At 73.1% G+C, this 173753-nt stretch carries 140 protein-coding genes, 1 tRNA gene, 2 pseudogenes and 1 riboswitch (1 of these 144 running past the window's edge); of the genes and pseudogenes, 41 read left to right on the top strand and 102 right to left on the bottom strand.

Annotated elements, in window-relative coordinates; genetic code table 11:
* Window positions 1-99: pseudogene (locus ACF1AK_RS22535) on the top strand (ATP-binding protein); the annotation flags it as partial.
* Window positions 100-208: 109 nt separating this feature from the next.
* Here ACF1AK_RS22535 and cimA read toward each other — a convergent pair.
* From cimA to ACF1AK_RS22410, 25 genes and pseudogenes are all read right to left on the bottom strand, one after another.
* Window positions 209-1834 carry a citramalate synthase gene (cimA, locus tag ACF1AK_RS22530; RefSeq protein ID WP_391500587.1) on the bottom strand — a complete coding sequence of 542 codons (1626 nt, stop codon included), beginning with the start codon at window positions 1832-1834 and terminating at the stop codon, window positions 209-211.
* Window positions 1835-2192: 358 nt separating this feature from the next.
* Window positions 2193-3305, bottom strand: coding sequence for a branched-chain amino acid aminotransferase (locus ACF1AK_RS22525; protein ID WP_391500586.1), 1113 nt, complete (start codon window positions 3303-3305; stop codon window positions 2193-2195).
* A gap of 219 nt (window positions 3306-3524) precedes the next feature.
* Entirely contained in the window at window positions 3525-4562 is a 1038-nt protein-coding gene (locus ACF1AK_RS22520) for a 3-isopropylmalate dehydrogenase (RefSeq protein ID WP_391500585.1), read from the bottom strand.
* Window positions 4563-4636: 74 nt separating this feature from the next.
* Window positions 4637-5200: a Uma2 family endonuclease gene (locus ACF1AK_RS22515; RefSeq protein ID WP_391500584.1), complete on the bottom strand. Its 564-nt coding sequence runs from the start codon at window positions 5198-5200 to the stop codon at window positions 4637-4639.
* A gap of 114 nt (window positions 5201-5314) precedes the next feature.
* Window positions 5315-8689, bottom strand: coding sequence for a S8 family serine peptidase (locus ACF1AK_RS22510; protein WP_391500583.1), 3375 nt, complete (start codon window positions 8687-8689; stop codon window positions 5315-5317).
* Window positions 8690-8931: 242 nt separating this feature from the next.
* The gene (locus tag ACF1AK_RS22505; RefSeq protein ID WP_391500582.1) at window positions 8932-9093 is read right to left on the bottom strand and encodes a hypothetical protein; all 162 of its coding nucleotides are present in this window, start codon (window positions 9091-9093) and stop codon (window positions 8932-8934) included.
* A 308-nt stretch (window positions 9094-9401) separates the two neighbouring features.
* Window positions 9402-10985: a phosphoglycerate dehydrogenase gene (gene serA / locus ACF1AK_RS22500; protein WP_391500581.1), complete on the bottom strand. Its 1584-nt coding sequence runs from the start codon at window positions 10983-10985 to the stop codon at window positions 9402-9404.
* A gap of 241 nt (window positions 10986-11226) precedes the next feature.
* A complete protein-coding gene (gene ilvC, locus ACF1AK_RS22495) occupies window positions 11227-12225 on the bottom strand; it encodes a ketol-acid reductoisomerase (protein WP_350550163.1) in 999 nt (332 codons plus the stop codon).
* Between the two features lie 109 nt (window positions 12226-12334).
* Window positions 12335-12859, bottom strand: a complete 525-nt coding sequence (ilvN, locus tag ACF1AK_RS22490; protein ID WP_030302941.1) for an acetolactate synthase small subunit — start codon at window positions 12857-12859, stop codon at window positions 12335-12337.
* A gap of 35 nt (window positions 12860-12894) precedes the next feature.
* Window positions 12895-14748: an acetolactate synthase large subunit gene (locus ACF1AK_RS22485; RefSeq protein ID WP_391500580.1), complete on the bottom strand. Its 1854-nt coding sequence runs from the start codon at window positions 14746-14748 to the stop codon at window positions 12895-12897.
* Window positions 14749-15057: 309 nt separating this feature from the next.
* A complete protein-coding gene (locus tag ACF1AK_RS22480; protein WP_391500602.1) occupies window positions 15058-17982 on the bottom strand; it encodes a putative bifunctional diguanylate cyclase/phosphodiesterase in 2925 nt (974 codons plus the stop codon).
* Between the two features lie 617 nt (window positions 17983-18599).
* The gene (locus ACF1AK_RS22475; protein WP_391500579.1) at window positions 18600-21635 is read right to left on the bottom strand and encodes an AAA family ATPase; all 3036 of its coding nucleotides are present in this window, start codon (window positions 21633-21635) and stop codon (window positions 18600-18602) included.
* A 131-nt stretch (window positions 21636-21766) separates the two neighbouring features.
* Window positions 21767-21928 (bottom strand): hypothetical protein, encoded by a 162-nt coding sequence (locus tag ACF1AK_RS22470; protein WP_391500578.1) that lies wholly within the window; start codon window positions 21926-21928, stop codon window positions 21767-21769.
* 223 nt (window positions 21929-22151) lie between these two features.
* Window positions 22152-23660, bottom strand: a complete 1509-nt coding sequence (gene gatB / locus ACF1AK_RS22465) for an Asp-tRNA(Asn)/Glu-tRNA(Gln) amidotransferase subunit GatB (RefSeq protein WP_391500577.1) — start codon at window positions 23658-23660, stop codon at window positions 22152-22154.
* Window positions 23661-23734: 74 nt separating this feature from the next.
* On the bottom strand, window positions 23735-23995 hold the full coding sequence (locus ACF1AK_RS22460; protein WP_391500576.1) for a hypothetical protein: 261 nt from the start codon (window positions 23993-23995) through the stop codon (window positions 23735-23737).
* Window positions 23992-25485 carry an Asp-tRNA(Asn)/Glu-tRNA(Gln) amidotransferase subunit GatA gene (gatA, locus tag ACF1AK_RS22455; RefSeq protein ID WP_391500575.1) on the bottom strand — a complete coding sequence of 498 codons (1494 nt, stop codon included), beginning with the start codon at window positions 25483-25485 and terminating at the stop codon, window positions 23992-23994. Before gatA ends, ACF1AK_RS22460 begins: the two co-directional genes overlap by 4 nt.
* 5 nt (window positions 25486-25490) lie before the next feature.
* Window positions 25491-25787, bottom strand: a complete 297-nt coding sequence (gene gatC / locus ACF1AK_RS22450; RefSeq protein WP_035845952.1) for an Asp-tRNA(Asn)/Glu-tRNA(Gln) amidotransferase subunit GatC — start codon at window positions 25785-25787, stop codon at window positions 25491-25493.
* A 165-nt stretch (window positions 25788-25952) separates the two neighbouring features.
* Window positions 25953-27660, bottom strand: a pseudogene (locus tag ACF1AK_RS22445) (putative bifunctional diguanylate cyclase/phosphodiesterase); the annotation flags it as partial.
* A gap of 377 nt (window positions 27661-28037) precedes the next feature.
* Window positions 28038-30437, bottom strand: coding sequence for an NAD-dependent DNA ligase LigA (ligA, locus tag ACF1AK_RS22440; RefSeq protein WP_391500601.1), 2400 nt, complete (start codon window positions 30435-30437; stop codon window positions 28038-28040).
* Between the two features lie 24 nt (window positions 30438-30461).
* Window positions 30462-31472: a methionine synthase gene (locus ACF1AK_RS22435; RefSeq protein WP_391500574.1), complete on the bottom strand. Its 1011-nt coding sequence runs from the start codon at window positions 31470-31472 to the stop codon at window positions 30462-30464.
* Between the two features lie 36 nt (window positions 31473-31508).
* On the bottom strand, window positions 31509-32198 hold the full coding sequence (locus tag ACF1AK_RS22430; RefSeq protein ID WP_391500573.1) for an SDR family oxidoreductase: 690 nt from the start codon (window positions 32196-32198) through the stop codon (window positions 31509-31511).
* 13 nt (window positions 32199-32211) lie between these two features.
* Window positions 32212-32736, bottom strand: a complete 525-nt coding sequence (locus ACF1AK_RS22425; RefSeq protein WP_391500600.1) for a TIGR00730 family Rossman fold protein — start codon at window positions 32734-32736, stop codon at window positions 32212-32214.
* Window positions 32737-32772: 36 nt separating this feature from the next.
* Window positions 32773-32961, bottom strand: a complete 189-nt coding sequence (locus ACF1AK_RS22420) for a hypothetical protein (protein ID WP_391500572.1) — start codon at window positions 32959-32961, stop codon at window positions 32773-32775.
* A gap of 164 nt (window positions 32962-33125) precedes the next feature.
* The gene (mnmA, locus tag ACF1AK_RS22415) at window positions 33126-34265 is read right to left on the bottom strand and encodes a tRNA 2-thiouridine(34) synthase MnmA (RefSeq protein WP_391500571.1); all 1140 of its coding nucleotides are present in this window, start codon (window positions 34263-34265) and stop codon (window positions 33126-33128) included.
* Between the two features lie 17 nt (window positions 34266-34282).
* Window positions 34283-35464, bottom strand: a complete 1182-nt coding sequence (locus tag ACF1AK_RS22410) for a cysteine desulfurase family protein (RefSeq protein ID WP_391500570.1) — start codon at window positions 35462-35464, stop codon at window positions 34283-34285.
* 216 nt (window positions 35465-35680) lie between these two features.
* Between ACF1AK_RS22410 and ACF1AK_RS22405 the strand changes: the two genes are divergently transcribed.
* Entirely contained in the window at window positions 35681-36436 is a 756-nt protein-coding gene (locus ACF1AK_RS22405) for an IclR family transcriptional regulator (protein WP_391500569.1), read from the top strand.
* Here the strand turns inward: ACF1AK_RS22405 and ACF1AK_RS22400 are convergent.
* The 8 genes from ACF1AK_RS22400 to ACF1AK_RS22365 all read right to left on the bottom strand — a co-directional run bounded on the left by ACF1AK_RS22400 (window position 36372) and on the right by ACF1AK_RS22365 (window position 45594).
* Window positions 36372-37031, bottom strand: coding sequence for a trimeric intracellular cation channel family protein (locus ACF1AK_RS22400; RefSeq protein ID WP_391500568.1), 660 nt, complete (start codon window positions 37029-37031; stop codon window positions 36372-36374). The genes ACF1AK_RS22405 and ACF1AK_RS22400 overlap by 65 nt on opposite strands.
* Window positions 37032-37074: 43 nt before the next feature.
* Window positions 37075-38157, bottom strand: a complete 1083-nt coding sequence (locus ACF1AK_RS22395) for an ABC transporter ATP-binding protein (protein WP_391500567.1) — start codon at window positions 38155-38157, stop codon at window positions 37075-37077.
* A 34-nt stretch (window positions 38158-38191) separates the two neighbouring features.
* Window positions 38192-39262 (bottom strand): ABC transporter ATP-binding protein, encoded by a 1071-nt coding sequence (locus ACF1AK_RS22390; protein WP_391500566.1) that lies wholly within the window; start codon window positions 39260-39262, stop codon window positions 38192-38194.
* Window positions 39259-40269 carry an ABC transporter permease gene (locus tag ACF1AK_RS22385; protein ID WP_391500565.1) on the bottom strand — a complete coding sequence of 337 codons (1011 nt, stop codon included), beginning with the start codon at window positions 40267-40269 and terminating at the stop codon, window positions 39259-39261. The genes ACF1AK_RS22390 and ACF1AK_RS22385 overlap by 4 nt, the downstream gene beginning before the upstream one ends.
* A 98-nt stretch (window positions 40270-40367) precedes the next feature.
* The gene (locus tag ACF1AK_RS22380; protein WP_391500564.1) at window positions 40368-42146 is read right to left on the bottom strand and encodes an ABC transporter substrate-binding protein; all 1779 of its coding nucleotides are present in this window, start codon (window positions 42144-42146) and stop codon (window positions 40368-40370) included.
* A 56-nt stretch (window positions 42147-42202) separates the two neighbouring features.
* Window positions 42203-43192: an ABC transporter permease gene (locus tag ACF1AK_RS22375; RefSeq protein ID WP_391500563.1), complete on the bottom strand. Its 990-nt coding sequence runs from the start codon at window positions 43190-43192 to the stop codon at window positions 42203-42205.
* Between the two features lie 475 nt (window positions 43193-43667).
* Window positions 43668-44615 carry an enhanced serine sensitivity protein SseB C-terminal domain-containing protein gene (locus ACF1AK_RS22370; protein WP_391500562.1) on the bottom strand — a complete coding sequence of 316 codons (948 nt, stop codon included), beginning with the start codon at window positions 44613-44615 and terminating at the stop codon, window positions 43668-43670.
* A 175-nt stretch (window positions 44616-44790) separates the two neighbouring features.
* Window positions 44791-45594 carry an enhanced serine sensitivity protein SseB gene (locus ACF1AK_RS22365; RefSeq protein ID WP_391500561.1) on the bottom strand — a complete coding sequence of 268 codons (804 nt, stop codon included), beginning with the start codon at window positions 45592-45594 and terminating at the stop codon, window positions 44791-44793.
* Window positions 45595-45772: 178 nt separating this feature from the next.
* Window positions 45773-45879, top strand: a riboswitch (glycine riboswitch).
* Window positions 45880-46099: 220 nt separating this feature from the next.
* On the opposite strand from ACF1AK_RS22365, the gene gcvT reads away from it, so the two are divergent.
* The 5 genes from gcvT (at window position 46100) to ACF1AK_RS22340 (ending at window position 51399) form a co-directional block, all read left to right on the top strand.
* Complete coding sequence (gene gcvT / locus ACF1AK_RS22360; protein ID WP_391500560.1) at window positions 46100-47221, top strand: glycine cleavage system aminomethyltransferase GcvT; 1122 nt, start codon at window positions 46100-46102, stop codon at window positions 47219-47221.
* An 87-nt stretch (window positions 47222-47308) separates the two neighbouring features.
* On the top strand, window positions 47309-47695 hold the full coding sequence (gene gcvH / locus ACF1AK_RS22355; protein WP_391500559.1) for a glycine cleavage system protein GcvH: 387 nt from the start codon (window positions 47309-47311) through the stop codon (window positions 47693-47695).
* A gap of 73 nt (window positions 47696-47768) precedes the next feature.
* On the top strand, window positions 47769-49037 hold the full coding sequence (glyA, locus tag ACF1AK_RS22350) for a serine hydroxymethyltransferase (RefSeq protein WP_391500558.1): 1269 nt from the start codon (window positions 47769-47771) through the stop codon (window positions 49035-49037).
* A 198-nt stretch (window positions 49038-49235) separates the two neighbouring features.
* The gene (locus ACF1AK_RS22345) at window positions 49236-50603 is read left to right on the top strand and encodes an L-serine ammonia-lyase (RefSeq protein ID WP_391500557.1); all 1368 of its coding nucleotides are present in this window, start codon (window positions 49236-49238) and stop codon (window positions 50601-50603) included.
* A gap of 217 nt (window positions 50604-50820) precedes the next feature.
* Complete coding sequence (locus ACF1AK_RS22340; RefSeq protein ID WP_391500556.1) at window positions 50821-51399, top strand: CAP family protein; 579 nt, start codon at window positions 50821-50823, stop codon at window positions 51397-51399.
* Window positions 51400-51817: 418 nt separating this feature from the next.
* On the opposite strand, the gene ACF1AK_RS22335 is transcribed toward ACF1AK_RS22340, so the two are convergent.
* The 4 genes from ACF1AK_RS22335 to ACF1AK_RS22320 all read right to left on the bottom strand — a co-directional run bounded on the left by ACF1AK_RS22335 (window position 51818) and on the right by ACF1AK_RS22320 (window position 56749).
* Window positions 51818-52315, bottom strand: a complete 498-nt coding sequence (locus ACF1AK_RS22335) for an ATP-binding protein (protein WP_391500555.1) — start codon at window positions 52313-52315, stop codon at window positions 51818-51820.
* A gap of 181 nt (window positions 52316-52496) precedes the next feature.
* The gene (locus ACF1AK_RS22330; RefSeq protein WP_391500554.1) at window positions 52497-53777 is read right to left on the bottom strand and encodes an Ig-like domain-containing protein; all 1281 of its coding nucleotides are present in this window, start codon (window positions 53775-53777) and stop codon (window positions 52497-52499) included.
* Between the two features lie 158 nt (window positions 53778-53935).
* Window positions 53936-55135, bottom strand: a complete 1200-nt coding sequence (locus ACF1AK_RS22325) for an Ig-like domain-containing protein (RefSeq protein WP_391500599.1) — start codon at window positions 55133-55135, stop codon at window positions 53936-53938.
* 276 nt (window positions 55136-55411) lie between these two features.
* Window positions 55412-56749 carry an Ig-like domain-containing protein gene (locus ACF1AK_RS22320; RefSeq protein WP_391500553.1) on the bottom strand — a complete coding sequence of 446 codons (1338 nt, stop codon included), beginning with the start codon at window positions 56747-56749 and terminating at the stop codon, window positions 55412-55414.
* A gap of 222 nt (window positions 56750-56971) precedes the next feature.
* On the opposite strand from ACF1AK_RS22320, the gene glgX reads away from it, so the two are divergent.
* The 4 genes from glgX to ACF1AK_RS22300 all read left to right on the top strand — a co-directional run bounded on the left by glgX (window position 56972) and on the right by ACF1AK_RS22300 (window position 63863).
* Window positions 56972-59179 carry a glycogen debranching protein GlgX gene (gene glgX / locus ACF1AK_RS22315; protein WP_391500552.1) on the top strand — a complete coding sequence of 736 codons (2208 nt, stop codon included), beginning with the start codon at window positions 56972-56974 and terminating at the stop codon, window positions 59177-59179.
* Window positions 59180-59263: 84 nt separating this feature from the next.
* Window positions 59264-61138, top strand: a complete 1875-nt coding sequence (locus ACF1AK_RS22310; RefSeq protein ID WP_391500551.1) for an ABC transporter ATP-binding protein — start codon at window positions 59264-59266, stop codon at window positions 61136-61138.
* Window positions 61135-63003 (top strand): ABC transporter ATP-binding protein, encoded by a 1869-nt coding sequence (locus ACF1AK_RS22305; RefSeq protein WP_391500550.1) that lies wholly within the window; start codon window positions 61135-61137, stop codon window positions 63001-63003. Before ACF1AK_RS22310 ends, ACF1AK_RS22305 begins: the two co-directional genes overlap by 4 nt.
* Window positions 63004-63110: 107 nt before the next feature.
* On the top strand, window positions 63111-63863 hold the full coding sequence (locus ACF1AK_RS22300) for a class I SAM-dependent methyltransferase (protein ID WP_391500549.1): 753 nt from the start codon (window positions 63111-63113) through the stop codon (window positions 63861-63863).
* Window positions 63864-63915: 52 nt separating this feature from the next.
* Here ACF1AK_RS22300 and glgP read toward each other — a convergent pair whose 3' ends face one another.
* Window positions 63916-66579: an alpha-glucan family phosphorylase gene (glgP, locus tag ACF1AK_RS22295; protein ID WP_391500548.1), complete on the bottom strand. Its 2664-nt coding sequence runs from the start codon at window positions 66577-66579 to the stop codon at window positions 63916-63918.
* A 1002-nt stretch (window positions 66580-67581) separates the two neighbouring features.
* Between glgP and ACF1AK_RS22290 the strand changes: the two genes are divergently transcribed.
* The 8 genes from ACF1AK_RS22290 to pyk all read left to right on the top strand — a co-directional run bounded on the left by ACF1AK_RS22290 (window position 67582) and on the right by pyk (window position 81168).
* Complete coding sequence (locus ACF1AK_RS22290) at window positions 67582-69537, top strand: alpha-1,4-glucan--maltose-1-phosphate maltosyltransferase (RefSeq protein ID WP_391500598.1); 1956 nt, start codon at window positions 67582-67584, stop codon at window positions 69535-69537.
* Window positions 69534-71258 carry a maltose alpha-D-glucosyltransferase gene (gene treS, locus ACF1AK_RS22285; protein WP_391500547.1) on the top strand — a complete coding sequence of 575 codons (1725 nt, stop codon included), beginning with the start codon at window positions 69534-69536 and terminating at the stop codon, window positions 71256-71258. Before ACF1AK_RS22290 ends, treS begins: the two co-directional genes overlap by 4 nt.
* Before the next feature lie 242 nt (window positions 71259-71500).
* Entirely contained in the window at window positions 71501-72991 is a 1491-nt protein-coding gene (locus tag ACF1AK_RS22280; RefSeq protein ID WP_391500546.1) for a phosphotransferase, read from the top strand.
* Window positions 72992-73032: 41 nt separating this feature from the next.
* A complete protein-coding gene (gene glgB / locus ACF1AK_RS22275) occupies window positions 73033-75420 on the top strand; it encodes a 1,4-alpha-glucan branching protein GlgB (protein ID WP_391500545.1) in 2388 nt (795 codons plus the stop codon).
* A gap of 49 nt (window positions 75421-75469) precedes the next feature.
* The gene (locus ACF1AK_RS22270; protein WP_391500544.1) at window positions 75470-76144 is read left to right on the top strand and encodes a hypothetical protein; all 675 of its coding nucleotides are present in this window, start codon (window positions 75470-75472) and stop codon (window positions 76142-76144) included.
* 126 nt (window positions 76145-76270) lie between these two features.
* A complete protein-coding gene (gene pta / locus ACF1AK_RS22265) occupies window positions 76271-78418 on the top strand; it encodes a phosphate acetyltransferase (protein WP_391500543.1) in 2148 nt (715 codons plus the stop codon).
* On the top strand, window positions 78415-79647 hold the full coding sequence (locus tag ACF1AK_RS22260) for an acetate kinase (RefSeq protein WP_391500542.1): 1233 nt from the start codon (window positions 78415-78417) through the stop codon (window positions 79645-79647). Before pta ends, ACF1AK_RS22260 begins: the two co-directional genes overlap by 4 nt.
* A 93-nt stretch (window positions 79648-79740) precedes the next feature.
* Window positions 79741-81168 carry a pyruvate kinase gene (gene pyk / locus ACF1AK_RS22255; protein WP_391500541.1) on the top strand — a complete coding sequence of 476 codons (1428 nt, stop codon included), beginning with the start codon at window positions 79741-79743 and terminating at the stop codon, window positions 81166-81168.
* A gap of 74 nt (window positions 81169-81242) precedes the next feature.
* Here the strand turns inward: pyk and ACF1AK_RS22250 are convergent, their stop codons facing one another.
* The 4 genes from ACF1AK_RS22250 to ACF1AK_RS22235 all read right to left on the bottom strand — a co-directional run bounded on the left by ACF1AK_RS22250 (window position 81243) and on the right by ACF1AK_RS22235 (window position 85556).
* A complete protein-coding gene (locus ACF1AK_RS22250; protein ID WP_391500540.1) occupies window positions 81243-82577 on the bottom strand; it encodes a hypothetical protein in 1335 nt (444 codons plus the stop codon).
* A complete protein-coding gene (locus ACF1AK_RS22245) occupies window positions 82574-83176 on the bottom strand; it encodes a DUF6114 domain-containing protein (RefSeq protein ID WP_391500539.1) in 603 nt (200 codons plus the stop codon). The genes ACF1AK_RS22250 and ACF1AK_RS22245 overlap by 4 nt, the downstream gene beginning before the upstream one ends.
* A 127-nt stretch (window positions 83177-83303) precedes the next feature.
* Window positions 83304-83966, bottom strand: coding sequence for a DUF6230 family protein (locus tag ACF1AK_RS22240; RefSeq protein ID WP_391500538.1), 663 nt, complete (start codon window positions 83964-83966; stop codon window positions 83304-83306).
* A gap of 600 nt (window positions 83967-84566) precedes the next feature.
* Window positions 84567-85556, bottom strand: a complete 990-nt coding sequence (locus ACF1AK_RS22235) for a tetratricopeptide repeat protein (RefSeq protein WP_391500537.1) — start codon at window positions 85554-85556, stop codon at window positions 84567-84569.
* 364 nt (window positions 85557-85920) lie between these two features.
* Between ACF1AK_RS22235 and ACF1AK_RS22230 the strand changes: the two genes are divergently transcribed.
* The gene (locus tag ACF1AK_RS22230; RefSeq protein ID WP_391500536.1) at window positions 85921-86571 is read left to right on the top strand and encodes a TetR/AcrR family transcriptional regulator; all 651 of its coding nucleotides are present in this window, start codon (window positions 85921-85923) and stop codon (window positions 86569-86571) included.
* A gap of 102 nt (window positions 86572-86673) precedes the next feature.
* Here the strand turns inward: ACF1AK_RS22230 and ACF1AK_RS22225 are convergent, their stop codons facing one another.
* The 3 genes from ACF1AK_RS22225 to ACF1AK_RS22215 all read right to left on the bottom strand — a co-directional run bounded on the left by ACF1AK_RS22225 (window position 86674) and on the right by ACF1AK_RS22215 (window position 89497).
* Complete coding sequence (locus ACF1AK_RS22225) at window positions 86674-88359, bottom strand: methylmalonyl-CoA mutase (protein WP_391500535.1); 1686 nt, start codon at window positions 88357-88359, stop codon at window positions 86674-86676.
* A gap of 179 nt (window positions 88360-88538) precedes the next feature.
* Complete coding sequence (locus ACF1AK_RS22220; protein WP_391500534.1) at window positions 88539-88907, bottom strand: DUF3817 domain-containing protein; 369 nt, start codon at window positions 88905-88907, stop codon at window positions 88539-88541.
* A 50-nt stretch (window positions 88908-88957) separates the two neighbouring features.
* On the bottom strand, window positions 88958-89497 hold the full coding sequence (locus tag ACF1AK_RS22215) for a MarR family winged helix-turn-helix transcriptional regulator (RefSeq protein ID WP_391500533.1): 540 nt from the start codon (window positions 89495-89497) through the stop codon (window positions 88958-88960).
* Window positions 89498-89987: 490 nt separating this feature from the next.
* Between ACF1AK_RS22215 and ACF1AK_RS22210 the strand changes: the two genes are divergently transcribed.
* Entirely contained in the window at window positions 89988-91625 is a 1638-nt protein-coding gene (locus tag ACF1AK_RS22210; RefSeq protein ID WP_391500532.1) for a M4 family metallopeptidase, read from the top strand.
* Window positions 91626-92029: 404 nt separating this feature from the next.
* A complete protein-coding gene (locus ACF1AK_RS22205) occupies window positions 92030-93640 on the top strand; it encodes a M4 family metallopeptidase (protein WP_391500531.1) in 1611 nt (536 codons plus the stop codon).
* Window positions 93641-93733: 93 nt separating this feature from the next.
* On the opposite strand, the gene ACF1AK_RS22200 is transcribed toward ACF1AK_RS22205, so the two are convergent.
* Window positions 93734-94051 (bottom strand): DUF3817 domain-containing protein, encoded by a 318-nt coding sequence (locus tag ACF1AK_RS22200; protein WP_391500597.1) that lies wholly within the window; start codon window positions 94049-94051, stop codon window positions 93734-93736.
* 198 nt (window positions 94052-94249) lie between these two features.
* Here ACF1AK_RS22200 and ACF1AK_RS22195 point away from each other — a divergent pair, with 198 nt between their 5' ends.
* The 4 genes from ACF1AK_RS22195 to ACF1AK_RS22180 all read left to right on the top strand — a co-directional run bounded on the left by ACF1AK_RS22195 (window position 94250) and on the right by ACF1AK_RS22180 (window position 97283).
* Window positions 94250-94888, top strand: coding sequence for an AIM24 family protein (locus tag ACF1AK_RS22195; RefSeq protein ID WP_391500530.1), 639 nt, complete (start codon window positions 94250-94252; stop codon window positions 94886-94888).
* The gene (locus tag ACF1AK_RS22190) at window positions 94888-95538 is read left to right on the top strand and encodes an AIM24 family protein (RefSeq protein WP_391500529.1); all 651 of its coding nucleotides are present in this window, start codon (window positions 94888-94890) and stop codon (window positions 95536-95538) included. Before ACF1AK_RS22195 ends, ACF1AK_RS22190 begins: the two co-directional genes overlap by 1 nt.
* Window positions 95539-95831: 293 nt before the next feature.
* Window positions 95832-96641, top strand: a complete 810-nt coding sequence (locus tag ACF1AK_RS22185; RefSeq protein WP_391500596.1) for an AIM24 family protein — start codon at window positions 95832-95834, stop codon at window positions 96639-96641.
* Between the two features lie 117 nt (window positions 96642-96758).
* Window positions 96759-97283 carry a MarR family winged helix-turn-helix transcriptional regulator gene (locus ACF1AK_RS22180; RefSeq protein WP_391500528.1) on the top strand — a complete coding sequence of 175 codons (525 nt, stop codon included), beginning with the start codon at window positions 96759-96761 and terminating at the stop codon, window positions 97281-97283.
* Window positions 97284-97357: 74 nt separating this feature from the next.
* Here ACF1AK_RS22180 and meaB read toward each other — a convergent pair whose 3' ends face one another.
* Both meaB and ACF1AK_RS22170 read right to left on the bottom strand, forming a co-directional pair.
* Window positions 97358-98314, bottom strand: a complete 957-nt coding sequence (meaB, locus tag ACF1AK_RS22175) for a methylmalonyl Co-A mutase-associated GTPase MeaB (protein WP_391500527.1) — start codon at window positions 98312-98314, stop codon at window positions 97358-97360.
* An 82-nt stretch (window positions 98315-98396) separates the two neighbouring features.
* Window positions 98397-99590: an acetyl-CoA C-acetyltransferase gene (locus ACF1AK_RS22170; protein WP_391500526.1), complete on the bottom strand. Its 1194-nt coding sequence runs from the start codon at window positions 99588-99590 to the stop codon at window positions 98397-98399.
* A gap of 257 nt (window positions 99591-99847) precedes the next feature.
* Here ACF1AK_RS22170 and mce point away from each other — a divergent pair, with 257 nt between their 5' ends.
* The 3 genes from mce (at window position 99848) to ACF1AK_RS22155 (ending at window position 106367) form a co-directional block, all read left to right on the top strand.
* Window positions 99848-100282 (top strand): methylmalonyl-CoA epimerase, encoded by a 435-nt coding sequence (gene mce, locus ACF1AK_RS22165; RefSeq protein ID WP_391500525.1) that lies wholly within the window; start codon window positions 99848-99850, stop codon window positions 100280-100282.
* Window positions 100283-100836: 554 nt separating this feature from the next.
* Complete coding sequence (locus ACF1AK_RS22160) at window positions 100837-105330, top strand: hypothetical protein (RefSeq protein ID WP_391500524.1); 4494 nt, start codon at window positions 100837-100839, stop codon at window positions 105328-105330.
* A 107-nt stretch (window positions 105331-105437) separates the two neighbouring features.
* Window positions 105438-106367 (top strand): cellulose-binding protein, encoded by a 930-nt coding sequence (locus ACF1AK_RS22155; RefSeq protein WP_344345574.1) that lies wholly within the window; start codon window positions 105438-105440, stop codon window positions 106365-106367.
* Window positions 106368-106434: 67 nt separating this feature from the next.
* Here ACF1AK_RS22155 and ACF1AK_RS22150 read toward each other — a convergent pair whose 3' ends face one another.
* Both ACF1AK_RS22150 and ACF1AK_RS22145 read right to left on the bottom strand, forming a co-directional pair.
* Window positions 106435-106755, bottom strand: a complete 321-nt coding sequence (locus ACF1AK_RS22150; protein WP_350553087.1) for a hypothetical protein — start codon at window positions 106753-106755, stop codon at window positions 106435-106437.
* Window positions 106752-107549: an alpha/beta fold hydrolase gene (locus ACF1AK_RS22145; RefSeq protein WP_391500523.1), complete on the bottom strand. Its 798-nt coding sequence runs from the start codon at window positions 107547-107549 to the stop codon at window positions 106752-106754. Before ACF1AK_RS22145 ends, ACF1AK_RS22150 begins: the two co-directional genes overlap by 4 nt.
* 92 nt (window positions 107550-107641) lie before the next feature.
* Here ACF1AK_RS22145 and ACF1AK_RS22140 point away from each other — a divergent pair, with 92 nt between their 5' ends.
* Together ACF1AK_RS22140 and ACF1AK_RS22135 are read left to right on the top strand one after the other, a co-directional pair.
* Window positions 107642-108646 carry an ABC transporter ATP-binding protein gene (locus ACF1AK_RS22140; protein WP_391500522.1) on the top strand — a complete coding sequence of 335 codons (1005 nt, stop codon included), beginning with the start codon at window positions 107642-107644 and terminating at the stop codon, window positions 108644-108646.
* Window position 108647: 1 nt separating this feature from the next.
* Window positions 108648-109412 carry an ABC transporter permease subunit gene (locus ACF1AK_RS22135; RefSeq protein WP_391500521.1) on the top strand — a complete coding sequence of 255 codons (765 nt, stop codon included), beginning with the start codon at window positions 108648-108650 and terminating at the stop codon, window positions 109410-109412.
* Window positions 109413-109425: 13 nt separating this feature from the next.
* Here the strand turns inward: ACF1AK_RS22135 and ACF1AK_RS22130 are convergent, their stop codons facing one another.
* Window positions 109426-109749: an ATP/GTP-binding protein gene (locus ACF1AK_RS22130; RefSeq protein ID WP_391500520.1), complete on the bottom strand. Its 324-nt coding sequence runs from the start codon at window positions 109747-109749 to the stop codon at window positions 109426-109428.
* 227 nt (window positions 109750-109976) lie between these two features.
* On the opposite strand from ACF1AK_RS22130, the gene ACF1AK_RS22125 reads away from it, so the two are divergent.
* Complete coding sequence (locus ACF1AK_RS22125; RefSeq protein ID WP_391500519.1) at window positions 109977-111227, top strand: LLM class flavin-dependent oxidoreductase; 1251 nt, start codon at window positions 109977-109979, stop codon at window positions 111225-111227.
* Window positions 111228-111255: 28 nt separating this feature from the next.
* On the opposite strand, the gene ACF1AK_RS22120 is transcribed toward ACF1AK_RS22125, so the two are convergent.
* Entirely contained in the window at window positions 111256-111648 is a 393-nt protein-coding gene (locus ACF1AK_RS22120) for an SCO5389 family protein (RefSeq protein WP_380286711.1), read from the bottom strand.
* 512 nt (window positions 111649-112160) lie between these two features.
* On the opposite strand from ACF1AK_RS22120, the gene nucS reads away from it, so the two are divergent.
* Window positions 112161-112820 carry an endonuclease NucS gene (nucS, locus tag ACF1AK_RS22115; RefSeq protein ID WP_350553073.1) on the top strand — a complete coding sequence of 220 codons (660 nt, stop codon included), beginning with the start codon at window positions 112161-112163 and terminating at the stop codon, window positions 112818-112820.
* 9 nt (window positions 112821-112829) lie between these two features.
* Here the strand turns inward: nucS and ACF1AK_RS22110 are convergent, their stop codons facing one another.
* The 5 genes from ACF1AK_RS22110 to ACF1AK_RS22090 all read right to left on the bottom strand — a co-directional run bounded on the left by ACF1AK_RS22110 (window position 112830) and on the right by ACF1AK_RS22090 (window position 119150).
* Window positions 112830-115280, bottom strand: a complete 2451-nt coding sequence (locus ACF1AK_RS22110) for an ATP-binding protein (protein ID WP_391500518.1) — start codon at window positions 115278-115280, stop codon at window positions 112830-112832.
* 174 nt (window positions 115281-115454) lie between these two features.
* Window positions 115455-115787 (bottom strand): STAS domain-containing protein, encoded by a 333-nt coding sequence (locus tag ACF1AK_RS22105; protein ID WP_344324199.1) that lies wholly within the window; start codon window positions 115785-115787, stop codon window positions 115455-115457.
* Between the two features lie 446 nt (window positions 115788-116233).
* On the bottom strand, window positions 116234-117103 hold the full coding sequence (locus ACF1AK_RS22100) for a 3-hydroxyacyl-CoA dehydrogenase family protein (protein WP_391500517.1): 870 nt from the start codon (window positions 117101-117103) through the stop codon (window positions 116234-116236).
* 179 nt (window positions 117104-117282) lie between these two features.
* Entirely contained in the window at window positions 117283-117933 is a 651-nt protein-coding gene (locus ACF1AK_RS22095) for a response regulator (protein WP_391500516.1), read from the bottom strand.
* Entirely contained in the window at window positions 117930-119150 is a 1221-nt protein-coding gene (locus ACF1AK_RS22090) for a sensor histidine kinase (protein ID WP_391500515.1), read from the bottom strand. Before ACF1AK_RS22090 ends, ACF1AK_RS22095 begins: the two co-directional genes overlap by 4 nt.
* A gap of 148 nt (window positions 119151-119298) precedes the next feature.
* On the opposite strand from ACF1AK_RS22090, the gene ACF1AK_RS22085 reads away from it, so the two are divergent.
* On the top strand, window positions 119299-119892 hold the full coding sequence (locus ACF1AK_RS22085; RefSeq protein WP_391500514.1) for a hypothetical protein: 594 nt from the start codon (window positions 119299-119301) through the stop codon (window positions 119890-119892).
* Between the two features lies 1 nt (window position 119893).
* On the opposite strand, the gene ACF1AK_RS22080 is transcribed toward ACF1AK_RS22085, so the two are convergent.
* The 26 genes from ACF1AK_RS22080 to ACF1AK_RS21955 form a co-directional block, all read right to left on the bottom strand.
* A complete protein-coding gene (locus ACF1AK_RS22080; RefSeq protein WP_391500513.1) occupies window positions 119894-120466 on the bottom strand; it encodes a cob(I)yrinic acid a,c-diamide adenosyltransferase in 573 nt (190 codons plus the stop codon).
* A gap of 52 nt (window positions 120467-120518) precedes the next feature.
* Entirely contained in the window at window positions 120519-121019 is a 501-nt protein-coding gene (locus tag ACF1AK_RS22075; protein ID WP_344324216.1) for a DUF2550 domain-containing protein, read from the bottom strand.
* A gap of 147 nt (window positions 121020-121166) precedes the next feature.
* Window positions 121167-121550: a F0F1 ATP synthase subunit epsilon gene (locus tag ACF1AK_RS22070; protein WP_344324219.1), complete on the bottom strand. Its 384-nt coding sequence runs from the start codon at window positions 121548-121550 to the stop codon at window positions 121167-121169.
* A 185-nt stretch (window positions 121551-121735) separates the two neighbouring features.
* Window positions 121736-123181 (bottom strand): F0F1 ATP synthase subunit beta, encoded by a 1446-nt coding sequence (gene atpD / locus ACF1AK_RS22065; RefSeq protein ID WP_391500512.1) that lies wholly within the window; start codon window positions 123179-123181, stop codon window positions 121736-121738.
* A gap of 2 nt (window positions 123182-123183) precedes the next feature.
* Window positions 123184-124098, bottom strand: coding sequence for a F0F1 ATP synthase subunit gamma (locus tag ACF1AK_RS22060; protein ID WP_391500511.1), 915 nt, complete (start codon window positions 124096-124098; stop codon window positions 123184-123186).
* Between the two features lie 32 nt (window positions 124099-124130).
* The gene (gene atpA / locus ACF1AK_RS22055) at window positions 124131-125705 is read right to left on the bottom strand and encodes a F0F1 ATP synthase subunit alpha (RefSeq protein WP_350553049.1); all 1575 of its coding nucleotides are present in this window, start codon (window positions 125703-125705) and stop codon (window positions 124131-124133) included.
* A gap of 155 nt (window positions 125706-125860) precedes the next feature.
* The gene (locus ACF1AK_RS22050) at window positions 125861-126676 is read right to left on the bottom strand and encodes a F0F1 ATP synthase subunit delta (RefSeq protein ID WP_391500510.1); all 816 of its coding nucleotides are present in this window, start codon (window positions 126674-126676) and stop codon (window positions 125861-125863) included.
* Entirely contained in the window at window positions 126673-127233 is a 561-nt protein-coding gene (locus ACF1AK_RS22045; RefSeq protein WP_376091430.1) for a F0F1 ATP synthase subunit B, read from the bottom strand. Before ACF1AK_RS22045 ends, ACF1AK_RS22050 begins: the two co-directional genes overlap by 4 nt.
* Window positions 127234-127266: 33 nt before the next feature.
* Window positions 127267-127509 (bottom strand): ATP synthase F0 subunit C, encoded by a 243-nt coding sequence (atpE, locus tag ACF1AK_RS22040; RefSeq protein WP_030302757.1) that lies wholly within the window; start codon window positions 127507-127509, stop codon window positions 127267-127269.
* 91 nt (window positions 127510-127600) lie between these two features.
* Window positions 127601-128413 (bottom strand): F0F1 ATP synthase subunit A, encoded by an 813-nt coding sequence (gene atpB / locus ACF1AK_RS22035; RefSeq protein WP_391500509.1) that lies wholly within the window; start codon window positions 128411-128413, stop codon window positions 127601-127603.
* A 285-nt stretch (window positions 128414-128698) separates the two neighbouring features.
* Entirely contained in the window at window positions 128699-129142 is a 444-nt protein-coding gene (locus tag ACF1AK_RS22030) for a hypothetical protein (RefSeq protein WP_380286727.1), read from the bottom strand.
* A 292-nt stretch (window positions 129143-129434) separates the two neighbouring features.
* Window positions 129435-130820: an MraY family glycosyltransferase gene (locus ACF1AK_RS22025; protein WP_391500508.1), complete on the bottom strand. Its 1386-nt coding sequence runs from the start codon at window positions 130818-130820 to the stop codon at window positions 129435-129437.
* A gap of 160 nt (window positions 130821-130980) precedes the next feature.
* Window positions 130981-132255, bottom strand: coding sequence for a serine hydroxymethyltransferase (gene glyA, locus ACF1AK_RS22020; protein ID WP_391500507.1), 1275 nt, complete (start codon window positions 132253-132255; stop codon window positions 130981-130983).
* A gap of 124 nt (window positions 132256-132379) precedes the next feature.
* Complete coding sequence (locus ACF1AK_RS22015) at window positions 132380-133018, bottom strand: protein-tyrosine-phosphatase (RefSeq protein WP_391500595.1); 639 nt, start codon at window positions 133016-133018, stop codon at window positions 132380-132382.
* A 29-nt stretch (window positions 133019-133047) separates the two neighbouring features.
* Entirely contained in the window at window positions 133048-133695 is a 648-nt protein-coding gene (locus tag ACF1AK_RS22010; protein ID WP_380286730.1) for an L-threonylcarbamoyladenylate synthase, read from the bottom strand.
* 37 nt (window positions 133696-133732) lie between these two features.
* On the bottom strand, window positions 133733-134599 hold the full coding sequence (gene prmC, locus ACF1AK_RS22005) for a peptide chain release factor N(5)-glutamine methyltransferase (RefSeq protein ID WP_391500506.1): 867 nt from the start codon (window positions 134597-134599) through the stop codon (window positions 133733-133735).
* 58 nt (window positions 134600-134657) lie between these two features.
* On the bottom strand, window positions 134658-135734 hold the full coding sequence (gene prfA / locus ACF1AK_RS22000) for a peptide chain release factor 1 (RefSeq protein ID WP_391500505.1): 1077 nt from the start codon (window positions 135732-135734) through the stop codon (window positions 134658-134660).
* Between the two features lie 132 nt (window positions 135735-135866).
* Window positions 135867-136088 (bottom strand): 50S ribosomal protein L31, encoded by a 222-nt coding sequence (gene rpmE, locus ACF1AK_RS21995; RefSeq protein ID WP_030057539.1) that lies wholly within the window; start codon window positions 136086-136088, stop codon window positions 135867-135869.
* A gap of 136 nt (window positions 136089-136224) precedes the next feature.
* Window positions 136225-137328 carry an LCP family protein gene (locus ACF1AK_RS21990; RefSeq protein ID WP_391500504.1) on the bottom strand — a complete coding sequence of 368 codons (1104 nt, stop codon included), beginning with the start codon at window positions 137326-137328 and terminating at the stop codon, window positions 136225-136227.
* Window positions 137329-137467: 139 nt separating this feature from the next.
* The gene (rho, locus tag ACF1AK_RS21985) at window positions 137468-139549 is read right to left on the bottom strand and encodes a transcription termination factor Rho (protein ID WP_391500503.1); all 2082 of its coding nucleotides are present in this window, start codon (window positions 139547-139549) and stop codon (window positions 137468-137470) included.
* A gap of 582 nt (window positions 139550-140131) precedes the next feature.
* Entirely contained in the window at window positions 140132-141067 is a 936-nt protein-coding gene (gene thrB, locus ACF1AK_RS21980; protein ID WP_391500502.1) for a homoserine kinase, read from the bottom strand.
* A gap of 358 nt (window positions 141068-141425) precedes the next feature.
* Window positions 141426-142523 (bottom strand): threonine synthase, encoded by a 1098-nt coding sequence (thrC, locus tag ACF1AK_RS21975; RefSeq protein ID WP_391500501.1) that lies wholly within the window; start codon window positions 142521-142523, stop codon window positions 141426-141428.
* Between the two features lie 9 nt (window positions 142524-142532).
* Window positions 142533-143825 carry a homoserine dehydrogenase gene (locus tag ACF1AK_RS21970; protein ID WP_391500500.1) on the bottom strand — a complete coding sequence of 431 codons (1293 nt, stop codon included), beginning with the start codon at window positions 143823-143825 and terminating at the stop codon, window positions 142533-142535.
* 137 nt (window positions 143826-143962) lie between these two features.
* On the bottom strand, window positions 143963-145357 hold the full coding sequence (gene lysA, locus ACF1AK_RS21965; RefSeq protein ID WP_391500499.1) for a diaminopimelate decarboxylase: 1395 nt from the start codon (window positions 145355-145357) through the stop codon (window positions 143963-143965).
* An 87-nt stretch (window positions 145358-145444) separates the two neighbouring features.
* On the bottom strand, window positions 145445-147106 hold the full coding sequence (gene argS, locus ACF1AK_RS21960; protein ID WP_391500498.1) for an arginine--tRNA ligase: 1662 nt from the start codon (window positions 147104-147106) through the stop codon (window positions 145445-145447).
* 73 nt (window positions 147107-147179) lie between these two features.
* Window positions 147180-147617, bottom strand: a complete 438-nt coding sequence (locus ACF1AK_RS21955; protein WP_391500497.1) for a response regulator — start codon at window positions 147615-147617, stop codon at window positions 147180-147182.
* A gap of 157 nt (window positions 147618-147774) precedes the next feature.
* Between ACF1AK_RS21955 and ACF1AK_RS21950 the strand changes: the two genes are divergently transcribed.
* Window positions 147775-147846, top strand: a tRNA-Arg gene (locus ACF1AK_RS21950).
* Window positions 147847-148056: 210 nt separating this feature from the next.
* On the opposite strand, the gene ACF1AK_RS21945 is transcribed toward ACF1AK_RS21950, so the two are convergent.
* The 4 genes from ACF1AK_RS21945 to ACF1AK_RS21930 form a co-directional block, all read right to left on the bottom strand.
* Window positions 148057-148995 carry a trypsin-like serine peptidase gene (locus ACF1AK_RS21945; RefSeq protein WP_391500496.1) on the bottom strand — a complete coding sequence of 313 codons (939 nt, stop codon included), beginning with the start codon at window positions 148993-148995 and terminating at the stop codon, window positions 148057-148059.
* Between the two features lie 184 nt (window positions 148996-149179).
* On the bottom strand, window positions 149180-150763 hold the full coding sequence (locus ACF1AK_RS21940) for an MFS transporter (protein ID WP_391500495.1): 1584 nt from the start codon (window positions 150761-150763) through the stop codon (window positions 149180-149182).
* Between the two features lie 216 nt (window positions 150764-150979).
* Window positions 150980-152704, bottom strand: a complete 1725-nt coding sequence (locus ACF1AK_RS21935) for a DUF885 domain-containing protein (RefSeq protein WP_391500494.1) — start codon at window positions 152702-152704, stop codon at window positions 150980-150982.
* A 63-nt stretch (window positions 152705-152767) separates the two neighbouring features.
* Window positions 152768-153487 carry a rhomboid-like protein gene (locus ACF1AK_RS21930; protein WP_391500493.1) on the bottom strand — a complete coding sequence of 240 codons (720 nt, stop codon included), beginning with the start codon at window positions 153485-153487 and terminating at the stop codon, window positions 152768-152770.
* A gap of 226 nt (window positions 153488-153713) precedes the next feature.
* On the opposite strand from ACF1AK_RS21930, the gene ACF1AK_RS21925 reads away from it, so the two are divergent.
* Both ACF1AK_RS21925 and ACF1AK_RS21920 read left to right on the top strand, forming a co-directional pair.
* Window positions 153714-154469, top strand: a complete 756-nt coding sequence (locus ACF1AK_RS21925; RefSeq protein ID WP_391500492.1) for a TetR/AcrR family transcriptional regulator — start codon at window positions 153714-153716, stop codon at window positions 154467-154469.
* A gap of 55 nt (window positions 154470-154524) precedes the next feature.
* Window positions 154525-155226 (top strand): MBL fold metallo-hydrolase, encoded by a 702-nt coding sequence (locus ACF1AK_RS21920; RefSeq protein WP_391500491.1) that lies wholly within the window; start codon window positions 154525-154527, stop codon window positions 155224-155226.
* Here the strand turns inward: ACF1AK_RS21920 and ACF1AK_RS21915 are convergent.
* The 7 genes from ACF1AK_RS21915 to ACF1AK_RS21885 all read right to left on the bottom strand — a co-directional run bounded on the left by ACF1AK_RS21915 (window position 155182) and on the right by ACF1AK_RS21885 (window position 162045).
* Window positions 155182-156372: a protein kinase gene (locus ACF1AK_RS21915; protein WP_391500490.1), complete on the bottom strand. Its 1191-nt coding sequence runs from the start codon at window positions 156370-156372 to the stop codon at window positions 155182-155184. The two genes, ACF1AK_RS21920 and ACF1AK_RS21915, sit on opposite strands and share 45 nt — an antisense overlap.
* A 108-nt stretch (window positions 156373-156480) precedes the next feature.
* Window positions 156481-157461, bottom strand: a complete 981-nt coding sequence (locus ACF1AK_RS21910) for an ABC transporter substrate-binding protein (RefSeq protein WP_391500489.1) — start codon at window positions 157459-157461, stop codon at window positions 156481-156483.
* A 51-nt stretch (window positions 157462-157512) separates the two neighbouring features.
* On the bottom strand, window positions 157513-158265 hold the full coding sequence (locus ACF1AK_RS21905; protein ID WP_391500594.1) for an amino acid ABC transporter ATP-binding protein: 753 nt from the start codon (window positions 158263-158265) through the stop codon (window positions 157513-157515).
* 56 nt (window positions 158266-158321) lie between these two features.
* Window positions 158322-159353 carry an amino acid ABC transporter permease gene (locus tag ACF1AK_RS21900; protein ID WP_391500488.1) on the bottom strand — a complete coding sequence of 344 codons (1032 nt, stop codon included), beginning with the start codon at window positions 159351-159353 and terminating at the stop codon, window positions 158322-158324.
* A gap of 52 nt (window positions 159354-159405) precedes the next feature.
* Entirely contained in the window at window positions 159406-160356 is a 951-nt protein-coding gene (locus tag ACF1AK_RS21895; RefSeq protein ID WP_391500487.1) for an ABC transporter substrate-binding protein, read from the bottom strand.
* A gap of 25 nt (window positions 160357-160381) precedes the next feature.
* Window positions 160382-160879 carry a GNAT family N-acetyltransferase gene (locus ACF1AK_RS21890; protein WP_391500486.1) on the bottom strand — a complete coding sequence of 166 codons (498 nt, stop codon included), beginning with the start codon at window positions 160877-160879 and terminating at the stop codon, window positions 160382-160384.
* Window positions 160876-162045, bottom strand: a complete 1170-nt coding sequence (locus ACF1AK_RS21885; RefSeq protein ID WP_391500485.1) for an LLM class flavin-dependent oxidoreductase — start codon at window positions 162043-162045, stop codon at window positions 160876-160878. Before ACF1AK_RS21885 ends, ACF1AK_RS21890 begins: the two co-directional genes overlap by 4 nt.
* Window positions 162046-162717: 672 nt before the next feature.
* Here ACF1AK_RS21885 and ACF1AK_RS21880 point away from each other — a divergent pair.
* The 4 genes from ACF1AK_RS21880 (at window position 162718) to ACF1AK_RS21865 (ending at window position 169066) form a co-directional block, all read left to right on the top strand.
* Window positions 162718-163731 carry an amino acid ABC transporter permease gene (locus ACF1AK_RS21880; protein WP_391500484.1) on the top strand — a complete coding sequence of 338 codons (1014 nt, stop codon included), beginning with the start codon at window positions 162718-162720 and terminating at the stop codon, window positions 163729-163731.
* Window positions 163728-165650: an FAD/NAD(P)-binding protein gene (locus ACF1AK_RS21875; protein ID WP_391500483.1), complete on the top strand. Its 1923-nt coding sequence runs from the start codon at window positions 163728-163730 to the stop codon at window positions 165648-165650. Before ACF1AK_RS21880 ends, ACF1AK_RS21875 begins: the two co-directional genes overlap by 4 nt.
* A gap of 490 nt (window positions 165651-166140) precedes the next feature.
* Window positions 166141-168426 carry an FdhF/YdeP family oxidoreductase gene (locus tag ACF1AK_RS21870; RefSeq protein WP_391500482.1) on the top strand — a complete coding sequence of 762 codons (2286 nt, stop codon included), beginning with the start codon at window positions 166141-166143 and terminating at the stop codon, window positions 168424-168426.
* Window positions 168419-169066 (top strand): CatB-related O-acetyltransferase, encoded by a 648-nt coding sequence (locus ACF1AK_RS21865; RefSeq protein WP_391500481.1) that lies wholly within the window; start codon window positions 168419-168421, stop codon window positions 169064-169066. Before ACF1AK_RS21870 ends, ACF1AK_RS21865 begins: the two co-directional genes overlap by 8 nt.
* Window positions 169067-169142: 76 nt before the next feature.
* Here ACF1AK_RS21865 and ACF1AK_RS21860 read toward each other — a convergent pair whose 3' ends face one another.
* The 8 genes from ACF1AK_RS21860 to ACF1AK_RS21825 form a co-directional block, all read right to left on the bottom strand.
* On the bottom strand, window positions 169143-169670 hold the full coding sequence (locus ACF1AK_RS21860; protein WP_391500480.1) for a DUF6879 family protein: 528 nt from the start codon (window positions 169668-169670) through the stop codon (window positions 169143-169145).
* Between the two features lie 167 nt (window positions 169671-169837).
* On the bottom strand, window positions 169838-170278 hold the full coding sequence (locus ACF1AK_RS21855; protein WP_391500479.1) for a hypothetical protein: 441 nt from the start codon (window positions 170276-170278) through the stop codon (window positions 169838-169840).
* 76 nt (window positions 170279-170354) lie between these two features.
* Window positions 170355-170588 (bottom strand): DUF397 domain-containing protein, encoded by a 234-nt coding sequence (locus tag ACF1AK_RS21850; RefSeq protein ID WP_391500478.1) that lies wholly within the window; start codon window positions 170586-170588, stop codon window positions 170355-170357.
* Window positions 170589-170761: 173 nt separating this feature from the next.
* Window positions 170762-171610 (bottom strand): helix-turn-helix domain-containing protein, encoded by an 849-nt coding sequence (locus ACF1AK_RS21845; protein WP_391500477.1) that lies wholly within the window; start codon window positions 171608-171610, stop codon window positions 170762-170764.
* Window positions 171611-171616: 6 nt separating this feature from the next.
* Window positions 171617-172135: a DUF6879 family protein gene (locus tag ACF1AK_RS21840; RefSeq protein ID WP_391500476.1), complete on the bottom strand. Its 519-nt coding sequence runs from the start codon at window positions 172133-172135 to the stop codon at window positions 171617-171619.
* Window positions 172116-172379, bottom strand: a complete 264-nt coding sequence (locus ACF1AK_RS21835; RefSeq protein ID WP_391500475.1) for a hypothetical protein — start codon at window positions 172377-172379, stop codon at window positions 172116-172118. The genes ACF1AK_RS21840 and ACF1AK_RS21835 overlap by 20 nt, the downstream gene beginning before the upstream one ends.
* A gap of 228 nt (window positions 172380-172607) precedes the next feature.
* Complete coding sequence (locus ACF1AK_RS21830; RefSeq protein ID WP_391500593.1) at window positions 172608-172904, bottom strand: DUF397 domain-containing protein; 297 nt, start codon at window positions 172902-172904, stop codon at window positions 172608-172610.
* A gap of 362 nt (window positions 172905-173266) precedes the next feature.
* Window positions 173267-173753, bottom strand: partial view of a hypothetical protein gene (locus ACF1AK_RS21825; protein ID WP_391500474.1) — the 3' portion only. Its footprint extends 89 nt past the window's final position; only the last 487 of its 576 coding nucleotides appear in the window; the start codon falls outside the window, past its right edge; the stop codon is at window positions 173267-173269.

Below are 173753 nucleotides of genomic sequence, written 5' to 3'. Positions count from 1 at the left end.
GACACCCCCGTCATCACCCTGGACGCCCGACGCCGCGACAGCGCCAAGAGCGCCCTCATCACCCTCGTCGAACACGCCCTCCTCGCCCGCCTGCGGTGAACCGGGGGCACTGCCCGACGACGCACCACCCGACGACGCACGGCCGCACGGCGCGGCCCGCGGACCCTCCGGTCCACGGGCCGCGCCGTGCTGTCCCCGCCGTGTGCGGCTACGCCGCGTCCGGCTCCAGGCCGACCCGCAGCAGGCCGTGGGTGTAGGCGTCCTCCAGCGCCAGCCAGGAGGCCGCCACCACGTTGTCGGCCACCCCGACCGTGGACCAGGTGGCGGTGCCGTCGGTGGTGTCGATCAGCACCCGGGTCTTGGAGCCGGTGCCGTGCTGGCCCTCCAGGATGCGGACCTTGTAGTCCACCAGCTCCAGCTTGGCCAGCTGCGGGTAGATCCGCTCCAGCGCGGTCCGCAGCGCCCGGTCCAGGGCGTCGACCGGGCCGTTGCCCTCGCCGGTGGCGATCATCCGCTCGCCCTTGGCCCAGAGCTTGACCGTCGCCTCGTTGCCGGCGTTGCCGCCCGGGCCCTGCTCGCTGATGGTCCGCCACGACTCCAGGGTGAAGAAGCGCTGGCGCCCGCCGCGCACCTCGTCGCGCAGCAGCAGCTCGAAGGAGGCGTCGGCGGACTCGTAGGTGTAGCCGAGGCTCTCCTGCTCCTTGACCTTGGCGACCACCCGGCCGGCGAGGTCGCGGTCGGTGGAAAGGTCGTAGCCGAGCTCCTTGCCCTTGAGCTCGACGGAGGCGCGGCCGGCCATGTCGGAGACCAGCATCCGCATGGTGTTGCCGACCGTCTCCGGGTCGATGTGCTGGTAGAGGTCCGGGTCGACCTTGATCGCCGAGGCGTGCAGGCCCGCCTTGTGGGCGAAGGCGGAGAAGCCGACGTAGGGCTGGTGGGTGGACGGCGTGAGGTTGACCAGCTCGGCGATCGCGTGCGAGATCCGGGTCATCTCGGCCAGGCTGCCGGGCGGCAGCACCCGGCGGTCGTACTTGAGCTCCAGCGCGCCGACCACCGGGAAGAGGTTGGCGTTGCCGACCCGCTCGCCGTAGCCGTTGGCGGTGCACTGGACGTGGGTGGCGCCGGCGTCGACCGCGGCCAGGGTGTTGGCGACGGCGCAGCCGGTGTCGTCCTGGGCGTGGATGCCGAGCCGGGCGCCGGGCTTGTAGGTGTGGCAGTCGGCCAGCACGTCGGCGACGATCTCGCGCACGCCGGAGGGCAGCATCCCGCCGTTGGTGTCGCAGAGCACCACCACGTCGGCACCGGCCTCGTGGGCGGCGCGGACCACCGAGAGCGCGTACGCCCGGTTGGCCCGGTAACCGTCGAAGAAGTGCTCGCAGTCGATGAAGACCCGGCGGCCCTGGGCGCGCAGGTGGGCGACGCTGTCCCGGACCATCTCCAGGTTCTCGTCGAGGGTGGTGCGCAGCGCCAGCTCGACGTGCCGGTCGTGGGACTTGGCGACCAGGGTGATCACGGGCGCTCCGGAGTTCACCAGCGCGGCGAGCTGCGGGTCGTCCGCGGCGCGGCCGCCGGCCCGGCGGGTGGCGCCGAAGGCGACCAGCTGGGCGTGCCTGAGGTCCAGCTCCTCGGCGGCGCGGGCGAAGAACTCGGTGTCCCGGGGGTTGGCCCCGGGCCAGCCGCCCTCGATGAAGCCGACGCCGAACTCGTCCAGGTTCCGGGCGATGGCCAGCTTGTCGGCCACCGTGAGGTTGATGCCCTCGCGCTGGGCGCCGTCGCGCAGGGTGGTGTCGAAGACGTGGAACGCGTCGTCGGGGAGGTTGGTCGCCTGGGTCATGACCCTGGGTTCTCCGTTCCGGGAGGTCGGTTACTGCTCTGCCGGTTCTGAATCCGGCTCCACTGTCCAGCATCCCGCGCGCACCCGGTGTCCCTGGGCCCCTTGTGGGGGCCGCCGGCCGGTCCGGGGAAACAAAAAGACCCCTCGCGGGTGCGAGAGGTCTGCGCGCGGGTCTGGACGCTGGTGGTCGCCCCGCATCGGGTGGTGCGGTGGCGGTCACTGCGGACCGGCGCGCCTGCTGCTAATCATCAGCGACAGCGAGGACACGCCCGCAGTGTAGGCACATCATCCGGATCGCGGCCCGCCCGTCTCGCCATCCGGGACGGGACGGCGGGGCGGACGGGCCGCGGCGGCGGCGTCAGACGATCTTGTGCAGCCAGCCGTGGGTGTCGGGGGCCTGGCCGCCCTGGATGGCGAGCAGCGCACGGCGCAGCTCCATGGTGACCGGGCCGGGCTCGCCGGCGCCGACGGTCCAGTCGCCGCCGTTGGACTTCACCGAGCCGACCGGGGTGATGACCGCGGCGGTGCCGCAGGCGAAGACCTCGGTGAGGGTGCCGTCGGCGTTGCCCTGCTTCCACTCCTCGGTGGAGATCCGGCGCTCCTCGACGGCGAAGCCGAGGTCGGCGGCGAGCTGCAGCAGCGAGTCGCGGGTGATGCCGGGCAGCAGGGCGCCGGACAGCTCGGGGGTGACGATCCGGGCGTCCGCGCCCTCGCCGAAGACGAAGTACAGGTTCATGCCGCCCATCTCCTCGATCCACCGGTGTTCGGCGGCGTCGAGCCAGACGACCTGGTCGCAGCCCTTGGCGGCGGCCTCGGCCTGGGCGACCAGGGAGGCCGCGTAGTTGCCGGCGCACTTGGCGGCGCCGGTGCCGCCGGGCGCGGCGCGGACGTAGTCCTCGGAGAGCCAGACCGAGACCGGCTTGACGCCGCCGGGGAAGTAGGCGCCGGCCGGCGAGGCAATGATCATGAAGAGGTAGGAGTTGGCCGGGCGGACCCCGAGGCCGACCTCGGTGGCGAACATGAACGGGCGCAGGTAGAGGCTCTGCTCCGGCTCGGTCGGGACCCAGGCCTGCTCCTGCTGGACGAGCAGCTCGACCGCCTCGACGAAGGCCTCGACCGGCAGCTCGGGCATGGCCAGGCGGCGGGCGGAGGCCTGGAAGCGGGCCGCGTTGGCCTCCGGGCGGAAGGTCGCGATGGAGCCGTCGGCCTGGCGGTAGGCCTTGAGGCCCTCGAAGATCGCCTGACCGTAGTGGAGGGTCATGTTGGCCGGGTCCATCTCGATCGGCGCGTAGGGCGCCAGCTGGGCGTCGTGCCAGCCCACGCCCTCGGTCCAGCGGATGGTGACCATGTGGTCGGTGAACACGCGTCCGAAGCCCGGGTTGGCCAGCCGGGCCTCGCGCTCCGCCGGGGAGAGCGGGTGGGCGGAGGGCTTGAGGTCGAACGTGATGGGCGCCTGGGTGGGCGTGCTCATGGCTGTGTGTCCTTCACCGTGGGGTTGGTCCGGGCCGCTCCGCCGGATGAACGTTCCGCCTGTTTCGGACGGAACGGACGCACGACGGCACGGCCCACTGTCGATACTCGCATCCAGAGGGCCGTGCCGAACAGCCGCGGACTCCTTGGAGATCCGCAAGCTGCCGTTATGGGGTCCGGCCCGCGGGGGCCGGAACGCCGTTTGTCGGGTTCCGGCCTCCTAGGCGGATACTCGGGCGGCGAGCGCGTCGCCGACCTGGGAGGTGGTGCGGGCCCCGGAGCGCTCGGTGAGGTCCGCGGCGACCGCGTCCTCGATCCGGGCGGCCTCGGCGGGGTACCCGAGGTGGTCGAGCAGCATGGCGACCGACAGCACGGTGGCGGTCGGGTCGGCCTTGCCCTGGCCGGCGATGTCCGGCGCCGAGCCGTGCACGGGCTCGAACATCGACGGGAAGGCGCCGCTCGGGTTGATGTTGCCGCTGGCGGCCAGGCCGATCCCGCCGGTCACGGCGGCGGCCAGGTCGGTCAGGATGTCGCCGAACAGGTTGTCGGTGACGATGACGTCGAACCGCTCGGGCTGGGTGACGAAGAAGATGGTCGCCGCGTCGACGTGCAGGTAGTCGGTGGTGACCTCGGGGAACTCCCGGCCGACCTGCTCGAAGATCCGGGTCCACAGGTGGCCGGCGTGCACCAGCACGTTGTTCTTGTGCACCAGGGTCAGCTTCTTGCGCGGGCGCGCCTGGGCCCGCCGGTAGGCGTCGCGCACCACGCGCTCGATGCCGTACGCGGTGTTGAGGCTGACCTCGGTGGCCACCTCGTGCTCGGTCCCGGTGCGCAGCGAGCCGCCGTTGCCGACGTACGGGCCCTCGGTGCCCTCACGGACGACCACGAAGTCGATCTGCGGGTCACCGGCCAGCGGGGACTTCACCCCGGGGAAGAGCCGCCCCGGACGGAGGTTGATGTGGTGGTCGAAGGCGAACCGCAGCTTGAGCAGCAGCCCGCGCTCCAGCACCCCGGAGGGGACGCTCGGGTCGCCGATGGCGCCGAGCAGGATCGCGTCGTGGGCCTTGAGCTCCGCCAGGACGCTGTCCGGGAGCGTCTCACCGGTGCGGTGGTAGCGCCGGGCCCCGAGGTCGAACTCGGTGGCCTCCAGCTTCACATCGGCGGGAAGCACCGCCCCCAGGACCTTGAGACCCTCGGCCACCACTTCCTGGCCGATTCCGTCACCGGGGACGACTGCGAGACGAATCGTGCGAGACATGCTCGGAGGCTACTCCGGTGTCCCACAGCCTGACATCCGACGTCCACCATACGGACAGCCGGCCGCCCGGGGCCTCAGGTCAGATCGATGTCGACCGGGAAGGGGCGGTCGAGCTTCAGCTGCTTGTGGTGGATGCCGGTCAGCCCGTAGAGCCGGGTCGCCGGGTCCAGCTCGTAGGTGTGAACCACCGGGCGCCCCTCGTCGCACTCCACCCTCCAGAAGTGGGGAATCCCTGCAGTGGCGTACTTGCGAGGCTTCACCTCGCGATCGCGCTCCCGGGACTCCTGTGAGACGACCTCGATCGCCAGCAGCACATGCTCCGCGCCGAAGTTGGTCTGCAGGTACCCCGTGTCCGACGCGGCATCGACGACCAGCAGGTCCGGCTCGGGACGGTTCCGCTGGTCGAGCGTCACCCCCATCTCCGGCCATACCTCCCAGCCGTCGGGAGCGGCCTTTTCCAGGGCGCGCTCCAGCAGGCGCTTGGTCCTCACGTGGAACTTCGTCTGCGGGCTCACGAAGATCAGGCTCCCGTCGAGCAGCTCGGTGTGCGGCGGGAGATCCTGCAGCCGGTCGAGGTCCTCGGCGGTGTAGCCATCGACCGGGGGCCGAAGCCAGTCGGGGTACGGCGCGACGCTCATGGTTCCTCCCATACGGGCATCCTCGTGGCCGTTCTCAGGCTACTCGGACCGATCCCCCCGGGCTTCATCCTTTCGAGGGGCGTGCGCAGATCGGCGCACGCCCCTCGGCAGGCACTACGGCAGGTGCAGCACCTGGCTGCGGCCGGCCTCCGGGTTGAGGTGGTGGAGGAGGAGCAGGCGCGAGCGGTCGCCCGCGGGGTGGCGGATGTCGAGGACGGTCGCGGGGTGGACGGGGGCGGCGATCGCGGCGGGGCCGCCGGGGCCGGTGCGGATGTCGACGGCGGGGTGGAGCACGTCGACGGGGAGGGTGGGCCGGGTGCCCTGCAGGCCGATCGCGGAGAAGGCCTCGGCCGGGTCGGGCGTCCCGGAGCCGGTGAGGCCGGTCCACACGGCGTAGTGGACGGTGCCGCGGCCGGGGCCGATGCCCGGCAGGACGGCCAGGCGGACCGGCAGCACCACCGCGTCGGAGTCCAGCAGCGCGGTGTCGGTGTCGCCCCAGCGGGCGTTCAGCGGCTGGACGTCCAGCTCGGTGCCGGTGCGGGCGTCCAGGGCGCGGGCCACCAGGACGTCGCTGCCGCGCAGCCGGTCGGCCTTGACGATCACGTCGGTGACGCCGTCCCCGTCGGTGTCCAGCGAGGCCCGGACGGCGAACAGCCCGACCGGGGTGGCGGCCGGCGCCCAGACCCGGGCACCGAGGTAGAGCCGCCCCTCGGCGAGCGGGTCGCCGGGGACGGCGGGCGCGTCGCTGGCGGCGCCGACCTCGCGCAGGCCGGCGGCCCGGTCGCCGGCGTGCTCGACGCAGAGGTCCTGGAGGTGCTCGGCCTCCTCGGTGCTCCCCTCCGGGACGAAGCCCGCGCCGGGGCCGACGGCCGCTCCGCTGTCCGGCGGGCAGTCGGGCCAGCGGCCGCCCTCCCCGCCGAGCGCGAAGGCGCTGACCAGTCCGGGCCCGCCGCCGGGGGTGCCGCTGCCGGTGAGGACGGCCAGCGCGCCGTCGCGGGCGGTGCGGACCGGGGCGGTGGCGGCCAGCTCGGAGGCCGCCCGCGGGGCGGCGAACAGCGGCACCCGCAGCCCGGGGGCGGCGGGGTCCTCCGGAGTGAGCAGCAGCCGGCCGGAGAGCTCGCCGCGGTAGCTGCGGGCCCGGCCGCCCTGGACGGTCGCGATCGTCGGATCGGGGGTGCGGCCGAGCGCGCCGGGCACCCGCAGGGTGACCCGCACCCGCGCGGCGCCGCCGGGCGGGACCTCGACCCGTCCGGGCGCGAGCTCGAAGGCGGCGCCGGGCGCGTCGGTCGCGGCCGCGTAGCCGGTGCGGTAGGCGACCGGGGCGGCGGAGAGGTTGCGCACCTCGACCTCGCGGACCAGGGCGAGCGGCCCGGTGACGGCGAGCGGGCCGAAGGAGACGCCGACCGCGCCCTCGACCGCGCCCTCCCCCGCCGCGTAGGCGACGGCCGGGGTGCGCACGGCGCGGTCGACGGCGGCCCGGCCGGCTCCGGTGCGCTCGGGCCCGTGGACCGGGCCGGTGGCGCCGTCGCCGAGCCAGGTGTCCCCCGCGGTGTTCATCAGCGCCGCCTTCACCTGCTCGACGGTCCAGTCCGGGTGGACGGCGCGCACCAGCGCCGCCAGCCCGGCGACGTGCGGGGTGGCCATCGAGGTGCCGTCCTCGCGCTGGCCGCCGGTACCGCTGGCGACCAGGGCCGACCAGATGGTCTCGCCGGGGGCGGCGAGGTCCGGCTTGACGACGCCGGGCACGCCGATGCCGCGCGAGGTGAAGTCGGTGAGGGTGTCGAGCCGCTGCGGCTGGTCCTGGGCGACGGCGCCGTGCAGCGGGTTGCCGGGCGCGGCGAGGCGGACCCGGACCGGCCCGGCGGCGGCGCCCGCGCGCAGCCGTTCGCCGTCGGCGCGGCCGAGCAGGGCGAGCGGCACCCGGTCGTTGCCGGCGATCTCGGCGAGGTGGTCGTCGTCGGCGGCCAGCACCGCACCGGCCGCCCCCGCCTCGGCGACGTGGTCGGCGCGCGGGCCCGAGCCGCAGGCGCGTTCGGACTCGCGGGTGCTCCAGGCGAGCACCGCGATCCGCCCGGCGAGCCGCTGCCGGTCGGCCTCGGAGAAGGCCGTGCAGCCGTCGGCCTGGTCGGCGGGCAGCGCGAGCTCGGCGCTGACGTCGGCGGTGGACCAGTCCCGGTAGCGGGCGCTCCAGTGGGCCGGCAGCACGCCGGCGAGCGACGGCGGGTCGAGCACGGTGATCCCGTCGGCGTCGCCGTGCGGGTCGACGGAGGCGGCGACGGCGACGGCCCGGGCGGCGGTGCCGGGGCTGCCGCCGATGCCGTAGACGTCGCCCTCGTTGCCCGCGGCGGCGACCACCACGGTGCCGAGTTCGGCGAGCCGGTCGACGGCGAGGGCGTCGGCGTCGTCGGGCGAGCCGAAGCGGCTGCCGAGCGAGAGGTTGAGGACGTCGAGCCGGTCGCCCGGGTCCCCGTCGCCGTCCGGGTCGGCGGCCAGGTCGAGGGCGTGGCCGAGCTGGTCGGTGGAGCCGTCGCAGCCGAAGACCCGGATCGCGTAGAGCTGGGCGCCGGGCGCGGCGCCGGGGCCGACCTTGAAGCCGGCCGGGTCCAGGCCGGGCCGGTAGGGGCCGCGGTAGGGCTGCCCGTCCGCGGTGACGCCGAGGCCGGCGGCGGTGCCGGCCACATGGGTGCCGTGGCCGTTGCGGTCGCAGTCGATCGGGTTGTCGTCGGGGTGCGGGTCGGGCTGGTAGTGCGCGGCGTCCGGGTCGGGCTGGTAGTCGTCGCCGACCAGGTCGCGGCCGCCGATCACCTTGGCGGTGGGGAAGAGTCCGGCGGGCGCGGGCTTCGCGCCGTCGACGGACCGGAACGCCTCCTCGGTGCCGGGGCCGCCGAAGTCGGCGTGGGTGTAGTCGACGCCGCTGTCGGCGACGCCGATCCGGATGCCCTCCCCGGTGGTGCCGGACAGGGCCTGCGCCCAGACCTCGGGCGCGCCGGTGACCGGCACCGAGTACGCGTTGTCGCGCCGCTTGCGGACGATCGGGTGCACGGCCGCGACCCCGGGCAGGGTGCGCAGCGCGGGCAGCCGGCCGGCCGGCGCGCTCACCGCGAGGCCGGTGACCAGGGTGCGGGTGCGGTAGAGCTCCCGGGCGGCGGGCACCGCGGCGTGGACGGCGTCGGCCACCCGGTCCAGCGCGGCGGAGGTGCGGGCCCGCTGGGCGGCGCCGGCCAGGGCGGCCTCCCGGCGGGCGGCCTCCGGGGAGCGCTGGCGGCGCCGGGCCTCGTCGCCGGCCCGCCGCCAGACGGGGGCGACGGGCTCGGTGGCGAGTTCCAGCAGGACCGGGACGGGCGGGCCGGCGGCCTGGGCCGCCGGGCGCGCGGGCGGGTGGCCGGCGGCCGGGGCGGCGCCGGTCAGCAGGGCCGGTCCGGCGGCGGCCAGCAGGGCCAGCGCGAGGCCGGTCCGGGCGAGTGGCCGGCGGACGGTGGGACGACGCATGGGGTCCTCTCCCCCGGCCGGGGGAAGTGATCCGCGTCCCGTGCCGCTGACGCCCGCCCGTGCGGCCGTCGATCACCCTTCCGGGGGCCCCAAATTAGGAATATCGCGCCGGTCGGGGCGAGCAACCTCCCCCGAACGGTGGCAAGGTGCACCCCTTGGGGTGATGCTCCGTCAGCCCGTTCGGCCCATTCGGCGGATGAACGCCACCGGGCCGCCCGCACCCCGGGGGCCCGGGCGGCGGCTCAGTGGTGGCCGGTCATGCCGCCGTTGTCACGGCGGTCCAGCGCGCGCTGGAGCGCGGCGGCGGCGAAGGGGTTCCGCTCGGCGGCCCGACGACGGCGCGGGACGCGGGTCTGCGGGGCGGCGGGGGCGGAAGCGGCGTGGCGGTCGGCGGTGGGGGGCATACCGGGCTCCTTGGTTCGGTACGCGCCGTCGGAACGGACGCGGCGGTGGGGAGGAGGGGGGTACACCGGGCGGGGATCACCTGCCCATCGGGCGTACGGGCGCGCACGGGCCGCACACCCTGGCTACAGGGGCGGCACACCGTACGGCTTCCACCACGGTACGGCCCCGGCCGTGCGGTGTCTGCCCGGATACTTGGATTTCCTACTATCTGAGACGACCGTCACCCGGAGGAACGCACCAGGGCCCGGACCGCCATCCGTGCGGTGGTCCGGGCCCTGGTGAGGGGTGGTGCGGGGGCGTCGCGGGGTCAGGCGCCCAGGTCGACCGAGCGCGCGAAGCGGGCGCCGATCTCGGCGGCGATGGCCGACAGCACGTCCTGCGGGATCTCGCTGTCCACCGTGAGCGAGGCCAGCGCGCCGCTGCCGTCGCGGGCGACCTGCATGCCGGCGATGTTGATGCCGGCGTCGCCGAGGTGGCGGCCGAGGACGCCGACGACGCCCGGGCGGTCCTCGTACTTGAAGAAGGCCATGTGGTCGGTCAGCGCCACGTCCACGTCGAAGGCGTCCACGCCGACGATCTTCTGGATCTGCTTGGGGCCGGCCAGCGTGCCGGAGATGGCGATCTCCTCGCCGTTGGCGAGGGTGCCGCGCACGGTGATGACGTTGCGGTGCTCGGGGCTCTCGCTGGAGGTGGTCAGCCGCACCTCGACGCCGCGCTCCTGGGCGAACAGCGGGGCGTTGACGTAGGACACCGTCTCCGCCACGACGTCCTCGAACACACCCTTGAGGGCGGACAGTTCGAGCACCTTGACGTCGTGCTGGGTGATCTCGCCGCGTACCTCGACGTCGAGCCGCACCGCCACCTCGCCGGCCAGCGCGGTGAAGATCCGGCCGAGCTTCTCGGCCAGCGGCAGGCCCGGGCGGACGTCCTCGGCGATCACGCCGCCCTGGACGTTGACCGCGTCCGGCACCAGCTCGCCGGCCAGCGCCAGGCGCACCGAGCGGGCGACGGCGATGCCGGCCTTCTCCTGGGCCTCGTCGGTCGAGGCGCCCAGGTGCGGGGTGGCCACCACGTTGTCGAGGGCGAACAGCGGGGAGTCGGTGCACGGCTCCTTGGCGTACACGTCCAGGCCGGCGCCGGCCACCCGGCCGTCGCGCAGGGCGCTGAGCAGCGCCTCCTCGTCGACGATGCCGCCGCGGGCGGCGTTGACGATCCGGACGGTCGGCTTGACCTTGTGCAGCGCCTCGTCGCCGATCAGGCCGATGGTCTCCGGGGTCTTCGGGAGGTGGACGGTGATGAAGTCCGAGACCTCCAGCAGCTCCTCCAGCGAGACCAGCTTGACGCCCATCTGCGCGGCGCGGGCGGCCTGGATGTAGGGGTCGTACGCGACGATCTTCATGCCGAACGCCGACATCCGCTGGGCGACCAGCACGCCGATCCGGCCGAGGCCGACCACGCCGAGGACCTTCTCGCTCAGCTCGACGCCGGTGTACTTGTTGCGCTTCCACTCGCCGCCCTTGAGCGCGGCGTTGGCCGGCGCGATGTTGCGGGCGACGGAGATCAGCAGGCCGCAGGCGAGCTCGGCGGCGGTGACGATGTTGGAGGTCGGCGCGTTCACGACCATGACGCCGGCCTTGGTGGCGGCGGAGACGTCCACGTTGTCGAGACCGACGCCGGCCCGGGCGACGACCTTGAGCTTGCGCGCGGCGGCCAGCGCCTCGGCGTCGACCTTGGTGGCGGAGCGGATCAGGATGGCGTCGACGTCCGCGATGGCCGTCAGCAGCTCGGTGCGGTCCGCACCGTTGCAGTGGCGGATCTCGAAGTCGGGGCCAAGGGCGTCGACCGTGGCGGGCGAGAGCTCTTCGGCGATCAGAACGACGGATTTGCTCACGACAGTGTGTCCTAACTGTCCGGTTCCCCCGGGCACGAAGGTGGCGTGGAGGGCGGGGGAAGGTGGCATGCCGCGTAAGTAGACGCACGACGCTGTGGGCCTGACGCGCACTCGGAAGTGTATCGACGGGCTGGATACCCGGCTGCTCCCGTCCGGCGAAATCACCCGGACGGGAGCAGCCTAGTTGTACAAGGGCGTTACAAAATCGGAAGGGTCCGACTCAGCGTGCGCCCGGTGTCGCTCAGGCCTCTTCCTTGACCCAGCTCATCAGCTTGCGCAGCTTCTTGCCGGTGGTCTCCAGCAGGTGGTCCTCGTCGGCCTTCTTGTACTCGTTGTACTTGGGCAGACCGGCCTTGTACTCGGCGATCCAGGTGTTGGCGAAGGTGCCGTCCTGGATCTCGGCGAGGACCTTCTTCATCTCGGCCTTGGTGGCGTCGGTGATGATCCGCGGGCCGGTGACGTAGTCGCCCCACTCGGCGGTCTCGGAGACCGACCAGCGCATCTTCTCCAGGCCGCCCTCGTACATCAGGTCGACGATGAGCTTCAGCTCGTGCAGGCACTCGAAGTAGGCGATCTCCGGCTGGTAGCCGGCCTCGACCAGGGTCTCGAAACCGGCCTTCACCAGGGCGGCGGTGCCACCGCAGAGGACGGCCTGCTCACCGAACAGGTCGGTCTCGGTCTCCTCGGTGAAGGTGGTCTTGATGACGCCGGCCTTGGTGGCGCCCAGGCCCTTGGCGTAGGACAGCGCCAGGTCGAAGGCCTTGCCGGAGGCGTCCTGCTCGACGGCGACGATCGCCGGGACGCCGCGGCCCTCCTCGTACTGGCGGCGGACCAGGTGGCCCGGGCCCTTCGGGGCGACCATGCAGACGTCGACGTCGGCCGGCGGCTTGATGAAGCCGAAGCGGATGTTCAGGCCGTGGCCGAAGAACAGGGCGTCGCCGGCCTTCAGGTGCGGGGCGATGTCCGCCTCGTAGACGTCGGCCTGGATCGGGTCCGGGACCAGGATCATGATGACGTCGGCCTCGGCCGCGGCCTCGGCGGGGGTGACCACGCGCAGACCGGCCTCCTCGGCCTTCTGGCGGGACTTGGACTCCGGCTTCAGGCCGACCCGGACGTCCGCGCCCGAGTCGCGCAGGGACAGCGCGTGGGCGTGGCCCTGGCTGCCGTAGCCGATGACCGCGACCTTGCGGCCCTGGATGATGGACAGGTCGGCGTCGTCTTCGTAGAACAGCTCGGCCACGGGGGCACATCTCCTTGCGAGTGGTTTGCCTGGGTCTGCGTCGGTTCCTACCGTATGCGGACCCGGTGGAGGGGTGGGGCGGTAATCAGGTGGTGAGACGCGGCGCGGTTCAGGCGCTGCGGTCGAGGGCGCGCAGCGAGCGGTCCGTGATCGAACGGGCGCCGCGTCCGATGGCGACCAGGCCGGACTGGACCAACTCCTTGATGCCGTAGGGCTCCAGCATCCGGAGCATGGCCTCCAGCTTGTCCGAGCTGCCGGTGGCCTCGATGGTCACCGCGTCCGGGGACACGTCGACCGTCTTGGCGCGGAACAGCTGGACGATCTCGACGATCTGCGACCGGGTCTCGTTGTCGGCCCGGACCTTCACCAGAACCAGTTCCCGCTGGATCGCAGCGGACTGGTCGAGTTCGACGATCTTTATCACGTTGACCAGCTTGTTGAGCTGCTTGGTGACCTGTTCCAGCGGGAGGTCCTCGACGTTGACCACGATGGTCATCCGGGACACGTCCGGATGCTCGGTGGGGCCGACGGCGAGGGAGTCGATGTTGAAGCCCCGACGGGAGAACAGCGCGGCGATCCGGGCGAGCACGCCGGGCTTGTTCTCGACCAGGACGGACAGGGTGTGCTTGGACATGGGTCGTGGGTTCCCTTGGTCGTTCCGGAAGGGGCTCAGTCGAGGTCGTCGCCGAAGTCGGGGCGCACCCCGCGGGCGAACTGGATCTCGTCGTTGCTGGTGCCGGCCGCGACCATCGGCCAGACCATGGCGTCCTGGTGGACGATGAAGTCGATGACCACCGGGCGGTCGTCGATCTCCATCGCCTGCTTGATCACCGCGTCGAGGTCCTCGGGGCGCTCGCAGCGCAGGCCGACGCAGCCCATCGCCTCGGCGAGCAGGACGAAGTCGGGGATCCGGGTGCCCTGGGCGGGCGGCTCGATGCCGTCGTGGCCGGGGCCGGAGTGCAGCACGGTGTTGGAGTAGCGCTGGTTGTAGAACAGCGTCTGCCACTGCCGGACCATGCCCAGCGAACCGTTGTTGATGACCGCGACCTTGATCGGGATGCCGTTCAGGGCGCAGGTGACCAGCTCCTGGTTGGTCATCTGGAAGCAGCCGTCGCCGTCGATCGCCCAGACCGCGGTGTCCGGGCGGCCCGCCTTGGCGCCCATCGCGGCCGGCACGGCGTAGCCCATGGTCCCGGCGCCGCCGGAGTTGAGCCAGGTGGCCGGCTTCTCGAACTGGATGAACTGCGAGCTCCACATCTGGTGCTGGCCGACGCCCGCCGCGTAGATGGCGTCCGGGCCGACCAGCCGGCCGATCCGCTCGATGACCTGCTGCGGGGAGAGCTGACCGCCGGCCGCGGGCTCGTAGCCCACCGGGTAGGTCCGCTTCCACTCGTCGAGCCGCTCCCACCAGTCGCCGTAGTCGCCCTTGTGGCCGGCGTCGAACTCGGCCTGGACGGCGACGATGAGGTCGGCCAGCACCTCGCGGGCGTCACCGACGATCGGCACGTCGGCCGGGCGGTTCTTGCCGATCTCGGCCGGGTCGATGTCGGCGTGGACGACCTTGGCGTACGGCGCGAAGCTGTCCAGCTTGCCGGTGACCCGGTCGTCGAAGCGGGCGCCGAGGGTGAACAGCAGGTCCGCCTTCTGCAGCGCGGTGACGGCCGGGACGGAGCCGTGCATGCCGGGCATGCCCAGGTGCTGCGGGTGGCTGTCCGGGAACGCGCCGAGCGCCATCAGGGTGGTGACCACCGGGGCGCCGGTCAGCTCGGCGAGGATCCGCAGCTCGGCCGTGGCGCCGGCCTTGATGACGCCGCCGCCGACGTACAGCACCGGGCGCTTGGAGGTGACCAGCATCTTCGCGGCCTCGCGGATCTGCTTGGCGTGCGGCTTGGTCACCGGGCGGTAGCCGGGCAGCGAGGTCTCGGCCGGCCAGCGGAAGGTGGTGGTGGCCTGCAGGGCGTCCTTGGCGATGTCGACCAGGACCGGGCCCGGGCGGCCGGTGGCGGCGATGTGGAACGCCTCGGCGATCACCCGGGGGATCTCGGCCGGGTCGGTGACCAGGTAGTTGTGCTTGGTGATCGGCATGGTGATGCCGCAGATGTCCGCCTCCTGGAAGGCGTCCGTGCCGATCGCCTGGGAGGCGACCTGGCCGGTGATCGCGACGATCGGCACCGAGTCCATGTAGGCGTCGGCGATCGGGGTGACCAGGTTGGTCGCGCCCGGGCCGGAGGTCGCCATGCAGACCCCGACCCGGCCGGTGGCCTGGGCGTACCCGGTGGCGGCGTGACCCGCGCCCTGCTCGTGGCGGACGAGGATGTGACGCACCTTGGTGGAGTCCATCAGCGGGTCGTACGCGGGAAGGATGGCCCCGCCGGGGATGCCGAAGACGGTGTCCGCGCCGACGGCCTCCAGCGAGCGGATGAGCGACTGCGCGCCGGTCATGGTCTCGACGACGTGCTGCGGAGCGGGAGCGTGGGCGGCCGGGGTGTCCCCGCGGCGGGGGGCTGCGGCGTGCTCAGTCATCTGCCTGTCTCTTCTCGGTTCTGGCCGGCCCGGTGGTTGCGGGCCCCGGGGGTCGAGGGGTGGGGTCCCGCTTGCGGGCCGATCGCCGGCTCTGCCCCGATCGTCCCTTTCGCGGGGCCACGGGGCCAGGGGTCTTGCAGTGGTGGAACGGCGTCGGTGCAACAAAAAACCCCTCGTGCCCAAGGGCATGCGAGGGGTGGCGCGTCGGTCTGTCACGAGCGGGGCATGGCCCGCTCAGCCGACGCGCCCGCCAAGTACGAGAATTCGGGTGCGCATGGCAACGACCTTCCTCCCGTCACGGCCCGACTGTCAAGCAGGTGGGACGACAGTCTCGCCATGCGGACCCGCTCCCGGACCTGCGACGGCCGGGTGTTCGGGCAGGTCGGAGGGGCTGTGGTGAGCTACGACACGTCCCTGGCCGCCGTCCGCGCGCCCACTCGTCCGGGTGTCCGCGGCCAGGTACGCTCGCCGGGCCGGCGGCGGGCCGGGCGGGCGCGGCACCGGGTAGACGCGGCGGGCCAGGGCGCGCCGCAGCCTGGCCTCCTCCAGCGGCGCGGAGAAGGCCGAGCCCTGCACCTGGCGGCAGCCCAACTCCTGCAGCACGGCCACCTGGCGGGGCAGGTCGACGCCCTCCGCGGCGGTGACCAGGCCGAGGTCCCGGCCGAGCCGCAGGGCGTGCCCGGCGAGCGTGCGGGCGAGCGCGGAGTCGCCGAGGTCCTGGACCAGCGAGCGGTCCAGCTTGAGGCCGTCGAAGGGCAGCCGGGCGAGCGCACCGAGCGAGCCGCTGCCGGCGCCGAAGCCGGCCAGCGCGGTGGAGACGCCCAGGCGGCGCAGCGCGGCGAGCCGGCGGCCGAGTTCGTCGGCCAGGTCGTCCGGGCCCGTCCGGGCCACCTCGACGATCAGCTGCCCGCCGGGCAGGCCGCTGTCGCGCAGTGCGGCGGCCACCGTCTCGTACAGGCCGGGGGCGCAGAGCCGTTCGGCGGAGAGCCGCACCGAGACCGGGACCGGCGGGGCGGCGGGGCGGCCGCAGGTGGGCAGACCGCGGCGCAGCGCGGCGGCGGCGACCGCCTCGCGGACCAGCCAGCGGGAGAACCGGGCGGCGGCGTCGCCGTGCTCGGTGGAGCGCAGGAACTCAGCCGGGGTGAGCAGCAGGCCCTGCACGGAGCGCCAGCGGGCCTGCGCCTCGACGGCGGTGACCGCACCGCTCACGAGGTCCACCACGGGCTGGTGGAGCAGGGCGAAGCCGCCTTCCCGCACGGCCGCCCGCAGCCGCTCGTCCAGTTCGGTGCGGCGCTCCAGGTCGGCGCGCATGGCCGGGGAGTAGAGCATCACCCGGCCCTTGCCCTCGGACTTGGCGCGGTACATCGCGAGGTCGGCGTTGCGCATCAGCTCGTCGGCCCCGGCCCGCGGGTCGGCGGCCGGGCCGCGTTCGGGGCTGCCGAAGGCGATGCCGATGCTGGCGGCCACGCTGAGTTCGCTGCCGCCGATCCAGTAGGGCTCGGAGAGCGCGGTGCGCAGCCGGTCGGCGAGCTCCTGGACCTGGAGGCGGCCGAGCGGGCCGCAGACCAGGGCGGCGAACTCGTCGCCGCCGAACCGGGCGACGGTGTCCCCGCAGCGCACGGCACCCTGGAGCCGGCGGGCGGCCTGGACGAGCAGTTCGTCGCCGACCTGGTGGCCCGCGGTGTCGTTGACCGCCTTGAAGCCGTCGAGGTCGAGGAAGAGCACCGCGACCCCGGCGCCGGCCCCGTCCTGCGGGCCGCGGGCGGCGAGCGCGGTGCGCAGCCGCTGGGTGAACAGCGCCCGGTTGGGCAGGTCGGTGAGCGGGTCGTGGAAGGCGTTGTGCTGCAACTGGGCCTGGAGCATGACCCGTTCGGTGACGTCGCGGCTGTTCAGGATGAGGCCGTCGCGGTACCGGTCGACGGTCGACTCGACGTGCAGCCACTCGCCGGCGCCGGAGCCGATCCGGCACTCCACCCGGGCCGCGGGCAGCGGCTCGCCGCCCGGGTCGCGGTGGGCGGCCAGCCGGCCGCGGGCGAGGAAGCGGCGGACCTCCAGCAGCACCCGGTCGACGTCCTCGGGGTGGATGAGGTCCAGCAGGTTGCCGCCGACCAGCTCCTCCGGATCGCGGCCGTAGACGCCCAGCGCGGCCGGGGAGACGTAGGAGAGCACCCCGTTGGCCCCGGCGATCATGATGACGTCGCTGGAGCCCTGCACCAGGGAGCGGAAGTGCGCCTCCTTGTGGGCGAGTTCCTGGGCCAGCGAGAGGTTGTCGAGCAGCATGATGCCCTGCCGCAGGATCAGCGCGAGGCCGACGGTGCAGGCGGCCGAGGCGACCACCCGGTCCAGCGAGCGGCCGCCGAGGGCGTTGTAGAGGATTCCGGCGGTGCAGACCGCGGCGGCGGCGTACGGGGTGAGCGCGCTGAAGGTGGTGGCGACCCGGCGGCGCGGCAGGCCGCCGAGCGCGGGGTGCTCGCGCAGCGGGCGGCGCCAGCGCGGGGACCACGGCGCCCAGGCGAGCAGCAGGCTGCCCGCGAACCAGCCGGCGTCCAGCAGTTCGCCGGAGTGGTAGCTGCTGCGCAGTTCGGGCGAGGTGAAGAGGGCGTCGCAGAGCACGGTGACGGCAAGGCCGACCATGGCGGTGTGGACGGCGGCCCGGTTGCCGTCCCGGCCGCCGAAGCGCAGGCCGACGACCAGCGAGACCAGCAGGATGTCCAGCACCGGGTAGGCCAGGTTGAGGGCCAGGCGCAGCGGGGAGCCGGCCTCGCCGGCGGCGGTGCGGCCGAGCGCGAGGCTCCAGCTGAGGGTGAACAGCGAGCCGGCCACCAGCCAGCCGTCGAGCAGCAGGCAGAGCCAGCCGGCGGCGGTGCGCGGGCGCTGGGCGAGCACCAGGACGCCGGTGATGGCGAGCGGGGCGAACAGCAGGAAGGCGTACTCGGCGAGCGAGTTGGGCGGCAGCGGGGTGCGTTCGACCAGCTCGTACCAGCCCCAGGTGCCGTTGCCGAAGGCGACCATGAGCGAGGAGAGGCCGAACAGCAGCCAGGCCGGGCGGGCGTGGCCGCCGACCGTGCAGCCGTAGGCCAGGCAGGAGAGCGCGGCGGCGAGGGCGGCGGCGGCCAGGCCGAAGTCGCCCATGAACACGGCGATCTGGCGCGAGCCCCAGCCGAGGGCCGCGCCGAGGGCGTAGGCGAGGCAGAGCACGCCGAGGGCGGCCCCGGGCAGGGTGCGGCTGTGCAGCGCCCTGCGGAGCGCCCCGGGTCTGCGGCAGCCGGGCGCCGGCGGGGCGGCCGGGCGGACGGCGGGCCGGGGCGCACCGCCCGGGAGCGGGACCGGCGGGGCCGGGGCGCCGGCGGTCGGACCGGTCACGGGCGGTGGTCCGCCCGCGAGCAGGTCGGTGTCCGGTGCCTCCGGCCGTCCGGCTCCGGGCAGCACCGCGTCGGTGGAGCTCACTCGACCTCTCCCCCTCCGGCCCGGGGCCTCGCGCCCGGGTCACGGACCACCGGCCGCGCGCCTGGTGGCCGTACGCGGTGACCTGGCGCCCCGTCGGGGCGGTGGTCCAGGGGGCGGGGGGCCTGCCGGCCGTCCCGCCACACCGATGTTCCCGTCCGGGACCCTACACCACTTCGGTCACTCAATGACACGCACACTCAACTTAGAGTAATGGCCCTGGGGTGGGGAATTACCCCCGATTCCACCGGAACGGGCCGGTTGGCGGGGGCGCGCGGGCGGGGGCTCACGCGGCGCGCACGGGAGCACGGGGCGGCGCCCGCGCGACACCGGCCGGACCGGCGGACGGCCGGACCGGCCCGGGGGGCCGGCCCGCGGCGCGCGGACGGCGGGCGGACGGCGGGCGGTCAGCGGGCGGCCGGGGCCAGATCCTCGGGGAACAGCCGCAAGCGGTGCGCCAGCGCGGCGGCCTCGCCCCGGCCGGCCACCGCCAGCTTGCCCAGGATGTTGGAGACGTGCACGCTCGCCGTCTTCGGCGAGATGTACAGTTCCTCGGCGATCTGCCGGTTGGTGCGCCCCCGCGCGAGCAATCGGAGCACGTCCCGCTCACGGGGGGTGAGGCCGAAGGAGTCCCCCGCCGGCGCCGGCGCGGCGGGTGCCGGACGGCCCGCGACGACCCGCAGTCCCGCCCGCTCGGCCAGCGCGTCCACCTCGGCGCGCAGCCCGGCGTCACCCCGGACGGCCGCCAGTTCCCGCGCCTCGCGCAGCAGTCCGGCCCCGGCCTCGCGGCGCCCGGCCAGCACCTCGGCCTCGCCGGCCCGCAGCAGGGCGAGCGCCAGCGGGTACGGCAGCCCGGTCGGACGCAGGCGTTCGACCGCGGCGGCCCAGTGCGCCGGGGTGTCCGCCCCCTCGGCCCGGGCCAGTTCGCCCTCCAGCAGCCGGGCCCAGCCGTGGTGCAGCGGCACCGTCGGGGTCAGCCCGGACGCCACCTCGACGATCCTGGCCAGCACCGCGGGCCGGCCCTGCCCGGCCTCCGGCAGGCCCCGGCTGTCCGCCTCGACGCCCGCGCCGTCGACCAGCAGCGGGAAGAAGTCGGCCAGGTAGCCGCAGGGGAAGTCCCCCGCCAGGGCGGCGAGCAGCTCGGCGCGGGCCTCCAGCGGGCGGCCCGCCCGGGCCGCGATCCGCACCGCGAGCCGGCCGATCGGCACGGAGTGCTGGATCTGGCCGACCCGGTTGGCGGCCCGGGCCCGGGCGAGCAGCGCGGCGGCGCCGGCCACGTCGCCGCGGAGCAGGGCGAGCTCCCCGCGCAGCCGGTCCAGGAACTCGGCGTGGGTGCCGGTCGGATTGGTCAGGTCGCCCTCGTCGAGCACCAGTTCGGCCTCGTCGATCCGCCCGAGGTCCATCAGCGCCTCGGCGAGGTTCCCGGTCAGGATGGTGCCGATGTTGCGCTGCAGGCCGTGGCGGCGGGCCGAGTCCAGCCCCTCCCGGGCGAGCGCCGCGGCCTGCTCGGCCCGGCCGAGGCCGCGCAGCAGCGAGGACAGGTTGTTGAGGCCGCGCAGCAGCAGGTCCGGCGCGCCGAGCCGGCGGGAGGCCTCGACCGCCGCCGTCAGCTGGGCCACCGCGGCCTCCGGGTCGGCGTCCAGGTCGTTGCGCAGCCCGCCGATGGTCATCAGGGCGTGCTGCTCGACGGTGGGCGCGCCCACCTCGCGGGCGATCCGGGCGGCCCGCTCGGCGAGCGCGACCAGCTCGGGCCGGGGGTTGGAGAGCATCCCGGCCCCCGCCCCGAGGGCGAACACCTCGGCCTGCACGGCGGACGGCGGCAGGTGCTCGACCAGCCGGTGCGCGTAGGCGATCTCCTCCGTGTCGCCGGAGCGGCGCAGGTGGCCGAGCATCCGGGCGCGGTTGATCCGGAACCAGGCGGCACGGGCCGGGTGGTCGTTCTCGTCGACGAGCTGGAGCGCCCGCTTCGCCAGGCTCAGTCCGCGCTCCCGGTCCCCGCTGCGGCGGGCGGCGACCACCGCCTCGGCCAGCACGTCGATCAGGCAGAGCCGGTCGCAGTCCTCGTCGTGCAGGTCCGTGTCGCAGGAGCACGGCGGATAGGTCTCGGCCCAGTCGTACGGGCGCAGGGTGTCGGCCGGCCGCTCGCCGGGGACCTCGTCCCACAGCTCCAGGGCCCGTTCCAGCATGCGCAGTTGCTCGGCGAAGGCATTGCGGCGGCGGGCCGCCCGGGCGGCGTCCAGCGCGGTCGGCAGGGCCCGGGCCGGGTCGTGCGCGTGGTACCAGTAGTTGGCCAGCCGGGCCGGCCGGACGTCGGCGCCGACCAGCTGCGGCTCGGCCTCCAGGGCCTCGGCGAACCGGCGGTTGATCCGGTGCCGCTCGCCGGGCAGCAGGTCGTCCGAGACGGCCTCGCGGACCAGTGCGTGCCGGAACCGGTAGCCGTCGCCGTCCGGGTCCGGGCGCAGGATGTTGGCGCCGACCGCGGCGCGCAGCGAGCCGATCAGCCGCTCCTCGTCCTCCAGGACGGCGGCGAGCAGGGCGTGTTCGACCAGGGAGCCGCCCTCGGCGGCGATCCGCAGCACCCGCTGGGTCTCCTCGTCCAGTGCCTCGACCCGGACCAGCAGGATGTCGCGCAGGGAGTCGGTGAGCCCGGTCGAGCAGCCCTCCCGCAGGGCGGTGGCGAGCTCCTCGACGAAGAACGGGTTGCCCTCGGAGCGGCGGTGGATGCGCTCGACCAGCTGCCGGTCGGGCGCCGCGGTGCCGAGGATGCCGGCCAGCTGGGCGGCCACCTCGCCGGGGCCGAACCGCTCCAGCTCCAGCCGGCGCACCGTGCGAAGCCGCTCCAGCTCGGCCAGGAAGGGCCGCAGCGGATGGCGGCGGTGCAGGTCGTCGCTGCGGTAGGTGGCGACCAGCAGGATGCGGGCCCGGTGCAGGGTGCGGACCAGGTAGGCGAACAGCTCCCGGGTGGAGCGGTCGGACCAGTGCAGGTCCTCGACGGCGAGCACGAGGGTACGGTCCGCGCCGAGCCGTTCGAACAACCTCGCGGTGTGCTCGAACAGCCGGGCCCGGCCGTACTCGTCGTTGGGCTCGCCGTCGGCCTCGCCGAAGTCCGGCAGCAGCCGGGCGAGATGGCCCTCCATCCCGGCGGCGGCGCTCTCCAGCTCGGTGCCCAGGCAGCGGTGCAGCCGGCGCAGCGCGGTGGCCAGCGGTGCGTAGGGCAGCCCCTCGGCGCCGACCTCCGGGCAGCCGCCGACGGTGGTGAGCACGCCCCGGTCGTCGGCCCGGCGCAGGAACTCCTCCAGCAGCCGGGTCTTGCCGACGCCCGCCTCGCCGCCGATCAGCACGGTCTGCGGCTCGCCGCGGCCGGCCCGTCGCAACGCGTCCGCCAGATCGGTGAGCTCCGGGTCGCGGCCGACGAAGACGGGACTCACCGAGATCTGCTGCATGGAGGCGAGCATGCCATACGGGTCCGGCCCCTTCCGAGGGGTTATCCCGCCCCTCGAACGCCCGGAGGGGGAGGCGCTCCCCCGTCGCGCCTCCCCCTCCGTTCCCCGCCCGACACCGCGGTGCCGGTCCGTCAGCATTCGCCGGCGCGCGCGGTGCGCCGCTGGACGCGCAGGCCGATCGACGGCCGCCACCCGGTGCGCCTGGCGGGCTTCGCCGCGCGGACCAGGCGCTGGTGCTCGGCCAGGGCCTGGAGTTCCAGTTCCTGCTGCTTGATGAGCTCGTACTCGATCACGGTGTTCCCCTCGTGGGTTCTTCGTCGGTTCCGTTCGCCGAGTAGAGACTCCTCCCCCAGGGGGGTGGCGGGCATCGGCAGGCTTCCGGATCTTCCGGGGCCGGGGTGCCTTAGACCGGCGGCCCCGGGACACGACGAAGGCCCGGCCTCACCCCCGGGAGGGGGTAAGACCGGGCCTCGGGCGACTAAGCAGGCCTTAGACCGCCGTGGACGCCGTGGGAACTCAGGCGGAGACGCCGAGCTTCTCCAGGATCAGATCCTTCACGCGGGCCGCGTCGGCCTGGCCGCGGGTGGCCTTCATGACCGCGCCGACCAGCGCGCCGACCGCGGCGACCTTGCCGTCGCGGATCTTGGCGGCGACGGCCTCGTTCTCGGCGATCGCCTGGTCGACGGCGGCGCCCAGCGCGGAGTCGTCCGAGACGACGGCCAGGCCGCGCTTCTCGACGATCTCGTCCGGCTCGCCCTCGCCGGCCAGCACGCCCTCGATGACCTGGCGGGCCAGCTTGTCGTTCAGCTTGCCCTCGGCGACCAGCGCGGTGACCCGGGCGACCTGCGCCGGGGTGATCGGCTGCTCGGCCAGCTCGGTGCCGGTCTCGTTGGCGCGGCGGGCCAGCTCGCCCATCCACCACTTGCGGGCCTGGTCGGCCGGGGCCCCGGCGGCGATGGTCTCCTGAATCGGCTCGACGGCGCCCGCGTTCAGCACCGACTGCATGTCCTTGTCCGACAGGCCCCACTCGGCCTGCAGCCGGGCCCGGCGCACCCGGGGCAGCTCGGGCAGCGCGGCGCGCAGCTCCTCGACCCACGCGCGGGACGGCGCGACCGGCACCAGGTCCGGCTCCGGGAAGTACCGGTAGTCCTCGGCGTTGTCCTTGATCCGGCCGGAGGTGGTGGAGCCGTCGTCCTCGTGGAAGTGCCGGGTCTCCTGGACGATCGTGCCGCCGTCGGTGAGCACCGTGGCGTGCCGCTGGATCTCGAACCGGGCGGCCCGCTCGACGCTGCGCAGCGAGTTGACGTTCTTGGTCTCCGAGCGGGTGCCGAAGGTCTCGGTGCCGTTCGGGCGCAGCGACAGGTTGACGTCGCAGCGCATCTGGCCCTTGTCCATCCGGGCCTCGGAGACGCCCAGCGAGCGGATCACCTCGCGCAGCTCGGCGACGTAGGCGCGGGCGACCTCGGGGGCCCGCTCGCCGGCGCCGGTGATCGGCTTGGTGACGATCTCGATCAGCGGGATGCCGGCCCGGTTGTAGTCCAGCAGCGAGTGCGTGGCGCCGTGGATGCGGCCGGTCGCGCCGCCGACGTGGCTGGACTTGCCGGTGTCCTCCTCCATGTGGGCGCGCTCGATCTCCACACGGAAGGTCGAGCCGTCCTCCAGCTGCACGTCGAGGTAGCCGTTGAAGGCGATCGGCTCGTCGTACTGCGAGGTCTGGAAGTTCTTCGGCATGTCCGGGTAGAAGTAGTTCTTCCGCGCGAACCGGCACCACTCGGCGATCTCGCAGTTCAGCGCCAGGCCGATCTTGACGGCCGACTCCACGCCCACCGCGTTGACCACCGGCAGCGAGCCCGGCAGCCCCAGGCAGGTCGGGCAGACCTGGCTGTTCGGCTCGGCACCCAGCTCGGTCGAACAACCGCAGAACATCTTGGTCTTGGTACCCAGCTCGACGTGGACCTCAAGGCCCATCACCGGGTCGTACGACGCGAGAGCGTCCTCGTAGGAGACCAGGTTCTTGACGCTCACAGCGTCCCCTTCACTCAAAAGTCTTCGGTGGTGCGGGCCCGGCCGGTACCGCGGTACCGGCCGGGCCCCCCGGGCTAGCCCAGCAGGACGTCGTCGTCGCCGAGGCGGCGCAGCTCGCGCACCAGCAGGGCGGTGCCGGTGATCAGGGCGGCGGCCCCGACGAGCGCGTTGACCAGCTTGAGGGTGTCGTTCTCCTCGCGGGCCTTGCGGACGTCCTTGGTGATGGAGATCGCGCCGAACGCGCTGGTCCCGATCGACAGCCACAGCCCGGGCTTGGAGTGCTTCCACCCCTTCAAAGACGCAGACTGGGCCTTCGCCTTCTCGATCTTGCTCACAGTGCCGGTGCCTCCTCCAGCAGGGTGTGCCCCCACTTGTCGTTGAGTGCGGCCTCGACGGCGCCGCCCACGCGGTACAGGCGGTCGTCCGCCATCGCGGGTGCGATGATCTGCAGGCCGACCGGGAGATTGTCCTCCGGAGCCAGGCCGCAGGGCAGCGACATCGCCGCGTTGCCCGCCAGGTTGGACGGAATCGTGCAGAGGTCGGCCAGGTACATCGCCATCGGGTCGTCGGCGCGCTCGCCGATCGGGAAGGCGGTGGTCGGGGTGGTCGGCGAGACCAGGACGTCCACACCGGCGAAGGCGGCGTCGAAGTCGCGGGAGATCAGCGTGCGCACCTTCTGGGCCGAGCCGTAGTAGGCGTCGTAGTAGCCCGAGGAGAGCGCGTAGGTGCCGAGGATGATGCGGCGCTTGACCTCGGGGCCGAAGCCGGCCTCGCGGGTCAGCGCGGTGACCTCCTCGGCGGAGCGGGTGCCGTCGTCGCCGACCCGCAGGCCGTAGCGCATCGCGTCGAAGCGGGCCAGGTTGGACGAGGCCTCGCTGGGCGCGATCAGGTAGTACGCGGGCAGCGCCAGGGTGAACGACGGGCAGGAGACCTCGACGACCTCGGCGCCCAGCTCGCGCAGCAGCTCCACCGACTCGTCGAAGCGCTGCATGACGCCGGCCTGGTAGCCCTCGCCGGCGAACTCCTTGACCACGCCGATCCGCATGCCGCGGATGTCGCGCATCCGGGCGGCCTCGACCACGGCCGGCACCGGCGCGTCGATCGAGGTGGAGTCCAGCGGGTCGTGGCCGGCGATGGCCTCATGCAGCAGCGCCGCGTCCAGCACGGTGCGGGCGCACGGGCCGCCCTGGTCCAGGCTGCTGGAGAAGGCCACCAGGCCGTAGCGGGAGACCGAGCCGTAGGTCGGCTTCACGCCGACGGTGCCGGTGACGGCGCCGGGCTGGCGGATCGAGCCGCCGGTGTCGGTGCCGATCGCCAGCGGGGCCTCGAAGGCGGCCAGCGCGGCCGCCGAGCCGCCGCCGGAGCCGCCGGGGATCCGGGAGAGGTCCCACGGGTTGCCGGTGGTGCCGTAGGCCGAGTTCTCGGTGGAGGAGCCCATCGCGAACTCGTCCATGTTGGTCTTGCCGAGGATGACGACGCCGGCGTCCTTGAGCCGCGAGGTCAGCGTGGCGTCGTACGGCGGGATCCAGCCGTCGAGGATCTTCGAGCCGCAGGTGGTCGGCACGCCCTTGGTGGTGAAGACGTCCTTCAGCGCCAGCGGGACGCCGGCCAGCGGGCCCAGCTCCTCGCCCTTGGCGCGCTTCTCGTCGACGGCCCGCGCGGCGCTCAGCGCGCCCTCGGTGTCGACGTGCAGGAAGGCGTTGACCTTCTGGTCGACGGCCTCGATGCGGTCCAGGTGCGCCTGCGCGACCTCGACGGCGGACACCTCGCCCTTGGCGATGGCGGTGGCCGTCTCGGCGGCGGTGTAACGGATCAGGTCGGTCATCTCGGTCAGTCCTCCCCGAGGATCTGGGGAACGCGGAAACGCTGCTCCTCGGCGGCCGGGGCTCCGGCCAGCGCCTGCTCCGGGGTGAGCGACGGCCGGACCTCGTCCGCGCGCATGACGTTGGTCAGCGGCAGCGGGTGGGAGGTGGGCGGGACGTCCTGTCCGGCGACCTCGGAAACGCGGGCGACCGCGCCGATGATCACGTCGAGCTGCTCGGCGAAGTGGTCCAGCTCTTCGGCCTGCAACTCAAGACGCGACAGCCGAGCGAGGTGGGCGACCTCCTCGCGCGTGATGCCAGGCATGCAGCGATCCTCAGGGTGAGTTCTGGTGAGGCCCGGATCCGCCTTCCGGCGGCGCCGGGCCCGGGCCGGGAGCGGCCGGTCCGGCGCTCCCGTCCTCGTGGTCTGTGGTGACCATCCTATGGGGCGCGGCCCGGCCACCGGCCAACGACCAGCGGCGGGCCGGGGTCACTGCCGCCGCGCACCGCCGTTCACCGTCGTCCGCGGCCGCTCACTGCGGGCGGGTCGGTGCCCAACTGTGCCGCGGGGGCGCCTGGATCTCCACCGCGGCGGCCTGCACCGCCTGGATCACCGGCGGCAGGGCGGGTTTGATCACCGGCGGCAGCCGCTCGGCGGGGGCGGAGGCGGCGGCGGCGAGCCGCTCCACCGGCGGGGCGCCGGTGCGGTGCACCCGCAGCCAGGCGGTGGCCTGCTCGGCCGGCAGCGCCGCCGAGACCAGCCAGCCCTGCACCGCGTCCACGCCCATGCAGTTCAGCCGCTCCCAGGTCTCGTCGTCCTCGACCCCCTCGGCGACCACGGTCAGGCCGAGCGAGTGGGCCAGCTCGACCGAGCAGCGGACCACCGCCGCGTCGTGGTCGTCGGTGGCCATCCGGGAGACGAAGGAACGGTCGATCTTCAGCTCGCCGACCGGCAGGCTGCGCAGCCGCACCAGCGAGGAGTGGCCCGTCCCGAAGTCGTCCAGGGACATCCCGACCCCGTAGCCGCGCAGTTCGGCGAGGGTGTCGGCGGCCCGCCGGGAGTCGTCCAGCAGCAGCCGCTCGGTGATCTCCAGCTGGAGCGCGTGGGCCGGCACCTGGTGGCGCACGAGGTGGCCGGCGACCCGCTGGGCGAAGCCGGGATTGAGCACGTCGCGCGGCGAGACGTTCACCGCGACCTGCACCTGGAGACCCTGCTCGCGCCAGTGGGCGAGCTGGCCGACGGCGGCCTCCAGCACGTAGTCGGTCAGCCGGGGCATCAGCCCGCTGGACTCGGCGAGGCCGACGAACTCGTCCGGCGAGACCCGGCCCTGGCCGGGGCGCTCCCAGCGCAGCAGCGCCTCCAGCCCGACCACCCGGCCGTCGAAGGCCACCTTGGGCTGGTAGTGCAGCTGCACCTCGCCGGTCTCCAGGGCCCGCCGCAGGTCGCCCAGCAGGCCGATCCGGTACGGGGTGTCGGCGTCCTGCGCCTCGTCGTACTGCTCGACCGAGGTGCGGCCGCGCTGCGCGTGGCCCATCGCGACGTCGGCGCGGCGTAGCAGCGACTCGGCGTCCTGGGCGTGCTGGGGGAAGACGCAGACGCCGGCGCTCGCCTCCAGGACGAGCAGCAGGCCGTCCAGCCGGATCGGCGCGGCCAGTTCGGCGATCAGGGCCTTGGCGACCTTCTCCAGCGAGTCCGGGCAGCCGATGCCGGGCAGCAGCACGGCGAACTCGTCGCCGCCCATCCGGGCCACCATCGGGCGGCCGCGGTAGTGCCGGGGCAGTCCGGCGAAGACGTCGTCGATGGACTCGCGGGTGGCGCTGCCGGCCGCCCCGCCGGAGCGCAGGGCGCGGTGCAGCCGGCGGGCGATGTGGACGAGCAGCCGGTCGCCGGCGGTGTGGCCGAGGGTGTCGTTGAGCGACCGGAAGCGGTCGAGGTCGAGCAGGATCAGACCGACGCTGTAGCCCTCGGAGTGCTCGGCGATCGCCTCCTGGGCGGCGAGCAGCAGGGCCTGGCGGTTGGGCAGGTCGGTCAGCGGATCGGTGAGCTGGTCGCGCGCGCGGTCCCGGGCGATCCGCCAGGCGGCGACCAGCACGGCCAGCGGCACCGCGAACAGCGGCAGCAGTTCGGCCTCGTAGCGGTAGACCAGCACGGCCAGCGGGATGAGCGGCGCCGCGCCGGCCAGCAGCACGCCGAGCAGCAGAACGGCCCCCGCCACCCCCTGCGGCGGGCGTGTGGGCGCGCCGCCGGTCGTACGATCCATAAGCCCTGTCCTCCGTCGGGCCCGCCCCGTCAGGCCGCCTAGCGGTGAGGCACCGTACCGGTACCGGCAGCCTGCCGGGCAGGGAGCGGCCCCGCGGAGTCCGGCTCAGCCGGTACCCCCACCCCTGCTGACACTCTGTTGCGCTCCAGGGTATGCGTGGCTCCACCCGACGGGCAGACTTTCGGACAACCGGACATACGCCGCCACGCCCCCCGGTGCCGCACAGTGACACGATGCCCGCTAACACTGTGCGGCACCCGGTGACGTTGCATCAGGACGATAACAAGCCGGATCCGGGGCTTCCGCGCGTGGGGTCAGTCCTCGACGGGCTCCGCGGCGGGCTGCTCGGCGGGCTCCTCCCCTGGCTCCGCGGCGGGCTGCTGCTCCTCCCCCTCGGCGGCCGTTCCGGCGGCCGCCTTCTTCTTCGCCGGCGCCTTCTTCGCCGGGGCCTTCTTCGCCGGCTCCTCCTCCGGCTCCGGCGGCAGCCCCAGGTGGACCCGGGCGGCGGCCGGCCCCTGCTCCAGCAGGATCGTGAAGCCCGCGTCGTCGAGGACCGGCAGCCCCAGCTGGACCGCCTTGTCGTACTTGGAGCCGGGATTGTCGCCGGCCACCACGAAGTGGGTCTTCTTCGACACCGAGCCGGTCACCTTGGCGCCCCGCGAGGTCAACGCCTCCTTGGCGCCGTCCCTGGTGTGCCCGGCCAGCGTGCCGGTGACGACGACCGTCAGCCCCTCCAGCGGACGCTCGCCCTCCTCCTCGGCCGCCTCCTCGGTGAAGCGGACACCGGCGGCGCGCCACTTCTCGATGATCTCCCGATGCCAGTCCACCTGGTACCACTCGATGATCGAGCGCGCGGTGCCCGCGCCGACGCCCTCGGTGGCGGCCAGCCGCTCCTCGCCGGCCGCGAAGATCGCGTCCAGGTCGCGGAACTCCCGGGCGAGGTCCTGGGCTGCCACCGGGCCGACGTGCCGGATCGACAGGCCGTTGAGGAACCGCCAGAGCGGGCGGTCCTTGGCCTTCTCGATGTTCTCCAGCATCAGCCCGGTGTTCTTCTTCGGCGCACCGGTCGTGGTGGCGAAGAAGAACACCTCCTTCTCCTCGCCGGTCTCGTCGTCGAGCTTCGGCATGCCGGTCTTCTGGTCGCGCACCAGCACCTTGATCGGGAGCAGCTGCTCGACCGACAGTCCGAAGATGTCGCCCTCGTTGCGCACCGGCGCCTCGGCCGGCTGCAGCGGCTGGGTCAGCGCGGTCGCCGCGACGTAGCCGAGGCCCTCGATGTCCAGGGCCGAGCGCCCGCCGAGGAAGGCGATCCGCTCACGGATCTGGGCCGGGCAGAACTGCGCGTTGGGACAGCGCAGGTCGATGTCCCCCTCGGCCATCGCCCGCAGTTCGCTGCCGCACTCGGGGCAGTGCGAGGGCATCACGAACGCCTGCTCGGTGCCGTCCCGCAGGTCGTACACCGGGCCGAGGATCTCCGGGATCACGTCGCCGGCCTTGCGCAGCACCACCGTGTCGCCGAGCAGGACGTCCTTGGCCTTGACGATCTCCTGGTTGTGCAGGGTCGCGTACTGCACCATCGAGCCGGCCACCTTCACCGGCTCGGCCAGCACCGCGTACGGGGTGGCCCGGCCGGTGCGGCCGATGCCGACCTTGATCGCGGCCAGCTTGCCGGTGACCTCCTCCGGCGGGTACTTCCAGGCGATCGCCCAGCGCGGGGACTTGGAGGTGGAGCCGAGCCGGCCCTGCAGGGCGATCTCGTCCACCTTGACGACCACGCCGTCGATCTCGTGCTCGACCGAGTGCCGCTGCTCGCCGAAGTGCTTGATGAACGCCCGCACCTCGTCCAGCGTGCCGACCACCTTGTTGTGCCGGGCGGTCGGCAGGCCCCACGCGCGCAGCAGGTCGTAGGCGTGCGACTGGTTGTCGATGTCGAAGCCGGAGCGCGCGCCGATGCCGTGCACCACCATGTGCAGCGGGCGGGAGGCGGTGACCAGCGGGTCCTTCTGCCGCAGCGAGCCGGCCGCGGCGTTGCGCGGGTTCATGAACAGCCGGATCATCGCCCGGGGGCGCTTGCCCTCCTTGGCGCGTTCCTCGTTCTCCGCCCGGCGGCGCTCGTTCTCCTCCGAGAAGGAGGCGTTGAGCGCCTCGAAGGCCTCGGTCGGGAAGTAGACCTCGCCGCGGATCTCCACCAGCTCCGGGACGTCGTCGCCCCGGAGCCGGTGCGGGATCTCCTTGATGGTGCGGACGTTGGCGGTGATGTCCTCGCCGATCCGGCCGTCGCCGCGGGTCGCGGCCTGCACCAGCCGGCCGTTCTCGTAGGTGAGGTTGACGGCCAGGCCGTCCACCTTGAGCTCGCACAGGTAGTGGTACTCGATGCCGGACAGCTCGGCGGCGACCCGCTCGGCCCAGGCGGCGAGCTCCTCGTCGTCCATCGCGTTGTCCAGGCTGAGCAGCCGCTCCCGGTGCTCGACCGGGGCGAACAGCAGGGTGGGCGCGCCGCCGACCTTCTGCGAGGGCGACTCCGGGGTGACCAGCGCCGGGTGCTCGGCCTCCAGCCCCTCCAGCTCGCGCATCAGCGCGTCGAACTCGGCGTCGCTGACGACCGGCGCGTCCTGCTCGTAGTAACGGGCCCGGTGGTCGGTGATCTCGGCCGCCAGCTCGGCGTGCCGCTTGCGCACCTCCGCCGGAACGTCCTCCCAGCCCTCGACAGCCACCACCGCAAGCCCTCCGTCAATCTCTCATTCCGGGTTGTCCACCAGGCTCCGGGCCGCCTTCACGCTGAGTGACAACGCCGCACGGGCGTGGGCCGGGGAGGCCCCGGCCAGCCCGCAGGTGGGCGTCACCAGCACACGGCGGCCCAGCAGCTCCGGGGCGAACCCGAGCCTGCGCCACAACGTCCTGACACCCTGGACACTACCGGCCGGGTCCGACAGTGCCTGGTCAGTGGAGGGGACGACACCGGCGAAGATCACGGTGCCCGCCTCGACCGCCTCGCCGAGGTCGTCGTCCTCACGCTCGGTCAGCAGCGAGAAGTCCAGCGAGACGCCGGCCACCCCGGCCCGGCGCAGCAGCGGCAGCGGCACCCGGGGCGCGCAGCAGTGCACCACCACGGGCGCGTCCAGGGCGCCGATGACGTTCCGCAGCGCCTCCTCGGCGAGCTGCCGGTCGACGGCGCGCAGCCGCTGGAAGCCGCTGGCGGTCCTCACCTCGCCGGCCAGCACGGCGGGCAGCGAGGGCTCGTCCAGCTGGAGCACCACCTCCGCGCCGGGCACCCGCCTGCGGACGTCGGCGAGGTGGCGGCGCAGGCCCTCGGTGAGCGAGCCGGCGATGTCCCGGCAGGCGCCGGGGTCGGCGAGCGCCTTCTCGCCGTACTTGAGCTCGACGGACGCGGCCAGCGTCCACGGGCCGACCGCCTGCAGCTTCAGCGCGCCCCGGTAGCCCTGGGTGAACTCCTCCAGGGCGTCGAGGTCCTCGCCGAGCCAGGAGTGCGCACGCCGGGTGTCGCGGCCGGGGCGGTCGGTGAACCGCCAGCCGCTCGGCTCGGTCTGCGCGAACAGCTCCACCAGCAGGCCGGCGGAGCGGCCGATCATGTCGGCGCCCGGCCCGCGGGCGGGCAGCTCCGGGAGGAACGGCAGGTGCTCCAGCGCGCCGGTGGACGTCTTGGCGGCCTCCCGGGCGTCGGTGCCGGGCAGCGAGCCGACGCCGGTGGCGGCGCCGACCAGGTCGGGGAAGGGGTGTCCGTTGCTCACCCGTCCGAGCCTAGTGCGCGCGCCGCCCCGGCTCGCTCAGTGCCCGGGGCGGACCGTGATGTCGGTGATCTCCGCGTCCCGGGAGGCGCCCAGCGCCGCCAGGACCGCCTTCGCCACCGACCCGGGCTCGATCCACTGCCCGGCGTCGTACGCCCTGCCCTCCTGCTGGTGCACCTTGACCTGCATCGCGGTGGCGGTGCGGCCCGGGTAGACGGAGGTGACCCGCACGCCGTTGCCGTGCTCCTCCAGCCGCAGCGAGTCCGCGAGCGCCTTCAGGCCGTGCTTGCTCGCCGCGTAGGCCGACCAGTCGGCGCTCGCGCGCAGGCCGGCGCCGGAGTTCACGAACACCACGTGGCCCTTCACCAGCCGCACCGAGGGCAGCAGCAGCCGGGTCAGCTCGGCGGGGGCGACCAGGTTGACGTTCAGGGTGTCCTGCCAGGCCTTGACGGGCAGCTCGCCGACCGGGCCGAGCTCGACCACGCCGGCCACGTGCAGCAGCGAGTCCAGCTCGACCGGCAGCGCCTGGTGCCCGAAGGCCCAGGAGAGCTTCGCCGGGTCGCCGAGGTCGCCGACCAGGGTCTTCGCGCCGGGGAACCGCTCGCGCAGCTCGGCGGCCCGGCGGGCGTCGCGGGCGAGCAGCCAGAGTTCGTCGCCGCGCTCGGCGAGACGTTCGGCGAGGACGGCGCCGATGCCGGAGCCGGCGCCGGTGATCAGATGAGTGGCCATGGTTCCGATCCTCTCAGGCCTTCAGCTGCTCGAAGACCTGGGCCGGGGTGTCGGCGAAGGTGATCAGCTCGGCGAGCGGGCGGGGCAGGAAGCCCTCCGCGTCCATCCGCTCCATCTGGGTGCGCAGGCCCGCGTAGAAGCCCTCGGTGTCCAGCACGACCACCGGCTTGTCGTGCAGCGCGTGCTTCTTGAGCTCCAGCACCTCGGTCACCTCGTCCAGCGTGCCCAGCCCGCCGACCAGGACGACGACCGCGTCCGCCCGCGACAGCAGCAGCGCCTTGCGCTCCGCGAGGGCGGCGGTGACGACCAGCTCGTCGGCGCCCTCGTACGCCTTGTGCTGGAGGAACTCGACGGAGATCCCGACCAGCTGCCCGCCGGCCGCCTTCACCCCGTCCGCCAGCTCCCCCATCAGCCCGGCGTTCGAGCCGCCCCACACCAGCGTGTGCCCGCCCTCCCCGAGGAGCCGGGCGAACTCGGCGGCGGGGGCGGAGTAGCGGTCGTCGAGCGAGGCGGCGGAGCAGAAGACACAAATATTCATAGTGCTCACCGGTCTATCACGTCCACGCGCCCCCGCTCACCGCCTTTGTCCACCGTCCCGGTCCTTGTACGGCACGAGCGCCGCCGGGCTCAGCGCGAAGCCGAAGGGTTCGGGGACGTGGATCTCGTCGCCGGACTTCCGGTCGCTGCGGGTGTGGTCACGGTCCCGGCCGGGCTCCGGATGTCGCCCGTCATGGGCCCGCACGACGGTACGGCGCTGTCCCACGGCGCCCCTGCGGCTCCCCCGTCCCGTCGCCGGCCGGATCGCCGGCACCCGGCCGTCCTCCCGCATCACCGACCCCGGCGACGGACACCGCGTGGAGCGGCGTCGGCTCGGAGTTCCCCGTACGCAGGAGACCAGGCGGCGCGGGCGGCCACGAGCGCGGCCCGTCAGGCGGTGACGGCGGGGCGGTGGGTGGTGGCGATGGTGGCGGAGCCGACGACGCGGGGGCCGTCGTAGAGGACGACGGCCTGGCCGGGGGCGATGCCGCGGGCCGGGGTGTCGAGGGTGACGTGGAGGGTGTCGCCGACGACGGAGGCGGAGACCGGGACCTCCTCGCCGTGGGCGCGCAGCTGGGCGGTGTAGCGGCCGTCGGCCAGGGGCTCGGTGCCGCACCAGCGGGGGCGGATGGCGGTGAGGGCGGTGACGTCCAGGCCCTCGGCCGGGCCGACGGTGACGGTGTTGTTCACCGGGGAGATGTCCAGGACGTAGCGCGGCTTGCCGTCGGCGGCCGGGCGGCCGATCCGCAGGCCCTTGCGCTGGCCGATGGTGAAGCCGTAGGCGCCGTCGTGCTCGCCGAGCTTGGTGCCGTCGACGTCCAGGATGTCGCCGGTGGCGGTGCCGAGGTGCCGGGCCAGGAAGCCCTGGGTGTCGCCGTCCGCGATGAAGCAGATGTCGTGGCTGTCCGGCTTCCTGGCGACGGCCAGGCCGCGCCGCTCAGCCTCCTCGCGGATGACGTCCTTGGTGGTGTCGCCGAGCGGGAAGAGCGAGTGGGCGAGCTGGTCGGCGTCCAGCACGCCGAGCACGTAGGACTGGTCCTTGGCGGCGTCCACGGCCCGGTGCAGCTCGCGCGAGCCGTCCGGGAGGTCGACGATCCGGGCGTAGTGGCCGGTGCAGACGGCGTCGAAGCCGAGCGCGATCGCCTTGTCCAGCAGCGCGGCGAACTTGATCTTCTCGTTGCAGCGCAGGCACGGGTTCGGGGTGCGGCCGGCCGCGTACTCGGCGACGAAGTCGTCGATGACGTCCTCGCGGAAGCGCTCGGCGAGGTCCCAGACGTAGAACGGGATGCCGATCACGTCGGCGGCCCGGCGCGCGTCCCGGGAGTCCTCGATGGTGCAGCAGCCGCGCGCGCCGGTCCGGAAGGACTGCGGGTTGCTGGAGAGCGCCAGGTGCACGCCGGTCACCTCGTGCCCGGCTTCGACGGCGCGGGCGGCGGCGACGGCGGAGTCCACCCCGCCGGACATCGCCGCGAGCACGCGCAGGCGGCCAGTGGCGGACGGAGCGGTCGGGGCACCCGGGAAGTCAGTCATGATGCCACCAAGCGTACCTACCGCCGGACGGCCGCCAGGCCCGCGTTGCGGGCGCGCTGGACGGCCGGGGCGATGGCCTCGGCGAGGGCGGTGACGTCCTCCCGGCTCGACGTGTGGCCGAACGAGAACCGCAGCGAGGCGCGGGCCAGCAGCGGGTCGACGCCCATCGCCAGCAGCACGTGGCTGGGCTGCGGGACGCCGGCCGAGCAGGCCGAGCCGGTGGAGCACTCGATGCCCTGGGCGTCGAGCAGCATCAGCAGCGCGTCGCCCTCGCAGCCGGGGAAGGAGAAGTGCGCGTTGGCCGGCAGTCGCCCCTGCGCCGCCGGGTCGCCGTTGAGCACCGCGTCCGGGACGCCCGCCAGCACCGCCGCGACCAGCTCGTCGCGGAGCGCGCCCAGGGTGACGGCGTGCTCCGCGCGCCGCTCGACGGCGACCGCCGCCGCGGCGGCGAAGCCGGCCGCGCCGGGCGCGTCCAGGGTGCCGGAGCGCACGTCGCGCTCCTGGCCGCCGCCGTGCAGCAGGGGGACGGGCGCCGCACCGCGCGACAGCAGCAGCGCGCCGATGCCGAACGGGCCGCCGATCTTGTGGCCGGTGACGGTGAGCGCGGTCAGCCCGGAGTCGGCGAAGGAGACCGGGACCTGGCCGAGCGCCTGCACCGCGTCGGCGTGCATCGGGATGCCGTACTCGGCGGCCACGGCGGCGAGTTCGGCGACCGGCTGGACGGTGCCGACCTCGTTGTTCGCCCACATCACGGTGACCAGCGCGACCGAGGCCGGATCGCGCTCGATCGCCTCGCGCAGCGCCGCCGGGTGGACCCGGCCGAGCGCGTCCACCGGCAGGTAGTCGACGGTGGCGCCCTCGTGCTCGGCGAGCCAGTGCACCGCGTCCAGCACCGCGTGGTGCTCGACCGGGCTGCAGAGCACCCGGGTGCGGGCCGGGTCGGCGCCGCGGCGGGCCCAGTACAGGCCCTTGACGGCCAGGTTGTCGGACTCGGTGCCGCCACCGGTGAGGACGATCTCGCTGGGCCGGGCGCCGAGCGAGTCGGCCAGCGACTCGCGGGCCTCCTCGACCACCCGGCGCGCCCGGCGGCCGGACGCGTGCAGGGAGGAGGCGTTGCCGACGACCCCCAGGTGCGCCGTCATCGCGGCGATCGCCTCGGGCAGCATCGGCGTGGTCGCCGCATGGTCCAGGTATGGCATAACCATCCGATTGTAGAGGCCCCCCGGGCGGAGCCGGACCGGCACGGACGGACGGGCCGGCCGCAGCGCGCCGCAGCGCACCGATCCGGCCACCGGACACCGCGCACCGCGACGCTGCCCGTCCGGGCAGCCCCGGTACGGCGCGGGGCCCGCGAGCGGTTAGCCTGACGGCCACCACCACGCGGCGTGAGCGGAACCGGGAGTCGGGGGGACGGGATGTCGCAGTCGGTCGATCGCGCGCTGACCCTGCTCGGGTCGCTCGGCGACGGCCCGGTCACCCTGGAGCAGGCCGCCACCTCGATCGGCGTGCACAAGTCCACCGCGCTGCGCCTGCTGCGCACGCTGGAGGAGCACGGGTTCGTCCACCGGCTGTCCGACCGGCGCTACCGGCTGGGCGGCCGGGTGCTGTCGCTGGCGCAGCGGGCCCTGCAGGAGATCGACGTCCGGCAGGTCGCCGCGCCGTTCCTGGCGTCGCTGCACGAGCGCTGCGGCTGCACGGTGCAGCTGGCGGTGCTGCAGGACGACGAGGTGCTGTACCTGGACGAGCTGGGCGGGCGGTGGAGCACCGCGGCGGGCCGGCCGAGCCGGATCGGGCGGCGCGCGCCGGCCAACGGGACGGCGATCGGCCGGGTGCTGCTGGCGGGGCTGCCGCAGGACGGCCTGGCGGAGGAGGAGCTGTCGGCCGATCTGGCGGCGGTGCGCCGGCGGGGCTGGGCGGCGGAGTCGGCCGAGCACCTGGAGGCGGTGACCTGTGTCGCCGCGCCGGTGGCGGGCAGCGACCGGCGGGCGGTCGCGGCGTGCGCGATCTCGGCGCCGACGGACCGGGTGTCGCCGGCCGAGCTGGTGCGGCTGGTGCCCGAGCTGCTCTGCACGGCGGAGGCGATCTCGCTGGCGTACGGCGGCTCGCCTACTCCTCGCTGGTGCGAGAACCGTTGCGGTGCCAGGCCCGCGGTGCGCGCCAGCCGTACGTGAGGGCGAGCATCCGCAGCACGAACGCGGTGAGCGCGGCGGCGGTGCCGGTGACGGCGGTGAGGCTGTCGAGCGCGATCAGGACGGCGACCAGCGCGGCGCCGACCAGCGCGGGCACGGCGTAGATCTCGCGGTCCCAGCGCAGCAGCGAGGGGATCTCGCCGGCCAGGACGTCGCGCATCACGCCGCCCCCGGCGGCGGTCACCATGCCGAGGGCGACGGCGGAGACGGCGCCGAGGCCGAAGTCGTGGGCCTTGGCGGTGCCGGTGACGCAGAACAGGCCGAGTCCGAGCGCGTCGAGGGTCTGGACGGCGCGGTTGATCCGCTCGACCTCGGGGTGCAGGAAGAAGACGACCAGGGCGGCGATCAGCGGGTCGACGAAGTAGCCCAGGTTGGTGAAGGCGGCGACCGGGGTGGCCCCGATGACGAGGTCGCGCATCACGCCGCCGCCGAGCGCGGTGACCTCGGCCAGCACACAGATGCCGAAGATGTCCATGTTCTTGCGGACGGCGAGCAGCCCCCCGGAGAGGGCGAAGACGAAGATGCCGACGAGGTCCAGCGACTGCTGCACGTCGGAGGGGAAGATCTGCGAGGTCACCGCACCAGTGTGACCCGGCCGAGCCTCCCCTCCGCACGGGCGGTCACGCCGGGGCCGGGGCCTTCTCCCCCGCGGGCACGTTCTCGGGGAAGTGGCACGCCACCTGGTGCCCCTCGCTCGCGACGGCGAGCGGCGGCTCCTGGCTCGCGCAGATCTCCTGCGCCTTCCAGCAGCGGGTGCGGAAGCGGCAGCCGCTGGGCGGGTTGATCGGCGAGGGCACGTCCCCCTTGAGCAGGATGCGCTCGCGCCCGGCGCGCTGGCGGCGGCGCGGGTCGGGCACCGGCACCGCGGACATCAGCGCGGTGGTGTACGGGTGCATCGGGCTGCGGTAGAGCGAGTCCCGGTCGGCGATCTCGACGATCTTGCCGAGGTACATCACCGCGACCCGGTCGGAGACGTGCCGGACCACCGAGAGGTCGTGCGCGATGATCAGGTAGGTCAGGCCGAGCTCCCGCTGGAGGTCGTCGAGCAGGTTGACCACCTGGGCCTGGATCGAGACGTCGAGCGCGGAGACCGGCTCGTCCGCCACGATCATCTTCGGCCGCAGGGCGAGCGCCCGGGCGATGCCGATGCGCTGGCGCTGGCCGCCGGAGAACTCGTGCGGGTAGCGGTTGTAGTGCTCGGGGCTGAGCCCGCACAGCTCCAGCAGCTCCTGGACGGCCTTCTTGATCCCGCCCGCGGGCTCGGCCTTCTGCAGCTTGAACGGCGCGCCGACGATGGTGCCGACGGTGTGCCGGGGGTTCAGCGAGGAGTACGGGTCCTGGAAGATCATCTGGATGTCGCGGCGCAGCGGCCGCATCGCCCCGACCCCCAGGTGGGTGATGTCGGTGCCCTCGAACTCGACCGTCCCGCCGGTGGGTTCGTCCAGCCGGGTGACCAGCCGGCCCATCGTCGACTTGCCGCAGCCGGACTCCCCGACGACGCCCAGGGTCTCACCGGCGTTGACCGTGAAGTCGATGCCGTCGACCGCCCGGACGGCGCCCGTCTGGCGCCGCAGCAGGCCGCTGTGAATGGGGAAGTGCCGGACCAGGCCGGTCACCTTGAGCAGCGGCTGCCGGTCCGGGGCGGGCGCCTGCGCGGGCACCGTCGTGATGGGGTCGGGGCCCGCCGCCTGAGTGTCCGTCATCGGTTCTCTCCAGAATGGTGGTACGAGGCCGGGCTCACAGCCGGGGCGCGATCTCTTCGGCGAAGATGCGGTGCCGCTCGGCGAGCGCGAGGTGGCAGGCGGCGTGGTGTCCGGGCGTGACCTCGGTCAGGCCCGGGGTCTCCTCGGAGGAGCGCCCGCCGGTCAGCCCGGCGTAGGGGCAGCGCGGGTGGAAGGCGCAGCCGGACGGCACGTTGATCAGGCTGGGCGGGGTGCCCCTGACCGGGACGAGCCGGTCCTGCAGCTCGCGGTCGAGGCGCGGCATCGAGCCCAGCAGGCCCCAGGTGTAGGGGTGCTCGGGAGCGTCGAAGAGGGTCTCGGCCGGGCCCCGCTCGACGCACTTGCCGCCGTACATGACGAGGATGTCGTCGGCGAGCTCGGCGACCACCCCGAGGTCGTGGGTGATGATGATGACGGCCGAGCCGAACTCCTCCTGGAGGTCCCGGATGAGGTCCAGGATCTGCGCCTGGACGGTGACGTCCAGGGCGGTGGTGGGCTCGTCGGCGATCAGCAGCGAGGGGTCGTTGACCAGCGCCATGGCGATCATCGCGCGCTGGCGCATGCCGCCGGAGAACTGGTGCGGGTAGTCGTCGACCCGGCGGTCGGGCTGCGGGATGCCGACCCGGTCGAGCATCTCGACGGCGCGGGCCCGGGCCTGCTTCTTGCCCGCCTGCGGGTGGTGCACCCGGTAGGCCTCGACGATCTGCTGCCCCACCGTGTAGTAGGGGTGCATCGCGGTGAGCGGGTCCTGGAAGATCATCGCCATCTGCCGGCCGCGCAGCTCGCGGACCCGGGCCGGCCCGGCCGCGATGAGGTCCTCGCCGTCGAGCCGGATCTCGCCGGTGATCCGGGCCCGCTTGGAGCGGTGCAGGCCCATGATGCCGAGCGAGGTGACGGACTTGCCGGAGCCGGACTCGCCGACGATGCCGAGGGTGCGGCCCTTGGCGAGGTCGAAGCTGACCCCGTCGACGGAGCGGACCAGGCCGTCGTCGGTGTCGAAGTGGATCCGCAGGTCCCGCACGGAGAGGAAGGCCTCCTGGCCGCCCGGGGCGGCCGTGCGGGCCGGGGTCTTCTGGAGCTCGGTCACGACAGCCTCACCCGGGGGTCGACAGCGGCGTACAGGAGGTCAACCACGAGGTTGCAGAGGACGATGAAGAAGGCGGCGAGCAGGGTGACGCCGAGGATCTTCGGCAGGTCGTTGTCGGAGATCGCCTGCACGGCGAACTGGCCGACGCCCTGGAGCGAGAAGACCTGCTCGGTGATCAGCGCGCCGCCGAGCAGCAGGCCGAGGTCCATGCCGAAGATGGTGACGATCGGGGTGAGCGCGGCGCGCAGTCCGTGCCGGGTGACGACCTTGGACTCGGCCAGGCCCTTGGCCCGGGCGGTGCGGATGTAGTCCTCGCTCATGGTCTCCAGCATTCCGGCGCGGGTGAGCCGGGCGTAGAGCGCGGAGTAGAGGAAGGCCAGCGAGATCCACGGGAGGATCAGGTTGCGGGCCCACATCAGCGGGTTGTCGGTGAAGTCGACGTACTGGAGGTTGTCCAGGATCGGCCACTCGTAGCTGAACACGGTGAGCAGCAGCGCGCCGGTGAAGAAGACCGGCAGCGAGACGCCGGCGAGCGCGATGCCCATCGAGAGCCGGTCGAAGATCGAGCGCGGCTTGAGCGCGGAGATCACGCCGGTGGTGACGCCGGAGGTCAGCCAGACCACGGCCGCGCCGATGGCCAGCGAGATGGTGACCGGGATGCGCTTGGTGAGCTCGGGCCAGACCTCCAGGTGGTTCTTGAAGGAGTAGCCGAAGCAGGGCACGTGGCAGGTGGCCGGTTCCGGGCCGAACTTGTACTCGGCGCCGCTGACCAGCGCCTTGAGGAAGTTCCAGTACTGGGTGTACAGCGGCTGGTCGAGGCCGAGGTTCTGCTTGACCGCCTGGATCGCCTCGGGGGACGGGTTCTTCCCGATGTACTGGGTGGCCAGCTGGTCGACCGTCTCGCCGGCGACGCGCGGGAGCAGGAAGAAGATCGCGAAGGTGACCGCGCTGACGACCAGCAGCAGCACCAGGGCCGCGAGGATCCTGCGGATGATGTAGGCAAACACAGTTGGTCGGCTCCGGCCGCCCGCCGCCGTCCGGGGTCCTCCGGACGGCGGCGGGCGCCGCTGCCTTCACCTGCCTTCAGGGATGCGGAGCCAGGCTCTTACTTGGTGGTACCGATGTTCAGGTAGTCGTACTGACCCGAGAAGGCCGGCGTGGACACGAGGTTGGTGGCGCTGTCCGGGCGGTACAGGAAGACCTTGAAGTCGGTCAGCGGGACGTAGACCGCCTGCTCCATGACCTTCTTGTCGATGTCGCCGTAGATCTTCTCGCGGGCCGCGCGGTCCGGGTTGGTGGCGGCGTCGTCGAGCAGCTTGTTGACCGTGGGGTCGTTCAGCGAGGCCAGGTTGCTGTTGCCGGAGGCCTTGATCGCGCGGCCGTCGACGATCTGCTGCAGGAAGCCGTAGCCGGTCGGCCAGTCGGCGCCCCACTGCATCATCATCAGGCCGATGTTGTGCTCCTTGGCGAAGGCCGGGGCACCCGCGCTGTCCGTCAGGTACTTGCCCTGCGGGAACTGCTGGATCTCGGCGTTGATGCCGACCTTCTTCAGCGCGGCCTGGATCGAGGTGGCGGCGGCGACCTCGGTGGCGCGCTCGGTGCGGGCGGAGAGCACGGTGGTGATGCTGTCCTTGCCGCAGGCCTTCAGGGCCGCCTTGGCCTTGGCCTCGTCACCCTTGTTGTCCTTGGTCTCCCAGACGTTGAAGTCCTGGTGGCCCGGGATGTCCGGCGGGAGCACGGTGTTGGCGATCTGGCCGCGGATCGGGCCGCCGAGCGCGGTCTGCACCGAGACCTTGTCGACCGCGTACTGGACGGCCTTGCGGCACTCGATGTTGTCGAACGGCGCGACGTCGGTGTTGATCGCCATGTAGACCAGACGGCCGCCGTAGGCGTTGTCGGTGTTGGCCTTCAGCTTCGGGTTCTGCAGGATCTGCGCCTGGGTCTGCGGGTCGACACCGCCGCCCAGCAGGTCGACCTGGGCGTTGCCGGCCAGCAGGTCCTTGTCGATGGTGGCCTGGTCGATGTTCATCCGCAGCACGATCTTGTCCGGCAGCTGCTTGCGGATCGGGTCCGTGCTCGGGTCCCAGTTGGTGTTCGGGACCAGGACGGCCTGCTTGCCGTCCTCGTAGGACTCGAACTTGAAGGAGCCGGAGGAGGCGATCTTCTTGACGTACTCGGCGCCGGTGTCCTTGGCCTGCGGGACCGGCGCGGTCTGCGGGGCGCTCACCAGGTAGTCGAAGTCGGCGAAGGCGTGCTTCAGGTGGAAGACGACGGTGAGGTCGTCGGGCGTCTCGATCGACTTCAGGTCGCCGGTCTTGTCCTTGTACGGACCCGCGTACGGCGTGCCCTCGTTGTCGACGAGCAGCTCCTTGAAGTACGTCGGGCCGTTGGAGTTGACCTCCGGCGCGAAGTTGGAGCGCTCGACGGCGTACTTGACGTCCTTCGAGGTGATCGGGGTGCCGTCGTCGTACTTCAGGCCCTTGCGCAGCTTGTACGTCCAGGTCAGGCCGTCCGCGCTGACCTGGCCGAGCGACTCGGCGAGGTCCGGGACGAGCTTGTTGCCCGCCTCGCCGGCGCCCGGCTGGAAGGTGGTGAGCGGACGGCCGTACAGGCGCGAGAAGTTGTAGATGTAGGCGTAGTACGTGTTGCCCGGGTCGAGCGAGTCCGGGGTGCCCTTCATCTCGAAGGTGACCGTCCCGCCCTTCTTGTCCGAGGCGTTGACGATGTTCTTGGTGGCCGCGTTGGCCCCGGAGCCGCCCGCGGCCTCGGTGCCGGTGGCGGTGGACTTGGCGTCGCCGCTCTTCGAGCTCGACGAGCAGCCGGTGACGACCAGGACCGCGGCAGCGGCCATGGCGGTCAGCGCGACGGTACGGGACCTACGCATGGGTGAGATCAACCCCTTGGGGAAGTGGTGACTTGACGAGGGATCCTGACGTTCGGTCAGTTGTTCTTGGGATCGAGGGCGTCACGCAGCCCGTCGCCGAGCAGGTTGAACGCGAGCACGGTGAGGAAGATCGCCAGGCCGGGGACCACCATGTACTGGGGGTCCACCTGGTAGTACCGGATCGCGTCCTGGAGCATCCCGCCCCAGGAGGCCTGCGGGGGCTGGATGCCGACGCCGAGGAAGCTCAGCCCGGCCTCGAAGAGGATGTTGGTCGGGATCAGCAGGGTCGAGTAGACCAGGATCGGACCGACCAGGTTGGGCAGCAGTTCCTTGAACAGGATGAACGGCCCCCGGGCGCCCAGGCTGCGGGCCGCGTAGACGAACTCGCGTTCGCGCAGCGAGAGGGTCTGTCCGCGCACGATCCGGCCGATGTAGGGCCAGTTGAAGAAGCCGATCACGAAGATCAGCACCATGATGTGCAGCGGCAGGCCGTGCAGGCCGAACGCGCCGCCCTGCAGCGACGTGGAGATCGCGATGGCGAAGAGCAGCAGCGGGAAGGCGAGGAAGACGTCCATCACCCGGCTGATCAGGGTGTCCACCCAGCCGCCGTAGTAGCCGGCCATGATGCCGAGCACGGTGCCGATGGTGTTGGACAGCACGGTCGCGCCGAAGGCGACCAGCAGGGAGACCCAGGAGCCCTCGATGACGCGGGTGAGCAGGTCACGGCCCTGCAGGGGGTCGACGCCGAGCGGGTGGTCCCAGCTCATGCCGCCCCAGTCGCCCAGCGGGAGGCCGCCGAGATCGGCGTCCAGCAGTTCCTGGTGGAGGGCGTCGGGGTCCAGGCCGAAAACCGACTCGATCGGCTTGGCCAGCACGGCGAGCAGGATCAGCAGGATCACCACGACGCCGCCGGCGACGGCGGCCTTGTCCCGCTTGAAGCGGGTCCAGGCGATCCGGCCGAGCGAGCGGCCCTCGATCTTCTTGGCCGGGCTCGCGGCGGCGTCTGCCTCCGGTGCGTTGCCGGCGGTCTTGATGGGTGCGGTCATGGTCAGTTCGGTCCCCTCGCCGACGGTGGCCGGCCCACGGGTGCCGGACGCCGGGATCGGCGGCTCGGCTGGTGCGGACGTGCTTGGGTGCGGACGTGCGGAAGTACAGGTACGGGGGTGTTCCCAGCGGTACGACGTGCTCAGTACTGCTGCCACGCGGGATGGGCGTCACGTGGATCATGCGGTCCGCCAGCGCGTTCGCCTTTGTGAGGCGCCAACCACGCGCGGTGGGCTGTTGCAGAACTCTCTGCCATCCGAACTGGCTTGCGCCAGCCCTGCCAACCGACAGATGCCCAACTGTGATCTGTCCGCATGCACCTCCACGATCTTCGGCATATCCCTCTTCACACAGCTGTAACAGCCATGTCAAGATGTCTGCCACCCCCTTCGGCGAGATCGTCCGGAAAAACGCCGAAACCGGCCTGACGTGACGTCAAGCCGGTTCCCCGGTCGGGTTTCGGGCGCGTTCCGCCGGTCAGCGACCGGGGTAGCCGGGCCACGGCTGCTGCGGCGGCGGCTGCTGCCCGGGCCAGCCCTGTGCCGGCGGATGGGTGCCGTAGCCGAAGCCCTGCCCCTGGGCCGGGCCCTGCTGCGCGGCGTACGGCGGCGGGGGCACCGGCGGGTACGGGCCCGTCTGCGGCCGGCCGTGCCCGCCCGCCTCGCGGTCGTAGAACGGGCGCGCGTTGGCCCGCATCCACAACGCCACCGGGTCGTACTCGTCCGCCATCGCCACCGTCGAGACCGCGAGGCCCTCCGGCGCGACCGCGATCGCCCGCTGCATCAGCGCCCGCACGGCCTCCACCGTGGGCGGTGAACTCTCGTACAGGTCCAGGCCGATGGCCAGGTACGGCTCGCCCACCGACGGCCGCACCCAGGCCCGGCGCAGCGCCTTCACCGCGCGCACCTCGACCGCCTGGCGCTCCAGCAGCGCGAAGAACTGCTGGGCCGGCACCTGCGGCTCGCTCAGCCTCAGCGGCCCGGCCGGCAGCCGGTCCAGGCCCGCCGCGACCCGCCGCAGGTCCGCCCACGGCACGCCGACCCCGCCGCCCGGGGCGTGCGGGTTCAGCCACAGGCCCCAGCGGGTGCGGTAGAGCGAGGCCGCGATCTCCCGGCCGGAGATCACCTCGTGGGCCCGCGCCCAGCCGGAGGCCGCCAGCTGCTCGGGCGAGGTGACGGCCGGCGCGTAGCCGTGGCCGCTGATCTCCATGTTCCCGTACTGGGCGTCCGCGCTGCCCGGCGTGCCGTGCCAGAGCAGCATCCAGACCCGGCCCTCGGCGAGCGCGTGCAGCATCGTCTCGTAGGCCTCGTAGCGCTCCGGCGCCACCTCGCGCAGCGCGCGCTCCAGCGCGCCCGGATCCGGGCGTCCGGTGGGCGCCTGGCCCCAGGGCCCCGGTGCACCGCCAGCTACCGATCCCGCACTCATGCGCCCACCTCGCTGCGCTTCTTCGTTCCTCGTCCGTCACCGGCGGCCCGGCGGCCGTCAGCACGCACCCTATGGGGCGGCCGCCGACCGCCGCCACGCCGACGTGCCAGGGTTCGTGCCGCCGCCCCGCCCGCACCCCGCCCGGCGGGTGCCGGACGGACGGACGGGGGCCGGATCAGCCCCGCACGTAGAACGGCGCGACCCGGTTCACCAACCAGTCGACCACCGGATCGTCCGCGAGGTCGAGCAGTACGAGGTGGACGCCGCCGGGCAGCGGCGCGGTTCCCAGCGCTCGCCCCAATGCCTCGTTCACCGCACCCGGGTCGGCCGGGGCCAGCGGGTCCAGCTGGACGCCCACGAACATCACGGTCGGCTCGCCCTCGACGCTGGCCAGCGCCCGCCGCGCGGTCAGCACTCCCGGCAGCGCCGCGAGTTCCCCGCGGCAGGCGGTCAGGAACGCCTCCGGGTCCTCGCCCGGCACCGGCTCGCGCAGCGCCACCCGGCCGCCGCCGGGAGCCTCCGGCGCGTCCGGGCCGGCGTCCCAGCGGTCCTCGCGCGGTCCGCGGCGCAGCTCGGCCACGCCCTCCGGCGGCACCGGGATGCCCACCGCCGCCCCGGGGTTGACCGCGATGCCCACGCCCAGCGGCAGGCCGCGGGCGAACTCCCACACCGGGGCGACCGCGAACGGCATCCCGGGCGCCTGCTGGAGGAACACCTCCTGCGAGGAGAACACCGGGACATAGGGGCCGCCGGCCAGTTCGATCGTCGGCAGGTCCAGCGACCGCCCCTGCGGGTCGCCGCCCGACGGCAGCGGGATCCACACCTGGCCGCGCGCCAGCACCTCGATCACCCGGGGGGTCGCACCCGGGTCGCCGAGCGCGGCGGTGAGCACCTGCTCCAGCTCGTTGGCCGGCCACGTGCCGCCCGGCGGCGCCGCCTCCGGCCCGCCCCACCCCTGCTGCTCCACCGGGTACTCCATCCGCCGCCGTACCGTCCTCTGCCCGCCGATGCCCGCAGCCTAGCGTTCCGGCGCCCCGCACCGGACGGTCAGGCCCGCGGTGACGGAGGCCCCCCTCCCCTCATTCCCGCGGACGTGCCATGATGTGCGCGTCTGCGGTGGCATCCACCCAGGCCCCGCCAACTCCATACCGGCCGCTCGAACCCGCGCGGGAGAGTCCGGAGTGCCCCGTCCAGGCGGCACAGCCGGCGCCGAAGGAGCAAGTCCTCCCCGGAATCTCTCAGGCACCCCTACCGCACGGGTTAGGCACATCTGGAAAGCGGCGCACGGCCCTGCCGTACGCCCACCCACGGTGCAAGCCGCCATGCTGGTCCCTTACAGGGCAGTGGACGGTGAAGCTCTCAGGTTCGACGACAGATGGGGAGACCCAGCCGCCGCATGCCCGCGCGCAGGGTCCGCCGCCCCCGAGACAGGGCCGGTCCCGGCGTGCGCACCCCTGAGTGCCCCGACCGAGGAGTTCCTGGCCATGTCGTCCCTCCGCCTCACCGCGCTCGACGCGCTCCACCGCGCCCTCGGCGCCACCATGACCGACTTCGCCGGCTGGGACATGCCGCTGCGCTACGGCAGCGAGCGCGAGGAGCACCTCGCCGTCCGCACCAAGGCGGGCCTGTTCGACCTCTCCCACATGGGCGAGATCACCGTCACCGGCCCGCAGGCCGGCGAGATGCTGGACCACGCGCTGGTCGGCTTCGTCTCCGCGCTCGGCGAGCTGCGCGCCCGCTACACCATGATCTGCGCCGAGGACGGCGGCATCCTGGACGACCTCATCGTCTACCGCCTGCGCGAGGACGCCTTCCTGGTCGTCGCCAACGCCTCCAACGCCCAGCTGGTGCTGGACGAGCTGATCGCCCGCGCCAAGGGCTACAACGCCGTCGTCTCCGACGACCGCGACGCCTACGCGCTGATCGCCGTCCAGGGCCCGGAGTCCACCGCGATCCTGGCCGGCACCACCGAGGCCGACCTGCCGGGCCTGAAGTACTACGCGATCCTCCCGGCCCAGGTGGCCGGCCGCGACGTGCTGCTCGCCCGCACCGGCTACACCGGCGAGGACGGCTTCGAGATCTTCTGCAACCCGGGCGACGCCGAGCAGATCTGGCAGGCGCTGACCGAGGCCGGCGCCGACCGCGGCCTCGTCCCCTGCGGCCTGTCCTGCCGCGACACGCTGCGCCTGGAGGCCGGCATGCCGCTGTACGGCCACGAGCTGTCCACCGACCTGACCCCGTTCGACGCGGGCCTGGGCCGGGTGGTGCGCTTCGACAAGACCACCAACGAGGGCGCCTTCGTCGGCCGCAAGGCCCTGGAGCGGGCCGCCGCCGAGGCCGAGGCCAACCCGCCGCGGGTGCTGGTCGGCCTGGTCTCCGAGGGCAAGCGGGTGCCGCGCGCCGAGTACACCGTGGTCTCCGCCGACGGCGAGCCGATCGGCCGGATCACCTCCGGCGCGCCCTCCCCCACGCTGGAGAAGCCGATCGCGATGGCCTACGTGGACGCCGCCCACGCCGCCCCCGGCTCCACCGTCGCGGTGGACGTGCGCGGCAAGCACGAGCCGGTCCAGGTCGTGGCGCTGCCGTTCTACAAGCGCGCCCGCTGACCCTTCCCCCCTCTGTTTCCCCCGCGAGGAACGTCCGCGCGCCGGGCCGCTTCGTCGTACCCGCTTCCCATCCTGGAGAATGACGCCATGAGCACCAACCCCCAGCACCTGCAGTACACCGAGGAGCACGAGTGGCTGACCGCCGCCGACGCCGACGGTGTGTCCACGATCGGCATCACCCAGCACGCCGCCGACGCCCTCGGTGACATCGTCTACGTGGAGCTCCCCGAGGTGGGCGCCACCGTGACCGCCGGCGAGACCTGCGGCGAGCTGGAGTCGACCAAGTCGGTCAGCGACCTGTTCTCCCCGGTGACCGGTGAGGTCACCGAGGTCAACGAGGACGTCAAGAACGACAACAGCCTGGTCAACGGCGAGCCGTTCGAGGGTGGCTGGCTGTTCAAGGTCCGCGTCGAGTCGACCGGCCCGGTGCTGAGCGCCGACGAGTACACCGCGCTCACCAACCCCTCGGCCTGAGCCACCGCCGGGGCGGCCGCCGCACCGCGGCCGTCCCGCGCCTCCTCCCCCCTCCTCCCGGGAAGACCCCACCATGACGGTTCTGAACCAGTCCCTGCACGCCCTCGACCCGGAGATCGCCGCCGCGGTCGACGCCGAGCTGCACCGCCAGCAGACCACCCTGGAGATGATCGCCTCCGAGAACTTCGCCCCGGTGGCGGTCATGGAGGCCCAGGGCTCGGTGCTGACCAACAAGTACGCCGAGGGCTACCCCGGCCGCCGCTACTACGGCGGCTGCGAGCACGTCGACGTGGTCGAGCAGATCGCGATCGACCGGATCAAGGCCCTGTTCGGCGCCGAGCACGCCAACGTCCAGCCGCACTCCGGCGCGCAGGCCAACGCCGCCGCGATGTTCGCGCTGATCAAGCCGGGCGACACCATCCTGGGCCTGAACCTGGCCCACGGCGGTCACCTGACGCACGGGATGAAGATCAACTTCTCCGGCAAGCTCTACAACGTGGTGCCGTACCACGTGGACGACAAGAGCGGCCGGGTCGACATGGCCGAGGTCGAGCGCCTCGCCAAGGAGCACCGGCCGCAGCTGATCATCGCCGGCTGGTCCGCCTACCCGCGCCAGCTCGACTTCGCCGAGTTCCGCCGGATCGCCGACGAGGTCGGCGCGCTGCTGATGGTCGACATGGCCCACTTCGCCGGCCTGGTCGCCGCGGGCCTGCACCCCAACCCGGTGCCATTCGCGGACGTGGTCACCACCACCACCCACAAGACCCTGGGCGGCCCGCGCGGCGGCGTCATCCTCTCCAAGGCCGAGCACGCCAAGAAGATCAACTCCGCGGTCTTCCCCGGCCAGCAGGGCGGCCCGCTGGAGCACGTCATCGCCGGCAAGGCGGTCGCCTTCAAGGTCGCCGCCTCGGAGGAGTTCAAGGAGCGCCAGCAGCGCACCCTGGAGGGGGCCCGGATCCTCGCCGAGCGCCTGCTGCAGGCCGACGTCACCGAGGCCGGCGTCTCCGTGCTGTCCGGCGGCACCGACGTCCACCTCGTGCTGGTCGACCTGCGCAACAGCCAGCTCGACGGCCAGCAGGCCGAGGACCGCCTGCACGAGGTCGGCATCACGGTCAACCGCAACGCCGTCCCGAACGACCCGCGCCCGCCGATGGTCACCTCCGGCCTGCGGATCGGCACCCCGGCGCTCGCCACCCGCGGCTTCGGGGCCGAGGACTTCCGCGAGGTCGCCGACATCATCGCCGAGGCCCTGAAGCCGGCCTTCGACGAGGGCACCACCGAGGCGCTCAAGGCCCGGGTCACCGCCCTGGCCGAGAAGTACCCGCTCTACCCGAACCTGTAGGTCCTGTCGTTCGGCGGCCGGTGACCGGGCTCACGCCGTCCGGACACCGGGGATTCCGGGGCACCGCGCACACTGGAGAGTGCGCGCGGTGCCCCGTCCCGTGTCAGCCGCCCGACCGCCCGACCGTCCCCCCTCCCGCCACCGCCGTCCTCCCTCCCCGCCGGCACCACCCACGAGACCAGACAAGGACGTCCCTCCGTGGCCATCAGCGTCTTCGACCTCTTCTCCATCGGCATCGGTCCGTCCAGTTCCCACACCGTCGGCCCGATGCGGGCCGCCCGGATGTTCGCCCGCCGCCTGAAGTCGGAGGGCCTGCTGACCGAGGTGACGGCCGTCCGCGCCGAGCTGTACGGCTCGCTGGGCGCCACCGGCCACGGCCACGGCACCCCCAAGGCGGTGCTGCTGGGCCTGGAGAACGCCTCACCGCGCACGGTCGACGTCGACCAGGCCGACCGCGACGTCGAGCGGATCACCGCCGAGAAGCGGATCAACCTGCTCGGCGTCCACGCCATCGACTTCGACCCGGACACCCAGCTGGTGCTGCACCGGCGCCGCTCGCTGCCGTACCACGCCAACGGCATGACCCTGTGGGCCTACCGCACCGACGGCTCCACCGTGCTGGAGAAGACCTACTACTCGGTCGGCGGCGGCTTCGTCGTCGACGAGGACGCGATCGGCGCCGACCGGGTCAAGCCCGACGACACCGTGCTGAAGTACCCCTTCCGCACCGGCGAGGAGCTGCTGCGGCTCACCCGGGAGACCGGCCTGTCCATCTCCGGCCTGATGCTGGAGAACGAGAAGGCCTGGCGCACCGAGGAGGAGATCCGGGCCGGACTGCTGGAGATCTGGCGGGTCATGCAGGAGTGCGTGCGGGCCGGCATGTCCCGCGAGGGCATACTCCCCGGCGGCCTCAAGGTGCGCCGCCGCGCCGCCGCGGCCGCCCGCGCGCTGCGCGCCGAGGGCATCGGCCCGGCCAACGCGATGGAGTGGGTCACCCTCTACGCGATGGCGGTCAACGAGGAGAACGCCTCCGGCCGCCGGGTGGTCACCGCCCCGACCAACGGCGCGGCCGGCATCATCCCCGCCGTCCTGCACTACTACCTGAACTTCATCCCGGGCGCCGACGAGGACGGCATCGTCCGCTTCCTGCTCGCGGCCGGCGCCATCGGCATGCTCTTCAAGGAGAACGCCTCCATCTCCGGCGCCGAGGTCGGCTGCCAGGGCGAGGTCGGCTCCGCCTGCTCGATGGCCGCCGGCGGCCTCGCCGAGGTCCTCGGCGGCAGCCCCGAGCAGGTCGAGAACGCCGCCGAGATCGGCATCGAGCACAACCTCGGCCTCACCTGCGACCCGGTCGGCGGCCTGGTCCAGATCCCCTGCATCGAGCGCAACGGCATGGCCTCCGTCAAGGCCGTCACCGCCGCCCGGATGGCCCTGCGCGGCGACGGCCGCCACCACGTCTCCCTCGACAAGGCGATCAAGACCATGAAGGAGACCGGCGCCGACATGAAGATCAAGTACAAGGAGACCTCGCGCGGCGGCCTCGCCGTCAACGTCATCGAGTGCTGACCCCGCCCCGCCGACGGCCGCGCCCCCCCCCCCGCGGGGGGGGGCCCGCGGCCGTTGCCGTGCGAACCCTCGGGGCGGCTCCACCGTAGCCGTGCGGCGGGGCGCGCCGCCCCGGGCCCTCACCCGCTCGGGTGAACCCCGCCGGATCGGGCCGTCCGGGCTCCCGGCGGCTGCCATCGTGGCCGGCACAGCATCCCCACGAGCCCCCGGAGCACGGATGAAGAACACCCGAACCGGTGTCCGTACCCTCACCACCCTGCTGTTCGCCGCCGCGCTGGCCGCGGCGGCCACCACCCCCGCCGCGGCCCGGACCGCGCTGCCCGACGCCACCGACGCGGCCTTCGCCGACGACTGCCTGCGCGCCCACAACGAGTACCGCGCCCGCCACGGCGCCCCGGCGCTGGCCCAGGACCCGGCCCTCCAGGACTACGCCGTTTCCCGGGCGGCCCGGCTCTCGACGTACGAGCGCCTCTCCGGCGGCCACGCCGGCCTCGACCCCGCGTACGGCGAGAACCAGTCCTGGTTCGCCTCCACCGCCCCCGACCGGGCCGGCTGCCGCCGGGCCGTCGACGCCTGGTACGCGCAGGCCCGGGACTACGACTACGACGCCCCCGGCTTCTCCGCCGCGACCGGCCTGTTCACCCAGGTGGTCTGGAAGTCCTCCACCCGCCTCGGCTGCGCCCGCGCCCACGGCCGCGGCGGCACCTGGTACGAGACGTACATCGTGTGCACCTACAGCCCGCCGGGCAACCTCTCCCCCGAGTACGCCGAGAACGTCCTCCCCCCGCGCACCTGACCCGCCCCCACCCCGGCGCCGGCCGTCGCCGCCGGCCCTCCGGAGCCCGGGAATTCGTGCCGATCATGAATAATCTCAGGCCGAAGCGTGAACCTATGCAAATTCCCAAGGTGAACTAAGTTACAAACCTTGAAATCGAAGCCATCCGGTTTGCCCACATGCTGAGATCCGTGCGATAGTCGACCTGTCCGACGGCGGACGTCACCAGCTGACGCGCCCCGTCGCGGCACGAGGAACTTCGGCCCGCCCGACCTGGCACGGCCGACGTCCATCGCGCGGCACGCACCCCCTTGGCCGGCGCGATGACCTGCAGGGGCCCCCAGCCACCGGACCACGGTGACACCGGGGGCCCCGCGTGTTTCCCGGCCCGGCCCACCCTTTCCCGGCCCGGCCCACCGGCCCGGCACCGGCCGCCGGCTCAGACCCGCTCGCGGACCTTCAGCTCGAACCAGACGCCCTTGCCGCGCGGCAGCAGGTCGGCGCCCCAGCGGTCCGCCAGGTCGTCGACCACCTGGAGCCCGCGGCCGCGCTCGTTGGCCGGCAGCGGCTCCGCCAGGATCATGCACGGCAGCGCCCGCGAGGAGTCCCGCACCTCCACCCGGACCCAGCCCGGCTTGCGCACCATGTGCAGCCCGATCGTCCGGCCGGCGACGTGCCGCACGGCATTGGCGACGAGCTCGCTGGTGAGTAACTCGCCGACCTCCAGGTGCTGGTGCAGGTCCCAGGTCTCCAGGGCCGCGAGCACCAGCCGGCGCGCCAGCGGCCCGGTCGACGGCCGGGAGGGCAGCCGCACCTCCCGCGGTGAGTCCCGGTCGCACAGTCTGCCGACGTACAACTGCTCCAGCTCGTCGCAGCTGAGCCGCTCCAGGGCCGCGAGGACGTCCTGGAACGGTGCCCACGACGCATCAGCGACCAAGCTGGATCCCGGAAGTGATGACTGATCTGTTTCGCCCCAACCCGCCATGCGACCCATCATTGCGGAACGCAAGCGGCCGCGTACGGACAATGAGCAAACGATCACGGGGTGTTTCGGCATATGCCGCATGCCGCCCGAACCCGCGTTCGGCCAGGTCCGGGCCCTCGTGCGGGCCGGCGGGTCACCAGGCGTTCCAGTCGAGGTTCCAGCCGCCGAGACCGTTGTCCGGCGCGACCCGGCCGCGCGTGGAGTTCTGCACGGCGACGACGTCCCCGATCAGCGAGCCGTCGTAGAACGTGCCCGCCGAAGTGCCCGAGCCGCCGCCCTCGACGTCCTTCAGGCCCACGCAGCCGTGGCTGACGTTGGTCTTGCCGAAGGGCAGGGGGTCGGCCCAGTAGTTGCCGTGCACATAGGTGCCGGAGTCGGTGAGCCGCATGGAGTGCGGGGCCTGGAGGTCGTAGGGCTCGCCGGTCATCCCCGGCAGGGTGCTGGACCGCATCCGCACCACGCCCTCCTTCGACATGACGACCATGGTGCCGTTCCAGGTCGGGTGCTCGGGCGAGCCGGAGGTGATCTCGACGACCGAGCTCCGGCCGTCCTCGACCACCGTCATCAGGTGCGTCCTGGCGTCAACCGTCGAGATCCGGGATCGCCCGATAGTGAAGGGCTCGTCCCGGTCGACTCCCCCGTAGACGCCCGGGGCGATCTCCACGCTCTTCAGCCGGTACCGGACGGTGACCTTCGTCCCCGGCGCCCAGTACGTCTCGGGGCGGAAGTCCAGCCGGCGGTCGCCGAACCAGTGGCCCCTGACCACGGTGCCGTCGCCGGTGCTGAAGGTGATGCCCTTCGCCACCGCCTCCTTGTTCTTCACGTCCTGGTCGAAGGAGACCGAGACGATCATGCCGACGCCGTAGGTGGCGCCGTCCTGGACGTTGTCGGCCGCCTCGGCCTCGCGCTCGGGCGTGAGGGTGGTGAAGCTGCTGTCCGCCGACGCGACCACGCCGCCGGCGTCCGCCGCCAGCGCGCTCACCCGGTAGGCGGTGCCGACCTCCAGCGGGGCGGACGGCGTCCAGCTCGCCCCGTCGGCGGCGATGGTGCCCGCCACCTCTTTGCCGGCCCGGTCGCTCACCTTGACGGTGGTGAGCCTGCCGCCGGAGACCGCGACGCTGAGCGCGCCGTCCGGCGCGACGTCCACCGCGCCCGCCTTCGGCCGGATGTCCACCACCGCCTGCGACACCGTGGGCGCCGCGCTCGCGGCGGGCGCGGCCGGGGTGCCCGGCGCCGCCGGGGCCGTCGCGGACGGCGCCGACGGGGCCCCCGCGGCCCCGCCCGCCCCGAGCTCCGCCTTGGCCGCGGTCCCGCCCGCGCCGCCGTTCCCGCCGCCACCGCCGCCGCAGGCGCTGGTCAGCACCAGCGCTCCCCCCACCAGACCGGCGGCCACCACCGTGCGTATCGACTTCACGTCGAGCCCTCCCTCGTGTCGCGGTGTCCGACAGGTACACGCGCCACCGCCCGGAACGGTTGCGCCGTCCGGGGGACGCCCCGCCCCGGAGAACGCGGACCGGCCCGGTCCCCGGGTGCGGGGACCGGGCCGGCGGGCCCGACGGACTCGCCGACGGGCTACCAGTTCGCCCAGCCGATGTTCCAGCCGCTCAGGCCGTTGTCGGGGGAGACGGTCTTCTCCTTGGAGTTCTTGATGACGACGACGTCGCCGACCATCGAGTCGTTGAAGAACTTGCCCGCCACCGAGCTGTCGCTGCCGCCCTTCTCGTCCTGCATCGAGATGCAGCCGTGGCTGGCGTTGGTCTTGCCGAACGGGTTGGCCCAGTAGTTGCCGTGCACGAAGGTGCCGGAGGTGGTCAGCCGCATCGCGTGCGGCACGTCCGGGATGTCGTACTCGCCGCCGAGGCCGACGGTCTGCGAGTTCATCCGGGTGACCTTCTCCTTGGACATGACCACCATGGTCCCGTTCCAGGAGGGGTTCTTCTCGTCGCCGAGGGTCACCGGCACCGTGTGGCTCGCGCCGTCCCTGGTCACCGTCATCTGGTGGGTCGCGGAGTCGGCCACGGAGACCTGGGAGCGGCCGATGGTGAACGGCTCGTCCTTGTCGATGTCGCCGTAGATGCCCGGGGCGACCTCGACGTTCTTCAGCCGGTACTTGATGGTGACCTTGGTGCCGGGCGCCCAGTACTTCTCGGGGCGGAAGTCCAGGCGCCGGGAGCCGAACCAGTGGCCCTTGACCGTCGTCCCGTTGTTGGTCTCGAAGGTGATGCCCTGGACGACGGCGTCCTTGTTCTTGATGTCCTTGTTGAAGACCACCGAGACGATCATGCCGACGCCGTAGGTGGCGTTGTCGGCGATGTTGTCGTTGGTGGAGACCTTCTTCGCGGGCGTCAGCGTGGTGAACGAGGTGGTGGACGCGGCCACCAGGCCCTCGGCGTCGGCGGCCTGGGCGTTCACCTTGTAGGCCATGCCGACGGCCAGGGCGGCGTTGGGCTTCCAGCCGCTGCCGTCCGCGGCGATGGCGCCCTCGACCGGCTTGCCCTCCTTGTCGGTCACCTCGACCGTGGTCAGCTTGCCGTTGGTCACCGAGACCTTCAGGGCGCCGTCCGGAGCGACGTCCTGGGCGCCGTCCTTGGGCTCGACGGAGACCACGGCGGCCGAGGTCTTCGGCGTGGCCGCGGACTGGCCCGGTGCCGGGGTCCCGCTGCCGGCGTCCGCCCCGCCGGCGGCCCCCGCGGTCGCGGCCGCGTCACCGCCCCCGGAGTCCTTGTCGTCGCCGCCGTTGCAGGCCGCGGTGAGCAGCAGCACCCCGCCCATCGCCAACGCCACCGCGCTCTGACGCAAGCGACGGCGGGTGACGGTGGTGCGTATCGCGGCGTCGGCCGCCCTAACCGGCTTCACGGTCTCTCCCCTCCCGGTGTTCATCCTGATGGACGCGCTGATCGCCCGGACGGGTTGCACCGGAGCGGCGGTCTTTCGCGCCGGGTTCCGGCGCGGCAAGCAGGATAGCGGGGCCGAACGGGTGAATCCTGGGGAGGCCGGTGGTGAACGGCGGTGGGGAGGGGCCCGGGCGTGACCGCCGGGGAATGGCCGTCAGGGGGCCGTCGCCGGGGCCGGGCTCGCGGACGGGTTCGGGGTGGGGCTCGCCGACGGGCTCGGGGCCGGGCCCGCAGCCTGGCCCGGAGCCGGAGCCGGCGCCGGAGCGGGGCTCGCGCCGGACCGGAGGGCGCTGCCGGCCACCCACTGGGCCCAGGGCAGGTTCCATCCGTTCAGCCCGTTGTCCGGCGGCACCACGTCCCCCGTCGAGGCCTTCACCTCGAACACGTCCCCCGGGACGGAGTGCTCGAACAGCCAGCCCGCCGGGGTCTCGCCGCTCGTCCCGCCCTTGGCGTCGGCCAGGCCGATGCAGCCGTGGCTGGTGTTGGCGGTGCCGAACACCGACGGGTCGGCCCAGTAGTTGCCGTGCAGGAAGGTGCCCGAGCTGGTCAGCCGCATCGCGTGCGGCACGTCCTTGATGTCGTACTCGTCGCCCATCCCGACGGTCTGCGAGTTCATCCGGGTGACCTTGTACTTCTCGGACACCACGAGCACGCCCCGGTACGTCGGGTGCCCGGCGTCGCCTCCGGACACCTTGAGGGTGCTCACCGTCCTGCCGCCCCGCCCGGCCCGGACGGTGAGGGTGTGGGCGTCGAGGTCGACGGTGGAGACCTGGGCCCGGCCGACGGTGAACCGGACGTCCTTGCTCTGGGTGCCGAACGCGCCCGGCGCGCCCTGCACGTCCTTGAGCCGCAGCGCGACCGACACCCTGGTGCCCGGTTCCCAGTAGTCCCGGGGCCGGAAGTCCAGGCGCCGGCCGCCGAACCAGTGCGCGGCCACCTCCACCGGGGGGTCGGCGGTCACCGCGATCGCGCGCTCCACCGCGGCCCGGTCGGTGATCGGGCGGCTGAACCGCAGCGAGACCGGCATGCCGACGCCGACCGTGGAACCGTCCTCGGGGGTGAAGAAGGCGACGAAGGTGTGCAGGGGGGCCATCGTCGAGAAGTCGGTGTGCTGGACGGCCCGCAGGCCCTGGTCGTCCTCGGCGACGGCGTCCAGGGTGAACGCGGTGGCCAGGGGCAGCGGGCCGTCCGGGGCCCAGCCGGTGCCGTCGGCGGAGAGCGAGCCGGGGACCTCGCCGCCCCGGGTGTCGGCCAGCCTGACGGAGAGCAGCCGGCCCTGGGCGACCGTCACCCGGACCGGGCCCTCGGGCGGCAGGTTCTGGGCGTCGTCGGCGGGCACCGCGGTGATCGTCGCCCGGGAGGCCGGCGGCGGACCGGCCGGCCCGCTCGCCGCGGCGTCCCCGCCCGCGCCCTCCGCCGCGCCGCCCCCGCCGGCGCACCCGGCCAGCACCGCCAGGCAGCAGCCCAGCGCCGCCAGCCGCCGTACCCACATCCGGGGCCTCCCGCCCTGTCCGTCCGACACCCCCCACAACGAGGCCGCTCCCCGCAGGACACGCCGCCCCGCCCCCGGCGGCAGGCCGCCGGGGGCGGCTCCGCGGGTGGGTTCCGGCGCGCCATCTGCCGGTAAGACGGCGTTCAGCCGCTTCCGTCCGGCGCGAACAGGGAATGAGAGACCGCACGGGGTCCGGGACACCCCGTCAGGGAGGGCACCACCATGGCGTCAGGGCAGGAGTCGGCGACCGCCGTACGTGCGCAGCCCGGCGGCGCGGTGCCGTGGCCGGGAAGCCGGCAGCCGCTCGGTGCCCGCTTCCACCCCGGGCCGGACGGCCGCCCCGGCACCAACTTCGCGCTCTGGGCCGCCGGCGCCGAGGCCGTCGACCTCTGCCTGTTCGACGACGACGGCCACGAGACCCGTCTGCGCCTCACCGAGCAGGACGCCCAGACCTGGCACGGCTTCGTCCCCGGCGTGCTCCCCGGCACCCGCTACGGCTACCGCGTGCACGGCCGCTGGGACCCGTGGACCGGCGCCCGGTGGAACCCGGCGAAGCTGCTGCTCGACCCCTACGCCCGCGCCGTCGACGGCGCCTACACCTCCCACGACGCCACCTGCGCCGCCGTCCGCGGCTGGCCCGAGGGGGACGTCGCCGACACCGTCCGGGACAACCGCGACTCGGCCCCGTACGTGCCCCGGTCCGTCGTCGTCCGGGACGACGACGACTGGTCCGACGACCACCGCCCCAAGACCCCCTGGGCCGAGACCGTCCTCTACGAGCTGCACGTCCGCGGCTTCACCCTGCGCCACCCCGGCGTCCCGCCCGCCCTGCGCGGCACCTACGCCGGTCTGGCCCACCCCGCCGCCGTCGCCCACCTCACCGGGCTCGGCGTCACCGCGGTCGAGCTGCTCCCCGTCCACCACCACGTCAGCGAGGACCACCTCCAGGCCCGCGGCCTGGTCAACTACTGGGGCTACAACACCGTCGGCTACTTCGCCCCGCACGCCGGCTACTCCTCCTCCGGCTCGCGCGGCGGCCAGGTCGGCGAGTTCAAGCGGATGGTCCGCGCGCTGCACGCCGCCGGCATCGAGGTGATCCTCGACGTCGTGTACAACCACACCGCCGAGGCCTCCGAGCTGGGCCCCTCGCTGTTCCTGCGCGGGATCGACAACGCCGGCCACTACCGCCTGCCGCCCAACCGCCCGCGCGGCTACGCCGACTACACCGGCTGCGGCAACACCCTGGACACCCGCCGCCCGCAGGTGATCCGGCTGATCACCGACTCGCTGCGCTACTGGGTGCACGAGATGGGCGTGGACGGCTTCCGCTTCGACCTCGCGACCGCGCTGGCCCGCGGCGACGGCGGCGACGTCACCATGGACCACCCGCTGCTCGCCGCCATCGCCCAGGACCCGCTGCTCAACCGGGTGAAGCTGATCGCCGAGCCCTGGGACGTCGGCCCGGGCGGCTACCGGGTGGGCGGCTTCCCGCCGCCGTGGGCCGAGTGGAACGACCGCTACCGCGACACCGTGCGGGACTTCTGGCGCGGCGCCCGCTCCGACGTCCGGGAGCTCGGCTACCGCCTCTCCGGCTCCTCCGACCTCTTCCAGCACGCCGGGCGCCGCCCGTACGCCTCCGTCAACTACGTCACCGCGCACGACGGGTTCACCCTGCGCGACCTCGTCTCCTACGACCGCAAGCACAACGAGGCCAACGGCGAGGCGAACCGGGACGGCACCGACGACAACCGCTCCTGGAACCACGGCGCCGAGGGCGAGAGCGCCGGGCCCGCCGTCACCGCCCTGCGCCGCCGCCAGCTGCGCAACCTCCTCGCCACCCTGCTGCTCTCCGCCGGCGTCCCGATGCTCACCGCCGGGGACGAGTTCGGCCGCACCCAGGGCGGCAACAACAACGCCTACTGCCAGGACAACGAGGTGAGCTGGCTGGACTGGTCGCTGCTGGACGACCCGGCCTGGCGCGACCTGCGCGCGTTCACCGCCGCCCTGATCCGGCTCCGCCGCCGTCATCCGGTGCTCCGGCAGCGGGCGTTCTTCTCCGGCCGGGCCACCGCACCGGGGGGCCGGCCCGATCTGGTCTGGTTCACCCCCCTTGGCCGGGACATGACCGAGACCGACTGGTTTACGCCGTCCGCATCGCTGGGCATGCTCCTGTCGGGAACCGCGATGTCCGAACGGGACGCGTACGGTCGTCCATTGGCCGACGACAGCTTCCTGCTGCTCCTCAACGCGGGTGCGCGGCCCCTTCCGTTCGTCCTGCCGGGTGCCCCCTGGGCGGCCGACGGCACCCGTTTCGAGGCGGTCCTGGACACCTCCGCCGAGGACGGCGCCGGCCCCACCGGTCTACACCTCCCGAGCGACACCGTGCTGCTCACCGGCCGCTCGCTGCGACTTTTCCGGGCGACACCCTGATCCGGCCGCGCACTTGGCCGGTAATCGACGGTGCGTTCGATATGCGGCTGAGCGATAGGGAGTATCCGGCCTATTCTCGCCACGATGGCCAAGAACCCAGTCCTTGACACAGCCACCGATTCCGTCGCAGTGCCCGGCACCGCGCCTCCCGCGCCCCGCCGTTCGACTGTGCGATCCCTCCTCCGGCTGTGGCCCTACGTCCGTCCGGTCCGCACGCGCCTGGCCGTTTCGGTGGCCGCCGCGCTGCTCGCCTCCCTCAGCACTCTGCTCGTCCCGATCGTCCTCGGCAGGATCGTCGACGGCCCGATCGCCGAGCACGACCTCGAAGCCCTCTGGCCCCTCGCGGCCCTCCTGCTCCTGCTCGGCCTCTCCGAGGCCGCCTTCTTCCACGCCCGCCGCGTCGTGCTCGCCCGGCCGCTGGCCGACGTCGAGACCACGATGCGCGGAGAGTTCTTCGGCAAGCTGCAACGCCTGCCGGTCTCCTTCCACGACCGTTGGGGCTCCGGCCAGTTACTCTCGCGGGCGATGTCCGATCTGCATGTCATGCGGACGTTCCTGTCGTTCCCGCTGATCTTCCTCGTCGTCAACACGCTGACCTTCCTGGCCGGCATCGCGCTGATGTTCACCCAGGACTGGCGGCTCGCCCTCATCACCCTCGGCCCCGCCCTCCCGCTCTTCCTGCTCACCCGCCGCTTCGAGTCCCGCTACTCCCTGGCCACCCGCCTGACGCAGGACCGCAACGGCGACCTCACCACCCTCGTCGAGGAGTCCGTCCTCGGCATCCGGATCCTCAAGGCCTTCGGCCGCCACCGCTCGATGGCCGAGCGGTTCCACGAGCAGTCCGCCGTGCTCCGCCGCACCGAGCTGGACAAGGCCGGCATGCTCGCCAACCTCTGGTCGATCGTCATCGGCCTGCCCGAACTCGCGCTCGGCTGCGCCCTCGCGGTCGGCGCCTACCTGGTCGCGCACGACGAGCTGAGCGCCGGCGCCCTCGTCGCCTTCCTCTCCACCGCGCTGACGGTGCGCTGGCCGATCGAGTCGCTCGGCTGGCTGATGGCCTACTCCAACGAGGCCGCCACGGCCACCGACCGCTTCTTCGAGGTGCTGGACGAGGCCGACGCCGAACCGGCCGAACCCGTCCGCCCGGCCCTGACCACGGTCCCCACCCCCCGGACCGCCCCGACGACCGTCACCACCCCCGACGGCATCCGGTTCACCGGCGTCCGCTTCCGCTACCCCGACGCCCCCGCGGGCACCCCCGACCTGCTCCGCGGAGTGGACCTGCACATCCGCAGCGGCGAGACGATGGCCCTGGTCGGCGCGACCGGCAGCGGCAAGACCACGCTGACCGCCCTGCTGCCCCGCCTCTACGAGGCCACCGCCGGCACCATCACCCTGGACGGCCGCGACATCCGCGAGCTGGACCGCTCGCGCCTGCGCGAACTGGTCGCGGTCGCCTTCGAGGACCCCATCCTGTTCTCCGCCACCATCCGCGAGAACGTGCTGATGGGCGCCCCCGACGCGGGCGACGACCGGCTGCGCGCCGCCCTCGAAACCGCCCAGGCCGGATTCGTCGACCACCTGCCCGAGGGCGTGGACACGCCGGTCGGCGAGCAGGGCCAGGGACTGTCCGGCGGCCAGCGCCAGCGCCTCGCACTGGCCCGCGCCGTGGTCGGCGACCCCGCCTTCCTGGTGCTCGACGACCCGCTCTCCGCGCTGGACGTGCACACCGAGGCGCTGGTCGAGCGCGCCCTGCGCCGGGTCCTCGCCTCCACCACCGCCCTGGTGATCGCCCACCGCCCGAGCACCGTGCTGCTCGCCGACCGGGTCGCCGTCCTCGCCGACGGCCGGATCGAGACGGTCGGCACCCACCAGGAACTGCTGCAGAGCTCGGCGCGTTACCGCGCACTCATGTCGGGCGAGGCCACCCTCGCCCCCGAGGGGAGCACCGCCCGATGACCACCGCCTGCGAGCCCGTCGACACCCGGACCAAGGAGGTCCGCACGCCACCGGCCGGGCTGTCCGAGGACGAGCTGCCGACCCCGCCGGCCGACGAGGAGGACATCCCCGTCCCGTCCGGCGCACCCGGCGCCCTGCTGCGCTCGCTGCTCGGCCCGCGCCGGGGCCGGATCGCCGCCGCGATGACGGTGATCCTGCTCCAGCAGGCCGCCCTGCAGTCCGGACCGCTGCTGGTCGCCCTCGCGATGGACCGCGGCATCCCGGCGCTGCGCGAGCACGACGCCGGCCCGCTGATCGCCGTGGTCGTCGCCTACCTGGGCTGCGCGCTGCTCGGCACGCTGCTCCAGTGGACGTTCATCAGGATCAGCGCCCGGGTCAACCAGGACGTCCTGATGGACCTGCGCGGCCGGATCTTCCGGCACACCCAGCGGCTCAGCCTGGACTTCCACGAGCGCTACACCTCGGGCCGGATCATCTCGCGCGCCACCAGCGACGTGGAGGCGCTGCGCGAACTGCTCTCCGAGGGACTCCAGGAGCTGCTGACGGTCTCCCTCTCGGTCTGCTCCATCTCGGTGATCCTGCTGGTGCTGGACTGGCAGCTCGGCCTGGCCGCGCTGCTCGCCTTCCTGCCGCTGTGGGTGATCACCCAGTCGTTCCGGCGCCGCTCCCGTCTGGTCTACCGGCGCTCGCGCACCGCGGCGGCCTCGCTGATCGTCCGCTTCACCGAGACCATGAACGGCATCCGCCCGGTGAAGGCGTTCCGCCGCGAGCGGGCCAACGACGCCGCGTTCGAGGTGGTGAACCGGCAGTCGGCCGACGCGACCGCCGACAGCCTGCTGGAGGTCGCCCGCTACGGGGGCCTGTCCCGGATGACCGCCAACATCTGGACCACCGGCGTGGTGCTGCTCGGCGCCTACCTGGTCACCGACGGCTCGACCGAGCTGGGCGTGCTGACCGCCTTCGTGCTCTATCTGCACCGGCTGTTCGAGCCGATCGACCAGCTGGCGATGTTCCTGAACAGCTACCAGTCGGCCGCCGCCGCGCTGGAGAAGATCGCCGGCCTGCTCGCCCACGAACCCACCGTGGCCGAGCCGGCGGAGCCCCGCGAGCTGCCGGCCTCGGCCATCAAGGGCCGCGAGGTGCACTTCGAGAAGACCAGCTTCGCCTACCGGACCGGCAAGGAGGTGCTGCCGACGTTCGACCTGGTGCTGCCGGCCGGGCAGACCGTCGCCGTGGTCGGTGCGACCGGCGCCGGCAAGTCCACGGTGGCCAAGCTGCTCGCCCGGTTCTACGACCCGACCGAGGGCCGGATCACCCTGGACGGGGTGGACCTGCGCGACCTGGCCGGACCGGAGCTGCGGCGCGGGGTGGCGATGGTGACCCAGGAGTCCTTCCTGTTCTCCGGCACGGTCGCCGAGAACATCGGCATCGGCCGACCGGACGCCACCCGCGCCGAGGTCGAGGCGGCCGCCCGGGCGATCGGCGCACACGACTTCATCGCCGAGCTGCCGGACGGCTACGACACCGACGTGCGCAAGCGCGGCGGGCGGATCTCGGCGGGCCAGCGACAGCTGGTCGCCTTCGCCCGCGCACTGCTCGCCGACCCGGCGGTGCTGATCCTGGACGAGGCCACCAGCTCGCTGGACGTGCCCGGCGAGCGGGCCGTGCAGCAGGCGATGCGGACGGTGCTGGCCGGACGGACGGCCGTGATCATCGCCCACCGGCTGTCCACCGTGGAGATCGCGGACCGGGTGCTGGTGATGGACCAGGGCCGGATCGTCGAGGACGGCACCCCGCGCGAACTGATCGACGGCGCCGGGCGCTTCGCCCAGCTGCACCAGGCCTGGCGGGACAGCCTGGTCTGACGCCGACACTCCTCTTGTAAGAGACCCTGGGCCCTTTCATCCATTACCGAAAGGGCCTAGGGTCGTTCCCGGGGCGGACCGCCCCCCGGCCCACGAGAGGAGCGACCATGGTCGACCGACACCACTGGGAGCAGTGGCAGCGCAGCTGGGACCGCCAGCAGGAGTGGTACCTGCCCGACCGCGAGGAGCGGTTCCGGGTGATGCTCGACGTCGTCGAGGCGGTGACCGGTCCCGCCCCGCGCGTCCTCGACCTCGCCTGCGGCACCGGCAGCATCACCGAACGCCTGCTCGCCCGGCTGCCCGGCGCCACCAGTGTCGGCGTGGACCAGGACCCGGCACTGATGACCATCGCCCGCGGCGTCCTCGGCGACGACGAGCGGTTCACCCTGGTCACCGCCGACCTGAAGGACCCGCGCTGGGCCGACGCCCTGCCGGCCGGCCCGTTCGACGCGGTGGTGACCGCCACGGCGCTGCACTGGCTGCCCGGCACCGCCCTGGTCCGGCTCTTCGGCGACCTGGCCGGCCTGGTCCGCCCCGGCGGGGTGTTCCTCAACGCCGACCACATGCCCGACCCGGCCGTCCCGCTGCTCAACGCCGCCGAACGGGCCCTGCGGCACGGCCGGCAGGAGCGCGAGAAGGCCGAGGGCGTCCTGGACTGGGAGAGCTGGTGGCTCGCCGCCGCGGCCGACCCGCTGCTCGCCGAGCAGGTGGCCGTGCGCAACCGGCTGTACGGCTCGCACGGCGACGGCGAGTCGCACCCGGCCGGCTGGCACCTCGAGCGGCTGCGGGAGGCCGGCTTCGCCGAGGCCGGGGTGGCCTGGCGCTCGGTCACCGACGCCCTGGTGGCCGCCGTCCGCTGAGCGGGCTCGGGAGGGGCGGCCAGCCTGCGCCGGCGCCCCTCCCGCACGGCGTTCAGCGCAGCAGTCCGGCATCCATCCCCGCCGCCTCGGGCGGCAGCGCCACCAGGCCCAGTTCGGCGGGCGAGGCCAGCCGGGGATGGGCCGGCAGCACCCGGACGGTGTAGCCGAACGGCCCGGTGCGGCAGAGCTCCAGGGAGCCCTCGTACCTGGTCCGCCCGTCGAGGTCGGGCCCGCCGACCGGCTTGAGCGCGAGCACCCGGGCGTCGGAGATCCGGTCGGACTCGTCGACCCGGCCGGAGACCACCTGCACCTCGACGTCGGCCGGCTCCAGGGGGCCGAGGGCCACCTGCACCCGCAGCGCCAGCGCGCTGCCCAGCTCCTGCGCCTCGTCGGGGCAGTCCGCCTCGACGTGCTCCACCCGGACGACCGGCCAGGCCTCGCGCACCCGGGCCTTCCACTCGGCCAGCTCGTGGGCGGCCCGGAACGCGCCCGTCCCCGCCAGCTCGCGCTGGGCCAGCGCGGCCGGGGCGTAGAGCCGTTCGACGTACTCGCGGACCATCCGCCCGGCCAGCACCTTGGGCCCGAGAGTGACCAGGGTGTGCCGGACCATCGCGATCCACCGGTGGGGCAGGCCGTCCGAGCCCCGGTCGTAGAACCGGGTGGCCACCTGGTCCTCGATCAGGTCGTAGAGCGCGGCGGCCTCGATGTCGTCGCGCCGCTCGGCCTCCCGGCTGTCCGGGTCGAGCACGCCCTCGCCGGTGTCGGCGGTGGGGATCGCCCAGCCGTTCTGGCCGTCGAACCACTCGTCCCACCAGCCGTCCAGCACCGACAGGTTCAGGCAGCCGTTCAGGGCGGCCTTCATGCCGGAGGTGCCGCAGGCCTCCAGCGGGCGCAGCGGGTTGTTCAGCCAGACGTCGCAGCCCGGGTAGAGGTGCTGGGCCATCGCCATGTCGTAGTCCGGCAGGAAGACGATCCGGTGCCGGACGGCCGGGTCGTCGGCGAAGGCGACCATCTGCTGGATCAGCCGCTTGCCGCCGTCGTCGGCCGGGTGGGCCTTGCCGGCGACCACGATCTGCACCGGCCGGGTCGGGTGCAGCAGCAGGGCGCGCAGCCGCTGCTGGTCGCGGAGCATCAGGGTGAGCCGTTTGTAGGACGGCACCCGGCGGGCGAAGCCGATGGTGAGCACGTCCGGGTCGAGCACCGAGGAGACCCAGCCGAGTTCGGCCTCGCCGGCCCCGCGCTGGCGCCAGGAGGCGCGCAGCCGGTCGCGGACCTCGTCGACCAGCTGGGAGCGCAGGGTGCGGCGCAGGTCCCAGACCTCGCTGTTGCCGATCCGCTCCAGCCCCGTCCAGCGCTGGGTCTCGCCGGTGGTCATGGCCTCCTCGGCGCGGTCGGCGCCGAGCTCGGCGGCGCCGAGCCGCACCACGGCCGGGTCGATCCAGGTGGCGGCGTGCACGCCGTTGGTGACCGAGGTGATCGGGACGTCCGCGGCGTCGAAGCCCGGCCAGAGGCCGTTGAACATCGAGCGGCTGACCTCGCCGTGCAGGGTGGAGACGCCGTTGGCGCGCTGGGCGAGCCGCAGGCCCATGGCGGCCATGTTGAACAGCTTGGGGTCGCCGCCGCGCCAGGTCTCGGCGCCGAGCGCGAGCACCTGGTCGACCGGGACGCCGGGCAGCGCGGTGTCGCCGCCGAAGTGCCGGGCGACCAGCTCCCGGTCGAACCGGTCGATGCCGGCCGGGACGGGCGTGTGGGTGGTGAACAGGGTGCCGGCCCGGACCGCCTCCAGGGCGGCGGGGAAGTCGAGGCCGGTGTCCGCGACCAGTTCGCGGATCCGCTCGACGCCGAGGAAGCCGGCGTGGCCCTCGTTGGTGTGGAAGACCTCGGGGGCGGGGTGGCCGGTGAGCCGCTGGTAGGCGCGCACCGCCCGGACGCCGCCGATGCCGAGCAGCATCTCCTGGAGCAGCCGGTGCTCGCTGCCGCCGCCGTAGAGGCGGTCGGTGACGTCGCGCTCGGCCGGCGAGTTGGCCTCGATGCCGGAGTCGAGCAGCAGCAGCGGGACGCGCCCGACCTGGGCCTTCCAGATGTGCGCGGCGAGGGTGCGTCCGCCGGGCAGGGCGAGGTCGACCCGGCTGGGGGTGCCGTCACCCTCACGGAGCAGGGTGACGGCGAGCTCGTCCGGGTCCAGCAGGGGGTAGCGCTCCTGCTGCCAGCCGTCCCGGTCGAGGGACTGCCGGAAGTAGCCGTGCCGGTAGAAGAGGCCGACGCCGATCACCGGGACGCCGAGGTCGCTGGCGGCCTTGAGGTGGTCGCCGGCCAGGATGCCGAGGCCCCCGGAGTACTGGGGCAGCGCGGCGGCGATGCCGTACTCGGGCGAGAAGTAGGCGATGGCGGCGGGCAGCGGGGCGGCGGCCTGCTGCCCGGCGCTCTGGTACCAGCGCGGGCCGGTCAGGTAGTCCCGCAGGTCGTCGGCGAGGTCGCCGAGCCGGCGCAGGAAGCGGCGGTCGGCGGCGAGCGCGGCGAGCCGGGCGGCGGGGACCTCCCCGAGCAGCCGCACCGGGTCCTCGCCCGTCGCGGCCCAGACGTCCGGGTCCACGGACCGGAAGAGGTCCCGGGTCTCGGGGTGCCAGGACCAGCGCAGGTTGAGGGCCAGCTCGTGCAACGGCTGGAGTTGTTCGGGCAGGACGGTGCGGACGGTGAATCTGCGGATTGCCTTCACGGCGTGAAGCGTAGCCGCGGCGGATGGCATGATGGTGCGTCAGTTGGGCTATTCGGCATCCGTTCGGCCTATTGATGAGATCGCATTCGGCGCATTGGTCTGCACGGGGGGCGCGCGAGGCGCACGTCCCGCAGGGCCGCGCCACCAATGCGTGAACACCGCGGAACCGCTCCATTTCCGTCGGCGGACCCGCACCCGATCGTCTCTGGAACTCCTGCCGTACCGCTGCGGAATCGGGGTCACCGGTGCGAGGATGAAGCACGGTCGTCGATGCTGCGGGGTGTGCGGAGACGGGTGGCGTTCCCCCGCGAAGCAGCACGTCCGAAACCTTTTCGCATTGACCGTTCCTCATCCTGATTGGTCCATTCGGCGCCCATCGAGGGTCGCCGCGTGTCCTCGCCCCGGCCCTGCTCGTTCACGGGTGGGCCGGGTCGTCCGGAGGCGCCCCCGCGGAGGCGTGCGCCGGAACGCGCGCGGGCTCTCGGGCTCTCCGTCACGGGCCGAGCGGGAGCGGGGCAGGTTGCCCGGAACGGCGGCGCGGGCAGGCTTCCGGTCGCACGTCCTCCCCACCCAGCAGTCCCCCCGGTACTCCCCTGGCCGTGCCGGCCCGCGGGAGCTGCCGCCGATCTCGGGCAGGAGTTTGGCATGCACGGCGACACGCGGGACCAGTCCACACCGGTGGCCGACACCCTCGACGCAGCGGTCGCGGAATCCGCCGGACGGATGGATTCTGACACTCGGACAGACGCGGCGATGCCGGGGCCCCGGGGTGCCGGGGCTATCCGTACGGAGCGACCGGACGAACCGGCCCGGCGACCCGGGGCCGACGAGAGCCGGACCGCACCGGGGCCGGACCCGGCCGAGGCCCCGCGCAAGCGCACCACCACCCGCCGCAGCGCGAACGCCGCCGACCCCTCCGCGGCACGGCCCGCGGCCGGGCGCGCCCGCGCCAAGCCCGCCGCTCCCCGCAAGACCGCCCGCCCGACGACAGAGAGCGACACCGTGATCGGCCGCATCCCCGTCCTGGACGTCAGCCCCCTCGTAGACGCCGGCCGCCGCCCGGCCAAGGCCGTGGTGGGCGAGACCTTCCTGGTCAGCGCGACCGTGTTCCGCGAGGGCCACGACGCGGTGAACGCCAATGTCGTGCTGCGCGACCCGCGCGGACGCAGCGGTCCCTTCACCCCGATGCGCGAGCTGGCCGAGGGCACCGACCGGTGGGGCGCGTACGTCACCCCGACCGCCCCGGGCCGCTGGTCGTACCTGGTGGAGGCGTGGTCCGACCCGGTGGCCACCTGGCGCAGGGCCGCCGCGGTCAAGCTGCCGGCCGGGATCGACACCGCGCTCGTCCTGGAGGAGGGCGCCCAGCTGCTGGAGCGCGCCGCCGCCGGGGTGCCCAAGAAGGACGGCCGGGCGGTGGTGCTGGCCGCCGCCGAGGCGCTGCGCGACCCGGGCCTGCCGCCGCTGTCCCGGCTGGCCGCCGCGCTCGCCCCGGAGGTGCTGGAACTGCTCGGCCGCTTCCCGCTGCGCGAACTGGTGAGCGCCTCCCGGCCGGCGCCGCTCCAGGTGGACCGGCAGCGGGCACTGTTCGGCTCCTGGTACGAGTTCTTCCCCCGTTCGGAGGGTGCGGTGGTCGACCCGGCCGGGGTGGAGCCGCCCCGCTCGGGCACCCTGCGGACCGCCGCCGAGCGGCTGCCGGCGATCGCCGCTATGGGCTTCGACGTGGTCTACCTGCCGCCGGTCCACCCGATCGGGCGAGCCTTCCGCAAGGGCCCGGACAACACCCTGACGGCCGGTCCGCACGACGTCGGCTCGCCCTGGGCGATCGGCTCCCCGGAGGGGGGCCACGACGCCGTCCACCCGGACCTCGGCACCATCGAGGACTTCGACCACTTCGTGGCCGAGGCCGGCGCACTGCACCTGGAGGTGGCGCTGGACTTCGCGCTCCAGTGCTCACCGGACCACCCGTGGGTGAACAAGCACCCGGAATGGTTCAGCCACCGCGCGGACGGCACCATCGCGTACGCCGAAAATCCGCCGAAAAAATATCAGGATATTTATCCGATCAACTTCGACCAGGACATGGACGGAATCGTCAAGGAGACGATCCGGGTCCTCCGGTTCTGGATGGCGCACGGCGTACGGATCTTCCGGGTCGACAACCCGCACACCAAACCGGTGGTCTTCTGGGAGCGGGTGCTCGCCGACATCGCCCGCACCGACCCGGACGTCCTCTTCCTCGCCGAGGCCTTCACCCGCCCCGCGATGATGCACACCCTGGGGAAGATCGGTTTCCACCAGTCGTACACGTACTTCACCTGGCGCAACAGCAAGGCGGAACTCACCGAGTACCTCACCGAGCTGACCGGCGAGGCCGCCGCCCACATGCGGCCCAACTTCTTCGCCAACACCCCGGACATCCTCCCCGCCTTCCTCCAGCACGGCGGCCGGGCCGCCTTCGCGATCCGCGCCGTGCTGGCCGCCACCCTCTCCCCCAGCTACGGCGTGTACGCCGGCTTCGAGCTCTACGAGAACGAGCCGGCCCACCCCGGATCCGAGGAGTACCTGCACTCGGAGAAGTACGAACTGCGCCCCCGGGACTGGAGCCGCACCGACACCCTCGCCCCGCTGCTCACCGTCCTGAACCGGCTGCGCCGCCGTCACCCGGCCCTCCAGCAGTTGCGTTCGCTGCGCTTCCACCCCACCGACAACGACCAGGTGCTCGCCTACTCCAAGACCGCCCTGACTCCCGACGGCCTCACCGACCACCTCATCACCGTGGTCAACCTGGATCCCCATCACGCCCAGGAGGCCACCGTCACCCTGGACGGGGACGGGCCCTTCGCGGTCCACGACGAGCTCACCGGTGCCGCCTACACGTGGGGCCGGCACAACTACGTCCGGCTCGACCCCTCAGCCGAGCCGGCCCACCTCCTCACGGTTCGGAGGAACCCAGCGTGACAGTGAACGAGCCCGTCCCCGACACCTTCCCCGAGACCTCCGAGAAGAACTTGGACCCGGAGTGGTTCAAGCGTGCGGTCTTCTACGAGGTGCTGGTGCGGTCCTTCCAGGACAGCAACGGCGACGGGGTCGGGGACCTCAAGGGGCTCACGGCCAAACTCGACTACCTGCAGTGGCTCGGCGTCGACTGCCTCTGGCTGCCGCCGTTCTTCGCCTCGCCCCTGCGCGACGGCGGGTACGACGTCTCCGACTACAAGGCCGTGCTGCCGGAGTTCGGCGACCTCGCCGACTTCATGGAGTTCGTGGACGCCGCGCACGCCCGCGGCATGCGGGTGATCATCGACTTCGTCATGAACCACACCAGCGACCAGCACCCGTGGTTCCAGGCCTCCCGGGAGGATCCGGACGGCCCGTACGGCGACTTCTACATGTGGGCCGACGACGACAAGCAGTACCCCGACGCCCGGATCATCTTCGTCGACACCGAGACCTCCAACTGGACGTACGACCCGGTGCGCAAGCAGTACTTCTGGCACCGGTTCTTCTCCCACCAGCCGGACCTCAACTACGACAACCCGCGGGTCCAGGACGAGATGATCGCGGGCCTGCGCTTCTGGCTGGACCTCGGCATCGACGGGTTCCGGCTGGACGCGGTGCCGTACCTCTTCGCCCGGGAGGGCACCAACTGCGAGAACCTCCCGGAGACCCACGAGTTCCTCCAGCGGGTCCGCAAGGAGATCGACGCCAACTACCCGGACACCGTGCTGCTCGCCGAGGCCAACCAGTGGCCGGAGGACGTCGTCGACTACTTCGGCGACTTCGCCTCCGGCGGCGACGAGTGCCACATGGCGTTCCACTTCCCGGTGATGCCGCGGATCTTCATGGCGGTCCGCCGGGAGTCCCGCTACCCCGTCTCGGAGATCCTCGCCAAGACGCCCAACATCCCGCACGGCTGCCAGTGGGGCATCTTCCTGCGCAACCACGACGAGCTGACCCTGGAGATGGTCACCGACGAGGAGCGCGACTACATGTACGCCGAGTACGCCAAGGACCCGCGGATGCGCGCCAACGTGGGCATCCGCCGGCGGCTCGCCCCGCTGCTGGAGAACGACCGCAACCAGATCGAGCTCTTCACCGCCCTGCTGCTCTCCCTGCCCGGCTCGCCCGTGCTCTACTACGGGGACGAGATCGGCATGGGGGACAACATCTGGCTGGGCGACCGCGACGGCGTCCGGACCCCGATGCAGTGGACCCCGGACCGCAACGCGGGTTTCTCCTCCGCCGACCCGGGCAGGCTCAGTCTGCCGCCCATCATGGATCCGGTGTACGGCTATCAGGTGACCAACGTCGAGGCGCAGCAGAGCAGTTCGAGTTCGCTGCTGCACTGGACGCGTCGCATGATCGAGATCCGCAAGCTCAACCCGGCGTTCGGCCTCGGCAGCTACACCGAACTGCCCTCCAGCAACCCCGCGGTGCTGGCCTTCGTGCGCGAGCACGAAGGGGACCTGGTCATGTGCGTGAACAACTTCTCCCGCTTCGCGCAGCCGACCGAACTGGACCTGAGGCAGTACGGCGGGCGGTATCCGGTCGAGCTGATCGGCGGGGTGCGCTTCCCCTCGATCGGTGAGTGGCCGTACCTGCTCACCCTCGCCGGCCACGGCTTCTACTGGTTCCAGCTCCGCAGGCCCTCCAGGCTGAGCGGAACCAGGCGGTCGAAGTAACGATCCGGCACCCGTCGCAGACCCCACCGAAGCCTCCGGGGGCGCGAATTCGCACCCCGCGCCCCCGGTCGTCTCTGCACCACCGCGTACGGAGAACAGCCCAACGGCCACCCACACGAAGGCGTGACACCCGGGCCCACCGCTCGCGTGCCGCCGCCGCCGCGCCGCCGCAATCCGGAAGACTGACGGACCCGGCCAGACCCGTCGGGCGGTCCGCCCAGCTCCTCCGGGGAAAGGGAGTCATGTCCGAAACCTCCCGTTCGCAAGCCCCCCTGCACCATGACGCCCCCGCCGGCCCCGCCGCGGCGGCCGTCGCGCGGGGCGCCGGGGTCCGGAGGACCGCCCTGGGGGTCAGCGAACTCGTCCAGGCGGCGCTGCCGCTGATCGCCGAGTGGCTCCCCACCCAGCGCTGGTACGCCGGGAAGGGCCGGCCGATCACCGGCCTCACCCCGCTGGTCGGCACCCCCCTGCAGGTCGGCGACCCCGCCCTGCTGCACCTGCTGCTCCGGGTCGAGCACGCCGCCACCGCCGGCGCGCCGCACGGCGACCTGTACCAACTGCTGCTCGGCATCCGCTCGCAGGGCCCGGCCGGCATCGAGCCGGCCGCCGTCCTCGGCCGGCTCACCCAGGGCCCGTACGACGGGGCGGCGCTCTACGACGCGGTGCACGACCCGGAACTCACCGGGCGGCTGCTGGAGCACCTGGCCACCGGCGACCGGTTCGGCTCGCTGTCCTTCCGCCGCACCCCCGGCTCCGGGCTCCCCACCAACCTGCCCGGCCGCGCCTCCACCGCCGAGCAGTCCAACAGCTCGGTCATCTACGGCACCTCGTACATCCTGAAGCTGTTCCGCCGCGTCCACCCCGGCACCAACCCCGACCTCGAACTGTCGCTCGCGCTCTCCCGGGCCGGCTCGACCCGCATCCCCCGGGTCGCCGCCTGGTTCGAGAGCCGTCTGGAGCGCGCCGAGCCGGCCACCCTCGGGCTGCTCCAGCGCTACCTCCCCGAGGCCGAGGACGGCTGGGAGCTCGCCCTCGACCAGGTCGGCCGGCTGAAGGGAGACCCGTCGCCGGGCAACTTCGCGATCGAGGCGCACCGGCTCGGCCGGGCCACCGCCGAGGTGCACCGGGTGCTCGCCCGCTCGATGCCGGTCGCCCGGCTGGACCGCACCCAGACCCGGGAGCTGGCCGCCGCGATGGCCGACCGGCTGGACAGCGCGGTCGCCGCCGTCCCCGGGCTGATGCGCTACCGGGGCGCGCTGCGCTCGGCCTTCCGGCAGATGGCCGACGCCCACCCGGACGGCCTGCCGGTCCAGCGGATCCACGGCGACCTGCACCTCGGCCAGGCGATGCGCACCCCGCACGGCTGGGTGCTGCTGGACTTCGAGGGCGAGCCCGCCAAGTCGGTCGCCGAACGGCGCGAACCGCAGACCGCGCTGCGGGACGTCGCCGCGATGCTCCGCTCCTTCGACTACGCCGCCGCCCACCTGCTGGCCGGCGGGCCGCCCGACCCGGAGCTGGCGCACCTGGCCGCCGCCTGGGCGCAGCGCAACCGCACCGCCTTCTGCGCCGGCTACACAGCGGGCGGCGGCACCGACCCGGCCGCCTCTCCGGAGCTGATGCGCGCGCTGGAGATCGACAAGGCGGTGTACGAGGTGGTGTACGAGGCCCGGCACCGGCCGAGCTGGCTGCCGATCCCGCTGGCCGCGATCAACCGGCTGGCGCTCACCGTCTGACGTCCCCCGTTCCGCCGCCCCGCTCCAGAGAGGTCCCCCACGTGACGCCGCTCGACCCGCCAGGCCGCACCACCCGCTCCGTGCCGGCCACCTTCCTGGCCGGCCTGGACTCCCCGCCGCGTGAGCCCGCGACCGTCCGGCGGGCCGAGCCGGTGCCCGCCGCGCCCGACCCGGACGGGCCCGCCGACCCCGGCCCGCTTCCCGCCGCCGCGCCCGGCCCGGTCCCCGCCGGGGCGCTGCGGCTGCCCGAGGCACCGCTGCCGCCCGGCGAGGTGGACCGGCTGGTGCACGGCCAGCACCACGACCCGCACTCCCTGCTCGGCGCCCACCCGGTGCACGGCGGCACCGCGATCCGGGTGCTGCGCCCGTTCGCCGAGCGGGTGGTGGTGGAGACCGGGCAGGGGCCGGTCGAACTCACCCACCAGCAGGGCGGCCTGTTCACCGGCCTGCTCGCCGCGCCGCAGGCGCCCGACTACCGGCTGCTGGTCAGCTACCCCGGCGGCGAACCGATCCGCCAGCACGACGGCTACCGCATCCCGCCCACCCTCGGCGAACTCGACCTGCACCTCATCTCCGAGGGCCGGCACGAGCAGCTCTGGCGGGCCCTCGGCTCGCACCTGCGCACCGTGGACGGCGTGCCCGGCACGGCGTTCGCCGTCTGGGCACCGAACGCCGTCGGCGTCCGGCTGATCGGCGACTTCAACCACTGGGACGGCACCGGGCACCCGATGCGCTCGCTCGGCTCCTCCGGGGTCTGGGAGCTGTTCGTCCCGGACCTCGGCGAGGGCGCGCAGTACAAGTACGAGATCCACACCCGGCAGGGCTGGGTGCTGGACAAGGCCGACCCGCTCGCCCGCGCCGCGCAGGTCCCCCCCGGCACCGCCTCGGTCGTCACCGCCTCCACCCACCGCTGGCAGGACGGCGAGTGGATGGCCCGCCGGGCGCGCACCGCGCACCACCGCGCCCCGATGTCGGTGTACGAGCTGCACCTGCCGTCCTGGCGCCCCGACCTCACCACCTACCGCGCGATCGCCGCCGAGCTCCCGCGGTACCTGAAGGAGCTGAACTTCACCCACGTGGAGTTCATGCCGGTCATGGAGCACCCGTTCGGCGGCTCCTGGGGCTACCAGGTGTCCGGCTACTACGCCCCCACCGCCCGGCTCGGCGGCCCGGACGACTTCCGCTTCCTGGTCGACACCCTGCACCAGCACGGCATCGGCGTCATCGTCGACTGGGTGCCCGCGCACTTCCCCAAGGACGACTTCGCGCTCGCCCGCTTCGACGGCGAGCCGCTGTACGAGCCGGCCGACCCGCAGCGCGCCGAGCACCCGGACTGGGGCACCCTGGAGTTCGACTACGGCCGGGTCGAGGTGCGCAACTTCCTGGTCGCCAACGCGGTCTACTGGTGCGAGGAGTTCCACGTCGACGGCCTGCGGGTGGACGCCGTCGCCTCGATGCTCTACCTCGACTACTCGCGCGACAGCGGCGGCTGGACCCCCAACCGGTACGGCGGGCGGGAGAACCTCGACGCGGCCGCCTTCCTACAGGAGATGAACGCCACCGTCTACCGGCGCTGCCCCGGCGTGATCACCGTCGCCGAGGAATCCACCGCCTGGGACGGCGTCACCCGGCCCACCGACCAGGGCGGCCTCGGCTTCGGCCTCAAGTGGAACATGGGCTGGATGCACGACTCCCTGGTCTACATGAGCAAGGACCCGGTGCACCGCAAGTACCACCACAACGAGATCACCTTCTCGATGGTGTACGCCTACTCGGAGAACTACATCCTGCCGATCTCGCACGACGAGGTGGTGCACGGCAAGCAGGCGCTGGTCGCCAAGATGCCCGGCGACTGGTGGCAGCAGCGCGCCAACCACCGCGCCTACCTGGGCTTCATGTGGGCCCACCCGGGCAAGCAACTGCTCTTCATGGGGCAGGAGTTCGCCCAGGGCGCGGAGTGGCACCACGAACAGGGCCCGCAGTGGTGGGTGCTCGACGAGCAGTGGCCGGCCCACCGCGAGCACCGGGGCGTGCGCCGGCTGGTCGGCGACCTCAACCGGTGCTACCTCGCCACCCCGGCGCTCTGGGAGCAGGACACCACCCCGGACGGCTTCCGCTGGCTGGACGGCGGCGCCGCCGAGGACAACCTGCTCTCCTTCGTCCGCCACGCCGCCGACGGCACCCCGCTGGTCGCCGTCTGCAACTTCTCCCCCGTCGTCCGCCATGCCCACCGGGTGGGCCTGCCCGAACTGGACGGCCGCGACCAGCTCTGGGAGGAGGCCCTCAACACCGACGCCATCGAGTACGGCGGCAGCGGAACGGTCAACTCCCGTCCGGTGAAGGCCGAATCGACTCCCTGGAACGGCCAGCCCCGCAGTGCCGAACTGGTTCTCCCGCCGCTCGCGACCCTCTGGCTCCGTCCGGCGTGACGTTCTAGGCTCCCCGCCTGAGACGTCGACAGCGGGCGGGGGGCCTTCTGTGGGTTTGGTGCTGGGCTGGGGCTACGTCCTGCTGCCACTGGCCTGTTGGGCCGCGCTGGCCCGCACCCGGACGGTCGGGGCGGCGGTCGCCGTCGTCCTGGTCGCCCTGGCGCTGGTCCCGGTCGGGCTGGAACGCGCGTGGTTCCACAGCCGGGCCGTCGCGGAGTCCCAGTCCGGCTACCCGCTCGCCGCCGGGCTGGTGGTCCTGCTCGGTACCCTGGCCGAGCGGCGGCGGTGCGGCCGGCGGCCCGCCCGGGGGTCCGGCCAGCCGGCCGCCGGGGCCACCATCGTGATCGCCGCCCACTCCCTGGTCGGGCTGGTCATCGGACTGCTCTACCAGCTCGCCGTCCACGAACCCTTCTCCCCGGACCGCTCCGAGCTGTCGCTGCCGCCCGGCCTCGCCGTCGAGCACGACACCGGCCCGGACCGCAGCTGCGGTCTGCACGCCTGCCGCCGCGACCTCGTGGTGGTGAGCACCGAGGGCCTGCCCGGCGCCGAGGCGGCCCGCCGGCTGCGCGTCCGGATGGCCGCCGACGGCTGGGCGCCGGGCCCGGGCGGCAGCCTGGTCCACCGGCACGGCTGGCTGCTGGACAAGCGGATCACCCAGGTCTTCCTCACCGAGCAGCCGGCCGCGGTGACCGTCCGGCTCACCGGCCCCGACCGCTCCCCGTGAGCCGCGTCCCGGGGACCTTCGGCCCCTTGCCCCCCACCGGGCCGTTCTGCTCGCCGAGGGGTGTTCACGGTGCGAAGGTATGGTCGATATGACCACTTCCTGAGACGACGGGACGGAGAGAGCCGCGTGGCGCGCAGCGTGTACGTGACCGGGATCGACCGCGGGGACGGCCGCCAGGCGGTGGAGCTCGGGGTCATGGAGCTGCTCACCCGCCGGGTGGACCGGGTCGGGGTGTTCCGCCCCCTGGTGCACGCCCCGTCGCCGGGGGAGGCGGGCTCGGACCACGTGGTCGAGCTGCTGCGCGCCCGGTACCGGCTGGACCTGCCGGCCGCCGAGCTCTACGGCCTCACCTACGAGGAGGCCGCCGCGCTGCAGGCCGCGCAGGGGCAGGACGAGCTGGTCTCGGTGCTGGTGGACCGGTTCCACGCGCTGGAGCGGCGCTGCCAGGCGGTCCTGGTGCTGGGCACCGACTTCGCCGACACCAACATCCCCGACGAGCTGGCCTTCAACGCCCGGCTGGCCAACGAGTTCGGCGCCGCCGTGCTGCCGGTGGTCGGCGGGCACGGCGAGGACGCCGACACGGTCGTCGCCGAGGTGCGCAACGCCCACCGCGCCTACACCGACCTCGGCTGCGAGACCCTGGCGATGATCGCCAACCGGGTCGCCCCGGCCGCCAAGCAGCCGGTCCAGCGCAAGCTCACCGAGAAGCTGCCGATCCCCGCCTACGTGATCCCCGAGGAGCCGGCGCTGGCCGCGCCGACCGTCGCCCAGCTGGTCGACGCGACCGGCGCCGAGGTGCTGATCGGCGACGCGGCCGGCCTGGCCCGGGACGTCCGGGGCTTCGTCTTCGGCGGCGCGATGCTGCCGACCTTCCTGGACGCGCTGACCGAGGGCGCCCTGGTGGTCACCCCCGGGGACCGCGCCGACCTGGTGATCGGCTCGCTGGCCGCGCACGCCGCCGGCGCCCCGCCGATCGCCGGGGTGCTGCTCACCCTCGGCCAGCACCCCGGCCCGAACGTGATGGCGCTGGCCGCCCGGCTCGCCCCCGGCACCCCGGTCGCGGTCGTCCCGGAGGGCAGCTGGCTCACCGCCGCCGCGCTGACCCACCTGGAGGGCAGGCTCTCGGCGGCCAGCCCCCGGAAGGCCGAGATCGCCCTCGGCCTGTTCGAACTGCACGTGGACACCGACGAGTTGACCAAGCTGATCGACACCGGCCGGTCCGAGCGGGTGACCCCGATGATGTTCGAGCACGAGCTGCTGGAGCGGGCCAGGGCGGACCGCCGGCACGTGGTGCTGCCGGAGGGCACCGAGGAGCGGGTGCTGCGCGCCGCCGAGATCCTGCTGCGCCGCAACATCTGCGACCTCACCCTGCTCGGCGAGGCCGACGCCGTGCGCCGCAAGGCCGCGGCCCTCGGGATCGACCTGCCGGCCGAGGCCCCGGCCGGCGACCGCGCCCGGGTGCGGATCGTCGACCCGGCGACCAGCCCGCTGCGCCGCCAGTTCGCCGAGCTGTACGCCAGGCTGCGGGCGCACAAGGGCATGACCGTCGAGCTGGCCCTGGACGTGGTCACCGACGTCTCCTACTTCGGCACCCTGATGGTCCAGGAGGGCATCGCCGACGGCATGGTCTCCGGCGCGGTGCACTCCACCGCCGCCACCATCCGGCCCGCCTTCGAGGTGATCAAGACCTCGCCGGGCGCGGCCATCGTCTCCAGCGTCTTCTTCATGTGCCTGGCGGACAAGGTGCTGGTCTACGGCGACTGCGCGGTCAACCCGGACCCGGACGCCCAGCAGCTCGCCGACATCGCCATCCAGTCGGCCGCCACCGCCGCCCAGTTCGGCGTCGAGCCGCGGGTCGCGATGCTCTCCTACTCGACCGGCACCTCCGGCTCCGGCGCGGACGTCGACAAGGTCCGCAAGGCCACCGAGCTGGTGCGCGAGCTGCGCCCGGACATCCTGGTCGAGGGGCCGATCCAGTACGACGCCGCGGTGGACGCGCACGTCGCGGCGACCAAGCTGCCCGGCTCGCCGGTGGCCGGCCGGGCGAGCGTGCTGATCTTCCCGGACCTCAACACCGGCAACAACACCTACAAGGCGGTCCAGCGCTCGGCCGGGGCGGTCGCCGTCGGCCCGGTGCTCCAGGGGCTGCGCAAGCCGGTCAACGACCTGTCGCGCGGCGCGCTGGTGCAGGACATCGTCAACACGGTGGCGATCACCGCCATCCAGTCGCAGGACCGCGGGTCCCGGCCGCGCGGTGAAGGGGGCACGGTATGAGTGCGGGCACGCGGGTCCTGGTGCTGAACGCCGGCTCCTCGTCGGTGAAGTACCAGCTGATCGACATGCTGGACGGCGACCGGCTCGCCTCCGGGCTGGTCGAGCGGATCGGCGAGGCGGGCGGCCGTCTGCTGCACGCCCCGCGCGGCGGCGCGGAGCGGGAGACCGCCCAGGCCTTCCCCGACCACGGCGCGGCGCTCAAGGCGGTCGCCGAGGAGCTGGCCGCCGACGGGCTGGGCCTGGACTCGCCCCAGCTGGCCGCGATCGGCCACCGGGTGGTGCACGGCGGGCTGCGCTTCACCGAGCCGACCGTGATCACCGACGACGTGCTCAAGGAGATCCGCCGGCTGATCCCGGTGGCGCCGCTGCACAATCCGGCCAACATCACCGGCATCGAGGTGGCCCGGGCGCTGCGGCCGGACCTTCCGCAGGTGGCCGTCTTCGACACCGCCTTCCACGCCTCGATGCCCGAGTACGCGGCCCGGTACGCGATCGACAAGGCGGTGGCCGACGAGCACCGGGTGCGCCGCTACGGCTTCCACGGCACCTCGCACCAGTACGTCTCGCGGGCCACCGCCCGGCTGCTCGGCAAGGACCCGGCCGAGGTCAACGTGATCGTGCTGCACCTGGGCAACGGCGCCTCCGCCTCGGCGGTGAGCGGCGGTCGCTGCGTGGACACCTCGATGGGCCTGACCCCCCTGGAGGGCCTGGTGATGGGCACTCGTTCGGGTGACATCGACGCGGGCGTGGTGTTCCACCTCCACCGGGTCGGCGGGCTGTCGATCGACGGCATCGACGACCTGCTGAACCGCCGCAGCGGTCTGCTGGGCCTGTGCGGCGACAACGACATGCGCGAGATCATGCGCCGCGCCGAGGACGGCGACGCGGACGCGGAGCTGGCCTTCGAGACGTACGTCCACCGGGTGCGCAAGTACATCGGCGGGTACTACGCGGTGCTCGGCCGGGTGGACGCGATCGCCTTCACCGCGGGCGTCGGGGAGAACGCGGCGCCGGTGCGGGCCGCCGCCACGGCCGGGCTGGAGGAGCTCGGCATCGCCGTCGACCCGGAGCTCAACTCGGTACGCTCGCGCGAGCCGAGGATCATCTCCCCCGCCCTGCTCCCCTCGGGGGGCCGTGCGCGGGTCGCGGTCGCCGTCGTCCCCACCGACGAGGAGCTGGAGATCGCCCGGCAGGCCTTCGCCCTGGTGCACCAGCTGTCCGGAAACTGACCCCCCGTCGTCTCGGTCCGCGGACTCCCGGCCGGCGATTCCTCTCCATTCGCGCCGAATGCACCAATAACACGAACGGATAGACTGATCGATATGCGCCGAGCGAAAATTGTCTGCACCCTGGGTCCCGCGACGGACTCCTACGAACAGCTCAAGGCCATCGTCGAGGCGGGCATGAACGTCGCCCGACTGAACATGAGCCACGGCACCCACGCGGACCACGAGGAGCGGTACCGCAAGGTCCGCCAGGTCTCGGAGGACACCGGCAGGACCATCGGCGTTCTGGCCGACCTCCAGGGCCCCAAGATCCGTCTGGCGACCTTCGCCAACGGTCCGGTGACCGTCGACAACGGCGACGAGTTCACCATCACCACCGAGGACGTCCCCGGTGACCAGCACATCTGCGGAACCACCTACAAGGGCCTGCCGGGCGACGTCAAGCCCGGTGACCCGGTCCTGATCAACGACGGCGTCATCGCCCTGGAGGTCGTCAGCGTCGACGGCCCGCGGGTGAGGACCGTGGTCGTCGAGGGCGGCGTGCTCTCGAACAACAAGGGCATCAACCTCCCCGGCGCGGCCGTCAACGTGCCCGCCCTGTCCGAGAAGGACAAGGACGACCTGCGCTTCGCCCTGCGCCTGGGCGTCGACATGGTGGCCCTGTCCTTCGTCCGCAACGCCGCGGACATCAAGGACGTGCACGAGGTCATGGACGAGGTCGGCATCCGGGTGCCGGTCATCGCCAAGATCGAGAAGCCGCAGGCCGTCGAGGCGATGGAGGAGATCGTCCTCGCCTTCGACGCGATCATGGTGGCCCGCGGCGACCTGGCCGTCGAGTACCCGCTGGAGCGGGTGCCGCTGGTCCAGAAGCAGCTGATCACCCTGGCCCGCCGGAACGCCAAGCCGGTCATCGTCGCCACCCAGATGATGGAGTCGATGATCCACGCCTCGCGCCCGACCCGCGCCGAGGTCTCCGACGTCGCCAACGCCATCCTGGACGGCACCGACGCGGTCATGCTGTCCGCCGAGTCCAGCGTCGGCAAGTACCCGGTCGAGACCGTCCGCACCATGAGCCGGATCTGCGAGAAGGCCGAGGAGGAGCTGCTCTCCCAGGGCCTCCAGCCGCTCAACCCGGGCCGCAAGCCGCGCACCCAGGGCGGCTCCATCGCCCGCGCCGCGTGCGAGCTGGGCGACTTCCTGAACGGCAAGGCGCTGGTCGCGTTCACCAAGTCCGGTGACACCGCGCGCCGGCTCTCCCGCTACCGCTCGCCGATCCCGGTGATCGCCTTCACCCCGGACCACGCCACCCGCAACCAGCTCTCGCTGAGCTGGGGCGTCGAGGCCCATGTGACCGAGCAGGTGGAGACGACCGACGAGATGGTCGCGCAGGTCGACCGCGAGCTGCTGCGCATCAGCGAGCTGGGCGAGGGCGACACCGTGATCGTCACCGCCGGCTCGCCGCCCGGCATCCCCGGCAACACCAACATGGTCCAGGTGCACCACCTGGGCACCCGCACGGCCTGAGGCCGCGCGGAACACGCCCGTGGGGCGGTCCCTCCGGTCGGGAGGGGCCGCCCCACGGGCGTCCGGGGCCCGGCTCAGGCGTTCCCGGGGTAGGGCAGGTCGTCGTTGTAGAGCCGCATGCCGGGGATCTTCAGGGTGCCGCCGAACTGGCCCGACTGGATCGCGGTCACCCCGGTCAGCTCGATCCACAGCGGCACCTGGAGCTGGCCGATCAGGTCGTACAGCCACTGCGGCAGCGGGCCGTCCGGGGTGAGGGTGAGCTCGCCCAGGTCGATCGGGACCGGCAGGCCCAGCACCTTGGCCAGGTGGCCGGAGAGCCGCTCCACGTACATGGTGACCGGGCCCTTGCGCATGGTCGAGACCGAGCCGGGCGCGCCCTTCACGTGGAAGGTCCTGCCGTTGCCCTGCAGCGTCGACATGTGCAGGTTCTCGATGTCGACGCTCTCCACCTCGAACTTCAGCACCCGCTTGGTGCCGGTCGGCGTCCGGACGTCGACCACGCCGAGCAGGACGGCGTGGTTCAGGGCGAGCCGGGTGGTCTGCAGGGTCCAGTTCTGGTCCGGGACCAGGATCGGATTGTCGGCCGGCTTGCCGTTCGGGGCGAGCGCCTCGGTGTCGACCAGGCAGTTCGGGTCCTTCGACGCGGTGGCCGAGGGGCTGCCGGACGCGGTCGGCCGCGCGGCGGCGGACGGCTTCGCCGACGTGGACGGGGTGCCGGAGGGCTTCGGGTCCGCCGGGGCCGTCGGGGCGCCCGGGGTGGCCGTCACGGCCGGGGCGGCCGGGGCGGCCGTCCCCGGGGTGCCGGAGGGCGTGGGTGCGGCGGTGCCGGCCGGCGCGCCCGTCGGCTCGGCGGTCGGGGCCGTCGGCGTGACCGTCGGGGCCGGGGGTTCCGCGGTCGGGGCCGGGGCCGCGGCGCGCGCCCCGGCGGACGGGCCCGCGGTGGCGGTGGGGCTCGCCGTGCCGCCCGGGGTGACCAGATGGGTGATGCCGCCGACGAGGTCGTCGATGAGACCGGCCCGGACGACCCCGCCGCCGGCGGCCGCGCGTGCGGCCGCCGGGGTGGCGGCCGGCTCGCCGGCCGGTACGGGCGCCCCGGTGGCCGGGGCGCCCGGCAGCGGGCCCGACGGCCCGGGGACCGGCGGCGGCAGCTCGCTCTTCGGCACCGGCGTCTCGGCCGCCGCGGGGGCCTGCGGCACGGTGTCCGGGGCGGTGGCGCACGGCTTGCCGGCGGTGGACTCGGCGATCGCCGGGTTCGGCGTGTAGGCGGCGGCCATCAGCAGCGCGGTCGGCACCGCGGCCATCGCCAGCGCCCGGCCGCGCAGCCGGACCCGCACCGGTGTGCGGGGCGCCGCGTGCCGGGGCGAGCGCTGCGCCGGGGCCTGCGGAAGCTCCTCGCGCGGCCCGCTCACCGGATCTCCTTCGGCTCGCCGGCCTGCTGCGCCGGGACGCTCCCCCCGGCGGCGGCCGGGGGCTGCTCGGCGGCGGGCTCCCCGGCGGCGGAGTGGTCCGCGACGGCCGCCGCGGCCGGCTCCCCGACGGCGGTCGCCGCGAGGACGGTCGCGTCGGCGGCGGGCGCCTCGGCCTCGGCCGGGTCGGCCTCCGGCAGCGGCGCCCAGGCGATCATCAGACCGCCGCCGATCAGGCCCGGCAGGATCGACAGCCCGAAGCCGCCCAGGTTGGAGACCGGGATGGAGACCAGGGTGAGCAGCGTGGTGGCGATGCCCGCGAAGACCCGGACGACCGGCTGGAACCACCCGGTCAGCCCGAGCACGACCAGCAGCACCCCGATGATCAGCGAGCCCGCCCCGGCCGTGGTGGCCATGGCGAGCGTCATGCCGTTCAACGACAGGTTGGCGTACGGGAAGTACATGATCGGGACGCCGGCGAGGACGGCCAGCAGCCCGCCCCAGAACGGCCGGGAGCGGCGGAAGTCACGGAACACCCGGCGCGCCCACCTCAGGGGGTTCTCGCGTTCGACGGGCCGCGGCTCGGCAAGGGTGCTGGACACGGAGCAGCTCCTCGATGGTGTGACGAGGTGGAACAGAAAGGGGGAACCCGGGGACGGCGGCCCGCGGCCGCCGTCCCCGGCCCCCGACCCGCCGTCAGGCGGTCAGCCGGTCAACCGAGGAGCCGGCTCAGAAGCACTCGTGGCTGTCGTCGGTGTAGAGGTTGAGCTTCAGGCCGCGGAGCTTGAAGGTGCCCGCCGAGGTGGCCCACGCGGTCTGCTTCACACCGGTCAGGTCGGCGGTGTCGGCGGCCTGCGCGAAGCCGGTCTTGCCGCTGGGCAGGCCGGAGCCGAGCGCGGACTTCCAGTTCTTGGTGGCCTCGCCCTTGAGGGTGGAGGCGTCCTGGCCGATGTTGATGTTGCCGAACTCGGCGTCGGCCTCCAGGGAGTCGAGGTCGATCAGCAGGTTGGCGGCGTCGACCTGACGGTCCTTCTGGTCGCTGTCACCGGCCTCCAGGCGCAGGGTGACCTTCGGGAGCTTGAAGGGCAGCGGGATCACGTTGGGGTCGGTGACCAGCGACTGGCACAGGCCCTTGATCCGGGCGGTGTCGAAGGCCGAGACCGCGACCGGGTGGGTCGTCTTGTCGGTCTGGACGTCGATCGAGCCGAACTGCGCGAAGTTGGTGCCGTGCAGCTCCTTGGCGGAGACCTTGAACTGCTGGCCCGAGATGCTGAACGAGGCGGCCAGCGCGCTGTTCGCCAGGCCGACGCCGACGGCGGCGGTGGCCGCGAGGCTCGGCACCATCACCAGGGCGAAGCGCTTCCAGCGGGTCTTGCCGTAGGTCTTGGACATGCGTGTCCTCCTTCTGGGACGTACATCTCCGGCCCCCCGGTGGCGCGATGCGCACCGATGGGGGCCTGGGATGGGAGAGAGCTACGTCCTCGGTAGCGGAGAGCGCCGTGACGACACGGACGGTCCCCCCGAGCGACAACCAGTGACCGCGCGGGCAGCGCGGCCGTGCGAAGGACAGGAACCGCCGTGGGAGCGGACACCCCCCTGCCCTCTCGCCGGCGGCAGGACCGCCGGCCGCCCGGTGGGGATCCCCTCCTCCGGATCCGCCGGCCGGCTGCCGGCGGGGGTCGAAGTGTGGGGACCGGGCGTGCCGATGCTGCTCGAATCCCGGACGAAGCACAAGAGGTCGCATTACTGACGGGTAATCCCACACGGGCGCAAATGATCATGAAATCGGCGCCACGGGCACGCAGAGTGACGAAATGAAGGATTGGTGCGGGCGAAATCCCTCGGAAACATCAGTGAAACACCCGTGGACGGTCACATGTCGTGACCGTCCACGGGTGTTGTCAAGATTTGGTAAACCTCAGAGCCGATGACCGGATTGTCGCCAAATCACCAGCGGCACCGCAGGTCATCAGCCGTGTCACCGGCGGGACTTCAGAACAGCACCCGGGCCAGCGCCTGGCGCGCCGCGGTGACCCTCGGGTCCTCCGGACCGATCACCTCGAACAGGTCCAGCAGCCGGAGCCGGGCGGTGTCCCGGTCCTCGCCGAAGGTCTTGCCGACCGTCGCCACCAGCCGGCCGAAGGCGTCCTCGACATGGCCGCCGACCAGGTCCAGGTCGGCCGCCCGCAGCTGGGCCTCGACGTCCTTCGGGTCGGCCGCGGCGGCCGACCGGACGGCCTGCGGGTCCAGGCCCTCGACCCGCTGGAGCAGCTGGGCCTGGGCGAGACCGACCTTGGCCTCGGTGTTGCCCGGCTGGTCGGCCAGCACGTTCTGGTAGGCGCGGACCGCCCCGCCCAGGTCCCCCCGGTCGAGCGCGTCGTGGGCCGCGGCCAGCGCCGGGTCCTCCGGCCGGCGCGGGGCGGGGGCCTCCGCGCCGCCCTCGACGGGCGCGCCGCCGGTGCCGACGATGCCGAAGCGCTGCTCGGCGACCAGGATCAGCTGGTCCAGCACCTTGCGGACGTTGGCCTCGTTCTCGGCGCCCTGGAACAGCGGGACCAGCTGGCCGGCCACCACGGCCATCACGGCCGGGATGCCCTGGATGCCGAACTGCTGGGCGATCAGCTGGTTGGCGTCGACGTCGATCTTGGCGAGCACGATCCGGCCGGCGTACTCCTCGGCCAGGCGTTCCAGGATCGGGCTGAGCTGCTTGCAGGGCCCGCACCACTCGGCCCAGAAGTCGACGACCACCGGCACCTCGGCGGACCGCTGGACCACCTCCACCTCGAAGGTGTCCTCGGTGACGTCGATGACGAGCGGGTATCCGGCCGGGGCGTCCCCGGCCTCGCCGGCCGCCGCCTGGCGGGCCCGCTCGGCCCTGGCCTGCTCGGCCTTCTGGGCAGCCTCGCCGGCTGCCTTCACCGCGGCGAGGTCGACCGCACCACGCAGGGCGGCACTGTTGAGACGAGAATTCCGTGGCTGCATGGCACCATCCTCCCCCGCGCGCGCCGCTGGTGGGCACCAACCTCCCGGAAAACGCCCCGCGCGGGCTGCGCGGTACCGATTCCCGGAGTGGCGGAGCCGCTCCCCGATAACCTGAACCGTTCGGCGCGGATCCCCATCCGCGCCCGCACCGCTCCCGTCCCACGGGGACGCGGCGCCTGGTCGTCGCTTTCGCTACGAGTCGTAGCGTAACTGGACCCCGGGCACCCACCGCAACCCCTGCCGGCCCCCGCCGGACGTGAGGTGGACCACTTTCCCGCACGGCCCGGCTGACCTGGACACGCAACAGTCGCTACCGTTACCAGCCCCACCCAAGTTACTTACCGGTAAATCGCAAGGAGGCCCGGTGCCGGCCCCCCAGCCACCCGCCCCGGAGAGCCCGGAAACCGCCCCCCGGACCAAGGGCCGCCCGCGCAGTGCCGCCGCCGACCGCGCCATCCTGGACGCCACCCGCGCCGCCCTCGCCGAACTCGGCTGGGGCGGGCTCACGATGGGTCACGTGGCCACCCGCGCCGGCGTCGCCAAGACCACCCTCTACCGCCGCTGGCCGTCCAAGAACGAACTGGTGGTGGACGCGGTCGCCAGCCTCTTCGACGAGCTGGTGATGCCCGACCTGGGCAGCCTGCAGGCCGACATCGAGGCGGTGGTGGCCCAGTTCGCCGGGCTGCTGGCCCGGCCGGAGAGCCAGGCGGCGCTGCTCGCCCTGTTCGCCGAGGGCACCCGCGACCGGCAGCTGCGCCGGCGGATCCGGGAGGCGATCGTCGACCCGCAGAAGCGGCTGGTCCGGCAGGGCCGCGCGGCCGCCCAGGCGCGCGGCGAGCTGGCCCCGGACGGCGACGAGGCGACCGCCCGCGAGGAGGTCGACATCATCTTCGACACCATCGCCGGGACGGTCGAGCACCGGGTGCTGGTCAGCGGCGAGCCGATCACCCCCGAGTGGACCCGGCGCTTCACCGGCCTGCTGCTCGGCACCTTCCCGGTCCCGCCGGCCGGCTGAGGACGGCCGGGAACGACCGGGGAACGGCCCGGAACGCACCGAGGCCGCCCGGCGCCCCTCCCAGGGGCGTGCCGGGCGGCCTCCGCGCGGGCGGGGGCGGGCTCAGAACCGGGCGGCCTCCCGGTAGATCCCCCACTCCTCGCGCAGCGCGTTGCAGATCTCGCCCAGGGTGGCCTCGGCCCGCACCGCGTCCAGCATCGGCGGGATCATCGACGCGCCGGACCGCGCGGCGGCCAGCATCGCGTCCAGCCCGGCCCGGACCGCGGCCTCGTCCCGGGCCGCCTTGCGCGCGCCCAGCCCCCGGACCTGCTCGCGCTCCACCTCGTGGCTGACCCGCAGGATCTCCAGCTCGGGGGTGACGCTGCGCGGGTGGCAGTTGACGCCGACGACCCGCTTCTCGCCCTTCTCCACCGCCTGCTGGTACTGGAAGGCGGCCTCGGCGATCTCGCCGGTGAACCAGCCGTCCTCGATCCCGCGCAGGATGCCGGAGGTGATCGGGCCGATCGGGTGGTCCTCACGGCCCTTGTCCAGGATCCGCCGGAAGATCTCCTCGGCCTGCTGCTCGATCCGGTCGGTCAGCGCCTCGACGTACCAGGAGCCGCCCAGCGGGTCGGCCACGTTGGTGACGCCGGTCTCCTCCATCAGCACCTGCTGGGTGCGCAGGGCGATCTCGGCGGCCTGCTCGGAGGGCAGCGCCAGGGTCTCGTCCAGGGCGTTGGTGTGCAGCGAGTTGGTGCCGCCGAGCACCGCCGAGAGCGCCTCGACGGCGGTGCGGACCACGTTGTTGTACGGCTGCTGGGCGGTGAGCGAGACCCCGGCGGTCTGGGTGTGGAACCGCAGCCACTGGGCCTTGTCGGTCTTCGCACCGAACCGGTCGCGCATCCAGCGGGCCCAGATCCGGCGGGCGGCACGGAACTTGGCGATCTCCTCGAAGAAGTCGAGGTGCGCGTCGAAGAAGAAGGACAGGCCCGGCGCGAAGACGTCCACGTCCAGGCCGCGGGACAGGCCCAGTTCGACGTAGGCGAAGCCGTCGGCCAGGGTGTACGCCAGCTCCTGCGCGGCCGTCGCCCCGGCCTCGCGGATGTGGTACCCGGAGACCGAGAGCGGCTTGTACGCCGGGATCCCGTCGGCGCAGTACTCCATCAGGTCGCCGATCAGGCGCAGGTGCGGCTCGGGCGCGAAGAGCCACTCCTTCTGGGCGATGTACTCCTTGAAGATGTCGGTCTGCAGGGTGCCGTTGAGCACCGACGGGTCGACGCCCTGCCGCTCGGCGGCCACCAGGTACATGCAGAAGACCGGCACCGCCGGGCCGCTGATCGTCATCGAGGTGGTGACCTCGCCGAGCGGGATGCCGCGGAACAGCACCTCCATGTCGGCGGCCGAGTCGATGGCCACGCCGCAGTGGCCCACCTCGCCGAGCGAGCGCGGGTCGTCGGAGTCGTAGCCCATCAGGGTGGGCATGTCGAAGGCGACCGAGAGGCCGCCGCCGCCCGCCTCCAGGATCATCCGGTACCGCTCGTTGGTCTGCTCCGCGTTGCCGAAGCCGGCGAACTGGCGGATGGTCCACGTCCGGCCGCGGTAGCCGGTCGGGTGCAGGCCCCGGGTGTAGGGGTACTCGCCGGGCCAGCCGATCCGCTCGAAGCCCTCGTGGGCCTGCCCGGGGGCCGGGCCGTAGACCGGCTCGACCTCGTCCCCGGAGAGGGTGGTGAAGTCCGCGTCCCGCTTGCGGGCGCTGTCGTACCGCTGCTGCCAGCGCTGCCGTCCGCGCTCGATCTCCTCGGCGTCCATGACCCCGAACTCCGCTCCGTACGGCCGCCACGCCAGCGGGCGGCACAGCTGTTAGGACGTCCTACTAATTTACTCGGACGTCCTAGTACTTGTCGACGGACACCGGGGCCCGGGTGCCGGACCATGCGAAAGGGCGCCCTCCCCCGCACGGGGAAGGGCGCCCCGGGGGGCTCTGCGGCTCAGACGCCGGCCGGCTGGCGGGCGGCGTCGCCGGAGGGCGCCTTGGCGGCGGCCTCGGCGACCACCTTGCGCTCGGCGACGAAGGAGGCGAACGGGATGCAGCCGGCGGCCAGGAAGAAGACCATCCGGCCCAGCGGCCACTTCAGCTTCTGGCCGAGCATGAAGGTCACCACGAAGTACCCGATGTAGAGGTAGCCGTGCAGCATCGCCACGTAGGTGGTCAGGTCCTCGGCCGCGTCGAAGCCGTACTTCGCGACCATGAAGCCGCAGAACACCAGCAGCGCCACACCGGTCGCAACGGCCAGGGCGCGGTACCAGCCCAGCAGGGGGGTCGCCTTCATCGTCTTCATCGCCTCGCTCGGCAGCATCGGGGGGGTACGTCCTGATCCGCGCACCGCTCACACGAGGGTAGCCGCCCTCACGCCTCCGCCAGCGCAGGCCCCTCGCCGGGCGGCTCGGCGAAGTCGCCCGCCGCCACCCGCAGCGGGCGCAGCAGGTCGAAGACCTCGCGGCACTGGCCGGCGTCGTACTCCTCCAGGCCGAACTCCATCGCCATGAGCTCCCGGGTGGCGCCCTCGACGACCTCGCGGCCCCGGCCGGTGATCGCGGCGAGCACGCCGCGGCCGTCCAGCGGGTTGGGGCGGCGGGCGACCAGGCCGGCCCGCTCCAGGCGGTCGACGGTGTTGGTGACGCTGGTCGGGTGGACCATCAGGCGCTCGCCGATCTTGGAGAGCGACAGCTCGCCGGTCCGGCTGAAGGTGAGCAGGACGAGCGCCTCGTAGCGGGCGAAGGTCAGCCCGTACGGCTTGAGCACCGCATCCACGCGGGAGAGCAGGATCTGGTGCGCCCGCATGATCGAGGTGATCGCCGCCATCGCGGGGACGGTCCCCCAGCGGCGGGTCCACAGCTCGTCGGCACGGGCGATCGGGTCGAAGTCGAGTGCGAGGGGCTTGGCCACCTCCTTACCGTACCGGCGGGCGGGGCGGGGGCTACCAGGCGTCCTGATGGTGGACAAGCGCGACACGTGGCGGGAACCCGCCAGGCGGTCCGTCAGGTACGGACCAGCACGTTGCGGGGGTGTGAACGGACACCGACCGCACCTCCGGGGGCGGCGACCGGCCCCCGGACGGCGCCCGCCCCCGCCGCCGGGCGGCGGTTCGGGTGGTAACCCGCTGGAAGCCGGGGTGATCCACCCCTTTCGTCACTCCGTTCACCTTCCGTCGCACTGGCGGAACCTGGCCAATCCATGAACGAGACCTGTCATTTCACTTGTTGGATTGTCATGCTTTCGGCCAGCCCCGTCCGGTGGCCGCCGCCCCACTCGCCGGTGACCACCGTGGACCGCACGGAGCAGCACGTCAGCGCCCGTTCCGCCCCTCAGGTGCCAACCCCGGCGCCCCGGAACGCGGCGCGACCGCGCACACGCGGTTTCCCGGAAGGACCTGTACGTGAAGCGAAAGCTCGCAGCCGGCGCCGTACTCTCCGCCACCGCCCTCCTCACCGGCGTCATCCAGGTGAGCACCGCCGCCCAGGCCACCCCCACCCCCTCGGTCCAGGCCCGGGCCGCGGAGCACCGCGCCGGCCTGATCGCGCTGGCGAACGGCCAGGCCGGCCCGCTGACCGGCGCCCTCGGCCTGGGCGGCCAGGAGAAGCTGGTCGCCAAGGACGCCGTGGTGGACGCCGACGGCACGCGCCACCTGCGCTTCGAGCGCACCTACGCCGGCCTGCCGGTGCTCGGCGGCGACCTGGTCGTGCACCAGGGCGCCGACGGCACGGTCAAGGCGGTCGACAAGGCCGTCGCCGCGCGGATCACGGTGCCGAGCCTGACCCCGGCGATCCCCGCCGACCGGGCCGCCGACCAGGCCTCCGGCGCGGTGGCGTCCACCGCGGGCATCGCCGCCGACAAGGACGAGTCCCCGGTCACCCGGGTCCACCGGGCCGGCGCCGCCCAGCTGGTCGTCTGGGCCGCCGACGGCAACCCGCGGCTGGCCTACCGCACCACCGTGGAGGGCGAGCGCGCCGACGGCACCCCCAGCAGCCTGCTGCTGGTCACCGACGCCGCCACCGGCCAGGTGCTGTCCAGCCACGAGCAGGTGCAGACCGCCTCCGGCTCCGGCACCGGCGTCTTCGTCGGCACCGTCCCGCTGACCACCACCCAGGGCGGCTCGTCCTACTCGCTCAAGGACGCCTCGCGCGGCGGCCAGTCCACCAGCGACCTCAAGGGCAAGACCTCCGGCTCCGGCACCCTGTTCACCGACACCGACAACGTGTGGGGCGACGGCACCGCCGCCAACCGCCAGTCGGCCGCGGTGGACGCCCAGTTCGGCGCGGCGGCCACCTGGGACTACTACAAGAACACCTTCGGCCGCAACGGCATCAAGAACAACGGCGTCGGCGCCACCAGCCGGGTCCACTACGGCAGGAACTACGTCAACGCCTTCTGGAACGACTCCTGCTTCTGCATGACCTACGGCGACGGCACCAACAACACCAACCCGCTGACCGCGCTGGACGTCGCGGGCCACGAGATGACCCACGGCGTCACCTCGGCCACCGCCGGGCTGAACTACTCGGGCGAGTCCGGCGGCCTCAACGAGGCCACCTCGGACATCTTCGGCACCATGGTCGAGTGGTCCGCCAACCTCCCCGCCGACCCGCCGGACTACCTCATCGGCGAGGAGATCGACATCAACGGCGACGGCACCCCGCTGCGCTACATGGACAAGCCCTCCAAGGACGGCGGCTCGGCCGACTACTGGTCCTCCTCGGTGGGCGGCCTGGACGTCCACTACTCCTCGGGCGTGGGCAACCACTTCTTCTACCTGCTGGCCGAGGGCAGCGGCGCGCGGACCGTCAACGGCGTCAGCTACAACAGCCCGACCTCCAACGGCTCGACCGTCACCGGCATCGGCCGCGACAAGGCCGCGGCGGTCTGGTACCGCGCGCTGACCGTCTACTTCACCTCGACCACCGACTACAAGGCGGCCCGCACCGGCACCCTGAGCGCGGCGGCCGACCTCTACGGCGCGGGCAGCGCCGAGTACAACGCGGTGGCGGCCGCGTGGAGCGGCGTCAACGTCAACTGACGGCCGCGCGGCAGGCGTCCGGGGTCCCCGACGGGAGGCGGGCCCCCGGACGCCGTGTCATTCGCCCGCGTAGCAACGCGGGCCCGGGTCGACAAGTCCAACGGCTGGCGGGATCCCGCCAGCGGACCCGTCCGGACATTCCGGGCAGCTGTCCCACCCCCCACCACCCGTAAGGGCGTTGGCGAGACCTGGCCAATCCCCCGCGGCACCCTGTCCTTTCACGACCTGCATTGTCATGCTTCTGTCCAAAGCCCCGTCCGGACGCCCGTCGCCCCCACCCATCGACGACGCGTCAGGCCGCACGGGAGCAGCACGTCAGCGCCCTACCGCCCCCTGGCGCCAACCCCGGCGCCCCGGTACGTGGCGTGACCGCGCACCCGCGGTTTCGTGGAAGGAACCCGCTCGTGAAGCGAAAGCTGACAGCCGGCGCCGTACTCTCCGCCTCCGCCCTGCTGGCCGGCGCCATCCAGGTCGCCGCCGCCCCGGCCCAGGCCGCGCCCGTCCCGCAGCAGGCATCGCTCGTCGCGCTGGCCGGGCAGCAGGCCGCGCCGGTCGCCAGGGCGCTCGCCCTCGGCGGCCAGGAGCAGCTGGTCGTGAAGGACGTGGTGGTCGACGCCAACGGCACGCGCCACCTGCGCTACGACCGCACCTACGCCGGCCTGCCGGTCCTCGGCGGCGACCTCGTCGTCCACCAGAAGGCCAACGGCACGATCACCTCGGTGGACCGGGCCTTCGACGGCCGGCTCTCACTGCCGAGCCTCACCCCGGCGCTCTCCTCCGCCGCCGCCTCCGACCAGGCCGTCGCCTCGGTCCGGGCCACCGTCGGCATCGCCCCGACCGACAAGGACGCCTCCCCGGTCACCAGGGTCGACGGCGCGAGCACCCCCGCCCTGGTGGTCTGGGCGGGCGACGGCAGCCCGCGGCTGGCCTACCAGACCGTGGTCCACGGCGAGCGGGCCGACGGCACCCCGAGCAGCCAGCGGCTGCTCACCGACGCCGCCACCGGCCAGGTGCTCTCCACCCACGAGGAGGTGCAGACCGTCAACGGCATCGGCAAGGGCGTGCACGTCGGCACCGTCACCCTCAACACCACCCAGAGCGGCTCCACCTACCAGCTCAAGGACCCGGCCCGCGGCAACCAGTGGACCGGCAACGCCAAGAGCGGCAACGCGCTGTACACCGACGCGGACAACAACTGGGGCAACGGCACCGCCTCCGACACCCAGTCCGCCGCGGTCGACGCGCAGTTCGGCACCGGCGCCACCTGGGACTTCTACAAGAACACCTACGGCCGCAACGGGATCAAGAACAACGGCGTCGGCGCCAGCAACCGGGTGCACTACGGCAACGCCTACGTCAATGCCTTCTGGCAGGACTCCTGCTTCTGCATGACCTACGGCGACGGCAACGGCAACGTCAACCCGCTGACCGCCCTCGACGTGGCCGGCCACGAGATGAGCCACGGCGTCACCTCGGCGACCGCCAACCTGACCTACTCCGGCGAGTCCGGCGGCCTCAACGAGGCCACCTCGGACATCTTCGGCACCATGGTCGAGTGGTACGCCAACCTGGCGGTCGACGTGCCGGACTACCTCATCGGCGAGAAGATCAACATCTTCGGCAACGGCCAGCCGCTGCGCTACCTGGACAAGCCCTCCAAGGACGGCTCGTCCAAGGACACCTGGTACTCCGGGATCGGCGGCATCGACGTCCACTACTCCTCGGGCGTGGCCAACCACTGGTTCTACCTGGCCAGCGAGGGCAGCGGGACCAAGACCATCAACGGCGTCACCTACAACAGCCCGACCTCCAACGGCTCGACCGTCACCGGCATCGGCCGCGACAAGGCCGCGGCGATCTGGTACCGGGCGCTGACCGTGTACTTCACCTCCAGCACCAACTACAAGGGGGCCCGCACCGGCACCCTGTCCGCCGCGGCGGACCTCTTCGGCGGCACCAACACCCCCGAGTACAAGACGGTGGCCGCGGCCTGGAGCGCGGTGGGCGTCAACTAGCCGCCGACGGACCACCCCCGGAAAGAACGGCAGGCTGCCGGGGCCCACTGGGAGAGGGGGCCCCGGCAGCCTGCCGGCGTGTGCGGGGGGAGGTCAGGCCGCGGCCGGCACCGCGGCCTCCCCGCGCTCCTCCTTGGCGAGCATCCGCTCGGCCGCGAAGCCGCCGCCGGGGAGCACCGAGAGGACGAACAGCAGGGCGCCGCGCTTGACGTCCCACTTCTGCGTCTGCCACGCCATGATCCAGAAGACCACGTACAGGACGAACAGGATGCCGTGGACCATGCCCATCACCGGCACGGCGTTGAAGTCGGTGGTGCGCTTGAGCACCGAGCAGAGCAGCAGGAGCAGGAAGGAGACCCCTTCGGGGCCGGAGACCAGGCGCAGGCGGTGGACGGCGCTGCTGTTCACGATGGGTACCTCGATACGCGGGGGACTCGGAGATCGCTTGTGAACGGACTCACAAGGATCCGCTCCATTATCACCGAGCACACGTCCGGACCCGCCGCCGGGGGGTGGCGGCCCGTCCCGGCCGCCCGCTTTGTCGCAGACGCGTACCAGAACACCCGCGCCCCCTCCCCCGCCGCGCCCGCCGACCGCTAGATTGCGGCCGTGGCACAGTTTCGACTCCAGGGGTCAAAGACGCTCGCCGTCGACATGACCGGCGACTTCGTGAAGGCCAAGAACGGCTCCATGGTCGCCTACACGGGCCAGATGAACTTCAAGAAGCTCAGCGGCGGCGGTGACGGCCTGCGCGGCATGGTCACCCGCCGGCTCACCGGCGAGCAGATGACCGTCATGGAGGTGAAGGGACAGGGCACCTGCTACTTCGCCGACCAGGCCACCGAGATCAACCTCGTGCGGCTGAACGGCGAGACGCTCTACGTCGAGTCCGACAATCTGCTCTGCACCGAGGGCACGCTGAAGACCGGCACCACCTTCACCGGCCTGAACGGCGTGTCCTCCGGCAACGGCCTGTTCACCACCAAGGTCGAGGGCCACGGGTGGGCCGCCGTCACCTCCCAGGGGCCGGCGATCATCCTGCGGGTCTCGCAGGGCATGCCGCTGCGGGTCGACCCCGGCGCGTACGTCGCCCACACCGGCAACCTCAACCGCTCCATCAAGTCCGGCGCCGGCTGGAGCACCTTCATCGGCGAGGGCGGCGGCGAGGCCGTCCAGGTGGAGTTCACCGGCGAGGGCCTGGTCTACGTGCAGCCCTCCGAGAAGCTGACCGTCGGGGGGGACGTCTGATGGCCTTCACGAAGATCAACAACAAGATGATCGAGGCCCGGGTCGTGCCGGGCCAGCGGCTGTTCAGCCAGCGCGGCGCGATGCTCGCGTACACCGGCGAGGTGAAGTTCACGCCGAACATCACCGGCGGCCAGGGCGGCGTGATGTCGATGATCGGACGCCGGGTGGCCAACGAGGACACCCCGCTGATGACCGTCGAGGGCCAGGGCAGCGTGATGTTCGGCCACGGCGGCCACCACGTGCACGTGATCGACCTGACCGGCGACACCCTGTACGTCGAGGCGGACCGGCTGCTGGCCTTCGAGGGCTCGCTGCAGCAGTCCACCATGTTCATGGGCTCGCAGGGCGGCGTGATGGGCATGGTCCGCGGCCAGGTGACCGGCCAGGGCCTGTTCACCACCAAGCTGGACGGCCACGGCTCGATCGCGGTGATGGCGCACGGCGGCGTCTTCGAGCTGCCGATCACCCCGCACCAGCCGGTGCACGTCGACCCGCAGGCCTACGTCGCGCACCGCGGCCAGGTCCAGAACAAGCTGTCCACCGCGCTGGGGTGGCGCGACATGATCGGCCGCGGTTCCGGCGAGGCCTTCCAGCTGGAGCTGTCCGGGCACGGCACGGTGTACGTGCAGGCGAGCGAGGAGAAGCTCTGATGTCCTACCCGCCGCAGCCCCCGTACGGGCACCCGCAGGACCCGTACGGGCAGCCGACCCAGCCCGGCCACCCCGCCGCCCCGCCGCCCGGCTACCCGCCGCAGGGCCAGCCCTACCCCCCGCAGGGGCAGCCGTACCCCCCGCCGGGTCAGCCCTATCCGCCCCAGGGCCAGCCCTACCCTCCGCAGGGCTACCCCCAGCAGGGCGGCTACCCGCCGCCCCCGCCGCAGGGCTACCCCGCCCAGCCGCCGCAGCAGTACGCCCAGGAGCAGTACGGCGGCGCGCAGGCCCCGCTGCCCAAGGCGCAGGACGGCTCCGGCCCGGTGGTGCACGACGCGCACAGCCTGCCGTCCGACGACAACGTCAACCCGTACGCCTTCTCGGTGGACCTCAACGGCTCGTACTTCCTGCAGAAGGGCAAGATGATCGCCTACTACGGCGACATCTCCTTCAAGGGCGTCGGCGCCGGCGTGGCCGACCGGCTGATGGGGAACTTCAACTCGCCGATGCACGCGGCGGACTGGGTGGTCGCCGAGGGGCGCGGCAAGCTGCTGCTGGCCGACCGGGCCTTCGACCTCAACTCCTACGACCTGGAGGAGGGGAACCTGACGGTCCGCTCGGGGAACCTGCTGGCCTTCGAGCCCGGCCTGAAGCTCAAGCAGTCGATCATCCCGGGCTTCCTGACCCTGATCGGCACCGGCAAGTTCGTCGCCGCCTCGAACGGGCCGGTGCACTTCGTCGAGCCGCCGATCCGGGTGGACCCGCAGGCGCTGGTCGGCTGGGCGGACTGCCCGGCGCCGTGCCACCACTACGACCACGACTACATGCATGGCCTCATCGGCGGGCTGCGCCGGTTCACCGGGCTGGGCGGGGCCTCCGGCGAGGAGCACCAGTTCGAGTTCATCGGTGCCGGCCAGGTGCTGCTGCAGTCGACCGAGGTGCTGATGGCGGAGCGGGCGGTCGGCCAGGTGCACGCCGAGGCCGGGGTGCCGATGGGCGGGGTGCCGACCCAGCACCCCTCGGGACACGGCACCCAGCTGCCGAACGTGAACGTGCCCGGTCTCGGTAACCTGGGCAACCTCGGACGGCGTTTCGGGCTCTGACCGCGCGGCCGCGGTGCGACGGGCGGGCCCGTCGCACCGTGGCCGGATCCCGGCGGTCACCGGATGTGGATCCGGTAAAGTCGTACAACATTGAACTAAATGCGGTATCCTGGGGCCATGGAGACGCACACGATCGACCCTGCCGACACCTCAGCCGCACCGCCCGGGGGGCCCGAGGAGGAGACCCCCTGGCTGACCGCCAGGGAGCAGCGGTTGTGGCGCGCGCACCTGGAGGTCGCCAAGCTGCTGGACTACCAGCTCAGCCGCGAACTCCAGCCGCACAACCTGGCGATCAACGACTACGAGATCCTCGTGGTGCTCTCCGAGGCCCCCGAGCGACGGATGCGGATGACCGACCTGGCCACCGCCACCCTCCAGTCGAAGAGCCGCCTCTCGCACCAGATCACCCGCATGGAGAACGCCGGCCTGGTGCTGCGCCAGGAGTGCGCCGGTGACCGCCGCGGCCTCTACGCCAACCTCACCGAGCAGGGCTGGGAGACCATGCAGCGGGTCGCGCCCTGCCATGTGCGCAGCGTCCGGGCGCACTTCATCGACCGTTTCACCCCCGAGCAGCTCGACGCGATGTACGAGGCGCTGGCGCCCGTCGCCGAGCACCTGCGGGGCCTGCGCGGCCGCGGCTGAGCGGACCGGCCGGAGGCCGGCAGCCCGTCCCGCGGGACGGGCTGCCGGCCTCCGGGCGCCGGGCGCGGGCCGGGTCAGTGCGCGGTCAGACCGGCCACCAGCCGGTCGGCCGCGCCGTACGGGTCCAGCTCGCCGGCCACCACCCGCTCGGCCAGCGCCGCCAGCTGCCGGTCACCGTGCAGGTCGCCGATCCGGGCGCGCAGCGCGGCCAGCGCGATCGCCTCGATCTCGTCGGCGGCCCGGCGGCGGCGGCGCACGGCCAGCTCGCCGTGCTCGTCCAGCCAGGCGCGGTGCTTCTCCAGCGCCTCGACCACCTCGTCCACGCCCTCGCCCCGGGCCGCGACGGTCTTCACGATCGGCGGGCGCCAGTCCCCCGCCTCCCGGGCCTCGCCCAGGCCGAGCATGTGGTTCAGCTCCCGGGCGGTGGCGTCGGCGCCGTCCCGGTCGGCCTTGTTGACCACGAACACGTCGCCGATCTCCAGGATCCCCGCCTTGGCGGCCTGGATGCCGTCCCCCATCCCGGGGGCGAGCAGCACCACGGTGGTGTCGGCCTGCGCGGCGATCTCCACCTCGGACTGGCCGACGCCGACCGTCTCCACCAGGATGACGTCGCAGCCGGCCGCGTCCAGCACCCGCAGCGCCTGCGGGGCGGCCCAGGACAGTCCGCCGAGGTGGCCGCGGGTGGCCATCGAGCGGATGAACACCTCGGGGTCGGTGGCGTGGTCCTGCATCCGGACCCGGTCGCCGAGCAGGGCGCCGCCGGAGAACGGCGAGGAGGGGTCGACCGCCAGCACGCCGACCCGCTTGCCCAGCCGGCGGTAGGCCGAGACCAGCGCCGAGGTGGAGGTGGACTTGCCCACGCCCGGCGAGCCGGTCAGGCCGACGGTGTAGGCCTGGCCGGTGTACGGCGCCAGCGCGGCCATCACCTCGCGCAGCTCGGGCGCGGCGTTCTCGACCAGGGAGATCAGGCGGGCGACGGCCCGCGGGCGGCCCTGCCGGGCCTGCTCGACCAGGGTCGGCACATCGATCACGGTTGGCTGCTCCTTGCGCCGAGGGGCCGCGGACCGCTCGTAGCGGTCCGCAGCCCCGGAAGAACGGTCGTTGCGTCGGTCGTCAGGCCTTGGGCACCCGGACGATCAGCGCGTCGCCCTGGCCGCCGCCGCCGCACAGCGCGGCCGCGCCGATGCCGCCGCCGCGGCGCTGCAGCTCCAGCGCCAGGTGCAGCACGACCCGGGCGCCGGACATGCCGATCGGGTGGCCGAGCGCGATGGCGCCGCCGTTGACGTTGACGATCTCGGAGGAGACGCCGAGGTCCTTCGTCGACTGGTGGGTGACGGCGGCGAAGGCCTCGTTGATCTCGATCAGGTCGAGGTCCCCGACCGTGATGCCCTCCTTGGCGACCGCGTGCTTGATCGCGTTGGACGGCTGCGACTGCAGGGAGTTGTCCGGGCCGGCGACGTTGCCGTGCGCACCGATCTCGGCGATCCAGCCCAGGCCCAGCTCCTCGGCCTTGGCCTTGCTCATCACGACCACGGCGGCGGCGCCGTCCGAGATCTGCGAGGAGGTGCCGGCGGTGATGGTGCCGTCCTTGGTGAACGCCGGGCGCAGCCTGGCCAGGCCCTCGACGGTGGTGTCGGCGCGGATGCCCTCGTCCTGGCTGAACAGGACGGGCTCGCCCTTGCGCTGCGGGATCTCCACCGGGACGATCTCGGCGTCGAAGACGCCGTCGGCCTGCGCCTTGGCGGCCCGCTGGTGCGAGGCGGCGGCGATCTCGTCCTGGACCTCGCGCGGGATGCCGAGGCGGGCGTTGTGCTTCTCGGTGGACTCGCCCATCGGGATGTTCTCGTAGGCGTCGGTCAGTCCGTCGTGCGCCATCGCGTCGAGCAGCTCGATCGCGCCGTACTTGTAGCCCTCGCGGGACTTCGGCAGCAGGTGCGGGGCGTTGGTCATGGACTCCTGGCCGCCGGCCACCACGATGTCGAACTCGCCGGCCCGGATCAGCTGGTCGGCCAGCGCGATGGCGTCCAGGCCGGAGAGGCACACCTTGTTGATGGTGAGCGCCGGGACGTTCATCGGGATCCCGGCCTTGACGGCCGCCTGGCGGGCCGGGATCTGGCCGGCGCCGGCCTGCAGGACCTGGCCCATGATCACGTACTGGACCTGGTCGCCGGTGATGCCGGCCCGCTCCAGCGCCGCCTTGATCGCGAAGCCGCCGAGATCGGCACCGGAGAAGCCCTTGAGGGAGCCGAGCAGCCGGCCCATCGGGGTGCGTGCCCCGGCGACGATCACTGAGGTGGTGTTGGTCATGGGACGAGCCCCTTCGCACGTCGTGGCCAGGTGGAGGATTCCGCTCAATGTACTGACCTGTTACCCGCCCGTCACCGGACCCAAGATGTGATCGAGCGCACTGGCACCATCCAGTCAACACCGTGCCGCTCCGATCCGGGTGAACCCTGCCGCCGGCCCCCGTGTGACCGGACTCGCACCCCCACCCCTGGCGCCGCCGTCCGGCATGCGCTGCACTGTTGCCGTCCTGTCGCACCAGCCCCAGACCGGAGGCCCCCGTGCTCACCCGCATCGACCACATCGGCATCGCCTGCCACGACCTCGACAAGACGGTCGAGTTCTACCGCGCCACCTACGGCTTCGAGGTGTTCCACAGCGAGGTCAACGAGGAGCAGGGCGTCCGCGAGGCCATGCTCAAGATCAACGACACCGGCGACGGCGGCGCCTCCTACCTCCAGCTGCTGGAGCCGATCCGCGAGGACTCCCCGGTCGGCAAGTGGCTGGCGAAGAACGGCGAGGGCGTCCACCACATCGCCTTCGGCACCGCCGACGTCGACACCGACTCCGAGGAGATCCGGGCCAAGGGCGTGCGGGTCCTCTACGACCAGCCGCGCACCGGCTCGATGGGCTCGCGGATCACCTTCCTGCACCCCAAGGACTGCGGCGGGGTGCTGACCGAGCTGGTCACCGCCGCCGAGTCCGACGCGCACTGAGGTTTCCGCCGCCGGCGCGGGGCGGCAGCCGGCCGTCCGCCGCCCCGCCACCCTCATGACCCGTCAGTAACCTCGGCCGGCAACCCCGAAAACCCCCACGCGACCATTCCCCCGCAAGACGCTCCCACTACAATGCCCAGGTGCGCGAAGACTCCGGGGGACGGGGCCGACGGGCACGGCCGAAGACAGGCCCGTCCGCCCCGGCGGGAGGCCCGTCGCAGGGGAGTCCATTACGCGGGCACGGCTGAACAGTCGCTAGACGGATCTGTCACCATTCTCCACAAGGCAAGAGTTCGCCCAGGAGTCCACCCGGACGGGGGAATGCGGATCGACCGCGCTCCCGCGCCCCGGACTCCGACGACCGCGGCGGGCGTCCCCGGCTACGACGGGGTGTCCGGACGGCCGCGGATGCAAGGACCAGTCGGACCGTGCCTCGACCAGGGGACCGCGGACCGGCCGGGTCGAGGACGCGACCAGGAGATGGATGGGACCGCGGAGTGCGGGGCTACGACCGCTACGAGGTTGACGATCACCTCTCCCAGTTCGAGGCCGAGATGGATCGGACTCGGAAGGAGCGGGACAAGTCAGTCGAGCATGCCGAGGACCTCGCCTACCAGGTGGAGGTGCTCCGGGCCAAGCTGCACGAGTCCCGTCGCATGCTCGCCCAGCCGCGCGCCTTCGACGCCGTGTCCGGCCAGGCCGAGCAGATGCTCCGCACCGCCGAGATGCAGGCCCAGCAGCTGCGGGCCGACGCCGAGCGCCAGCTGCGCGACTCCCAGGCCGCCACCCAGCGGATCATGGCCGAGGCCGCCGAGCGCACCGCCCGGCTGGAGGCCGAGCTGGCCGCCCGCCGCCGCCAGCTGGAGGAGGAGCTCGCCGAGCTGCGGCGCAGCGCCGAACAGCACGTCAACGAGAACGTCAGCTGGGCCGAGCAGACCCGGGCCGGCACCGAGCAGGAGGCCCAGCGCCTGCTCCAGGAGGCCCGCGCCGAGGCCGACCGGATGATGGCCGCCGCCCGTGCCGAGGCCGCCGCCCTGTCCGACCAGGCCCGCGCGCAGACCGCCGCCGATGTCGACGCCGCCCGCGGCGAGGCCCAGGCCGCCGCCGAGGCCGCCCTCCAGCGCGCCCAGAGCGACGCCGAGCGGCTGCTGCGGGCCGCCTCCGAGCAGGCCCAGCAGGCCGGTGCCCAGGCCGCCGCCGACGTGGACGCCGCCCGCGGCGAGGCCCAGCAACAGCTCGCCGCCGCGCACGCCGCCGCCCAGCAGGAGCTGGGTCACGCCCGGGCGGAGATCGGCCGGCTCAAGGAGGCCGCCGCCGCCGAGCAGGCCCGCGCCCAGCAGGAGCTCGACCACGCCCAGGCGGAGATAGCACGGCTGCGCGAGGAGGCCGTCGCCGAGGCCGAGCGGGCCCGCCAGGAGGCCGCCGAGCTGCGGGCCCGGGCCGAGGCCGCCGCCGTGCAGCTCCAGGCCGATGCCGAGGCCGCCGCCGAGCGGAAGGTCGCCGACGGCGAGGCCGCCAACGAGCAGCGCTCGCAGACCGCCCGGGCCGAGGTGGCCCGGATGGTCGCCCACGCCACCAAGGAGGCCGAGGCGATCCGCGCCGAGGCCGCCACCAAGCAGGCCGAGGCGGAGGCCGCCAGGGCCGCCGCCGCCGAGGAGAGCGAGCGGCTGCGGGCCACCGCCGAGTCGGTGGCCGGTCAGCTGCGCTCCGAGGCCGAGGCCGCGATCGCCGAGCTGCGCGCCCGGGCCGACCGCGACGTCGCCGAGCTGCGGGCGCAGGCCGAGGCCGCCGCCGAGCAGCTGCGCGCCGAGGCCGAGGAGGCCGGCCGGGCGGCCGGCGCCAAGGACGCCGCCGCCCAGCTGGCCAAGGCTGCCAAGGCCGCCGAGGAGATGCTGGAGCGGGCCGGCCGGGACGCCGAGGCCGCCCGCACCGGCGCGGGCGCCGAGGCCGAGCGGATCCGGGCCGAGGCCGCCGCCGAGGCCGAGCGGCTGCGGGAGCAGGCGCAGGCCGCCGTCGAGGCCGCCCAGAACGCCGCCCTGGACGACGCCGCCGCGATCCGCGAGCGGATCCAGGAGATGCAGGACGAGGCCGCCCGGCTGCGGGCCGAGGCGGAGGAGCTGCGTTCGCAGGCCGCCGCCGAGGCCGACCGGGTGCGCGGCGAGGCCCGCCGGCAGGCGGTGCTGCAGATCGAGGAGTCGGCGAAGAGCGCCGAGGAGCTGCTCACCAAGGCCAAGTCGGACGCGGACGAGCTGCGCGCGGGTGCCGCCGCCGAGATCGAGCGGCTGCGCGAGCAGGCCGAGGAACGGGCCGCCGAGACCCAGCGCCGGGCCGAGCAGACCCTGGAGCGGGCCCGCGCCGAGGCCGCCAAGACCACCGCCGCGGCCGAGCAGCAGGGCCGGGACGCGCTCACCGCCGCCAAGGCCGCGGCCGCCGAGAACCGGTCCGCCGCCGAGCGCGAGACCGCCGAACTGCGCCGCGGGGCCACCGAGTTCGACCAGCGGGTGCGCGCGGAGGCGAACGCCGCCGCGGAGGCGCTGCGGTCCGACGCCCAGGCCGAGGCGAACGCGGTGCGCGACGCCGCGGTGGCCGACGCCGAACGCGTCCGCTCCGAGGCCGACACCGAGGCGGCCCGGGCCAGGGCCGAGGCCGAGGCCGCCGCCGCGCAGTTGCGCGAGGAGAGCCGGCGCGAGCGCGAGGAGGCGGCCGCCGGGCTGCTCCGGGAGCGCGAGGAGACCGCCGAGCAGCTGGCCGCCGCCGCGGCCGCGCGCGAGCAGGCCGAGACGGCCGCCGCGGAGCTGACCGAGCGCACCGCCGCCGAGGCCGCCGCCGTCCGGGAAGCCGCCGAGGCCCACGCCGAACGCGTCCGCACCGAAGCCGAGACCGCCGCCGCCGAACTCACCGAGCGCACCGCCGCCGAGGCCGCCCGCCTCCAGGCCGAGGCCGAACGCGCCCTCGAAGCCGCCGAAACCACCGCCGAACAGCGCCGCACCGAAGCCGAGACCGCCGCCGCGGAGCTGACCGAGCGCACCGCCGCCGAGGCCGCCGCCGTCCGCGAGGCCGCCGAGGCCCACGCCGAACGCGTCCGCACCGAGGCCGAGACCGCCGCCAGGAAGCAGCGCGAGCGGGGCGCGGCCGAGCTGGCGCTCGCCGAGGAGCAGGCCTCGACGGTCCGCGCCGAGGCCGGCCGCGAGCTGTCCGAGGCCCGGGCCACCGCCGCGGCGATCCGCGCCGAGGCCGGTGCGGAGCTGGAGCAGGCCCGGCGCGACGGCGAGGAGCTCGTCGAGGCCGGCCGGACCGAGGCCGCCGCCCTGGTCGAGGCCGCCGAGGAGGAGGCCGCCGAGGTCCGCCAGTCGGTGGCCGGGCTGCACGAGACCGCCTCCCAGCAGATCGCCGAGCTGCGGGCCGCCGCCGAGCGGGACGCCGAGGAGCTGCGCGAGCAGGCCGAGCGGGCCGCCGCCGAGGTGCGCGACACCGCCGACCGGGAGACCACCGAACTGCGGGCGCTCGCCGACCGCGAGACCGCCGAGCTGCGGGCCGCCGCCGAGCACGACGCGGCGCAGCTGCGCGAGACCGCCGAGCACGAGAGCGCCGACCTGCGGGCCCGCACCGAGGCCGAGACGACCGCGCTGCGCGAGCAGACCGCGCTGGAGCTGGCCGCCGACCGCGAGGCCGCCGAGCTGGAGCTGGCCCGGCAGCGCGCCGAGGCGCAGGCCTACGACGAGCAGCTGCGCGCCGAGGCCGAGGAGACCCTGCGCGCCGCCCAGGAGGCCGCCGAGCAGCAGCGCGCCGAGTCCGAGCAGCTGGCCGCCCGGACGGTGGCCGCCGGCGAGGAGCGGGCCGCCGCCACGGTCGCCGAGGCGGAGGAGTTCGCCGCCGCGCTGCGCGCCGAGGCCGAGGAGTACGCGCTCGCCACCCGCACCCTCGCCGACGAGTACGACGCCGCCACCCACGGCCGCGCCGACGCCTACGACGCCGAGGTCCGCGAGGCCGCCGAGCAGTTCGACAGGTCCACCCGCGAGCGGGCCAAGTCCGTGCTGGAGAAGGCCTTCGCGGACGCCGAGTCGCTCGGCGAGGACGCCCGGACCACCGCGCTGGCCACCACCGCCGCCGCCGAGGAGCAGGCCGACGCGATGGTCGCCGCCGCCCGCAAGGAGGCCGACCGGCTGGTCGCGGCCGGCGAGGCCGCCGGGCAGGAGGCCGTCGAGAAGGGCCGGGCCGACGCCGATGCGCTGCTCTCCGAGGCCCGCCGGGACGCCACCGCGATCCGCGAGCGCGCCGAGGAGCTGCGCGAGCGCACCGACGCCGAGGTGGAGGCCCTGCACGAGCGCGCCCGCAAGGAGAACGCGCAGGCCATGAAGTCGGCCGGTGAGCGGGTGGACGCGCTGGTGACGGCCGCCCAGGAGCAGCTGACCGAGGCCGAGGAGCAGGCGGTGGCCACCGTCGCCGAGGCCGAGGACCGGGCGGCGGCGCTGGTCGCGGCCGCCGAGGACCGGGCCAACGAGCTGACCTCGGAGGCGTCCGCCGAGGCCAGCAAGGTGCGCCTCTCGGCGGTCCGCAAGGCCGAGAGCCTCCTGAAGGAGGCCGAGACCAAGCTCGCCAGCTCCACCGACCGCGCCGAGGCCCTGATCGTCAAGGCCGAGGCCAAGCTGAAGTCCGCCCAGGACGAGGCGGAGGAGCGGCTGGAGACGGCGTCGGCCGAGGCCGAGAAGCGGCTGCGGGCCGCCGACCGGGCCGCCGACGAGCAGATCGAACTGGCGAGGGCGGAGGCCGAGCGGCTGCTCGCCGAGGCGCGGGCCGAGGCGAAGCGGGCGACCGAGGAGGGCCGGCGCGAGCTGGACGAACTGGTGCGCCGCCGCAAGGACATCAACACCGAGATCTCCAGGGTGCAGGACGTGCTGTCCGCGCTGGAGGCCTTCGAGGCGCCGTCACCGGTCGCGCAGGCCAACGGGGGAAGCAGTTCCAAGAAGGACGGGGGTGCCAAGGCTGGTGCCGGAATTGGCTCTCCCCGGTCGGGTGGCAATCGCTCCAAGAACGCACCACCCGATTGAGCGGACATTGTCCGCGGGACAACGGCGTTTCGTCGCCGACACTCCGGTACCGTGTCAGGATTCCCTCAACCACCTCAGCGGTTTGACGACAGGAAGCCCAGAACCCCATGAGCGACAGTCACTCCCCTCACGGCTTCGACCTGGTGCGCCGTGGGTACGAGCGCGCCCAGGTCGACGAGCGGATCACCAAGCTGGTGGCCGACCGTGACAGTGCCTTGACCCGGATCAGCGCCCTTGAGAAGCGCATCGAGGAGCTCCACCTGGAGACCCAGACCGCCCAGGCGGCGGTCGCCGAGGCCGAGCCGTCGTACGCCGGTCTCGGCGCCCGGGTCGAGAAGATCCTGCGGCTCGCCGAGGAGGAGGCCAAGGACCTGCGCGAGGAGGCGCACCGCGCCGCCGAGCAGCACCGCGAGCTCGCCGAGGCGGCCGCCCAGCAGGTCCGCACCGAGGCCGAGAACTACGCCAAGGACCGCAAGGCCAAGGCGGAGGACGAGGGCCTGCGGATCGTCGACAAGGCCAAGAGCGACGCCGCCCAGCTGCGGGCCGAGGCCAACAAGGACGCCCAGAACAAGCGCGAGGAGGCGGACGCCCTCTTCGAGGAGACCCGCACCAAGGCCGCCCAGGCCGCGCTGGAGTTCGAGACGAACCTGGCCAAGCGCCGCGAGCAGTCCGAGCGCGACCTGGCCGCCCGTCAGGCCAAGGCCGAGAAGCGGCTGGCCGAGATCGAGCACCGCGCCGAGCAGCTCCGCCTGGAGGCCGAGAAGCTGCGCACCGACGCCGAGCGCCGCGCCCGTCAGACCGTCGAGACGGCCCAGCGCCAGTCCGAGGACATCGTGGCCGACGCCAACGCCAAGGCCGACCGCATCCGCAGCGAATCCGAGCGCGAGCTGGCGGCGCTCACCAACCGCCGCGACAGCATCAACGCCCAGCTGACCAACGTCCGCGAGATGCTGGCGACGCTGACCGGCGCGGCCGTGGCCGCCGCCTCGCTGCCGAACGACGACACCATGGGCGTGCCCGCCCAGCAGTCGCGCTGACGCGGCCCGCAGGCCCCGACGGCCCCCGCCCTCCCCGGGCGGGGGCCGTCCCCTTCCCCCGGCGTCCTCAGCGCGGGTAGGCGCCGTCCGGGCGCTGGTGCCCGCAGCTGAGCTGGTTGCCCTCGTCGTCCGAGACCGTCCCGAACCACGAGGTGCACCAGACCGACACCGAGTCCGGCCAGTACTGCACCTCGAAGGGGTGCCCCGGTCCGTAGTCCCCGTACGAGGTGACGATGAAGGTCTCCCCCGGGCGCAGCCAGTAGTCCTCGCCCAGCGGTTCCAGGGTCAGTTCGAGCAGGCCCTCGGCCCGGTTGGTCACCGGCATCCGCCCGGTCACCTCCAGTGCGGAGAAGTCCCAGCCGCCGGTCTCCGCCCGTTCCTCCCTCATCCGGCCGCCACCCGCTCCAGCAGCCGCAGCGCCACCGCGTCGAACGCCTCCGGCGCCTCGATCGCGCTCAGGTGGCCGACGCCGGGGAGCACCGTCAGCTCCGCGTCCGGCAGGGCCCGCATCATCATCTCCGCCTCGGTGAGCGGCATCAGCGCGTCCTCCTCGCCCGCCACCACCGCGGCCGGCACCCGCAGCCCGGCCAGGACGTCGAGGCGCTCCGGGCGGGCCGCCATGGCCCGCTGCGCCCAGGCCACGGCGGCCGGTGGGGCGGCGGCGACCATCTCCTGCACCCGGGCGGCCAGGTGCTGCGAGCCCGGGGCGAGCTGCCCCTGCGCCATCCGCTCCTCCAGCAGCAGCCGGACGCTGTCGCGGGCCAGGACGGCGGAGGCGATCCGCTCCCGGTTCTCCTTGACGGCCTGCGGGTCGGCGGTGGCCTTGGTGTTGGCCAGCAGCAGGCCGGCCAGCCGGTCCGGGTGGCGCTCGGCGAAGGCCATCGCCACGTAGCCGCCCATGGAGATCCCGCCGAGCACCGCCCGGTCGGTGCCGACGGCGTTGAGCAGCCGGGCGACGTCGTCGGCGACGGCTTCCAGCGAGGGTTCCTCCGGGCCCAGCCCGGTGCCGCCGAAGCCGCGCTGGTCGGGTGCGATCACCCGCGCCCGGTTCCCGGCCGGGCCGGGGAGCCCGTCCAGTTGGGCGGACCACATGGCGGCGTTGAGCGGGAAGGCGTGCAGCAGCACGAGGGGTGTTCCGGTACCGCTCTCGCGGACCGACACTGCGGAGGGGAGCTGGGTCATGGGGCCACCGTATTCCGGTGCGCCCGGCGGGCCCACTCAGCGGGCCGCCTTGCCCCGTTTGTCATAGCCTGACGGAGAGTGAGGGAGTCCCCATGATCGAGTTGCACGACCTGACCAAGCGTTACGGCACGACCCTGGCGGTGGACCGGCTGAGCTTCAAGGTCCCGCAGGGCGTGGTCACCGGGTTCCTCGGGCCCAACGGCGCCGGCAAGTCCACCACCATGCGCATGATCCTCGACCTCGACCGGCCCACCGGCGGCCGGGTGACCATCGACGGCAAGAGGTACGGACAGCTCAGCGAACCGCTCAAGTACATCGGCGCGCTGCTGGAGGCCAAGGCCGTCCACCCCGGCCGCACCGCCCGCGACCACCTGCTCTGGCTCGCCCAGAGCAACCGGATCCCCGAACGCCGGGTGGACGAGGTGCTCGCCCTGGTCGGTCTCACCGCGGTCGCCCGCAAGCGCGCCCGGGGCTTCTCGCTCGGCATGGGCCAGCGCCTCGGCATCGCCAGCGCGCTGCTCGGCGACCCGGAGATCGTCATGTTCGACGAACCGGTCAACGGCCTGGACCCGGAGGGCATCCTCTGGATCCGCAACCTCATGAAGCGCCTCGCCGCGGAGGGCCGCACCGTCTTCGTCTCCTCCCACCTGATGAGCGAGATGGCCGTCACCGCCGACCACCTGGTGGTCATCGGAAGGGGCCGGCTGCTCGCCGACCTGCCGATGGCCGAGTTCATCCGCCGCAACTCCCGCTCCGCCGTCCGGCTGCGCAGCCCGCAGCCCGAGCGGCTGCTCGACGTCCTGGCGGCCGCCGGACTGCGGCCCGAGGCCGGCCCGGACGGCTCCTACGAGGTGGTGGACGGCGAACTCGCCGCGCTCGGCGAGCTGGCCGCGGCGAACGGCGTGGTGCTGCACGAGCTCAGTCCGCAGCAGGCCTCGCTGGAGGAGGCGTTCATGCAGATGACGGCCGATGCGGTGGAGTACCACGCCGGCGACGGGCCGGGCACCGACGCGGCGGGCGCGCCCGGCGCCTGGGGCGCCGGCTGGCAGGGCGGCCGGGAGCGGAAACCGGCCTCCCCCGACAAGGAGGAGAACTGAGATGGCGTCCTTCCCCGCGGTCCTGCGGTCCGAGTGGACCAAGATCCGCAGCGTCCGCTCGACGGTCTGGACCCTCGCGCTGACCTTCGTGGTCACCCTCGTCGTCGGCGCCCTGCTGTCCCTGCTCACCAACAACAACTTCGAGGAGTTCCGCAGCGAGGACTCCCCCTTCGACGCCACCGGCACCGCCTTCGCCGGCATCATGCTCGGCGAGCTGGCCATCATCGTCTTCGGGGTGCTGGCGATCGGCAACGAGTACAGCACCGGGATGATCCGGGTCACCCTGGCCGCCGTCCCGCAACGCGGCACCCTGCTCACCGGCAAGGCCGTGGTGCTCGGCGCCCTCGCCCTCGCCGTCTCGCTGGTGACGGCCTTCCTCACCTTCTTCACCGGCCAGGCGCTGCTCGGCGACCACTCCACCACGCTGGGCGAACCGAACGTGCTGCGCGCGGTGTTCGGCGCCGCGCTCTACCTCACGATGCTCTGCCTCTTCTCGGCGGGCGTCACCGCGATGCTGCACAACCAGACCCTGGCGCTGGGCGTGCTGGTGCCGTTCTTCTTCCTGCTCTCGCCGATCCTCTCGGCGGTGCCGGGCGCCAAGACCGTCGCCCACTACTTCCCCGACTACGCCGGCTCCCGGATGCTGCTGGTCTACGAGCAGCACGGCCAGCCGTACGGGCCGTGGGCGGGCTTCGTCATCTGCCTGGCCTGGACGCTCGCCGCGCTGGCCGGCGGGGCGCTGGTGCTGAAGAAGCGCGACGCCTGAGCGGGCCGGCGGGTCAGTACCGGGGAGCGCCGCGGCCGCGGAGCAGGTTCGAGGCCCGGCGTTCCCGCGCGCCCCAGCAGGCCCGGTGCCAGTGCCGGCGGTCGTCCACCCCCGCGCCGTGCATCGGCCAGGCCACCACGTGGCCCACCCCGGGCGGGATCTCCTGGTCGCAGCCCGGGCAGCGGTAGTGCCGGCCGGCCGTGCCCGCGACGGTCTGCACCACCCAGTCGTCGCCCTGGTAGCTCTCGGTCCGGCGCAGCGAGCCGCCCAGCGGCGCGGCCGGCTCGGCCCGGTCGGGATCGGCGGCGCTCTTGATCCGGTTGCGTCGGGGCGACACGGCGGCTACCTCTCTACGGGGTGCGGGAACCGTTCCAGCCTACGGCCGGGCGGCATCACTCCGAGCCACTATCACGGCATCGGAGGATGATCGGGTGTTTCCCGGGAGATCCACCCGTTTCTCCGGAAAATCGGCGCCCCGACGTGCCATTGGCACATGACATCGGCTACTCACGAGGGGACAGGCGGGGCCCGCAGACCCTGCGCGCACCCGAGGAGGCCCCAGCAATGACCAGAACCAGCACCATCACGGCCGTCACCGCCACCGCCGGCACCCCACGGCCCGCGGTCCAGCGCGCCGGCGCCACCGCCTCGGACACCGCGCCGGTCCGGGTCGGCGCGTTCCTGCTCTCCGCGCAGTTCCCCGGCCAGTCGCACGGCGAGGCCCTGGACCGCACCGTGCGCGCCGCCGTCGCGGCCGAGCAGGCGGGGCTGGACAGCGTCTGGCTGGCCGAGCACCACTTCGTCCCGTACGGGGTCTGCCCCAACGCCGCCACCCTGGCCGCCCTGCTGCTCGGCCGGACCCGGCGGATCGGCGTCGGCACGGCGGTCAGCGTGCTCTCCACGGCCCACCCGGTGGCGCTCGGCGAGCAGGCCGCGCTGCTCCACCTCACCTCCGGCGGGCGCTTCACGCTCGGCGTGGGGCGCGGCGGTCCGTGGATCGACCTGGACGTCTTCGGCAGCGGCGTGGACGCCTTCGAGGGGGGCTTCCCGGAGCGGCTCGACCTGCTGCTGCGCTGGCTGCGCGGCTCGCGGGTGGGCGCGGCCGGGGAGCAGTTCAGCTTCCCCGAGGTGGCCGTGGTGCCCCGGGCCACCGAACCGCCCCGCCGCCCGGACCTCGGTGCCTGGCTGGGCCTCGACGACCGGACCGGTGTGCTGCGCTTCCCCCGTCAGCGCCAGGACGCCGACGGCCCCGCCGACGAGCAGCCCGCCACCGCCGGCCGTCCGGCGGCCGGACCGCCGGTGGTGGTCGCCTGCACCTCGCCCGCCGGGGTCCGCACCGCCGCCGAACGCGGCCTGCCGATGCTGCTGGGCATGCACTCCGGCGACGAGGACAAGCTGCACATGCTGGAGCTGTATCGTTCCGCCTGGCTGGCGGCCGGACGCGGCGAGGAGCAGTTGCGCCGGGTCGCCCGGCGGCACGTCGCGGCCGGGGTGGCCCAGGTCGACGACCGCACCTCGGCGGCCCGGGCCACGCTCCTGCGCGCGATGCCCGGCTGGTTCGAGTTCGGGCTCGGCGCGCACCGCACGGTGGACGGCCGGGAGCGCAAGATGCGCGACCCGCACCAGTACACCGAACTGCTCTGCGACCTGCACGCGGTCGGGACGCCGAAGCAGTGCGCGGACCGGCTCCTGGCCACCGCCGAGCGCACCGGCATCCGCCGTTTCGCCCTGCTCGCCGAGGGCAGCGGCGACCGGGAGGCGACCCTGCACAACATCGCCCGGCTCGGCTCCGAGGTCCTGCCCCAGCTGAGCTGAGCCGAGCCGGGCCGGACCGGTGTCCGGCTCAGCAGTCGCGGAGCTCGTCGGACTGGTTGAGCAGCTGTTCGCGGACCGAGGTGAAGCGCTCGTAGCGCTTCTTGTTGGCGGACGACGGCCGGAACACCGCCACCCGGTGACAGTTCTGGAAGGCCAGTTCGACGCCGAAGTGCCGCTCCAGGGCACCCCGGATCGCGTTGCTGGCGAGCGCCCGCAGGAGCTGGCCGCGGGCCTGCTCGCTGGGCGGCGGTACCTGGTTGTCGGCGAAGTCGGTGCCGTCGACCTCCGTCTGGGCGACCAGCGAGCTGATCAGGTCCCAGGCGTAGGGCAGGGAGACGCGGACGCAGTCGACGAACTCCCGCTCGTCGACCTCGTCCCGCTCGGCCTTCTCCAGCAGGGCCGGTGAGACGTCGAGCGACATGGGTTCTCCTCTCGCGGTCCACCCGCGCGACGCCCGGGTGGTGATGCGTAGTCCAAGTCCAAGCTGAGGGTGAGGGTGGGACGCGTGTGTGTCCGGAGCACCGTCGGACGGGTGTGACGCCGTCGGACGGCCGGGTTTCCGGCAGCGCGCCGACGCGGGGGCGCCGAGGACCTGTCGAGGGAGACGTTGGTCGGGGGCGCCGGCCGCTCAGGACAGCGTGGCAGTCAACGCGGGGCCAGGCCGGTCATTCCTGTGGATTGCTCCCGGATTGCGCCCGGGTGCACCACATTGGCCGGATCCTGTCGGATCGTTCATCTGAAGTCTCCATCCCCGTTGACAGCGCTCCCGCAAGCAATCCGTCACACACCGTAGCGGCCTATGGTGGTGGCCGCCAGGGTGCCGACAGGCATTCGCCGGATCGCAGGGCATCCATCGTGGCGGGGTTCGCGGATTCTTCACCCGGTCGTCGTGGAATCGCATCAACTGGCCCCGGTGGGCTAGCGTGGTCGACCGTGCGTCTCGTAATTGCCCGCTGCTCAGTCGACTATGCCGGTCGGCTCTCCGCCCATCTGCCCTCCGCCACCAGGCTCATCCTGGTCAAGGCCGACGGCAGCGTCAGCATCCACGCCGACGACCGCGCCTACAAGCCGCTCAACTGGATGTCCCCGCCGTGCGCCCTCAAGGAGGCCGACGGGGTCTGGACGGTGGAGAACAAGGCCGGCGAGAAGCTCATCATCACGCTGGAGGAGGTGCTGCACGACTCCTCGCACGAACTCGGCGTGGATCCCGGCCTCATCAAGGACGGTGTCGAGGCCCACCTCCAGGAGCTCCTCGCGGACCGGATGGAGGTGCTCGGCTCCGGCTGGTCGCTGATCCGCCGCGAGTACCCGACCGCGATCGGCCCCGTGGACATCCTCTGCCGCGACGCCGACGGCACGACGATCGCCGTCGAGATCAAGCGGCGCGGCGAGATCGACGGCGTCGAGCAGCTCACCCGGTACCTGGAGCTGCTCAACCGGGACCCGCTGCTGGCACCGGTGAAGGGCGTCTTCGCCGCGCAGGAGATCAAGCCGCAGGCGCGCGTGCTGGCCACCGACCGCGGCATCGGCTGCGTGGTCCTGGACTACGACGAGCTGCGCGGCATCGACGACGACAAGCTGAAGCTCTTCTGACCCGGCCGGTCACGGACCGGTCGGCGGCGGAGCCGTCGTGGGCGCCGTCGGGCTCGCCGAGCCCGACGGCGCCGCCGTCTCGGTGGGCGTCTGGGTGGCGGGCGGGCTCGGCGCCGGGGGTGTCGTGACGGGGGGCTGCGCGGTGGTCCCGCCGGCCGGCGGAGTGACGCCGCCGGCGTTCCCCCCGCCGGCTGCACTCCCCCCGCCGCCGGCCGTCCCACCCCCGCCGGCCGTCCCACCCCCGCCCGTGCCGCCCGTGCCGCCCGCCGTCCCGCCCGCGCCACCGCCGCCGTCGGAGCCGCCCGCCGGGGGCTGCGGCGGGTTCGGGGCCTGGGTCTGCGGCGGGGCCGCGGAGGTGCTCGCCCCCGGGCCCGGTGAACGGCTCGGCCGCTTCGACGCCGAGGCCGACGGCGAGCCGGACGGCGTCCGCGGGGCGGTGGCGCTGCCGCTCGGCGCCGGTTCGTCCTCCGGTTCCTCCGGGGCCTGCGCACCGGTCCCGTCCGCGGAGCCGTCGGCGGCCGGCGCCGACGAGGCGGACGGCGAGGGCGCGGACGGCGAGGGCCGCGGTGCGGTGGAGCGCGGCGAGGCTCCCGCACCGGGTGTCATGGAGCCGTCGTCGCTGCTGCTGTGCGGGTCGTTGCCCTTCTCCTCGCCGGACACGGCCACCCCGACCGCGGTGCCGAGCACGCCCAGCGCCAGGACGGCCGCCGAGGCGGCGATCGCCGCGCGCCTGCTCCCGAACCGCGCCGGCACCCGGGCGATGGCCCGCAGCCCGGGCCGGCGGGCCGGCGCCGCCCCGGCCGGCGCGGCGGGCGGCAGCTGCCGGCCCTCGGCCCGCAGCAGGTCGAGCATCCGGCGCGCCCCGGCCGCCCCGCGCGACTCGCCGAGCGCACCGCGCAACGCCAGCGCGGCCTCCAACTCGGCCGTGGCCCGGCCGGGTTCGTGGACGCAGACGGCGTACACGCCCAACTCGTGGTGGAACCAGGCCTCGTCGGCCCGGGCACCGGTGCGCCGGGCGGCCTCCAGGCCGAGCCGCAGCGCGTGCTCCCAGGCCCCCCAGCGCAGCGCCAGCGCCAGCGCGGGAGCCGCCGCCCGGGCCAGCCGCAGCACCGCGTCGTGCCGTCCGGCGGCCCGGTCCGCGAGCAGGACGCCGATCACCACCTCGGCCTCGGCGGCGATCTGCGCCGGCGAGACCGAGGAGTGGCCGACCCACCAGGCGAAGTGCTGGGCGGCGCCGTCGGCGCTGCCGCGGGCGGGCCAGTGCGGGGCGAGCAGTTCCAGCGCCCCGGCGGTGAGCCGGTGGTGGCCGCCGATCGGGGCGGCGAGCCCGGCGTCGGCGAGTTCGGCGAGCGCGCTCTCGCCCTGGCCGACGTCGATCAGCGCGGGCAGGTGCGGGGCGGTCGGGCACTCGCCGCCGAGCGCCACGGCGAGCCGCAGCACGGCCTGCGCGGTCTCGCTCAGCCCCTCGGCGAGCCGGACGGCGGGCCGGGTGGACTCGGCGACCGAGGGCAGCGGCACGGTGTCGCGCAGCGCGGCCTCGCGGACGGCCGGGTCGGGGTGCCGGGCGGGCTCCGCCACCGCGCCGAAGACGTCCAGCCGGTCCTCCTCGGCGGCGACCAGCGCGTCCACCGCGACGTCCCGCTGGCGCAGCAGCGCGGCGGCCTGGACGAAGCGCAGCGGCAGGCCCTCGGACTCGAACCAGAGGTCCACCGCCCAGGCCTTCTCGGCGGCGTCCAGGGGCCGTCCGGCCAGCCGGGCGGCGAGGGCCAGGCAGGCGGGCCGGGAGAGGCCGGCCACCAGGTGGTCCCGGAGCCGGGAGTCCGCCGGGAGCAGCGGGCCGTCGGGGGCGGCGGAGATCAGGAAGGCGCAGTCGGGCGCGGCGGCGAGCATCGCCTCCAGTTCGCCGCCGGCGGGCTCCACCTCGTCGATGACGACGATCGCGCCGACACCGGCGAGGTGCTCGACCAGTTGCCCGGGGTCGGGTCGGAAGCCGGGGGCGTGGTGGGTGGCCGCGAAGAGGTCCTGGAGCAGGTCGGCGGCGGTGCGGCGGTGGCCGCAGAGCCGGACCACGCCGTCGGGGGCGAGGCCGCCGGCCGCCTCGGCGACGGCGGACAGCAGGGCGCTGCGCCCGGAGCCGGCCTGGCCGACCAGGCGTACGGACCGGCCTTCGGCGAGCATGCCGAGCAGTTGGGTGACATCGGCCTCGCGGTCGAGCAGCGGCTGGTCGGCGGGCCCGGCGCCGAGGGCGAGCGGGCCGACCTGGCGGCCGGTGTCGCCGGCCGGGCCGCGGCCGGGCGTGCCGGGGCCGTTGCGGCGGGGCCGGGGGCGCCATTCCGGGGGGCAGGGCCGCACCTCGGAGCCCTCGGGGCCGCCGATGGTCACCAGCAGTCCCCCGGAGACCAGTTCCCCGCTCCGGGTGCGCACGGACTCCTGCCGGAAGTCACCGGTTGGCTGTGCCACGTTCTGCTCCGCCCCACGCTCGCGCCGTCCACCCCTGGCGGCCGCCGCGCCCGGCAAGGGCGGGCCTGGCGGCCGTGTCCTGACCGCCAGACTCTCGCACATCCGTCCCCGCCCGCGCAGCGTGGTCCCGGGGTCCGCGCCGCCCTCGGCGCCTGTCGGCGGGTGCCGGGGGGCTCAGAGGGCCGGGAGGGTGGCGCCGCGGGGGTCGGCGGTGACGCCCTCGACGGCGAGGATGCGGTGCAACCGGGTGGCCACCAGCAGGCGCTGGAGCTGGGCGGGGACGGAGCGGAGCACCAGGCGGCGGCCGATGCGCCCGGCCCGGCGGTGGGTTCCCATGATCACGCCCAGGCCGGTGGCGTCCCAGAACTCCAGCCGGGCGAGGTCGAGGACGAGGTCGCCGAGGCCGCCGTCGACGGCCTGGTGCAGCCGGGACCGCGCGTCGGCGGCGGTGCGCACGTCGAGGCGGCCTTCGATGGCCAGCGCCGCGTGGTCGCCGGTGATGCGCATGCTCTCCTCCTCCGCGTGGCGGGCCTGGGGTACGGGTGTGCGGGTGCGTGCGGTGCGGGTGTCGGTGGGGCCGGGGTGTCGGTGGGGCCGGGCGGGCTGGCGGTCTCGGGCCGGAGGGGCGGGGCGGTGGCGGTCCGGGCGCCGGGCGGGCCCCGCTTCCCCACGCGCCGGCCCCGGCCGGAATGCCGGGTTCCCCGTCACCCATCTGACGGCGAGCCGGCCCCCCGGGTTGCTGGTTATGGCCGGATCTGAAGCAATTTCACCCGTCCGAGGGAATATACGCAGGAACTCTCCACACCTACGCTCGATTACCGCCCAAATCACCCGTCTGCGGCAGCCGGCGTGAGGAAACTCACCCGCCCCCGCGGGGACGGGCCGTCCGGTTCCGTACCCGCACGGCCCGCCCGTTCACCGGCCCGGCGGTTCAGCGGGTCACCGGCCCGGTGTCACTTGCCCTCGTACGGGTAGAAACCGCGCCCGCTCTTGCGGCCGAGGTCGCCGGCGGTGACCATCCGGGCCATGATCTCCGGGGCGGCGAACTTCTCGTCCTGGGTCTCGTCGTAGATGTTCCGCGCGGCGTGCAGCAGGATGTCCACGCCGGTCAGGTCGGCGGTCTGCAGCGGGCCCATCGGGTGGCCGAAGCCGAGCCGGCAGGCGGTGTCGATGTCCTCGGCGGTGGCCACGCCCGACTCGTAGAGCTTGGCGGCCTCGACGACCAGCGCGGTGATCAGACGGGTCGTGACGAAACCGGCCACGTCGCGGTTGACCACCACGACCTCCTTGCCGACGCCCTCGGCGAAGGCACGGGCGGCGGCCAGCGTCGCGTCGCTGGTCTTGTAGCCGCGCACCAGCTCGACCAGCTTCATCAGCGGCACCGGCGAGAAGAAGTGCACGCCGACGACCGACTCGGGGCGGGAGGTGGCGGCGGCGATCCGGGTGATCGGGATGGCGGAGGTGTTGGAGGCGAGCACCGCGCCGTCCTTGGCGAGCTTGTCGAGCTCCCTGAAGACGCCCTCCTTGACGTCCAGCTGCTCGAAGACGGCCTCGACCACGAGGTCGGCCCCGGCGACCGCGCCCAGGTCGGTGGTGGTGGTGATCCGGCCGAGCGCCGCTTCGGCGTCCTCGGCGGTGAGCTTCCCCTTGGAGACGAACTTGTCGTACGAGGCGCGGATGCCGTCGAGGCCGCGCCGCAGCGCCTCCTCGGTCACGTCGCGCAGGACCACCGGGTGCCCGGCCTGGGCGGAGACCTGGGCGATGCCGGCGCCCATCAGGCCGGCACCGATCACGGCGATCTGCTTGCTGGACGCACTGCTCATGGCTGGGACTCCCGATGCCGTCGCCGCCCCGCTGGGCGGGCCCTGAAGGCGGCTCAAGGCAGGGGTCGCCCACCGAGCCGCATCGCTCATGGGCCGGACTCTAGCCCCCGGACGGGGCGCGTGGTGCCATCCGAGGGTGTGATCTGTGACCGACCTGGTCACGTGAGCAAATCAGTCGATCAGATCATCAGCCCGAGGTCCTGGGCGAGGATCGCCGCCTGTACCCGGCTGCGCAGCCGCAGCTTCGCCAGGATCCGGCTGACGTGCGTCTTGGTGGTCGCCTCGGCCATCTCCAGCCGACCGGCGATCTCACCGTTCGACAGACCGGCGCCGATGCAGGCCAGCACCTCCCGCTCGCGCGGCGTCAGCCCCTCCACCGCCGCCCGCACCTCCGGCCCCACCGCCCGGTCCGGGCGGGCGAAGGTGCCGATCAGCCGCCGGGTCACCGAGGGCGCCAGCATGCCGTCCCCGCGGGCCACCGTGCGGATGCCCTCGACCAGGGTGTCCGCCTCCAGGTCCTTCAGCAGGAACCCGGCCGCCCCGGCCCGCAACGCGCCGTAGACGTACTCGTCCAGGTCGAAGGTGGTCAGCACCAGGACCTGCGCCGCCCCGGCCGCCACCACCTGCCGGGTCGCCGAGACGCCGTCCAGCCGGGGCATCTGCACGTCCATCAGGACCACGTCCGGCCGCAGCTCCAGGGCCAGCCGGACGGCCTCCTCGCCGTCCGCGGCCTGCCCGACCACCTCCAGACCGGGTTCGGCCCGCAGGATCATCACCAGCGCCGCCCGCACCGCCGCCTGGTCCTCCGCGACCAGCACCCGGATCGTCATGCCCGCCCCGCTCCTTCCTCCGTCGTCAGCGTCCGCGGCAGCACCGCGCGCACGCTCCAGCAGTCCTCTCCCGGGCCGGCCTCGAAGCTGCCGCCCAGCAGCGAGGCCCGCTCCGCCATGCCGACCAGCCCGGCCCGGGCGCCCGGCAGCGCCTGCCCCGCACCCCGGCGGAACGGACTGTCCACGGCGATCCGCAGCTCCTCCGGGCGGAAGTCCAGCAGCACCCGCACCTCCCCCGGACCGGCGTGCTTGAGCGCGTTGGTCAGCGACTCCTGCACGATCCGGTACGCGGCCAGCTCCACCGGCACCGGCAGGCCGCCGCGCTCGCCCCGCTCGGCCAGCACGAAGTCCAGCCCGACGTCCCGCCCGGCCGCCCGCGCCTTGGCGAGCAGCGCGTCCACCGCCGCGAGGTCCGGCGCCGCGTAGGACTCGTCGGCCTCGCCGCCGCCGCTGTCCCGCAGCAGCCCGACGATGCGGCGCATCTCGGCCAGTCCCTGGACGCTGTTCTCCCGGATCACCCCGAGCACCTCGACCACCGGGTCGTCCGCCGGCCGCCGCTGACGCCGCGCCACCGACTGCGCCCCGGTCGCGTGGATCGCGATCGCCGAGAGGTGGTTCGCCACCACGTCGTGCAACTCGCGCGCCATCCGCGCCCGTTCGGCGACCACCGCCTCGCGCCGGTCCATCTCCGAGAGCAGCGCGGTCTGTTCCGCCCGCAGCCGCTGGGTCTCCGCCTCCTGGCGGTGCTTGCGCACGCTGTCGGCGGTCCACAGCGGGCCCAGGAAGATCAGCACGGTGATCACGGCCACCGTGACGGCGGTCGCCGGCTGGTCGTACACCAGCGTCAGGGTGGTCAGCACCAGCACCGAGGCGGTGCCGGTGGCGTGCAGCACCGGCGACATCCGGCGGGGGCCGTAGACCACCGCCGCGTAGAGCAGGTCGGTGTACATCATGGTGGTCGCCAGCAGCGCGCCGGAGAAGATGCTCCCGGCGAAGACCAGTCCGCCGAGCACCGCGACCAGCACCGGCCTGGTCCGCCGGACGAGCTCCAGCCCCGCCATCGCCAGCAGGGCCGGCAGCACCTGCCAGCGCGGGACGGCCGAGGAGTGGTCGTACACCTGGAAGGCGATCAGCAGCAGCCCGCCGAGCAGGCCGGCGAGCGCGATGCCCGCGTCGACCTGCCGTGGGGTGGGTGTCGGTCTGCGCACGCCCCCCATCAGATCATCCCGGCGCCGCCGCCCGGCTCCGGTGCCGGGAGGAGAGCGGGTACATCGAAAGGTGCAGCCGGGGCCCGTCCCCGGCGACGACGCGCGCGCGGGGGGTGCTCCGGGAGCCTGGAAGCGTCACCCACTCCCGGAGGAGACCATGATCGTCACCCTGATCGTCGCCGCCGAGATCGCCTTCTGGCTGCTCCTCGCGCTGGGCCTCGCCACCCGCTACCTGCTGCGCTTGCGCAGGGTGAGCACCGTCCTGCTGGTCGGGCTGCCCGTGACGGACCTGGTGCTCTTCCTGCTCACCTTCCTCGACCTGCGCGGCGGCGCCACCGCCTCCTGGACGCACGCGCTGGCCGCGAGCTACCTGGGCTTCTCGGTCGGCTACGGCCCGTCGGTGGTCCGCTGGGCCGACGCCCGCTTCCTGCACCGCTTCGCCGGCGGCCCGAAGCCGCTGCCCGCGCCCAAGTACGGCCGCGGGCGCAGCCGCTACGAGTGGGCGGTCTGCCGGCGCACGCTGGTCTCGGTGGCGATCACGCTCACCCTGATCACCGTGCTGCGGCTGTTCACCGACGCGCCCGGCAGCGCCGTCTTCGACCAGTGGTACTGGAAGCTGGGCATCGCCGCGGTGGTGAACACCGCGATCGCCGTCAGCTACACGCTCTGGCCGAAGCAGCCGCCGGCCGACGCGATCGTCGAGGACGGCCGGATCGTCGGGCGGCGGATCCCCGAGCGGGCGGACCGCTGACTCAGCGGTTCTCGCCCGGCACCCAGAGCACGTCGCCGCGCTCCTTGTTGGCCGAGCGGGCCAGGATGAACAGCAGGTCGGACAGCCGGTTGAGGTACTTGGCGGTCAGCGGGTTGACGGTGTCCCCGTGCGCGTCGATCGCCGCCCAGGTCGCCCGCTCGGCCCGGCGCACCACCGTGCAGGCCAGGTGCAGGTGGGCGGCGCCGGGAGTGCCGCCGGGCAGGATGAAGCTGCGGAGCTTCTCCAGCGTCTCCAGGTAGTGGTCGCAGTCCGCCTCCAGCTTGTCGATGTAGGACTGCTCGACCCGCAGCGGCGGGTACTGCGGGTCCTCCACCACCGGGGTGGCCAGGTCGGCGCCGACGTCGAAGAGGTCGTTCTGCACCCGGGTCAGCACGGTGACCACGTCCTCGGGCAGCGCGCCGGCCGCGACCGCCACGCCGATCGCGGCATTGGCCTCGTTGGTGTCGGCGTACGCGACCAGCCGCGGGTCGGTCTTGGTCGTGCGGCTCATGTCGCCCAGCGCGGTGGTGCCGTCGTCGCCGGTGCGGGTGTAGATGCGCGTCAGATTGACCATGCCGCCAGCCTAACGGCCGGGCCGGCCGCCGCTGCCCCTCTGCCCGGGCAGGTTACGCGACGTTCACCCGCTGCCCGGGCGGGGCCGCCTCCAGCCAGGCGAGGAAGCCGGTGAGCGCGTCCTCGCTCATCGCCAGCTCCAGCGGGGCGCCGTTGTGCAGGCAGCGCAGCACCACCGAGCCGGAGAGCAGGGCCAGCTCCTCCTGCCCCTCCGGGTAGCGCCGGCCGAGCACCTCGATCTCCCGGCGCGGCAGCACCTTGCGCGGGCGCGGGGCGTAGGAGAAGACCCGGAACCACTCGATCGAATCGCCGCTGTACCGGCCGATACCAAAAACCCACCCCTTGCCGTCGGTCTGCGGGACCGGGGCCGGGGTGGGTTGGCCGTTCTCGTCGAGGTCGGGCTGCGTCGAGGCGTCGGCCGGCATTTTGAGCCGGTAGCTGCAGTCGAACGTGCCACCGACCCGCTGGATCACACGGCGGCGTACCGCGAACGCGACCAGCCCGATCACACCGAGCGCCACGACCGCCGCACACACCACAAGGGCGAGGACCATGCTCACCTACCTCCTCGCTACCCGCGTTCCCCGTGTCGGCCGTACCAGCGACCGCGTTGACCTACCAACTGAGACGACAGTCCCGGGGTCACGCTCGCGCGTCCCCGGGACCGTCGGTCGACCCCGCTCGGGCGGGGTCCGGCGCACTCAGGCGTGGGCCTTGAGGCCGCGCGCCGCGAACAGGCGGACCTCGGCGCGACGCTCGGCGTGCGCGTCCAGGTCCGACTTGGCCTTCTCCAGTGCGCGCTCGGCGCGTGCGACGTCGATCTCGTCCGCCAGCTCGGCGATCTCCGCGAGCAGAGACAGCTTGTTGTCGGCGAAGGAGATGAAGCCGCCGTGCACCGCGGCGATCACGGTGCCGCCGTCCGTGGTGCGGATGGTGACCGGACCGGTCTCCAGCACGCTCAGCACCGGGGTGTGACCCGGCATGATGCCGGTGTCACCGGAGGCCGTACGGGCGACGACGATGGTGGCCGCACCGGACCACACCTTGCGGTCGGCTGCGACCAGCTCGACGTGCAGCTCAGCCAACGTGGGCTCCTAGGCTCATGCAACGCCCGATTACTCGGGAGTTTCGGTAAGAATAACGGGCCCGCGCCCCCGGCATGAAACCGGCGGCACGGATTTGACCGGAATCACAGCCGATGCGACGCGAGGGGTGGGTCCCAGGGTTGGGGCCCACCCCTCGCGGTCACGCTCGGCTGCTACCGGCCGGACTACTTCTTCGCCAGCTCGGCGGCGTTCTTCTCCAGGTCCTCGATGCCACCGCACATGAAGAAGGCCTGCTCCGGGACGGAGTCGTACTTGCCGTCCGCGATCGCGTTGAAGGCCTCGATGGTCTCCGACAGCGGAACGGTCGAGCCCTCGACACCGGTGAACTGCTTCGCCACGTAGGTGTTCTGCGAGAGGAAGCGCTCGATGCGGCGGGCACGGTGGACCGTGACCTTGTCCTCCTCGGACAGCTCGTCGATACCGAGGATCGCGATGATGTCCTGGAGGTCCTTGTACTTCTGCAGGATCCCCTTGATACGGACGGCCGTGTCGTAGTGGGTCTGCGCGATGTACCGCGGGTCGAGGATGCGGGACGTGGAGTCCAGCGGGTCGACGGCCGGGTAGATGCCCTTCTCCGAGATCGGACGCGACAGAACGGTGGTCGCGTCCAGGTGGGCGAAGGTGGTGGCCGGCGCCGGGTCGGTCAGGTCGTCCGCGGGGACGTAGATCGCCTGCATCGAGGTGATCGAGTGACCGCGGGTCGAGGTGATGCGCTCCTGCAGGAGGCCCATCTCGTCGGCCAGGTTCGGCTGGTAACCCACCGCGGAGGGCATGCGGCCGAGCAGGGTCGACACCTCGGAACCGGCCTGGGTGAACCGGAAGATGTTGTCGATGAAGAGGAGCACGTCCTGCTTCTCGACGTCGCGGAAGTACTCCGCCATGGTCAGCGCGGAGAGCGCGACGCGCAGACGGGTGCCCGGCGGCTCGTCCATCTGGCCGAAGACCAGCGCGGTCTTGTCCAGAACGCCCGAGTCGACCATCTCGTCGATGAGGTCGTTGCCCTCACGGGTGCGCTCGCCGACACCGGCGAACACCGACACACCACCGAAGTTCTCGGCGACGCGGTAGATCATCTCCTGGATCAGAACGGTCTTGCCGACACCGGCACCACCGAACAGACCGATCTTGCCACCCTGGACGTACGGGGTGAGGAGGTCGATGACCTTGATGCCGGTCTCGAACATCTCGGTCTTGGACTCAAGGTCCTTGAACTCCGGGGCCTTGCGGTGGATCGGCCAGCGGACCTCGACCTGCTTGTCGAACTCCGCCTGGTCCACGTTCAGCACGTCGCCGAGGGCGTTGAAGACCTTGCCCTTGGTGATCTGGCCGACCGGAACCGAGATCGCGGCACCCGTGTCGGTGACCTGCGAGCCACGGACCAGACCGTCGGTCGGCTGCATCGAGATGCCGCGGACCAGGCCGTCGCCGAGGTGCTGGGCGACCTCAAGGGTCAGGGTCTTCTTGCCCGAGCCGTCGGGGTTGTCCACCTCGACGTGCAGGGCGTTGAACATGTCCGGGATGGCGTCGACGGGGAACTCCACGTCGACGACCGGGCCGATGACCCGCGCGACGCGGCCCGTCGCCGTGGTCGGCTCAACAGTGGTGGTCATACTCATTCGCTCCCCGCGCTAGCGTCGGCCAGGGCGTTGGCGCCACCGACGATCTCGCTGATTTCCTGGGTGATCTCGGCCTGACGGGCCGAGTTGGCAAGCCGCGTGAGCGACTTGATGAGCTCGCCGGCGTTGTCCGTCGCGCTCTTCATGGCGCGGCGGCGGGCGGCGTGCTCGGAGGCGGCCGACTGCAGCAGCGCGTTGTAGATCCGGCTCTCGACGTACCGCGGCAGCAGCGCGTCCAGGACGCCCTCCGCCGACGGCTCGAAGTCGTACAGCGGGAAGATCTCCGACTTGGCCGGCTTCTGGTCGCTGAGCTGGACCTCGTCCAGCTTCAGCGGCAGCAGCCGCGCCTCGACCGCGTTCTGCGTCAGCATGGACACGAACTCGGTCGAGATCAGGTGGAGCTCGTCCACGCCGCCGGTCTCCGCCGTGAAGGCCTCGATCAGCTCGGACGCCACCGTCTTCGCGTCGCCGTAGGTCGGCTTGTCGGAGAAGCCCGTCCACGAGCTCTCGACCGCGAGGTTGCGGAACCCGTAGTACGAGACGCCCTTGCGGCCGACGATGTACGTCACCACGTCCTTGCCCTCGGCGCGCAGGCGCTCGGAGAGCGTCAGCGCGGCCTTGATGGCGTTGGTCGAGTAGCCGCCCGCCAGACCGCGGTCCGCCGTGATCAGCAGGACCGCGGCGCGCGAGGCGCTCGGGTTCTCGGTGGTGAGCGGGTGCTTGGCGTTGGACCGGGTGGCCACCGCCGTCACCGCCCGGGTGAGCTCATCGGCGTACGGAGTGGAGGCGGCCACCGCGCGCTGCGCCTTGACGATGCGCGACGCGGAGATCATCTCCATCGCCTTGGTGATCTTCTTCGTCGCGGTGACAGAGCGGATCCGGCGCTTGTAGACCCGAAGCTGTGCTCCCATGGGTCGTTACGTCCTTTCCCTCGCTACCGGACTCAGGCCTGCTCGGAGAGCAGCTTGCCGTCAGCGGTCTGGTAACCCGCCTTGAAGGACTCGATGGCCTTCGTCAGCGCGTCGACGGTGCCGTCGGCCAGCAGGCCGGTCTCGACGATGCCGGCGAGCAGGTCCTTGTGCTGCAGGCGGACGTAGTCCAGGAACTCGCGCTCGAAGCGGCGGATCTCGGCGACCGGGACGTCGTCCAGCTTGCCGTTGGTGCCGGCCCAGATGGAGACGACCTGCTCCTCGACCGGGAACGGCTGGTACTGGCCCTGCTTCAGCAGCTCGACCATGCGCGCACCGCGCTCCAGCTGGGCCTTGGAGGCCGCGTCCAGGTCGGAACCGAAGGCGGCGAAGGCCTCCAGCTCGCGGTACTGGGCGAGGTCCAGACGCAGACGGCCGGCGACCGAGCGCATGGCCTTGATCTGGGCGGAGCCACCGACGCGGGAGACCGAGATACCGACGTTCACGGCCGGGCGGATGCCGGCGTTGAACAGGTCGGACTCCAGGAAGCACTGGCCGTCGGTGATGGAGATGACGTTGGTCGGGATGTACGCCGAGACGTCGTTGGCCTTGGTCTCGATGATCGGCAGACCGGTCATCGAGCCGCCGCCGAGGGCGTCGTTCAGCTTGGCGCAGCGCTCCAGCAGACGGGAGTGCAGGTAGAAGACGTCACCCGGGTAGGCCTCGCGGCCCGGCGGGCGGCGCAGCAGCAGGGAGACGGAGCGGTAGGCCTCGGCCTGCTTCGACAGGTCGTCGAAGATGATCAGGACATGCTTGCCGTCGTACATCCACTCCTGGCCGATGGCCGAGCCGGTGTACGGGGCGAGGTACTTGAAGCCGGCCGGGTCGGAGGCGGGAGCGGCCACGATGGTGGTGTACTCCAGCGCGCCGGCCTCCTCCAGGGCGCCACGGACGGACGCGATGGTGGAGCCCTTCTGGCCCACGGCGACGTAGATGCAGCGGACCTGCTTCTCCGGGTCGCCCGAGCGCCAGTTGTCGCGCTGGTTGATGATCGTGTCGACGGCCACCGCGGTCTTGCCGGTCTGGCGGTCACCGATGATCAGCTGACGCTGGCCACGGCCGATCGGGGTCATCGCGTCGATGGCCTTGATGCCGGTCTGCAGCGGCTGCTTGACCGACTTGCGGGCCATGACGCCCGGAGCCTGGAGCTCCAGGGCGCGACGGCCGGTCGAGGCGATGTCGCCCAGGCCGTCGATCGGGTTGCCCAGCGGGTCCACGACGCGGCCGAGGTAGCCGTCGCCGACGGGGACGGAGAGGACCTCTCCGGTGCGGCGCACCGTCTGGCCCTCCTCGATGCCGCCGAACTCACCGAGGACGACGACACCGATCTCGCGGGTGTCGAGGTTCAGCGCGAGGCCGAGGGTGCCGTCCTCGAACTTCAGCAGCTCGTTCGCCATGACCGAGGGCAGACCCTCGACATGGGCGATGCCGTCCGCCGCGTCAGTGACCGTGCCGACCTCTTCCACAGAGGCGGCGTCCGGCTGGTACGACTGGACAAAGTCGGCCAGCGCGTCCCGGATCTCCTCCGGACGGATCGTAAGCTCCGCCATCAGGCTTCCCTGCTCTCCTAGTTTGCGATCCTCGGCCCGCCATTGAGGGCCGCAAGTACTCGACTCTCGGCCGGGTCGTATGAACCGGCCGTACGTTTTCCCGACTCCGGTGGAGCCGGTTTCCCGACCGAGGGTCGGATGTGCTGCTCGGGTGCTCAGCCTTCGAGCGACTGACGAGCGCCCTCAAGGCGGCTCGACACCGTGCCGTCGATGATCTCGTCACCGATCTGCACCCGGACACCGCCGACGACCTCGGGGTCGATGTCGATGTTCAGGTGGACCCGGCGGCCGTACAGCCGGCCGAGGGCGCCCGACAGGCGCTCCTTCTGGCCGTCCGACAGCGGCACCGAGGTGGTGACCTGGGCCACCACGCGGTCGCGCCGGGCCGCGGCGAGCTTGGAGTAGGACTCCAGCCCCTGCTCCAGGCTACGGCCACGCGGCGTGGTGACCAGGCTGGTGACCAGCCGCACGGTGCCCGCGTTGGCGCGGCCGCCGAGCAGCTTCTTGATCAGGGCCGTCTTGGCGACGGCGCCGGCCTTGGGCTCGGTCAGCGCGGAGCGCAGCTCGTGCGAGCCGCTCACCACCCGGCCGAACCGGAAGAGCTCGTCCTCGACGTCGTCCAGGGCACCGGCCTTGTCGGCCGCGATGACCTCGGCGTACGCGGCCAGCTGCTCCGTGGCGTCCACCAGGTCGCGGGCGCCCGACCAGCGGGACCGGACCAGGCCGGACACCAGGTCGACCGTCTCGCCGGACACCTGGCCGGTCAGCAGCGAGGAGACCAGCTGCGCCTTGTCCTGGCCCGACCGGGAGGGGTCGGTCAGAACGCGGCGGAGCGACACCTCACGGTCCAGCAGGGTCGTGACGGCGGTGAGCTCCTCGGCGAGCTTGGCCGCGTCCACCGAGGTGGAGTCGGTCAGGCTCTCCAGGTTCTGCCGCCCGGCGGCCAGAGCCTCGCGGCTGGCGCCGATCACTTGGCCGCACCCTGAGCAACGGCGGCCTTGGCCTCCAGCTCGTCCAGGAAGCGGTCGACGACACCGCTCTGCCGCGCGTGGTCCTCAAGGGACTCGCCCACGATGCGGGACGCCAGCTGGGTGGCCAGCGAGCCCACGTCCTGGCGCAGGGCGGCGGTCGCCTGCTTCTTGTCGGCCTCGATCTGGGCGTGGCCGGCGGCGACGATGGCCTCGCGCTGGCGCTGGCCCTCCTCGCGCATCTCGGCGAGCTGGGCGGCGCCCTGCTCGCGAGCCTGCTCGATGATGCGAGCAGCCTCGTGACGCGCCTCGGCGAGCTCCGCACGGTACTGCTCAAGCGTGGCCTGGGCCTCGGCCTGAGCGGCCTCGGCGCGCTCCATGCCGCCCTCGATCGCGTCCCGGCGCTCCGACAGCACCTTCTCGATGCTGGGGAGGAGCTTCTTGCCGAGGATCCCGAAGACGATGAAGAAGCAGAGCAGGCCGATGATGATCTCGGGCCATGCGGGCAGAAGGGGGTTCATGATCTCCCCCTCCTCCGCGAGGTGAGCCGCGATGCTCATATCTGGACCTTCCTCGAAGGGTCTACGCCGGGATTACTTGGGGCCCTGGCCGAAGACGAACGGCATGACGATGCCGATGAGGGCGAGCGCCTCGGTCAGCGCGAAGCCGATGAACATGTTGGAACGGATCAGGCCGGCGGCCTCGGGCTGACGGGCCATGGCCTGGACACCGTTACCGAAGATGAGACCGACACCGATGCCGGGGCCGATCGCGGCGAGGCCGTAGCCGATGGAAGCGACGGAACCGTAGACGCCGACCTCAGCGAGCATGCTCATTGCAATGTGTCCTTTGCGGGGATGGTGATCCGGTGGTGATTGGCCACCGGGCGTTCCGGGGGGTGGTTCGGGGAGGGCCGCAGCCCCTGGCTCAGTGCGCCTCTTCCAGCGCACCGGCGATGTAGCTGCTGGCCAGCATCACGAAGATGTAGGCCTGCAGGAACTGGACCAGCAGCTCGAAGGCGGTCAGGCCGACGGCGACGACGAACGAGGCCGAGCCGTACAGCGCGCCCAGGGTCGGGCTGAGCAGGTACCAGGAGGCGATGGAGAACATCACGATCAGCAGGTGGCCGGCGAACATGTTCGCGAAGGCTCGGACCGCGAGCGTGAACGGGCGCACGAAGATGTTCGAGAAGAACTCGATCGGCACCAGGATGAACATGACCCAGCCGGGGATGCCCGAGGGCCAGCAGAGGTTCTTGAGACCGCCGACGAAGCCGTGCTTCTTGAAGGTCAGCGTCATGTAGGTGATCCACACGACCGCGGCCAGACCGGCCGGGAACGCGATCGCCGCCGTCACCGGGAACTGGGCGAACGGGATGACCGACATGATGTTCAGCAGCCACACGAAGAAGAACATCGAGACCAGCATCGGGACGTACTTCTCGCCCTTTTTGCCGATCGTCTCCAGCACGATGGAGCGCTTGACGAAGTCGTAGCCGATCTCACCGACCAGCTGCAGCTTGCCCGGGACCAGCTTCGGCTTGGCGAACGCGGCCCAGAAGAACACCACGACCAGCGCGGCCACGATGATCGACAGCAGCATCGGCTTGTTGAACTCGAAGCTGCCGATCGAGAAAATCGGCTCGAACTGGAACTCGTTCAGGCCCGGGGCCGGGAAGCCGCAGCCAGCGTCCCCGAAGTGGCAACTGCCTGAGGCGAGGGACGTGAGTTCAGCACTCACCACGGACTCCTTCGTCGTGACGCATGGTTACGGCAACCTCGCTGTGTCGGCGTGGCCTGCGACCACGGAGCGGCACTGGAACTTGATGGGTTTCTCGCCGACCCCGCGCGTCAGTGCGCTGCACCGAAGCGGGATCATCGAAGACTGCGCGGATCCGGGGGGCGATCGGTCCGCCGTGCGGACAGACCAGGCCTCTTCCCGTACTCCGTTGTTGCGACGGACGATAGCAGCCCGTCAGCGCGGCATAAACACCGCCCCCCTCGTTGGGGGGACAGTGGGGCGTCGTCACTGTTGACGCCCCTTGTCGGACGGCTTCTCGGCCTTCTTTTCAGAGGCTTCGGGGTCGACGTAGAAGGTCTTGGCCTTCAGGGCGCCGCGCACCTGGAACCCGGTCCAGATCAGCGCGCAGCCGAGCAGCGTGAAGGCGAAGGCCTGCCGGTTGAAGAGTTCGGTGTCCTTGAAGACCGCCAGCACGATGCCGACCAGCAGGATCTGCGTGGTGTACACCAGCAGCGCGGCGGCCATCATGATCTGGGGGTTCGACCTGGTCAGCCGGTCGAGGGCGACCTGCCCGAAGGTGAAGAAGGCCATCACCAGCAGGGCGCCGAAGAGTGCTCCGAGCAGGCCCTTGCCCCCGGCGACGGCGAAGGAGATCGCCATCGCGATGACTCCGGCGGCCGCAGTGGGGATCGCGGCGCCCCGGAGGATCCGGGCGTCGTTGGACGGCATGTCGGCAACTCCGGCGGCATGTCGATGTGGCGGGGGGACGGGCGAGAAGCGCGGTGGGGACACCGGACCGGAACCGCCGCGGGCCGGCCGCTCGACGGCGAGCCCGTCGAGGGAGACCCGCCAGGGACGGAAGTCATCCACCTGTCAGGTCTTTCGGCGTGTTCTCGGTACTCGTGAACGGTATCACAAACTATTTGATGAGAGCTTTACCATGAATGTGTGGCACCTGTCACACCGGCGGCCCAAGGGTGCCGCCGAACGGGTGACGGGGGTTGACGGGCCATCACCTCCGCTAGCGGCCGCGGCCGTTGCCGTGGCCCCGTCCGGTGATCGCCGACGATCCCTTCGGCACCCCGCCGAGCAGGCGCTTGTCCTCGGCCGACAGTTCGGCCATCGGTTCGGAGGCCGCACGACCGGCCGACTCGGCGGTGAGCTCCCCGCGCTCCCCGCTCCCCTCGCCCTCCGCGGTCCGGGCACCGTGCGCAACCGGCCCGGCGGTCCGGGCCGCCGGGCGGCGGCGGTAGCGCGGCGGCACGAAGGCCTGCACCGCGCGCGGGGCCCGCGGCCGGAACCGCGGGGTGAGCAGCACCACCAGGCCGACCAGGCAGAGCCCGGCCAGCGTGAGGACGACGGTGCGGCCGGTGTTGGTGACCGAGAAGGCGACGGTCCCGAACGCGATCAGCGCGGCCCAGAAGTACATGATCAGTACGGCGCGGCTGTGCGAGTGGCCGACCTGGAGCAGTCGGTGGTGCAGGTGCCGCTTGTCGGCGGCGAACGGGGACTGGCCCGCCCAGGTGCGGCGGACCACCGCGAGCAGCAGGTCCGCCAGCGGCAGCGCGATGACCGTCAGCGGCAGCAGCAGCGGGATGTAGATCGGCACCAGGGCGTGCACGGTGGCGGTCTGCGAGCCCAGCTCGCTGGTGATCAGGTCGGGGTCGACCCGGCCGGTGATGGAGATCGCGGCGACGGCCAGCATCAGGCCGAGCATCATCGACCCGGAGTCGCCCATGAAGATCCGGGCCGGGTGCATGTTGTGCGCCAGGAAGCCCAGACACATGCCGATCAGCAGCACGCTGAACAGCACGGCGGGGGCGGCGTCGGTGATCGTGTAGCCGTACCAGAGCCGGTAGGAGTACAGGAAGAAGGCCATCGCGGCGATGCAGACCATGCCGCCCGCCAGGCCGTCCAGGCCGTCGATGAAGTTCACCGCGTTGACCATGACGACGACCATGACCACCGAGATGACCATGCCCTGGGTGGGGCTGACCGCGACCGGCCCGACACCCGGCACCGGCAGGGTGATCACCGTGACGCCCTGCCAGACCATCACGCCGGCGGCGATCATCTGGCCGCCGAGCTTCACCAGGGCGTCCACGCCCCACTTGTCGTCCAGCACGCCGAGCAGCCACATGATGCCGGCGCCGGAGAGCAGCGCCCGGATGTCGGTGCCCTGGGAGAACACCTTGCTCAGGTTGTCCAGCTGGGAGGCGACCAGGATGCCCGCGCAGAGTCCGCCGAACATCGCGATGCCGCCGAGCCGGGGGGTGGGCTCGCGGTGCACGTCGCGGGCGCGGACCGGGGGCATCGCCCCCGCCGCGATGGCGAACTTCCGGACCGGGCCGGTCAGCAGGTAGGTGACGGCCGCGGTGCAGAACAGCACCAGCAGATACTCACGCACCACTGGCCTCCTGCAGCACTGTCCGACGGGTGGGTACCGAAGGTACTCCCGTGCCTGTCCGGGGTTCGAGGTGCGTCGCCACGGCACACACCTTATTGAGTCCGACGCCGGGGGCGCGCATCGCGGTTCGCCCTGCCGGGCAGGAGATTCGGACAGCCGTTCACCGGCGCCCGGCGAAGGCCCGCGCCAGCTCCCGCACCCGCTCCCCCACCCGGACGTCCGCGCCCCGGACGAGCAGCCGTCCGATCAGCCCGGCGATCTCCGCCAGCTCCGCCTCGCCCATGCCCTGCGAGGTCACCGTGCCGGTGCCGAGCCGGATCCCGGAGGCCTCGGCGGGCGGCGCCTCGTCGTACGGCAGCGCGCACTTGCCGAGCAGCAGCCCGGCGGCCGCGCAGCGGCGCTCCGCCTCGGCGCCGGTGACCCCGAGCGGAGCGACGTCGGCCGTCACCAGGTGGGTGTCGGTCCCGCCGGTCAGCGGGCGCGCCCCGGCCTGCGCGAGCCCCTCCGCGAGCACCCGCGCGCCGGCCACCGCGCGGTGCGCGTAGGCGCGGTAGGCGGGCGTCGCGGCCTGGGCCAGCGCGACGGCCTTGCCGGCCACCTCGTTCATCGCGGCGCCGCCCTGGCTGAACGGGAAGACCGCCCGGTCGACCCGCTCGGCCAGCTCCGCGGTGCACAGCAGCAGGCCCCCGCGCGGGCCGCGCAGCAGCTTGTGGGTGGCCGCCACCGTGACGTCCGCGTACGGCACCGGGGACGGCGCCGCGCCGGCCGCGATCAGGCCGGTGGTCTGCGCGGCCGCGGCCACCAGGTAGGCGTCCGCCTCGTCGGCGATCTCCCGGAAGGCGGCCCAGTCCGGGTGACGCGGGTAGGAGATGGAACCGGCCACGATCGCCTTCGGGCGGTGGCGCAGGGCCAGCTCGCGCACCTGGTCGAGGTCGATCAGGCCGTCCTCGCGGCGCACCCCGTAGCCGACGAAGTCGAACCAGCGGCCGGAGAAGTTGGCCCGCGAGCCGCAGCTGAGGTGGCCGCCGTGCTCCAGCGACATCGCGAGCACCACGTCGCCGGGCCGCAGCAGCGCGGCGTAGGCGGCCAGCATCGCGGACGTACCGGAGCGCGGCTGCACATTGGCGTGCGGGGCGGCGAACAGCTCCCGGGCCCGGTCGACCGCGAGCAGCTCGGCGGCGTCGGCGAGCGCGCAGCCGGTGTGGTGGCGGCGGCCGGGGTAGCCCTCGGCGTACTTGTCGATCAGCGGGCCGGTGAGGGCCGCCAGGACGGCCGGGGTGGTGAGGTTCTCCCCCGCCAGCAGCTGGAGCGTCTCGGCCCGCCGCTCGGCCTCGGCGGCCAGCAGGTCGGCCAGCTGCGGATCGGCCCGGTGGAGGGCCGCGGAGAGCGCCTCGGAGGTGTCGACGGGGCCGATCGCTGCATCGGTGACGGTCATGGCGGGGCTCCCGGGCGCGTCGGGTCGGATTCCTCCAGCGTAGGACCGCCTCGGTGCCCCGGCACGGCGGCGCGTACCGGGGCACGCCCGCCCGGGCCGGTCACCGCCCGAGTGGGCGCGTCGGCTACGGTGCGCGGACCCCGGTCAGCGCGGTGACCACCGGGTCGACGGCGTGGAATATCTCCTCGCCGCAGTTGCGGAACATCCCGATCGGCGCGCCGTAGGGGTCGTGCAGTTCGTCGGCCTCGGGGTCGGCGGCCAGCAGCCAGCCGCGCAGCGAGGCGGCGGCGCGGACCAGCGCGCGGGCGCGTTCGGTGACGTCCGCGCCGCGCCGGGGGTCCGGCAGGGTGCCCGGGTCGATGGTGCGGACCAGCCGGGTGAACTCCTTCAGCGTGAAGGTGCGCAGCCCCGCCTCGTGGCCCATCGAGATGACCTGGGCCCGGTGGTCCAGGGTCGCGGTGAGCACCAGGTCGGCCTCGACCACGTGCTCGTCCAGCAGCTCGCGGCCGGTGAAGCCGCCGCTGTCGGCGCCGTACTCGTCCAGCACCGTGGCGGCGTGCTCCTCCATCGGTGCGCCCACATGGCCCCAGGTGCCGGCCGACTCCACCAGGATCCGCCCGGCCACCCGGGGGTTGAGCCGGGTGTCCAGCTCACGCCGGGTGAGCCGCTCGGCGATCGGCGACCGGCAGATGTTGCCGGTGCAGACGTACAGGATCCGGAAGTGGTCCAGCGGCCTGGGGCCCACGCTCAGGTACGGCGATATGCCGGGCCCGGCATGGAGGGAGGCGGCCGTCAACTGCCGGCCTCCAGGTCGGGGACGACCTCCCTCAGCTGCTCGGCGGAGATGGCGCCGGCCCGCAGCAGCACCGGCACCTTGCCCGTGACGTCGACGATCGACGAGGCCTGGGCGTGGTCGGCGGTGCCGCCGTCCAGGTAGACCGAGATGGCGTCGCCGAGCTGCTGCTGGGCCTCGTCGCAGGTGGCCGGGGACGGGCCGCCGGTCCGGTTGGCGCTGGAGACGGCCATCGGGCCGGTGACGTTCAGCAGCTCGATGGCGACCGGGTGCAGCGGCATCCGCACGGCGACGGTGCCCCGGGTGTCGCCGAGGTCCCAGCGCAGCGAGGGCTGGTGCCTGGCGACCAGGGTGAGACCGCCCGGCCAGAAGGCGTCGACGAGCTCCCAGGCCTGCTCGGAGAAGTCGGTGACCAGGCCGTGCAGGGTGGTCGGCGAGCCGACCAGGACCGGCGAGGGCATGTTGCGGCCGCGGCCCTTGGCGGCGAGCAGGGCGCCCACCGCCTCCGGCGAGAAGGCGTCCGCGCCGACCCCGTAGAGGGTGTCGGTGGGCAGCACGACGAGTTCGCCCCGGCGGATGGCCGAGGCGGCCTCGCGCAGGCCGGTTGCGCGGTCCCCGGCGTCGGCACAGTCGTAGCGGCGGCTCATCGGTGCGGTCCCCTTCCGGACGGGCTCATGGCGTGGTTCACAGCGACGCCTTGCGCGCCGTGGTGAAGCGGGGGCGGTTGTTGAGGTCCCGGTGGTCGGCGGCGTCGGTCCAGCCGCCCTCCTCGTTGAAGATCCACGGGACCTGTCCGCCCTGGGTGTCGGCGTGCTCGATGACCACGGCGCCGCCCGGGCGCAGCAGGCGGGCGGCGACCCGCTCGATGCCGCGGATGGTGTCGAGTCCGTCCTCGCCGGAGAACAGCGACATCTGCGGGTCGTGGTCACGGGCCTCCGGCGCGACGTACTCCCACTCGGTGAGCGGGATGTACGGCGGGTTGGAGATGACGAGGTCGAAGCGGCCGTCCCAGGCGTGGTCGTCCTCGAAGGCCCGGGTGGCGTCGCCCTCGTGCAGGGTGACCCGGGCGCGGTCGGGCGAGGCCTCGATGTTGCGCCGGGTGTACGGCAGTGCGCCCTCGTCGAGCTCGAAGGCGTGCACGATGGAGCGCGGCAGCTCCTGGGCGAGGGCGAGCGCGATGGCGCCGGAGCCGGAGCACAGGTCGACCACCAGCGGCTCGGCGACGTCCATCTCGCGGACCGCGTCTATGGCCCACTCGACGACCGTCTCGGTCTCCGGGCGGGGCACGAACACGCCCGGCCCGACCGCCAGTTCGAGGTAGCGGAAGAAGGCCCGGCCGGTGATGTGCTGGAGCGGCTCACGGGCCTCGCGGCGGGCGACGGCCTCCCAGTACCGGGCGTCGAAGTCACCGTCCTGGACGGTGTGCAGCTGGCTGCGCTTGACGTTGTGGACGTGGGCGGCGAGCTCCTCCGCGTCGAAGCGCGGCGACGGCACGCCGGCCGCGGCCAACCGCTGGGTGGCCTGGGCCACCTCCGCGAGTAGCAGGTTCATCCGTACGACCCCTTGCTTCCGCTCTCCGGCCTCGACGTCGGTCTCGCCGGCGCCGGTGTCAGTTCTGTTGGGCCGCGGCGAGCTTGGCCGCCGCGTCCGCGTCGACGCAGGACTGGATGACGGCGTTCAGCTCGCCGTCCAGCACCTGGTCCAGGTTGTACGACTTGAAGCCCGTGCGGTGGTCCGAGATGCGGTTCTCCGGGTAGTTGTACGTCCGGATCCGCTCGGAACGGTCCACCGTGCGGACCTGGCTGCGGCGCGCGTCCGAGGCCTCCCGCTCGGCCTCCTCCTGCGCGGCGGCCAGCAGCCGCGAACGCAGGATGCGCATCGCCTGCTCCTTGTTCTGCAGCTGGCTCTTCTCGTTCTGGCAGGACGCCACGATACCGGTCGGCAGGTGGGTGATCCGGACGGCGGAGTCGGTGGTGTTGACCGACTGGCCTCCGGGGCCGGAGGAGCGGTACACATCGATCCGCAGGTCGTTGGCGAGGATCTCGACCTCGACCTCCTCGGCCTCGGGGGTGACCAGCACGCCCGCCGCGGAGGTGTGGATGCGGCCCTGCGACTCGGTGGCCGGGACGCGCTGCACCCGGTGCACGCCGCCCTCGTACTTCAGCCGGGCCCAGACGCCCTGGCCGGGCTCGGCGTTGCCCTTGGTCTTCACGGCGACCGAGACGTCCTTGTAGCCGCCGAGGTCGGACTCGTTGGAGTCGATGATCTCGGTCTTCCAGCCGATCCGCTCGGCGAAGCGCAGGTACATCCGGAGCAGGTCGCCGGCGAACAGCGCGGACTCCTCGCCGCCCTCGCCCGCCTTGATCTCCAGGATGACGTCCTTGTCGTCGTTCGGGTCGCGCGGGACGAGCAGCAGCCGCAGCTCCTCGGTCAGCTCCTCGCGGCGGGCCTCGCCGTCCTTCACCTCGGAGAGGAACTCCGGCTCCTCGGCGGCGAGTTCGCGGGCGGCCTCGATGTCCTCGCCGGCCTGCTTCCACTGCCGGTAGACCCGGGTGATCGGGGTCAGCTCGGCGTACCGCTTGGCCAGCTTGCGGGCGTTGGCCTGGTCGGCGTGGACGGACGGATCGGCCAGCCTCGCTTCGAGGTCGGCGTGCTCGACGAGGAGCTCTTCGACTGCCTCGAACATGGGGTGGCCTTCTTCCCGGGGATCGTCGTGCGGGGGTGGGTTCGCGGAGGTGCGGGGGGACGCGAACGGCGCCGGTCCCCGGCGCCCCCGGAACGAGTCCGGGGGCACCGGGAGACCGGCGCCGAGGGAGCGCTAGGCCTTCGCGCTGTGCTGCTTGCCGAAGCGGGCCTCGAAGCGGGCCACGCGGCCACCGGTGTCGAGGATCTTCTGCTTGCCGGTGTAGAACGGGTGGCACTGCGAGCAGACCTCGGCGCGGATCTCGCCACTGGTCTCGGTCGAGCGGGTGGTGAACTCGGCACCGCAGGTGCAGGTCACGCGGGTGACCACGTACTCGGGGTGAACGTTGGGCTTCAAGGGGTTCTCCTAGTGTTCGGGAGGGCACCGGGTCGGCGGCTGGAATGCCGCACGTGAACCGGGACCGACGGTCCAGTCTGCCAGGACCGGCCGCCTCTTCCCAAACCGGGGGGCGCCGCCGGATATTCCGGGCCGCTCAGGGGCGCTTGGCGGGCGCCTTCGCCGGGGCCGTGGCGGGGGCGGTGGGGGTGGCCTGGGCGGGGTTCTGCGGCTGGGCGGCGAGCACCTCCGCCGGCACCGGCCGGTCGGCCTTGAGGGCCGCCCAGAGCTGGTCGGCCTGCGGTTGCTGCTGGACCACGCGGTCCCGGTCCGTGGGGGCGGCGGTCACCGGCAGGGTGACCATGGCGAGCCGGTCCGGCCCGATGCCCTTGAGCTCCTGGGCGAGTCCGACCAGCGAGTTGACCGAGGCGAGCGCGGAGTCGGTGGTGATCGAGCGGGTCAGGGTGTCGCCGACGGACCAGAGCTTGACCGGGTTGGCCCACAGCCCGGTCCCCCCGGCCTGCTGGAGGAGCGAGCGGACCATCTGCTTCTGGAGTTCGATCCGGCCGAGGTCGCTGCCGTCGCCGACGCCGTGCCGGGTGCGGACGAAGGCGAGCGCCTGCTGCCCGTCCAGGTGGTGCTCCCCGGCCGGGAGGTCCAGGCCGCTGTCCTTGTCGTGGATGGCCACCGTGGTCGTCACGGTGGCCCCGCCTATCGCGTCCACCAGCCGGGCGAAGCCGTTGAAGTCCACCTCGACGTAGTGGTCCATCCGCAGCCCGCTCAGCTGTTCCGCGGTCTTCACCGCGCAGGCGGCGCCGCCGGCCTCGTAGGCGCTGTTGAACATGGCGCGCTTGGCGGCCGGCACGGCCTTCCCCCCGGGGCCGGTGCACTCGGGGCGCGGGACGAGGGTGTCGCGCGGGATGGACACCACGTCGGCGCGGGAGTGGTCCTGGCTGACGTGCACCACCATCGCGGTGTCCGAGCGGGCGGTGCCGCCGGTGTCGCCGCCGGCGAGGTCCGCGTTGCCCCCGGAGCGCGAGTCGGAGCCGAGCACCAGGAGGTTGAAGGAGCCGTCGGTGGCGGCCGGCGGGCGGGCGGTGCCGAGGGTGGCGTCGAGGTCGACGCTCCTGAGGTTGCCGTCCAGCCGCAGGTAGGCGTACCCGGCCGCGCCGGCCCCGAGGACGGCGAGCGCGGCGACGGCGCACGCGGCCGTACGCAGGAGCTTGCGACGGCGGCTCGGGACCCTCTTGTGTTCGGCCATACGGACCAGAGTAAATCGGACAAGACGCCGGAAAGCCCCCCAACTGTCCCGAGTCTGGAACAAACCGGCCGGACACGGCAGCGGGCCCCGGACCGCTCGCGCGGTCCGGGGCCCGGGTGCTTCGACGCGCCCTGCGAGGTCAGTCGCCCGACCCGGGGGTCGTCTTGGCGATCTGCATCAGGAACTCGGCGTTGCTCTTGGTCTGCTTCATCTTGTCCAGCAGCAGCTCGATCGCCTGCTGCGAGTCGAGCGCGTGCAGCACCCGGCGCAGCTTCCAGACGATGGCGAGCTCCTCGCCGCCGAGCAGGATCTCCTCCTTGCGGGTGCTGGAGGCGTCCACGTCGACGGCCGGGAAGATGCGCTTGTCCGAGAGCTTCCGGTCGAGCTTGAGCTCCATGTTGCCGGTGCCCTTGAACTCCTCGAAGATCACCTCGTCCATCCGCGAGCCGGTCTCGACCAGCGCGGTGGCCAGGATGGTCAGCGAGCCGCCGTTCTCGATGTTGCGCGCGGCACCGAAGAACTTCTTCGGCGGGTACAGCGCGGTCGAGTCGACACCGCCGGACAGGATGCGGCCGGAGGCCGGCGCCGCCAGGTTGTAGGCGCGGCCCAGACGGGTGATCGAGTCCAGCAGGATCACCACGTCGTGGCCCAGCTCCACCAGGCGCTTGGCGCGCTCGATGGCCAGCTCGGCGACGGTGGTGTGGTCCTCCGCCGGGCGGTCGAAGGTCGAGGAGATGACCTCGCCCTTCACCGACCGCTGCATGTCGGTGACCTCCTCCGGACGCTCGTCGACCAGGACGACCATCAGGTGGCACTCGGGGTTGTTGTGGGTGATCGCGTTGGCGACCGCCTGCAGCACCATCGTCTTGCCGGTCTTCGGCGGCGCGACGATCAGACCGCGCTGGCCCTTGCCGATCGGCGACACCAGGTCGATGATCCGGGTGGTCAGCACGCCCGGGTCGGTCTCCAGGCGCAGCCGCTCCTGCGGGTAGAGCGGGGTCAGCTTGTTGAACTCGGGACGGCCGCGGCCGCTCTCCGGGTCCATGCCGTTGACCGAGTCCAGCCGCACCATGGCGTTGAACTTCTCGCGGCGCTCGCCCTCGCGCGGCTGGCGCACCGCACCGGTGATGGCGTCACCCTTGCGCAGGCCGTTCTTGCGGACCTGGGCGAGCGAGACGTAGACGTCGTTCTGGCCCGGCAGGTAGCCGGAGGTGCGCACGAACGCGTAGTTGTCGAGGATGTCGAGGATGCCCGCGACCGGGATCAGGACGTCGTCCTCGCCGATCTGCGGCTCGGTGCCGGCGGTCTCGAAGCCCTCGCGGCGGCCCCGGCCCCGGCGGTCGCGGTAGCGCCCGCGGCGGCCGCGGCGGCCGTCACCGTACTCGTCGTCCTCGAAGCCGCCCTGCTGCTGCGCCTGCGGCTGGGCCTGCTGGCCGCTCTGGCGGCTCTGCTGGCCCTCGCCCTGGGCGCCCTGCTGCTGGGGACGCTCGGTGCGGTCGGCGCGGTCGCGGCGGTTGCGGCGGTCGCGGCGCGACTCACGGCCCTCGCCGTCCTGACCGGCCTGGGCCTCGGGGGCCTCCTGACGGCCCTCGCGCTCGCCGCCCTCGCGGCGCTCGCGGCGCTCACGGCGGTCGCGACGGGTCTCGCGGCCCTCCTCGCGCCCCTCGAACGCGCGGGCGCCCTCGGTGCGGGCCTCGGCCGGCTTGGCCTCGGTCACCACGGCGGCGGGCGCCTCGGCGGCGCTCTCGGCGGCCGGGGCGCCGGCGGCCGAGGTGGCCCGGCGGCGGGTGCGCTCGGTGCGCGCGGGGGCGGCGGTCTCGGCGGCGGCCTGGACCGGGATCTCGATCTGGGCCTGCGCCTCGGCGGCGGCGGGGGCCTCGGCCCGGGCGGCGGCCTTGGTGGTCCGGCGGGCCGGCTTCTCGGCCGGCTCGGCGGTCTCGGCCTTCGCGGTGCGCTTGGCGGCCGGAGCGGCAGTGGTGCCGGCGAGCAGCGGGTCGCCGCCGCTCTTCTCCTTGATGGTCTCGATCAGCTGGCTCTTGCGCATGCGCCCGGTACCGGTGATGCCCAGGTCCGCGGCGAGCTTCTGCAGCTCGGCCAGGACCATGCCGTCCAGGCCCGCGGCGGCGGTACGGCGGCGCCGCGCCGGGGCCGCAGGGGCGGCGGCGGCGTCCGACGCGTCGGCGTCCGGGCGCGCGCCCATCAGATCGGTGGTGTCGCTCACTAAGGGTCCTTCCCTGGAGCGGACGTCGGCCTGTCTGGCTCGGCGACCGGTTGTGCTGTCCTGACCAACGCTCGACTGCGTCGGTCCGAGGCGGTGGTCCCCCGAATGGCGCTGGGTGCCAGTCGGAGGAGAGCTGCGAGGTGCGGTGCTTTGAAGCACGGTGGTGCTGAGTGGCGTGGCGGGACGGTCGAGTACCGACCCTCCCCCCGGCCGCCGGCCGGGAGGTGCCCCCACGCTGCCTGCGAATCCCGGGCCCCCGTCGCGTGACGGTGGCCCGTGCTCCGCCCGTCCTGGCCTCTAGGTGGGAGGCCGCGGGTGGGAGTCAGGTGCCGTCACGGCTTCGGGATGCGACCGCAAGTCGCGCAGGCAGGCTGCGTACGCGCTGCGGTGGGCTCCCGGAGAATCGTCGCCCCGTACATCGCCGGGACTCCACTGGTGCGGAGTGCTGGGATCGGGACGCGGCGCACCGAGCCCCGGAGGGCACCTGGTGCAGCAATGAGGTTAACACTACCGACCCCCTCAGACATTCCCCAGCCTTGCGGTTGCCAATCGTGTCCGGACGGTCCGGCCCGAACGGCCTGCTCAGACGCCCAGCGGGAGCACTGCGGCGCCGGTCCGGTCGAGTTCGAGCCGGTGCGCGGCGAACGCCGGGCCGCCGTGGCCGTGGTCGCCGGCGAAGCCCAGGACCTTCTGCACGCCGGACTCGTCGGTGAGCGCGAGCACGGTCGGGCCGGCGCCGGAGATCACCGCGGGCACGCCCTCGGCGCGCAGCGCGGCCACCAGCGCGGCGCTGTCCGGCATCGCGGAGGCCCGGTAGTCCTGGTGGATCCGGTCCTCGGTGGCGGCCAGCAGCAGGTCCGGGCGCCGGGTCAGCGCCTCGACCAGCAGGGCGGACCGGCCGGCGTTGGCGGCGGCGTCGGCCAGCGGGACGGTCCGCGGCAGCAGGCCGCGGGCGGTCTCGGTGAGCACCTCGGCGGCCGGGACGAACACCACCGGGACGACCTCGGCGGACGGCTCCAGGGCGATCGCCCGGGCGGTGTCCTCCTCGGTCCACGCCACGGTGAAGTTGCCCCGCAGACAGGCCGCCACGTTGTCCGGGTGGCCCTCCAGCTCGGAGGCGAGGGCCAGCAGGGCGTCGTCGTCCAGGGCGGACGGGCCGCCGATGGTGACGGCGCGGGCGGCGACGATCCCGGCGCAGATCGCGGCGGAGGAGGAGCCCAGGCCGCGGCCGTGCGGTATCCGGTTGGCGCAGACCACCTCCAGGCCGCGCGGCTGGCCGCCGAGGCGGTCGAAGGCGGCGCGCATCGAGCGGACCAGCAGATGGCGCTCGTCGCGCGGAAGGGTGTCGGCACCCTCGCCGGCGATGTCGACGGAGAGCCCGGAGTCGGCGACCCGGACGACCACGTCGTCGTACAGACCCAGCGCGAGCCCGAAGGCGTCGAAGCCCGGACCGAGGTTGGCGCTGGTCGCGGGAACCCGGACCCGGACGGCGGCGGCACGGAACGCAGGACCGGCCATGCGGTGGACTCTCCTGGGGAAATCGGGCGGCGCGAAGCGCGTCGGTGCGAGGGTGGGGAGCGGGCCGCGGGCCCCGGCCGGGGCGGACGGTCACAGTCGGTGGTGCGGCCCGCGATGGGGCCGGACCCGGGGCATGTGCCACACGGCCGGACCCAGAGTATCGAAGAGAGGTTCCACAGCGGTACACCCCGTGGGCCTTCGATCTGGTGTGTTGCCGCTTCTGGCCGGATTGCATGCGGGAATCGGATCGGAATGCGCCGGTGAATTGACACAAAAGTGTCAGTCGAGAACGCGAACCGGGCCGACCCCCGAAAGGGTCGGCCCGGGTGGGGGCTGAGCCCCCGGATCGGGTGGGGGGCTAGTCCAGCAGGCCCAGTCGCCGGGCGGCGGCCTCGGGGTCGACCGGGACGATCTGCGGCTGCGGCGCGCCGGCCACCGCCCAGTCCGGGTCCTTGAGGCCGTTGCCGGTCACGGTGCAGACGATCCGCTGGCCCGGGTCGACCAGGCCGGCCTCCGCCTTGGCCAGCAGGCCGGCCACCGAGGCGGCCGAGGCGGGCTCCACGAAGACGCCCTCCTGGGAAGCCAACAGGCGGTAGGCGGAGAGGATCTGACGGTCGGTCACCTTGTCGATCAGGCCACCCGACTCGTCCCGCGCGGCGAGCGCGAAGTCCCAGGAGGCCGGGTTGCCGATCCGGATCGCCGTGGCGATGGTCTGCGGCCTGAGCACCGGGGCGCCGTCGACGATCGGGGCCGAGCCGGAGGCCTGGAAGCCCCACATCCGCGGGGTGCGGGTGGCCAGGCCGTCCGCGGCGTACTCGCGGTAGCCCTTCCAGTAGGCGGTGATGTTGCCCGCGTTGCCGACCGGCAGCACGTGGATGTCCGGCGCGTCGCCGAGCATGTCGACGATCTCGAAGGCGGCGGTCTTCTGGCCCTCGATCCGGACCGGGTTCACCGAGTTGACCAGCGCCACCGGGTACTTCTCGGACAGTTCACGCGCAAGGGTGAGGCAGTCGTCGAAGTTCCCGTCCACCTGGAGGATCTTCGCGCCGTGCACCAGCGCCTGGCCCATCTTGCCGAGGGCGATCTTGCCCTGCGGGACGAGCACCGCCGACACCATCCGGGCCCGCACCGCGTAGGCGGCGGCGGAGGCCGAGGTGTTGCCGGTGGAGGCGCAGATGACGGCCTGGGCGCCGTCCTCCTTCGCCTTGGAGATGGCCATCGTCATGCCGCGGTCCTTGAAGGACCCGGTCGGGTTGGCGCCCTCGACCTTGAGGTAGACCTCGCAGCCGGTGCGCTCGGAGAGCACCTGGGCGGGGACCAGCGGGGTGCCGCCCTCCAGCAGGGTGACCACCGGGGTCGTCGCGCTGACCGGCAGGCGGTCCCGGTACTCCTCGATCAGGCCCCGCCATTGGTGGGTGTGGGTGCCACGGGCGGCGTTCTCGGCAACGCTGCTCATCATCTGTTCCTATTCCCCTTCGACCCGCATGATGCTGGCCACGTCGCGCACGCTGTCGAGTGCGCGGAGCTTGTCCACCGTCGCCGACAGCGCGGCGTCGGTGGCGCGGTGGGTGACCACGACGAGCGAGGCGTCGCCGTCGCGGCCCTGCTGGCGCACGGTGTCGATGGAGACGCCGTGCTCGGCGAAGACGGAGGCGACCTGGGCGAGCACGCCCGCGCGGTCGTCGACGTCCAGGCTGACGTGGTAGCGGGTGACGACCTCGTCCATCGGCTTGGCCGGCAGCCGGGTGTACACCGAGTCGCCGGGGCCGGTGGCACCGGCGAGCTTGTTGCGGCAGACCGCGACCAGGTCGCCGAGGACCGCGGAGGCGGTCGGCGCGCCGCCCGCGCCCGGGCCGTAGAACATCAGCCGGCCGGCCGCCTCGGCCTCCACGAACACCGCGTTGTACGCCTCGCGGACCGAGGCCAGCGGGTGCGACAGCGGGATCATCGCCGGGTGGACGCGCGCCGTGACCGACTCGCCGTCGGCGGCCCGCTCGCAGATCGCCAGCAGCTTGACCACGCAGCCCATCGCCTTGGCGGAGGCGATGTCGGCGGCGGTCACCTCGGTCAGGCCCTCGCGGTAGACGTCCGCCGCGGTCACCTTGGTGTGGAACGCGATGCCGGCCAGGATCGCGGCCTTGGCGGCGGCGTCGAAGCCCTCCACGTCCGCGGTCGGGTCGGCCTCGGCGTAACCGAGCGCGGTGGCCTCCTCCAGCGCCTCCGAGTACCCGGCGCCGGTGGAGTCCATCTTGTCGAGGATGAAGTTGGTGGTGCCGTTGACGATGCCCAGCACCCGGTTCACCCGGTCGCCGGCCAGCGACTCGCGCAGCGGGCGCAGCAGCGGGATCGCACCGGCCACCGCGGCCTCGTAGTAGAGGTCCACGCCGGCCGCGGCGGCCGCCGCGTGCAGCTCGGTGCCGTCCTTGGCGAGCAGCGCCTTGTTGGCGCTGACCACCGAGGCGCCCTGCTCGAACGCCGACAGGATGAGGTGTTTGGACGGCTCGATGCCGCCCACGACCTCGATCACCACGTCGATGTCGCCCCGCTTGACCAGGGCCTCGGCATCGGTGGTGAGCAGGTGCTCGGGCACCCCCGGGCGGGGGCGGCCCGCCCGGCGCACCGCGATGCCGGCGAGCTCGACCGGCGCGCCGATGCGCGCGGCGAGGTCGGCGGCGTCTGTCGTCATGATGCGCGCCACCTCGGAGCCCACCACACCACAGCCCAGCAACGCCACCTTCAGCGGCCGCGTACGCATCATCCGACTCCGCTCTGCATTCATCGTGCTTCGGTCGATCCGGCGGGTTTTCGGGGCCCGCCGGACTTTCGGTTCCCACCAGTCTCCGGGACTTTCCGTACAGATCTACGGTCGTTCCATGATCTGAGACGAGGATTTCGTCATCCGATATCGAGACGCAGGAGATCCTCCTCCGTCTCGCGCCGGACGATCACCCGGGCCGCACCGTCCTGGACGGCGAGCACGGGAGGCTTGAGGGCGTGGTTGTAGTTGCTCGCCATCGAACGACAGTAGGCGCCGGTGGCGGGCACCGCGACGAGGTCGCCGGGCGCGAGGTCGGCCGGCAGGAAGGCGTCCCGGACGACGATGTCGCCGGACTCGCAGTGCTTGCCGACCACCCGCACCAGCATCGGCTCCGCGTCGCTGGTGCGCGACACCAGGGCCACCGAGTACTCGGCGTCGTACAGCGCGGTGCGGATGTTGTCGGACATCCCGCCGTCCACGCTGACGTAGGTGCGCAGGCCCTCCAGCGGCTTGACGGTGCCGACCTCGTACAGGGTGAACGCGGTCGGGCCGACGATCGCCCGGCCCGGCTCCACGCTCAGCCGGGGGGCGGCGAGGTCCGCGGCCGCGCACTCGCGGCGCACGATGCCGGCCAGCGCGGCGGCGATCTCGGCCGGCTCGCGCGGGTCGTCCTCGCTGGTGTAGGCGATGCCCAGGCCGCCGCCGAGGTCGATCTCGGGCAGCTCGACGCCGTGCTCGTCCCGGATCTGCGCCAGCAGGCCGACCACCCGGCGGGCGGCCACCTCGAAGCCGGCGGTGTCGAAGATCTGCGAGCCGATGTGCGAGTGGATGCCGCGCAGCTCCAGGCTCGCGCCGTGCGCCAGGACCCTGCGGACCGCCTCGGCGGCCGCTCCCCCGGTCAGCGAGAGGCCGAACTTCTGGTCCTCGTGCGCGGTGGCGATGAACTCGTGGGTGTGCGCCTCCACGCCGACGGTGACCCGGATCAGCACCGGCTGGCGCACGCCCTGGTGACCGGCGACCGCCGCGAGGCGCTCGATCTCCTCGTAGGAGTCGACCACGATGTGCCCGACCCCGGACTTCACCGCGCGCTCCAGCTCGTCCACCGACTTGTTGTTGCCGTGCAGCGCGATCCGCTCCGCCGGCATCCCGGCGGCCAGCGCCACGGCCAGCTCGCCCGGGCTGCAGACGTCGAGGTTGAGGCCCTCCTCGTGCAGCCAGCGCACGACCGCCTTGGAGAGGAAGGCCTTGCCGGCGTAGAAGACGTCGGCGTCCGCGCCGAAGGCCTCGCGCCAGGCCCGCGCCCGGGCCCGGAAGTCGGCCTCGTCCATGACGTACGCCGGGGTGCCGTACTCGGCGGCCAGCCGCTTCACGTCGACGCCGCCGACGGTGACCACGCCCTCGGCGTCACGGGCGACGGTCCGGGACCAGACCTTGGGGTCGAGCGCGTTCAGGTCGCTGGGCGGCGCCTGGTAGTGGCCCTCGGGCAGCACGTCGCCGTGCCGGGGGCCTGCGGGGTGTGCGGAGCGAGACATGTCGTTGGTTCCCTCGACCTATGGCGAGGGGCGGCGACGGTCCCCGTTGACCGTCCGCCGCCCCCGCTGTGCACATGGGGGTGGTGCCTACATCCGCTCGGGCGCCGAGACGCCCAGCAGCGTCAGGCCGTTCGCGATGACCGTGCGTGTCGCGTCGGCCAGCCAGAGCCGGGCGTGCGTGAGGTCGGTGACCTCCTCGTCGCCCCGCGGCAGGATGCGGCAGTTGTCGTAGAAGCGGTGGTACTTGGCCGCGAGGTCCTCCAGGTACGTCGCGACGCGGTGCGGCTCGCGCAGCTCGCCGGCCGAGGCCAGCACGCGCGGGAACTCACCGAGGTGGCCGAGCAGGTCGCCCTCCCACTCGGTGGCCAGCAGCTCCGGTTTGAAGTCCTCGGCCGCGCCGCGCGAGATGCCCTGCTCGTCGGCGTTGCGCTGGACCGCGCACATCCGGGAGTGGGCGTACTGGACGTAGTACACCCGGTTCTCGTTGGTCTGGCTGGTCAGGATGTTGATGTCGAGCGTGATGGTGGAGTCGGTGGAGGAGCGCGCCAGGGTGTAGCGGGCCGCGTCCACGCCGATCCACTCGACGACGTCGTCGATCGTGATGATGTTGCCGGCCCGCTTGGACATGCGGACCTCTTCGCCGTCGCGAAGCATCTTCACGAACTGGCCGATCTTCACCTCGATGTTGTGGTTCATGTCGTCGCCCGCGCAGGCCGCGATGGCCTTGAGGCGGTTGACGTAGCCGTGGTGGTCGGCGCCCAGCATGTAGAGCGCGACCTCGGTGCCGCGGTCCCGCTTGGACAGGTAGTACGCGGCGTCGGCGGCGAAGTAGGTGGTGTCGCCGTCGGCCTTGACCAGGACGCGGTCCTTGTCGTCGCCGAAGTCGGTGGTGCGCAGCCAGACGGCGCCGTCCTGCTCGAAGACGTGGCCCTGCTCGCGCAGCCGGTCGATGGCCGTGCCGACGGCGCCCGAGTCGTGCAGCGACTTCTCCGAGAACCAGACGTCGAAGTGGGTGCCGAACTCGTCCATCGAACGCTTGATCTCGGCGACCATGAGCTCCAGGCCCTCGGCGCGGAAGACCTGGAGCTGCTCCTCCTCGGACTTCTCCAGCAGGCCCGGGACGGCCTCGGTGATCGCCTTGGCGATGTCGACGATGTACTCGCCGACGTAGCCGCCCTCCGGCACCTCGCGGCCGTTCGCGGCGGCCTGCAGCGAGGAGGCGAACTTGCTGATCTGCACACCGGCGTCGTTGAGGTAGTACTCGGTGGTGACGTCGGCGCCGCAGGCCCGCAGGACGCGCGCCAGCGAGTCGCCGACGGCCGCCCAGCGCACGCCGCCGATGTGGATGGGGCCGGTCGGGTTGGCGGAGACGAACTCCAGGTTGATCTTCAGACCGGCGAGGTCCTCGTTGCGGCCGTAGGCCTCGCCCGCCTCGACGATGGTGCGCGCCAGCGCGCCGACGGTGGCGGTGTCCAGGGTGATGTTCAGGAAGCCCGGACCGGCGATGTCGACCGCGGCGACGCCGGTGATCCCTCGCAGGCGGCCGGCCAGCACCTCGGCAACGGCTCGCGGCGGCTTGCCGGCCGCCTTGGCGAGCTGGAGGGCCACGTTGGTCGCGTAGTCGCCGTGGTCCCTGTTCTTGGGCCGCTCGACCGTCACGTGCTCGGGCACGGCGACGGCCAGCTCGCCCGCCTCGACGGCGGCGCTCACTGCGGCCTGGACTGCCTGGGAAAGCTCTGCGGGGGTCACGACGCCAAGCGTAGGCGAGAGGGGGAGGGCGCCCGCCACCCGGTTTGCCGGTTGAGACGTCGGACGCCGTCGCTCAGCCCCGATCGCTCCGGTCTGTTCGCCCAGGGCGAAACTCCTCGGCGGCCGCGTCCCGGCGGCCGCGCTCCACCAGCCGCCGCACCAGCGCGACCAGGTCCGCCGGGTCGAAGGGCTTGCCCAGGTAACCGTCCACCCCGACCGCCTCCCCCAGGTCCAGATCGGCCGGCGTGCAGGCGCTCACGATCGCGATCGGCAGCAGCCTGGTCCCCGGCGCCGCCCGCAGCCGGGCCGCCGTGCGCAGCCCGTCCAGCCGCGGCATCATCACGTCCAGCGTCACCACGTCGGGCCTCACCCGGCGGACCACCTCCAGGCACTCGGCACCGTCGGCGGCGGTCACCACCTCGAAGCCCTCCAGCTCCAGGTTGACCCTGATCAGCTGGCGGATCACCTCGCTGTCGTCCACCACGAGGACCCGCCCGGACACTCCCGACACCTCACCGAGGGTATCGGCGGCTCCGCCGCCCCGTCCGGCCTTTGCGCACTTCCACCGGCCCGCCCGCCGGGCCGTCGCGGAAACCCGTGCACGGAGCACGCCCGGGGCCTGGTAGTGTTCTCCACGTCGAAGCGAACGCGACGACAACACCGAGCAAGCCCCCGTAGCTCAGGGGATAGAGCACCGCCCTCCGGAGGCGGGTGCGTAGGTTCGAATCCTACCGGGGGCACTTCGCGAGAAGTGCCGAAGAGGCCCAGGTCAGCGGGTAGTTACCGCCGGTCTGGGCCTGATTCGTTTTCCGGCCGCGCCGGGGGGCGCCAACGGGCGCCCGGGGCGGCGGAGTTGCCCCGGCACCGGGTCGCCGGCCCCCGGGCGTCGTGGACGGTCCTTGCACGCGGAGCGTCCCGCGGGGCGGGCCCGGGGCCGGACCGGATGCCGGTCAGGACGAGGCGGCCGCGACGGCCTCGGCGCAGAGGGCGGCGATGGTGTGGTCGAAGTAGGCGCTGTAGGACGTGTCGTCCGTGTCGCCGCCCTCCTGGTGGCCTCCTATGGCGCCGACGACATGGCCGGTGGCGGTGGAGATCCAGGGGCCGCCGCTGGTGCCGCCCGGGTAGTCGGGGCAGTCGACGACGCGCTGGAAGGCGCCCTGGCGGCCGGTGGTGTTGGTGCACAGCAGGGGCCGCTCGCCGCCGGCGGGGTAGCCGTAGAGGCGTACGGGGGTGCCGAACGGCTCGTCGGTGCCGAGGACGTTGCCGCCGACGACGTCCTCGACCCGGCGCCCGGCGTCGTCGGCGGCGGTCTCCAGGACGGCGAAGTCCTCGTCCTGGTCGCCGTCCCGGGACCAGCCGGCGGTGGTGTGCACGGCGGTGACCCGCCAGGTGCCGTACGGGGCGCGGCCGTCGCGGTAGCCGGGGGCGAAGGTGACGCCCGCCGGGTCGTCGAGGCAGTGGGCGGCGGTGAGCAGCAGGTTGCGGGTGGCGCTGTGCAGCACGCTGGCGGTGCAGAAGTGGTTGCCGGCGCGCACGGCGCCGCTGAACAGGGCGCCGACGGTGGCCACTTCGGAGGTGGCCGGGGCGGCGGCGGTGGTGCCCGGCAGGTCGCTCGACGTGGGCACCGGGGCGGGGGCGGGGCTGCGGGTGGCGGTGGCGGCCGGGGCGGGAGCGGGCGTCGCCACCGGGCCGACGGTCACCTTCCGGGGCACCGCGGCCGGGGCCGGGGCCGCCGCCACGGTCTCCGGGGAGGCGACGGCGGTGGTCCGGGGGACGACGCTGTGGGTGCCGACGACCACGGCGGCCACGGTCAGCGCGGAGAGGGTCGTGGTGACCAGGGTCGGGGCCAGGTAGCGGCGTCGAGTGGTGCGGCGGCGGTGCTGGCCCATGCCCGGTCTGCTCCTGCCCTGGTCGGCGGCGGTACGGGATCCGACTATGGCGCCCCGAGCTGGGAAGCCGGTGATGCGCCGCTGGGAAGGCGATGAGAATTCAGCCGGTCGTCCCCCTGCCGCGGGGTCCCGGCCGGTGCCGGCGCGGCGGTGGGGGGCGGGCGGCACGCGTGCGCGGCGGGCTTCACCGGGCTCGCTGCCGCTGGTGGGCCGGACTCTGCGCCTGGGGCTGCGGGGCCCGGGCCCCGGCGGGGCCGGCCGCACCGGTCTCGGCCTGCGCCGCACCGTCGGGGGCCCCGGCGGCCTCCCCCGGCGCCGGCCGGTGGTCGATCATCAGGAACGCGATCAGCGCGGCCAGCAGCAGGATGCCCATCGCCACCCAGGTGGCGACCACGTAGCCGTGCACCGCGCCCTCGGCCTGGACGGCGGGGTTCGCGGCACCGGCGGCGCGGGCGGCCAGCCAGCTCGCGGTGGCGCTGGCCGCGATGGTGTTCAGCAGCGCCGTACCGAAGGAGCCGCCGACCTGCTGGGCGGAGTTGATGGTGGCCGAGGCCGCGCCCGCCTCGTGCGGGGCGACGCCGAGGGTGGCGAGGCTCATCGACGGCATGAAGACCAGGCCCATGCCGAAGCCGAGCAGCAGTTCGGCGGGCAGCACCATGCCGGCCCAGGGGCTGTCCACGTGCATCCGGGTCAGCCAGGCCATGCCGGCGGCGGCCAGCAGCAGTCCGGGGCCGATGAGGTTGCGGGACGGCACCCTGGTCATCAGCCGGGCCGCGAAGCCGGTCGAGCTGAGGACGATGGCGGCGGTCATCGGCAGGAAGGAGACGCCGGACATGATCGGCGAGAAGTGCTTGATCACCTGGAGGTAGTAGGTCAGGAACAGGAACAGGCCGAACATGCCGATCATCGCCAGGCCGACCGAGAGGGCACCGCCGCCCCGGTTCCGGTCGGCGACGATGTGCGTCGGCAGCAGCGCGTGCGGCGTGCGCTTCTCGACCAGCACGAACACCACCAGCAGCACCACGCCGAGCGCCAGCGAGCCCAGGACCAGGGCGTCGCCCCAGCCCCGGGTGACCGCCTCGGACATGCCGAACACGATCGCGAGCAGACCGCCGCAGCCGAGCAGCGCGCCGGGCAGGTCGAGCCTGACCCGGGCGCCCTTGCCGATGTGGTCGCGTTCCAGCACGGAGAACGCCGCGAAGGCGGCCGCCACCGCGATCGGGGTGTTGACGAACAGGCACCAGCGCCAGTTGAGGTACTCGGTCAGCACGCCGCCGAGCAGCAGGCCGATCGCGGCACCGCCGCCGGCGATCGCACCGAAGATCCCGAAGGCGGTGCTCCGCTCCTTGGGATCGGAGAAGGTCGTGGAGAGCAGGCCCAGCGCGGAGGGGGCCAGCAGCGCGCCGAAGGCGCCCTGCAGGGCCCGGGCAGCGAAGAGCATGGTGGGTCCGTTGGCGCCGCCGCCGATCGCGGAGGCGAGCGCGAAGCCGAGCAGGCCGACGATGAAGACGCGTTTGCGGCCGAAGAGGTCCCCGAGCCGGCCGCCGAGCAGCAGCAGTCCGCCGAAGGCCAGGGTGTAGGCGGTGATCACCCACTGCCGGTCGGCGTCCGAGATGCCCAGGTCCTTCTGGGCCGACGGCAGGGCGATGTTCACGATGGTGATGTCGAGGACGATCATCAGCTGGGCGATGGCGATGACCGCCAGGGCCCACCAGCGGCGGGACTCCGCCGCCGCATGACCGGTGGGGGCTTGGGCTTGGGCAGACACTGGGGGAGCCTTTCCGGAGGGGTGCGGAGAGGTCACGCAGTCGCCTTCCAGCCAAACGCCCGGAGCGGCGAATGGCAAGGAAAAATCTGCACAAATCGGTAGAACCGGGACCAGGGAACCAGTGGCCCGGGACCACGGCAGGAGGCCCCCGGGACCGTTCCCGGGGGCCTCGCGCCGTGCTCGTCCGCGGCTACCGCGCCACGGCCACGGCCACGGCTACAGCGCCGACAGCTCCGCGACCAGGTCGTCCAGGCCCAGCGAGCCCTGCGACAGGGCCGCCATGTGCCAGGCCTTGAGGTCGAACACCTCGCCGCGCGCCTCGTGCGCCGCCCGGGCCGCCGCGCGCCCGCGCAGCCAGGCCCGCTCGCCCAGCTTGTAGCCGATCGCCTGTCCGGGCAGGCCCAGGTAGCGGACCAGCTCGCTGTCCAGGAAGTCGGCCGACAGCCCGCAGTACAGGCCGAAGAACTCCCGCGCGGCCTCCGGCGTGACCGGCTCCCCCGCGCGGTACGGCGAGTCCGCCGGGAACGCGAGGCCGGCGTGCATGCCGATGTCGACGATCACCCGCAGCGCCCGCATCATCTGCGCGTTGAGGTAGCCGAGCCGGTGGCCGGGGTCGGTGAGGTAGCCGAGCTCGTCCATCAGGCGCTCGGCGTACAGCGCCCAGCCCTCCAGGTTGGCGCTCACCCCGCCCAGGCTCACCTGGTAGGTGGAGAGCCGGTCGGCGACGTAGTTCCACTGCGCGAGCTGCAGGTGGTGGCCGGGGACGCCCTCGTGGTACCAGGTCGAGACGAGGTCCCACTCGGGGAAGCGCTCACGGCCCAGCAGCGGCAGCCAGGTCCGGCCGGGGCGGCTGAAGTCCAGCGACGGGGCGGTGTAGTACGGCGCGGCGGCGCTGCCGGCCGGGGCGATCCGGGACTCGACCCGGGTGATCGGCTCGGCCAGGTCGAAGTGGGTGCCCTGGAGGTCGGCGATCGCGGAGTCCATCAGGCCCTGGAGGAACAGCCGGGCGGCCTCGGCGCCGGTCCGCGCGGGGCCGTCGGTCTCCAGCCACTTCATCGCCTCCATCGGCTCGGCGCCGGGCCGCACCCGGTCGGCCTCGACCCGCATCTGGGCGAGCAGGTCGTGGAACTCCTCCCAGGCCCAGGCGTAGGCCTCGTCGAGGTCGAGATCGGCACCGGTCCAGTAGCGCACCCAGCGGCCGTAGCGCTCGCGGCCGACGGTGTCGGGGGCGTCGGCGGCGGCCGGCCCGTAGACGTCGCGCAGCCAGTCGCGCAGGGCGGCCAGCGCCTCGGCGGCGGCCACGGCGTGGCCGGCCAGTTCCTCGCGCAGCGCCTCGGGGGCGTCCTGGACGAGGCTGCCGAACCAGCCGCCCGGGGTGTCCCCGGCCAGCCACTCGCCGAGCTGGCCGGTCACCGTGGTGACCTGGCGGGGGCCGGAGAGCAGGCCGCGCTCGATGCCCTCGGCGAGGGTCGCGCGGTACTCGGTGAGCGCCTGCGGCACCCGGGCCAGGCGGCGGCCGAGGATCCGCCACTGCTCCTCGGTGTCGGTGGGCATGAGGGTGAAGACGTCACGGAGATTGTGGACCGGGGACCCCAGATTGTGGACGGCCCGGTACCGCTCGCCCGCGTCGTGGACGGCGAGCTCGGCGGTGAGCCGCTCGCGCAGCAGGCGGGCGCAGCGCCGTTCGGCCTCGTCCCGGGGGGTACCGGCCGCCTCTGCGGCGTCGAGCGCCGCCTCGGCCTCGTCGAGCCGGGCCAGGACGGAGCGGCCGAGTCCGGCGATCGCCTCGGCACCGGCCGGGGAGAGATCGGGGAGGCGGTCGTCCTCGGGGTTCAGGCCCAGGTACACCGCGGTCAGCGGGTCGAGCTCGGCAAGGTCCCGGACATAGGCGTCGGCGACACTGCGGGGTGTGGTGCCGTCGGAGCTGATCAGTTCAACCATTCCGACATCATGGCGTGGCCTGCGCGGTTTGCAAGCCCCTTCCCGGTGGCATGGACCGGCCAATCAGCCCCCGGACGGACGGGGCCGGCCGGGTGGACGGCGCTGCCGCCGGCGGTGCAGGGCCAGGCCCGGATCCCAGCGGGGCCGTCCGCGTGCGAACGGGAAGAAGGCCAGCCCGATCAGCGCGGCGGTGAAGTGCCCGAGGTCCGTGAAGGTGTGCGAGAACACCAGCGGCACCAGGTGGAAGACCACCACCCCGCCGCCGTACAGCCACCGCCAGCGGCCGGCGAACCGGTGGGTGAGCACCCCCGCCACCCCGGCCAGCGCGTAGGAGACGCCGACGTCCACCGTGTCGGCCATGCTGCGCTGCACGGTGCCGCGGACGATCCCCCAGGCCACCACGCCCTCGCTCACCAGGGTCGCCAGCACGTGCGCGGTGGCGGCCACCGTGAACCAGCGGGCGGTGCCCAGCCAGCGCTCGGCGTTCGCGTGGACCAGCGTGAACAGCACGGCGTACAGCGGCCAGCTCGACGTCTCCGTCCACAGCGCGCTGGCCACCAGGGCGTGCACCGGGCGCGAGCGCAGGTGCTCCAGATTGGTCGAGCGGGCGGCCAGGAACCAGTCCAGGGTGTGCGGGTCCGTCCGCGCCACGACGAAGCTGGTGACCGCCAGGACGAGCAGCCACAGATAGGTGCCGGGCGCCGAGCGGACCCACGCCAGGAGCGCGCGCGGCGCCCCGCGCAGCCGGCCCGCCCGGGGCGGCCGTTCCAGCGTCTGCGCCATCCGGCGGGCCTCCTCGGTACGGCGGCGTGGTGCGTCCCATCCTCGGGCGGGGCCCGGCGGGCCGCCTCCCGGCACGGGCGTCCGGCCGGGTGGACCGGCCCGGCGCGGCGCCCCGGCGGGCCGCCCGCGGACGGCCGGGCCGGGCCCCGGACGGGCGCAAACGCCCGTTCGGAAGATCGGTGCAGACCCGGCTCCGATCCGGCCCGGGGCGGTTACGCTGACCGCCATGGAAGCCAGCCCAGCGTCCGTCCCGCCCGCCCCCGAACCGGCCGCCCGGCCGCGGCGCGCCGGATACCGGCGGCTGCCGGTGCAGCAGCGGCGCGAGCAGCTGATCGCGGTGGCGCTGGAGCTGTTCGCCCACCGGCCGCCCGAGGAGGTCGGGCTGGACGACGTCGCGCAGGCCGCGGGGGCGTCCCGGCCGCTGGTCTACCGCTACTTCGCCGGCGGCAAGCAGCAGCTGTACGAGGCCGCGCTGCGCAGCGCCGCCGAGGAGCTCACCGACCGCTTCACGGTGCCGCCCGCCGGCACCCCGACCCAGCAGCTGTCCGCCGTGCTGGAGCGGTACTTCTCCTTCGTCGCCGAGCACGACGCGGGCTACTCGGCGCTGCTGCGCGGCGGGTCGGTGGTCGAGACGGCCCGCACCTCGGCGATCGTCGACGACGTCCGGCGGGCGGCACTGCGCCGGACGCTGCGCCACCTCGGGGTGCGGCAGGCCGGGCCGCGGCTGACGCTGCTGGTGCGCTCGTGGATCGCGGTGGTCGAGGGGGCGTCGCTGAGCTGGCTCGACGAGGGCCGGGCGCTGCCGGTGGACGAGCTGCGCGAGTGGCTGGTGGACCAGTTCGTGGCGATGGCGGCGGCGACGGCGCTGCACGACCCGCAGACCGCCGAGGTGCTGGCCGCGCTGCTCGCGCTGGAGGGCCCGGACTCGCCGCGCACGGCGCGGCTGCGGGCGGCGCTGGACCCCGTCGGGCCGTCCCGCTGATCAGCCCGGGGCGAACAGGCGCGTGGACGGCCGCCCCGCGGTACAGGATCCGGCCATGGAGCTCATCCGCGTACGCCCCGAACTGACCGTCATCCCCCTGGCCTTCGGCACCGCCTACCTCTGGCGCGACGAGGACGGCTCGCTCACCCTCGTCGACACCGGCATCGCCGGGCAGGCCGACGCGATCGAGGAGGCGGTCCGCGCCGTCGGCGCCGACCCCGCCGCGCTGCGCGGCATCGTGCTCACCCACCACCACGAGGACCACACCGGCTCGGCCGCCGAACTCGCCCGGCGCCACGGCGCCGAGGTGACCGCCCACCGGCTGGAGGCCCCGGTGGTCCGCGGCGAGCAGCCGCCCGAGCCGTTCACGCTGAGCCCGTTCGAGCAGGAGCTGTGGGACGCCCTGCCGGCGCTGCCGCCCGCCCCGCCGTGCCGGGTGGACCGCGAGGTGACGGACGGCGAGGTGCTCGGCTTCGGCGGCGGCGCCGTGGTGGTGCACGTGCCCGGCCACACCGACGGGTCGATCGCCCTGCACCTGCCGCGCGCGGGGGTGCTGTTCACCGGCGACCTCGCGGCCAACGTCGGGCACCGGACCATGCCCGGCGTCTTCAACACCGATCCGGCCCTGGCCCTGGAGTCCTTCCGCCGGCTGGCCGCGCTGGACGCCGAGACCGTGCTGTTCGGCCACGGCGAGCCGCTCGCCGAGGGCGGCTCAGCCGTGCTGCGCCGGGCCGCCGAGCAGCTCGGCGAGCACTAGCGGCCGCTCCTGCTCGGCCTCGGCGGCGGCGCTCTCGCGCTCCCAGCGCTCCAGGTCGCGCCCGACGTCCTCGCGGGCCCGCGGGTGGCCGTCCAGCGCCGGCAGCAGCTCGCGCAGCAGCGCGACGGCGGCCCGCGGCCGGCCCGAGCGGGCCAGCCAGAGCGCCAGGTCGTGGCAGGTCCGCAGGGTGCGCGGATCGCCCGGCCCGAAGGCCCGGGAGAACTGCGGGATCAGCGTGACCAGCTGCTCGACGGCCCGCTCGGGCGAGCCGGCCGCACCGCGCCGCCAGGCGTCGTCGGCCTTCCGCCGCAGCGCCTCGGGGTCGGGGCCGACGTCGCGCAGCCGGCGCCGGACCTCGGCGGCGTCGGCGGGCCGGTCCTCCGGGTCCTTGGCGAGTAGCTGGAGGATCAGCCGGTCCAGCGCCGGGTGGGGCGACCCGGGGGCCGGCGGCTGCTCGTTGACGTGCTTGTACATCATGCTCACCGGCGTGGTGGCGCTGAACGGGCGGCGGCCGGTGCACAGCTGGTAGAGGATCACGCCGAGCGCGTAGAGGTCGGCCCGGCCGTCGATGTGCTCGCCGGACCAGCACTCGGGCGCCAGGTAGGCCGGGGTGCCGATGACCACGCCGGTGGAGGTGAGCCCGCCGCCCTGCTGGGAGAGCAGACGGGCGATGCCGAAGTCCAGCACCTTGGCCTCGCCGGTGTCGGTGATCATGATGTTCTCGGGCTTGATGTCCCGATGCACCACGTCGCTGCGGTGCGCGGAGTCCAGCGCCTTGCACACCTGCCGCACCCAGCGCAGGGCGACCACCAGCTCCGGCCTGGTCCCGTCCGCCAGCAGCGCGGAGAGCGGGCGGCCCCGGACCAGCTCCATGACCAGGTAGTGCGTCCAGCGCGCGCCGTCCTGCACCCGCCCGTAGTCGTACAGGGTGACGATGTGCGGATGGGACAGTCCCCCGACGGTCTTGGCCTCGCGGATGAACCGGCCGACCGCCTCCTCGTCCCCGGCCTTCTCCTCGGAGAGCACCTTGAGCGCGACCGCACGCCCGATGACCTCGTCGTGGGCGGCCCAGACCACGCCGAACCCGCCCCGGCCGAGCTCCCGCTCCAGCCGGTAGCGGCCGCCCACGACATCGCCCGCCTTCATGCCTTCCCCCACCAAGTCCGCCGGAACCGAACAGCGTTCATCCTGACCGGGTCAGGGTAGCGGCGGGCAGGGGCGTTCGGGTGAACTACCCGGGGCCCGGGCCGGGACCTACGTCTTCGGCAGGCCGACCGGGTTGATCTCCGAGGTCTGCACGGCCTCGGCATCCAGGCCCCAGCGCTTCAGCACCTGCCCGTAGGTGCCGTTGCCGATCACCTCGTTGATCGCCCCGTTCAGCGCCTTGACCAGGCCGTTGTCCTTCTTGGTGGTGGCGCCGATCTTGCCGAGCACCGCGGCCCCGGCGCCCGAGTAGGTGCCGATCACCTCGGTCTCGCCGGTCTGCACGGCGTGGAAGGCGGTCACCGGGTTGGGGCCGACGTAGATGTCGATCCGGCCGGAGGAGAGCGCCAGGTAGTAGTCCGAGGAGCTCTGGAAGTACTTGAGCTCGGCCGGCTTGAGGCCGTTGCGCACGTTCTCCTCGTTCCAGGCGACGAGCAGCTTCTCCTGGTTGGTGCCGGAGCTGACGGCGACGGTCCGCCCGGCGATGTCCTTGGGGCCGGTGACCTTCCAGCCGCTGCCCTTCTTCGCCTCGAAACCGAGGATGTCCAGGCGGTAGGTGGCGAAGTCGTACTTCTCCTTGCGGGCCTCGGTGACGGTGATGTTGGAGAGGCCGACGTCGTACTTGCCGCTGTCCAGGCCGACGAAGATGTTCTCCCAGGAGACCGGGTTGAACTCGATCTCCAGGCCGAGCACGTTGCCGATCAGCGAGGCGAGGTCCGGCTCCACCCCGATGATGGTCCGGTCGTCGTTGGCGTAGAAGTCCAGCGGCGGCGTGGTGCCGAGCGAATCGACCACGGTCAGCTTGCCGCGCTTTCTGATCTCCTCCGGCACCAGGGCCGCGATGGCCTCCACCTTGGGCGTGGTGACGCGGTTCTGCTGGGGCGTCAGGTTCACCGTGGTGCCGTTGGGCGCGGTGCTGCCCTTCGCGGGGGCGAGGTCCGCCGCGACGTCCGAGGAGCTGCCGCAGGCGGCCAGGGTGAGGGCGGCGGCGAGCGCGGCGGCGGTCACGAGGGCGCGACGGGGTAGGGACATGGCGGTACTCCTGCCGGTGAGAGGGGGGTGGTGCCGGTGAGGTCCGGCGGGTCAGAGGACCTTGGCCAGGAAGGCCCGGGTCCGCTCGTGCTGCGGCTCGTCGAGGACCGCCCGCGGCGGGCCCTGTTCGACCACGACGCCGCCGTCCATGAAGACCACGGTGTCGGCGACCTCGCGGGCGAAGCCGATCTCATGGGTGACCACGATCATCGTGGTGCCGCTCCGGGCGAGGTCCTTGACGACGTCCAGCACCTCGCCGACCAGCTCCGGGTCGAGCGCCGAGGTCGGCTCGTCGAACAGCAGCACCTTCGGGTCCAGCGCCAGCGCCCGGGCGATCGCCACCCGCTGCTGCTGGCCTCCGGAGAGCTGGCGCGGGTAGGCCTGCGCCTTCTCGGCCAGGCCCACCCGTTCGAGCAGCTCCAGCGCCCGGGCCCGGGCCTCGGACTTCGGCCGGCGCAGGGCGCTGACCGGGGCCTCGGTGAGGTTCTCCAGCACGGTCAGGTGCGGGAAGAGGTTGAAGTTCTGGAAGACGAAGCCGATGTTGGTCCGCTGCCGCAGGACCTCGCGCTCCTTGAGCTCGTGCAGCCGGTCCCCGGAGCGGCGGTAGCCGATCAGCTCGCCGTCGATCGCGACGAAGCCCCGGTCCACCTTCTCCAGGTGGTTGATCGAGCGCAGCAGGGTGGACTTCCCGGAGCCGGACGGCCCGAGCACCACGGTCACCGAACCGGCCGGCACGTCGAGGTCGACGCCGCGCAGCACCGCGTTCGGGCCGAAGCTCTTCCACAGGCCGCGCACCTGCACCATGGGCGGCGCCGCGGGCACCTCGGCCCGCTCGCCGGCGGATTCCTTGACGAGGGTGGTCACGAGCGTCCTCCGGTTGCGGCGGTGGTGGTGGCGGTGGCGGTGCGGGCGCGCAGGCCCCCGACGAACGCCCGGGCCCGCTGGAGCGGGGTGGGCGGCGGGGTGCGGTCGGCGCCGCGGGCGAAGTAGCGCTCGACGTAGTACTGGCCGATCGACAGCACGGTGGTCAGCAGCACGTACCAGACGGTGGCGACCATCAGCATCGGCACCACCCGGCCGGTGCGGCCGTACACCACCTGCACCTGGTAGAAGAGCTCGCCGATGGCCATCACGTAGACCATCGAGGTGCCCTTGAACAGCGAGATCACCTCGTTGGCGGCGGCCGGCAGGATGCCCCGCATGGCCTGCGGCAGGACGATCCGCCAGGCCTGCCGCCAGCGCGGCACGCCGAGCGCGGTGGCGGCCTCGCGCTGGCCGGGGTCGACGGCGATCACGCCGCCGCGGATGATCTCGGCGGCGAACGCGGCCTGGTGCAGCCCGAGGCCGATCACCGCCGCGCCGAGCGCGCCCATCACGCCGACCGTCTCGAACTCCCCGAAGGTCGGCCCGAACGGGATGCCGAAGCCGAACCGCCGGTAGAGGTAGGAGAGGTTGAACCAGAAGACCAGCTGGACGATCAGCGGGATCGAGCGGAACACCCAGACGTAGGCCCAGGCGACGGACCGCAGGATGGCGCTGCGCGACAGCCGCAGCGCGGCCACCACGGCGCCCAGCAGGAAGCCCAGCACGGTGCCGTAGACGGTGAGTTCGACGGTCCGCCCGACCGCCCGCAGGATGGCGTCGGCGGAGAAGAACAGCCGGAAGGTGGCCCAGTCCCAGCCGGGGTTGGTGGCCAGGCCGTGGGCGAACTGGGCCAGCACGACGAGGGTGGCGAGGCCGGCCGCCCAGCGCCAGGGGTGCCGGGCGCGGACGGTGCGCAGCCCGGCCAGCTCGCCGAGGTCGAGCGGGGCGCCCGGGCCGGCGGCCGCGGCGGGTGCGGGTCTGCCGCCGGGTTTCGCGAGGGGTTCGGTGGTGCCGGTGACGGTGCTCATGGGGGACTCCTCCCAAGGGGCCCTGGACAGGGGGTCGCGGGTGCGCGGGCGGTCACTTGTGCTCGGGCGGGCTGATCTGGGACTCCTTCACGGCGGAGTCCGTCACCCCCCACTTGCGGAGGATCCGCTCGTACGTCCCGTCCTTGATCAGCTCGTTGACGGCCGCCTGGAACGCCGGGGTGAGCGGGGAGCCCTTCTTGAACGCGAAGCCGACGTCGAGGCGGTGGAACTCGCCGAGGAAGCGGGTGCCCGCGGCCTCCTGGGCCGCCTCGTAGCGCAGGCCGTTGATGGTCGACATGACGATGTCCACCCGGCCCTGCTGGAGGCTGGTCAGCCGGGCGCCGTTGTCGCTGAACGCCTTGACCTCGTAGGGCTTCTTGCCGGCGTCGGAGCAGGCGTTCTTCTTCGCGTTGAGCGTGGTCTCGAAGGTGGTGCCGGCGCCGGTGCCGATGGTCAGCCCGCAGAGCTGGACCAGGTCGGTGACCGGCTGGATCGAGGTGTTGTCCTTCTTGACCGCGAAGCCCTGGCCGTCGTCGATGTAGGTGACGAAGTCGATCGTCTTCAGCCGGGCCTCGGTGACCCCGAAGTTGCCGGTGCCGACGTCGTACTTGCCGCTGCCGAGCGCGGGCAGGATGGTCTCGAACGCCGCCTCCTCGCGCTGCACGGTCAGGCCGAGCACCTTGGCCACCGCGTCGGCGAAGTCGATGTCCAGGCCGGCGGCCTTCTTGGTGGCCTGGTCGGCGTAGAAGGCGGAGGGCGGGGTGCCGATCGAGACGCCGAACTTGACCGTGCCGGCGGTCCGGACGTCGGCGGGCAGCAGCGCGGCGGCGGCGTCCGACTTCTTCAGGCCGGAGACGAGGTCCTCGGCGGCGGCGGAGACGGCCTGCTGCCCCGGGCCCGCCGCGGCCACCGGCTTCGGGTCCGAACCGCACGCGGCCAGCGCCAGGACCGGCAGCAGGGCGGTGGCCGCGAGCAGGCGGCGGCGGACGGTGGTGGTTCTCACGGGTACGGGTGCCTTTCGGGGTGGGTCAGTGGAGGTGCTTCTCGAACGGCAGCGGGCCGATGGTCAGCGGGTCGGCGGAGACGTCGAACAGCGGGGTGTAGCCATTGGCCAGGTAGAGCCCGCGGGCCTCGGGCTGGCGCGGGCCGGTGGTGAGGTAGAGCCGTCGGTAGCCGGCCGCGGCGGCGGCCCGCTCCAGCTCGGCCAGCACCCGGGTGGCCAGGCCCCGGCGGCGGTGCGCCGAGTGCGTCCACATCCGCTTCACCTCGGCCGTCCGCGCGTCGAAGCGCTTGTACGCGCCGCCGGCCACCGGCCGGCCGCCCTCCAGCAGGAGCAGCAGGACGCCGCCGTGCTGCTCGGCCCAGCTGTCCGCCGGGTAGCGGGTCATCTCCTCGTGGGCCTCGGGGCCGTAGCGGCGGACGTACTCCTCGGTCAGCTCGCGCACCAGCGGCTCGGCGAGCGGGTCGTCGATGTGCACCCGGCGGACCTCGAAGCCGAGCGCCGTCGCACCGCCCGCGCCCGTCACGCCTGGACCGCGATCAGCTGATGCCGGTCGTGCTCGGCGCGCCCGGCCCGCTCGGCCTCGGCGGCCGCCTTGGCGGCGTCCCGCTTGGCGACCTCCTCGCGGACGATCGGGATCACGTACCGGCCGAAGTCGACGGCGTCGTCGACCAGGTGGTAGCCGCGCGCGGAGAGGATGTCCACGCCCAGGTCGTAGTAGTCGAGCAGCGCCTGGGCGACCGTCTCCGGGGTGCCGACCAGCGCGTTGGAGTTGCCCGCCCCGCCGGTGGCGGCGGCGGTCGGCGTCCACAGCGCCCGGTCGTAGCGCTCGCCCGCCTCGGCGATCTCCAGCAGGCGCTGGGAGCCGGTGTTCTCGGGTGCCGCGGCCCCGGCCGGGCGGCCGCGGCGGACCAGCTCGCCGCCCTCCCGGCGCGCCCGGATCGCGGCCACCGTCCGGTGCGCCTTCTCCCAGGCCAGCTCCTCGGTCGGCGCGATGATCGGCCGGAACGCCACCTGGATCCGCGGCAGGTCGCTGCGCCCTGCGGCCCGCGCCGCCTCCTTCACCCGCTCGATCTGCTCGGCGGTGCGGGCCAGCGGCTCGCCCCAGAGGCAGTAGACGTCCGCCTCGGCGCCGCCGGCCGCGTAGGCCGCCGCCGAGGAGCCGCCGAAGGAGACCCCGGGGCGCGGCTGCTGCACGGGGAAGACGTCGGAGACGAAGTCACGGAAGCGGTAGTGCGCGCCCTCGTGGTCGAAGGGCTCCCGGCTGGTCCAGGCCTTCTTGACGATCCCGATGTACTCCCTGGTCCGGGCGTACCGCTCGTCCTTGGTGAGGAAGTCGCCCTCGCGCTGCTGCTCGTGGTCGTTGCCGCCGGTGATGAAGTGGACGGTGAGCCGGCCCTCGCTGATCCGGTCCAGGGTGGCGAAGGTCTTGGCGGCGAAGGTCGGGTACGAGACGTTCGGGCGGTGGGCGAGCAGGATCTGCAGGGTGTCGAGGCGGGCGGCGACGAACGCGGCGGCGGGCGCCGGGTCGGGGGCGCCGGAGCCGTAGGCGAACAGCACGCGGTCCCAGCCGTGGTCCTCGTGGGCGCGGGCCAGCCGCAGCGTGTAGTCGCGGTCGAACGCGGCGGTGGTGCGCGCGGTGGTCTCGGTACCGTCGGCGGTGGCGGCGATGCCGAGGAATTCGACGGGCATGGTGGCGGAGCCTTTCGGGTCGTACGCAGTCCGGTGGGCTGCGGGTGGGCAGGCCGGAGGAAGCCCTGGCGGTGTGGCGGGCCGGGCCGTGGTGCGGGGAGGGCGGCGGGCACGTGACGGCCCGCGGGCGGACGGGGGAACTGCCGGAGCACAGCACGGTGAGGAGGGGAGGAGGGGCGGCGGCAGCGCGCGACCGACGAGCCGTCAGGAGGTGACGGCTCTCCCGGCCCGGGACGGGGCACCGAGGGAGGTCCCCGCGGGGGAGGACGGGGCCGGACGGACGGCCCGCTGCCGGGTCAGCCGCGACACGCCGCGGACCACACCCGACCGAAGTCGATGTGGTCGCGGGTGACCAGGGGCTGCTCGGCGTACATGGCCTCAAGTTGAGCAGCGAACCGCGCACGGCGTCAACCACCCTCCATTGCCACCGTGTTGCGATCTCCTGTCGCCCCGCGAAGCCTCCCGGGACCCGGCCGGGACCGGGCTTCCCACCCTTGACACCCGCCGCTCGCTCACGCGTACGATCGCGGCCGGAGTGCAGTGCACCGCCGGCCGTGTTGAGGGACGCGGGCCGGCCGCAACGGCCGTACGTGACCACGCCGTACCCCGCCCCGTGCGCCCGCGCGCCTCCCCGCGTGCGCGCACCTCCGCACTCCCGCCTGGAGCCCGAGCATGGCCACCCCGCCGGACGTCCTGCCCGCCCGCCCCCTCACCGGGGCCGCCGCCCCGCCGCCCGCGACCGCGCCCGACGCCGCGGCCGCCACCGCCCGGATCGTCCCCCGCCGCCGCCCCGGCCAATGGGTCTCCGCCGCTGTCGCCCTGCTGGTCTTCGCGATGGTGGTCAACTCGCTGATCCGCAACAAGGCGTTCCAGTGGGACGTGGTCGCCGACTGGTTCACCGCCACCTCCGTGCTGAACGGCCTGACCCTGACCCTCTGGCTGACCGCCGTCACCCTCGGCCTCGGCTTCCTGCTCGGCACCGTCCTCGCCACCATGCGGCTGTCCGCCAACCCGGTGCTGCGCACGCTCAGCTGGGTCTACATCTGGATCTTCCGCTCCACCCCGGCGCTGGTGCAGCTGCTGCTCTTCTTCAACATCGGCGCCCTCTACCCCACCCTCGGCCTCGGCATCCCGTTCGGCCCGGAGTTCCTCACCGTCCGCACCGTCAACCTGTTCGGCCCGACCCTCACCGCCGCCGTCGGCCTGACCCTGCTGGAGGCCGCGTACGCCGCCGAGGTGGTGCGCGGCGGCATCCTCTCCGTCGACCGCGGCCAGCTGGAGGCCGCCGCCGCGCTCGGCCTCGGCCGGTGGCGGGTGCTGCGCCGGATCGTCGTCCCGCAGGCGATGCGCTCGATCGTGCCGACCGCCGGCAACATGCTGATCAGCGCGCTCAAGGGGACCAGCATCATCAGCGTGCTGGCCGTCTCCGACCTGCTCTACTCGGTCCAGCTGGTCTACCTGCAGTCCTACCAGGTCATCCCGATGCTGATGGTCGCCACCATCTGGTACATCGTGATCACCACCGTGCTGTCGATCGGGCAGTACTACGTGGAGCGGCACTACGCGAAGGGCGCCACCCGCGAGGGGCTGCCGCCCACCCCGCTGCAGAAGGCCCGCGCCCGGTACCGGCGGCTGCGCGCCGCCGCGTCCGCGCCCGCCGGCCTGCCCGGGGAGGCCGGCCGGTGAGCGCCGTCCTCGTCATCGTCGGCGCCGGGCCGCGCGGCACCGGCGTCCTGGAGCGGATCGCCGCCAACGCGCCCGAACTGCTGCCCGCCGACCGGCCGCTGCACATCCACCTGGTCGACCCGCACCCGCCCGGCGGCGGCCGGATCTGGCGCCACGAGCAGTCCCCGCTGCTGCGGATGAACTCGATGGCCGAGGACGTCACGATGTTCACCGACGAGCGCTCCACCATCGACGGACCGGTGCGCCCCGGCCCCTCGCTGGCCGAATGGGCCGCCGCCGTCGAGGAGTTCGCCCCGTACCGGGAGATCACCGACCCGGACGTCCGGGCCGAGCTGCGCACCCTCGCGCCCACCGACTTCCCCACCCGGCGGGCCCAGAGCGCCTATCTGGACTGGGTGTTCCGGCGCGCCGTCGCCGACCTGCCGCCGCACATCACGGTCACCGTCCACCGGGACACCGCGCACCGCGTCGAGGGCCCGGCCGACGGGCCGCAGCGGGTCCACCTCACCGACCGGGTGCTCACCGCCGACCACGTCGTGCTCACCCTGGGGCACCTCGACTCCACCCCCGACCCCCGGTACGCCGCCGACACCGCCTTCGCCGACCGGCACGGCCGCGTCCACGTCCCGCCCGCCTACTCCGCCGACGCGACCGCCGAACTCGACCGCATCGCCCCCGGCGAGCACACCGTGCTGCGCGGCTTCGGGCTCGCCTTCGTCGACCTGGTCTCCCTGCTCACCGAGGGCCGCGGCGGCCGCTTCGAGCCGGACGGCGCGGGCGGCCTGGTCTACCGCCCCTCCGGCCGCGAGCCCGTCCTGCACGTCGGCTCCCGGCGCGGCGTCCCGTACCACTCCAAGACGGCCTACCGCCTCCAGGGCCCGCGCCCGCCCCTCCCCCGCTACTTCGACGCCGCCGCCGTCGACGCCCTGCTCGACCGCCCCGGACCGCTCGAACTGCGCCGCGACGCCTGGCCGCTGATGGCCAAGGACATCGGCTTCGGCCACTACCACGAGCTGTTCCACGCCCACCCCGCACGCACCGCCCTGCCCTGGGCGGAGTTCCTGGCCGGCTACGACGCCCATCCCTGGGCGTCCCCGGAACTGCACGCCCTGGTCGAACGGGCCGTCCCCGACCCGGCCGACCGGCTCGACCTCGAACGCCTCGACTTCCCGCTCGCAGGCCTCGAACTCGGCTCCGCCGAGGAGCTCCAGCACTACCTGCGCCGCTACATCACCGAGGACGCCGACCGCCGCGCCGACCCCGCCCACAGCGCCGACCTCGGCGCCTTCCTCGCCCTGCTCTCGCTCTTCGGCCAGCTGCCCCGGCTGCTCGGCTCCGGCCGGCTCACCGCCCGCTCGGTGGCCGAGGAGGTCGACGAGTGGTTCTTCGGCTACTTCAGCTACCTCGCCTCCGGCCCGCCCGGCTTCCGGCTGCGCCAGCTGCTCGCGCTCTCCGAGGCCGGGGTGGTCCGCTTCCTCGGCGCCGGCATCCGGGTCGAACGCGACGAGGCCGGCGGCACCTGGCGGGCCCGGGGCACCACCGTGCCCGGCCACAGCGTCACGGCCACCGCGCTGGTCGAGGCGTACCTGCCCAAGCACGCGCTGGCCCGCACCCGTGACCCGCTGCTGCGCGATCTGCACCGCACCGGGCGGATCACCGAGGAGGTCGTCACCGACCCGGAGTACACCCACCGCTCGGGCCTGGTCACCATCCGCCCCGGGGACAGCCGAGTGCTCGACCCGGCCCTCGACGGTGACGCGCACCCCCGCCGCACCGCGCTCGGCCCGCACACCAGCCTGCGCGCGGCCGCCGCCTTCGCCCGTCCGCGCACCGACTCGCCCGGCTTCCGGCAGAACGACGCCGCCGCCCGGGCCCTCCTGTGCGCCCTCGCCCGCGCCGACTCGGCGGTGCCGGCGTGACCGCCGCACTGTCGGCGGTGGCGGCGGCGGCGGCGGTGGTGGCGGTGGCGGCGGTGGGCGCGGGTGGGGCCGCCGGGCCCGCCGGCCGGGCGCGGCGGGCCCGTCACGGCCGGGCCGTCCCGGAGCACGGCGGTCAGGGTGCGGCCGGTGAGCAGCTCCATCACCAGGTACGTCACCCGCCGGCCGGCCAGCTCGCCCTCGCCGAGGTCGTGCACGGTGACGATGTGCGGGTGGGAGAGGTTGCCGGCCGCGCAGGCCTCCCGGACGAACCGCAGCGCCGCCTTCTGCTGGTCCTCGCCGTGGTGGTTGATGACCTTCACGGCCACCGGCCGCCGCATCCGGGCTATCCGCGCCGCCCCGCCGCCCGCCCTCCCCCGTTCCTCCCCGTCCTCCCCCGTTCCTCCCCTGCCGCTCCCGGCCCCCGGGTGCGAGGATGGCGGCAGGCCCCGCGACGAGACGGCGGCCCCCGCACCAGCCGAGGAGCGCAGTCATGGCCAAGCAGGCGCCGCAGAGCGACCCGGCGCAGGACGCCCCCGAGGTGTCCGCGCGCCAGCACGCGGCCGCCGGGCTGCCCGCCGTCGGCCACAGCCTGCGGATGGCCACCGAGCAGATGAGCGCCCGCCGCACGATCAGCACCCTGCTCAAGGTCAACCAGCCGGACGGCTTCGACTGCCCCGGCTGCGCCTGGCCGGAGCCCGGGAAGACGCACACCGCCGAGTTCTGCGAGAACGGCGCCAAGGCCGTCGCCGAGGAGGCCACCGAGCGCCGGATCCGCGCCGAGTTCTTCGCCGCCCACCCGGTCGCCGAGCTGGCCGGGCGCTCCGGCTACTGGCTCGGCCAGCAGGGCCGGCTCACCCAGCCGATGTTCCTCGACGAGGGCGCCACCCACTACACCCCCGTCTCCTGGGACGACGCCTTCGCGCTGATCGCCGAGGAGCTGCGCGCCCTGGACACCCCGGACGGCGCCGCCTTCTACACCTCGGGCCGGACCAGCAACGAGGCCGCGTTCGCCTACCAGCTGTTCGCCCGCCGGCTGGGCACCAACAACCTGCCGGACTGCTCCAACATGTGCCACGAGTCCTCCGGCTCGGCGCTCACCGAGACGCTCGGCGTCGGCAAGGGCAGTGTCAGCCTCAAGGACCTCTACCAGGCCGATCTGATCATCGTCGCGGGCCAGAACCCGGGCACCAACCACCCCCGGATGCTCTCCGCCCTGGAGCGGGCCAAGCGCGCCGGCGCGACCATCGTCAGCGTCAACCCGCTGCCCGAGGCCGGGCTGGAGCGGTTCAAGAACCCGCAGCAGGCGCGCGGCCTGGTCGGCCACGGCACCAAGCTGACCGACCTGTTCCTGCAGATCCGCCTCGGCGGCGACCTCGCCCTGTTCCGTGCGCTCAACCAGCTGCTGCTGGAGGAGGACGCCGTCGACCACGCCTTCGTCGAGGAGCACTGCCACGGCTTCGAGGAGTTCGCCGCCGAGGCCCGGTCGACCTCCCGCGAGGAGGTGCTCGCCGCCACCGGGCTCCCCTGGTGGCAGATCGAGGAGCTGGCCCGGCTCACCGTCGCCTCGAAGAAGGTCATCGTCTGCTGGGCGATGGGCCTCACCCAGCACAAGCACGCCGTACCGACCATCCGCGAGGTGGTCAACTACCTGCTGCTGCGCGGCAACGTCGGCCGTCCGGGCGCGGGCGTCTGCCCGGTGCGCGGGCACAGCAACGTCCAGGGCGACCGGACGATGGGCATCTTCGAACGCCCCACCACCGCCTTCCTGGACGCACTCGGCCGGGAGTTCTCCTTCGAACCGCCGCGCGAGCACGGCCTGGACTCCGTCGACACCATCCGCGCCATGCGCGACGGCCGGATCGGCGTCTTCTTCGCGATGGGCGGCAACTTCGTCGCCGCCACCCCGGACACCGAGGTCACCGAGGCCGCGATGCGCCGCTGCCGGCTCACCGTGCACGTCTCGACCAAGCTCAACCGCTCGCACGTGATCACCGGCGCCCGCGCCCTGATCCTGCCCACCCTCGGCCGCACCGACCGGGACGTCACCGCCCGCGGCGCCCAGTTCGTCACCGTCGAGGACTCGATGGGCCAGGTCCACTCCTCGCGCGGCGGCCTGCGCCCGCCGGCCCCCGGTCTGCTCTCCGAGACGGCCATCGTCTGCCGCCTCGCCCGCGCCGTCCTCGGGCCCGAGGACACCGTGCCGTGGGAGGACTTCGCCGCCGACTACGACACCCTGCGCGACCGGATCGCCCGGGTCGTCCCCGGCTTCGAGAACTTCAACGACAAGGTCCGCCGCCCCGGCGGCTTCACCCTCCCGCACGGCCCGCGCGACTCCCGCACCTTCCCGACCGCCACCGGCAGGGCCAACTTCACGGTCAACCCGCTCACGGCGCCGGAGGTCCCGGTCGGCCGTCTCCTCCTCCAGACACTGCGCTCGCACGACCAGTACAACACCACCGTCTACGGCCTGGACGACCGCTACCGGGGCATCAAGGGCGGGCGGCGGGTCGTCCTGGTCGACCCGGCGGACGGCATCGAGCTGGGGGTCGCCGACGGCCAGTACGTCGACCTCGTCAGCGAGTGGACGGACGGCGTGGAGCGCCGCGCCCCGCACTTCCGCGTCGTCTACTACCCGGTCGCCCGCGGCGGCGCGGCGGCGTACTACCCCGAGACCAACGTCCTGGTCCCGCTGGACTCCACCGCCGACATCAGCAACACGCCCACCTCGAAGGCCGTGGTCATCCGCTTCGAGGCGGACAGTGGCGCCGATGCCTGACGCGGTGCCCGACCCGACGGTCCTCCACCCGATGCCGGAGCAGCCCCGCGTGGTGCTGCTCCGGCCGCTGGTGACGTCCCCGCTCATCGAGGTCGGCGAGTTCACGTACTACGACGACCCGGACGACCCGACCGCGTTCGAGACCCGCAACGTGCTCTACCACTACGGCCCGGAGCGCCTGGTCATCGGCAGGTACTGCGCCCTGGGCACGGGCGTACGGTTCCTCATGAACGGCGCCAACCACCGCGTGGACGGTCCGTCGACCTTCCCCTTCCCCATCATGGGCGGGGAGTGGGCTGCCCACTTCGACCTGCTCACCGGCCTCCCGAACCGGGGTGACACCGTCGTCGGCCACGACGTCTGGTTCGGCCACGGCGTGACGGTGATGCCGGGCGTCCGCATCGGCCACGGCGCCGTCATCGCCACCGGCTCCGTCGTCACCACCGACGTCCCCGACTACACCGTCGCCGGCGGCAACCCCGCCCGCCTCATCCGCCACCGCTACAGCGAGGAGCAGATCGCCCGCCTCCTCGCCGTCGCCTGGTGGAACTGGCCCACGGACCACATCACCCGACACGTGCGGACCATCATGTCCGGCACCGTGGAGGACTTGGAAGCCGCCGCCCCTGCCCCGGAGTAGGAAGTCGGCCCGTCCGACTTCCCACTCCGGGGCATCCCTGCCCGTCCGGGTCGTTGGTGCCGCTTGTCCGTTCTGTTCACGCGCCGTACTGAGCCCACCATTCCGCGAACGGCACGGAGTGCGCCATGGCGGTGTCGCGGTACGCCCTGAACTCGTCGAGCCGCGTGCGGTCGGGGAAGTCCGCACCGAGGTACGTGCCGTTGCCGTCGTAGTTCATCGCGGCCACCGTCTCGTCGTCGAACAGCCAGAAGTCCGGCGCCTGCGGAATCGGGTTCTCCCGCTCGGTGGTGTCCAGGATGAAGAACTCCTCCCCGGCCGCCATGTTGCGGTGATACCCCCACGCGAGTTCGAAGCGGAGGTAGTCGGTGAGCGGGCGGGAGAGGACGTGGACCCGGTACATGCGCTTCCCGGCACGGGCGGCCTCGGCAACCGTGCCCACCCAGTCGGCGGTCCGGTAGCTCTCGGGCTGTTCCTCCCCCGCGAGGAAGGCGTGAAAGGCGTCCACCCCACCGGACCGGCTGTAGTCGTCGAGCGTCTCCAGCCGGAATGCCACCTGTTCGAACGTCGAGAACCAGGTTCCCAGGGTCCTGGAGGAGGTTGTCACGAACGGCCCTTCTGATGAGTTCGACAAGGAAACCGGCTCGCCCCCGCCGGAAAAGCAACGACAGGTTGTGGAAGCTGCCCCCTCGCCCGGCCCGAGCGAGGAACAGCCAGGGTCTCCGACACCCGTCCGAGTGGGAAGTCGGCCCGTCCGACTTCCCACTCCGGGGGTCACCCTCGCCCGAGCGGGCAGGGCGGGGGCGGTTCCGCGGTGGGGTTGTGGGTGCGGGGGCAGGAGACGGCGGCGACGGAGCGCAGTTGCTGTCCGGGGGTCCAGTACGTCCACACCACGTCGTGGGGGTAGGTGGTGAGGAAGGCGCGGGCGTGGTCGAGCCGGAGTGATGCAGGGAGATCGCCCTCCAGGCCGGGAGCATCGGCGAGTTGCTTGCCGAGCCAGTCCAGGGCCTCGGCCGGGTCACTCGTGGTGTGCCTGATCTGGGAGGGCGGCTTGGCGAGCCAGTGCATGACCTCCAACGGCGGCGCCGGGCTGTTCCAGACCGGCCGCCGACCGTTCTGCGGCTCGGGAGGCCGCCGCTCGGTGTCCTCGGGCCGCTTGCCGCCGACCCAGGCATAGCAGTGCCAGTGAAGTGCGGGCCTGTGCCAGTGATCCATACGCGCCTACCCTTGGTGGATGGGTCGGCCCCGCCCCCAATTGGCGTGGGGGCGGGGCTGATTCGTTCCGGGCGTGTCAGACCGCCGTGTCGAACCGCGCCGGGTCGATCCCCGCCGCCGCCAACTCGGCCGTGCTGAACCGCAGCTCCGCACCCGGACGCTTGGTGTCACCCATCACCCACAGCCCGCCGGCCACGCCGGGCACCTCCCGCAGGGTCGCGCACGTCTCGTGCTCCGACTGCTGGTTGCCCCCGCACGCCCGGTACGCGGTCACCCCGACCGGGACCTCGATCCCGTACAGGTCGCTCATGGTCGTCCTCCTCCTCGACGCTGCGGAGAAACCGTCCCCGCACGGTCGTTCACCCCCCGGCCGGACTCCGAAGGCCCGGGGCCGGAGGTGCGCCAGCCCCTCGTCAGGACATGGCAACACGGTAGGAACGGCGGCGAGTTGGGATCCATCGGATTCTGCGGGATTGCACGATTTCACCCGAGAGCATCAATGGCGGCCGCGATCAGCGCACGGGCTCTTGAGCCGTAGACCGCCGTGTCCCCCAACATGGCGAAGGTGTCTGCGTACATCGCTACCTCACGGGGCTGGGTCAGTGTGAGGTGTCCGGAGACGAGTTCCACGTTCACCTGGGCGGTGTCGAAGATCCAGAACCCCTCGACCGGCATCCGAGCCCGGTTCAGCCGGGAAGGCACGATCCCGACACTGACGTTCGGCAACGTGCCTGCCGTGATCAGCCGCTCAAGCTGCTCCGCCTGAGTGTCCGCGTCACCGAGTCCGTTGCTGAGGACGGACTCCTCGATCAGGAACGCGAAGCGCCGCCGGCCGTCGCGCAGAACTCGCTGCCGTTCCATTCGTACGGCCACCGCATCGGCCACGTCGTCCAGCGGGACTCGCCGCCGCTGGACGGCGCGCAACACGTCCTCGGTGTAGCCGTGCGTCTGGAGGAGTCCGGGCACGAGCCATGAGGAGTAGGCCCGGAACCAGTACGTGCGCTCGAACAGCGGCAGAACGGCCTCCTGCGCCCTGCGCAGGCCCACGCTCTCCATGCGGCGCCACTCCACCCACATGCCCTCGACGGCACGGAGGGAGGCCACCAGGTCCGCCGCCTGGTCCTCCTTGCCGCACGCACGGCACCAGGCGAGCAGGTCCTCGGCGGACGGGGAGGTCTTGGCCGTGGAGATCCGGGACACCTTGGACGGATGCCAGCCGCACAGCGATGCGAGCTGCTTGCCGTCCAGCCCGGCATCCCTGCACATCTCACGGAGGCGGTCGGCAAGGACCTTCCGGGCGGCTTGGACGTGCGACGATCCCGATGCGGACACGATGGGTCAGGCCGGCCTGTAGTCCTCGTGCGGCGTCGCCCGCTCCCACACGGTTTCGAAAGCGGAGCCGACCAGGTCCACGACTGCCGGATCCGTTCGCCATTCCCTGTCCACGACCTCCCCTGCTCCGGAGAAGTACGTGAACAGAACGGCCGAACCGTCGAACATCCACAGGTCCGTTCCCGGCAGCGCGATGTCGGCCGCTTTCCGGCGGGGCAACCAGCGAACCAGTTCGCCTGCGGCGATGTTGGCGAACGTGAGGTCGTGCTCATATCTGATGTAGTCCGTCACCGGCTCCGACACGATCCGCGCCCGCCGCACGACCACACCCCGCCGAGTGGTCTCGCCCACCAGATCGGCCCAGGACCCCCACCAGTCGGGCAGTCTGGCAGGATCGTTGCCGTACCGGTGACCGGCGCGCCAACGCGCGAACTCGGGATCACCGGGCGTGTAGCTGTCGCGCATCTCCAGATGGACAGCGGAGCTCCGCGCCCCGGCCAAGCCCTCACGAACGGGGAACTTCACCGTTTCCACTTTCAGGTCGTGGGATGTAGCCGAGCATCACGGCCGGAAGCCGGATGATCGTCTCGTGACCCGGAACATCGGTGCTGTGACCAGGGACAGACCCGATCTCCTGGCACGCCCTCACCTCGTCTTCCGTGGCCTTGTAGGACTGGATCAGCAGATCCCCGGTGTCCTGGTCCAGCCAGATCGTCGGCGAGTCGTCAACGGGAGTGTTCGGGATGATCCCCAGGAAACGCAACCTCATGGCCTCTCCCTGTGCCGATCCGATTGCGCTCGGTTGCACGACTATCGCCCTGACAACCAATCTGCGCAAGGCCCGTGTCAGAGCAGATAACGATGGGCGCGGAGAGGGGTTCCGGTGGCCCCTTGCGCACGCAAGGGGCCACCGGAAGCAGCTACCGCACTGTCTCCGTGGAGCAGGAAGTCGGCCGATCCGACTTCCTACTCCACCCTGGACGACGGCTGGTGGGCCTCAGGCAAGGTGGCGGTCGAGTCGGCCGGCCTTGATCGAGTTGAGCAAGTCGGCAAAGACGGCGGGCGCGGCCCTGAGGATCGCGCCGGGCTCGTCGGACTCGCGCAGTTCGACCGCCTCCGTACCTGCGCGGACCTCAACGCACTCGTTGTTCGAGGCGCTGTAACTGGACTTCTGCCACTCCGAGCCACCCGGAGCAGGAAGTCGGTCCCGCCGACTTCCTATTCCTCGCTTTCCCGGTGGCCCCTTGCGAGAAGCAAGGGGCCACCGGAACCAACACTCCACTTCCCAGCGCATCACCAACAGGAAGTTGCCCCCGCCGACTTCCCACCTCTCCACCCACCCCCGTCGACCGACGACGAGCCGAAGAGACCTGCCGACACCGCCCGGAGTAGGAAGTCGGTCCTGCCGACTTCCTACTCCGCCTGCTGCTGGGCGCTGGTGAATTCGACGAAGAGCAGCGGCCCGGCGAGTGGCTGGGGCGGCCCCTTGCGACGCGCAAGGGGCCGACCAACAAACTCACGCAACTACCCACCACCAAGCCCAGGAGCAGGAAGTCGGCCTCGCCGACTTCCTGCTCCGGCCCCGGGCGTGGCCGGCGGTTCTCGCTGTGGGACGGGGGTGGATTCGGCGGCGGGAGGGGCAGGAGCAGGACGTGGTCAGCCGTTGTAGTACGTGAGGAACTCGGTGATCAGCTCGGGTGGGTTGGCGGCCGTGGTGGCCTCTTCCTCCCAGCCGGGGCTGTCCATGTCGAACACGACGATGGGCAGGGGGCGGCCGAAGATCCGCGCTACGGTGCCGCTCGCGTTCAGGTCGCGGGCAAGGGCGATCACGGTCTGCTGGAAGTGGGCCCGCAGCCGGTCCGCCTTGGCGGCGACCCCGGCGTCGTCCAGGCGGCGGGCGAGGTCGAACGGGCCGTCGTACCAGAGGCCCAACCGCCCGGCCTCCGCCTCCCACAGCGCGCCGCCGACCGGGTCCTCGGGGACGTGGCCGAGCCGGTCGAAGCCCTCCAGGATCCAGTGGGCGTAGTTCCAGCGCGCTTCGTCCGGGTCGGCGTCCGCCGCCGCCCGGTACCGGCTCTCGGTGTTGTGGCCGATGTCGACGTACGGACGCCGGTCGTCGGCGTCCGTCCGCCAGATGTTGAGG

It is taken from the genome of Kitasatospora sp. NPDC015120 (assembly GCF_043080305.1).
Lineage (GTDB): Bacteria > Actinomycetota > Actinomycetes > Streptomycetales > Streptomycetaceae > Kitasatospora.
This window is presented reverse-complemented; position numbering and strand designations above follow the sequence as displayed.

Excerpts from the sequence above, each read along its gene's own strand:
- cimA (WP_391500587.1), bottom strand. The coding sequence starts at position 1,834 with ATGACCCAGGCGACCAACCTCCCCGACGACGCGTTCCACGTCTTCGAC.
- ACF1AK_RS22525 (WP_391500586.1), bottom strand. The coding sequence starts at position 3,305 with ATGAGCACGCCCACCCAGGCGCCCATCACGTTCGACCTCAAGCCCTCC.
- ACF1AK_RS22520 (WP_391500585.1), bottom strand. The coding sequence starts at position 4,562 with ATGTCTCGCACGATTCGTCTCGCAGTCGTCCCCGGTGACGGAATCGGC.
- ACF1AK_RS22515 (WP_391500584.1), bottom strand. The coding sequence starts at position 5,200 with ATGAGCGTCGCGCCGTACCCCGACTGGCTTCGGCCCCCGGTCGATGGC.
- ACF1AK_RS22510 (WP_391500583.1), bottom strand. The coding sequence starts at position 8,689 with ATGCGTCGTCCCACCGTCCGCCGGCCACTCGCCCGGACCGGCCTCGCG.
- ACF1AK_RS22505 (WP_391500582.1), bottom strand. The coding sequence starts at position 9,093 with ATGCCCCCCACCGCCGACCGCCACGCCGCTTCCGCCCCCGCCGCCCCG.
- ilvN (WP_030302941.1), bottom strand. The coding sequence starts at position 12,859 with ATGTCCAAGCACACCCTGTCCGTCCTGGTCGAGAACAAGCCCGGCGTG.
- ACF1AK_RS22485 (WP_391500580.1), bottom strand. The coding sequence starts at position 14,748 with ATGACTGAGCACGCCGCAGCCCCCCGCCGCGGGGACACCCCGGCCGCC.
- ACF1AK_RS22475 (WP_391500579.1), bottom strand. The coding sequence starts at position 21,635 with ATGCAGCAGATCTCGGTGAGTCCCGTCTTCGTCGGCCGCGACCCGGAG.
- gatA (WP_391500575.1), bottom strand. The coding sequence starts at position 25,485 with ATGACCGACCTGATCCGTTACACCGCCGCCGAGACGGCCACCGCCATC.
- gatC (WP_035845952.1), bottom strand. The coding sequence starts at position 25,787 with ATGCCTGGCATCACGCGCGAGGAGGTCGCCCACCTCGCTCGGCTGTCG.
- ACF1AK_RS22430 (WP_391500573.1), bottom strand. The coding sequence starts at position 32,198 with ATGGCCACTCATCTGATCACCGGCGCCGGCTCCGGCATCGGCGCCGTC.
- ACF1AK_RS22425 (WP_391500600.1), bottom strand. The coding sequence starts at position 32,736 with ATGAATATTTGTGTCTTCTGCTCCGCCGCCTCGCTCGACGACCGCTAC.
- mnmA (WP_391500571.1), bottom strand. The coding sequence starts at position 34,265 with ATGACTGACTTCCCGGGTGCCCCGACCGCTCCGTCCGCCACTGGCCGC.
- ACF1AK_RS22410 (WP_391500570.1), bottom strand. The coding sequence starts at position 35,464 with ATGCCATACCTGGACCATGCGGCGACCACGCCGATGCTGCCCGAGGCG.
- ACF1AK_RS22405 (WP_391500569.1), top strand. The coding sequence starts at position 35,681 with ATGTCGCAGTCGGTCGATCGCGCGCTGACCCTGCTCGGGTCGCTCGGC.
- ACF1AK_RS22395 (WP_391500567.1), bottom strand. The coding sequence starts at position 38,157 with ATGACGGACACTCAGGCGGCGGGCCCCGACCCCATCACGACGGTGCCC.
- ACF1AK_RS22380 (WP_391500564.1), bottom strand. The coding sequence starts at position 42,146 with ATGCGTAGGTCCCGTACCGTCGCGCTGACCGCCATGGCCGCTGCCGCG.
- ACF1AK_RS22375 (WP_391500563.1), bottom strand. The coding sequence starts at position 43,192 with ATGACCGCACCCATCAAGACCGCCGGCAACGCACCGGAGGCAGACGCC.
- ACF1AK_RS22370 (WP_391500562.1), bottom strand. The coding sequence starts at position 44,615 with ATGAGTGCGGGATCGGTAGCTGGCGGTGCACCGGGGCCCTGGGGCCAG.
- ACF1AK_RS22365 (WP_391500561.1), bottom strand. The coding sequence starts at position 45,594 with ATGGAGTACCCGGTGGAGCAGCAGGGGTGGGGCGGGCCGGAGGCGGCG.
- gcvT (WP_391500560.1), top strand. The coding sequence starts at position 46,100 with ATGTCGTCCCTCCGCCTCACCGCGCTCGACGCGCTCCACCGCGCCCTC.
- gcvH (WP_391500559.1), top strand. The coding sequence starts at position 47,309 with ATGAGCACCAACCCCCAGCACCTGCAGTACACCGAGGAGCACGAGTGG.
- glyA (WP_391500558.1), top strand. The coding sequence starts at position 47,769 with ATGACGGTTCTGAACCAGTCCCTGCACGCCCTCGACCCGGAGATCGCC.
- ACF1AK_RS22340 (WP_391500556.1), top strand. The coding sequence starts at position 50,821 with ATGAAGAACACCCGAACCGGTGTCCGTACCCTCACCACCCTGCTGTTC.
- ACF1AK_RS22325 (WP_391500599.1), bottom strand. The coding sequence starts at position 55,135 with ATGGGCGGGGTGCTGCTGCTCACCGCGGCCTGCAACGGCGGCGACGAC.
- ACF1AK_RS22320 (WP_391500553.1), bottom strand. The coding sequence starts at position 56,749 with ATGTGGGTACGGCGGCTGGCGGCGCTGGGCTGCTGCCTGGCGGTGCTG.
- glgX (WP_391500552.1), top strand. The coding sequence starts at position 56,972 with ATGGCGTCAGGGCAGGAGTCGGCGACCGCCGTACGTGCGCAGCCCGGC.
- ACF1AK_RS22310 (WP_391500551.1), top strand. The coding sequence starts at position 59,264 with ATGGCCAAGAACCCAGTCCTTGACACAGCCACCGATTCCGTCGCAGTG.
- ACF1AK_RS22305 (WP_391500550.1), top strand. The coding sequence starts at position 61,135 with ATGACCACCGCCTGCGAGCCCGTCGACACCCGGACCAAGGAGGTCCGC.
- ACF1AK_RS22300 (WP_391500549.1), top strand. The coding sequence starts at position 63,111 with ATGGTCGACCGACACCACTGGGAGCAGTGGCAGCGCAGCTGGGACCGC.
- ACF1AK_RS22280 (WP_391500546.1), top strand. The coding sequence starts at position 71,501 with ATGTCCGAAACCTCCCGTTCGCAAGCCCCCCTGCACCATGACGCCCCC.
- ACF1AK_RS22260 (WP_391500542.1), top strand. The coding sequence starts at position 78,415 with ATGAGTGCGGGCACGCGGGTCCTGGTGCTGAACGCCGGCTCCTCGTCG.
- pyk (WP_391500541.1), top strand. The coding sequence starts at position 79,741 with ATGCGCCGAGCGAAAATTGTCTGCACCCTGGGTCCCGCGACGGACTCC.
- ACF1AK_RS22240 (WP_391500538.1), bottom strand. The coding sequence starts at position 83,966 with ATGTCCAAGACCTACGGCAAGACCCGCTGGAAGCGCTTCGCCCTGGTG.
- ACF1AK_RS22235 (WP_391500537.1), bottom strand. The coding sequence starts at position 85,556 with ATGCAGCCACGGAATTCTCGTCTCAACAGTGCCGCCCTGCGTGGTGCG.
- ACF1AK_RS22225 (WP_391500535.1), bottom strand. The coding sequence starts at position 88,359 with ATGGACGCCGAGGAGATCGAGCGCGGACGGCAGCGCTGGCAGCAGCGG.
- ACF1AK_RS22220 (WP_391500534.1), bottom strand. The coding sequence starts at position 88,907 with ATGCTGCCGAGCGAGGCGATGAAGACGATGAAGGCGACCCCCCTGCTG.
- ACF1AK_RS22190 (WP_391500529.1), top strand. The coding sequence starts at position 94,888 with ATGGCCTTCACGAAGATCAACAACAAGATGATCGAGGCCCGGGTCGTG.
- ACF1AK_RS22180 (WP_391500528.1), top strand. The coding sequence starts at position 96,759 with ATGGAGACGCACACGATCGACCCTGCCGACACCTCAGCCGCACCGCCC.
- ACF1AK_RS22170 (WP_391500526.1), bottom strand. The coding sequence starts at position 99,590 with ATGACCAACACCACCTCAGTGATCGTCGCCGGGGCACGCACCCCGATG.
- ACF1AK_RS22160 (WP_391500524.1), top strand. The coding sequence starts at position 100,837 with ATGGATCGGACTCGGAAGGAGCGGGACAAGTCAGTCGAGCATGCCGAG.
- ACF1AK_RS22155 (WP_344345574.1), top strand. The coding sequence starts at position 105,438 with ATGAGCGACAGTCACTCCCCTCACGGCTTCGACCTGGTGCGCCGTGGG.
- ACF1AK_RS22150 (WP_350553087.1), bottom strand. The coding sequence starts at position 106,755 with ATGAGGGAGGAACGGGCGGAGACCGGCGGCTGGGACTTCTCCGCACTG.
- ACF1AK_RS22145 (WP_391500523.1), bottom strand. The coding sequence starts at position 107,549 with ATGACCCAGCTCCCCTCCGCAGTGTCGGTCCGCGAGAGCGGTACCGGA.
- ACF1AK_RS22140 (WP_391500522.1), top strand. The coding sequence starts at position 107,642 with ATGATCGAGTTGCACGACCTGACCAAGCGTTACGGCACGACCCTGGCG.
- ACF1AK_RS22135 (WP_391500521.1), top strand. The coding sequence starts at position 108,648 with ATGGCGTCCTTCCCCGCGGTCCTGCGGTCCGAGTGGACCAAGATCCGC.
- ACF1AK_RS22125 (WP_391500519.1), top strand. The coding sequence starts at position 109,977 with ATGACCAGAACCAGCACCATCACGGCCGTCACCGCCACCGCCGGCACC.
- ACF1AK_RS22120 (WP_380286711.1), bottom strand. The coding sequence starts at position 111,648 with ATGTCGCTCGACGTCTCACCGGCCCTGCTGGAGAAGGCCGAGCGGGAC.
- ACF1AK_RS22105 (WP_344324199.1), bottom strand. The coding sequence starts at position 115,787 with ATGCGCATCACCGGCGACCACGCGGCGCTGGCCATCGAAGGCCGCCTC.
- ACF1AK_RS22100 (WP_391500517.1), bottom strand. The coding sequence starts at position 117,103 with ATGAGCAGTGCGTCCAGCAAGCAGATCGCCGTGATCGGTGCCGGCCTG.
- ACF1AK_RS22095 (WP_391500516.1), bottom strand. The coding sequence starts at position 117,933 with ATGACGATCCGGGTGCTGGTCGCGGAGGACCAGGCGGCGGTGCGGGCG.
- ACF1AK_RS22090 (WP_391500515.1), bottom strand. The coding sequence starts at position 119,150 with ATGGGGGGCGTGCGCAGACCGACACCCACCCCACGGCAGGTCGACGCG.
- ACF1AK_RS22085 (WP_391500514.1), top strand. The coding sequence starts at position 119,299 with ATGATCGTCACCCTGATCGTCGCCGCCGAGATCGCCTTCTGGCTGCTC.
- ACF1AK_RS22080 (WP_391500513.1), bottom strand. The coding sequence starts at position 120,466 with ATGGTCAATCTGACGCGCATCTACACCCGCACCGGCGACGACGGCACC.
- ACF1AK_RS22075 (WP_344324216.1), bottom strand. The coding sequence starts at position 121,019 with ATGGTCCTCGCCCTTGTGGTGTGTGCGGCGGTCGTGGCGCTCGGTGTG.
- atpD (WP_391500512.1), bottom strand. The coding sequence starts at position 123,181 with ATGACCACCACTGTTGAGCCGACCACGGCGACGGGCCGCGTCGCGCGG.
- ACF1AK_RS22060 (WP_391500511.1), bottom strand. The coding sequence starts at position 124,098 with ATGGGAGCACAGCTTCGGGTCTACAAGCGCCGGATCCGCTCTGTCACC.
- atpA (WP_350553049.1), bottom strand. The coding sequence starts at position 125,705 with ATGGCGGAGCTTACGATCCGTCCGGAGGAGATCCGGGACGCGCTGGCC.
- ACF1AK_RS22045 (WP_376091430.1), bottom strand. The coding sequence starts at position 127,233 with ATGAGCATCGCGGCTCACCTCGCGGAGGAGGGGGAGATCATGAACCCC.
- atpE (WP_030302757.1), bottom strand. The coding sequence starts at position 127,509 with ATGAGCATGCTCGCTGAGGTCGGCGTCTACGGTTCCGTCGCTTCCATC.
- ACF1AK_RS22030 (WP_380286727.1), bottom strand. The coding sequence starts at position 129,142 with ATGCCGTCCAACGACGCCCGGATCCTCCGGGGCGCCGCGATCCCCACT.
- glyA (WP_391500507.1), bottom strand. The coding sequence starts at position 132,255 with ATGACCGTCACCGATGCAGCGATCGGCCCCGTCGACACCTCCGAGGCG.
- ACF1AK_RS22010 (WP_380286730.1), bottom strand. The coding sequence starts at position 133,695 with ATGAGCCGCCGCTACGACTGTGCCGACGCCGGGGACCGCGCAACCGGC.
- prmC (WP_391500506.1), bottom strand. The coding sequence starts at position 134,599 with ATGAACCTGCTACTCGCGGAGGTGGCCCAGGCCACCCAGCGGTTGGCC.
- prfA (WP_391500505.1), bottom strand. The coding sequence starts at position 135,734 with ATGTTCGAGGCAGTCGAAGAGCTCCTCGTCGAGCACGCCGACCTCGAA.
- ACF1AK_RS21990 (WP_391500504.1), bottom strand. The coding sequence starts at position 137,328 with ATGGCCGAACACAAGAGGGTCCCGAGCCGCCGTCGCAAGCTCCTGCGT.
- thrB (WP_391500502.1), bottom strand. The coding sequence starts at position 141,067 with ATGGCCGGTCCTGCGTTCCGTGCCGCCGCCGTCCGGGTCCGGGTTCCC.
- thrC (WP_391500501.1), bottom strand. The coding sequence starts at position 142,523 with ATGAGCAGCGTTGCCGAGAACGCCGCCCGTGGCACCCACACCCACCAA.
- ACF1AK_RS21970 (WP_391500500.1), bottom strand. The coding sequence starts at position 143,825 with ATGATGCGTACGCGGCCGCTGAAGGTGGCGTTGCTGGGCTGTGGTGTG.
- lysA (WP_391500499.1), bottom strand. The coding sequence starts at position 145,357 with ATGTCTCGCTCCGCACACCCCGCAGGCCCCCGGCACGGCGACGTGCTG.
- ACF1AK_RS21945 (WP_391500496.1), bottom strand. The coding sequence starts at position 148,995 with ATGGGCCAGCACCGCCGCCGCACCACTCGACGCCGCTACCTGGCCCCG.
- ACF1AK_RS21935 (WP_391500494.1), bottom strand. The coding sequence starts at position 152,704 with ATGGTTGAACTGATCAGCTCCGACGGCACCACACCCCGCAGTGTCGCC.
- ACF1AK_RS21930 (WP_391500493.1), bottom strand. The coding sequence starts at position 153,487 with ATGGCGCAGACGCTGGAACGGCCGCCCCGGGCGGGCCGGCTGCGCGGG.
- ACF1AK_RS21925 (WP_391500492.1), top strand. The coding sequence starts at position 153,714 with ATGGAAGCCAGCCCAGCGTCCGTCCCGCCCGCCCCCGAACCGGCCGCC.
- ACF1AK_RS21920 (WP_391500491.1), top strand. The coding sequence starts at position 154,525 with ATGGAGCTCATCCGCGTACGCCCCGAACTGACCGTCATCCCCCTGGCC.
- ACF1AK_RS21915 (WP_391500490.1), bottom strand. The coding sequence starts at position 156,372 with ATGAAGGCGGGCGATGTCGTGGGCGGCCGCTACCGGCTGGAGCGGGAG.
- ACF1AK_RS21910 (WP_391500489.1), bottom strand. The coding sequence starts at position 157,461 with ATGTCCCTACCCCGTCGCGCCCTCGTGACCGCCGCCGCGCTCGCCGCC.
- ACF1AK_RS21905 (WP_391500594.1), bottom strand. The coding sequence starts at position 158,265 with ATGGTGCAGGTGCGCGGCCTGTGGAAGAGCTTCGGCCCGAACGCGGTG.
- ACF1AK_RS21900 (WP_391500488.1), bottom strand. The coding sequence starts at position 159,353 with ATGAGCACCGTCACCGGCACCACCGAACCCCTCGCGAAACCCGGCGGC.
- ACF1AK_RS21885 (WP_391500485.1), bottom strand. The coding sequence starts at position 162,045 with ATGCCCGTCGAATTCCTCGGCATCGCCGCCACCGCCGACGGTACCGAG.
- ACF1AK_RS21880 (WP_391500484.1), top strand. The coding sequence starts at position 162,718 with ATGGCCACCCCGCCGGACGTCCTGCCCGCCCGCCCCCTCACCGGGGCC.
- ACF1AK_RS21870 (WP_391500482.1), top strand. The coding sequence starts at position 166,141 with ATGGCCAAGCAGGCGCCGCAGAGCGACCCGGCGCAGGACGCCCCCGAG.
- ACF1AK_RS21865 (WP_391500481.1), top strand. The coding sequence starts at position 168,419 with ATGCCTGACGCGGTGCCCGACCCGACGGTCCTCCACCCGATGCCGGAG.
- ACF1AK_RS21855 (WP_391500479.1), bottom strand. The coding sequence starts at position 170,278 with ATGGATCACTGGCACAGGCCCGCACTTCACTGGCACTGCTATGCCTGG.
- ACF1AK_RS21850 (WP_391500478.1), bottom strand. The coding sequence starts at position 170,588 with ATGAGCGACCTGTACGGGATCGAGGTCCCGGTCGGGGTGACCGCGTAC.
- ACF1AK_RS21835 (WP_391500475.1), bottom strand. The coding sequence starts at position 172,379 with ATGAGGTTGCGTTTCCTGGGGATCATCCCGAACACTCCCGTTGACGAC.
- ACF1AK_RS21830 (WP_391500593.1), bottom strand. The coding sequence starts at position 172,904 with ATGCGCTGGGAAGTGGAGTGTTGGTTCCGGTGGCCCCTTGCTTCTCGC.